The 227218-nt window shown below is 71.2% G+C and carries 206 protein-coding genes and 1 tRNA gene (1 of these 207 cut by a window edge); 86 read left to right on the forward strand and 121 right to left on the reverse strand.

Annotated features, from left to right (window positions below):
* Positions 1-145: 145 nt before the first annotated feature.
* Positions 146-511 (reverse strand): DUF3618 domain-containing protein, encoded by a 366-nt coding sequence (locus ACFT32_RS39180; RefSeq protein WP_382498707.1) that lies wholly within the window; start codon positions 509-511, stop codon positions 146-148.
* Complete coding sequence (locus ACFT32_RS39185) at positions 508-927, reverse strand: phage holin family protein (RefSeq protein WP_359897222.1); 420 nt, start codon at positions 925-927, stop codon at positions 508-510. Before ACFT32_RS39185 ends, ACFT32_RS39180 begins: the two co-directional genes overlap by 4 nt.
* Before the next feature lie 144 nt (positions 928-1071).
* Between ACFT32_RS39185 and dapA the strand changes: the two genes are divergently transcribed.
* Positions 1072-1974 carry a 4-hydroxy-tetrahydrodipicolinate synthase gene (gene dapA / locus ACFT32_RS39190; RefSeq protein ID WP_382499175.1) on the forward strand — a complete coding sequence of 301 codons (903 nt, stop codon included), beginning with the start codon at positions 1072-1074 and terminating at the stop codon, positions 1972-1974.
* Positions 1975-2052: 78 nt separating this feature from the next.
* Here dapA and ACFT32_RS39195 read toward each other — a convergent pair whose 3' ends face one another.
* The 5 genes from ACFT32_RS39195 to ACFT32_RS39215 form a co-directional block, all read right to left on the reverse strand.
* Entirely contained in the window at positions 2053-2331 is a 279-nt protein-coding gene (locus tag ACFT32_RS39195; RefSeq protein ID WP_382499177.1) for a hypothetical protein, read from the reverse strand.
* 130 nt (positions 2332-2461) lie between these two features.
* The gene (locus ACFT32_RS39200; protein WP_382498709.1) at positions 2462-3295 is read right to left on the reverse strand and encodes an SDR family oxidoreductase; all 834 of its coding nucleotides are present in this window, start codon (positions 3293-3295) and stop codon (positions 2462-2464) included.
* Between the two features lie 154 nt (positions 3296-3449).
* Positions 3450-4439: a 2,3,4,5-tetrahydropyridine-2,6-dicarboxylate N-succinyltransferase gene (gene dapD, locus ACFT32_RS39205; RefSeq protein WP_382498711.1), complete on the reverse strand. Its 990-nt coding sequence runs from the start codon at positions 4437-4439 to the stop codon at positions 3450-3452.
* A 53-nt stretch (positions 4440-4492) separates the two neighbouring features.
* Entirely contained in the window at positions 4493-5080 is a 588-nt protein-coding gene (locus ACFT32_RS39210; protein WP_382498713.1) for a TetR/AcrR family transcriptional regulator, read from the reverse strand.
* Positions 5080-5400: a DMT family transporter gene (locus ACFT32_RS39215; protein WP_382498715.1), complete on the reverse strand. Its 321-nt coding sequence runs from the start codon at positions 5398-5400 to the stop codon at positions 5080-5082. The genes ACFT32_RS39210 and ACFT32_RS39215 overlap by 1 nt, the downstream gene beginning before the upstream one ends.
* 168 nt (positions 5401-5568) lie before the next feature.
* On the opposite strand from ACFT32_RS39215, the gene ACFT32_RS39220 reads away from it, so the two are divergent.
* On the forward strand, positions 5569-6402 hold the full coding sequence (locus ACFT32_RS39220) for an AbfB domain-containing protein (RefSeq protein ID WP_382498717.1): 834 nt from the start codon (positions 5569-5571) through the stop codon (positions 6400-6402).
* An 89-nt stretch (positions 6403-6491) separates the two neighbouring features.
* On the opposite strand, the gene ACFT32_RS39225 is transcribed toward ACFT32_RS39220, so the two are convergent.
* The 8 genes from ACFT32_RS39225 to ACFT32_RS39260 are packed head-to-tail and all read right to left on the reverse strand — an operon-like array spanning position 6492 to position 13063.
* Positions 6492-6824 carry a metal-sulfur cluster assembly factor gene (locus tag ACFT32_RS39225; RefSeq protein WP_184596910.1) on the reverse strand — a complete coding sequence of 111 codons (333 nt, stop codon included), beginning with the start codon at positions 6822-6824 and terminating at the stop codon, positions 6492-6494.
* Entirely contained in the window at positions 6821-7291 is a 471-nt protein-coding gene (gene sufU / locus ACFT32_RS39230) for a Fe-S cluster assembly sulfur transfer protein SufU (protein ID WP_382498719.1), read from the reverse strand. The genes ACFT32_RS39225 and sufU overlap by 4 nt, the downstream gene beginning before the upstream one ends.
* A 16-nt stretch (positions 7292-7307) precedes the next feature.
* Complete coding sequence (locus ACFT32_RS39235) at positions 7308-8564, reverse strand: cysteine desulfurase (protein ID WP_382498721.1); 1257 nt, start codon at positions 8562-8564, stop codon at positions 7308-7310.
* The gene (gene sufC / locus ACFT32_RS39240; protein WP_382498723.1) at positions 8561-9325 is read right to left on the reverse strand and encodes a Fe-S cluster assembly ATPase SufC; all 765 of its coding nucleotides are present in this window, start codon (positions 9323-9325) and stop codon (positions 8561-8563) included. Before sufC ends, ACFT32_RS39235 begins: the two co-directional genes overlap by 4 nt.
* 7 nt (positions 9326-9332) lie before the next feature.
* Positions 9333-9656, reverse strand: coding sequence for a non-heme iron oxygenase ferredoxin subunit (locus ACFT32_RS39245; RefSeq protein ID WP_189731059.1), 324 nt, complete (start codon positions 9654-9656; stop codon positions 9333-9335).
* Positions 9653-10837, reverse strand: a complete 1185-nt coding sequence (gene sufD / locus ACFT32_RS39250; protein WP_382498725.1) for a Fe-S cluster assembly protein SufD — start codon at positions 10835-10837, stop codon at positions 9653-9655. The genes ACFT32_RS39245 and sufD overlap by 4 nt, the downstream gene beginning before the upstream one ends.
* A gap of 55 nt (positions 10838-10892) precedes the next feature.
* Positions 10893-12314 (reverse strand): Fe-S cluster assembly protein SufB, encoded by a 1422-nt coding sequence (gene sufB, locus ACFT32_RS39255; RefSeq protein ID WP_382498728.1) that lies wholly within the window; start codon positions 12312-12314, stop codon positions 10893-10895.
* Entirely contained in the window at positions 12311-13063 is a 753-nt protein-coding gene (locus ACFT32_RS39260) for a helix-turn-helix transcriptional regulator (protein ID WP_382498730.1), read from the reverse strand. Before ACFT32_RS39260 ends, sufB begins: the two co-directional genes overlap by 4 nt.
* A 161-nt stretch (positions 13064-13224) precedes the next feature.
* On the opposite strand from ACFT32_RS39260, the gene ACFT32_RS39265 reads away from it, so the two are divergent.
* The 4 genes from ACFT32_RS39265 to ACFT32_RS39280 are packed head-to-tail and all read left to right on the forward strand — an operon-like array spanning position 13225 to position 16812.
* Positions 13225-14037: an aminoglycoside N(3)-acetyltransferase gene (locus tag ACFT32_RS39265; RefSeq protein WP_382498732.1), complete on the forward strand. Its 813-nt coding sequence runs from the start codon at positions 13225-13227 to the stop codon at positions 14035-14037.
* A gap of 31 nt (positions 14038-14068) precedes the next feature.
* On the forward strand, positions 14069-14992 hold the full coding sequence (locus ACFT32_RS39270; RefSeq protein ID WP_382498734.1) for an ABC transporter ATP-binding protein: 924 nt from the start codon (positions 14069-14071) through the stop codon (positions 14990-14992).
* 50 nt (positions 14993-15042) lie between these two features.
* Positions 15043-15759, forward strand: coding sequence for an ABC transporter permease (locus ACFT32_RS39275; RefSeq protein ID WP_382499179.1), 717 nt, complete (start codon positions 15043-15045; stop codon positions 15757-15759).
* Positions 15760-15804: 45 nt separating this feature from the next.
* Positions 15805-16812 (forward strand): heme A synthase, encoded by a 1008-nt coding sequence (locus ACFT32_RS39280; protein WP_382498735.1) that lies wholly within the window; start codon positions 15805-15807, stop codon positions 16810-16812.
* Here ACFT32_RS39280 and ACFT32_RS39285 read toward each other — a convergent pair.
* From ACFT32_RS39285 to ACFT32_RS39295, 3 genes are all read right to left on the reverse strand, one after another.
* Positions 16809-17915 (reverse strand): amidohydrolase family protein, encoded by a 1107-nt coding sequence (locus tag ACFT32_RS39285; protein ID WP_382498737.1) that lies wholly within the window; start codon positions 17913-17915, stop codon positions 16809-16811. The genes ACFT32_RS39280 and ACFT32_RS39285 overlap by 4 nt on opposite strands.
* A gap of 161 nt (positions 17916-18076) precedes the next feature.
* Positions 18077-18409: a hypothetical protein gene (locus ACFT32_RS39290; RefSeq protein ID WP_382498740.1), complete on the reverse strand. Its 333-nt coding sequence runs from the start codon at positions 18407-18409 to the stop codon at positions 18077-18079.
* Between the two features lie 58 nt (positions 18410-18467).
* Positions 18468-19385: a heme o synthase gene (locus ACFT32_RS39295; protein ID WP_382498742.1), complete on the reverse strand. Its 918-nt coding sequence runs from the start codon at positions 19383-19385 to the stop codon at positions 18468-18470.
* 384 nt (positions 19386-19769) lie between these two features.
* Between ACFT32_RS39295 and tkt the strand changes: the two genes are divergently transcribed.
* The 5 genes from tkt to pgl are packed head-to-tail and all read left to right on the forward strand — an operon-like array spanning position 19770 to position 26467.
* Positions 19770-21857, forward strand: coding sequence for a transketolase (gene tkt / locus ACFT32_RS39300; RefSeq protein WP_382498745.1), 2088 nt, complete (start codon positions 19770-19772; stop codon positions 21855-21857).
* A gap of 34 nt (positions 21858-21891) precedes the next feature.
* Positions 21892-23010, forward strand: coding sequence for a transaldolase (gene tal, locus ACFT32_RS39305; protein WP_382498747.1), 1119 nt, complete (start codon positions 21892-21894; stop codon positions 23008-23010).
* A gap of 4 nt (positions 23011-23014) precedes the next feature.
* Positions 23015-24538 (forward strand): glucose-6-phosphate dehydrogenase, encoded by a 1524-nt coding sequence (gene zwf / locus ACFT32_RS39310; RefSeq protein ID WP_382498749.1) that lies wholly within the window; start codon positions 23015-23017, stop codon positions 24536-24538.
* On the forward strand, positions 24535-25668 hold the full coding sequence (opcA, locus tag ACFT32_RS39315) for a glucose-6-phosphate dehydrogenase assembly protein OpcA (RefSeq protein WP_382498752.1): 1134 nt from the start codon (positions 24535-24537) through the stop codon (positions 25666-25668). Before zwf ends, opcA begins: the two co-directional genes overlap by 4 nt.
* Positions 25669-25681: 13 nt before the next feature.
* Positions 25682-26467, forward strand: a complete 786-nt coding sequence (pgl, locus tag ACFT32_RS39320) for a 6-phosphogluconolactonase (protein WP_329049706.1) — start codon at positions 25682-25684, stop codon at positions 26465-26467.
* A gap of 33 nt (positions 26468-26500) precedes the next feature.
* On the opposite strand, the gene ACFT32_RS39325 is transcribed toward pgl, so the two are convergent.
* The 5 genes from ACFT32_RS39325 to ACFT32_RS39345 all read right to left on the reverse strand — a co-directional run bounded on the left by ACFT32_RS39325 (position 26501) and on the right by ACFT32_RS39345 (position 33158).
* On the reverse strand, positions 26501-27340 hold the full coding sequence (locus tag ACFT32_RS39325) for a carbohydrate ABC transporter permease (protein WP_382498754.1): 840 nt from the start codon (positions 27338-27340) through the stop codon (positions 26501-26503).
* Positions 27337-28698, reverse strand: coding sequence for an ABC transporter permease subunit (locus ACFT32_RS39330; protein WP_382498756.1), 1362 nt, complete (start codon positions 28696-28698; stop codon positions 27337-27339). Before ACFT32_RS39330 ends, ACFT32_RS39325 begins: the two co-directional genes overlap by 4 nt.
* Before the next feature lie 6 nt (positions 28699-28704).
* On the reverse strand, positions 28705-30036 hold the full coding sequence (locus tag ACFT32_RS39335; protein ID WP_382498758.1) for an ABC transporter substrate-binding protein: 1332 nt from the start codon (positions 30034-30036) through the stop codon (positions 28705-28707).
* Between the two features lie 37 nt (positions 30037-30073).
* Positions 30074-31732, reverse strand: coding sequence for a glycoside hydrolase family 13 protein (locus ACFT32_RS39340; RefSeq protein ID WP_382498761.1), 1659 nt, complete (start codon positions 31730-31732; stop codon positions 30074-30076).
* A 154-nt stretch (positions 31733-31886) separates the two neighbouring features.
* On the reverse strand, positions 31887-33158 hold the full coding sequence (locus tag ACFT32_RS39345; RefSeq protein ID WP_382498763.1) for an ABC transporter substrate-binding protein: 1272 nt from the start codon (positions 33156-33158) through the stop codon (positions 31887-31889).
* Between the two features lie 121 nt (positions 33159-33279).
* Here ACFT32_RS39345 and ACFT32_RS39350 point away from each other — a divergent pair, with 121 nt between their 5' ends.
* From ACFT32_RS39350 to ACFT32_RS39360, 3 genes are all read left to right on the forward strand, one after another.
* Complete coding sequence (locus ACFT32_RS39350) at positions 33280-33795, forward strand: PadR family transcriptional regulator (RefSeq protein WP_382498765.1); 516 nt, start codon at positions 33280-33282, stop codon at positions 33793-33795.
* On the forward strand, positions 33792-34547 hold the full coding sequence (locus ACFT32_RS39355) for an ABC transporter ATP-binding protein (RefSeq protein ID WP_382498767.1): 756 nt from the start codon (positions 33792-33794) through the stop codon (positions 34545-34547). The genes ACFT32_RS39350 and ACFT32_RS39355 overlap by 4 nt, the downstream gene beginning before the upstream one ends.
* 87 nt (positions 34548-34634) lie before the next feature.
* Complete coding sequence (locus tag ACFT32_RS39360; RefSeq protein WP_382498769.1) at positions 34635-37061, forward strand: FtsX-like permease family protein; 2427 nt, start codon at positions 34635-34637, stop codon at positions 37059-37061.
* 711 nt (positions 37062-37772) lie between these two features.
* Here ACFT32_RS39360 and pgi read toward each other — a convergent pair.
* The 12 genes from pgi to uvrC all read right to left on the reverse strand — a co-directional run bounded on the left by pgi (position 37773) and on the right by uvrC (position 53391).
* Positions 37773-39425 (reverse strand): glucose-6-phosphate isomerase, encoded by a 1653-nt coding sequence (gene pgi, locus ACFT32_RS39365; protein WP_382498772.1) that lies wholly within the window; start codon positions 39423-39425, stop codon positions 37773-37775.
* Between the two features lie 69 nt (positions 39426-39494).
* Positions 39495-40766 carry an MFS transporter gene (locus ACFT32_RS39370; RefSeq protein WP_382498773.1) on the reverse strand — a complete coding sequence of 424 codons (1272 nt, stop codon included), beginning with the start codon at positions 40764-40766 and terminating at the stop codon, positions 39495-39497.
* Positions 40767-40900: 134 nt separating this feature from the next.
* Positions 40901-41236, reverse strand: coding sequence for an RNA polymerase-binding protein RbpA (locus ACFT32_RS39375; protein ID WP_003976875.1), 336 nt, complete (start codon positions 41234-41236; stop codon positions 40901-40903).
* A 208-nt stretch (positions 41237-41444) separates the two neighbouring features.
* Positions 41445-41675, reverse strand: a complete 231-nt coding sequence (secG, locus tag ACFT32_RS39380; protein ID WP_184596855.1) for a preprotein translocase subunit SecG — start codon at positions 41673-41675, stop codon at positions 41445-41447.
* Positions 41676-41775: 100 nt separating this feature from the next.
* Entirely contained in the window at positions 41776-42552 is a 777-nt protein-coding gene (tpiA, locus tag ACFT32_RS39385; RefSeq protein WP_382498775.1) for a triose-phosphate isomerase, read from the reverse strand.
* A gap of 5 nt (positions 42553-42557) precedes the next feature.
* Positions 42558-43769, reverse strand: coding sequence for a phosphoglycerate kinase (locus tag ACFT32_RS39390; RefSeq protein ID WP_382498777.1), 1212 nt, complete (start codon positions 43767-43769; stop codon positions 42558-42560).
* A gap of 142 nt (positions 43770-43911) precedes the next feature.
* On the reverse strand, positions 43912-44922 hold the full coding sequence (gene gap, locus ACFT32_RS39395; RefSeq protein ID WP_382498779.1) for a type I glyceraldehyde-3-phosphate dehydrogenase: 1011 nt from the start codon (positions 44920-44922) through the stop codon (positions 43912-43914).
* Positions 44923-45172: 250 nt separating this feature from the next.
* Entirely contained in the window at positions 45173-48127 is a 2955-nt protein-coding gene (locus tag ACFT32_RS39400; RefSeq protein WP_382498781.1) for a M14 family zinc carboxypeptidase, read from the reverse strand.
* A 152-nt stretch (positions 48128-48279) separates the two neighbouring features.
* Positions 48280-49269 carry a DNA-binding protein WhiA gene (whiA, locus tag ACFT32_RS39405; RefSeq protein WP_382498783.1) on the reverse strand — a complete coding sequence of 330 codons (990 nt, stop codon included), beginning with the start codon at positions 49267-49269 and terminating at the stop codon, positions 48280-48282.
* Positions 49260-50339 carry a uridine diphosphate-N-acetylglucosamine-binding protein YvcK gene (gene yvcK / locus ACFT32_RS39410; RefSeq protein WP_382498786.1) on the reverse strand — a complete coding sequence of 360 codons (1080 nt, stop codon included), beginning with the start codon at positions 50337-50339 and terminating at the stop codon, positions 49260-49262. The genes whiA and yvcK overlap by 10 nt, the downstream gene beginning before the upstream one ends.
* Entirely contained in the window at positions 50336-51295 is a 960-nt protein-coding gene (gene rapZ, locus ACFT32_RS39415) for an RNase adapter RapZ (protein WP_382498789.1), read from the reverse strand. The genes yvcK and rapZ overlap by 4 nt, the downstream gene beginning before the upstream one ends.
* The gene (uvrC, locus tag ACFT32_RS39420) at positions 51292-53391 is read right to left on the reverse strand and encodes an excinuclease ABC subunit UvrC (protein ID WP_382498791.1); all 2100 of its coding nucleotides are present in this window, start codon (positions 53389-53391) and stop codon (positions 51292-51294) included. The genes rapZ and uvrC overlap by 4 nt, the downstream gene beginning before the upstream one ends.
* A gap of 255 nt (positions 53392-53646) precedes the next feature.
* Here uvrC and ACFT32_RS39425 point away from each other — a divergent pair, with 255 nt between their 5' ends.
* The 4 genes from ACFT32_RS39425 (at position 53647) to ACFT32_RS39440 (ending at position 57202) form a co-directional block, all read left to right on the forward strand.
* Positions 53647-53808 carry a hypothetical protein gene (locus ACFT32_RS39425; protein WP_382498793.1) on the forward strand — a complete coding sequence of 54 codons (162 nt, stop codon included), beginning with the start codon at positions 53647-53649 and terminating at the stop codon, positions 53806-53808.
* Between the two features lie 247 nt (positions 53809-54055).
* A complete protein-coding gene (locus ACFT32_RS39430) occupies positions 54056-55003 on the forward strand; it encodes a hypothetical protein (protein ID WP_382498795.1) in 948 nt (315 codons plus the stop codon).
* Positions 55004-55147: 144 nt separating this feature from the next.
* Positions 55148-56230: a LacI family DNA-binding transcriptional regulator gene (locus tag ACFT32_RS39435; protein WP_382498797.1), complete on the forward strand. Its 1083-nt coding sequence runs from the start codon at positions 55148-55150 to the stop codon at positions 56228-56230.
* 63 nt (positions 56231-56293) lie between these two features.
* Complete coding sequence (locus tag ACFT32_RS39440; protein ID WP_382498798.1) at positions 56294-57202, forward strand: carbohydrate kinase; 909 nt, start codon at positions 56294-56296, stop codon at positions 57200-57202.
* Positions 57203-57208: 6 nt separating this feature from the next.
* Here the strand turns inward: ACFT32_RS39440 and ACFT32_RS39445 are convergent, their stop codons facing one another.
* A complete protein-coding gene (locus ACFT32_RS39445) occupies positions 57209-58072 on the reverse strand; it encodes a helix-turn-helix domain-containing protein (protein ID WP_382498800.1) in 864 nt (287 codons plus the stop codon).
* A gap of 101 nt (positions 58073-58173) precedes the next feature.
* On the opposite strand from ACFT32_RS39445, the gene ACFT32_RS39450 reads away from it, so the two are divergent.
* Positions 58174-58737: a YceI family protein gene (locus ACFT32_RS39450; RefSeq protein WP_382498802.1), complete on the forward strand. Its 564-nt coding sequence runs from the start codon at positions 58174-58176 to the stop codon at positions 58735-58737.
* 86 nt (positions 58738-58823) lie between these two features.
* Here the strand turns inward: ACFT32_RS39450 and uvrA are convergent, their stop codons facing one another.
* On the reverse strand, positions 58824-61865 hold the full coding sequence (gene uvrA, locus ACFT32_RS39455) for an excinuclease ABC subunit UvrA (RefSeq protein WP_382498803.1): 3042 nt from the start codon (positions 61863-61865) through the stop codon (positions 58824-58826).
* Between the two features lie 222 nt (positions 61866-62087).
* Here uvrA and ACFT32_RS39460 point away from each other — a divergent pair, with 222 nt between their 5' ends.
* The 5 genes from ACFT32_RS39460 to ACFT32_RS39480 all read left to right on the forward strand — a co-directional run bounded on the left by ACFT32_RS39460 (position 62088) and on the right by ACFT32_RS39480 (position 66295).
* A complete protein-coding gene (locus ACFT32_RS39460) occupies positions 62088-62777 on the forward strand; it encodes a maleylpyruvate isomerase family mycothiol-dependent enzyme (RefSeq protein WP_382498805.1) in 690 nt (229 codons plus the stop codon).
* 49 nt (positions 62778-62826) lie between these two features.
* Positions 62827-63483 (forward strand): MBL fold metallo-hydrolase, encoded by a 657-nt coding sequence (locus tag ACFT32_RS39465; RefSeq protein WP_382498807.1) that lies wholly within the window; start codon positions 62827-62829, stop codon positions 63481-63483.
* A 291-nt stretch (positions 63484-63774) separates the two neighbouring features.
* Positions 63775-64647, forward strand: coding sequence for an ABC transporter substrate-binding protein (locus ACFT32_RS39470; RefSeq protein ID WP_382498809.1), 873 nt, complete (start codon positions 63775-63777; stop codon positions 64645-64647).
* Between the two features lie 2 nt (positions 64648-64649).
* Positions 64650-65546: an amino acid ABC transporter permease gene (locus ACFT32_RS39475; protein WP_382499182.1), complete on the forward strand. Its 897-nt coding sequence runs from the start codon at positions 64650-64652 to the stop codon at positions 65544-65546.
* Positions 65543-66295: an amino acid ABC transporter ATP-binding protein gene (locus ACFT32_RS39480; protein WP_382498811.1), complete on the forward strand. Its 753-nt coding sequence runs from the start codon at positions 65543-65545 to the stop codon at positions 66293-66295. Before ACFT32_RS39475 ends, ACFT32_RS39480 begins: the two co-directional genes overlap by 4 nt.
* 78 nt (positions 66296-66373) lie before the next feature.
* Here the strand turns inward: ACFT32_RS39480 and aroQ are convergent, their stop codons facing one another.
* Positions 66374-66847 carry a type II 3-dehydroquinate dehydratase gene (gene aroQ, locus ACFT32_RS39485; RefSeq protein WP_382498813.1) on the reverse strand — a complete coding sequence of 158 codons (474 nt, stop codon included), beginning with the start codon at positions 66845-66847 and terminating at the stop codon, positions 66374-66376.
* A gap of 103 nt (positions 66848-66950) precedes the next feature.
* Between aroQ and ACFT32_RS39490 the strand changes: the two genes are divergently transcribed.
* Complete coding sequence (locus tag ACFT32_RS39490) at positions 66951-67997, forward strand: S66 peptidase family protein (RefSeq protein WP_382498815.1); 1047 nt, start codon at positions 66951-66953, stop codon at positions 67995-67997.
* Positions 67998-68090: 93 nt separating this feature from the next.
* The gene (locus ACFT32_RS39495; RefSeq protein ID WP_382498817.1) at positions 68091-69383 is read left to right on the forward strand and encodes an MFS transporter; all 1293 of its coding nucleotides are present in this window, start codon (positions 68091-68093) and stop codon (positions 69381-69383) included.
* On the opposite strand, the gene ACFT32_RS39500 is transcribed toward ACFT32_RS39495, so the two are convergent.
* From ACFT32_RS39500 to ACFT32_RS39530, 7 genes are all read right to left on the reverse strand, one after another.
* Entirely contained in the window at positions 69373-70473 is a 1101-nt protein-coding gene (locus ACFT32_RS39500; protein WP_382498819.1) for a calcium:proton antiporter, read from the reverse strand. The two genes, ACFT32_RS39495 and ACFT32_RS39500, sit on opposite strands and share 11 nt — an antisense overlap.
* Positions 70474-70536: 63 nt before the next feature.
* A complete protein-coding gene (locus ACFT32_RS39505) occupies positions 70537-70839 on the reverse strand; it encodes a hypothetical protein (RefSeq protein ID WP_382498821.1) in 303 nt (100 codons plus the stop codon).
* Positions 70840-70969: 130 nt separating this feature from the next.
* Positions 70970-71971 (reverse strand): TerC/Alx family metal homeostasis membrane protein, encoded by a 1002-nt coding sequence (locus tag ACFT32_RS39510; protein ID WP_382498824.1) that lies wholly within the window; start codon positions 71969-71971, stop codon positions 70970-70972.
* Between the two features lie 224 nt (positions 71972-72195).
* Positions 72196-74217, reverse strand: a complete 2022-nt coding sequence (locus tag ACFT32_RS39515; protein ID WP_382498827.1) for a TerD family protein — start codon at positions 74215-74217, stop codon at positions 72196-72198.
* Positions 74218-74295: 78 nt separating this feature from the next.
* Complete coding sequence (locus tag ACFT32_RS39520) at positions 74296-74874, reverse strand: TerD family protein (protein ID WP_382498829.1); 579 nt, start codon at positions 74872-74874, stop codon at positions 74296-74298.
* A 139-nt stretch (positions 74875-75013) separates the two neighbouring features.
* Positions 75014-77161: an excinuclease ABC subunit UvrB gene (gene uvrB, locus ACFT32_RS39525; protein WP_382498831.1), complete on the reverse strand. Its 2148-nt coding sequence runs from the start codon at positions 77159-77161 to the stop codon at positions 75014-75016.
* Positions 77162-77201: 40 nt separating this feature from the next.
* Entirely contained in the window at positions 77202-78074 is an 873-nt protein-coding gene (locus ACFT32_RS39530) for an MHYT domain-containing protein (protein ID WP_382498833.1), read from the reverse strand.
* A 286-nt stretch (positions 78075-78360) separates the two neighbouring features.
* On the opposite strand from ACFT32_RS39530, the gene ACFT32_RS39535 reads away from it, so the two are divergent.
* Both ACFT32_RS39535 and ACFT32_RS39540 read left to right on the forward strand, forming a co-directional pair.
* A complete protein-coding gene (locus ACFT32_RS39535) occupies positions 78361-79233 on the forward strand; it encodes a glycerophosphodiester phosphodiesterase (protein WP_382498834.1) in 873 nt (290 codons plus the stop codon).
* 75 nt (positions 79234-79308) lie between these two features.
* Positions 79309-79863 (forward strand): methylated-DNA--[protein]-cysteine S-methyltransferase, encoded by a 555-nt coding sequence (locus tag ACFT32_RS39540; RefSeq protein ID WP_382498836.1) that lies wholly within the window; start codon positions 79309-79311, stop codon positions 79861-79863.
* Positions 79864-79895: 32 nt separating this feature from the next.
* Here the strand turns inward: ACFT32_RS39540 and ACFT32_RS39545 are convergent, their stop codons facing one another.
* A complete protein-coding gene (locus ACFT32_RS39545; RefSeq protein WP_382498838.1) occupies positions 79896-80324 on the reverse strand; it encodes a VOC family protein in 429 nt (142 codons plus the stop codon).
* A 99-nt stretch (positions 80325-80423) separates the two neighbouring features.
* Between ACFT32_RS39545 and ACFT32_RS39550 the strand changes: the two genes are divergently transcribed.
* Together ACFT32_RS39550 and ACFT32_RS39555 are read left to right on the forward strand one after the other, a co-directional pair.
* A complete protein-coding gene (locus tag ACFT32_RS39550; RefSeq protein ID WP_382498840.1) occupies positions 80424-81332 on the forward strand; it encodes a pseudouridine-5'-phosphate glycosidase in 909 nt (302 codons plus the stop codon).
* A 5-nt stretch (positions 81333-81337) separates the two neighbouring features.
* Positions 81338-82294 carry a carbohydrate kinase family protein gene (locus ACFT32_RS39555; protein WP_382499184.1) on the forward strand — a complete coding sequence of 319 codons (957 nt, stop codon included), beginning with the start codon at positions 81338-81340 and terminating at the stop codon, positions 82292-82294.
* Between the two features lie 185 nt (positions 82295-82479).
* Here the strand turns inward: ACFT32_RS39555 and ACFT32_RS39560 are convergent, their stop codons facing one another.
* The gene (locus tag ACFT32_RS39560; protein WP_382498842.1) at positions 82480-83274 is read right to left on the reverse strand and encodes a methyltransferase; all 795 of its coding nucleotides are present in this window, start codon (positions 83272-83274) and stop codon (positions 82480-82482) included.
* Between the two features lie 241 nt (positions 83275-83515).
* On the opposite strand from ACFT32_RS39560, the gene ACFT32_RS39565 reads away from it, so the two are divergent.
* On the forward strand, positions 83516-84643 hold the full coding sequence (locus tag ACFT32_RS39565) for a magnesium and cobalt transport protein CorA (protein WP_382498844.1): 1128 nt from the start codon (positions 83516-83518) through the stop codon (positions 84641-84643).
* Between the two features lie 36 nt (positions 84644-84679).
* Here the strand turns inward: ACFT32_RS39565 and ACFT32_RS39570 are convergent, their stop codons facing one another.
* Together ACFT32_RS39570 and ACFT32_RS39575 are read right to left on the reverse strand one after the other, a co-directional pair.
* On the reverse strand, positions 84680-85105 hold the full coding sequence (locus ACFT32_RS39570; protein WP_382498846.1) for a CBS domain-containing protein: 426 nt from the start codon (positions 85103-85105) through the stop codon (positions 84680-84682).
* Positions 85106-85350: 245 nt separating this feature from the next.
* On the reverse strand, positions 85351-85992 hold the full coding sequence (locus ACFT32_RS39575; RefSeq protein WP_382498847.1) for a uridine kinase: 642 nt from the start codon (positions 85990-85992) through the stop codon (positions 85351-85353).
* 159 nt (positions 85993-86151) lie between these two features.
* Between ACFT32_RS39575 and ACFT32_RS39580 the strand changes: the two genes are divergently transcribed.
* The 3 genes from ACFT32_RS39580 to ACFT32_RS39590 all read left to right on the forward strand — a co-directional run bounded on the left by ACFT32_RS39580 (position 86152) and on the right by ACFT32_RS39590 (position 89178).
* Positions 86152-86850, forward strand: a complete 699-nt coding sequence (locus ACFT32_RS39580; RefSeq protein WP_382498849.1) for a DUF2293 domain-containing protein — start codon at positions 86152-86154, stop codon at positions 86848-86850.
* 238 nt (positions 86851-87088) lie between these two features.
* Positions 87089-87568, forward strand: coding sequence for a DUF1772 domain-containing protein (locus ACFT32_RS39585; protein ID WP_382498852.1), 480 nt, complete (start codon positions 87089-87091; stop codon positions 87566-87568).
* Between the two features lie 119 nt (positions 87569-87687).
* Positions 87688-89178, forward strand: coding sequence for a glutamate synthase subunit beta (locus tag ACFT32_RS39590; RefSeq protein ID WP_382498854.1), 1491 nt, complete (start codon positions 87688-87690; stop codon positions 89176-89178).
* A gap of 35 nt (positions 89179-89213) precedes the next feature.
* Here the strand turns inward: ACFT32_RS39590 and ACFT32_RS39595 are convergent, their stop codons facing one another.
* On the reverse strand, positions 89214-89717 hold the full coding sequence (locus tag ACFT32_RS39595; protein WP_382498856.1) for a carboxymuconolactone decarboxylase family protein: 504 nt from the start codon (positions 89715-89717) through the stop codon (positions 89214-89216).
* 47 nt (positions 89718-89764) lie between these two features.
* On the opposite strand from ACFT32_RS39595, the gene ACFT32_RS39600 reads away from it, so the two are divergent.
* The gene (locus tag ACFT32_RS39600) at positions 89765-91177 is read left to right on the forward strand and encodes a PLP-dependent aminotransferase family protein (RefSeq protein ID WP_382498858.1); all 1413 of its coding nucleotides are present in this window, start codon (positions 89765-89767) and stop codon (positions 91175-91177) included.
* A gap of 19 nt (positions 91178-91196) precedes the next feature.
* Here ACFT32_RS39600 and ACFT32_RS39605 read toward each other — a convergent pair whose 3' ends face one another.
* From ACFT32_RS39605 to ACFT32_RS39615, 3 genes are all read right to left on the reverse strand, one after another.
* Entirely contained in the window at positions 91197-92009 is an 813-nt protein-coding gene (locus ACFT32_RS39605; protein WP_382498860.1) for an SAM-dependent methyltransferase, read from the reverse strand.
* Positions 92010-92117: 108 nt separating this feature from the next.
* Complete coding sequence (locus ACFT32_RS39610; protein WP_382498862.1) at positions 92118-92372, reverse strand: DUF397 domain-containing protein; 255 nt, start codon at positions 92370-92372, stop codon at positions 92118-92120.
* Positions 92373-93233, reverse strand: a complete 861-nt coding sequence (locus tag ACFT32_RS39615; protein WP_382498864.1) for a helix-turn-helix transcriptional regulator — start codon at positions 93231-93233, stop codon at positions 92373-92375.
* A 243-nt stretch (positions 93234-93476) separates the two neighbouring features.
* Between ACFT32_RS39615 and ACFT32_RS39620 the strand changes: the two genes are divergently transcribed.
* The 3 genes from ACFT32_RS39620 to ACFT32_RS39630 all read left to right on the forward strand — a co-directional run bounded on the left by ACFT32_RS39620 (position 93477) and on the right by ACFT32_RS39630 (position 96811).
* Positions 93477-94136, forward strand: coding sequence for an ATP-binding protein (locus ACFT32_RS39620; protein WP_382498866.1), 660 nt, complete (start codon positions 93477-93479; stop codon positions 94134-94136).
* Complete coding sequence (locus ACFT32_RS39625) at positions 94133-94567, forward strand: hypothetical protein (protein WP_382498868.1); 435 nt, start codon at positions 94133-94135, stop codon at positions 94565-94567. Before ACFT32_RS39620 ends, ACFT32_RS39625 begins: the two co-directional genes overlap by 4 nt.
* 252 nt (positions 94568-94819) lie before the next feature.
* Positions 94820-96811, forward strand: coding sequence for an ABC transporter ATP-binding protein (locus tag ACFT32_RS39630; protein ID WP_382498870.1), 1992 nt, complete (start codon positions 94820-94822; stop codon positions 96809-96811).
* 24 nt (positions 96812-96835) lie between these two features.
* On the opposite strand, the gene ACFT32_RS39635 is transcribed toward ACFT32_RS39630, so the two are convergent.
* The 6 genes from ACFT32_RS39635 to ACFT32_RS39660 form a co-directional block, all read right to left on the reverse strand.
* Positions 96836-97018: a hypothetical protein gene (locus tag ACFT32_RS39635; RefSeq protein WP_189728827.1), complete on the reverse strand. Its 183-nt coding sequence runs from the start codon at positions 97016-97018 to the stop codon at positions 96836-96838.
* A gap of 158 nt (positions 97019-97176) precedes the next feature.
* Positions 97177-97866 (reverse strand): DUF899 domain-containing protein, encoded by a 690-nt coding sequence (locus ACFT32_RS39640; protein ID WP_382498872.1) that lies wholly within the window; start codon positions 97864-97866, stop codon positions 97177-97179.
* Positions 97867-97945: 79 nt separating this feature from the next.
* The gene (locus tag ACFT32_RS39645; protein ID WP_382498874.1) at positions 97946-99127 is read right to left on the reverse strand and encodes a cytochrome P450; all 1182 of its coding nucleotides are present in this window, start codon (positions 99125-99127) and stop codon (positions 97946-97948) included.
* Positions 99128-99145: 18 nt separating this feature from the next.
* Positions 99146-100510 (reverse strand): amidohydrolase, encoded by a 1365-nt coding sequence (locus ACFT32_RS39650; protein WP_382498876.1) that lies wholly within the window; start codon positions 100508-100510, stop codon positions 99146-99148.
* A 23-nt stretch (positions 100511-100533) separates the two neighbouring features.
* A complete protein-coding gene (locus tag ACFT32_RS39655) occupies positions 100534-102432 on the reverse strand; it encodes an FUSC family protein (RefSeq protein WP_382498879.1) in 1899 nt (632 codons plus the stop codon).
* 164 nt (positions 102433-102596) lie between these two features.
* Positions 102597-103373 carry a nucleotidyltransferase domain-containing protein gene (locus tag ACFT32_RS39660; protein WP_382498880.1) on the reverse strand — a complete coding sequence of 259 codons (777 nt, stop codon included), beginning with the start codon at positions 103371-103373 and terminating at the stop codon, positions 102597-102599.
* Between the two features lie 151 nt (positions 103374-103524).
* On the opposite strand from ACFT32_RS39660, the gene ACFT32_RS39665 reads away from it, so the two are divergent.
* Entirely contained in the window at positions 103525-103938 is a 414-nt protein-coding gene (locus ACFT32_RS39665) for a RidA family protein (protein WP_382498882.1), read from the forward strand.
* A 10-nt stretch (positions 103939-103948) separates the two neighbouring features.
* Positions 103949-104554 (forward strand): gamma carbonic anhydrase family protein, encoded by a 606-nt coding sequence (locus ACFT32_RS39670; RefSeq protein ID WP_382498884.1) that lies wholly within the window; start codon positions 103949-103951, stop codon positions 104552-104554.
* 1 nt (position 104555) lies between these two features.
* Here ACFT32_RS39670 and ACFT32_RS39675 read toward each other — a convergent pair whose 3' ends face one another.
* Both ACFT32_RS39675 and ACFT32_RS39680 read right to left on the reverse strand, forming a co-directional pair.
* Positions 104556-105278, reverse strand: coding sequence for an aspartate/glutamate racemase family protein (locus ACFT32_RS39675; RefSeq protein ID WP_382498886.1), 723 nt, complete (start codon positions 105276-105278; stop codon positions 104556-104558).
* A 5-nt stretch (positions 105279-105283) separates the two neighbouring features.
* Entirely contained in the window at positions 105284-106759 is a 1476-nt protein-coding gene (locus ACFT32_RS39680; protein ID WP_382498888.1) for an NCS1 family nucleobase:cation symporter-1, read from the reverse strand.
* Positions 106760-106924: 165 nt separating this feature from the next.
* On the opposite strand from ACFT32_RS39680, the gene ACFT32_RS39685 reads away from it, so the two are divergent.
* Positions 106925-107587, forward strand: a complete 663-nt coding sequence (locus ACFT32_RS39685; protein WP_382498890.1) for a GntR family transcriptional regulator — start codon at positions 106925-106927, stop codon at positions 107585-107587.
* Between the two features lie 25 nt (positions 107588-107612).
* Here ACFT32_RS39685 and ACFT32_RS39690 read toward each other — a convergent pair whose 3' ends face one another.
* From ACFT32_RS39690 to ACFT32_RS39700, 3 genes are read right to left on the reverse strand one after another with little or no spacing between them, the layout of a single operon-like run.
* Positions 107613-108314, reverse strand: coding sequence for a uracil-DNA glycosylase (locus ACFT32_RS39690; RefSeq protein ID WP_382498892.1), 702 nt, complete (start codon positions 108312-108314; stop codon positions 107613-107615).
* Positions 108314-109660, reverse strand: coding sequence for an MFS transporter (locus ACFT32_RS39695; RefSeq protein ID WP_382498893.1), 1347 nt, complete (start codon positions 109658-109660; stop codon positions 108314-108316). The genes ACFT32_RS39690 and ACFT32_RS39695 overlap by 1 nt, the downstream gene beginning before the upstream one ends.
* Positions 109661-109674: 14 nt before the next feature.
* Entirely contained in the window at positions 109675-110307 is a 633-nt protein-coding gene (locus ACFT32_RS39700) for an ArsR/SmtB family transcription factor (protein WP_382498895.1), read from the reverse strand.
* Between the two features lie 123 nt (positions 110308-110430).
* On the opposite strand from ACFT32_RS39700, the gene ACFT32_RS39705 reads away from it, so the two are divergent.
* Positions 110431-110955: an RNA-binding S4 domain-containing protein gene (locus ACFT32_RS39705; RefSeq protein WP_382498897.1), complete on the forward strand. Its 525-nt coding sequence runs from the start codon at positions 110431-110433 to the stop codon at positions 110953-110955.
* A gap of 202 nt (positions 110956-111157) precedes the next feature.
* Here ACFT32_RS39705 and ACFT32_RS39710 read toward each other — a convergent pair whose 3' ends face one another.
* The 3 genes from ACFT32_RS39710 to ACFT32_RS39720 all read right to left on the reverse strand — a co-directional run bounded on the left by ACFT32_RS39710 (position 111158) and on the right by ACFT32_RS39720 (position 113533).
* A complete protein-coding gene (locus tag ACFT32_RS39710) occupies positions 111158-111634 on the reverse strand; it encodes a DoxX family protein (protein WP_382498899.1) in 477 nt (158 codons plus the stop codon).
* 135 nt (positions 111635-111769) lie between these two features.
* Positions 111770-112831, reverse strand: a complete 1062-nt coding sequence (locus ACFT32_RS39715; RefSeq protein ID WP_382498902.1) for a protein kinase family protein — start codon at positions 112829-112831, stop codon at positions 111770-111772.
* Positions 112832-112840: 9 nt separating this feature from the next.
* Positions 112841-113533, reverse strand: a complete 693-nt coding sequence (locus tag ACFT32_RS39720) for a class I SAM-dependent methyltransferase (RefSeq protein ID WP_382499186.1) — start codon at positions 113531-113533, stop codon at positions 112841-112843.
* 170 nt (positions 113534-113703) lie between these two features.
* Here ACFT32_RS39720 and ACFT32_RS39725 point away from each other — a divergent pair, with 170 nt between their 5' ends.
* On the forward strand, positions 113704-113967 hold the full coding sequence (locus tag ACFT32_RS39725) for a DUF6343 family protein (RefSeq protein WP_382498904.1): 264 nt from the start codon (positions 113704-113706) through the stop codon (positions 113965-113967).
* 55 nt (positions 113968-114022) lie between these two features.
* On the opposite strand, the gene ACFT32_RS39730 is transcribed toward ACFT32_RS39725, so the two are convergent.
* The 4 genes from ACFT32_RS39730 to rpsA all read right to left on the reverse strand — a co-directional run bounded on the left by ACFT32_RS39730 (position 114023) and on the right by rpsA (position 117834).
* Positions 114023-114403, reverse strand: a complete 381-nt coding sequence (locus tag ACFT32_RS39730; RefSeq protein ID WP_189728861.1) for a M48 family metallopeptidase — start codon at positions 114401-114403, stop codon at positions 114023-114025.
* Between the two features lie 50 nt (positions 114404-114453).
* Entirely contained in the window at positions 114454-115092 is a 639-nt protein-coding gene (coaE, locus tag ACFT32_RS39735; RefSeq protein WP_382498907.1) for a dephospho-CoA kinase, read from the reverse strand.
* A gap of 69 nt (positions 115093-115161) precedes the next feature.
* Complete coding sequence (locus ACFT32_RS39740; RefSeq protein ID WP_382498908.1) at positions 115162-116100, reverse strand: PAC2 family protein; 939 nt, start codon at positions 116098-116100, stop codon at positions 115162-115164.
* Between the two features lie 228 nt (positions 116101-116328).
* Positions 116329-117834 (reverse strand): 30S ribosomal protein S1, encoded by a 1506-nt coding sequence (gene rpsA, locus ACFT32_RS39745; protein ID WP_189728867.1) that lies wholly within the window; start codon positions 117832-117834, stop codon positions 116329-116331.
* A 314-nt stretch (positions 117835-118148) separates the two neighbouring features.
* Between rpsA and ACFT32_RS39750 the strand changes: the two genes are divergently transcribed.
* Together ACFT32_RS39750 and hrpB are read left to right on the forward strand one after the other, a co-directional pair.
* On the forward strand, positions 118149-119009 hold the full coding sequence (locus ACFT32_RS39750) for a class I SAM-dependent methyltransferase (RefSeq protein WP_382498910.1): 861 nt from the start codon (positions 118149-118151) through the stop codon (positions 119007-119009).
* 4 nt (positions 119010-119013) lie between these two features.
* The gene (gene hrpB, locus ACFT32_RS39755; RefSeq protein ID WP_382498912.1) at positions 119014-121530 is read left to right on the forward strand and encodes an ATP-dependent helicase HrpB; all 2517 of its coding nucleotides are present in this window, start codon (positions 119014-119016) and stop codon (positions 121528-121530) included.
* Here the strand turns inward: hrpB and ACFT32_RS39760 are convergent.
* From ACFT32_RS39760 to ACFT32_RS39770, 3 genes are all read right to left on the reverse strand, one after another.
* On the reverse strand, positions 121520-122512 hold the full coding sequence (locus tag ACFT32_RS39760) for a DUF3068 domain-containing protein (RefSeq protein WP_382498914.1): 993 nt from the start codon (positions 122510-122512) through the stop codon (positions 121520-121522). The genes hrpB and ACFT32_RS39760 overlap by 11 nt on opposite strands.
* A gap of 25 nt (positions 122513-122537) precedes the next feature.
* A complete protein-coding gene (locus ACFT32_RS39765) occupies positions 122538-122672 on the reverse strand; it encodes an SPW_0924 family protein (protein WP_184596728.1) in 135 nt (44 codons plus the stop codon).
* Positions 122673-122810: 138 nt separating this feature from the next.
* On the reverse strand, positions 122811-124568 hold the full coding sequence (locus tag ACFT32_RS39770) for a lytic transglycosylase domain-containing protein (protein WP_382498917.1): 1758 nt from the start codon (positions 124566-124568) through the stop codon (positions 122811-122813).
* Positions 124569-124881: 313 nt separating this feature from the next.
* On the opposite strand from ACFT32_RS39770, the gene ACFT32_RS39775 reads away from it, so the two are divergent.
* Entirely contained in the window at positions 124882-125739 is an 858-nt protein-coding gene (locus ACFT32_RS39775; protein WP_382498918.1) for a DUF4184 family protein, read from the forward strand.
* Here ACFT32_RS39775 and ACFT32_RS39780 read toward each other — a convergent pair.
* Both ACFT32_RS39780 and polA read right to left on the reverse strand, forming a co-directional pair.
* On the reverse strand, positions 125657-126271 hold the full coding sequence (locus ACFT32_RS39780; RefSeq protein ID WP_382498920.1) for a hypothetical protein: 615 nt from the start codon (positions 126269-126271) through the stop codon (positions 125657-125659). The two genes, ACFT32_RS39775 and ACFT32_RS39780, sit on opposite strands and share 83 nt — an antisense overlap.
* A gap of 175 nt (positions 126272-126446) precedes the next feature.
* Positions 126447-129173 (reverse strand): DNA polymerase I, encoded by a 2727-nt coding sequence (gene polA, locus ACFT32_RS39785; RefSeq protein ID WP_382498922.1) that lies wholly within the window; start codon positions 129171-129173, stop codon positions 126447-126449.
* Between the two features lie 185 nt (positions 129174-129358).
* Here polA and ACFT32_RS39790 point away from each other — a divergent pair, with 185 nt between their 5' ends.
* The 7 genes from ACFT32_RS39790 to ACFT32_RS39820 all read left to right on the forward strand — a co-directional run bounded on the left by ACFT32_RS39790 (position 129359) and on the right by ACFT32_RS39820 (position 138470).
* The gene (locus tag ACFT32_RS39790) at positions 129359-131641 is read left to right on the forward strand and encodes an FdhF/YdeP family oxidoreductase (RefSeq protein WP_382498924.1); all 2283 of its coding nucleotides are present in this window, start codon (positions 129359-129361) and stop codon (positions 131639-131641) included.
* Between the two features lie 57 nt (positions 131642-131698).
* Positions 131699-132187, forward strand: a complete 489-nt coding sequence (locus ACFT32_RS39795; protein WP_382498926.1) for a PaaI family thioesterase — start codon at positions 131699-131701, stop codon at positions 132185-132187.
* Between the two features lie 588 nt (positions 132188-132775).
* Entirely contained in the window at positions 132776-134002 is a 1227-nt protein-coding gene (locus ACFT32_RS39800) for a branched-chain amino acid ABC transporter substrate-binding protein (RefSeq protein WP_382499188.1), read from the forward strand.
* Positions 134003-134139: 137 nt separating this feature from the next.
* Positions 134140-135069: a branched-chain amino acid ABC transporter permease gene (locus ACFT32_RS39805; RefSeq protein WP_382498929.1), complete on the forward strand. Its 930-nt coding sequence runs from the start codon at positions 134140-134142 to the stop codon at positions 135067-135069.
* Between the two features lie 4 nt (positions 135070-135073).
* Positions 135074-136885, forward strand: a complete 1812-nt coding sequence (locus ACFT32_RS39810; protein ID WP_382498931.1) for a branched-chain amino acid ABC transporter permease — start codon at positions 135074-135076, stop codon at positions 136883-136885.
* A 5-nt stretch (positions 136886-136890) separates the two neighbouring features.
* Complete coding sequence (locus ACFT32_RS39815; RefSeq protein WP_382498932.1) at positions 136891-137757, forward strand: ABC transporter ATP-binding protein; 867 nt, start codon at positions 136891-136893, stop codon at positions 137755-137757.
* Positions 137754-138470, forward strand: coding sequence for an ABC transporter ATP-binding protein (locus tag ACFT32_RS39820; RefSeq protein WP_382498935.1), 717 nt, complete (start codon positions 137754-137756; stop codon positions 138468-138470). Before ACFT32_RS39815 ends, ACFT32_RS39820 begins: the two co-directional genes overlap by 4 nt.
* 66 nt (positions 138471-138536) lie before the next feature.
* Here the strand turns inward: ACFT32_RS39820 and ACFT32_RS39825 are convergent, their stop codons facing one another.
* Entirely contained in the window at positions 138537-139193 is a 657-nt protein-coding gene (locus tag ACFT32_RS39825) for an ANTAR domain-containing response regulator (protein WP_382498937.1), read from the reverse strand.
* 103 nt (positions 139194-139296) lie between these two features.
* Here ACFT32_RS39825 and ACFT32_RS39830 point away from each other — a divergent pair.
* Both ACFT32_RS39830 and ACFT32_RS39835 read left to right on the forward strand, forming a co-directional pair.
* Positions 139297-139371: transfer RNA gene (locus ACFT32_RS39830), tRNA-Leu, on the forward strand.
* A gap of 106 nt (positions 139372-139477) precedes the next feature.
* A complete protein-coding gene (locus tag ACFT32_RS39835; RefSeq protein ID WP_382498940.1) occupies positions 139478-140224 on the forward strand; it encodes a transcriptional regulator in 747 nt (248 codons plus the stop codon).
* Between the two features lie 3 nt (positions 140225-140227).
* Here ACFT32_RS39835 and pyk read toward each other — a convergent pair whose 3' ends face one another.
* Both pyk and ACFT32_RS39845 read right to left on the reverse strand, forming a co-directional pair.
* Positions 140228-141649 carry a pyruvate kinase gene (gene pyk, locus ACFT32_RS39840; RefSeq protein ID WP_382498941.1) on the reverse strand — a complete coding sequence of 474 codons (1422 nt, stop codon included), beginning with the start codon at positions 141647-141649 and terminating at the stop codon, positions 140228-140230.
* Positions 141650-141817: 168 nt separating this feature from the next.
* Positions 141818-142534, reverse strand: coding sequence for an SIMPL domain-containing protein (locus tag ACFT32_RS39845; protein ID WP_382498942.1), 717 nt, complete (start codon positions 142532-142534; stop codon positions 141818-141820).
* A 163-nt stretch (positions 142535-142697) separates the two neighbouring features.
* Here ACFT32_RS39845 and ACFT32_RS39850 point away from each other — a divergent pair, with 163 nt between their 5' ends.
* Positions 142698-144506, forward strand: coding sequence for a bifunctional metallophosphatase/5'-nucleotidase (locus tag ACFT32_RS39850; protein ID WP_382498944.1), 1809 nt, complete (start codon positions 142698-142700; stop codon positions 144504-144506).
* A gap of 15 nt (positions 144507-144521) precedes the next feature.
* On the opposite strand, the gene ACFT32_RS39855 is transcribed toward ACFT32_RS39850, so the two are convergent.
* From ACFT32_RS39855 to ACFT32_RS39880, 6 genes are all read right to left on the reverse strand, one after another.
* Positions 144522-145961, reverse strand: coding sequence for a lysine N(6)-hydroxylase/L-ornithine N(5)-oxygenase family protein (locus ACFT32_RS39855; RefSeq protein WP_382498947.1), 1440 nt, complete (start codon positions 145959-145961; stop codon positions 144522-144524).
* Positions 145958-147418 (reverse strand): pyridoxal phosphate-dependent decarboxylase family protein, encoded by a 1461-nt coding sequence (locus ACFT32_RS39860; protein WP_382498949.1) that lies wholly within the window; start codon positions 147416-147418, stop codon positions 145958-145960. The genes ACFT32_RS39855 and ACFT32_RS39860 overlap by 4 nt, the downstream gene beginning before the upstream one ends.
* A gap of 151 nt (positions 147419-147569) precedes the next feature.
* On the reverse strand, positions 147570-150062 hold the full coding sequence (pepN, locus tag ACFT32_RS39865; protein ID WP_382498950.1) for an aminopeptidase N: 2493 nt from the start codon (positions 150060-150062) through the stop codon (positions 147570-147572).
* Positions 150063-150129: 67 nt separating this feature from the next.
* A complete protein-coding gene (locus ACFT32_RS39870; protein WP_382498952.1) occupies positions 150130-150681 on the reverse strand; it encodes a two-component system response regulator in 552 nt (183 codons plus the stop codon).
* A gap of 141 nt (positions 150682-150822) precedes the next feature.
* Positions 150823-151173 carry a chorismate mutase gene (locus tag ACFT32_RS39875; RefSeq protein WP_382498955.1) on the reverse strand — a complete coding sequence of 117 codons (351 nt, stop codon included), beginning with the start codon at positions 151171-151173 and terminating at the stop codon, positions 150823-150825.
* Positions 151174-151218: 45 nt separating this feature from the next.
* Positions 151219-151671: a GNAT family N-acetyltransferase gene (locus ACFT32_RS39880; RefSeq protein WP_382498957.1), complete on the reverse strand. Its 453-nt coding sequence runs from the start codon at positions 151669-151671 to the stop codon at positions 151219-151221.
* 122 nt (positions 151672-151793) lie between these two features.
* Here ACFT32_RS39880 and ACFT32_RS39885 point away from each other — a divergent pair, with 122 nt between their 5' ends.
* A complete protein-coding gene (locus ACFT32_RS39885; protein ID WP_382498959.1) occupies positions 151794-152684 on the forward strand; it encodes a hypothetical protein in 891 nt (296 codons plus the stop codon).
* 161 nt (positions 152685-152845) lie between these two features.
* On the opposite strand, the gene ACFT32_RS39890 is transcribed toward ACFT32_RS39885, so the two are convergent.
* Together ACFT32_RS39890 and ACFT32_RS39895 are read right to left on the reverse strand one after the other, a co-directional pair.
* Complete coding sequence (locus ACFT32_RS39890; protein ID WP_382498961.1) at positions 152846-153769, reverse strand: SDR family oxidoreductase; 924 nt, start codon at positions 153767-153769, stop codon at positions 152846-152848.
* 1 nt (position 153770) lies between these two features.
* Entirely contained in the window at positions 153771-154511 is a 741-nt protein-coding gene (locus tag ACFT32_RS39895) for an SDR family oxidoreductase (RefSeq protein WP_382498963.1), read from the reverse strand.
* 55 nt (positions 154512-154566) lie between these two features.
* On the opposite strand from ACFT32_RS39895, the gene ACFT32_RS39900 reads away from it, so the two are divergent.
* Genes ACFT32_RS39900 through ACFT32_RS39915 form a run of 4 tightly spaced genes read left to right on the forward strand, consistent with a single transcriptional unit; the run spans position 154567 to position 158001 of the window.
* On the forward strand, positions 154567-155340 hold the full coding sequence (locus tag ACFT32_RS39900; RefSeq protein ID WP_382498964.1) for an enoyl-CoA hydratase family protein: 774 nt from the start codon (positions 154567-154569) through the stop codon (positions 155338-155340).
* The gene (locus ACFT32_RS39905; RefSeq protein ID WP_382498966.1) at positions 155337-156173 is read left to right on the forward strand and encodes a CoA transferase subunit A; all 837 of its coding nucleotides are present in this window, start codon (positions 155337-155339) and stop codon (positions 156171-156173) included. The genes ACFT32_RS39900 and ACFT32_RS39905 overlap by 4 nt, the downstream gene beginning before the upstream one ends.
* A 59-nt stretch (positions 156174-156232) precedes the next feature.
* Positions 156233-156952, forward strand: coding sequence for a CoA-transferase subunit beta (locus ACFT32_RS39910; protein WP_382499190.1), 720 nt, complete (start codon positions 156233-156235; stop codon positions 156950-156952).
* Positions 156952-158001 carry an NAD(P)H-dependent flavin oxidoreductase gene (locus ACFT32_RS39915; protein WP_382498967.1) on the forward strand — a complete coding sequence of 350 codons (1050 nt, stop codon included), beginning with the start codon at positions 156952-156954 and terminating at the stop codon, positions 157999-158001. Before ACFT32_RS39910 ends, ACFT32_RS39915 begins: the two co-directional genes overlap by 1 nt.
* A 4-nt stretch (positions 158002-158005) precedes the next feature.
* Here the strand turns inward: ACFT32_RS39915 and ACFT32_RS39920 are convergent, their stop codons facing one another.
* From ACFT32_RS39920 to ACFT32_RS39930, 3 genes are read right to left on the reverse strand one after another with little or no spacing between them, the layout of a single operon-like run.
* On the reverse strand, positions 158006-159163 hold the full coding sequence (locus ACFT32_RS39920) for an acetyl-CoA C-acetyltransferase (protein ID WP_382498969.1): 1158 nt from the start codon (positions 159161-159163) through the stop codon (positions 158006-158008).
* Between the two features lie 34 nt (positions 159164-159197).
* Positions 159198-159812, reverse strand: coding sequence for a TetR/AcrR family transcriptional regulator (locus tag ACFT32_RS39925; protein WP_382498972.1), 615 nt, complete (start codon positions 159810-159812; stop codon positions 159198-159200).
* 15 nt (positions 159813-159827) lie between these two features.
* Entirely contained in the window at positions 159828-160616 is a 789-nt protein-coding gene (locus ACFT32_RS39930) for an SDR family oxidoreductase (RefSeq protein ID WP_382498973.1), read from the reverse strand.
* Between the two features lie 47 nt (positions 160617-160663).
* On the opposite strand from ACFT32_RS39930, the gene ACFT32_RS39935 reads away from it, so the two are divergent.
* Both ACFT32_RS39935 and ACFT32_RS39940 read left to right on the forward strand, forming a co-directional pair.
* Positions 160664-161803, forward strand: coding sequence for an acyl-CoA dehydrogenase family protein (locus ACFT32_RS39935; RefSeq protein WP_382498974.1), 1140 nt, complete (start codon positions 160664-160666; stop codon positions 161801-161803).
* A 132-nt stretch (positions 161804-161935) separates the two neighbouring features.
* Positions 161936-162898 carry an acyl-CoA dehydrogenase family protein gene (locus ACFT32_RS39940; protein ID WP_382498975.1) on the forward strand — a complete coding sequence of 321 codons (963 nt, stop codon included), beginning with the start codon at positions 161936-161938 and terminating at the stop codon, positions 162896-162898.
* On the opposite strand, the gene ACFT32_RS39945 is transcribed toward ACFT32_RS39940, so the two are convergent.
* From ACFT32_RS39945 to ACFT32_RS39955, 3 genes are all read right to left on the reverse strand, one after another.
* Positions 162870-164528: a cytochrome bc complex cytochrome b subunit gene (locus tag ACFT32_RS39945; protein WP_382498977.1), complete on the reverse strand. Its 1659-nt coding sequence runs from the start codon at positions 164526-164528 to the stop codon at positions 162870-162872. The two genes, ACFT32_RS39940 and ACFT32_RS39945, sit on opposite strands and share 29 nt — an antisense overlap.
* Before the next feature lie 111 nt (positions 164529-164639).
* Positions 164640-165365 (reverse strand): vWA domain-containing protein, encoded by a 726-nt coding sequence (locus tag ACFT32_RS39950; RefSeq protein WP_382498978.1) that lies wholly within the window; start codon positions 165363-165365, stop codon positions 164640-164642.
* A 30-nt stretch (positions 165366-165395) separates the two neighbouring features.
* A complete protein-coding gene (locus ACFT32_RS39955; protein ID WP_382498980.1) occupies positions 165396-166127 on the reverse strand; it encodes an ABC transporter ATP-binding protein in 732 nt (243 codons plus the stop codon).
* Between the two features lie 138 nt (positions 166128-166265).
* On the opposite strand from ACFT32_RS39955, the gene ACFT32_RS39960 reads away from it, so the two are divergent.
* From ACFT32_RS39960 to ACFT32_RS39985, 6 genes are all read left to right on the forward strand, one after another.
* Complete coding sequence (locus ACFT32_RS39960) at positions 166266-169601, forward strand: FtsX-like permease family protein (RefSeq protein WP_382498982.1); 3336 nt, start codon at positions 166266-166268, stop codon at positions 169599-169601.
* 1 nt (position 169602) lies between these two features.
* Complete coding sequence (locus ACFT32_RS39965) at positions 169603-172338, forward strand: ABC transporter permease (RefSeq protein ID WP_382498983.1); 2736 nt, start codon at positions 169603-169605, stop codon at positions 172336-172338.
* Complete coding sequence (locus ACFT32_RS39970) at positions 172335-173303, forward strand: ABC transporter ATP-binding protein (protein WP_382498985.1); 969 nt, start codon at positions 172335-172337, stop codon at positions 173301-173303. Before ACFT32_RS39965 ends, ACFT32_RS39970 begins: the two co-directional genes overlap by 4 nt.
* A gap of 98 nt (positions 173304-173401) precedes the next feature.
* On the forward strand, positions 173402-178573 hold the full coding sequence (locus ACFT32_RS39975; protein WP_382498987.1) for a caspase family protein: 5172 nt from the start codon (positions 173402-173404) through the stop codon (positions 178571-178573).
* Positions 178570-178914, forward strand: coding sequence for a hypothetical protein (locus tag ACFT32_RS39980; RefSeq protein ID WP_382498988.1), 345 nt, complete (start codon positions 178570-178572; stop codon positions 178912-178914). The genes ACFT32_RS39975 and ACFT32_RS39980 overlap by 4 nt, the downstream gene beginning before the upstream one ends.
* Positions 178911-179363 (forward strand): hypothetical protein, encoded by a 453-nt coding sequence (locus ACFT32_RS39985; RefSeq protein WP_382498991.1) that lies wholly within the window; start codon positions 178911-178913, stop codon positions 179361-179363. Before ACFT32_RS39980 ends, ACFT32_RS39985 begins: the two co-directional genes overlap by 4 nt.
* A 102-nt stretch (positions 179364-179465) precedes the next feature.
* On the opposite strand, the gene ACFT32_RS39990 is transcribed toward ACFT32_RS39985, so the two are convergent.
* The 3 genes from ACFT32_RS39990 to ACFT32_RS40000 all read right to left on the reverse strand — a co-directional run bounded on the left by ACFT32_RS39990 (position 179466) and on the right by ACFT32_RS40000 (position 186639).
* A complete protein-coding gene (locus ACFT32_RS39990; RefSeq protein ID WP_382498994.1) occupies positions 179466-180929 on the reverse strand; it encodes a glutamate synthase subunit beta in 1464 nt (487 codons plus the stop codon).
* A complete protein-coding gene (gene gltB, locus ACFT32_RS39995) occupies positions 180922-185523 on the reverse strand; it encodes a glutamate synthase large subunit (RefSeq protein ID WP_382499192.1) in 4602 nt (1533 codons plus the stop codon). The genes ACFT32_RS39990 and gltB overlap by 8 nt, the downstream gene beginning before the upstream one ends.
* Positions 185524-185907: 384 nt before the next feature.
* Positions 185908-186639 carry a VIT1/CCC1 transporter family protein gene (locus ACFT32_RS40000; RefSeq protein ID WP_382498996.1) on the reverse strand — a complete coding sequence of 244 codons (732 nt, stop codon included), beginning with the start codon at positions 186637-186639 and terminating at the stop codon, positions 185908-185910.
* A 226-nt stretch (positions 186640-186865) separates the two neighbouring features.
* On the opposite strand from ACFT32_RS40000, the gene ACFT32_RS40005 reads away from it, so the two are divergent.
* The 6 genes from ACFT32_RS40005 to ACFT32_RS40030 are packed head-to-tail and all read left to right on the forward strand — an operon-like array spanning position 186866 to position 193651.
* On the forward strand, positions 186866-187882 hold the full coding sequence (locus tag ACFT32_RS40005; RefSeq protein ID WP_382498997.1) for an ADP-ribosylglycohydrolase family protein: 1017 nt from the start codon (positions 186866-186868) through the stop codon (positions 187880-187882).
* Positions 187879-189093, forward strand: a complete 1215-nt coding sequence (locus tag ACFT32_RS40010) for an ADP-ribosylglycohydrolase family protein (RefSeq protein ID WP_382498998.1) — start codon at positions 187879-187881, stop codon at positions 189091-189093. The genes ACFT32_RS40005 and ACFT32_RS40010 overlap by 4 nt, the downstream gene beginning before the upstream one ends.
* 7 nt (positions 189094-189100) lie before the next feature.
* A complete protein-coding gene (locus tag ACFT32_RS40015; RefSeq protein WP_382499000.1) occupies positions 189101-190270 on the forward strand; it encodes an ADP-ribosylglycohydrolase family protein in 1170 nt (389 codons plus the stop codon).
* Positions 190258-191622 (forward strand): ADP-ribosylglycohydrolase family protein, encoded by a 1365-nt coding sequence (locus ACFT32_RS40020; protein ID WP_382499002.1) that lies wholly within the window; start codon positions 190258-190260, stop codon positions 191620-191622. The genes ACFT32_RS40015 and ACFT32_RS40020 overlap by 13 nt, the downstream gene beginning before the upstream one ends.
* Positions 191619-192830: a CaiB/BaiF CoA transferase family protein gene (locus tag ACFT32_RS40025; RefSeq protein ID WP_382499003.1), complete on the forward strand. Its 1212-nt coding sequence runs from the start codon at positions 191619-191621 to the stop codon at positions 192828-192830. The genes ACFT32_RS40020 and ACFT32_RS40025 overlap by 4 nt, the downstream gene beginning before the upstream one ends.
* Positions 192827-193651: an HpcH/HpaI aldolase/citrate lyase family protein gene (locus tag ACFT32_RS40030; RefSeq protein WP_382499005.1), complete on the forward strand. Its 825-nt coding sequence runs from the start codon at positions 192827-192829 to the stop codon at positions 193649-193651. Before ACFT32_RS40025 ends, ACFT32_RS40030 begins: the two co-directional genes overlap by 4 nt.
* A 66-nt stretch (positions 193652-193717) precedes the next feature.
* On the opposite strand, the gene lgt is transcribed toward ACFT32_RS40030, so the two are convergent.
* The 11 genes from lgt to hisI form a co-directional block, all read right to left on the reverse strand.
* Complete coding sequence (lgt, locus tag ACFT32_RS40035; protein ID WP_382499006.1) at positions 193718-194662, reverse strand: prolipoprotein diacylglyceryl transferase; 945 nt, start codon at positions 194660-194662, stop codon at positions 193718-193720.
* 84 nt (positions 194663-194746) lie between these two features.
* Positions 194747-195523: a DsbA family protein gene (locus ACFT32_RS40040; protein ID WP_382499008.1), complete on the reverse strand. Its 777-nt coding sequence runs from the start codon at positions 195521-195523 to the stop codon at positions 194747-194749.
* An 86-nt stretch (positions 195524-195609) separates the two neighbouring features.
* On the reverse strand, positions 195610-196428 hold the full coding sequence (gene trpA / locus ACFT32_RS40045) for a tryptophan synthase subunit alpha (RefSeq protein ID WP_382499009.1): 819 nt from the start codon (positions 196426-196428) through the stop codon (positions 195610-195612).
* A complete protein-coding gene (gene trpB, locus ACFT32_RS40050; protein WP_382499011.1) occupies positions 196425-197711 on the reverse strand; it encodes a tryptophan synthase subunit beta in 1287 nt (428 codons plus the stop codon). The genes trpA and trpB overlap by 4 nt, the downstream gene beginning before the upstream one ends.
* Before the next feature lie 58 nt (positions 197712-197769).
* The gene (gene trpM / locus ACFT32_RS40055; protein WP_382499014.1) at positions 197770-197991 is read right to left on the reverse strand and encodes a tryptophan biosynthesis modulator TrpM; all 222 of its coding nucleotides are present in this window, start codon (positions 197989-197991) and stop codon (positions 197770-197772) included.
* Positions 197992-198012: 21 nt separating this feature from the next.
* Positions 198013-198822: an indole-3-glycerol phosphate synthase TrpC gene (gene trpC, locus ACFT32_RS40060; RefSeq protein ID WP_382499016.1), complete on the reverse strand. Its 810-nt coding sequence runs from the start codon at positions 198820-198822 to the stop codon at positions 198013-198015.
* A gap of 139 nt (positions 198823-198961) precedes the next feature.
* Positions 198962-199396: a DUF2752 domain-containing protein gene (locus ACFT32_RS40065; RefSeq protein WP_382499018.1), complete on the reverse strand. Its 435-nt coding sequence runs from the start codon at positions 199394-199396 to the stop codon at positions 198962-198964.
* Between the two features lie 81 nt (positions 199397-199477).
* Positions 199478-199729 (reverse strand): HGxxPAAW family protein, encoded by a 252-nt coding sequence (locus ACFT32_RS40070; protein WP_382499020.1) that lies wholly within the window; start codon positions 199727-199729, stop codon positions 199478-199480.
* A gap of 124 nt (positions 199730-199853) precedes the next feature.
* Positions 199854-200495 carry a TIGR02234 family membrane protein gene (locus tag ACFT32_RS40075; protein ID WP_382499021.1) on the reverse strand — a complete coding sequence of 214 codons (642 nt, stop codon included), beginning with the start codon at positions 200493-200495 and terminating at the stop codon, positions 199854-199856.
* Between the two features lie 41 nt (positions 200496-200536).
* A complete protein-coding gene (locus ACFT32_RS40080) occupies positions 200537-202018 on the reverse strand; it encodes an anthranilate synthase component I (protein WP_382499023.1) in 1482 nt (493 codons plus the stop codon).
* An 11-nt stretch (positions 202019-202029) separates the two neighbouring features.
* The gene (gene hisI / locus ACFT32_RS40085) at positions 202030-202416 is read right to left on the reverse strand and encodes a phosphoribosyl-AMP cyclohydrolase (RefSeq protein WP_382499025.1); all 387 of its coding nucleotides are present in this window, start codon (positions 202414-202416) and stop codon (positions 202030-202032) included.
* Between the two features lie 139 nt (positions 202417-202555).
* Between hisI and ACFT32_RS40090 the strand changes: the two genes are divergently transcribed.
* The gene (locus ACFT32_RS40090) at positions 202556-203191 is read left to right on the forward strand and encodes a TIGR03085 family metal-binding protein (protein WP_382499027.1); all 636 of its coding nucleotides are present in this window, start codon (positions 202556-202558) and stop codon (positions 203189-203191) included.
* Between the two features lie 59 nt (positions 203192-203250).
* On the opposite strand, the gene hisF is transcribed toward ACFT32_RS40090, so the two are convergent.
* The 8 genes from hisF to hisD are packed head-to-tail and all read right to left on the reverse strand — an operon-like array spanning position 203251 to position 208955.
* Entirely contained in the window at positions 203251-204006 is a 756-nt protein-coding gene (hisF, locus tag ACFT32_RS40095; RefSeq protein ID WP_382499029.1) for an imidazole glycerol phosphate synthase subunit HisF, read from the reverse strand.
* On the reverse strand, positions 204003-204398 hold the full coding sequence (locus tag ACFT32_RS40100; protein ID WP_382499031.1) for a RidA family protein: 396 nt from the start codon (positions 204396-204398) through the stop codon (positions 204003-204005). The genes hisF and ACFT32_RS40100 overlap by 4 nt, the downstream gene beginning before the upstream one ends.
* Positions 204395-205135, reverse strand: coding sequence for a bifunctional 1-(5-phosphoribosyl)-5-((5-phosphoribosylamino)methylideneamino)imidazole-4-carboxamide isomerase/phosphoribosylanthranilate isomerase PriA (gene priA / locus ACFT32_RS40105; RefSeq protein WP_382499034.1), 741 nt, complete (start codon positions 205133-205135; stop codon positions 204395-204397). Before priA ends, ACFT32_RS40100 begins: the two co-directional genes overlap by 4 nt.
* A complete protein-coding gene (hisH, locus tag ACFT32_RS40110; protein WP_382499037.1) occupies positions 205135-205779 on the reverse strand; it encodes an imidazole glycerol phosphate synthase subunit HisH in 645 nt (214 codons plus the stop codon). Before hisH ends, priA begins: the two co-directional genes overlap by 1 nt.
* Positions 205776-205940, reverse strand: coding sequence for a hypothetical protein (locus ACFT32_RS40115; protein ID WP_189729006.1), 165 nt, complete (start codon positions 205938-205940; stop codon positions 205776-205778). Before ACFT32_RS40115 ends, hisH begins: the two co-directional genes overlap by 4 nt.
* Positions 205937-206530 (reverse strand): imidazoleglycerol-phosphate dehydratase HisB, encoded by a 594-nt coding sequence (gene hisB, locus ACFT32_RS40120; RefSeq protein WP_030248649.1) that lies wholly within the window; start codon positions 206528-206530, stop codon positions 205937-205939. The genes ACFT32_RS40115 and hisB overlap by 4 nt, the downstream gene beginning before the upstream one ends.
* Positions 206527-207633 carry a histidinol-phosphate transaminase gene (locus ACFT32_RS40125; protein WP_382499041.1) on the reverse strand — a complete coding sequence of 369 codons (1107 nt, stop codon included), beginning with the start codon at positions 207631-207633 and terminating at the stop codon, positions 206527-206529. Before ACFT32_RS40125 ends, hisB begins: the two co-directional genes overlap by 4 nt.
* Complete coding sequence (gene hisD / locus ACFT32_RS40130; protein ID WP_382499043.1) at positions 207630-208955, reverse strand: histidinol dehydrogenase; 1326 nt, start codon at positions 208953-208955, stop codon at positions 207630-207632. Before hisD ends, ACFT32_RS40125 begins: the two co-directional genes overlap by 4 nt.
* 178 nt (positions 208956-209133) lie before the next feature.
* Here hisD and ACFT32_RS40135 point away from each other — a divergent pair, with 178 nt between their 5' ends.
* The 4 genes from ACFT32_RS40135 to ybaK all read left to right on the forward strand — a co-directional run bounded on the left by ACFT32_RS40135 (position 209134) and on the right by ybaK (position 213131).
* Positions 209134-210711, forward strand: a complete 1578-nt coding sequence (locus ACFT32_RS40135) for an oxidoreductase (RefSeq protein WP_382499046.1) — start codon at positions 209134-209136, stop codon at positions 210709-210711.
* Positions 210712-210832: 121 nt separating this feature from the next.
* Positions 210833-211864, forward strand: coding sequence for a hypothetical protein (locus ACFT32_RS40140; protein WP_382499049.1), 1032 nt, complete (start codon positions 210833-210835; stop codon positions 211862-211864).
* 11 nt (positions 211865-211875) lie between these two features.
* A complete protein-coding gene (locus ACFT32_RS40145) occupies positions 211876-212616 on the forward strand; it encodes an LON peptidase substrate-binding domain-containing protein (RefSeq protein ID WP_382499051.1) in 741 nt (246 codons plus the stop codon).
* Positions 212617-212627: 11 nt separating this feature from the next.
* A complete protein-coding gene (ybaK, locus tag ACFT32_RS40150) occupies positions 212628-213131 on the forward strand; it encodes a Cys-tRNA(Pro) deacylase (protein WP_382499054.1) in 504 nt (167 codons plus the stop codon).
* A gap of 47 nt (positions 213132-213178) precedes the next feature.
* Here ybaK and ACFT32_RS40155 read toward each other — a convergent pair whose 3' ends face one another.
* The 4 genes from ACFT32_RS40155 to ACFT32_RS40170 all read right to left on the reverse strand — a co-directional run bounded on the left by ACFT32_RS40155 (position 213179) and on the right by ACFT32_RS40170 (position 217186).
* On the reverse strand, positions 213179-213892 hold the full coding sequence (locus ACFT32_RS40155) for an AAA family ATPase (protein WP_382499055.1): 714 nt from the start codon (positions 213890-213892) through the stop codon (positions 213179-213181).
* 56 nt (positions 213893-213948) lie between these two features.
* Positions 213949-214770: an ABC transporter permease gene (locus tag ACFT32_RS40160; protein WP_382499057.1), complete on the reverse strand. Its 822-nt coding sequence runs from the start codon at positions 214768-214770 to the stop codon at positions 213949-213951.
* A 107-nt stretch (positions 214771-214877) separates the two neighbouring features.
* Positions 214878-215852, reverse strand: a complete 975-nt coding sequence (locus tag ACFT32_RS40165) for an ABC transporter ATP-binding protein (RefSeq protein WP_382499059.1) — start codon at positions 215850-215852, stop codon at positions 214878-214880.
* A 122-nt stretch (positions 215853-215974) separates the two neighbouring features.
* Positions 215975-217186, reverse strand: a complete 1212-nt coding sequence (locus tag ACFT32_RS40170) for an NYN domain-containing protein (protein ID WP_382499061.1) — start codon at positions 217184-217186, stop codon at positions 215975-215977.
* A gap of 222 nt (positions 217187-217408) precedes the next feature.
* Here ACFT32_RS40170 and ACFT32_RS40175 point away from each other — a divergent pair, with 222 nt between their 5' ends.
* Positions 217409-217570: a hypothetical protein gene (locus ACFT32_RS40175; RefSeq protein ID WP_382499063.1), complete on the forward strand. Its 162-nt coding sequence runs from the start codon at positions 217409-217411 to the stop codon at positions 217568-217570.
* A gap of 96 nt (positions 217571-217666) precedes the next feature.
* On the opposite strand, the gene dnaE is transcribed toward ACFT32_RS40175, so the two are convergent.
* The gene (gene dnaE / locus ACFT32_RS40180) at positions 217667-221206 is read right to left on the reverse strand and encodes a DNA polymerase III subunit alpha (RefSeq protein ID WP_382499066.1); all 3540 of its coding nucleotides are present in this window, start codon (positions 221204-221206) and stop codon (positions 217667-217669) included.
* Between the two features lie 216 nt (positions 221207-221422).
* Between dnaE and ACFT32_RS40185 the strand changes: the two genes are divergently transcribed.
* The 5 genes from ACFT32_RS40185 (at position 221423) to ACFT32_RS40205 (ending at position 226673) form a co-directional block, all read left to right on the forward strand.
* The gene (locus ACFT32_RS40185; protein ID WP_382499067.1) at positions 221423-222748 is read left to right on the forward strand and encodes a DUF2252 domain-containing protein; all 1326 of its coding nucleotides are present in this window, start codon (positions 221423-221425) and stop codon (positions 222746-222748) included.
* An 82-nt stretch (positions 222749-222830) separates the two neighbouring features.
* Positions 222831-223526 carry a hypothetical protein gene (locus tag ACFT32_RS40190; protein WP_382499069.1) on the forward strand — a complete coding sequence of 232 codons (696 nt, stop codon included), beginning with the start codon at positions 222831-222833 and terminating at the stop codon, positions 223524-223526.
* 95 nt (positions 223527-223621) lie between these two features.
* Positions 223622-224440 carry a thioredoxin domain-containing protein gene (locus tag ACFT32_RS40195; RefSeq protein WP_382499072.1) on the forward strand — a complete coding sequence of 273 codons (819 nt, stop codon included), beginning with the start codon at positions 223622-223624 and terminating at the stop codon, positions 224438-224440.
* Between the two features lie 92 nt (positions 224441-224532).
* Entirely contained in the window at positions 224533-226203 is a 1671-nt protein-coding gene (locus ACFT32_RS40200; RefSeq protein ID WP_382499074.1) for an alkaline phosphatase D family protein, read from the forward strand.
* A 113-nt stretch (positions 226204-226316) separates the two neighbouring features.
* Positions 226317-226673: a hypothetical protein gene (locus ACFT32_RS40205; protein WP_382499076.1), complete on the forward strand. Its 357-nt coding sequence runs from the start codon at positions 226317-226319 to the stop codon at positions 226671-226673.
* Positions 226674-226688: 15 nt separating this feature from the next.
* Here ACFT32_RS40205 and ACFT32_RS40210 read toward each other — a convergent pair whose 3' ends face one another.
* A protein-coding gene (locus ACFT32_RS40210) for a dienelactone hydrolase family protein (protein ID WP_382499193.1) crosses the window boundary here: on the reverse strand, positions 226689-227218 show its 3' portion. The gene runs 85 nt beyond the window's last position; only the last 530 of its 615 coding nucleotides appear in the window; its start codon lies off the right edge, out of view; it ends in the stop codon at positions 226689-226691.

Here is a 227218-nt window from a genome sequence, read left to right on the forward strand (position 1 = left end):
CGACACCCCAGCGCCTGGCGGCCCCACACCCCAGCGCGCGGTGCCGCGGCCGCCCCCCCCCGGGCGCGCCCCCGACCCACCCCCGGCGAGATGGCGCTACGCGCACCCCCACCCCACCCGCACAGGCGCCGCAGGCACCCGCCGCTCACCGATGCCCGTGATGCCTCCGCCGCATCACCCCGACAGCCACCACGGCCCCCGCAGCCGCCCCCACCACCAGCACCGGCCGCGGATGCCGCAACCCGGCCTGAACAGCGTTCCGCACCGGCCGAGGCCCCGCATGCGTCGCCCTGTCCTGCACCGTATGCCCAGCCTCCACCGCACTGCTGCGCAACTGCACCGTCATCGCCCCGGCTTTGTCCCGGAGATCAGCCGCCCGCGCCCGCGCACGCCCCTTCACATCCGCCTTCCCCGCCAACTCCTCCACCGTATTGCCGAGTTCACTCCGAGTCCGCTCGATCTGCCGCCGCAGCTCATCGGGCCCCTTGGCCCCACCCGTCGCGTCCGTCATCGATGCGCCCTTTCCTTGATCTCCTCCACGTCCGCCTTCACGCTGCCGAGGGCCTCCTCAGGCGTCGGAGGCGTGGCCCGGCGCAGCTGCCCCCGCCCGACCACACCCAGCACGGCCGCGATGACGAACAGCACCCCCGTGACGATGAGCGCCGCGGCCCACACGGACAGCACCAGCGAGAGGGCGGCGACCCCCGTCCCCGCCAGCGCGAGGAACCCGGCATAGGCGACCGCACCCGCCGCACCGAGCAGCCCACCGCCACGCCCCGCACGCCGCCCCTTCTCCGCCAGCTCCTCCTTGGCGAGAGCCACTTCCTGCCGCACGAGCAGAGAGAGCTGCTCTGCGGCCTGTCCGACGAGCTCGCCCACGGAGTGGTGCTCGTCGTGCACGACCCGATGTTCCATGGTCCCGGTCACAGTGTTCCGCCTCCTCTCGAAGTAGGAACCCCCGAGTACCCGAACCACCCTCACACAACCTCGAAGTAAATCTAATCAACACCTGGTAGCAAATTTAAGTGGAGCTACACAATCAAGCCGCCGACACTACTGCCTATGACGACGATGACGACGGCGACGGCGACGGCGACACCATTCGGCCGCACCCTCTGCGCCATGATCACCCCGTTCACCGAGACGGGAACCCTGGACCTGGACGGCGCCCAGCACCTGGCCGCCCACCTCATCGCAAACGGCTGCGACGGCCTCGTACTCTCCGGCACGACAGGCGAATCCCCCACCACCACGGACGCCGAGAAGTCGACCCTGATCGCCGCCGTCCGCGAGGCCGTGACCGACCGGGCATCGATCGTCGCGGGCATCGGCACCGCCGACACAAGGCACACCGCCGACCTGGCCCGGGAGGCCGAAAAGGCGGGCGCGGACGGCCTGTTGGTGATCCCGCCGTACTACAGCAGACCCCCGCAGGACGCGATCGAGGCCCACTTCCGCGAGATCGCGGACGCCACCGAACTCCCGCTCATGCTCTACGACATCCCGATCCGCACCGGAACCCGCGTCGAACCCGAGACGATCCTCCGCCTCGCCGAACACCCCCGGATCGTCGCGGTCAAGGACTGCTCGTACGACTTCCTGGGCGCCCAGAAGGCCCTGGCCCGCACGGACCTGGCGTACTACGCGGGCTGCGACGAGCACAATCTCGCGCTGTACGCCGTAGGCGGCACGGGCTACGTCAGCACGGTCGCGAACGTGATCCCGGGTCACCTACGAGCGGTCCTCGACGCGTTCGACGCGGGCGACACCACACAGGCGGCCCACCTCCAGCAGCGGGCCACCCCCCTCATCGAGGCGATCATGTCGGCAGGCCTCCCGGGCACCGTCACCACAAAGGCACTCCTCACCGCCCTGAACCTCCCCGCAGGCCCGGTCCGCCCTCCCCTACTCCCGGCCGACCACACCACGACCGACGCGCTGCTGTCGCTCCACAGGACCCTGGCCACCACCTGACCAGCCCCCCGAAACGGACCGGGCCCGCACCGCACCACCTGCGATACGGACCCCGACCACCCGCAGCCGTCCCCCGGCTCAGTTCCAGCCGTACCCGTCACCGAACAGCAGCGTGTGCTCCAGCACGTCCTCCGCCGGATCGTCGACCTGGCCGGTGCTGACGTTGACCAGACCGAACCGGTGGCCGTTGTGCGAGTTCGTGTTGGTCTCGTCGGCGTGCGCGGCCCCCGCCGAAAGCCAGCACACCGCCAGTGCCGCGACCGCCCCGGCCAGACAACGCGCCACAACCCGCTCCGGACAACGCGCCACACCCCGCTCCGGACAACGCGCCACAACCCGCTCCCGCTCGTCGCTCATGCCCCGGTCGTTCCTCATGCCCGGTCCTCGTTTCATCGGTTCGGCGTCAGATCGGACCCTGCGTCCACCGGTTCATCTGCCTGGCCCGTCACGAGGTCACGCCCGATAATCCGTACGCACGCGACCCACGTCAGCGGAAGGCGGCAGCGTTCTCCGCCGCCCACTGCCGGAACGATCTGGCCGCGGAACCGGTGACCTGCGCAACCGTGTCGCGCACCATCAGCAACTCGTCGTTGACGTCCCCGCCCATGAGATCGAGCACCGCGTTCGCGGTCTCGTCCCCCATGAAGGAAGCCAGCTGCCGATGTGCCTCCTCCGGGCTGATCTCAACGAGGGTCACCACCCGACCCAGAGCCGCCGCGACGGCCGCGACCTGCTGCCGGACGGTGACGCGTTCCGGCCCCGTCAGTGCGTACGTCCGCCCTCGATGCCCCGGCTCGGTCAGCACCGCACGAGCGACCGCCGCGATGTCCGCGGGGTGCACGGCGGGAAGCCCGATGTCCGCATACGGCGCGCGGACCACGCCTTCCTCGCGGATCGACTGCGCCCACCACAGGGTGTTCGAGGCGAACTGCGTCGGCCGCAGAACCGTCCAGGCCATGCCGCTGCCTTTGAGCAACCGCTCGACGGCCAGGTTCGCGCCGGCCGCGGCCAGGTGCGGATGCGTCTGCACGGTGATCGACGACACGAGCACCACATGCTCCACGCCCGCCTGCCGGGCAGCCGCGAGAACCTCCTCCTCAGCCCCCGTCCCCGACAGCAGGAAGAGCGAACGCACCCCCTCCAGCGCGCCCTTCAGGGAATCCGCCCGAGCGAGATCGCCCTCGACGACTTCGGCCCCCTCAGGAAACGCTGCCCGTCCCGCATCCCGCGTCAGACCCCGCACGGCCGCGGCGCCCCCCAGGCTCAGCTCCCCCAGCAGAGCCCTTCCAATGTTCCCGGTCGCACCGGTCACGAGAATCATGCCGCCCGCTCCTGCCCCAGATATCGATCACTTGCCCAGGAGGCTAGGACCTCGACTTTGCTTGAGGTCAAGGCGGCGAAATGACAGCGAACACACGAGCGCCCTCCCGGCAGTCCTCGGACCCGGGAGGGCGCTCGGCGATGACCGACGCCGATCAGTTGTGGCTGTGCAGGATCTCGTTCAGCCCGCCCCACACCGCGTTGTTCGGCCGGGCCTCGACCGTGCCGGTGACCGAGTTGCGGCGGAACAGGATGTTGGAGGCGCCGGACAGCTCGCGGGCCTTGACGATCTGGCCGTCGGGCATGGTGACGCGGGTGCCGGCGGTGACGTAGAGGCCGGCCTCGACGACGCACTCGTCGCCGAGGGCGATGCCCACGCCCGCCTCGGCGCCGATCAGGCAACGCTCACCGATGGAGATGATGACGTTGCCGCCGCCGGACAGCGTGCCCATGGTGGAGGCGCCGCCGCCGATGTCCGAGCCGTCGCCGATCAGGACGCCCGCGGAGATACGGCCCTCGACCATCGACGTGCCGAGCGTGCCGGCGTTGAAGTTGACGAAGCCCTCATGCATGACGGTGGTGCCCTCGGAGAGGTGCGCACCGAGGCGGACCCGGTCGGCGTCGGCGATACGGACGCCCTTGGGGGCCACATAGTCCGTCATACGCGGGAACTTGTCGACGCTCGTCACCTGGAGGTGCAGGCCCTCGGCGCGCGCGTTGAGGCGGACCTTCTCCAGGTCGTCGACGGCGACCGGGCCCAGCGAGGTCCAGGCGACGTTCGCGAGGTGGCCGAAGATGCCGTCGAGGCTCTGGCCGTGCGGCTTCACCAGACGGTGCGAGAGCAGGTGCAGGCGCAGGTAGACGTCGTGCGCGTCGACCGGCTTCTCGTCGAGCGAGGCGATGACCGTGCGGACCGCGACCACCTCGACGCCCCGGCGGGCGTCCGGGCCGACCGCGGCGGTCGCGCCGCCGCCGAGCAGCTCCGCGGCACGCTCGGCGGACAGCCGCTCGGTGCCGGACGGGCCGGGCTCGTCGGACAGCTCGGGCGCGGGGAACCAGGTGTCGAGGACAGTGCCGTCGGCGGCGATCGTGGCGAGGCCGGCGGCCACGGCGCCGGTGGTGCGAGGAGCAGTCGTGTCGGTCATGAGGGCAACCTAACCGGCGGACGGCGGTCGATGCGAACCGGTACGGGGGCGTCTCACGTGCCGGGCGGTACGTCTCCCCGCTGGTCGGCGCCACGCGGCGCCCTACCCGCCACGACCCTCCCCAGCACCCCCCGCGCATACTCCTCGTCATACGCGGCCCCCGTCAGCAGCACCTGAAGACAGATCCCGTCGACCACCGCCACCAGCGCCCGCGCCGTGACGGGATCCGTGCGCCGGGACAGCAACTCGGCGACCCCCTCGGCCCACTCGGCGGCGACGGGCCGCAGGGCGGGCCGGCGCAGGGCGGCCAGATACAGCTCGTACTCCAGCTCGACGCCGGTACGGTCGCCCGCGAGCCACTCCCCCACCCATGCCGCCAGCTCCGCCGCCAGATCGGTCCGGGGGTCCGTCAGTCCGCCGCGCCCGGCGATCACCTTGGCGAAGCCCTCGTTGGCCTGCCGCAGCGCGGCGACCAGCAGCTCGTCGAGGGTTCTGAAGTGGTACGTCGTGGAGCCGAGCGGCACATCGGCCTCCGCGGCGGCACTGCGGTGGCTCAGCCCCGCGATTCCCTTCGCCCCGACGACCCGGATCGCCGCGTCGATGATCCGCTGCCGCCGCTCGGGGTCGTAGCGCCGGGGCATCAGTGACCGCCTCCCAGGTTCAGCACCACGACCCCGACGATGATCAGCGCGATACCGGCGGCCTTGGCGGCGGTCACGCCCTCTCCGAGAAACAGGACACCGATGGTGGCGATGGCCGCGGTGCCGACTCCGGCCCAGATGGCGTAGGCCGTGCCGACGGAGACGGTCTTCAGCGTCTGCGCGAGCAGCGCGAAGGAGACGAGGTAGCCGACGAGCGTGAGCAGCGAGGGCCCGAGCCTGCTGAAGCCGTCGCTGTACTTCATGGCAGTCGTCGCACCCACTTCGGCGGCTATGGCCGTAGCCAGCAGCAGATAACCCATATGTACAAGCGTACACACCATCTGTACGACCGTACACATCACAGGACGGAAACCGCTCTCACCAAACGCCCCCGGTGATCCCACACGTCCACTACGGTGTCACCGATCACACACCGGGCCACCACAACTGCGCCGCCGTCAAGGGTGCCCCGATGGAGGAACCAGCGCATGACAGAAGACAAGTCCCGGCCGCCACAGGACCGTCCGTGGGAAAGCGGTTGGGCCCCGGACACCACCCGGGCACCGGGTACGCGACGACTCTGGCTGGCGGGCGTCCTCGCCCTGGCCACGGTCACCGCGTGCGTGACGGCGATCGCCGTGATGGACAGTCAGGCCGGCGAGCCCGCACCCGAGTCGGCGGAGCCGACGACACTCAGCAGTTCGGCCCCGGGCGGCCTGATCTCCTTCGCGACGCCCTCCGGGAACGCCACGCAGACGCCCGGCAAGGACCGCGGACGCCCGTCGCCCACCCCGACGACGAGCGCATCCACCAGCCCGAGCGCCTCGCCGAAGCCGCGCCCGAAGGCACCGAAGCCCTCGGAGTCCGACCGGACTTCACCGGCCCCGAAGCCCCCGAAGTCCGACGGGATATCCATACGCTCGGTCAACTACCCCGACCGTTACTGGCGTGTGCGCGACGGCTATGTGCGCTTGGACTCGATCGGCTCCGGCCCCGAGCAGCGTGAGGACGCCACCTTCCGGCGCGTCGCCGGCCTCGCCGACTCCTCCTGCTACTCCTTCACCACCGCGGACGGCCGCTACCTCCGCCACCGCAGCTTCGTCCTCGTCAAGGACGCCGACGACGGCTCGGCCCTCTTCCGCAAGGACGCCACCTTCTGCCCCCGCCCCGTGTACCCCTCGGGCACGGTCATGCTGGAGTCGGTGAACTACCCGGGCCGCTTCCTGCGCCACCGCAACTTCCAGCTCCGCCTCGACCCGTACCAGCACCACGGGCAGTACCGCGCGGACGCGTCGTTCAGGCTGGTGGCCGGGCTGGACTGAGCCGCGCCGGACCGAGCATGACGAAGGGGCGGCACCCGGGAGGGTGCCGCCCCTTCGTCATGCGTGGATCTCAGTGGATCTCAGCGATCTCAGACATTGAACCCGAGAGCCCGAAGCTGCTCCCGGCCGTCGTCCGTGATCTTGTCGGGGCCCCACGGGGGCATCCAGACCCAGTTGATGCGCAGTTCGTTCACGATGCCGTCCGTGGCAGACTTCGCCTGGTCCTCGATGACGTCGGTGAGCGGACAGGCCGCCGACGTCAGGGTCATGTCGATCGTCGCGATGTTCGCGTCGTCGATGTGAATGCCGTAGATCAGCCCGAGGTTGACGACGTCGATGCCCAGCTCGGGGTCGACGACGTCGTACAGGGCCTCGCGGACCTCGTCCTCCGAGGCCGGCTTCATCTCGATGGTCTCGCTCATGCCGTCGTCTTCCTTTCGGCGTCGGCCTCGCCCAGGGCCTGGGCCGTCGCGTCCTTCCAGGCCATCCAGCTCAACAGGGCGCACTTGACCCGGGCCGGGTATTTGGACACCCCGGCGAACGCGACCGCGTCCTCCAGGATGTCCTCCATCGCGTCGTCGGGCTCGAGCTTCCCCTTGGACTGCATCAGCTCCAGGAAGGTCTCCTGGATCTTCCGCCCGTCGGCGAGGTCCTTGCCGACGAGAAGTTCGTTCAGTACGGACGCGCTCGCCTGGCTGATGGAACAGCCCTGGCCCTCGTACGAGACGTCCTCGATCGTCGTGCCGTCGTACTTCACGCGCAGTGTGATCTCGTCGCCGCACGTCGGGTTGACGTGGTGCACCTCGGCATCGCCGTCCCGCAAGCCCCGCCCGTGCGGGTTCTTGTAGTGGTCCAGGATGACTTCCTGGTACATCGAATCCAGCTTCACGGTTTCCGCACGCCTCTCAGCCGAAGAAGTTCCGTACGTGCTCCAGGCCGTCGACCAGTGCGTCGATCTCGGCCGGCGTGGAGTACAGATAGAACGACGCTCGCGTGGTCGCGGGAATTCCGTAGCGCAGGCAGACCGGCCGCGCGCAGTGGTGGCCGACCCGGACCGCGATGCCCTGCTCGTCGAGAACCTGGCCCACGTCGTGCGGGTGGATGTCCCCGAGGGTGAAGGAGATCGCCGCGCCCCGCTCCTCGGCCGTGGTGGGGCCGATGATCCGGAGGTCGGGGACCTCCAGGAGCCGCTTCACCGCGTACTCGGTGAGCGCGTGCTCGTGGGCGAAGATCTTGTCCATGCCGATCGAGTTGAGATAGTCGATCGCCGCGCCGAGTCCGACCGCCTGGGCGATCGGGGGCGTGCCCGCCTCGAACTTGTGGGGCGCCGGGGCGTAGGTCGAGGAGTGCATCGACACCGTCTCGATCATCTCGCCGCCGCCGAGGAACGGAGGCAGGTCCTCCAGGAGTTCCTGCCGCCCCCACAGGACGCCGATGCCGGTCGGACCGCACATCTTGTGACCGGTGAAGGCCACGAAGTCGGCCTGGAGGGCCTGTACGTCCAGCGGCATGTGCGGCGCGGCCTGGGAGGCGTCGACGCACACCAGCGCACCGACCTCCTGGGCGCGGCGCACTATCGCCTCGACCGGGTTCTGGGTGCCCAGGATGTTGGAGACCAGCACGAAGGAGACGATCTTCGTCTTCTCCGTGATGACCTGGTCGATGTTGGACAGATCCAGGCGGCCGTCGTCGGTGAGGCCGAACCACTTCAGCTTCGCGCCCGTGCGCTGCGCGAGCAGCTGCCACGGCACGATGTTGGAGTGGTGCTCCATCTCCGTGATGACGATCTCGGTCTCGGAGTCCACGCGGTAGGGCTCGTCGGCCCAGCCCAGCATGTTCGCCACGAGGTTGAGCGACTCCGAGGCGTTCTTTGTGAAGATCACCTCGTTGCGCGAGGGCGCGTTGATGAACTCCGCGACCTTGTCGCGCGCGCCCTCGTACAGCGCCGTGGCCTCCTCGGCGAGGACATGCACGCCACGGTGGACGTTGGCGTTGTGCTGCTCGTAGTACTCGTCGAGGACGTCGATGACCTGGCGCGGGGTCTGCGAGGTCGCGGCGTTGTCGAGGTAGACGAGCTTCTTACCGTCATGGACCTGGCGGTCCAGGATCGGGAAGTCCTTGCGGAGCGCCTCAGTGTCGAGGAGGCCCGGCAGCTGTGTCACGCGGATGCGCCACCCTTCGTGTATGCCTCGTAGCCCTCGTCCTCCAGCTTGTCGGCGAGCTCGGCACCGCCGGACTCGACGATCCGGCCGCCGGAGAAGACGTGCACGTGGTCGGGCTTGATGTAGCGGAGGATGCGGGTGTAGTGGGTGATCAGCAGGGTGCCGACCTCGCCCGTCTCACGGACCCGGTTCACGCCCTCGGAGACGACGCGGAGGGCGTCGACGTCCAGGCCGGAGTCGGTCTCGTCGAGGACCGCGACCTTCGGCCTGAGCAGCTCCAGCTGGAGGATCTCGTGGCGCTTCTTCTCACCGCCGGAGAAGCCCTCGTTGACGTTGCGCTCGGCGAAGGACGGGTCGATGTTGAGGCGCTGCATGGCCTCCTTGACCTCCTTCACCCAGGTGCGCAGCTTGGGGGCCTCGCCGCGGATGGCGGTGGCGGAGGTGCGCAGGAAGTTCGACACGGAGACACCCGGGACCTCGACCGGGTACTGCATGGCGAGGAACAGGCCGGCGCGGGCCCGCTCGTCGACGGACATCTCCAGGACGTCCTCGCCGTCGAGGGTGACGGTGCCGCCGGTGATCGTGTACTTCGGGTGACCCGCGAGGGAGTAGGCGAGGGTCGACTTGCCGGAGCCGTTCGGGCCCATGATGGCGTGCGTCTCGCCCTGCTTCACGGTGAGGTCGACGCCCTTGAGGATCTCCTTCGTGGCGTTGTCGGCCTCGACGGTGACGTGCAGGTCTCGGATTTCAAGCGTTGCCATGGGTGCCTCAGGACTCCTGGGTGAGGGAGACGAGCACGTCGTCCCCTTCGATCTTTACGGGGTATACGGGGACGGGGCGCGTCGCCGGAAGGGCGTCGGGCTTGCCGGAACGGAGGTCGAAGCGCGAGCCGTGCAGCCAGCACTCGATGTGGCAGTCGTCGACCTCGCCCTCCGAGAGGGAGACGTTCGCGTGCGAGCAGATGTCGTACACCGCGAACACCTCGCCCTCGGTCTGCACGATGGACATGGGCGTGCCGTCGAGTTCCACCCGCTTCGGGGTGTCGTCCTCCAGCTCGCTCAGGCCACAGACGCGTACGAATGCGAGGCTCATGCCACCGACGCCTCCAGCTCTTCCTCGATCTTGGCGATCAGGCGCTCCTCGATGTCCGGGAGGCCGATCTGCTGGACCAGCTCGGCGAAGAAGCCGCGGACCACGAGACGACGGGCCTCGTGCTCCGGGATGCCGCGGGCCATGAGGTAGAAGAGCTGCTCGTCGTCGAAGCGGCCGGTCGCCGAGGCGTGGCCGGCGCCGACGATCTCGCCGGTCTCGATCTCGAGGTTGGGTACGGAGTCCACGCGCGCCCCGTCCGTGAGGACCAGGTTGCGGTTCATCTCGTACGTGTCGGTGCCCTCGGCCTTGGCCTCGATGAGCACGTCACCGATCCACACCGCGTGCGCTTCCTCGCCCTGGAGCGCGCCCTTGTAGACGACGTTCGACTTGCAGTGCGGGACGTTGTGGTCGACCAGGAGGCGGTGCTCCTGGTGCTGACCCTGGTCGGTGAAGTACAGGCCGAAGAGCTCGGCCTCGCCGCCGGGGCCGGCGTAACTCACGCGCGGGTGCAGCCGGACGACATCGCCGCCGAAGGTGACGACGACCGACTTGAAGGAGGCGTCGCGGCCGACGAGCGCGTTGTGCTGGGCGACGTGGACGGCCTTCTCGTCCCAGTCCTGGACGGAGACGACGGTCAGCTTGGCGCCGTCGCCCAGGAGGTAGTCGACGTTGGCGGCGAGCACCGCGTCACCGGTGTGGTCGATGACCACGACGGCCTCGGCGAAGGCGCCCAGCTCGATCACCTGGTGGCCGAAGGCGGTCCCGCCCTCGCCGTGCACCGCGATGCGGATCGGCTCGGTGAGGACGGTCTCCTTCGGAACGCTCACGACCGAGGCCTTCTCGAAGGCGGAGTAGGCCTGGGCGGCGACGCGGTCCACCGGGGTGCCCGCCTTGCGGAGCCGCGCGTCGTCGCGGCCGACGGCCTCGACGGTGACGCCCTCGGGGGCCTGGACATCGACCTTCACGCCGTTGCCGTTGGCCACGGCGGTGCCGTCGTGCAGACCGCGCAGGCGCTCCAGCGGGGTGAACCGCCACTCCTCCTCCCGGCCGTGCGGGACGGGGAAGTCCGTCACGTCGAAGGAGGGGGGCGCGCTCATGCGGGTGGCGACGGTCGACTCGGCCGCCACCGCGATCGAGCCGGTGGTGGTGGCGCCCACCGGGATGTTCTGGGCCTCAGCCATGGCTGTCGTAGTGCTCGCTTTCCGTTACGTAAGGGCTTGATGGACTGCGGTGGGATTAACCGACCGCGCCTTCCATCTGCAGCTCGATCAGCCGGTTGAGCTCCAGCGCGTACTCCATGGGGAGCTCCTTGGCGATGGGCTCGACGAAGCCGCGCACGATCATGGCCATGGCCTCGTCCTCCGACAGACCGCGGCTCATCAGGTAGAAGAGCTGGTCCTCGGAGACCTTGGAGACGGTCGCCTCGTGCCCCATGGACACGTCGTCCTCGCGGACGTCCACGTAGGGGTAGGTGTCCGAGCGGGAGATCGTGTCGACCAGCAGCGCGTCACAGAGCACGTTCGACTTCGAGCCCGGGGCGCCCTCGCCGATCTCGATGAGACCGCGGTAGGAGGTGCGGCCACCGCCGCGCGCGACGGACTTCGAGACGATGTTGGACGACGTGTTCGGTGCCATGTGGACCATCTTGGCGCCCGCGTCCTGGTGCTGCCCCTCGCCGGCGAAGGCGATGGACAGGGTCTCGCCCTTGGCGTGCTCGCCCATCAGGTAGACGGCCGGGTACTTCATCGTCACCTTCGAGCCGATGTTGCCGTCGACCCACTCCATGGTCGCGCCCTCGTAGGCCACGGCACGCTTGGTGACCAGGTTGTAGACGTTGTTCGACCAGTTCTGGATGGTCGTGTAGCGGCAGCGGGCGTTCTTCTTGACGATGATCTCGACGACCGCGGAGTGCAGCGAGTCCGACTTGTAGATCGGGGCGGTGCAGCCCTCGACGTAGTGCACGTAGGCACCCTCGTCGACGATGATCAGGGTCCGCTCGAACTGGCCCATGTTCTCCGTGTTGATGCGGAAGTAGGCCTGGAGCGGGATCTCCACGTGGACGCCCGGCGGCACGTAGATGAAGGAGCCGCCCGACCACACGGCGGAGTTCAGCGACGCGAACTTGTTGTCGCCGACGGGGATGACGGTCCCGAAGTACTCCTTGAAGAGCTCCGGGTGCTCCTTCAGGGCCGTGTCGGTGTCCAGGAAGATGACGCCCTGCTCCTCCAGGTCCTCGCGGATCTGGTGGTAGACGACCTCGGACTCGTACTGGGCGGCGACACCGGCGACGAGGCGCTGCTTCTCCGCCTCGGGGATGCCGAGCTTGTCGTACGTGTTCTTGATGTCCTCGGGCAGGTCCTCCCAGGACTCCGCCTGCTTCTCCGTGGAGCGCACGAAGTACTTGATGTTGTCGAAGTCGATGCCCGACAGGTCCGAGCCCCAGTTCGGCATGGGCTTCTTCTCGAACAGGCGCAGGCCCTTGAGACGGAGCTTGGTCATCCACTCCGGCTCGCTCTTCTTGTCGGAGATGTCGCGGACGACGTCCTCGTTGATGCCGCGCTTGGCAGAGGCGCCGGCCGTGTCGGAGTCGGCCCAGCCGTATTCGTACTTGCCCAGGCCCTCGAGCTCAGGGTGGGCAGTCTCCGTGGGGAGAGTCATGCGGGGTTCCTCCCGGCCGTGCTTGCAGATGCGTTATCAGTGGTGTGGGAAATCTTGGGGATGAACGTCGTGCAGACGCCGTCGCCGTGCGCGATGGTGGCGAGCCGCTGTACATGCGTACCGAGCAGCTCGGCGAAAAATTCCGTCTCCGCCTCGCACAACTGGGGGAACTGCTCGGCGACGTGGGCGACCGGGCAGTGGTGCTGGCAGAGCTGTTCACCCTTCTGCGGGTGGGGCGCGCTGCGCGCCGTAGCAGCGTACCCGTCCGCGCTCAGGGCCTTGGCCAGCGCTTCGGTCCGCTTCTCGGACGGCGCGGCCTCCACCGCTTCGCGGTAGGCGCCCGCCTGTGCGGCGATCCTGGCGCGGGCGAAGGCGGCGATCGCCTCGTTGCCGCCCTCGCGGTCGGCGATCCAGCGCAGCGCGTCCGCCGCGAGCTTGTCGTACGACTGGTCGAAGGCGTCCCGGCCGCAGTCCGTCAGGGCGAACGCCTTGGCGGGGCGGCCGCGGGTGCGCGCGCCGTAGACCCGCTGCTCGCGTGCTTCCACGACACCGTCGCCCGCGAGGGCGTCGAGGTGCCGGCGTACGGCCGCCTGGGTGAGGCGCAGCCGCTCGGCGAGCTCGGCGACGGTCGACGGGCCGTGGTCCAGGATGGACCGCGCGACGCGGTTGCGGGTGGACCGCTCACCGGTCGCGAGCTCCTCCTGTGGGGCACCCATGGGAGCCTCCCGAGCCTCGCCGACGTTTTTCACAACGCCATTGTTGCGTAATTCTTCAGGACCGGGCAAGCCGCGTCCGGCTCGACCGACGGTGCCTTGCGTCACTTAGGTAAAGCTAACCTGACCTGCGGAAACGATCTTTGATCGATCAAACCGGTGGCATGCCGAGGCCCCTTCGGGGACACTCCCGAACCATGTCCACACCCCCTCCCACCGGCCCTCTTGTCACCCGGGACACACTGCGGACGCAGTTGGGCGAACTGGGCGTGCGGCCCGGCGAGACCCTCCTCGTGCACTCCTCGCTCAGCTCCCTCGGCTGGGTCAACGGCGGCGCCGTCGCGGTGGTGCGGGGACTGCTCGACGCGCTCGGCCCTGAGGGCACCCTGGTGGTCCCGACGCAGACCGGGGACTTGTCCGACCCGGTCCTGTGGCGCAAGCCGCCCGTTCCCCCGGAATGGTGGGCGGCCATTCGCGCGACGATGCCCGCGTACGACCCCCGGATCACGCCCGCACGCGGGGTCGGCGTCGTCCCCGAGACGGTGCGGACCTGGCCCGGCGCACTTCGCAGCGCCCATCCGCAGACCTCGTTCGCGGCGGTCGGGCCGCGCGCGGCGGAGATGACCGAGGGGCACGCGACCGACTGCAGGCTCGGCGAACTCAGCCCGCTCGCGAAGCTGGAGGCGACGGGCGCCCGGGTCCTGCTGCTCGGTGCCGGCTACGCCTCCTGCACCAGCTTCCACCTCGCCGAGTACCGGATACCGACCCCGCGTGTCGCCGTGGGCAGACCGGGTCCGGAAGGCTGGGAGACGGTGACCGAGGTGTCGATCAGCTCGGACCGCTTCGACGAGCTGGGCTACGACTTCGAACGGGACCGCCCCGTCGTACGCGGGAAGGTGGGGGCGGCCGAGGCCCGGCTGTTCCCGGTGGCGGACGCGGTGGCCTACGCCGAACGGTGGCTGGCGGTGCACCGGCCCCGTGAGGAGGAGTTCCCGTACCCCCCGGTCTGAGCCCCCGCGCGCCTACCTAGACTCTGGACCCATGCGAAGTGAGCCCGTGGTCCAGGTCCAGGCCCTGGTGAAGCGGTACGGCCCGAAGACCGCGGTGGACGGGCTCGACCTGGTGGCCCGGGAGGGCGTGACCGCCGTGCTCGGCCCCAACGGGGCGGGCAAGACGACGACGGTCGAGACCTGCGAGGGGTACCGGAAGCCGGATGCCGGCACGGTGCGCGTCCTGGGCCTCGACCCGGTGAGACAGTCCGGGCGGCTCCGGCCCCGCATCGGCGTGATGCTCCAGTCCGGCGGCGTGTACTCGGGCTCCAGGGCCGACGAGATGCTCCGCCACGTCGCCAAGCTGCACGCTCATCCGCTGGACGTGGACGCGCTCATCGAGCGCCTCGGACTCGGCTCCTGCGGGCGAACGACGTACCGGCGTCTTTCGGGCGGGCAGCAGCAGCGGCTCGCGCTGGCGATGGCCGTGGTGGGGCGCCCCGAGCTGGTGTTCCTGGACGAGCCGACCGCCGGTCTCGACCCGCAGGCCCGCCGCGCGACCTGGGACCTTGTCCGGGACCTTCGCGCCGACGGCGTCTCGGTGATCCTCACCACCCACTACATGGACGAGGCCGAGCAGCTCGCCGACGACGTGGCGATCATCGACGCGGGCCGGGTCATCGCACAGGGCTCCCCGGAGGAGCTGTGCAAGGGCGGCGCGGAGAACACGCTCCGCTTCACCGGCCGTCCCGGCCTGGACGTGGGCTCGCTGCTCAAGGCCCTGCCCGCCGACTCCTCGGCCGCCGAGCTGACGCCGGGTTCCTACCGGGTCGTCGGCAAGATCGACCCGCAGCTGCTCGCGACCGTCACCTCCTGGTGCGCCCAGCACGGCGTGATGCCGGAGAAGATCTCGGTGGAGCGGCACTCCCTGGAGGACGTCTTTCTTGAGCTGACCGGTAAGGAGCTGCGTTCGTGACCGCCACCGGCACCTATGCGCCGAAGCCGGGGGCCGCGCCCCTGCCCCGCATGATCGCGGCCCAGGCCGCGCTCGAGACGAAGATGCTGCTGCGCAACGGCGAGCAGCTGCTGCTGACGGTCGTGATCCCGACCCTGCTGCTCGTCCTCTTCAGCACCGTGGACATCGTCGATACGGGCGCCGGTGAGGCGGTCGACTTCCTCGCCCCCGGCATCCTCGCGCTCGCGGTGATGTCGACGGCGTTCACCGGCCAGGCGATCGCGACCGGCTTCGAGCGCCGCTACGGCGTGCTGAAGCGGCTCGCCTCCTCGCCCCTGCCGCGCTGGGGGCTGATGACGGCGAAGACGGTGTCCGTGCTGGTCACCGAGGTGCTCCAGGTGATTCTGCTGACGGTGATCGCCTTCGCGCTCGGCTGGTCGCCGCAGGGCAGCCCGTTCGCAGTCCTGCTGCTCCTGGTCCTCGGTACGGCGGCCTTCTCGGGCCTCGGCCTGCTGATGGCCGGGACGCTGAAGGCCGAGGCGACCCTGGCCGCCGCCAACCTGGTGTTCCTGCTGCTGCTCGTCGGCGGCGGGGTCGTCGTCCCGCTGGACAAGTTCCCCTCCGGCGCGCAGGACGTCCTCGGCCTGCTGCCCATCTCGGCGCTGTCCGACGGTCTGCGGGACGTGCTCCAGCACGGGGCCGGGATGCCCTGGTCCGACCTGGGGATCCTGGCGGTCTGGGCGGTGGCCGGGCTGGCCGCGGCCGGACGGTTCTTCCGCTGGGAGTAGGCCATGAGGGACCCTCGTGAAAGCGTGCACAAGCGGCGCCCTACGATGGGTCGCGTGCCAAAAGTGACCCGCGCCGACGCCTGGGCGGCCCTGCGCAACCCGCTCGCCTTCATCGCCGACCGCTGGACCCCGGAACCCCGGACGGTCCAGCGCGCGGCCCTCTCCGCCATCGTGATGTCGGTACTCATCGTCGTCACCGGCGGTGCCGTGCGGCTGACCGGCTCGGGCCTGGGCTGCCCGACCTGGCCCAAGTGCACCGACAACTCGCTCACCGCCACCAGCGAGATGGGCGTCCACGGCGTCATCGAGTTCGGCAACCGCATGCTGACGTACGTGCTGTGCGCGGCCGTCGGCTGGGCGATCATCGCCGCGCGCTCGCAGAAGCCGTACCGGCGGGGCCTGGTCCGGCTGGGCTGGGCGCAGTTCTGGATCGTGATGAGCAACGCGGTGCTCGGCGGCATCGTGGTGCTGGTCGGTCTCAACCCGTACACGGTCGCGGCCCACTTCGTGGCGACGTCCGCGCTCATCGCGGTGGCCACGGTGATGTGGCAGCGCACCCGTGAGGGCGACACCGCACCGCGTCCGCTGGTCGGCAAGGCCGTGCGGCAGCTGGTCTGGTTCCTGACGGCGGCGGCCGTCCTGCTCATCCTGGTCGGCACGGTGGTCACCGGCGCGGGCCCGCACGCGGGCGACTCCAGCGAGGTCGAGCGGATGCCGGTCGACTGGGAGACGGTGAGCAAGCTGCACGCCGTGCTGGCGTGGATCGTGGTGACGCTGACGTTCGCCCTGTGGTTCGTCCTCAAGGCGGTCGACGCGCCGAAGGGCCCTCTGAGCCGCACCCGCGAACTGTTCCTGATCCTGCTCGCGCAGGGCGTCATCGGATACGTCCAGTACTTCACGGACCTGCCCGAGGTCCTGGTCGGCCTGCACATGTTCGGCTCGGCCGTGATGTGGATCTGGGTACTGCTGGTGGTGATGTCGCTGCGGGAGCGCTCCGAGGCGGCCGTGGACCTGCCCGGCCCCGCCGCCGAGGCCTCCCTGACGAAGGCCTAGTCCAGCCCGTACACCCTGCGCGCGTTCCCCGACGCCAGCATCCCCGCCACCCGCTGCGCGTCGGTCAGTGACCACGCGCCCTCGGCGACCCAGGTGCCGAGCACCCGGCCGAGCGCCTCGCGGAACAGCCGGGCCGCCACCACGTGCAGTTCGGGCAGCCCCTGGGCGCCGCTGGAGAAGAGGATCTTGCCGAACGGGGCCAGCTCCAGGATCTCCGCGAGCACGGTCGCGGCCCGGGCGCCGGTGCGGACCAGGGCGGCTCCGCAGTCGGCGTAGACGTGCGGGAAGACGCCGGCCAGATGGGCGGCGTGCCGGTGGTACGGGTAGCCGTGCAGCAGGACGAGGTCCGTGCCGAGCCCGGCCGTGGCCCGCACGAAGTCCGTCAGCAGCACCGGGTCCGTACGGTCGATGCGCAGGCCCGGTGCCCCGAGCCCCGCGTGCAGCTGGAGCGGCAGGCCCGAGGCGACGGCGCTCCACAGCAGATGCCGCAACAGCACGGGGTCGCTCAGCTCCCCGCCGACCCCGCGCCCCGCGAGCCAGCGGTCGACGGCTCCCCGCACCTCTCCCGGTCCGGGCGGCTCGGGCGCCAGCGCGAGGCCGTGCCGGACGCCCGCGACCGAGGTGAAGGCGACGGCGTTCGCGGCGGCGGCGTGCACGGACTCGGCGAGGTTGGCGAGGAAGGACTCGACGGTTCCGGAGGTGTCGGCGACCTGCTCGGCGAGCAGTTCCAGGCGCACGATCTCATGGGCCTCGGCGGCGCCCGCGGAGGCGAGCTCGCGGGGCTCGGTGAGGTCGCCGGGGAGGCCGGTGTCGACGAGGTACGTCGTGATGCCGCTGCCGCGCAGGAGCCGGCGGCCGGACTCCAGGACGCCCAGTTCACGGCGGCGGGCCAGATAGCGGGCGGGCGCGCAGTGGGGTTCCAGGCCGAGCAGGGGCGGGCACCAGCGCCGTACGGCGAAGCCGGTCTGGGTGTCGAAGAGGGTGGTGCCGGGGGCGGGTGGGCCCTCGGTGCGGGAGAGGTGGGCCTCGAAGGTGCCGAGGCCCAGCTCTGTGCGGAGTACTCCGTGGCAGTACTGGTCCACTAGGGACGGCGTTTCGATCATCCGGGCTCCCCGGTGTGGACCCTGTTGTTCTATGGGTCCTAACGGGTGAAGCCGGGTTCAGGTCGCGGGCCGTCGTGGGGGTAGCGGTGTGTTCGGCGGGTGCGGGCGGTGCGTGGTTGCTCGCGCAGTTCCCCGCGCCCCCAGACAAAAAGGCCGGCTACTCAGCTGTTCTTTGGACCGCCCACCTGGATTCCGGCCATGCGGGACCACTCGTAGCGGCCCGTCTTTACCTTTGCCGCGAATTCGCCGTCGAAGGACTCGTGGCGGGTGATGCCCGACTTCTCCACCGCCTGTTCGGCGATCTCGAAGGAGGGGGCCACCAGGTCGCCCCAGTCGCCGTCCTCGCCGACGAGGACGATGCGGGCGCCGCGTTCGCCGAGGTAGGCGATCTGGCCCTCGGCGCCGCCGTGGGTCTTGGAGAAGGTGCTGATCTGCTTGGCGAGCCGGGCGACCTTGCGCTCGGCCTTCGGGTCAACCTGCTTCGTGTCTGCCATGGTCAGGATGCTACTCACGAGTAGATCCACTGGCGAGGGGAGGGCCCTGTGACGTACGTCAGCGCAGGAACGGGTCGACCGCGACCGCCACGAACAGGATCGACACATAGGTGATCGACCAGTGGAAGAGGCGCATCTCCTTGAGCTTGGCGCCCGTCACCTCGGCCTTGGCGCGGTTCTGCAGGCCGTGGGCCTCCCAGAGCCAGAAGCCGCCGGCCAGCAGGGCGACCGCCGTGTAGAACCAGCCCGTGTAGCCGAGCGGGGTCAGCAGGAGCGAGACGGCGACCATGACCCAGCTGTAGATCACGATCTGCTTGGCGACCACCTTGTTTGAGGCGACCACCGGCAGCATCGGCACGCCCACGCGCGCGTAGTCCTCTTTCACCTTCATCGACAGCGGCCAGTAGTGCGGCGGCGTCCAGAAGAACATGACGAGGAAGAGGATGATCGGCGCCCACGACATGGAGTTCGTGACCGACGACCAGCCGATCAGCACGGGCAGACAGCCGGCGATGCCGCCCCAGACGATGTTCTGCGAGGTACGGCGCTTGAGGATCATCGTGTAGACGACGACGTAGAAGAGGAGCGCGCCGAGGGAGAGCCAGGCCGAGAGCCAGTTGACCGCGAGGCCGAACAGCAGCGTCGAGACGACGGCCAGGGTGATGCCGAAGGCCAGGCACTCGCGCGGGCTGACCATGCCGGTGACCAGCGGGCGCTGCGAGGTGCGGTCCATCAGCGCGTCGATGTCGCGGTCGATGTACATGTTGAGCGCGTTGGCGCCGCCCGCCGACAGGTAACCGCCGACACAGGTCAGCAGCACCAGCGTCAGGTCGGGCACCCCCTGCTGCGCCAGGAACATCACCGGAACCGTGGTGATCAGCAGCAGCTCGATGATCCGCGGCTTGGTGAGAGCCACGAACGCCATGACACGGGCCCCGAGCGGCCGGTGGGCCGGGCTCTGGTCCGTCCCGGTCATCCCCGCTGGACGGGATTCAACGGCCGTCACGCACACCCCTACAGAGACATCCCAGCAAGCCTCAGCCGTGTGAAGTCCCGGTAAAGGCTCGCGCGTACCACGCCACTTTAGACGTTGCCCAGAGTCGGACATTCGCGGGGGTCGGGTCGTGTTGAGGGGAGGGTTCCGACGGGCGCGTCCAAGCTCGATTGAGCACCCGGATGAGCGGCTCCGTATTCACTTGCCGAATGCGGTACGGCCCAGTCAGGAGGCGGATCGGGATGAGCCCCGGCACTCTGGAGTGACTCGAAAAAACGCACGTCCCACGGGGGTAGGCTCGACTGCGGCCGGTGGGCGCCCCGATACACCGGCATCCGATCATGTGGAGAGGAGCCCTGACCCAGGGTGAGCACCAAGCCGACCACAACAGACCTCGAGTGGACCGAGTTGGACCAGCGGTCCGTCGACACCGCGCGTGTCCTGGCCGCCGATGCCGTACAGAAGGTCGGTAACGGCCATCCGGGTACGGCGATGAGCCTGGCGCCTGCCGCCTACACCCTCTTCCAGAAGGTGATGCGGCACGACCCGGCGGACGCCGACTGGGTCGGGCGGGACCGCTTCGTGCTGTCCGCCGGGCACTCGTCCCTGACCCTCTACACCCAGCTGTACCTGGCCGGTTTCGGCCTGGAGCTGGACGACCTGAAGTCCTTCCGCACATGGGGTTCGAAGACCCCGGGTCACCCCGAGTACGGGCACACGACCGGTGTGGAGACCACGACCGGCCCGCTGGGGCAGGGTGTCGCGAACGCGGTGGGTATGGCGATGGCCGCCCGCTACGAGCGCGGTCTGTTCGACCCGGAGGCCGCCGAGGGCGAGTCCCCCTTCGACCACTTCGTCTACTGCGTCGCCGGTGACGGCTGTCTGCAGGAGGGCATCTCCGCCGAGGCCTCCTCCCTCGCGGGCCACCAGAAGCTGGGCAACCTGGTCCTGCTGTGGGACGACAACCACATCTCGATCGAGGGCGACACCGAGACGGCCGTGTCCGAGGACACGGTGAAGCGGTACGAGGCGTACGGCTGGCACGTGCAGCGGGTGGCGCCGAAGCCGGACGGCGACCTGGACCCGCACGCGCTCTACGACGCGATCGAGGCGGCCAAGGCGGTCACCGACCGGCCGTCGTTCATCGCGATGCGCTCGATCATCGCCTGGCCCGCCCCGAACGCGCAGAACACCGAGGCCGCGCACGGCTCGGCGCTGGGTGACGACGAGGTGGCCGCGACCAAGCGCGTGCTGGGCTTCGACCCGGAGCAGAGCTTCGAGGTCTCCGACGAGGTCATCACACACACCCGCAAGGCGCTGGAGCGGGGCCAGGCGGCCCGGGCCGTGTGGGAGAAGGCGTACCAGCAGTGGCGGGACAACAGCCCCGAGCGCGCCGCCGAGTACGACCGGATCGCCAAGGGCGAGCTGCCCACCGGCTGGGAGGAGAAGATCCCGGTCTTCGAGGTCGGCAAGGGCGTGGCCACGCGTGCCGCCTCCGGCAAGGTCCTCCAGGCCCTGGGCGCGGTCGTCCCCGAGCTGTGGGGCGGCTCGGCCGACCTGGCGGGCTCGAACAACACCACGATCGACAAGACCAGCTCCTTCCTCCCGGCGGACAACCCGCTGCAGGAGGCGGACCCGTACGGCCGCACGATCCACTTCGGTATCCGTGAGCACGCGATGGCCGCCGAGATGAACGGCATCGCGCTGCACGGCAACACCCGGATCTACGGCGGCACCTTCCTGGTCTTCTCCGACTACATGCGCAACGCGGTGCGGCTGTCGGCGCTGATGCACCTGCCGGTGACGTACGTGTGGACGCACGACTCCATCGGCCTGGGCGAGGACGGCCCGACGCACCAGCCGATCGAGCACCTGGCGTCGCTGCGGGCGATCCCGGGTCTGAACCTCGTGCGCCCGGCTGACGCCAACGAGACCGCGATCGCCTGGCGCGAGATCCTGGGGCGCTGGACGAAGGAGTTCGGCAAGGGGCAGCCGCACGGTCTGGCGCTGACGCGTCAGGGTGTGCCGACGTACGAGCCCAACGAGGATGCCGCCAAGGGCGGTTACGTCCTGTTCGAGGCCGAGGGCGGCGAGCCCGAGGTCGTTCTCATCGCCACCGGCTCGGAGGTGCACGTCGCTGTCGAGGCGCGCGAGCAGCTCCAGGGCGCCGGCGTGCCCACGCGCGTGGTGTCCATGCCGTCGGTGGAGTGGTTCGAGCAGCAGGACCAGGGGTACCGGGACAGCGTCCTTCCGCCGGCCGTGAAGGCTCGCGTGGCGGTCGAGGCCGGTATCGGACTGACCTGGCACAAGTACGTCGGGGACGCCGGCCGCATCGTTTCCCTGGAGCACTTCGGCGCTTCGGCCGACGGCAAGGTCCTTTTCCGCGAGTTCGGCTTCACTGCCGAGAACGTGGCCGCCGCCGCCCGGGAATCGATCGCCGCAGCTCAGCGCTGACGCTCATATACGACACGTAGGAGATGGAATTTCCATGACAGACGCACTCAAGCGCCTCTCCGAGGAAGGCGTCGCGATCTGGCTGGACGACCTGTCGCGCAAGCGGATCACGTCCGGCAACCTCGCCGAGCTGATCGACCAGCAGCACGTCGTGGGCGTCACCACCAATCCGACGATCTTCCAGAAGGCGATCTCCGAGGGCGACGGCTACGACCAGCAGCTGTCTGACCTCGCCGCCCGCAAGGTCACCGTCGAAGAGGCCATCCGCATGATCACCACGGCGGACGTCCGCGACGCCGCCGACATCCTGCGCCCGGTCTTCGACGCCACCGACGGCAAGGACGGCCGGGTGTCGATCGAGGTCGACCCGCGCCTCGCCCACAACACCAAGGCGACGGTCGCCGAGGCCCGGCAGCTGGCCTGGCTGGTGGACCGCCCCAACACGCTGATCAAGATCCCGGCCACCAAGGCGGGTCTGCCGGGCATCACCGAGACGATCGGCAACGGCATCAGCGTCAACGTCACGCTGATCTTCTCGCTGGAGCGCTACCGCGAGGTGATGGACGCCTACCTGACCGGTCTGGAGAAGGCCAAGGCCAAGGGCCTGGACCTGTCCAAGATCCACTCGGTGGCGTCCTTCTTCGTCTCGCGCGTCGACACCGAGATCGACAAGCGCATCGACGCCCTGGGCACCCCCGAGGCCAAGGCGCTGCGCGGCAAGGCCGCCATCGCCAACGCCCGGCTCGCCTACCAGGCGTACGAGGAGGTCTTCTCGGGCGACCGCTGGAGCGCGCTGGAGCGTGAGGGCGCCAACAAGCAGCGTCCGCTGTGGGCCTCCACCGGTGTGAAGGACAAGGCGTACAAGTCCACCCTGTACGTCGACGAGCTGGTCGCGCCGAACACGGTGAACACCATGCCGGAGGCGACCCTGTACGCCACCGAGGAGCATGGCGAGATCACCGGCAACACCCTCGCCGGCACGTACGAGCAGGCCCGCGCCGACCTCGACGCGGTCGAGCAGCTCGGGATCAAGTACGACGACGTGGTCCAGCTGCTGGAGGACGAGGGCGTCGACAAGTTCGAGACGTCCTGGACCGACCTGCTGAAGTCGACCGAGGCCGAGCTCAAGCGCCTCGCCCCCTCGGAGGGCTGAACAGGTGTCGAGCAGCAATCCGCTGCGTGACCCCGCGGACCGACGGCTCCCGCGTATCGCGGGGCCGTCGGGCCTGGTCATCTTCGGCGTCACGGGCGACCTCTCACGCAAGAAGCTCATGCCCGCCGTGTACGACCTCGCCAACCGGGGTCTGCTGCCGCCGGGCTTCTCGCTGGTGGGCTTCGCGCGCCGTGAGTGGGCGCACGAGGACTTCGCTCAGGAGGTCCACGACGCGGTCAAGGAGCATGCCCGCACGCCCTTCCGCGAGGAGGTCTGGCAGCAGCTCATCCAGGGCATGCGCTTCGTGCAGGGCACGTTCGACGACGACGACGCCTTCGAGCGGCTGCGCTCCACGATCGAGGAGCTGGACAAGGCCCAGGGCACGGGTGGCAACTTCGCCTTCTACCTCTCGGTGCCGCCGAAGTCCTTCCCGGTGGTCATCCAGCAGCTGAAGAAGCACCAGCTCGCCGACCAGCAGGGCGGCTCCTGGCGGCGCGCGGTCATCGAGAAGCCGTTCGGTCACGACCTGAAGTCGGCCGAGGAGCTCAACAAGGTCGTCCACGAGGTGTTCGCCCCGGAGCAGGTCTTCCGGATCGACCACTACCTCGGCAAGGAGACCGTCCAGAACATCCTGGCGCTGCGCTTCGCCAACACGATGTTCGAGCCGATCTGGAACCGGTCCCTCGTGGACCATGTGCAGATCACCATGGCCGAGGACATCGGCATCGGCGGCCGGGCCGGGTACTACGACGGCATCGGCGCCGCCCGTGACGTCATCCAGAACCACCTGCTCCAGCTGCTGGCGCTCACCGCCATGGAGGAGCCGGCCTCGTTCGACGCGGACGCGCTGGCCGCCGAGAAGACCAAGGTGCTCGGCGCCGTGAGGCTGCCGAAGGACATGGGCCGGGACACCGTGCGCGGCCAGTACTCGGCCGGCTGGCAGGGCGGCGAGAAGGTGACCGGCTATCTGGACGAGGACGGCATCAACGCCTCGTCGAAGACCGACACCTACGCCGCGATCAAGCTGGAGATCGACAACCGCCGCTGGGCGGGTGTCCCCTTCTATCTGCGCACCGGAAAGCGGCTCGGCCGCCGGGTGACGGAGATCGCGGTCGTCTTCCAGCGGGCCCCGCACTCCCCCTTCGACACGACGGCCACCGAGGAGCTGGGCTCCAACGCGATCGTCATCCGCGTCCAGCCGGACGAGGGCGTGACGGTCCGCTTCGGCTCGAAGGTCCCCGGCACCTCGATGGAGATCCGGGACGTGTCCATGGACTTCGCGTACGGCGAGTCCTTCACGGAGTCCAGTCCGGAGGCGTACGAGCGTCTCATCCTGGACGTTCTCCTCGGTGACTCGAACCTCTTCCCGCGTACCGAGGAGGTCGAGCTGTCCTGGAAGATCCTCGACCCGATCGAGGAGTACTGGGACAAGAACGGCAAGCCCGCCCAGTACCAGGCCGGTACCTGGGGGCCCGTCGAGGCGGACGAAATGCTCGAGCGACACGGACGGAGCTGGCGCCGGCCATGAAGACAGACCTGACGGACACCACCGCCAGCAAGATCAACAAGGCGCTGGTGCAGGGCCGCCGGGCGATCGGCACCCCGGCGGTCGGCATGGTGCTCACGCTGGTCATCGTGACGGACGAGGAGAACGCCTACGACGCGCTGAAGGCGGCCAACGACGCCTCGCACGAGCATCCCTCGCGCACGCTCGTGGTCATCAAGCGCGTCTCCCGCTCGCCCCGCGACCGTACGCAGTCCCGCCTGGACGCGGAGGTCCGCCTCGGCGCGGACGCCGGCTCGGGCGAGACGGTGGTGCTCCGCCTGTACGGCGAGGTGGCCGAGCACGCCCAGTCGGTGGTGCTGCCGCTGCTGCTGCCGGACGCCCCGGTGGTGGTGTGGTGGCCGGTGAACGCGCCGCTCGACCCGGCGAAGGACCCCCTCGGTGCCCTCGGCCAGCGCCGTGTCACCGACACCTACGCCTCCGAGCAGCCGGTGCGGGACCTGGCGACCCGGTCCGGGACGTACACCCCCGGCGACACGGACCTGTCCTGGACCCGCATCACGCCTTGGCGCTCCATGCTGGCGGCGGCCCTCGACCAGGTCACCTGCGAGGTCAGGGCCGTCGAGGTGGAGGGCGAGGAGTTCAACCCGAGCTGCGAGCTGCTGGCGATGTGGCTCGCGGACCGGCTGGACGTCCCGGTGAAGCGCTCGCTGTCCGGCGGACCCGGTCTGACGGCGGTCCGCCTGGACACCAACTGCGGCCCGATCAAGCTGGACCGAGCGGACGGCTCCCTGGCCACGCTCTCCATCGACGGCCAGCCGGACCGTGGTGTGGCGCTCAAGCGCCGGGACACGGCCGAGCTGATAGCGGAGGAGCTGCGGCGGCTGGACCCGGACGACACGTACGCGTCGGCCCTGCGGTACGGGGTGGACCGGCTGAAGTCCTCCTGGTCGGCTCCGGCGCCGCGGGACTCCGGGGAGTCGGTGGCCAAAGGAGAGAGCGGAGAGCCCAAAAGTGACGGGCGAGGCCGCCTCGCCCTCCCCGCTCCCGTCGAAAGGGCACCGAAAGCACCCGCTGCGGAAGCGACGGCGCAGGCACCGGTGAAGCAGGAGCCGCCCGCGCTGGAACCGGTACGGAAGGCGACGACGAAGTGAGGGCTACGACGAAGTGAGTACGGCACCGCAGCTGGTCGTGCACCGCGACAAGGAGCTGATGGCGCAGGCCGCGGCGGCGCGGCTGATCACGAAGATCGTGGACGCGCAGGCCTCCCGGGGTTCGGCGTCCGTGGTCCTCACGGGCGGCCGCAACGGCAACGGCCTGCTGGCCGCACTGGCCGCGGCGCCCGCCCGGGACGCCGTCGACTGGAGCCGGCTCGACCTCTGGTGGGGCGACGAGCGGTTCCTGCCCGAGGGCGACCCGGAGCGCAACATCACGCAGGCGAGGGAGGCACTGCTGGACGCGGTGCCGCTCGATCCGAAGCGGGTGCACGCGATGCCCGCGTCGGACGGGCCACACGGCGCCGACGTGGACGCGGCGGCGGCCTCCTACGCGGAGGAACTGGCGCGGGCGGCGGGCCCGGAGAACCACGGCCCCGTGCCGACGTTCGACGTGCTGATGCTCGGCGTCGGCCCGGACACGCATGTCGCCTCGCTGTTCCCGGAGTTGCCTGCGGTGCGCGAGACGGACCGTACGGTCGTGGGTGTCCACGGCGCGCCCAAGCCGCCGCCGACCCGGGTGACGCTGACGCTGCCGGCGATCCGGGCGGCGCGGGAGGTGTGGCTCCTGGCCGCGGGCGAGGACAAGGCGCAGGCGGCGGCGATCGCGCTGTCGGGCGCGGGCGAGATCCAGGCCCCGGCGGCGGGGGCGTACGGCCGCAGCCGGACACTGTGGCTGCTGGACGGGGCGGCGGCCTCCCAGCTTCCGCGCTCGCTGTATCCGCCGGCCTCGGCCTGACGTACCAGGGGGCTCCGCCCCCTGGTACAGCGGCTACTTGACCGACCCCGCCATCACGCCCTGCACGAAGTGCTTCTGGAACGCGAAGAACACGATCACCGGAACCACCAGCGACACGAACGCCCCCGGCGCCAGCACATCGATGTTGCTGCCGAACTGCCGTATCTGCGACTGGAGTTCCACCGTCAGCGGCTGCGAGGAGCTGTCCGCGAACAGCAGTGCCACCAGCATGTCGTTCCACACCCACAGGAACTGGAAGATGGCCAGGGAGGCGATCGCCGGCCGTCCCACGGGCAGTACGAGCCGCGTGAAGATGCGCCACTCACTGCCCCCGTCCATGCGCGCGGCCTCCAGCATCTCCTTCGGTATCTCGGAGAAATAGTTCCGCAGCAGGAACACGGCGAACGGCAGGCCGTAGGCGACGTGGAAGAGCACGACACCCGGGATCGTCCCGAACAGCCCCAGCTGCCCGAAGAGTTTCGCGACCGGCAGCAGGCCGATCTGCACGGGCACCACCAGCAACGCGACCACGACCAGGAAGATCGTCTCCCGCCCGGGGAAGTCCAGCCATGCGAAGGCATAGCCCGCCAGCGCAGCGATGACGACGACCAGCAGCGTCGTCGGCACCGAGATCAGCACCGTGTTCCAGAACGCCGTCGTGATCCCGGCGTTCCCCAGCAGCTCCGAGTAGTTGTCGAAGGACAGCTGCCCGGGGCTGGTGAACACCGTCCACCAGCCGCCTGTCGCGGTCTCCTCGGCGGACCGCATCGAGGACAGGAACAGCCCGGCCAGGGGCGTCATCCACACCAGGCCCACGACCACGAGGAAGGCCTGGACGACCCCGTTGCCCAACCCGCGCCGAACCGCGTTCATCGCTGACTCCTTCGGAAGCGGCGGACGTTGAACACCATGGCCGGGACCACCAGCAGCAGGAGCAGCACCCCGAGCGCGCTGCCGAGGCCCTGGTTGTTGCCGCCGCCGAACGACACCAGCCACATCTGCGTCGCGAGCACGGTCGCGTCCTCCTGCACCGGCCCGGGCGCGATGATGTAGACGAGGTCGAACACCTTCATCACGTTGATCACCAGGGTGATGAAGACGACCGTCAGCACGGGCGCCAGCAACGGCACCGTGATCCGCCGGAAGATCTGCCACTCGTTCGCGCCGTCCATCCGGGCGGCCTCCAGCGTGTCCCGCGGCAGTGTCGCCAGGCCCGCGCCGATCAGCACCATGGAGAAGCCGGTCCAGATCCACAGGTACGCGCCGATGATCGCCGGTGTGACCAGCGCCGGTCCGAGCCAGGAGACGCCCTCGTAGGGCGGGGCGAAGTTGGACGACGGCAACTGCACCGCGTAGGAGCCGGGTTCGAGTCCCTCGAAGCGGAAGGAGCCGTCGGACGCGGTGGTCGCCGTGGCGACCGGCTTGCCGTCGCGCACCGCCTCGACCTTCATCTCCGGCAGCCCGCTCTCCTTCCGGTCGACCTTGCCCTGCTCCCCTCCCCCGCCGGGCGTGAAGTCCAGGTAGACCACGCCGCGCACCTCGTCGGGGGCGGCCTTCTGTCCCGCCGCCGCGTACGCGGGCTTGGTGCCCCCCGGCAGGTCGTCGGGCAGCACCCCGACCAGTGGGAGCGACACCGCGTTCCCCGGCGACACGCTCTGGCTCGTGCGGTACGACCCGTCCTTCTCCTTCGTCAGCCCCTGCCCGTCACGCCCCCGGGCCGTCGGGTAGGACGAGGAGCCCTCGAACGCGTCGTGGACGGAGACGACCGCGGCGTTCAGGACGCCCTTGTCGGGGTCCTCGTCGTAGGCGAGCCGGAAGATGATGCCGGCGGCGAGGAAGGAGACCGCCATCGGCATGAAGAGCAGCAGCTTGAAGGCCGTGGCCCAGCGGACCTTCTCCACCAGGACGGCCAGGATCAGCCCCAGGCCGGTCAGCAGGGCCGGCGCCACGACGACCCAGATGGCCGTGTTGCGCACGGCGTTGAGGGTCGCCGGGTCGCTGAACATCTCGGCGTAGTTGTCGCCGCCGACGAAGGTCGTCCCGGAGGCGTCGAAGAAGCTGCGGCCGATGCTGAACAGCACGGGGTAGACGACGAGCGCGCCGAGCAGCAGCAGCGCGGGCAGCACGAACAGCAGGGCGATGACCTTGCCGCGCCGGCGCAGTCGCCGCGTACGGTCGGCGATCGTGCCGGGCGGCGGGGGACTCGTCTCTTTCACGAGGGTCGCTGTCATGACGTATCAGTCCTGGTACGCCTTGGCCGCCGCGGCCTCCAGCTTCGCCGCGGTGCCCTTCGGGTCGGACGGGTCGCGCAGGAAGTCCTGGAGGAGCTTCCACTCGCCGGTGCCCTTCGTGCCGCCGAAGGCCGCCGGGGCCTGGTCGGACATGTCGAAGCGGACCGAGTCCGAGTCCCCTGCCTGGACGAGGGACTTGGCGGTGGCGCGGGTGACGTCGTCGCCGTACTTGGCGAGGTCGAGCTCCTTGTTCGGGGAGAGGAAGCCGCCCGCCTCGGCCCACACCGCCGAGGCCTCCGGCGTGGCCAGGTACTCCGTGAGAGCCTGCGCGGCCTTCTGGTTCTTGCCGTCCTTCAGGACGGCGGCCGCGTCACCGCCGCTGACGACCGGCGCCTCGCCGCCGCCGACCGCGGGGAACGGGAAGAAGTTCGCGTCCTTCCCGACGGTCTTCCCGAACTGGTCCTTGGCGACGCCGGCGACGAAGTCGCCCTCGTAGACCATGCCGGCCTCGGGCTCCGGCCCGAAGACCTTCTCCACGGAGCCGGGGAAGTCGGTGTTCAGGGCGCCCTTCTGGCCGCCCGCGATGAGCTGCTTGTCCTTGAAGAGCTTGCCGAGCGTGGTGAGGGCGTCGACGACCGAGGCGTCCGTCCACTTCAGCTTGTGCGCGGCGAGGGCGTCGTACTTCTCGGGTCCGGCCTGGGAGAGGTAGACATTCTCGAACCAGTCGGTGAGGGTCCAGCCGTCCTGTCCGGCGACGGAGAACGCGGCGAGCCCGGAGTCGGACACGGTCTGCCCGGCCTTCAGCATCTCGTCGTACGACTTCGGCGGCTTCACGCCGGCCTGGGCGAGGGCGTCGGGGCTGTACCAGACGGTCGACTTGTGGGCGGCCTTGAAGTACAGGCCGTAGAGGGTGCCGTCGACGCTGCCGTAGTCCTTCCACACGGGGGCGTACCCCGCGTCCACGGACTGCTCGGTCTTCTTCGACAGCGGCTTCAGCCAGCCCTTGGCGGCGAACTGCTTGAGCACGCCGACCTGCGGGACCATCACGACGTCGGGGGCGTTGCCGCCCTCGATCTTGCTGCCGACGACGGTGGAGACGTTGTCGCCGGTGGACGTGAACTGCGTCTTGGCGCCGGTCTTCTCGGTGAAGGCGTCCAGCACCTTCTGGAAGTTCTTCTGCTCGGTGCCGGACCAGACGCCGGCCACGGTGACCGTCTGGCCGCTGAGCGCCTTGTCGCCGCCGCCGGCCGCGACGGGGCCGCCGCCGCAGGCGGTCGTGCCGAGCGCCAGGACGAGGGCGGTGCAGCCGGTGAGCAGGGTGGTACGTCGTCGCATCATCGTTGATGTCCCTTCGGGGAGTTGACTTGCGGGGAGTTCAGGAACTGATCCACCAGGCGGCCGTGGAGCCGGGCAGTACCCCGGCGGGGCACGGGCCGCTGGCCAGCAGTGGGGTGCCGGAGACCGGCGCGGGTGTGGGGGCCGTGCCGAAGTTGACGGCGCACACCAGGTCGTCGCCGCGGGAGAAGGCCAGGACGCCGGGCGGGGCGTCCAGCCAGCGCAGCGTGCCCTCGCCCAGCTGGGGCAGGGTGCCGCGGAGCTGGAGGCCGTCGCGGTACAGGTGCCAGAAGGAGCGGGTGTCGGCGAGGGCGCGGTCGGTGGCGTACTCGGCGAAGTACTCCGGCTGCGGCAGCCACGGCTTGGCGCTCTCCACACCGGGGGTGAAGCCGAAGGGCGACGCCTGCCCCGACCAGGGCAGCGGCACCCGGCAGCCGTCACGGATCCGGGCCCGGCTGCCGGTGCGGTGGAAGATCGGGTCGGTGAGCACGTCGTCGGGCAGGTCCACGACCTCGGGCAGGCCCAGCTCCTCGCCCTGGTAGATGTAGGCGGCGCCGGGCAGTGCCAGCATCAGCAGCGCGGCGGCGCGGGCCCGGGCGGCACCGAGGCCGCTGCCTTCCGTGGCGGGTTCGCCGTAGCGGGTGACGGTGCGGACCTGGTCGTGGTTGTTGAGGACCCAGGTGACCGTCGAGCCGGTGCCGGCGATGTCCTGCATGGCCTCGGAGATGACCTTCTGGAAGGCCTCCGGGTCCCAGGGGGCGCTGAGCAGGTCGAAGAAGAAGGCCTGGTGGAGCTCGTCCGGGCGGACGTACCGGGCGTGCTCGCGGGCGGTCGGGACGGAGACCTCGCCGACGAGGAGGCGTTCGCAGCCGTCCCGCTCGGTGTACTCCTCGCATATGGAGCGCCAGCGCCGCCACACGTCGTGGACCTCGGGCTGGTTCCAGGCGAGCGGGTTGACCGAGTCGCGGGTGCGGGCGTCGGCCTCCGGGTCGTCGGAGTCGGGCAGCTCGGGGTGCTTGTAGAGGCCGGCGGCGACATCGATGCGGAATCCGTCGACGCCCCGGTCCAGCCAGAAGCGCAGTACCCGGTCGAACTCGGCGGCGACCTCCGGGTCGCGCCAGTTCCAGTCGGGCTGCTCGGGCGTGAACATGTGCAGGTACCACTGGCCGGGCCGCCCGTCCGCCTCGGTCACCCGGCTCCACGCCGGGCCGCCGAACATCGCGTGCCAGTTGTTGGGCGGCTCGTCGCCGTCCGGGCCGCGGCCGTCGGCGAAGTGGAAACGGGCGCGGGCCTCGCTGCCGGGAGCCGCGGCGAGGGCCTCGCGGAACCAGGGGTGCTCGCTGGAGCAGTGGTTCGGGACGATGTCGAGCAGCACCTTCACGCCGAGCCGCCGCGCGGCGCCCACCAGCAGGTCGAACTCGGCGAGGTCGCCGAAGAGCGGGTCGACGTCGCAGTAGTCGGCCACGTCGTAGCCGTGGTCGTGCTGCGGCGAGGGATAGAAGGGGCTTAGCCAGATCCCGTCGACGCCGAGCTTCTTCAGGTACGGCAGCCCGGCCCGGACGCCGGCGAGGTCGCCGACGCCGTCGCCGGTGCTGTCGAGGAAGCTGCGGACGTAGACCTGATAGATCACTGCGTCACGCCACCAGTGGTGCCTGTTCAACCCATCGACCTGTCTCTGAGGAGGGCAGCGGTTATGCATGCATGTTAAGTAGGCGTGACGAGAGGGTGTCAATGAAAAGGCACAAGCTACTGAGGAGTTGATGTGGTGCGAATCTGTATCAATCGGGCATTTCGCAGCCAGATGAGACGTCCGCGTTACCTAACAAGTAACTAGAAGCGGGTCGCTGGAAGCGCTAGCCGCGCGAGATGACGGCGAGCTCCCGTGCGAGACGGCGCACCGCCGCCGTCGGCGTCTCGTTCCCGGCCATCGCGTCGTGCACGACCGCCTGGACGACCAGACTGACCTGGTCGTAGCGCGGGCTCTTGGGGCGCGGCGCGGCCGCGAGCACGCTCTCGCGCAGGGTCGGCAGATACGGGAACCTGCGGATGAGCTGCGGATCCTTGTAGAGATCGGCCCGTACGGGCGGCAGCGCGCCACGGGTGAGGACCTGGCGCTGGACACCCTCACTGGTGAGGTACGCGAGCAGACGGGCGGCCGAGTCGGGATGCCGGGCGTGGGAGCTGACGGCCAGGTTGGAACCGCCGAGGACACTCGTCCCCGGACCGTCCCGGCCGGGCAGCGGCACGGCGCCGATCTTCCCGGCGACCCGGGAGCCCGGGGCGGAGGCGCCTACGTACGCATACGGCCAGTTCCGCAGGAAGAGCAGCCGGCCGTCCTGGAAGGCCTGCTTGGACTCCTCTTCCTTGTAGGTCAGCGCCTTTCTCGGGATCCAGCCCTCCTGCACTCCGCGCGCCAGGAACCCGATGCCCTCGCGGGCCGCCGCCGAGTCGACGGTGACGCGCTCGCCCTCGTCGCCGAGGATCGAGCCGCCCGCCGAGTAGACGGCCTCGGCCGCGTTGACGGTGAGGCCCTCGTACGGCAGGAACTGCCCGGCGTAGCCGTCTAGACCGTGCTTCGGGGCGATGGTCTTCGCGTACCGCTCCAGCTCCGCCCAGGTGCGCGGCGGCTCGACTCCCTCCTCGGCGAGGACGTCCTTGCGGTAGAGGAGCAGGCCGGCGTTGGTCACGTACGGGACGGCGTACAGCTGTCCGTCGTAGGTCGCCGTGTCCACGACCGGCGGGAGGAAGGTCTTGAGCGGGAAGCGGTCGCGGGGCAGGGGCCTGATCCAGCCCGCGGCGGCGAACTCCGAGGTCCAGTTGACGTCGATGTTGAGCACGTCGAACCGGCTGCGGTCGCCGTCGCGCAGATCGGTGGCCATCTGCGCCTGGGTCTCGTCGGCCGAGTCGGGCAGCTCGACGAGGGTCACCTTCTCGCCGGGGTGGGTGCGGTTCCAGCCCTCCAGCAGAGGGCCGAGATACCCGGTGAGGTCTCCGGCGGTGGCCAGGGTCAGCGGTCCGCGGCCGCCCTCCGGCGGCTCTCCCGCCTGCGCTCCGGCGGCGACATAGCCTGTCAGGACCACGGCGAGAACGAGAAGGCCCCTACCCGCGGCATGGATCCACCGCATAGGTTCCTCCCTGTACACCGGCGACGGGCTCCTTTGCCCGGAATCAGAGGCCATGTATACCTGTTAGGTATGGGCGATACTAGGGTCTGGAGCACATTGACCGGACAGGAGGACTGCACGCGTGCGCCTGCACCTCCTGGCACTCCTCGCCCGCGGCCCCGCCCATGGCTACGAGCTCAAGCAGGACCTTGAGCAACTGCTGGGCTCCGCGTACCCTCAGCCGAATGTCGGCCAGGTCTATGTGACCCTCGGCCGCCTCGAGAAGTCGGGACTGATCGAGGGCGAGGACGTGGCGCAGTCCAGCCGGCCCAATAAAAAGGTCTACCACCTCACCGACGCCGGGCGGGAGGCGCTGCGCGCCTGGTTCGAGGAGCCCGAGGACGAGCCGCGGGTGCGGGACGACTTCTTCATGAAGCTGGCGCTCGCTCCGCAGACCGGGCTGGCCGACCAGATCTCCCTGATCAACCACCAGCGGCGCCAGTATCTGAACACCATGCGGCAGCTGTCGAAGCTGGCCGCCGCCGAAGACCGCGACAACCGCATCGCGCATCTGCTGATAGAGGGTGCGATGCTGCACTTGCAGGCCGATCTCGACTGGCTGGAGCGGTGCCAGGAAGAGCTGGAGGAGCTGGAGTGAGCGACGACCGTCCCGCTCCTGTGCTGCGCGCCGAGGGGCTGGTGAAGACCCACCACGGCGAGGGCGCGCCCGCCCATGCCGTGCGCGGGGTGGACCTGTGCGTACGGCAGGGCGAGTTCGTGGCGATCACCGGCCCGTCCGGCGCCGGCAAGTCGACGCTGCTGCATCTGCTCGGTGGGCTCCAGCGGCCGGACGCGGGCCACCTCTGGCTCGACGGCGAGTCCACCGACACCTACAGCGAGGCCCGCTGGGCGGTGGAGCGCAGGAAACGGATCGGGATCGTCTTCCAGTTCTTCAACCTCGTGTCGAACCTGTCCGTCGCCGACAACGTGGAGCTGCCCGCCCTGCTCGCCGGAAGCTCGCCCAAGCAGGCGCGCACCGAGCGCGAGCAGCTGCTGGCCGAGCTGGGCCTGACGGGCAAGGAGCGCAGCATGCCGGGCGAGCTGTCCGGCGGTGAGCAGCAGCGGGTCGCCCTGGCCCGGGCCCTGGTCAACCATCCCCCGCTGCTGCTGGCCGACGAACCGGCCGGCAGCCTCGACAGCAAGGGCACCCGCGAGGTGATGCGGCTGCTGTCCCGCTTCCACCAGCGCGGCCAGACGATCCTCCTGGTCACCCATGACGCCCGGCTGGCGAGCGCCGCGGACCGGGTGATCAGCTTCTTCGACGGCCGGATCGCCGACGACGCGGAACTCGACGGCGGCACACCCCCGCGCCGGTCCGGCATCTCCGGTGTGCTGGAACTCAAGGACTGACATGCGGGTGTACGACGGCTGCGCCACGAGTGGGCCGAGGGGCCGGGTGCCCGGCCGCCCGGCGTCCAGGCCGAGAGGCTGAGGCCCGTGCGAGCCACCCTGCGCTGGGCGCACTCCGATCTGCGCACGCACCGCGGCGAGGCGCTGTTCCTCGTCCTCGCCACCGCGGGCATCGTCGCCTCGCTGCTGCTGGCCACGGCCCTGTTCGGGTACGCGACCAATCCCTGGCAGCGCGTGTTCACGCAGTCGCACGGCGCGCATGTGTGGCTGCACACCGACGCCGCCGCCGACACCGGGAAACTGGCCGGCCTGGACGGCGTCGACTCCGTCGCCGGGCCCTATCCCACCGCCGACACCACCGTCTCCTCACGGGGCAGCCGCGCAGCCGTGGAACTGCGCGGCACCCCGGAACGACCCTCCGTCGGCCGCCCGCCGGTCGTCTCCGGCCACTGGCTCGACCCCGCGACGCCGAACGGCGTGGTCCTGGAGAGCCGCCTGGCCCGCGCTCTGCTGGCCGAGCCCGGCGACACCATCGGCGTGCCCGGCACCGCCCGCGAGCTGACCGTCGTGGGGGTCGCCGACAGCGCCGAGCCGCGCTACCGGCCCGGTGAGCAGCCGGGCCTGGTGTGGGCCCTGCCCTCGGCCGTGCCGGATCCCGGCGGCCAGGCGATCGGGCTGCGGCTGACGGACCCCGGCGACACCTCCTACATCGTGCAGCGTGCCGTGACCGTGCTGGGAGCCGGGGCGATCGGCGAGGTGTCCACCTGGCAGCAGGCACGCGCCGAGGCACAGGGCGACAACCGGCTCCTCGGCCAGGTGCTGGGCCTGTTCGGGCTGGGCGCGCTGATCGCCGCCGGGCTCGCCGTGCACGGGGCGATCAGCACCCGTATCCGCGGCCACCTGCGGGACCTCTCCGTGCTGAAGGCGATCGGCTTCACCCCGGGGCAGGTGGTCCGCGTCTTCCTGCTCCAGCACCTCGCCTACGCCCTGCTGGGCGCCGTCGCCGCCGCGGCGCTCGCCGAGGCCCTGGGCAGCCGGATCCCCGGGCGGCTCGGGGACGCGGTCGGTGTGTGGCAGGGCCTGCCCGGGCACACCGTGGCGCTCGTCGTGGTCCCGGTGGGCGCGGTGCTGTTCATCGGCGCGACCACCGGCCTGGCCGCGTGGCGGGCGGGACAGGTGCCCCCGGTGCCGGTGCCGCGGCCCACGGCCCCGCTGGGCGGGCGTCTGTCCGGGGTGACGGGCCGGAGCCGCGGAGAACGGTCCGGCGGCCGCGGAAGGCGGCCCGCTGCCGCTTCGCCGAGCGGGCGGATGGCGAGCGGTGTGCGCCGCGTCCTCAGGCTCCCGCCCGCGGCTCCACGGACCGGACAGCTCTCCGCCACGGCCCGCCGGGCGCTCGGCCTGCGGATTCCGCCCGCGCTGGTGCTGGGCTGGCACAAGGCGTTCGCCCGCCGCCCCCGCTCCCTCGCCACGGTCGCCCGCCTCACCCTGCCGCTGCTGCTGATCGTCGTGGCCATGAGCGCGTGGACCACCATCGACCGCTTCCACAGCGAGCCGGAGCAGATCGGCCTGCCCACCACGCTCAGCGTCCGCGCCGACAGCGGTCTGGGCGAACGGCAGACCCGCGCCCTCCTGGAACGCGACCCACAGGTCGCCGCCGCCTACCCCGGCGTCGAGACGGCCGCCCTGGTCCCGGGCCAGACGGCCACCATCGCCCTGCGCGGCCTCGGCACGCAGCAGGACCCCTACCCTTACACCCTCGCCGAGGGCCGGGCCGCCCGCGGCGCCGACGAGGCGGTGGCCGGGCAGGGGCTGCTCGACCTGCTGGACGTGCGCGTCGGCGACTGGGTCCGCATGACCGTCGGCGACCAGCCGCAGATCCTGCACATCGTGGGCCGCAGCATCGAGCCGGAGAACGCCGGCCGGGTCATCTCCACGTCCCTCGACACCCTCCGCGCGAACGACCCCGGGCTCCGCCCGACCCTCTACGAGCTGCGCCTCGACCCCGGCGCCGACCCGGGGAAGGTCGCCGACCGGCTCGCCACGGCCGGGCGCGGCCATCTGGACGTGCACACCGTGGCCAACCCCGCCGACGGGCTCTCCCCGCTGCGGGCGGTCGTCGCCGGGCTGATCGCCGTGCTCGCCCTCATCGGGCTCATCGAGCTGCTGACCGCGATCGGCGGCGCCGTCCGCGAGGGCGAACGGGACCTGCTGGCGCTGAAGGCCATCGGCCTGTCCCCCCGCCAGATCACGGCGATCACGGTCACGGCCATCGGCTGTACGGCCCTGGCGGCCGTGCTCGCCGCCACCGCCCTGGGCCTGCCGCTCGCCCACTGGCTGATCGACGCCCAGGGCAGATCGAGCGGGATCGGCGCGGGGATCGCGCAGGGCCCGTCGGCCCTCCTCATGCTGCTGCTGGGGGCGGCGGCGGTGCTCTGCGCGGCCGCCCTGGCCGCCCTGCCCGCGGCCCGCGCGGCACGCCGCCGGCTCGCGGACACGCTGAGCGCGGTCGCCTGACCCCGGCCCGTCGGCCGCCCCGGGTCAGCCCCCGTAGGGGCGCTGCGGGTACGGCGGCTGCGGGTGGGGCGCGTAGGCGTTGCCGCCTCCGGTGGGCTGCTGCGGAACACCATAGGGATTGCCGTACGGGTTTCCCTGCTGCGACAGGTACGGCGATCCCGCCGGGGGCGTGCCCGGGTGCACGGGCGGAGCCATCAGCGGAACGGGCCCTGGCACCGGCGCGCCCAGGATGAAGACGATCCCCAGGGTGAGGCTGAGCCCGTGCAGATCCAGAGACCCGCACCGCCCCGTAGGCCGTGAAGACGAGCATCCACGTCATCGTCACGCCGCCCCCGATGATCACGGCGAGGTGCGCCGACCCGTTTCACCGTCTGCACCAGCACCAGCAGGGCGGCCACACATCCGACGAACAGCACCAGCAGCTCAAGGGAGTTGAGCAGCAGTACCCGCAACTGCCGTGTAGACGCCGAGGGACGCGACCGCTCCCGCGATGACCCGGAACCGCTTGAGCCGCTCCACGGACGGGTCGAGCGGTTGCGGTACCCACGCCGGATGGAACAACGGCCCGAGCCACGTCCTGGGGGCTTCAGGAGGGACCGGGCCGTCAGCGTGCCGCCTGTCCGACTTCCGCGTGTGCGTGCCATGTCGCGCTCCCCCGAGCACTCGCCCTGATGATCGCCGGGGAGGCTACGGGAAGCGGACGGCTCGACGTCACTGCCGGCCGCGCAGCTCCCGGTACGTGGCGACCAGGGCCTCGGTGGACGCGTCCAGGCCCTCGACCTCGGCGCCCTCGGTCAGCGCGGGCTCGACGCGCTTGGCGAGGACCTTGCCCAGCTCGACGCCCCACTGGTCGAAGGAGTCGATGTTCCACACCGCGCCCTGCACGAACACCTTGTGCTCGTAGAGGGCGACCAACTGGCCGAGGACCGACGGCGTCAGCTCGGGCGCCAGGATCGTGGTCGTCGGGTGGTTGCCCCGGAACGTCTTGTGCGGCACCAGCTCCTCCGGCACACCCTCCGCCCGGACCTCCTGCGGCGTCTTGCCGAAGGCGAGCGCCTGCGTCTGGGCGAAGAAGTTGGCCATCAGCAGATCGTGCTGCGCCCTGAGCTCCTCGCTCAGCTCGGCGACCGGCCGTGCGAAGCCGATGAAGTCCGCCGGGATGAGCTTGGTGCCCTGGTGGATGAGCTGGTAGTAGGCGTGCTGCCCGTTGGTGCCGGGCGTGCCCCACACCACCGGCCCCGTCTGCCACTGGACGGGACGGCCCTCGCGGTCCACCGACTTGCCGTTGGACTCCATGTCGAGCTGCTGGAGGTAGGCGGTGAACTTGGACAGGTAGTGGCTGTAGGGCAGCACCGCGTGCGACTGGGCGTCGAGGAAGTTGCCGTACCAGATGCCGAGCAGGCCCAGCAGCAGCGGGGCGTTGGCCTCGGCGGGGGCGTTGCGGAAGTGCTCGTCGACGATGCGGAAGCCGTCGAGCATCTCCCGGAAGCCGTCCGGGCCGATGGCGATCATCAGGGACAGGCCGATCGCGGAGTCGTACGAGTAGCGGCCGCCGACCCAGTCCCAGAACTCGAACATGTTGTCGACGTCGATACCGAACCCGGCGACCTTCTCCGCGTTCGTCGACAGGGCGACGAAGTGCTTGGCGACGGCGGCCTCGTCACCGAGCGCGGCCAGCAGCCAGCTTCGGGCGGACGTGGCGTTGGTGACCGTCTCGATCGTGGTGAAGGTCTTGGAGGCGACGACGAACAGCGTCTCCGCCGGGTCCAGGTCCCTGACCGCCTCGTGCAGGTCGGCGCCGTCCACGTTCGACACGAAGCGGAACGTCAGATCCCGCGCGGTGTACGGCCGCAGCACCTCGTACGCCATCGCGGGGCCCAGGTCGGAGCCGCCGATGCCGATGTTGACGACATTGCGGATGCGCTTGCCGGTGTGCCCGGTCCACTCCCCGGAGCGCACGCGGTCGGCGAAGCCGGCCATCCTGTCGAGCACGGCGTGCACACCCGGCACCACGTTCTCGCCGTCGGCCTCGACCACCGTGTCCCGCGGCGCCCGCAGCGCGGTGTGCAACACGGCCCGGTCCTCGGTGGTGTTGATCTTCTCCCCACGGAACATGGCGTCCCGGAGCCCGAAGACGTCGGTGGCGGCGGCCAGTTCCCGCAGCAGTCGCAGGGTCTCGTCGGTGACGAGGTGCTTGGAGTAGTCGACGTACAGGTCACCGACCCGGAGGGCGTACGCGGTACCGCGGCCGGGCTCGGCCGCGAACAGCTCGCGCAGCCGGACCTCGCCCTGCTCTTCGCGATGCTTGGCAAGCGCCGTCCACTCGGGCGTCTGGTTGAGCCTGGTACGGCCGTCTGCGTTCATCTCGGACTTCAGCCTTCTTTCCTGTCCTGCCTGCGTACCTTGCCCCGCTGCCGGTCCCAACCTAATTGATCAGCGCGTGGCATCGGTGGTCGTGGCACCGTCGTCCGGTTCAACAACAGATACGTTCGCGTTGAGCGTGGGTATCAGCGCGATGACGGCCAGGAGGAAGAAGGCGGCGGTGAGCAGGGGCGGGGTGTTCGGCCCCCAGGCGGTGGCGACGGCTCCGCCCAGCAGGCCACCGAGGGGCACTCCGGCGAAGGCGAGGGTGCGGAAAGCCGAGCTGACCCGGCCCAGCAGCTCGGCGGGACTGCGCTCCTGCATCAGGGTCGTCGTGTTGACGTTCCACACCATGCCCATGAATCCGAAGACGACCAGCATCCCCACCAGCACGGTCAGGCTGCGCACGGTGCCCATGACGACGAGGGCCGCGGTCTGCACCGATCCGGCGAGCAGCACCGACGGCAGCCGGCCGAGCCGCGCCACCAGCCGGCCGTTCACCACTCCCCCGGCCAGGCTGCCCAGGGTGAAGGCGGTGCCTGCCGCCGCGTAGCCCGCGGGGCCGGCCTCCAGCCAGTCGGTGACGAGGACCACCAGCAGGGCAAGGAGGGAGCCCATGCCGACGTTGCACAGGGCCGAGGCGGCGCACAGGCTGCGCAGGGCGCGGTCGCGCCACAGGGTGCGCAACCCCTCCGCGATCTCGCCGCGCAGGGTGCTGCCCGCCGGTCTCGGCTCGCGGTCGGTCTCGGCCGCGGCCGGCAGTGCGGCGATCAGCGCGGCGGCCACCAGGAAGGTCACCGCGTCGGCCGCGAAGGGCACGGCGGTCCCCGCCGCCAGCAGCAGCGGCACGACGGGTCCGCCCAGCAGGCCGCCCGCGATGCGCTGGCCGGTCATCAGCCGGGCGTTGGCACTGCCCAGCGCGTCCCGGTCGACCAGGGCGGGAAGCAGCGCGGTCGCGGCGTTGTCGAAGAGGGTCTGGAGGGTGGTGAGCGCCACGGCCAACACGATGAGGAGGCCGATCGAGGCGTGGCCGAGCGCGACGGCCACGGCGAAGGCGGCGACCAGCAGGCCTCGTAACGCGTCCGCCATCCACATGGCGCGCCGCTGGTCCACGCGGTCGGCGACCGCCCCGCCCAGCAGTCCGAAGACGATCCAGGGCAGATAGCCGCAGGCCGTGACGGAGGCGATGAGCAGCGGCTCGTCGGTCAGCGTGACGGCCAGCAGGGGCAGCGCGGCCGTACGCAGCGCGTCACCGAAGCTGGACAGCACGGCAGCGCTCCACAGCCGTCCGAAGCCCCCGCGCCACGCGGGCGCGCGCACGCTCCCCACCTCGACCGTCGCCACTGTTCCCCCCTACGGTTCGCCCGATGCACAAACCGTAGAGGGCACCACTGACAATGGGTCCGCGAGCGAGCCTCGGCGGGCCTCGGAAACCAGCTCCGGCCGGGCACCTGCTGGTGCCCGGCCGGTCTCAATTCCTAGATCTCGCCCCGCAGTTTGGCGAGCGCCTCGGCGAGGATCGCCTCGCCGTCCGCGTCGCTGCGGCGCTCCCGTACATACGCCAGGTGCGTCTTGTAGGGCTCGGTGCGCGGCGGGTCCGGGGGGTTGTCCCGGTCCTGGCCGGCCGGGAATCCGCAGCGGGGACAGTCCCAGGTTTCGGGCACCTGCGCGTCGCTGGCGAAGCTCGGCTGGGTCTCGTGTCCGTTGGAGCACCAGAAGGAGATGCGCAGCCGCGGCGCGGACTCGCCGCGCTCGGCCTCGCCCATCGGCCCCGCCCCGACCCGGCTTCCCCGGATCGCGTTGCCACTTGCCACGGTCGTAACTCCCTGCGTGATGGTGCCGCGAAGCGAGTCGGCGTTCCGCTTCGCTGCGAGCGCCTCAGTCTACGTAAGGCCCAACGCGCGTCCAGTGATTGGAGTTACAACCCTCACACGAAGACGCAAGCCCCATGATAGGCCGCGCTCAGCTGCGCGTACCGTACATGGGGCCTTGCGTACAAGTTCCGTGCGGATTGCGTCTCGGTCAGTTGTTCACCTTCATCAGGATGCCGAGCACGACAATGCACGCGAACCATCCCAGACCGACCACGACGGTGATCCGGTCGAGGTTGCGCTCGGCGACCGAGGAGCCGCCGACTGAGGACTGCATGCCGCCACCGAACATGTCGGAGAGGCCGCCGCCCTTCCCCTTGTGCATCAGCACCAGCAGCATCAGCAGCAGGCTGAAGACGATCAGGGCGATCGAGAACCCCATAACCACGGCTGGACCAACTTCCTCGGATTCTGACGGACGACGCGGGGCCCAGCACATGCTGGACCCCGCAAGGGTACGACGTTACGCCGCTACCGCATACTCACTGGTCGCGGAAGCGCACGATCTTGACGAACTCGTCGGCGTCCAGTGAGGCGCCGCCGACCAGGGCGCCGTCGATGTCGGCCTGGGCCATGATCTCGGCGACGTTGCCCGCCTTGACCGAGCCTCCGTACTGGATCCGGATCTTGTCGGCCAGGTCCTGCGAGTACAGCTCGGCGATCTTGCCGCGGATCGCCGAGCAGACCTCCTGGGCGTCCCCGGCTCCGCAGACCTTGCCGGTTCCGATGGCCCAGACGGGCTCGTAGGCGATCACGATGGTCTCGGCCTGCTCGGCGGGGAGGTCCTTCAGACCGCCCTCGACCTGGGCGAGGGTGTGGGAGACGTGGTTGCCCGCCTCGCGGATCTCCAGCTCCTCACCGACGCACAGGATGGGGGTCAGGCCGTGCTTGTAGGCGGCCTTGACCTTGGCGTTCACCAGCTCGTCGGTCTCGGCGTGGTACTGGCGCCGCTCGCTGTGGCCGATCGCGACGTACGAGCACTTCAGCTTGGCCAGCATGGGGCCGGAGATCTCGCCGGTGAAGGCACCGCCGTCGTGCGCCGAGATGTCCTGGGCGCCGTACTTGATCTTGAGCTTGTCGCCGTCGACCAGGGTCTGCACGGAGCGCAGGTCGGTGAAGGGCGGCAGGACGGCGACCTCGACGGCCTCGTAGTCCTTGTCGGCCAGGGCGAAGGCGAGCTTCTGGACGTGGGCGATGGCCTCGAGGTGGTTGAGGTTCATCTTCCAGTTGCCCGCCATCAGCGGCGTGCGCGCGGTCATGTGGGTCAGTCCTCCAGTGCGGCGAGGCCGGGGAGCGTCTTGCCCTCGAGGTATTCGAGGGAGGCGCCGCCACCGGTCGAGATGTGGCCGAATGCCGTCTCGTCGAAGCCCAGGGTGCGAACGGCGGCGGCGGAGTCGCCACCGCCGACCACGGTGAAGCCCTTGGATTCGACGAGTGCCTGGGCGACCGCCTTGGTGCCCTCGGCGTAGTCGGGGTGCTCGAAGACGCCCATGGGGCCGTTCCAGAAGACGGTGGCGGCGTCGGCGAGCTTGGATGCGTACAGCTTGCAGGTCTCGGGCCCGTTGTCGAGGCCCAGTCGGTCGGCCGGGATGGCGTCCGCGGCGACCGTCGTGGGGTGGGCCGGGGCCTTGGTCTTCAGGTCCGGGAACTCGGTCGCGACGAGGACGTCCACCGGCAGGACCAGCTCGACGCCGGTCTTCTCGGCACGCTCGATGTACTCGTTGACGGCCGGGATCTGGTCCTCCTGAAGGAGGGAGGTGCCGACCTCGTAGCCCTTGGCCTTGAGGAAGGTGTAGGCCATGCCGCCGCCGATGAGGATCCGGTCGGCCTTGCCGAGCAGCTGGTCGATCACGGCGAGCTTGTCGGAGACCTTGGCCCCGCCGAGGACGACGACGTACGGCCGCTTGACCTCGTCGGTGAGCTTCTTCAGGACGCCGACCTCGTTCGCGATGAGGTAGCCGGCGTAGTGCGGCAGGCGCGCCGGGAGGTCGTACACGGACGCGTGCTTGCGGTGCACCGCGCCGAAGCCGTCGCCGACGTAGACGTCCGCGAGGGCGGCGAGCCGGTCGGCGAAGGCGCCGCGCTCGGCGTCGTCCTTGCTGGTCTCGCCGGCGTTGAAGCGCAGGTTCTCGATGACCGCGACCTGGCCGTCGGTCAGGGCGGCGACTGTGGCCTGGGCGGACTCGCCGACCGTGTCGGTCGCGAAGGCCACGTCGGCGCCGAGGAGCTCACCGAGGCGCGCGGCGGCGGGGGCGAGGGAGAAGGCCGGGTCCGGGGCGCCCTTGGGGCGGCCCAGGTGGGACGCGACGACCACGCGGGCGCCCGCCTCGGCGAGGGCCTTGACCGTGGGCAGCACGGCGCGGATACGGCCGTCGTCGGTGATCGTCGTGCCGTCCAGCGGCACGTTCAGGTCCGCGCGGACGAAAGCCCGCTTGCCCGCGACCCCTTCGGCGAGGAGTTCGTCGATCGTCTTCATGAGGGGACTCCTGAAAGAGCTCGTGATCGCTCGTAAGCGCTCGTGATCGAACAGCTCTGATCTGTACGTGCGTCAGGGCTCGGGCAGCGCGTCCTCGCGCTGCCCGAGCCCTGCACTCACATGGTCGTGCCTGCTCAGTTGATCAGAGCTGGTTGCCGACGAAGACCGTAAGGTCGACGAGGCGGTTGGAGTAGCCCCACTCGTTGTCGTACCAGCCGAGGATCTTCACCGAGTTGCCCTCCTGGACCATGGTCAGGGAGGAGTCGAAGGTGCAGGAGGCCGGGTCGCTGACGATGTCCGAGGAGACGATCGGGTCCTCGGTGTACGCCAGGTAGCCCTTGAGATCGCCGTCCTCGGACGCCTTCTTGAACGCGGCGTTGACCTCGTCCTTGGTGACCTCGCGCTGGAGCGTCACGACCAGGTCGGTGGCCGAGCCGGTCGGGACCGGGACACGCATCGCGATGCCGTCGAGCTTGCCCTTGAGCTGCGGCAGGACCAGCGCGGTGGCCTTCGCGGCCCCCGTGGTGGTCGGGATGATGTTCTCGGCGGCGGCGCGGGCGCGACGCAGGTCCGAGTGCGGGAAGTCCAGGATGCGCTGGTCGTTGGTGTACGCGTGCACCGTCGTCATCAGGCCCTTGACGATGCCGAAGTTCTCGTCGAGGACCTTGGCCATCGGCGCCACACAGTTGGTGGTGCAGGAGGCGTTGGAGATGACGTGGTGGTTCGCCGGCTCGTACTTGTCCTGGTTGACACCCATCACGATGGTGATGTCCTCCTCCTTGGCCGGAGCCGAGATGAGGACCTTCTTGGCGCCGCCGGCGAGGTGCTTGGCGGCGTCCGCCTTCTTCGTGAAGATGCCGGTGGACTCGATGACGATGTCGACGCCCAGCTCGCCCCACGGGATGTCGGCGGGGTTGCGCTCGGAGAGCACCTTGATGGTGTGGTCGTCGACCGTGATCGTGTCTGCGGTGTGCGACACCTCTGCCTTGAGACGGCCCAGGATGGTGTCGTACTTGAGCAGATGAGCGGTGGTCGCGGTGTCACCCAGGTCGTTGACAGCCACGATTTCGATGTCCGCACCCTGCTCCAGCAGAGCGCGGAAGTAGTTGCGGCCGATGCGGCCGAAGCCGTTGATGCCTACGCGGATCGTCACGAACCGATCTCCTCGTTGGTACGCCGGCCATGAAGAGCCGGCGAGCTCTGTTTGGGATGTCCCCGACCGCCTACGACCCTACCTCCCTGAGCCCCAGGTGGTGACATCCAGATGCCCCATACACGGCAGGGCGGTCCGTACCCGCCAGTAGGGGTACGGACCGCCCACAGCTGAGATCAAGATCACTCGATTTCGCTACACGGAGCGTGTCCCTGTTGACCAGGGACGTCACCCTTTCGGGGAAGGGGGGTCACCCGTCCAGGGAGGCGAGCGCCTTCCTCATCAGTGCCGTCCGGTCGGCCGCCGCGGCGACGTGTTCCAGGCCGAAGCCCAGCAGCACGGTGTCGTCCGTGGTGACCGCGCCAAATGTCTGGAACAGCGCCCCGGTGCGCGTCCAGTCCTTGAGGACGGCCGGGCTGCCCGCGGGCGGGCCGGCCGTCTTCCAGGCGCCGAGGGAGGTCTCGAAACCCTCGGTCTCCTTCGCCGTGCCGCCGACGACGAGCGAGGCGTCGTCGGCGAGGACGCCGCGCCCGCCGGTGCCCGGGTCGGTGACGTAGCTGATCGACAGCTCGACCGTCTTGCCGGCGTAGGCGCTCAGGTCGAAGTTCACCTGCTGCCAGCCGCTGGAGGCGCCGGTGAGGCTGTGCCACCGGCCGGAGCTGCCGGTCGCGGTGCAGCCGGCGTCGGTCAGGGTGAGGTAGCGCTTCAGCCAGGGGTGCTCATTGACGTAGTAGCCGGCCGCGCACTCCTCCGGCACGGTGGCCTTGGTGGCGCCGCCCGCCTCGGGCAGGGTCGTCCAGTCGTCGGCGCCGGTGGTGTGGGCCTCGACCAGGACGTGGTCGTAGCCGGGCTCGGTGTCCCACAGCAGCTGGGTGCGCAGCGTGGGCTGGTCGGCGGCTGTGGTGCCGGTGAGGTCCACGGTGCGGGTGAGGCGCTTGTAGCCGTCGTTGGTGTGGACGGCCGCCGCCATGGAGGAGCCGGCGTACGGGCCGTACGGGTTCACCGTGCCGGCGAACTGTCCCGCGCCCTCGCTCGCGAACTGCGGGTACGTGTCGGCGGGCAGTTCGCCGGAGGTGACCGCGTAGGTACCCGCCTTGTCCAGCGGATTGCCGGGGGCGGCGCCGAGCGTGCCCGTGAAGCCGCCGAGCCTGCCGGAGCCGGTGAAGCCGGTCGCCCCGGGGGTGGAGGTGCGGCTGTAGGCACCCAGGTAGTACTGGCTGAAGTCGTTCGACAGGGTGCCGCCGCCCAGGTCGACGCTGCCGCCGGCCTGCTCGCCCGCCTCGATCAGACGGCCGCCCTCGTTGAGGAAGGCCCGCAGCTGGAGCTGGGTGGCGACGCCCGGGGTGCCCGCGCCCGTGTAGTGGACGACGGTGTCGTAGTGGCTCAGCACGCCGAGCGCGTCGGGCGCGCCCTGCTGGGCGACGTCCCAGACGACCGCCTTGCGGCCGTTGGCCTTGAGCGCGTCGACGTAGCTCCGCGCCTGCGTGGCGGTGGCGCCTTCCTCGGCGACCACGAGGGTGTTCGCCCTGGGAATCTCGGCCACGGTGTAGGTGTAGCGCTTGCTGGAGACCGGCTTCCCGTTCTTCGTCTCCCCCGTGAACCACACCTCGACCTTGTCGCCCGGGTCGCCGTCCTTGACCTTCGCCCGGTACTCGTCGAAGTAGAGGTTGTCCTCACCGCCGTACGTCTCGCCGCCCTTCCAGGGCTTGAGCGCCATGTCCTCGGTGCGGCCGCCGTTGACGCGGTATCTGAGTTCCTTGTCGCGCACGGACTTGCGTGCGACGACGGAGATCTCCTGGTCGGCGCCGCGCGAGTGCGACGTCGAGAATGCGGCCGGGGTGAAGTCGGCGGCGCTCATGCCGACCGAGGAGGACGGCCGGTCGGGGTGGGCGGCCGACTCGGCGACGGAGAGCGCGAACGGGACGTTCTTCGCGAACTCCTGCTGGATCAGCTTCTCGTCGTCCGGGAAGGTGAAGACCGACCGGCAGTCGGACGCCTTCCACTCGTCGTTCGGGTCGACGTTCGAGGCCGTCGCGCAGGTCGACATCTCGGGGGTGAACATCGCCAGGCCGTTGACGTTCGCCGCGTGGCCGTCGGCCTCGCCGTTCGTCGTGTACAGCTCGGAGGAGACCTGCGGGTGGTAGCCGGGAACCGCCGGGTTCTCGGGCGTGCCGGCGAGCGCCTTGTACAGGACGTCGTCCGGGGTCTCCGTGGCCACCTGCCAGCCGACTCCGTAGAGGATGAGTTCGGCGGCGGAGTGGTAGTTGATGCCGTACGTGAAGCCGATCCGCTTCTGGAAGGCGTCCAGGGCCTTGGTCTCCGGCTCGGAGCCCGGGCCCGCGCCGCGGTAGGTCTCGCTGGTGGGGTTGGGGGACGAGCCCTCGTCGTCGTAGCCCCACTTGTAGGTGAAGTTGCGGTTGAGGTCGACGCCGTCGCCGGTGCTGATGACGCCGTCGCCGTTGACGTCCCGCAGGTTCTTGCGCCACATGCGGTTGTCGTCACTCTTGAAGGTGTGGTCGTAGCCGTCGGGGTTGGCCGACAGGAGGAACCACAGCTCGGTGGAGTCGACGATCTTCTTGACGCGCTTGTCCGTCTTGTACTTGTCCAGGTAATGGTGCATCAGGCGCCGGGTCATCTCCGGCGTGATCCACTCGCGCGCGTGCTGGTTGGACATGTAGAGGACGGAGGGCTTGGAGCCGTCCTTCGTCTTCTTCGCGTTCTTGGTGAGCTTCAGGGCGAGGATGTCCTGGCCGCCCACCGTCTTGCCGATGGAGACGACCTTGGTGATGCCGGGGTGCTGCTGCGCGGCGCGGAGGATCTCCTCCTTCAGGCCGCCCCCTCCGCTGTACGGGCGGAACACGCCCTCGGCGGCGTTCCTGACGCGGTTCTCGGCCCCCGCGGAGACTTTGTGCTCGGTGAGGTCGACGCCCTGCTTGCGAAGCTTCTTCGCCTGCTGGTCGGTGAGGTAGACCTCGACGGTGCCCGTGCCCTTCTCGGGCACCTGCTCGCCGAGTTCGTGGCCGTCCTGGCCGGCCGCCAGCAGCAGGGGTACCTGCTGCTGGGTGACCTCGGCCCGGAAGACCTTGACTTCGTCCGAGTCGGACGGGGCCGAACTTCCCGGTTGTGCCTGGGCGATGGGTGCGATGCTCGCTCCGCCGATCAGGAGCGCGCCGACAGCGAGGATCGATCTCGCTCTTCGTCTCATGAACCCCCCTTGCGTGGGTTCGCCACAGCAGCGAACAGATGCCAGGCTCATGACAGTCCATGATCGAGTCAAGAGTGCCTGAACGACACGCAAAAGCCGGTGCCGACCACCCAAGTGGGCGCCGGACACCGGCTGATTGACGGCCTGTGAGGTCAGCCGACGAGGTTGTCGGCGAGGTCGTCCGCGAGGTTGGACTCCGTGCCCGGGATGCCGAGGTCGGAGGCGCGCTTGTCGGCCATGGCCAGCAGACGCCGGATCCGGCCGGCGACGGCGTCCTTGGTCAGCGGCGGGTCGGCGAGCGCGCCCAGTTCCTCCAGGGAGGCCTGCTTGTGCTCCATGCGCAGCCGGCCGGCGGCGGCGAGATGCTCGGGGACGTCGTCGGCGAGGATCTCCAGGGCTCGCTGCACGCGGGCACCGGCGGCGACGGCCGCGCGGGCCGAGCGACGGAGGTTGGCGTCGTCGAAGTTGGCGAGCCGGTTCGCCGTGGCCCGCACCTCGCGGCGCATCCGGCGCTCCTCCCAGGCCAGCACCGACTCGTGGGCACCGAGCCGGGTCAGCAGGGCACCGATCGCGTCACCGTCGCGGACGACGACCCGGTCCACACCGCGCACCTCACGCGCCTTGGCCCCGATCGACAGACGGCGAGCGGCGCCGACCAGCGCGAGCGCGGCCTCCGGGCCCGGGCAGGTCACCTCCAGGGAGGAGGAGCGGCCGGGCTCGGTGAGCGAGCCGTGCGCCAGGAACGCGCCACGCCAGGCAGCCTCGGCGTCGCAGGTGGCCCCCGAGACCACCTGCGGGGGCAGGCCGCGGATCGGGCGGCCGCGCCCGTCGACCAGGCCGGTCTGGCGGGCCAGCTGGTCCCCGCCCGCGATGACGCGCACCACGTAGCGGGAACCGCGGCGCAGCCCGCCGGGTGCCATCACGATCAGTTCGGAGCTGTGGCCGAAGATCTCCAGGATGTCCCGCTTCAGCCGGCGGGCCGCCATCGCGGTGTCCAGCTCCGCCTCGATCACGATCCGACCGCTCACCAGGTGGAGGCCGCCGGCGAACCGCAGCATGGCGGAGACCTCCGCCTTTCTGCAGCAGGTCCGGGTGACGGGAAGCCGGGAGATCTCGTCCTTCACCGCTGCCGTCATCGCCATGGGCCGATCCTTCCATGCATCCGAAAAATACGGTCGTACGCGGCGGCCAACAGCTCCGGGTCGTGCCTCGGGGTCCCGTCGGGTCTGGCCACCGGCGCCAGCTCGACCGCGGCCCCGAATCGCTTGGCGGCGTCGGTCAGGGAATCGCGGTCGGGCACGGCGGCCTCGTCGGCCAGCACCACGTCCAGGGCGAGTTTAGGGGCGTGTCGTCCCAAAACCTCCAAATGACGCTGCGGGGAGAAGCCCTCGGTTTCTCCGGGCTGCGGAGCGAGGTTCAGGGAGAGTACCCGGCGTGCCTTGGTCTGGGTGAGCGCGTCCAGCAGCTCCGGCACGAGCAGATGGGGGATGACCGAGGAGAACCAGGAGCCGGGGCCGAGCACCACCCAGTCCGCGTCCAGGACGGCCTCGACCGCCTCGGGCACGGCGGGCGGGTCGTGCGGCACGACGTGCACGGACTGCACCTCGCCCGGGGTGAGGGCGACGGTGGCCTGGCCACGGACCGTGTCGACCTCCTCGGGGCGCTCCGGGTCGTGGCCCTTGACCAGGGCCTGGAGCTCCAGCGGGACGGCGGACATGGGCAGCACACGCCCCTGGGCGCCCAGCAGGCGTCCGACCAGGTCGAGCGCCTGCACATGATCGCCGAGCTGCTCCCAGAGGGCGACGATCAGCAGGTTGCCGACCGCGTGCTCGTGCAGGTCGCCCTGGGACTGGAAGCGGTGCTGGATGACCCGGGCCCAGGTCTGGCCCCAGTCGTCGTCACCGCACAGCGCGGCCAGCGCCTTGCGCAGGTCGCCGGGCGGCAGGACGCCCAGCTCGTCGCGGAGCCGGCCGCTGGAGCCGCCGTCGTCGGCCACGGTGACGACGGCGGTGAGGTCGCCGGTGATGCGGCGCAGTGCGGCCAGCGAGGCGGACAGGCCCATGCCGCCGCCGAGGGCGACGACCTTGGGCTGGGTGCCCCGGCGGCGCGGTCTGCCGCCCCGGGCCTCGACGGGCCGGCCGGCCCGTGCGTCGGTGGAGCCGTCGGGCACCACCCGGCGCAGCCGGCTCAGCCGCGGAGTACGTCGTGTCATTCGCGTCCCATGTCCCGGTGTACGACCACTGTCTCCACGCCCTCGGACGCGAGCCGGGCGGCGAGCTTCTCCGACATGGCGACCGAGCGGTGCTTGCCGCCCGTACAGCCGACGGCGATGGTCACATAGCGCTTGCCCTCCCGGCGGTAGCCGGTGGCGACCAGCTGGAGGAGCTCCGTGTACCGGTCGAGGAACTCCTTGGCTCCGGGCTGGTTGAAGACGTAACCGGAGACCTCGTCGTTGAGGCCGGTGTACGGGCGCAGCTCCGGGACCCAGTGCGGGTTCGGCAGGAAGCGGCAGTCGACGACGAGGTCGGCGTCGACCGGCAGGCCGTACTTGTAGCCGAAGGACATCACCGTGGCCCGCAGCTCCGGCTCCTCCTCGCCGGCGAACTGGGCGTCCATCTTGGCGCGCAGCTCGTGCACGTTCAGGCTGGAGGTGTCGATCACCAGGTCGGCGTCACCGCGCAGCTCGCGCAGCAGTTCGCGCTCGGCGTCGATGCCGTCGACGATCCGGCCGTCGCCCTGGAGGGGGTGCGGGCGGCGCACCGACTCGAAGCGGCGCACCAGGGCCTCGTCGGAGGACTCCAGGAAGACGATCCTCCGGGTGACGTTCTTCGCCTCCAGGTCGGCGAGGGACTCGCGGAGGTTGTCGAAGAAGCGGCGGCCGCGGACGTCGACGACGACGGCGATCCGGGCCACATTGCCCTGGGAGCGGGCGCCGAGCTCCACCATGGTGGGGATCAGCGCGGGCGGCAGGTTGTCGACGACGAACCAGCCGAGGTCCTCCAGGCACTTCGCGGCCGTCGAGCGGCCCGCCCCGGACATGCCGGAGATGATCACCAGCTCGGGGATGGCCGCTTCCGGGACCGGGGCCTTGTCGTTGGGCGTGCCCGTGCTCACCTGTGCTCCGTCTCCGGCTTGCTGTTCTTGCCCGTCGTGCTCGTTCACATTCATGTCTCCTGCCCCCGTCGTTCGTCCGGGGCGCCCATCGTCACGGGCTCCCCACCGGAACCCATGGTGCCGGGTTCCGAGCCGGCTTCCGTGCCGGGTTCCTCTTCCATGATCTCTCCAGTCGCCGTGTTGACGGCGGGTGCGGCCGGGGCCGCCTGGGCGAGGGCCGCCGCGATGGTCTCCGCGGTCTTTCGGCCTATGCCGGGAACCTCGCAGATCTGGTCGATGGTGGCAGATCGCAATTTCTTCAACGAACCGAAGTGTTTCAGGAGTGCCTGCTTCCGCGTGTCCCCGAGCCCCGGCACGTCGTCCAGGGGGCTGGAGCGGAAGCGCTTGGCCCGCTTGGCGCGCTGGTAGGTGATCGCGAAGCGGTGCGCCTCGTCACGGACCCGCTGGAGCAGGTACAGGCCCTCGCTGGTGCGGGGCAGGACCACCGGGTCGTCGTCGCCGGGCACCCAGACCTCCTCCAGGCGCTTGGCGAGGCCGCACACGGCGATGTCGTCGATACCGAGCTCGTCCAGGGCCCGCCGGGCTGCCGCGACCTGGGGGGCGCCGCCGTCGACGACCACGAGCTGGGGCGGGTAGGCGAACTTCTTGGGACGGCCGTCGTCCTCGGTGAGGCCGGTCCCGACGATCTCGCCGTTGCTGTCGATCTCAGGGGTCTCGGCGTTCTCGCCGTCGGTCCACTCGCCCGTCTTCTCCTTCTCGGCGAGGTAGCGCCGGAAGCGGCGGGTGATCACCTCGTGCATGGAGCGGACGTCGTCCTGCCCGGCGAAGCCCTTGATCTGGAAGCGCCGGTACTCGCTCTTGCGGGCCAGGCCGTCCTCGAAGACGACCATGGACGCCACGACGTCGTCGCCCTGGAGGTGGGAGATGTCGTAGCACTCGATCCGCAGGGGGGCGCTGTCCAGGTCGAGGGCGTCGGCGATCTCCTCCAGGGCACGCGAGCGCGTGGTCAGGTCGGAGGCGCGCTTGGTCTTGTGCAGGACGAGGGCCTGCTGCGCGTTGCGCTGCACCGTCTCCATGAGCGCCTTCTTGTCGCCGCGCTGCGGGACACGCAGCGAGACGATCGAGCCGCGCCGCCCGGTGAGCCACTCCTGGACGGGCTCCACGGGGTCGGGGAGAGCCGGGACCAGGACCTCCTTGGGGACGGCGTCGCCGGTCTCCTCGCCGTACAGCTGCTGCAGGGCGTGCTCCACGAGGGCGCCGGTGGTGATCTCCTCCACCTTGTCGGTGACCCAGCCGCGCTGGCCGCGCACTCGTCCGCCGCGCACATGGAAGATCTGGACGGCCGCCTCCAGCTCGTCCTCGGCGACCGCGATCAGGTCGGCGTCGGTCGCGTCGGCGAGCACCACCGCGCTCTTCTCCATGGCCTTCTTCAGGGCCCCGATGTCGTCGCGCAGCCGGGCCGCCCGCTCGTACTCCATCTCGTCGGCCGCTTCCACCATCTGCTTCTCCAGCCGGCGGATGTACGTGTTCGTCCGGCCGGTCATGAAATCGCAGAACTCATCGGCCAGTTCGCGGTGCTCCTCGGCCGAGACCCGGTCCACGCAAGGGGCCGAGCACTTGCCGATGTAGCCGAGGAGACAGGGGCGGCCGGTGCGGGCGGCGTTCTTGAAGACACCGGCCGAGCAGGTGCGCACGGGGAAGACGCGCAGCAGCAGGTCGACCGTGTCACGGATCGCCCACGCGTGCCCGTACGGCCCGAAGTAGCGGACGCCCTTCTTCTTGTGACCGCGCATCACCTGCACGCGCGGATACTCCTCGTTCATCGTCACCGCGAGGTACGGGTAGCTCTTGTCGTCGCGGTACTTGACGTTGAACCGGGGGTCGTACTCCTTGATCCAGGAGTACTCCAGCTGGAGCGCCTCGACCTCCGTGGACACCACCGTCCACTCCACGGAAGCGGCCGTGGTGACCATGGTCCGGGTGCGCGGGTGCGTTCCCGCCAGGTCCTGGAAGTAGTTCGCCAGGCGCTGGCGCAGGCTTTTCGCCTTTCCGACGTAGATCACCCGGCGGTGCTCGTCGCGGAACCTGTAGACCCCCGGCGTATCGGGGATCTCACCCGGTTTGGGGCGGTAGCTGGAGGGGTCGGCCATGTCTCACACCCTACTGGCGAGCACCGACAGTCCGACGGGAGCGCGGGACACGATCACGGGCTTGGCGGGTGGCAGTTTCCAACGGCATGTCCCGCCGCGGGGATTACGGCAGGCCGGTAGCGGGAATGCAGGCTTCCCACGGGGACACGGCGGCGTCCGGCGGACGAGGGCCGTGTCGGTGCAGGCACAGGTTGTCAGTGCGGACCGGCCGCTTCCACGCGGAGCGGGCGGGCCACGGGTCGGAGGGCTGCGCAGATGAAGCAGATGCGGATCGAGAAGACCCGGCGGACGGTCCGTTCCCGCCGGTACGCGGACGAGGCGTTCGCTCTGCGCGACGCCCTGGACCCGCGCGACCCCGACATAGTGCGGGCCAAGCGTCTCGCCCTCGAGGAACAGGGCGGAAGCGACCGCTCCTAGAAACTCATCGTCTGCCGCGAGCGCCCGGGGCGTACGCCCCGGGCGCTCGCATGTCCGGCCTGGCGAACATCACTGTCCGGCATCAGGTGTTGTCGGGACCAGGTCAACACGCTTCAATGCGGTGGAACTCGGGACCCTGAACGACGACGTACGGATGTGAAGACCTGCCGTGCGCCGGCAGGACGGCCCCGGGCGGCCAGTGCGAACGGTCTGACCAGCCGTTGCCGACTCACAGAGAGGCCCCTGCATGCCGCACGCCACACAGCACGCGGACGTCGCCACCGCGGATCTGGACTCGGCCCTGCGAGGCGGCCCCTTCCACGTCGCCCTGCGTGCGGCGATCGCGGCCCGCGGGCTGCCGCTGCAACGCGTGCAGCACCATCTGTCCCGCCACGGCGTGAAGGTCGGTGTCACAAGCCTGAGTTACTGGCAGCAGGGTGCCAGGCGTCCGCAGCGCCCCGAGTCGCTGCGAGCCGTCCGTGCGCTGGAAGAGATCCTGGAGCTTCCCGAGGAGTCGCTGATCCGGCTGCTCGCCGAGTCCGACGCCGGCCCGGCCGGGCAGCGGTCCGCGGCCCGGTCCTATCGCTCCCTCGTCGAGGCCTCCGGAGTCCTGGACCAGTTGCTGGCCGAGCTGGACTGCCCGCCGGACGGGGGCCTGCATACCCTCGGGCACCATGAGCGGCTGCGCATCGGGGCGCGGCGCGAGCTGGCCGAGCGCGAGTCGCACCACATCGTGCGCGCCCACCGGGACGGCGTCGACCGCTTCGTCGCCGTCCACCACGGCGACCGGGGGGCCGTGCCCGAGCGCATGAGGGTGCACGCCCTGGAGAACTGCCGTACGGGACGTGTCCGTTGGCACCGCGACACCGGTGTGTTCGCCGCCGAGCTGCTCTTCGACACCCGGCTGCGGGCCGGGGACACGTTCCTGTTCCGCTACGGCGTCGAGGACGGGACGGCGGACGAGTCGCGCGAGTACGTCCGCGGCTTCGACGCTCCCGGCGGTCAGTACGCACTCCAGGTGTGCTTCGACGCGGCGGCCCTCCCGGTGCGCTGCCACCGGTTCGCTCAGCACTCGGCGGCGGCGCCGCGCAGCGGCTGCCAGGAGCTGCCGCTGAGCGGACGGCACCGGTCGGTGCACGTGGTCGAGCCGCGCGTGCGGGCCGGGTTTCTGGGGATCGGCTGGGACTGGGAGTAGACGTCACGACGTCGGGCCGTGCCCGGCGGCTTGTGGTCACGGTCCCGGGTGCGGTCGGGACGTAAACGTTTGCGCAAGCGTTTACGTCCGGCGCCGGATGCGATACGTTCCCCGCCGGGCCACCGGAGCGGAGGAGGGAACGGCATGGCGACCATGGCCGACGTCGCGCGGAGCGCCGGTGTCTCCGTGGCAACCGTCTCGCACGTGCTGAACGGCACCCGGCCGGTGCTGCCGCACACTCGCCAGGCGGTCCTGGACGCCGTAGAACAGCTCGGCTACACCACGAACACCCTGGCCCGCTCCCTGGTGACGTCCCGCACCCGTTCCATCGGGCTGGCGGTGTCGGCGATCAGCAACCCGTACTTCACGGAGATCCTCCAGGGAGTCGAGGCCAGTGCCCTGGAACACGGCTACAGCCTGCTGATCGCCGATCCGCACGACGACCCGGAGCACGAGCGCAAGGTCGTCCAGCTGCTGCACGAGCGCCGGGTGGACGGCATGATCGTCGCGCCCTCGGCGGATCCGCGCGGGCTGCTCGCCTACCTGGAGCGGCACGACGTACCGGCGGTGTTCCTCGACCGGCTGGTGAGCGCCCCGGCGGGCGACGGTGGTCCGCGTTTCGACCAGGTGTGCGCCGACAACGCCGAACCGACGTCCCGGCTGGTCACCCATCTCGCCGGCCTCGGCCACCGGCGGATCGGCCTCGTGGCGGGGCGGCCGGGGCTCAGCACCACGAGCGAGCGGATCACCGGCTACCGCAGCGGTCTCGCCTTCGCGGGATTGTCGTACGACGAACGGCTCCTGGTGCACGGCGACTCGGAGTCGGAGGGTGGCGAACAGGCCACCGCGGCCCTGCTGTCCCTCGCCGTGCCGCCCACCGCGCTCGTCACCGGCAACAACGCCATGACCATCGGGGCGCTGCGTGCCCTGCGCGCCCGCGGCCTGTCGGTACCGGGCGACGTCGCGCTGTGCTGCTTCGACGACTTCGCCTGGGCTGATCTGTTCTCGCCCCGGCTCACCGCGATCGCGCAGCCCAGCAAGGACATCGGCGCCCGGGCCGTACACGTGCTCCTGGAGCGTCTCGCCGAGCCGGACCGGCCGGTGCGGACGGTGCGGCTCCCCTCCGCCTTCGTCCACCGCACCTCGTGCGGCTGCCCGGAGGAGCCGGCCCGACCCGAACATCCCGAGCAGCCGGAACGGCCTCAGCAAGCCCGACAGCCCCAGTAGTCCGCGCGATCCGCGCAGCCCCCGCACTCCGCGCGGCCCGCAGTCCGAGAGAGGAACCGTCGCATGATCGTCGTCGCCGGTGAGGCACTGATCGACCTGGTACCGCGGGGCACGGGTGCCCTGGCGGCGCTGCAGCCGGCGCTCGGCGGCGGCCCGTACAACACGGCCGTGGCGCTGGGTCGCCTCGGCTCCCCCGCCGCCTTCTGCTCCCGGGTGTCGGACGACGCCTTCGGGGAGGCGCTGCTGGACCGGCTGCGCGAGACCGGGGTCGACGTGTCGTCGGTGCAGCGCGGGGCCGAGCCGACGACCCTCGCAGTCGCCACCGTCGGTGTGGACGGCTCGGCGGCCTACTCCTTCTATGTGGACGGGACGGCGGACCGGCTGTTCGCGGCGCCCTCCGCGTTGCCGTCGGGCACCCGTGCGGTCTCCTTCGGCACCTGCTCGCTGGTGCTGGAGCCCGGGGCCAGCGCGTACGAGGAACTGATGCGATCGGCGGCGGTGCGGGGCGTGTTCACCACGCTGGACCCGAACATCAGGGCCGGGCTGATCCCGGACGCGGACGCCTACCGGGCGCGGTTCAAGAGCTGGCTGCCGTCGGTGTCGCTGCTGAAGCTGTCCGCCGAGGACGCCCAGTGGCTCGGTGGCACGCCCCAGGAGTGGCTGGCGGCCGGCCCGTCAGCGGTCGTGATCACCCGGGGCGGTGACGGGCTGACCGTCTTCACCACTGACGGCGGCGAGTACTCCGTACCGGGCCAGCGGGTGGAGGTCGTGGACACGATCGGCGCGGGCGACACGGTCAACGCGGCGCTGCTGCACGGGCTCGCGGTCCGCGATGCGCTGAGCGAGCGGGCCCTGGCAGCGCTGGAGTCCGACGGCTGGACGGAACTCCTGCGATTCGCGGCTCGCGCGGCGGCCGTCACCTGCTCACGGGCGGGGGCGGAACCGCCTTACGCGCACGAGCTGGACGGCTGAAGCCGCTCACCCGGCCTCTCCCACGGCCCGCAGCGCGCCGGGGCGGCGGCCGTCGAGGCGGTCCAGGGCCGCGGCCGTGGCGTCGTCGGCGGGCAGATGGACGATCACGCGCTGGCCCTCGTCGGGCAGCACGAGCGTCTCGTGCAGCAACCGCAGCGATCCGGCCTCCGGGTGCTCGATCTGCTGGGAGCCCGTCCGGCGCGGCACCACGGCCAGGTCGGCGAACCGGTCGGCGAAGTCCGCCCCCGCCGTCACCGTCAGCTCGTCCGCCAGCTCGGCGACGTAGGGGTCCCGGAGAGGGGCCCCGTGCCGGAGCCGGGCGACGAGGTCGTCAGCCACCCGGTCCCAGTCGCGGTAGGCGTCGCGGGCCCGGGAGTCGGTGAACAGGTACCGGAGCAGGTTGGGCCGCTCGTCGTCGAGCAGGCCGAGGGGGCCGGCCAGCCGCTCGTAGCCCGCGGTGTGGGCGAGGATGTCGCCGATCCAGTTGACCACCAGCGCGGGGGCCGGCTCCAGGCGATCGAGCACCGACCGGACGGTGGGGCGCACCGAGTGGCCCAGCGAAGGGGCCGCCGCGCAGACCAGCGGGTCGCCGCCGTCCGCCTCCTTGGTCAGGCGGCGCAGCAGCATCCGGTCGTTGAGCGACAGATGCAGGGCGTCGGCGAGGGCACCGAGCACCTGGGCGGAGGGGTTGCGGTCGCGTCCCTGTTCCAGCCGGGTGAGGTACTCGACGCTGATGTCCGCGAGCGTGGCCAGTTCGGCGCGTCGCAGGCCCGGGGTGCGGCGCCGGAGCCCCGTGGGCAGACCCGCCTCGGCGGGGCTGACGGCTTCACGCCAGGTGCGCAGATACGTGCCCAACTCGTTGTCGCTCACCCGCCGAACGTACAGCGCGCACGGGCGCGGATCGTGGCCCTGCCACTACCAGGCTCCGGACGGTCTCCCTCCCGGGCCCCGTGGCCCTCAGGGTGGAGCACATGACGAACGACATCGCCGCCGCCGCTTCCGCCACCGCCCTGCCGCTGGCTCCGGGGAACTGGGCCCTGGACCCGTTCCACTCCTCCGTGAACTTCACCATCCGTCACCTGGGCATCGCCAAGGTGCGGGGACGCTTCGAGCGGTTGGAGGCCGAACTGTCCGTCGGGGAACGGATCGAGGACGTACGGGTTTCCGCGACCGTCGACCTGGCCTCGATCGACACCGGCAACGCCGACCGGGACGCGCATGTGCGAGCCTCCGACCTGCTCGACGTCGAGAAGCGCCCGACGATGACGTACCGCTCGACGCGGGTGTCGGGTGAGGGCGAGGACTGGACGATGGAGGGTGAGCTGACGATCGGCGGGGTGACCCGGCCGGTGACGCTCGCCGTCGAGTTCGGCGGGCTGGTCGAGGTGCCCATGGACGGCAGCCGGCATGCCGGGTTCGAGGCCACGGGTGAGATCCGGCGCAGCGAGTTCGGGCTGGACTTCGCTCCCGGTCTGCTCGGTGAAGTGGTGAAGATCCAGCTCGACATGCAGTTCGTGGAGCCGAAGAACGACTGATCGGCACATCGGCACACGGACGCGCGAGACGCCGACGCGCCGTGCACCACGGGAGTCTCCGTGGTGCACGGCGCGTCGGCGCAGCCTCAGCCCTTGGTCGTCCGCGTCGTCTTCTTCGCGGCGGCCTTCGTGGTCTTGGTGGCCTTGGTGGTCTTGGTCGCCGCCTTCTTGGCGGCAGTGCTGTTGACCCGCTTGGTGGCGGTCTTCTTCGCCGGGGTCTGTGCCGCGACCGTCTTCTTCGCCGCCGCCCTGCGCGGTGCCGGCACCGCGGACGCGTCGCTGATGCGATCGGCGCCGAGGACCTCCCGGAGGAACTTGCCGGTGTGGCTGGTCGGGACCGCGGCGACCTGCTCGGGGGTGCCCTCCGCGACGACCAGGCCGCCGCCGGCACCGCCCTCGGGACCCATGTCGACGATCCAGTCTGCGGTCTTGATCACGTCGAGGTTGTGCTCGATGACGATGACCGTGTTGCCCTTGTCGACCAGTCCGGACAGGACCGTCAGCAGCTTGCTGATGTCCTCGAAGTGCAGACCGGTGGTCGGCTCGTCCAGGACGTAGACCGTGCGGCCGGTGGAGCGGCGCTGGAGCTCGCTGGCGAGCTTGACGCGCTGGGCCTCACCGCCGGACAGGGTGGTCGCGGACTGGCCGAGCCGGACGTAGCCGAGGCCGACGTCCTTGAGGGTCTTCATGTGCCGGGAGATCGAGGGGACCGCCTCGAAGAACTCCGTGGCCTCCTCGATCGGCATGTTCAGGACGTCGGCGATGGACTTGCCCTTGTAGTGGACCTCCAGGGTCTCCCGGTTGTACCGGGCGCCGTGGCAGACCTCGCACGGGACGTACACGTCCGGGAGGAAGTTCATCTCGATCTTGATGGTGCCGTCGCCCGAGCAGTTCTCGCAGCGGCCGCCCTTGACGTTGAAGGAGAAGCGGCCGGGCAGGTAGCCGCGGACCTTCGCCTCTGTGGTCTCGGCGAACAGCTTGCGGATGTGGTCGAAGACGCCGGTGTAGGTGGCCGGGTTGGAGCGCGGGGTGCGGCCGATGGGTGACTGGTCGACGTGCACGACCTTGTCGACGAGGTCGTCGCCGTCCACGCGCGTGTGCCGCCCGGGCACGCTCCTGGCGCCGTTCAGCTCACGGGCCAGGTGGGTGTACAGGATGTCGTTGACCAGGGTCGACTTGCCGGAGCCGGACACGCCGGTGACGGCGGTGAGCACGCCCAGCGGGAAGGACACGTCGATGTCCTGGAGGTTGTTCTCCCGGGCGCCGTGCACCGTGAGCTGCCGGGACGGGTCCAGCGGACGCCGGATGTCGGGCAGCGGGATGGCCTTCTTGCCGGACAGGTACAGGCCGGTCTGGGACTCGGCGTTGGCGAGCAGCTCCTTGAGGGAGCCGCTGTGCACGACCTTGCCGCCGTGCTCACCGGCGCCGGGGCCGATGTCGACGATCCAGTCGGCGGTCTTGATGGTGTCCTCGTCGTGCTCGACGACGATGAGTGTGTTGCCCATGTCGCGCAGCCGGACCAGGGTCTCGATCAGGCGGTGGTTGTCGCGCTGGTGCAGACCGATGGACGGCTCGTCGAGGACGTACAGGACGCCGACCAGGCCGGAGCCGATCTGGGTGGCCAGGCGGATGCGCTGGGCCTCGCCGCCGGAGAGGGTGCCGGCCGCGCGGTTCAGCGAGAGGTAGTCCAGGCCGACGTCGACCAGGAACCGCAGCCGTTCGTTGACCTCCTTCAGCACGCGCTCGGCGATCTTCTTGTCGCGGGCCGTGAGCTTCAGCTCGCCCAGGAAGTCCGCGCAGTCGCTGATGGACATCGCGGAGACCTCGGCGATGGACTTGTCCATGATCGTGACCGCGAGGACGATCGGCTTCAGGCGCGTGCCCTCACAGGTGGGGCAGGGCACCTCGCGCATGTAGCCCTCGAAGCGCTCACGGCTGGAGTCGCTCTCGGCCTCGCTGTGCCGGCGCTTGACGAAGGGGATGGCGCCCTCGAAGGCCGTGGTGTACCGGCGCTCGCGCCCGTAGCGGTTGCGGTAGCGGACCTCGACCTGGGTCTTGTGGCCGTGGAGCAGGGCCTTCTTCGCGCGCTGCGGCAGGCCCGCGAAGGGGATGTCCGTACGGAAGCCCAGCGCGTCGGCGAGCGCGCCGATGAGGCGGCCGAAGTAGTCCTTGGTGTGGCCGTGCGACCAGGGGTGGATGGCGCCCTCGTCGAGGCTCTTGTCCTCGTCCGGGACGATCAGCTCCGCGTCGACCTCCATGCGTGTGCCGATGCCGGAGCAGTCCGGGCAGGCGCCGAAGGGCGAGTTGAAGGAGAAGGAGCGGGGCTCGAGCTCCTCGAAGGAGAGGTCGTCGTACGGGCAGTACAGGTGCTCCGAGTACATGCGCTCGCGCTCGGGGTCGTCCTCGGGGAGGTCGACGAAGTCGAGCACGACCATGCCGCCGGACAGGCCGAGGGCGGTCTCCACGGAGTCGGTCAGGCGGCGCTTGGCGCCCTCCTTGACCGTGAGGCGGTCGACGACCACCTCGATGGTGTGCTTCTCCTGCTTCTTCAGCGTGGGCGGGTTCGAGAGCTGGATGGTCTCGCCGTCCACCCGCGCGCGGGAGTAGCCCTTGGTCTGGAGCTCGGCGAAGAGATCGACGAACTCGCCCTTGCGCTCGCGCACCAGCGGCGACAGCACCTGGAAGCGGCTGCCCTCCGGCAGCTCCAGGACCCTGTCGACGATGGCCTGCGGCGACTGGCGGGAGATCGGGCGGCGGCACTCGGGGCAGTGCGGCTTGCCGATGCGCGCGAAGAGCAGACGCAGGTAGTCGTAGACCTCGGTGATGGTGCCGACCGTGGAGCGCGGGTTGCGCGAGGTCGACTTCTGGTCGATCGAGACCGCCGGGGAGAGGCCCTCGATGAAGTCGACGTCCGGCTTGTCCATCTGGCCGAGGAACTGCCGGGCGTAGGAGGAGAGCGACTCCACGTAGCGCCGCTGTCCCTCGGCGAAGATGGTGTCGAAGGCCAGCGAGGACTTGCCCGACCCCGACAGGCCCGTGAAGACGATGAGCGAGTCGCGCGGGAGGTCGAGCGAGACGTTCTTGAGGTTGTGCTCGCGCGCTCCACGAACGATGAGACGGTCGGCCACGCCGGTCCGCACCTTTCTTGAGAGAAGTGACAGGGGCGGGGCCCCCGTCATTCTCAGACTAGGGGGAGCCACTGACAACGCCGGTCGGATTCACGGGTTGCCAACAAACCCCGGCTCTCCAGCATGCCCGACGCCACGTCCGACCATATAGCACGTGCATTCGATTTACGGCACTCGTTCACCACCTTCACCCAAAGGTGTGGCGGGGCTAGGGTCAGCATCATGATTGATCACGGTCATGACCTGGCGTCTGTACATGACGCTACGGAGCGGCTGCTCATCGCAGTCGGCAAACTGGACAACGCGTCTGTGACGCAGCCGTCACGGCTTCCCGGCTGGACCCGCGGCCACGTCCTCGCCCACCTCGCCCGCAACGCGGACGCCCTCGTGAACGTCCTCGAGGGGCGTCCCATGTACGTCTCCGGCGAGGCCCGGGACGCCGACATCGAGCGGGACGCCCCGCGCGCCCTCGACGTCCAGCTCGCCGACCTGCGAGAGAGCGCGGCCCGCTTCCAGGAGACCGGGGCGGCTCCGGCGGACTGGTCGCGCACGGTGGAGCTGCGCAACGGGGTCACGGACTCCGCGTCCCGGGTGCCGTTCCGGCGGTGGGTGGAGGTGGAGCTGCATCACGTGGACCTGGGGATCGGCTACGAGCTGGAGGATCTGCCGGCGGAGTTCGCCGAGCGGGAGATCGTCTTTCTGGCCGACCGGTTCGCCGGGTATCCCGACGTACCGCCCACAAGCCTCACGGACGGCACGCGCGCGTGGAGCACCGGGCGGGAGCAGGGTGACGGGCCCGAGGTGACCGTCGCCGGCTCCCCGGCCGATCTGCTGGGCTGGCTCGCCGGCCGCCGTGCCGGATCCGGCCTGACGGTGGCCGGCGGCCCGCTTCCGACACTGCCCCCGCTCTAGACCCGGAGCTCTAGGACCGGGGCCACTCCCCCGCTATAGGCTGGCGGACATGACGTACAGCGGAGAGGTGACGGTCGGCGGGCCCGCCGACGTGCATGAGCTCAAGGACCTGATGATCACCAAGATCGCGGTCGGTCCCATGAACAACAACGCCTATCTGCTGCGCTGCCGGGCCACGGACGAGCAGTTGCTGATCGACGCCGCGAACGAGGCGGACACACTGCTCGGCATGATCGGTGGCGACGGCATCGCGTCCGTCGTCACCACCCACCAGCACGGCGACCACTGGCAGGCGCTCGCCGAGGTCGTGGCGGCCACCGGCGCCCGCACGTACGCGGGCCGGGACGACGCCGACGGTATCCCCGTACGGACCGACGTGCTGGTCGACGACGGCGACACCATCCGGGTGGGGCGCGTGGAACTCACCGCGCGCCACCTGGTCGGGCACACACCCGGCTCGATCGCCCTCGTCTACGACGACCCGCACGGGCATCCCCATGTGTTCACCGGGGACTGCCTGTTCCCCGGGGGTGTGGGCAACACCCACAAGGATCCCAAGGCGTTCGCCAGCCTGCTCCACGATGTCGAGACCAGGATCTTCGACGTCCTCCCGGACGAGACATGGGTCTACCCGGGGCACGGCAACGACACGACGCTGGGCACGGAGCGCCCGCAGCTTCCGGAGTGGCACGCGCGCGGGTGGTGACGGTCGCGCGGAGCGCGTGCGTGTCGGGTGATGAGCCGCGCACGCGCCCCGTGTGAACGCTTCGCACACGCCGGTGTGGTGCGCGCGCTCCCGGTGCACGTAGTTGCGCGGTCAACTGGTGGGAGCCCCGCGCAGGATGACGGCTCCTGGGCGGATGGGCCGCCGGCCTGTCGATCCCCGCCCTCGGCCGGCGGCCCCGGCCGTTCACGAGATTGCAACACCCGTTCCCACCATGCGGAACATGTCGTCGTGACCTCGACAAACGGGTCCGTCGGCTGCCAATCTCCCGCCATGCATCCTGCCCCGCGCGCCCTGCGCCGCGCTGCCGCCGCCGTCGTCCTTCTCGCCGCCGCCGTGAGCTGTGCTCCGCAGCCGGAGGCCTCGGACGGGCCGTCGGCATCGGCCGGAAGCACCTGCGCGAAGGGCAAGTTGGCCACCCACACCTCGGGCAAGCTGACGATCGCCACCGACGAACCCGCCTACGAGCCGTGGTTCGAGGACGACGACCCCGCCGGCGGCAAGGGCTTCGAGTCGGCGGTCGCGTACGCCGTCGCCGAGCGGCTCGGGTACGGCAAGGACAAGGTCGCCTGGCAGACCGTCCCGTTCAACAAGGCCTTCGCGCCCGGCGAGAAGACCTTCGACTTCGACATCAACCAGGTCTCCGTCAGCGCCGAACGCAAGAGGGCCGTGGACTTCTCGTCCGGCTACTACGACGTGCGCCAGGCCGTCGTCGCGCTGAAGGACTCCCAGGCCGCGAAGGCGAGGAGCATCGCCGACCTGAAGGACGTGAAACTGGGCGCCCAGGTCGGCACCACCAGCCTCGACTACATCGACGACGTGGTGAAGCCGAAGCAGGCGGCTGCCGTCTTCGGCAAGAACGACCAGGCCAAGTCCGCGCTGAAGAACGGCCAGGTCGGCGCCATCGTCGTGGACCTGCCGACCGCCTTCTACATCACCGGCGCCGAGATCACGGACGCGACGATCGTGGGCCAGTTCGAGAACCAGGGCGGTACGCCGGAGCAGTTCGGCCTTGTGCTCGACAAGGGCAGCGCGCTCACCCCCTGCGTCTCGCGGGCCGTGGACGCGCTGCGCGAGGACGGCACACTCGCGAAGCTCGAGCAGCAGTGGCTGTCGGACGCCGTCGACGCCCCGGTGCTCAAGTGACGATGAACAAGGCGGAGCCGGCGGAGGGCTCCGGCGAGCACGACGCGCCGGACGGGTACGTCCCCTCCCAGCGGCGCCTGGACCGTGAGCGCTACAAGCGCGCCCGCGCCCGGCGTGCCACCGCGATCGGCGCGCTCTCGACCCTCGTCACCGGAGCGGTCCTCTACCTGGTCGTCGTCAACGCCCCGGGCTGGCCGCGCACCAAGGAGACCTTCTTCGACTGGGGATACGCGCGTGAGGCGTTCCCGAAGGTCCTCGAAGGGCTGTGGCTGAACGTCCGGCTGCTGCTGATCTGCGGCGCCGCCGTGCTCGTCCTCGGCATGCTGATCGCCGTCGCGCGCACGCTGCGCGGCCCGGTGTTCTTCCCGCTGCGCTTCCTGGCCGCCGCCTACACGGATTTCTTCCGGGGGCTGCCGCTCATCATCAACCTGATGATCGTGGTCCTCGGCGTCCCGGCGCTGCGGCTCCAGGGGGTGACCGTCGACCCGGTGCTCCTCGGCGGCACCGCACTCACCCTGACGTACTCGGCGTACGTCGCCGAGGTGTTCCGCGCCGGCATCGAGTCCGTGCATCCCTCGCAGCGCGCCGCGGCCCGCTCGCTCGGGCTCAGCAACCGGCAGGCGCTGCGCCACGTGGTACTGCCCCAGGCGGTACGCCGCCAGGTGCCGCCGCTGCTGAACGACCTGGTGTCGCTCCAGAAGGACACCGGGCTGGTCTCGATCGGCGGTGCGGTGGACGCCGTACGGGCCGCCGACATCATCGTGGGCCGCAGCCTCAACTACACGCCGTACATCGTCGCGGGACTGGTCTTCGTCGCGCTGACCATCCCGATGACCCGCTTCACGGACTGGGTGACGGCACGGATGGACCGCCGACGGGCCCAGGGAGGAACCACATGAGCGAGACGCCCGTGCTGCGCATGGAGTCCGTCCGCAAGACCTTCGGCGGCTCGGTCGTCCTGCGGGACGTCGATCTGGAGGTGGCCCCTCATACAGTCACCGCGCTGATCGGTGCCTCCGGCTCCGGCAAGTCCACGCTGCTGCGGTGCGCGAACCTGCTGGAGGAGATCGACGACGGGGCGATCTGGCTGGACGGCGAGGAGATCACCGACCCGCGCGTCGACCAGGACGCCGTGCGCCGCCGGATCGGCGTGGTCTTCCAGTCGTACAACCTCTTCCCGCACATGACGGTCCTGGAGAACATCACGCTCGCTCCGCGCCGGGTGCACGGCCTGGGGCGCGCCGAGGCCGAGGCAGGCGCGCGTGAGCTGCTGGAGCGGCTGGGGCTGGGCGGGAAGGCGGGTGAGTACCCGGACCGGCTGAGCGGCGGCCAGCAGCAGCGGGTGGCGATCGTGCGTGCCCTGGCCGTACGTCCCCGGCTGCTGCTGCTCGACGAGATCACCGCCGCGCTCGATCCCGAACTGGTGGGCGAGGTCCTCACCGTCGTCCGCGGCCTGAAGGACGAGGGCATGACCATGGTGCTGGCCACGCACGAGATGGGCTTCGCGCGGGAGGTCGCCGACCAGGTGTGCTTCCTGGAGGGCGGCGTGGTGCTGGAGCGCGGCACCGCCGAGCAGGTCTTCGGGGAACCGCGGCAGGAGCGCACACAGCGCTTCCTGCGGCGGATCGTGGAGGCGGGGCGGTTGTAGTCGGGGCGAGGTGGGCGTGGCGAGGCTGGTGTAAGGGGCGCTCGCCAGGGCCGTCGGGGCTTACACGCCGGGCAGGGTCTAGGCGTCCGCCTGCCCCGCTCCGGCCAGCGCAGCGACGCGCTCCACCCCGAACACATAGCCCTGCACCCCGCAGCCCGCGATGACTCCGTCGGCGCGCAGCGAGACGTAGGAGTGGTGCCGGAACGACTCGCGCTTGTGGATGTTGGAGATGTGGACCTCCAACACCGGCAGGCCGTCGCAGGTGTTGAGGGCGTCCAGGATGGCGACGGACGTGTGCGAGTAGGCGCCCGGGTTGATCACGATGCCGCAGTGGCTCAGCCGCGCCTCGTGGATCCAGTCCACCAGCTCGCCCTCATGGTTGGACTGGCGGAAGTCGACCGTACCGCCGTGCGCGGCCGCCGCCTTGGCGCACAGGGCCTCCACGTCGGCGAGGGTGTCGGAGCCGTAGATCTCCGGCTGACGCTGGCCGAGCAGGTTCAGGTTGGGGCCGTTGAGGATCATGATCGGGGCGTTGGCCAGGTTGCGGGGCACGGTTCCTCCGGTCCGTTCAGGGTCGGGCGGCCCGTGACGGACCGCTGCTCGGACCCGGTTTATCACGGTGCGCCGACAGCGCGCCGGGCCGTAGCCTCCCGGCATGACGAGCCTCTCCTACCCGCCCAAGCCGTCGCCCGGCGACCGTATCGCCGTGATCTCCCCCTCCTCCGGCCTGCCAGGGCTCTTCCCGCTCCCCTACGAGCTGGGCCTGGAGCGGCTGCGCAAGGAGTACGGGCTGGAGCCGGTCGAATATCCGGCGACGCGCAAAATGGGCTCCTCCCCACGGGAACGGGCCGCCGACATCCACTCCGCCTTCGCCGACCCGGACATCAAGGCGGTCATCGCGTCGATCGGCGGGGACGACCAGATCACCGTGCTGCCGCTGCTGGACCGGGAGTTGATCCGGGCGAACCCGAAGCCCTTCTTCGGGATGAGCGACAACACCAACCTGCTCGCCTTCCTGCGCAACAGCGGCATCGTCGGCTACCACGGCGGGAGCGTCATGTGCGAGCTCGGCCGTCCCGGTGCCATGCACCCGCAGACCGCCGACTCTCTGCGGGCGGCCCTGTTCACCTCCGGCCCGTACGAGCTGAAGCCCGCCGAGCGGTGGCGTGACATCGACCGGGACTGGGCGGATCCGGCGACCTTCGACGCCGAGCCGGAGACCCAGCCCGGGGCCGGCTGGACCTGGGTCAACGCCGACCGGGTGGTGGAGGGCCGCAGTTGGGGCGGCTGCCTGGAGATCCTCGGCTGGCTGCTGATGGCCGACCGTGAGATCTCGCACGACCTGTCCCAGTACGACGGCGGTGTGCTGCTGCTGGAGACCTCTGAGGACATGCCGAGCGCGACGGAGGTCTTCAGCACACTGCGCAACATGGGCGAGCGCGGGCTGCTCCAGCGCTTCCCGGCGCTGCTGATGGGCCGCCCGAAGACATGGTTCTTCGAGCGGCCCAACACCCCGGAGGAGGCCGCTCGTTATGCGTCCGACCAGCGTGAGGCGGTCCTGCGTGCCCTGCGGGTCTACGCTCCCGACACCATGATCGTCTTCGATGTGGACTTCGGGCACACCGATCCGCAACTGGTGATCCCGTACGGGGGAACTGTGCGCGTGGACGGACGGGACCGGCGCATCACGGTCACCTACTGAAGGACCCCGAGCCCCCGCGCGCCCCCGTAACCGGCCGTCACCGTGGGTAGTTGACGCGGCATGCACGACGTACGCACCGTAAGGGCACCCTCCATGCCGCGCCTCGCGGCCGCCTCGCTCGCCGGCACGGCCATCGAGTTCTACGACTTCTTCGTCTACGGGACCGCGGCGGCCCTCATCCTGGGGCCGCTGTTCTTCCCGACCTTCTCACCGGTGGCCGGGACGCTGGCCGCCTTCGCCACCTTCGGCGTGGGCTTCGTGGCGCGTCCGCTGGGTTCGGTGCTGTTCGGGCACATCGGGGACCGGCGCGGACGGCGCCCGGTCCTCGTCGCCTCCCTGCTGCTCACCGGCGCCTCCACGGTCGCGGTCGGCTGTGTGCCGACCTACGACACGATCGGCGTGGCCGCTCCCCTGCTGCTCCTGGTGCTGCGCTTCCTGCAGGGGCTGGGGCTCGGCGGGGAGTGGGGCGGGGCGGTGCTGCTGACGGTGGAGCACGCGCCCGCCGACCGGCGCGGGCTGTGGTCGAGCTTCCCGCAGGTCGGGCCCGCGGTGGGGTTCCTGCTCGCCAACGGTGTGGTGCTGGGGCTGTCGACGACGCTGTCCGAGGCGCAGTTCGCCGCGTGGGGATGGCGGGTGCCGTTCTGGGCGGCGGGGGTGCTGGCGATCGTGGGGCTGTGGCTGCGCTCGTCGCTCGCCGAGAGCCCCAGCTTCCTCGAACTCGACGACCACGCGCGCGTGCCGCTCGCCGAGGTCCTGCGCGACCACTGGCGCCTCCTCCTGCTGACCGGCGGAGCGCTCGCGATCGGCTACGCGATCTTCTACGCCGTGACGACCTGGTCCCTCGCCTACGGCACGGAACGGCTCGGGGTGAGCCGCGGCGTCATGCTGACCTGCATCATGGGCGCGGTGCTCGTGAAGGGCGCGCTCACACCGCTGGTGGCGATGCTCGGGGACCGCATCGGCCGACGGCCCATGTGCCTGGCCGGGTGCGCGGCAGCCGCCCTGTGGATGTTCCCGATGGTCGCCCTCCTCGCCACCGGCACACCGCTGCCGATGTTCCTCGGCTTCCTCGGGGCGATGCTCTCGTTCATCACGATGTTCGCCGTGATCGCCGCGTATCTGCCGGAGCTGTACGAGCCGCGGGTGCGCTGCACCGGCGCCGCCGTCGGCTACAACCTCGGCGGCGTCCTCGGGGGCGCGCTCACGCCGATCGTGGCGACGGCGCTCGCCGAGCACGGCGGGCGGGTGCCCTGGGGCGTGGCCGCGTATCTGACGGCGATCGCGCTGTTCAGCCTGGGGTGCTTCGCGCTGCTGCCGGAGACGCGTCCGGTGCCGGTGGAGCCGGGGGCGAAGGCCGGGGCTGAGGCTGAGGCGTCTACGGGTTGATCGCCAGCTCCAGGTACGCCGCGAACAGCACCAGATGGACCCCGCCCTGGAGCGGTGTGGCCCGGCCCGGGACCACCGTCAGGGAGGCCACCACCACGGTCAGGGCCAGCAGCACCATGTGCGTGGCGCCGAGACCGAGCACCAGCGGGCCGGACAGCCACACGGACGCGAGCGCGACGGCGGGGATGGTCAGGCCGATGCTGGCCATGGCCGAGCCGAGGGCGAGGTTCAGACTGGTCTGCACACGGTCGCGGCGGGCGGAGCGCAGTGCGGCGATGGTCTCGGGGAGCAGTACCAGCAGCGCGATGATCACGCCGACCACGGCTTGGTGCAGCCCCGCGGCCTCCACCCCCGACTCGATGGTGGGCGACACACCCTTGGCCAGGCCGACCACGCCGATCAGCGCCAGGCCCAGCAGCCCCAGGCTGATCAGGGCGGTACGGGCGGTCGGCGCTGCGGCGTGCTCCTCGGCGGTGATCACGTCGCCCTGCCGGGTGATCGGCAGGAAGTAGTCCCGGTGCCTCACGGTCTGCGTCGCGACGAACAGGCCGTACAGGATCAGCGAGGAGAGCGCCGCGAAGGTCAGCTGAACGGTGGAGAACTCCGGGCCCGGCTTGCTCGTGGTGAACGTCGGCAGGACCAGGCTGAGCGTGGCCAGGGTCGCGACGGTCGCGAGTGCGGCCCCGGTGCCCTCGGGGTTGAAGACGGCCGTGCCGTGCCGCAGCGAGGCGACCAGGAGGCACAGGCCGACGATGCCGTTGCAAGTGATCATCACGGCTGCGAAGACCGTGTCGCGGGCCAGTGTCGCGCTCTTGTCCCCGCCGTCCACCATCAGGGTGACGATGAGGGCGACCTCGATGATCGTGACGGCGACGGCGAGAACGAGGGAGCCGAACGGTTCACCGACCCGGTGCGCCACCACCTCGGCGTGGTGGACGGCGGACAGAACAGCTCCCGCCAGGACCAGGGTCACCAGCGCGACGACGGCCGCGGGCAGATCGCGCCCCCACGTGAGGACCAGCAGTACCGCCGCGAGCACGGGCACCAAGGTCGTCCACTGTGCCGTGAGCGGCCTGCGCCGAGCGATCATGCAGTGATCGTCGCAGAGGTGCAGGGGCCCCGCACTCCGATCCCGCGGGGCCCGAGCTGGGGGCTACTTGAGCTCGCTCGCGTCCAAGAGGTCGCAGTTGGTGTAGACCCGCTCGCCGACACAGAGCGCGCCCAACTGCTCCGCCATCCTGCTGGTCTCGGGGTCGTCGCTGTTGCGCATGGCCTCCTCGTGCGAATCGAACTCGATCAGCGCCAGATAGCGGCGGGGGTTGTCGCGGTCCTTCAGAAGGATGCGGTGCGTGGGGCCACCCGTCCGGCCGGCGAGCCGCTGCCCCGCCTCCTCGAACACCTGCTCCATCTCGTCCAAGCGCTCGGTCTCGAAGTCGATGATCTGCACGAACTTCATGGCACCTCCAGCCGGCCACGGCGCCCCCGGACCGAGGAACGCGCTCAGCAAACAAGCAAGCACCGGAACCGGCGGTCGGCAATTCGCCGGCCACCGGTCCCGGTGATGGTTGTTCCTACGTCCGACGCGGTCAGACGTCGATGCTGTCCTTCGGAGCGCTTCCGCTCTGCCCCTGCGCCGCCTCGGCCGCCGCCTGCTTCTTGGAAGCGCGCAGGCTGGTGATCGTGGTGACGATCAGGACGGCGCAGATCACGCCGAGCGATACCGGAATGCTGATCTCGGGGACGTGCACCCCGGACTCGTGCAGTGCGTGGAGCACCAGCTTCACGCCGATGAAGCCCAGGATGATCGACAGGCCGTAGCTGAGGTGAACCAGCTTCCTCAGCAGGCCGCCGATGAGGAAGTACAGCTGACGCAGACCCATCAGGGCGAACGCGTTGGCCGTGAAGACGATGTACGGGTCCTGCGTCAGGCCGAAGATCGCGGGGATGGAGTCGAGGGCGAACAGGACGTCGGTGGTGCCGATCGCGAGCATCACGACCAGCATCGGGGTCATGACCCGCTTGCCGTTCTCCTGGATCCACAGCTTGGTGCCGTGGTACCGGTCGGCCACACCGAAGCGGCGCTCGGCGGCCTTGAGCAGCTTGTTCTCCTCCCAGTCCTCGTCGTCCTCGTCCGCGCGGGCCTCCTGGATGAGCTTCCACGCGGTGTAGATGAGGAAGGCGCCGAAGATGTAGAACACCCAGGCGAAGCTGGCGAGGATCGCCGCGCCGGCGGCGATGAAGATGGCCCGAAGGACCAGGGCGATGAGAACACCGATCAGGAGAACGCGCTGCTGGTACTGCGAGGGCACCGCGAACTTCGCCATGATCAGGACGAAGACGAAGAGGTTGTCGACGCTCAGCGACTTCTCGGTGATGAAGCCCGCGAAGAACTCACCGGCGGGCTGGCCGCCGCCGAACACCAGCAGACCGAGCCCGAAGAGCGCGGCAAGCACGATCCAGACGACCGTCCAGATCCCGGCTTCCTTGATCGACACGTCGTGCGGTTTGCGGCCGATGAAGAAGTCGACCGCGATCAGGGCGGCGAGGCCCACGATCGTCAGGACCCATAGGGTCACGGAAACATCCACTGCGCCTCCGGCAGTCGTTAACGGCAAATGTCAGCGTCGTCGCTGCCGGAGGTCTCTTCCACCCAAGGATGGGCCGACGCCCCGGGATCTGGCCGGATCCGTATTGACGGGTACGTCGCAGCAGACAGGGAGTACTCCCCTCCGTGCCGACAACAGTACCGCAATCACCAAGAACAGGTAAAGCGCTTGGCAAAAGAAAGGCCAAAATCCCTGGTCAGGGAGCTTTACAAGTACTTGGTGCGGGCCGCCGCGACCTGGCTGAGCACCTGCTGGAGGACCTGACTGCCGGACGGCACCAGCGACGGCTCGTACGTCCAGGCATGACCGACCCACGGGTCGGCGAGGTGGTCGTCGGGCACGGGCGTCAGTCGCAACAGCGAACGCCACAGCGGGTCGAGCAAAGGCCCGTATCCGGAGGACTCCTCACGGTCGGCCACCATCATCAGGTGAACGCCGAAGGCGGGACCCTCTTCGGCGAGGTAGCGCAGCTGGTTCACGGCACGGTCGTCGAAGCCGTGCGGGAAGTCGTTGACGATCAGCAGTTGCTGCGAGGTGTCGAAGCCGGGCGGCAGGGAGTCGGCGACGCCTCCCCGTACCGCCATCTGCACCAGGTCGACCCGCTGGGTGAGCCGCGCCAGCACGTCCGCCACCCCTGCGGCGCCGAGCGCGGGCGGGGCGGAGAGCACACCGGTCCGCACGAGAGGTGTCAGGGGCTGCGCCCCCGAGCCGGCCGGGTCGATGACATGGACGGTGAACTCACCCGCCGGATAGACGGCGAGCAGCCGGGCCGCGTGCGCGACCGCCGTCTCCATGGCGAGACGTCCCATGGCGTGCGAGTCGGTGAACGAACCGTCGGACGATCCGGTGTGGCCGCTGTCGATCCACAGGCCGCGCTCCAGCGGCAGCCGGACCAGCATCGGGATACGGATCCGGTCGGCCTCGGGGAGACGGAGGTCGCCCAGGCGCAGCGCCATGGGGATCTCCATCGGCGGCCGGTAGGCATGCCACACCGGGTTGTCCCAGCGGGCGTACGCCGGCGGCAGGGCCGGTTCGACGACGTCGGCCTCGGCCGTGAGCTGGGAGAGGTCCCGTTCGAGGGCCTCCCTGGCCTGGGCGACGAGCTGTGCGTGCCGGGCGCGGGCCGCCTCACGGGCGGCGTCACCCTGCCCGCCGATCCGGCTGCGAGGGTCGGACAGGACCTGCTCCAGCTCCTTGTCCATACGGGACTCTGCGAAGTCGACGGCGCTGCGGTAGGCGGCGGCGGTGCGGGCCAGGTCCTCGAACATGCCCCACACCTGGTTGTAGAGCCGCTCCTCCATGGACCAGCCGGTCGCGTCGCCCGCCACGGGCTGCGCGGGCTGCCCGGGGGCGGCAGGGGGTGCGGTGGGCGGCGGCGGGGGCGGAGCGGCGTTCTGGCGGCGCGGATGGCTGTAGTCGATCGGGCCGCCCGCGGTGGGCCCGGACGGCTGGGTGACGGCGGAAGGATCCGGTGCCGTGCCGGGGTACGGCGACTGCGGTGCGGGCTGTCCCGGGACGCTGGGCGGCTGCACGCCGTACGGGGACGTGGGCGGTACGGGGCCGGGGGCGCCCTGTGGCGCCGTGCCGCCCTGGTCCGGGCCGAGGGCCGGGGTCGCGGTCTGGCGGGAACGGTCGCCCTCCGCGGTGCGCGGCGGGGGCGCCTGGACCGAACGGGCCAGCCCTCGGGCCACCGCCTCGTCGATGCCGCCCGCGAGCTGCCGGGCCTGGGGCAGGCCCTGGTCGGTGAGAAGTTCGGCGAGGCCGCCCGCATAGCCCTGGCCGACGGCGCGCACCTTCCAGGCGCCCTGCCGGCGGTAGAGCTCCAGGGCGACCACGGCCGACTCGGTGTCCAGGCCGGTGAGGGTGTAACTGGCGATCTCGCCACCGTCGAGGCCGGTGACGGCGACGAACGGGGCGGCGACGGCGCCGAAACGGACCGGGCCCGCCCCGCCGGCGGGCAGGGCGAGCAGCACACCGACACGGTGGACGGCCTCCGGCAGGGCGTCCAGGTCCACCGCGAGGCGGTGGTCGGCGGCGGCCTGCCGGGAGACCTCGAGACCGGGCTGGGTGGGTGCGCCCGGATGGGCCACCCATTCCACGCCGTGGATCCTGCCGGTCTCGTCGCTGAGCGCGGCCGCGGTCACGATCGGCGCGCCGGCCGAGACCCGGATCTCGAGACGGGCCTGGGAGAGCGGGTGGTTCTGCCCCCGCACCAGCTCGGCCGTCATCGCCTTCGTCCCCCTGTGTCGTTGTGTGGTGTCGTGTGCCGCTCGCCGGCCCGCCCCGAGCGGTTGCCTCCTGAGGCCTTAGAGGACGGGCAGGATCGTCGGCATGAGGTCCTGGAAGGTGCGGCCGTTGGCCGGGTTGCCCAGGGCCGTCATCGACCAGCCCGGGCCCGAGCGGTGCACCTTCGCCATGATCTGAGCCGTGTACTGGCCGCCGCCGGCCAGTGTGTAGCGGGCGAGCTCCTGGCCGTTGGTCTCGTCGACCAGGCGGCAGAACGCGTTCTGCACCTCCTGGAACGTCTGGCCCGTGAAGGAGTTCACGGTGAAGACGATCTGGTCGATGTGGACCGGGACACGGGAGAGGTCGACGAGGATGGCCTCGTCGTCGCCGCCCTGGCCGACACCGCCGACGAGGTTGTCGCCGGTGTGGCGCACCGAGCCGTCGTCGCTCACCAGGTGGCGGAAGAAGACGACGTCGACCGGCTGCTTGTCCGCGAACAGGACGGCGGATGCGTCGAGGTCGATCTCGCGCGTCCGAGAGCCGAACAGGCCGCGCCGGGGAGCCGCCTGCCAGCCGAGACCCATCCGCACCGCGGTCAGGCTGCCGCCGTCGCTCTTCTGCAGACTGATGGCCTGACCCTTGGTCATGTTGACGGTCACGCGCTGATTCCCCTCTCGAACGTCCCCTGTTGCCGCGCATTCGCGGTTGACCAGAACCCTACGCAGGGGCACTGACAGTGACGTAGCCCGGTCCGCGCTTTGTGTCGGTGTTGCAACACTGCGCGTACGCGGTCCGCTGTCAGGCCAGGCCCGCCTCCTTCATCTGGCGCAGTTCCTTCTTCATCTCGGAGACCTCGTCGCGCAGCCGGGCCGCGATCTCGAACTGGAGGTCCGCGGCGGCGGCCCGCATGCGCGTGGTCAGCTCCTCGATCTGCTCGGTGAGTTCGGCCGCGGGGCGGTCGGTCGGGACCGTCTCCTTGGCCTTGCCCTTGCCCTTGGCGGGCTTGGCCCCGTCGACGGCCTTGCCACCCAGGGAGGGCACGGGCGCCTTGGCGCCCCCGCCGTCCTTGCGCCCCTGTCGGTAGCCCGAGCCGAGCAGCTGCTCGGTGTCGACGTCCTCGCGGGCGATCTGGGCGACGATGTCGTTGATCTTCTTGCGGAGGGGCTGGGGGTCGATGCCCTGTTCCGTGTTGTACGCGATCTGCTTCTCCCGGCGCCGGTTGGTCTCGTCGATGGCCTTCTCCATCGCCGGGGTGATCTTGTCGGCGTACATATGGACCTGGCCCGAGACGTTGCGCGCGGCGCGGCCGATGGTCTGGATCAGGGAGGTGCCGGAGCGCAGGAAGCCCTCCTTGTCGGCGTCCAGGATCGCCACCAGGGACACCTCGGGCAGGTCGAGGCCCTCCCGCAGGAGGTTGATGCCGACGAGCACGTCGTACTCGCCCGCGCGCAGCTCACGCAGCAGCTCGACACGGCGCAGGGTGTCGACGTCGCTGTGCAGATAGCGCACCTGGATGCCCAGCTCCAGGAAGTAGTCCGTGAGGTCCTCGGCCATCTTCTTGGTGAGCGTGGTGACCAGGACGCGCTCGTCCTTGTCGGTGCGCGTCCGGATCTCGTGCACCAGGTCGTCGATCTGGCCCTCGGTGGGCTTGACGACGACCTCCGGGTCGACCAGGCCGGTGGGGCGGATGATCTGCTCGACGAAGCCGTCCCCGCGGGAGAGCTCGTACTTTCCGGGGGTCGCCGACAGGTAGACCGTCTGGTCGATGCGCTCCTGGAACTCCTCCCACTTCAGGGGGCGGTTGTCCAGTGCGGAGGGCAGCCGGAAGCCGTGGTCGACGAGGGTGCGCTTGCGGGAGGCGTCACCCTCGTACATGGCGCCGATCTGGGGCACCGTGACGTGCGACTCGTCGATGACGAGGAGGAAGTCGTCCGGGAAGTAGTCCAGCAGGGTGTTGGGCGGGGAGCCGGGCAGGCGGCCGTCGAAGTGCATCGAGTAGTTCTCGACGCCGGAGCAGGAGCCGATCTGGCGGAGCATCTCGATGTCGTAGGTGGTGCGCATCCTGAGGCGCTGGGCCTCCAGGAGCTTGCCCTGCTTCTCCAGCTCCGAGAGGCGCTCGCCCAGCTCCTTCTCGATGTCGTTGACCGCCCGCTCCAGGCGCTCGGGTCCTGCGACGTAGTGGGAGGCCGGGAAGACGTACAGCTGCTGGTCGTCGCTGATGATCTCGCCGGTGAGCGGATGGAGGGTGGAGAGCGCCTCGATCTCGTCGCCGAACATCTCGATGCGGACGGCCAGCTCCTCGTAGACCGGGAAGATCTCGATGGTGTCGCCGCGGACGCGGAAGGTGCCGCGGGTGAAGGCCATGTCGTTGCGCGTGTACTGGATGTCCACGAAGCGGCGCAGCAGCTCGTCCCGGTCGAACTCGTCGCCGACCCTGAGGGGGACCATGCGGTCCACGTACTCCTGAGGCGTACCGAGGCCGTAGATGCAGGAGACCGAGGCGACCACCACGACGTCGCGGCGGGTGAGCAGCGAGTTGGTCGCGGAGTGGCGCAGGCGCTCGACCTCCTCGTTGATCGAGGAGTCCTTCTCGATGTAGGTGTCCGACTGCGGGACGTACGCCTCGGGCTGGTAGTAGTCGTAGTACGAGACGAAGTACTCGACGGCGTTGTTCGGGAGCAGCTCGCGGAACTCGTTCGCCAGCTGGGCGGCCAGTGTCTTGTTCGGCGCCATCACGAGTGTGGGGCGCTGAAGCTTCTCGATCATCCACGCGGTGGTGGCGGACTTGCCGGTGCCGGTCGCGCCGAGCAGGACGACGTCCTTCTCGCCTGCCTGGACGCGCCGGGCGAGATCGGCGATGGCCGTCGGCTGGTCGCCGTTCGGCTGGTAGGGGCTGACGACCTCGAAGGGCGCCACCGTGCGTTCGATCTGGGAAACGGGCCGCATGGAATCCACCGTACGACCCCGCACTGACAACGGGCTCCGATCAGCGCTTCTGCGGGGTTCGGGAGCGGCTGTGCTCCACGGTGCGGCGGGGGCGGAACCGCATGCGGTGCGCGGAGTGGTGGACGGCGCTGTGGGTGTGGGCGGGGATGCCGGGCTTCTGCTCGACGGGGGCGACGGTGGGCTTCCCCATGACCATCAGCGGGTCGAACATCACCACGACACCCGCGAGCAGGAGGAAGGCGAGCGGGCCGATCAGCATGGGCGCGAGCAGGGCCGCCGGCGACTCTCCCGATGTGGGTTCGCCCGTGCCGTGGAGGTGGACGTCCAGGGCGGCCATGCCGGTGTAGTGCATGCCGCTGACGGCGAGCCCCATGACGAGGCTGGCGCCCACGCTCCACAGGAATCCCCGGACCTGGCCGGCCGCCCAGAGCGCGGCGGTGGCGGCACACATGGCGATCGCGACGGAGATGCCGACGGTGAAGGTGTTGTACTCGAGCTTCCCGTCAAGGCGCATGCTGGCCATGCCGAGGTAGTGCATCGACGCGATGCCCAGGCCGGTGATGGTGCCTCCGGTGAACAGGGCCGTTCCCCGGGCGCCCTTGTAGCCCACGATGAAGACCCCGATGCCCACCATGACGATCGCCACGGCGAGACTCCCGAAGGTCATCGTCTTGTCGTAGTGGATCGGGGTCTCCTGGACCGTGAATCCCATCATCGCGACGAAGTGCATGGTCCATATGCCGGAGCCGATGGCGGCCGAGCCGAGGGCGAGCCAGCCGGGGCGCCACGACTGGGCGACGAGCATGGATCTGGTGGTGCACCGCAGCCCCAGGGCGCCGCCGAGGCAGGCCATGAGGTAGGCCACCAGGGGTGTGACCAGGCCGTAGCTGAATCCGTCGACCGTGCCCTGCATGCGCGGCTGTCCTTCCCGCCCTTTGCGTCCCGGAACTCCTGATGTGCCCCCCTCCCAGGACCGCACGAGCGGTCAGGGTTGACGCAGAGAGTATGACTCCCACCGGAATGGTCGAACGACTTTCCGGCAAAGAAACACGGCCTTGCCCCAGTTGTGCGGCACCAGTGAGCGGACTTGGGTCATCTGCGTTCAACCTGTGGCCATCCTGCACCCCTCTCGCGTTGACCCTCTGCTGTCACAGTTGATCTGTCTGTGATGCCGCCGAACGCTCACGCGAGGAGTACGCATGCACGCGCGCGCTGTTGCCGCCTCCACCACCGCACTCCTGGGGACCGCCGCTCTCCTCGTCCCCGTCTCCCCCGCGGGGGCAGCGGACGCCGAGGGAGTGCCGCTGGTCATCGCCCACCGGGGCGCTTCCGCGTACGCGCCCGAGAACACGCTGGCCGCCGTGGACAAGGCGGCGGAGCTGGGCATCCCCTGGGTGGAGAACGACGTCCAGCAGACCAGGGACGGCGAGCTGGTGGTCGTACACGACGACAACCTGCGGCGCACCACCGATGTCGAGGAGGTCTTCCCCGGGCGGGCCCCCTGGAAGGTGAAGGACTTCACCGCCGCCGAGATCGCCCGTCTCGACGCGGGCAGTTGGTTCGGCCCCGCCTACGCGGGCGCGCGCGTGCCGACGCTGGAGCAGTTCGTGGACCGTCTCGAGCGGCACCACCAGAAGCTTCTCCTGGAGATCAAGAACCCGGAGCTGTATCCGGGCATAGAGCGCCAGACGCTCAAGGTGCTCAGCAACGAAGGCTGGCTCGACAAGTCACATCTGGCGGGCCGGCTGATCGTGCAGAGCTTCAGCGCGGACAGCGTGCGGACGGTCCACGAGCTGAAGCCCGGGGTGAAGACCGGCTTCCTGGGGACGCCCCCGGTGTCGGAGCTGTCCTCCTACGCCGGTTTCGCCGACCAGATCAACCCGTCGTACGGCTCGCTCTCCACGGCGTACGTCTCCGCCGTCCAGGGGTTCGACGGACCGCACGGCGCGCCCATGGAGGTCTTCACCTGGACGGTCGACGACGCGGCCACGGCCAAGCGGGTCGCCCGGTACGGCGTCGACGGGATCATCACGAACAAGCCGGACGTGGTGCGGGAGGCCGTGGGCGGGTGATCCGCCGCCCCGGGAGCCGCCTGCCGGCCCTGCCGCCGCGGCGGCGTTGTCAGTGGCGGGCCGTACGGTGGGCGCATGGACAGCCATGGGCAGGTTGAGCAGCGGGTCGTGTGGAGCGTCGTCGACACCGGCATCGGTCCGCTGCTGCTGGCCGCGACCCGCGAGGGCCTGGTCAGCGTCGTGTTCCATGCCACGGACGCGGTGCGGGACCGGGCGGTCGAGCGGCTGGCGTCGCGCCTGGGCACCGAGCCCGTCGAGGCGCCCGGCTCCCCGCTGCTGGCCGAGGCGATACGTCAGGTCGGGGCGTACTTCGCGGGTGAGCGACGCGACTTCGACCTGCCGCTGGACTGGTCGCTGATCTCCGGCTTCAACCGGGAGGTCCTGCGGGAACTGGCCTCGGGTGTGCCGTACGGCACGGTCGTCGGGTACGGCGATCTGGCCGGGCGGGTCGGTCAGCCGGGCGCCGCACAGGCCGTGGGCATGGCGATGGGCGCCAATCCGCTGCCGGTGGTGGTGCCCTGCCACCGGGTCGTCGAGAGCGGCGGCGGCATCGGCGGATTCGGGGGCGGCCTGGAGACCAAGCGGAAGCTGCTCGCCCTGGAAGGGGTGCTGCCCGAGCCTCTCTTCTGAGGTCTCGGGCCTGCCTGAGGTCCCGGGCCCGGTCAGTCGTAGTGCCGCGCCTCGAAGACGTTGCCGTCCGGGTCCCGGAAGTAGAAGCTGCGGGTGGCCTTGCCCCGGGCTCCGAAGGAGTCGTAGGAGAGCTCCGACACCGGTACGGCGCGTTCCTCGAGGCGGCCGAGAAGGGCGTCGAAGTCGCCGCGGGGCAGGGACAGGCAGACGTGGTTGACGGGGTGGCCGGCGCTGTCGGCGGCACCGGGCAGCATCTTCATGCGTTCCGCGAAGGTCAGCGGCATGAGATCGAGGATGGTCTCGTCGTTGACGCGCACGGAGGGGAACGGCACCTTGCCCGCGGCGAACTCGGTGAGCCTGACCGTCTCCATGCCGACGGCCTTCTCGTAGAAGTCGGCGGCGGCGACCGGGTCGCGCACCCAGAGGACGACGTGGTCGAGACGTGCGATGTGGTCCGTCATGCACTCCAGGCTCGTGACGTCCGCGACGGCCCGCAAGTGTTTGACCCGGCGCGCCGCCCGCCAGAGATGAGGGAGGACCGACTGACAGGAGGCAGGCGCGTGGTGCTGGTGATGTCGGAAGAGGTACGGGCGGCGCTCGAGGCGCGGCAGCCCGTGGTTGCCCTGGAGTCCACGATCATCGCCCACGGGCTGCCTCGTCCGCGCAACCTCCAGGTGGCCCTGGAGCTGGAGGCGGCCGTCCGGCATGAGGGGGCAGTGCCCGCGACGATCGCCGTGCTGGACGGGCGGCCCCTTGTCGGACTGGACAAGGAGCAGCTGGAGCGGGTCGCGAACGAGGACGGGATCCGCAAGCTGGGCCACCGCGACCTGCCGCTCGCGCTGGCATCCGGGGCGAGCGGGGCGACCACGGTGTCGGCGACCGCGCTGCTGGCGGCGCGGGCGGGCGTACGGGTGTTCGCGACGGGCGGGCTCGGCGGAGTGCACCGGGAGTGGACGGTGACGCAGGACGAGTCGGCGGACCTCGGTCTGCTGGCGCGGACCAGGATCACCGTGGTGTGCGCGGGGGTGAAATCGATCCTGGACGTGCCGGCGACCTTGCAGCGGCTGGAGACGCTGGGTGTCGCGGTGGCCGGTTACGGCACCGAGAGGTTCCCGGGCTTCTATCTGTCCGACTCGGGGCATCCGGTGGACTGGACGCTGCGGACGCCGGAGCAGGTGGCGGGCGTCATGCGGGCCCAGGACGCGCTGGCCGAGCCGGAGTCGGCGCTGATCGTCGCCAACCCCGTCCCTGAGGAGGAGCAGCTCGATCCGGAGCTGCACGCACGCGTGCTCGCGGACGCGCTGCACGCGTGCGAGGAGGCGGGAGTCACCGGCCAGGCGGTCACGCCGTTCCTGCTCGACCATCTGGTGCGGCACACCGACGGGGCCTCCCTGAGCGCCAATCTGGCGGCGGTCCGCGGCAATGTACGCCTGGCGGCGCGGATCGCGGCGGCCTGGGCCCGGAGGTGACCGGCATCGAGGCCGGGACCGGGACCGGTCACTCCACGCAACGCGACGAGCGCTCCGAGGAGGGCGCGGCGCTGCTGGTCGTCGGGGACGTGATCACCGATGTCGTCGCGCGGTACGGGGGGCCGCTCGCGGCGGGCACGGACACGGTGGCCTCGATCCGGACGGTGCCGGGCGGGGCGGGCGCCAACGTGGCGTGCTGGGCGGCACACCGGGGTGAGGCGGAGGTACGGCTGTTCGGGCGCGTGGGCGCGGATGCGGCCGCCTGGCACGAGCGTGAACTGGCGGCCCACGGCGTGCGCCCGCACCTCGTCGTCGACCAGCGGGCGCCGACCGGCATGGTGATCTGCCTGGTGGACCGGGAGGCTTCGGCGGAGCGGACGTTCCTCACCGACAGCGGCGCGGCGTTCCGGCTCGACCCCGCCGACTGGTCGGACGCACTGCTCGACGGGGTGGCCCGGCTGCATCTGTCGGGGTACCTCCTGTTCTCAGAACCGGGTCGCGCGCTGGTGACGGTGGCTCTGAAGGCCGCACGCGCGCGTGCGGTGCCGGTGAGTCTGGACCCGGCGTCGGCCGGGTTCCTCACCGAGCTGGGCGTCGAGCGTTTCCTGGAGCTCGTCGAGGGCGTGGACGTGCTGCTGCCCAGCCGGGACGAGGCGTGCCTGCTGACGGGGCTGGCCGACGCGGCCGACGCGGCGGCCGAGCTGAGCCTGCGCATCCCGCTGGTCGTCGCCAAGCAGGGGCGTGAGGGAGCACTCGTGGCCCGTGCGGGGAAGGTGTGCGCCCGGGTTCCCGCAGTGCCGGCGACGCCGCGGGACACCACGGGCGCCGGTGATGCCTTCACCGGCACGTTCCTCGGCGCCCTGCTCGCGGGCGCCGCGCCGGAGAAGGCGGCGGAGGAGGGCTGCCGGGCGGGTGCACGGGCAGTGGAGCGGGTGGGCGGCAGGCCGCCTCTGCCCGGCTGATGCGGGGCAGGTCTCCTCTGCCCGGGCTAATGCGGGGCAGGTCGCCTCTGCCCGGGCTAATGCGGGGCAGGTCGCCTCTGGCCGGGCTAATGCGGGGCAGGTCGCTCTGCCCGGCTGATGAGGAGCAGACCCCCCTCTACAGTCCGCCCTGCCCAGCTGACGTCCCACGCCCGCGCCACCCCTGGCTACTGCTTGCGCCCCCACGCCGAGATCATCGGTGGCGTCGTGAGGTCGAGCGTGCCGGACGTGACGTTCATGAGGTGCCGCTGGATGTCCTGTTCCGTGGCGAGGCCCGCGGTGACCAGCTGGTCGCGGATCTGGCGGACCGTGGCGGACTCCAGGGCCGCACAGGCCGGTGAGGCGATGGGGAAGTAGGCGTCGGCCTGGACGCGGGTCAGGCCGACCTCCCGGAGCAGGCGCGGGAGGGTGCGGCCGCAGGGGAGGTCGGTCCCGCGGTCGGCGAGCAGCTTGCGGAAGCTCTGCCGCAGCCGGTTCGCGAGCTGCTGCTCTGGGCCGTACTCATCGGGACAGAGCAGGGGCTGAAGGGCGGGGTCGACATCTTCTACGAGGAGGCGCCCGCCGGGGCGCAGAGAGTCGGCCATGGACCGCAACGCCCGCCGCCGGTCGGTGACGTGGACGAGGGCGAGGCGGGCGTGCACCAGGTCGAAGCCCTCCCCCGGCGGGTCCTGCGTGCCGAGGTCGTGGACTCGGACCTCGACAGGCGGCCGGGCGCCCCGGGCGAATCGTGAGGTGTCGGCGTCGGTCGCGACGACGCGTCCGGTCGGGCCGACCTTCTTCGCCAGCCAGGACACCACGGACGGGCCGCCGGCGCCGACCTCCCAGCACCGCCAGCCGGATCCGACGCCGAGTGCTTCGAGATGCCGGAACGTCGTGGGGTCGAAGAGGGCGGCGAAGGCGCTGAAGTGCTCTGCCGCCTCGGTCTGCCGGTTGTCGAGGACGTGCCCATCGGTTCGCGTCATGCCGCGATCATCCCATTTGTCTGACTTGTTCCTAATCGTCGACGCTCCGGTAAGGAGAACCGCGCCGCACCGGCACGCGTCGATGTCTCAGAACAACGGCACCGGCGAGTCGTTCGTCCACAGCCGGGAACAAAGCGGAATGAGTCGTTTCCACAGGCTTACCCGCAGCTCACGTGGGCCTGGCAGACTGGCGCGGCAAGGCGCAGGAACGGCGCGAGGAGTTCCACGCAAGGAGATCCGGATGTCCATGGCAGGGAATCTGCGGAAGGTCACGAGCCTCGGCGGGGTCGGCGGCCTTCGCAAGGTGGCTCGGCTGGCCCGGCGGCGCCCGCGCGTCGACCTGAGTCACCCGGCCCGCTCCCCGCTGGGCTCCTCGGTGGTGAACTGCGTGACGTACCGGGACGGCGTCCGCACCCCCGCCCGCGGCGATCTGGTGGATGTCGTGGAGCGGGTGCGCAAGAGCCGGGAGGGCTTCGTCTGGCTCGGCCTGCACGAGCCGACCGACCAGGAGTTCGCGGGCATCGCCGAGCTCTTCGACCTGCACCCGCTGGCCGTCGAGGACGCCGTCGAGGCCCACCAGCGCCCCAAGCTGGAGCGGTACGGAGAGACGCTCTTCGCGGTGTTCAAGACGGTCTGCTACGTCGAGCACGAGGAACTCACGGCCACGAGCGAGGTGGTGAACACCGGCGAGATCATGGTGTTCGTGGGCGAGGACTTCGTGATCACCGTGCGGCACGGCCGGCACGGCTCGCTGGGTCCGCTGCGCGAGGAGCTGGAGTCCGATCCCGGCCAGCTGGCCAAGGGTCCCTCCGCGGTGCTGCACGCGATCGCGGACCACGTGGTCGACGACTACCTGACCGTCACGGACTCGATGCAGGCGGACATCGACCAGGTCGAGACGGATGTCTTCGCGGAGACCGGTGCGCGCGCCGACCCGGGGCGCATCTATCAGCTCAAGCGTGAACTCCTCGAGCTGAAGCGGGCCGTGGTGCCGCTCAGCCGCCCGCTGGAGGATCTCGCCACCCGGCCGATCCGAGCGGTCGACCCGGAGATACAGGCGTACTTCCGCGACGTCTCGGACCATCTGCTGCGGGCGAAGGAGCAGATCGCCGCCTTCGACGAACTGCTCAACTCCATCCTGCAGGCGCACCTCGCGCAGGTCACGGTCGCGCAGAACGAGGACATGCGGAAGATCACGGCGTGGGCCGCGATCATCGCCGTGCCGACGATGGTCTGCGGTGTGTACGGCATGAACTTCGAGCACATGCCGGAGCTGCACTGGCGGTACGGCTACGGCATGGTCATCGGCGTCATATCCGTCGCGTGCGTGACGCTGTACCGGGCCTTCCGGCGCAGCGGCTGGCTCTGACGCGGGCCGTGACGCGCGAGGTGTGAACCCGCCGGGTCAGCGTGTGGTGGTGGAGTAGACGCTCTCGGCCCAGGAGGCGATCTGGTCGTCCGCCAGGTGCCGGGCCAGGTCGGCTTCGCTGATCATGCCGACCAGGCGCTTGTCCTGGATCACGGGCAGCCTGCGGATCTGGTGTTCCCGCATCTCACGGAGCACTTCGCCGACATCGGCGTTCGCGTCGATCCAGCGCGGGGTGCCCTTGGCCATCTCACCTGCGGTGATCCTGGCCGGGTCGTGCCCTATGGCGACGCAGCCGACGACGATGTCGCGGTCGGTGAGGATGCCGCAGAGCCGCTCGTTCTCGTCGCTGATGGGCAGGGCGCCGACGTTCAGTTCGCGCATGAGCTGGGCGGCGCGGTCGAGGGTTTCGTGGGCGGGGATCCACTGGGCGCCGCGATGCATGATGTCTCCGGCGGTGGTCATGGAGTACCTCCCGATGCCGGACGGCCGGCGCGGCGCGGGACGCACCGCGAGTCCCGACGCCCTTCATTCTCGCCGCGCCACCGGAAGCCCGCACACGGAACCGATCCGCCGGAAGCCCGCACACGGAACCGATCCGCCGGAAGCCCGCACACGGAACCGATCCGCCGGAGGCCCGCACACGGAACCCGCTCGCCGGATGCCCGCACCCACAACCCGTCCGCGCCCACCCAACAGCGGGCAGCCGCTCAACCGCTCCACGCCGGATGGCGCGGATCGTCGGCCCGCACCAGGACGTCGGCCGTGCCGGCCGGGTCGGTCTCGTGCTCGTAGCGCTCGAAGGCCGGCAGGGTCCAGTGCTCGGCCTCGGGCGTGCGGCGGCGCAGGGCGCCCGGGGAGAGCAGGACATGAACGCTCAGATCGAAGGGGAACCAGTGCCGAAGGAGGAAGGGTCCGTGCAGCAACAGGACGCCGCCGGGCAGGAGTTGGGTGTATGGGCTGCGTGTGGCCCGGTCGGCGGCCGGGTCCCACAGGTCGGGCAGGACGCGGCCGTCGCCGCCGGCTTCGAGAGGGCCGAATACCTCACGCCACAGGGCGCCGGTGTCGTACCAGCCGTTGTAATAGGCCTCCACGTCCCGGTGGCCGTACTCCAGCCGCACCGAGGCGGGGCGCAGGAAGCCCTCCGTGCCCACGACGAGCGACGAGCGGCCGTGTATGCGCAGCGCCTCGGAGACACGCTGGGCGAGAGCCCCCGGGCAGGCGGCCGGGGCGCCGTCGAAGGCGATGCGTGGCCAGGGAGAGCCGTCGGCGGGCTTCAGGTCGAGGAGGCGCTCGGCGAGCAGGTCGCCGAGCCGGTCCCAGGTGATCGCTTCGAGTCGCACACGGCCCATGATGCGTCAGGCCGGGGCAGGAGCTGCCACCACCGCGGGGTCCTGCGACGCCGGGGAGGGACAGGCCGCCGGGAGGCGTCGAGATGGCCGGGGGCAGTCGTGGCGAACGTAGTTCGTCCCGTCGTCGTTCGTCCCGTCGTCAGGGGGAATGAACCACCTATGGTCCCCCGCGCGCTGCTTCCGCCCCTCACCGGGCTCCTCGTCTTCCAGCCTCTCAAGCGCCGGTTCTGCGCCGAGTGCCGGCGAGGGCCGCTGCCGCTGCTCGTCCTGGAGGACGGCGCCCCGCGCTGCCTCGACTGTGCCGACCTCGGGCATCTGGTGTTCCTGCCGAGCGGCGACACCGCGCTGACGCGCAGATCACGGGAGGAGAGCACGCTGTCGGCGGTGGTCGTGCGGTTCAACCGGCGCAAGAGCCGCTATGAACGGCAGGGCGTTCTGGTCGAGGAGGCGGCGCTGGCAAGGGCCGAGCGGCGGTGCCTCGCGGACGCCGAGGCACGGCGGCGGCGCCGGGTGCGGGACGCGCGGCGGCGGGCGGCTCAGGACGAACTGTTCGCTCTGGCGTTCGCGGCGGAGATACGGCGGCTGTATCCCGGATGCCCCGCCGACCGGGCGCACGCCATCGCCGCACATGCCTCGGAGCGGGGCAGCGGGCGGGTGGGCCGCAGTGCGGCTGGGCGGGCGCTGACCGAGGGGGCGGTGACCTCGGCGGTCGTGGCGTCTGTGCGGCATCTGGACACGCCGTACGACCGGCTGCTGATGAGCGGGGTGCCGAGACACGAGGCGCGGCGGCGGATCGCGGCAGCCGTGGAGACGGTGCTGAGGGGGTGGACCGAGGCGGGGCTCGGATCCGCCGGGTGACCCGGCGGGCGCCGAGCACGACCGGGGTTCACCTGCTCGGCGCGACGGCGTGGCGCCGTGACGGCGAGGCGGCCAGCTGCCCCGTCGCATCCGGTGGACACAGCCGTTCGGGGGATCGTGGACGTTCGCTTATGGCCCCGCGCCGTTCGGCCATGGTCACTGTGCTCGTACGGGAATTCACTTGTGGTGAGGAAGGGTGCCGGGCAGGATCCCGGCTCGACGGGCGGGAGAGGCTGACATGATCGACGGACCGTACTTCGTACTGACGGTACTGGGTGTGCTCGGGACCGGCCTGGTGGCCGGGGTGTTCTGCGGGTTCTCGACCTTCGTCATGCGGGGCCTCGCCACGCTGCCGCCCGCGCAGGGGGTCGCCGCGATGAACGCGATCAACGTGGCCGCGGTGACGCCGCCCTTCATGGTCGTGTTCCTCGGGTCGGCGGTGCTGTGCGCGGTGATCGCCGTGGTGACGTTCGTGCTGTGGCCGGAGGAGGGGACGGTGGAGCTGCTGGTGGGCAGCGCGCTGTATCTGTTCGGCTCGTTCGGGCTCACCATGGTCGCGAACGTGCCGCGCAACGACGCGCTGCTCAAGCTGGAGCCGGGGACGTCGGAGGCGGCCGCGTACTGGCCGGCGTATGTGCGCGAGTGGACGATGTGGAACCACGTCCGCACGGCCGCCTCGGCCGGGGCGGCAGTGGCGTACGTGCTGGCGCTCACCTGACGGCTCCCACCTGCCGGCCGCGGCGACGGGCACCGCCCCGGAGGCGGACGTATCGTGGCCGGAGGAGTACCGCCCGACGACACACGGCCTGTCACACGCGCACGCAAGGGAAGACGGCCATGGCCGATCCCAAGGGTTTCATGACCACGCCCCGCCAGGACTGGCCACGGCGGCCGGTGGAGGAGCGGGTGCGGGACTGGGACGAGGTCTACGTCCCCGGGGCGCTGCTGCCGATCATCAGCAAGCAGGCCGATCGCTGCATGGACTGCGGCATCCCCTTCTGCCACGACGCCTGCCCGCTGGGCAACCTGATCCCCGAGTGGAACGACCTGGTGTCGAGGGAGGACTGGCGGGCGGCCGCAGACCGGCTGCACGCCACGAACAATTTCCCGGAGTTCACCGGCCGGCTGTGCCCGGCGCCGTGTGAGGCGGGGTGTGTGCTGGCGATCAACCAGCCGGCCGTCACCATCAAGAACGTCGAGTGCGCGATCGCCGACCGGGCGTGGGAGGAGGGCTTCGCGCCGCCGAGGCCGCCGGAGCGGCTGTCCGGCAAGACGGTCGCGGTGATCGGTTCGGGGCCCACCGGACTGGCCGCGGCCCAGCAGCTGACCCGGGCCGGGCACACGGTCGCCGTGTACGAGAGGGCCGACCGGCCCGGCGGGCTGATGCGGTACGGCATCCCCGAGTTCAAGATGGAGAAGCACCATCTGGAGCGGCGGCTGGAGCAGATGCGGGCCGAGGGGACCAAGTTCCGCACGTCGACGTCGGTCGGGCGGGACATCGGGGCCGATGAGCTGCGGACCCGGTACGACGTCGTGGTGCTCGCCACGGGGGCGACCGCATGGCGTGAACTGACCGTGCCGGGGCGGGAGCTGACGGGGGTTCACCAGGCGATGGAGTACCTGCCGCTCTCCAACCGGGTGTGCGCGGGCGATCTGGAGGCCTCCCCGCTGTCGGCCGCCGGGAAGCACGTCATCATCGTCGGCGGCGGCGACACCGGGGCGGACTGCCTGGGCACGGCCGTCCGGGAGGGTGCCGCGTCGGTGACCCAGCTGGACATCTACGCGCTTCCGGAGGCGGAGCGCGACGAGGACGCCGAGCCCTGGCCGACGTATCCGATACGGATCTACCGGCTGTCCGCCGCGCACGAGGAGGCCCGTGATCTGCGGACCGCTCCGGTCGCCGACGCGGACGCGCGGCTGTTCGCGGCGTCCACGCTGCGCTTCGACGGCGACGCGGAGGGACATGTGCGGTCGCTGCACCTGGTCGAGGTGGACGCGCGGCGCCGCCCGGTGGAAGGCACCGGGCGGACGCTCCCCGCCGACCTCGTGCTGCTCGCCCTCGGCTTCTCCGGGCCCGACCGGCAGGACGGTCTCGTCGACCAGCTGGGGCTGGCGATGGAGCCCCGCGGCACCGTCGCGCGTGACGCCGGTTTCGCCACGAACGTGCCCGGCGTGTTCGCCGCGGGTGACGCCGCCAGGGGGCAGTCGCTCATCGTCTGGGCCATCGCCGAGGGGCGGGCCGTGGCAGCCGCCGTCGACCGTCATCTGACGGGCAGTTCGCGGCTGCCGTCACCGATCGGGCCGTACGACCGGCCCATGGCGGTCTAGAAAGCGCTCCAGAAAGACAGCCGTCCGGAAGGCGGTCACCGCTCGTCCGTACCCGCCACCTTCGCCGTGGACAGCGCCACCCGGTTCCAGGTGTTGATCGTGCAGATCACGGCGAGGATCTGGGCCAGTTCCCGTTCCTCGAAGAGGGACGCGGCCTGCGCGTAGACGTCGTCCGGGACACCGGCGTCGGCGACGAGGGTCATCGCCTCCGTGAGGGCGAGGGCCGCCTGCTCCCGCTCGGTGAAGAAGTGGCGGGCCTCGCGCCAGACGGCGACCATGTGCAGCCGGTCCTCGCTCTCGCCGGCCTTGCGGGCGTCGTTGGTGTGCATGTGGAGGCAGTACGCGCAGTGGTTGAGGTGCGAGGCGCGGATCTGGATCAGTTCGACGAGGGCCGGGTCCAGACCCTCACGGGCGGCGGCGTCGAGGGCGATGAGGGCCCGGAAGGCCTTCGGGGCGGACTGGGCGAACTCCAGCCGGGCCGTGTCCGTCGAGTGCGCCCGCGTCGTGTGCGTGCTCGCCGTGTGCGTGTTCGTCGTCATGTCCCTCAACCTACGATCCGCATAGACCCGCTGTAGGGTGCATTCCCATGGCGAATTCGTGGGTCAATTCCGCGGAACGGATCGGGTCCGACCTGCATCTGGAACTGTCCGGTCCGGGCGGCCGGCGCACGGCGCTGATCCGCGCGCTGCGCGAGGCCGTACGGGACGGACGGCTCGCTCCGGGCACGCGGCTGCCGCCGTACCGCTCGCTCGCGGCCGACCTCGGTGTCGCCCGCAACACGGTGGCCGACGCGTACGCGGAACTCGTCGCGGAGGGCTGGCTCACCGCCCGTCAGGGCTCGGGCACCCGGGTGGCGGAGCGTGCCGAGCCGCTGCGTCCGGCCGCTCGCGTACCGAAGAAGGCACCTGAACGCGCGCGTGGCCCCCGGCACAACCTGCTGCAGGGCACGCCGGACATCTCGGCGTTCCCGCGCGCGGCCTGGCTGGCCTCCTACCGGAGGGCGCTGCAGCAGGCGCCCAACGAGGTGTTCGGCCCGGGCGACCCCGCGGGCCGGGCCGAACTGCGGGAGGCGCTCACGGAGTACCTGGCCCGCGCGCGTGGCGTGCGGACCGAGCCCGGCCGGATCGTGATCTGCTCCGGCTTCGCGCACGCGCTGCGGCTGCTGTTCGGAGGCGGTGTCCTGCGCGGGCCCCTGGCGGTGGAGGCGTACGGGCTCGGATTCCACCGGGAGGTCCTCGCGGGCGCCGGGGTGCGTACCGTGCCGCTGCCCCTCGACGAACACGGCGCGCAGGTCGACCGGTTGGGGCGCGAGCGTGCCGTGCTGCTCACGCCGGCGCACCAGTTCCCGACCGGCGGACCGCTGCACCCCGCGCGCCGGGCGGCCGTGATCGACTGGGCACGCGCGCGTGGCGGGCTGGTTCTGGAGGACGACTACGACGGGGAGTTCCGCTACGACCGCCGGCCGGTCGGCGCCGTGCAGGGCCTCGACCCCGAGCGCGTGATCCACATCGGCTCGGTCAGCAAGAGCCTGTCACCGGCGGTGCGGCTGGGCTGGATGGTGCTCCCGGAGCGGTATGTCGGGGATGTACTCGCCGTGAAGGGCGAGCGCGAGGCATGGGTGAGCGTCCTCGACCAGCTGAGCCTCGCGGACTTCATCGTCTCCGGGTCGTACGACCGTCATGTACGGCGGATGCGGCAGCGGTACCGGAGCCGCCGGGACCGGCTCGTCGCGGCGCTCGCCGAGCACGCGCCGCAGGTCGGGGTCACGGGCGTCGCGGCCGGGCTGCACGCGGTGCTGCGGCTGCCGCCCGGCACCGAGGCCTCCGCGGTCAAGGCCGCCGCCTGGCGGGGCATCGCCCTCGACGGCCTCGCCGCGTTCCGGCACCCGGACACGGACATGGCGGTGAGCGACGGCCTCGTCGTGGGATACGCGACTCCGTCCGAGCATGCCTACGGGCCGGCCCTGGAGGCACTGTGCGGTGCGCTGCCGCCGCCGTGACCGGCCCGTCGAAAGCCCCTCAGGGCTTGCGCGCCACCGCCCCGTAGCCCGGGATCACCCCGTCGTCCTGCCCGGGCACGGGCTCGCCCAGCTCGGGGTGCCAGTGGTGGGGCACCTCGACGCCGGGTTCGACGAGGTCGAGGCCGTCGAAGAAGCGGGTGAACTCCTCGCGGGAGCGCAGGGCCAGGGTGACGCCGGCGGCGCGGAGCTTCTCGGTTGCCGCCCTGGACTCCTCCGGTGTGAAGTCGGCCGTGGCGTGGGTGATCACCAGGTAGCTGCCGGAGGGCAGTTCGGCGAGCAGGCGGCGGACCAGCTCGTGCCCGCCGTCCTCGTCGGAGACGAAGTGCAGCAGCGCGATGAGCGACAGCGCGACGGGCCGGGTGAGGTCCAGGACCTTACGCGCGCCCTCCAGGATGGCGTCCGGGTCGCGCACGTCGGCCTGGAGGTACTCGGTGGCACCCTCGTCCGCGCCGCGCAGCAGGGCCGCCGCGTGGGCCAGGACGATGGGGTCGTTGTCGCAGTAGACGACCCGGGCGTCGGGGGCGATCTCCTGGGCGACCTGGTGGAGGTTGGGCTCGGTCGGTATGCCGGTGCCGATGTCCAGGAACTGCCGTACGCCGTTCCGGGCCAGCCAGCGCGTGGCCCGGTGCATGAAGGCGCGATTGACGCGCGCCATCACCGGCACCCTCGGGTCGAGGGTGAGCATCTGACGGCCCATCGCCTCGTCGACCGGGTAGTTGTCCTTCCCGCCGAGGTACCAGTCGTACATCCGCGCGGGATGGGGTCTGGTCGTGTCGATCTGGACAGCCGTCGTGGGGTCCTGCCCGGTCATGAGGCACTCCGTAAGGCACAGAGCGTGGTCAATTCAGCACCAGCGTCAAAAGGTTGAGTATCAAAAAGTCGAGCGTCAGAGAGTCGGGTGTCGGCAAAGGCGATCACATCAGGACAGCAGGAAGTCCGCCTTCCCCTCCTTCGCCCCCTCGATGAAGGCCGTCATCTCGTCGCTGGTGTAGATCAGCGCCGGACCGTCGGGGTCGGTGGACTGACGGACCGCGATCCGGCCGTCGGCGAGCTTCATCGCCTCGAGGCAGTTCCCGCCGTTCCCGCCGCTCCACGGTTTGTGCCAGCCTTCGCTGCCCAAGTCACGCGCGGGCATGCCGTTGTAGACCTGTTTGCGCGGCTTGATGCGATCCATTCACAGCTCCTTGCGGAGATCCTGGAGGATCTCCTTCGTGCGATGTGCCGTAGCGGCCTGCGCCGCCATGCGGTCCATGACCTCGAGGTGGGTCGCCACCTCCGCGCGCGCGTCGAGATAGACCGCGCCGGTCAGGTACTCGCTGTAGACCATGTCCGGCAGTTCGGGCATGGCGAATCGGAACAGCACGAACGGCCCGTACGTGCCCGGGTGCGGCCCATTGGCGAACGGGGCTACCTGGAGCGTCACATTGGGCAGCTTCGTGGCCTCGAGCAGTCTGTCGATCTGGGCACGCATCACCTCCGGGCCACCGACCGGGCGCCGCAGCGCGGTCTCGTCCATCACGACCCACAGCCGGGGCGCGTCCTCGCGGGTGAGCAGGTCCTGGCGCTGCATGCGCAGGGCGACATGGCGCTCGATGTCGTCGGGCCGGGTCTGGCCGATGGCGCCCGAGCGGAGCACTCCGCGCGCGTAGTCCTCGGTCTGCAACAGGCCGGGGACGAAATGGGGTTCGTAACTGCGGATGACGCCCGCCGCGCCCTCCAGGCTCACATACATCGAGAACCAGCCGGGCAGGATGTCGTGAAAACGCTGCCACCAGCCGGGCTTGTTCGCGTCCTCGGCCAGCCGGACGAAGGCGTCGGCCTCTTCGTCGGAGATTCCGTAGGCCTTCAGGAGCAGTTGCAGATACGGGATTTTGAGCGCGACCTCGGCCATCTCCATACGACGGACCGTGGCGGGGGCGACGCGGAGGATGCGGGCTGCCTCCTCGCGCTTCATACCGGCGCGTTCCCGCAGGTCCAACAGGCGTCGACCGAGGACGACCTGACCGACCGTCGGCGCGGACCGCGGTTCGCTCACGCTCCACCTCCACGAAAAGTTCTGACGAGCCGGCCACAAAGAACGCTGACAGCCCGGCGGCGCCATTCGAAGACCCTTTCGAAGAGCTGATCCGAACTGACGTTTCGAACGAATCTTCGATGATCTCAACTGGCGCCGCGCGGGGTGCTGTTGCGATGCAGTGTGCCACGGCCTTCCAGACCGTCACAGCGCACTCTGCAATTTCCATAGTGACACTTGCCAAGTGTTCGCGGCGGGGCGATAGTGGCAAGCGTGATTCCGTCCGCGCCCTTAGGAACAGACGCCGCCGCAGGCCCTCTCGGCCTCGGTACCGCCGGAGTCGGCCCCGAGGGGGCCGCTGCCGAGCGCCGGTTCCGTTTCGAGCTGGCCGCACATCCGGGTTCTCCCGCTCAGGCCAGACGCCTGACGCGGGCCCGGCTGACCGGCTGGTCGGTGTGCGAGGACACGTGCGACAGCGCGGCCCTGGTGGTTTCCGAGCTGGTCACCAACGCCATCGTGCACACGGCGAGCACGCACATAGTGTGCGAGCTGCACGACGGCGACGACCTGGTGCGGATAGCGGTGCGTGACGAGGGCTGCGCCCCTGGCCAGCCCCACGCGGCCGGCCGGACGCGGCCCGAGGAGGAGCACGGGAGGGGACTGCTTCTCGTCGACGCGCTCTGCGAAGCCTGGGGTGCCCATGAGCACGGCCCCGGGATACTGGTCTGGGCCGAGCTGCCGCGCACGGCGGACACTCCGGGTGACCCGTCCGAGCCCCGGAACGACCTGGGCTGGGGCGCCCGCCCGAAGCCGGGTCCGTCCGACGACTCGGGCGACGGGGACGGAGGCCGCCAGGCCCGTCGCACGAGAAGCGCGCCGGAGGTCCCCGCGCAGGGGCGACGCCGAGAGCAGGGAGCGGCATGACGTCCGCGCACGGTGGCCGCGTACTGAACCTGGACACACTCGCCCGCCTCAGGCGCGGGCTGCGTACGCCGGGTCCGGCCCTGCGCCTGCCCGTGCCCGACGGCATGACCGCGCCGCTCGGCTGCGACGCGGTCGCGGTTCCCGCCCCTCTCGCCCGGCTGGTCATGCCCCGGCTGCCCCGCGCGGGCTGCGTCTACGCCGACGGCACGCACTGGTGGTGGCTGGTGCCGGCCGACTCCGACCACGCCCTGGAGTGGCCGGCTCCCGCGCGGTACGCCACCGGCGCGGTCGTCCCGGACGCCCCGGAGCTCCCCCGGCTGATCCACCGTCCGGACGGCGAGCTTCCGTACACCCCGCCGATACCGCTGTACCTCGCCCTGTGCCGCGTGACGGGGACGGCTCCGGCGTGGTCACGGCCGGTCAGCGCGTAGGACAAGTCGACCAGGACACGTCGCACAAAGCCATCCGTACATGACTCGTCCGGCGCGTAACCCGCCGAGCACCTCCCGGTCGAGGGATACGCACCACCCCGACGACCCCGCGCCGCCCCACACCTCCCCCGGTCCGGTCGTGCGCCCGCGCGCATCCGGCGCCCCGGGCTGCGCCCTGCCCGGGCGGGCTCCGCCCCCGCGATAGTGGCCGTTCGTCCACGAGCGGGGCCTGAGCGGGGAGGTCGGTCGACGGTGGGGAAGAAGCGGACCGCGCCGGAGGTGTCCGAGTCGGAGCGGCTGCTCTTCGGAGGCCCACTGCGCTACGACATGGGCTGGAACCAGCACGCCGACGCGTTCCTGGAGCTGAACTTCCGCGCCATGATCACCCGGTTGCCGTCCCTGCTGAAGTCCAGCCTCCGACTCGCCCGGCAGGCCGACCGCGGCGCCGCCCGGATCGTGCTGGCCTCCGAGGCGGGCCGGGGCGTGGCGCAGGCGGTGAGCCTGCTCGCGGTCAACAGCGTGCTGGCCCGGCTGATGGGCGGCGGGCCGATCGACGACCGGCTGCGCGGAGCCGTCCCCGCGCTGGTCACGGTGGCCCTCGTGATGCTGCTCGCGGCACTGCTGCGGGCTGCGAGCACCTACGCCACCGGCCGCCTGGAGCCCAAGGTGGAGCGGGTGGCGACCGAGCGGTACCTGGAGCGCGCCGCGGCCGTGGAACTGGCCGCGATCGAGGACCACGCCTTCCACAAACTGCTGGACACCGCGCAGTACGGCGCCGCCTCGGCCCGCCGGATGATCATGTACGGGACACGCGTGATCAACGCGATGATCTCGCTGGTCGCGGCGGCCGGTGTGCTGACCGTGCTGCATCCGGCTCTGCTGCCGCTGCTGGTGACGATGACGCTGCCGAGTGCCTGGAGCGCACTGACCGTGGCCCGGCGACGCTACGAGTCCTTCCACGCCTGGGTGCAGCACGCCCGCGCGGGCCGGCTGCTGGGCAACCTGCTGATCGAACCCGAGGCGGCCCCCGAGATCCGGGTGCACGGGGTGGGCGCGTTCCTGCTGCGGCACTTCCGCGCGATGTCGGAGACGGCCGAGGCCGAGCAGGCCCGCCTGGCCGGGCTCGCCGCCCGCACCGGCCTGATCGCGGCGGCGTGGACGGGCCTGGCGACGGTGGCGACCTACGCGACGCTCGGCGGACTGCTGCTGGCGGGTTCGATGGCGCTGTCGGTGGCGGGTACGGCCGTGATCGCGATCCGGACCGGCTCGCAGAGCCTCGACACGCTCGTGGTGGAGGTCAACGCGCTGCACGAGGAGGCCCTTTTCGTCGGCGACCTGCAACGGCTGTACACGGAGGCGGCACAGCGCGCGATCCCGGCGGGCGGGCAGCCACTGCCGGAGGACCCGCGCGAGATCCGCTTCGAGAACGTCACGTTCCGCTACCCGGGCGACTCGGCCCGCCCCGCTCTCGACGATGTGACGCTCACCCTCCCGCTGGGCCGGATCGTGGCGCTGGTCGGCGAGAACGGCTCAGGCAAGACGACCCTGGTCAAGCTGCTCGCCGGGCTGTACACCCCGGAGCGGGGGCGGATCCTGTGGGACGGCGTGGACGCGGCGACCGCCGACCGGAACCTGCTGGCCGAGCGGATCGCGATGGTGGCGCAGGACTTCAAGCGGTGGCCGTTCACGGCCCGGGTGAACGTCGCCCTGGGGCGTACGTCGGCGCCCGTGTGCGAGGAGCGGCTGGCCGCGTCGATCGCCGAGGCCGGAGCGGAGCCGGTGGTCGCGGACCTGCCGCGCGGGCTGGACACGCTGCTCGCCCGCAACTTCAGCGGCGGGCACGAGCTGTCGGGCGGCCAGTGGCAGCGCCTCGGCATCGCCCGGGCGGCCTATCGCAGGGGCCGCATCCTGATCGTGGACGAGCCGACGGCGGCCCTGGACGCACGGGCCGAGCTGGAGGTGTTCGAGCGGATTCGCGCCCTGGCCGACAGCGGCCAGACGGTCGTACTGATCACGCACCGGCTGGCGTCCGTACGCCATGCCGACCTGGTGCACGTCCTGGACCAGGGCCGGCTCGTGGAGTCCGGGACGCCGGACGAGCTGCTGGCCACCGGTGGGCTCTACGCCGAGCTGTACGCGCTCCAGGCGGAGCAGTTCACCAAGCCGCCCACGGCGGTCACGCCACCCGCGACGGCTCCGCAGGTCGTGCCGGTCACGAAGGTGCCGGCGCCGAAGGCGGGCTGAGCCGCGCCTTTCCCGGGCCGTGGGTCAGGCCGTGGCGTCGGCGCTGTCGCCGCTGCGCACGATCACCAGGAACATGTCCGTCGCGAGGTCCATGACAACCTCGGCAGGCAGGCCTTCCAGACGCCGCGCCTGCGCGAACTCCTCCGCCGGCCAGGAGCCACGCGGCCCACCGGCGGGAAAGCGCTCGAGCACCGTTCGCCCGTTCACCACCCTGCACCTCCATGTAGCGCTGTACTCGTAGAGTTAAACGCCAACGATGGGGTGAACGGCTCGCGAAGTGACGGTTCTGAGACGTAGTTGACACTCGTTCACCGCCAAGTGTGACCAACCTCTCAGCCTCTTGGCGGATGTGCTCACTTTGCGTGTCAATCGTCGTACTCGTCGTGATAGCGGACGCGCTCGCTTCCCGCAGGCGCCCCGAGAGCCGACGCGCGCCCCTTGGGCTCCTCCCACACCTCCTGCCTGCCCAGCGCGGTGAGGTCCAGCAGGCTGGTGGTCGAGCCGAGACCGTCGAGTCCGCGCTCGTACGTCGAGTAGGTGTGGAAGACCCGGTCGTGGTCCCGCAGGAAGCAGCTGAGGCCGGTCCGCTCAAAGAGCTCTCCCTCACGCTCGAGCGTGACCTCGAAGTCGCGGTTGAAGTCGCTCCCGTGCGACGAGTACCAGGGCACCGTCCAGCCCATCCGGGCCTTGAAGGGCAGGATCTTCGGGAAGGGCGCCCGGGAGACGGCCGCGAACGACGTGCCACGGGCCTTGAGATGGGCGAGATGCCCTATTTGGTCCAGGAAACCCGAGCAGCTGCGGCAGCCGGCGTCCCACTCGGGCGCGAACATGAAGTGGTAGACGACGAGCTGGCGCCGCCCCTCGAACAGGTCGAGCAGGGTGGCCTTGCCGTCCCCGCCCTCGAAAACGTACTCCTCGTCGACCTCCACCATGGGCAGTCCGCGCCGCTCGGCATTGAGCGCGTCCCGCGCACGGGTGGCGGCCTTCTCCTTGTCCAGCAGTTCCGCGCGCGCCGCGCGCCACTGGTCGCGCGAGACGATCTCCGGCAACGACATGAACCCCTCCTGTACCCCTCCTGTGGCAACGGTCCGTCCGGGGTGGTGACCGGCGGGAGGGGCGGAACTCATCGCCGGCTCAGGAAGTCTTTTCCGCGTACGTCACCGGCAGCGCGACCAGACCCCGGGCGCGCAGGGAGGGGCGCCACCGCAGGGCGCCGGAGGCGAGGGCGAGGTCCGGGAACCGCTCCAGCAGCGCGGCCAGGGCGATCTCGGTCTCGGCACGGGCCAGCGGCGCGCCCAGGCAGTGGTGGATGCCGTGGCCGAGGGCGAGATGACCTGAGGTGTCCCGGCCGAGGTCGAGCCGGTCGGGGTCGGGGAAACGGGCCGGGTCGCGGTTGGCGGCGGCCAGGGACAGCAGGACGGTCTCACCGGCGGGCACGGTGACGTCCCCGATCGTCACGTCCTCGGTCGGGAAGCGCCGGATGGCGAGCAGGGCGGGCCCCTCGTGGCGGGCGAACTCCTCTACGGCCGCCGGGATGCGTGCCGGATCGCCGCGCAGGGCGGCGAGCTGCTCGGGGTGCTCCAGAAGGCCCAGCACGGCGTTGCCGATGAGCTGGACGGTGTTCTCGTACCCGGCGAAGAGAATGAGGAAGGCCAGGGACATCAGCTCGTCCTCGGTGAGCCGGTCGCGCTCGTCGCGGACCGCGATCAGGTCGGAGAGCAGATCGTCGGCGGGCGCCGCGCGCTTGGCGGCGATGAGTCCGGTGAAGAAGCCGAGCATCGCCACGACCGCCTCCTTGGCGGCCGCCGGGCGGGCCGGATCGGGGGCGACGAGCGCGTCGGTCCAGGCGCGGAAGTCCTGGCGGTGTTCGTCGGGGACGCCGAGGAGGTCGCAGATGACGGTGATGGGCAGAGGCGCGGCGTAGGAGGCGATCAGGTCGGTGGTGCCGTGCGGGCCGAGCGCGTCGAGGAGGCGGTCGGCGGTCCGGCGTATGGGGGCGCGGAGGTGTTCGACCCGGCGCGTGGTGAAGGCCCGTGCGACCAGGCGGCGGATGCGGGCGTGGTCGGGCGGGTCCATGTTGAGCAGGTTGGCGTCGAGGGCCGGCGGCAGGGACAGACCCCGGTAACTCCCCTCCTTCGCGTGCGCCTTGTCCAGGGAGAGCCGGGGGTCGGCGAGGGCCGCGCGGACGTCCTCGTACCTGGTCACGAGCCAGGCGGGGCTGCCGTCGGGTCCGGCTGTGCGGTGCACCGGCGCGCTCTCGCGCAGGCGCCGGTACCCGTCGTGGGGGTTTTCGAGGAGGCCGTGGGCTGGATCCATGCGGGCCAGCCTAGGGAATCAGGTGTCGTACTCCTGGATGCGGCGGCCGTGGCCGCGGTCCACGAGCGCGGGCAGGCGCTCCTCCAACTCCCCCGCCACCGCGGGCACATCGATCGTCAGCAGTGTCCGGTCGCGCATCAGGATCCGTCCGTCGACGATCGTGGTGCGGACGTCGGAGGAACGGGCGCTGTGCACGAGGGTGGCGGCGAGGTCGTGGACGGGCCGGGTGTGCGGGCCGGTGAGGTCGACCAGGACGATGTCCGCCCTCCGGCCGGGCGCGATGCTGCCGACGCTGCCCCCCAGCCCCACGGCACGGGCGCTCTGCAGGGTGGCGTGGTGCAGGGCCTGGCGGGAGGTCAGCCAGCGGGGGTCGCCCTCGGCCGACTTCTGGACCAGCGAGGTGAGGGCCATGGACTCCCACACGTCGAGGGAGTTGTTGGAGGCGGCGCCGTCGGTGGCGAGTCCGACGTCGACGCCGATGTCGCGCAGGGCACGGACCGGTGTGGTGTCGGGCCAGGCGAACTTGAGGTAGCCGCGGGGCGAGGTGGCGACGGCCGTACGACCGTCCGCCCGTTCCAGGACCGGCAGGTCGCGGTCGGTGATGCCGGTGCCGTGGGCGAGGAGCACGTCCGTGTCGAGGATGCCGGTGCGGGCCAGGATCTCGACCGGGGTGACGCCGTGACGGGCGAGGCTGGTGTCCGTCTGGTCGCGGTTCTCCGCGGCGTGGATGTGCACGGGCAGGCCGTGCGCGCGGGCGAGCCCGGCGGTGGCGGCGAGGTCGGTGTCGTCGACGGTGTAGGGGGCGTGGGGCGCGAGCGCGGTGGTGATACGGCCGTCCGCCGAGCCGCGGTGCCGCAGCGCGAACTCCAGTGACCGCTCCCGGCCCTCGGGGCCCTGCGAGGAGAAGTAGGCCTCGCCCAGCAGCGCCCGCATGCCGCACTCGGCGACCACAGCGGCGACCTCGTCCATGGCGAAATAGTGGTCGGCGAAGCAGGTGACACCGGCCCGGATCATCTCGGCGCAGGCGAGCCGCGCGCCCAGCTCGACATCCTTCGCCGTGAGGTTGGACTCGACGGGCCAGACGACGTCGTTGAACCACTCCTCGGTGGGCAGGTCCTCGGCGAGGCCGCGCAGCGCGACCATCGGCGCGTGCGTGTGGCAGTTGATCAGGCCGGGCAGGGCGACCTGGCCGCGGGCGTCGAGCCGCTCGGCGGCGGCCAGGTCCGCGACCGCGGCGGTGCTCGTGACGGCCTCGACGATCCCGTTCCGTACGACGATCGCGGCGTCGTCCTCGAAGCCGATCCGCTCTCGGTCGTCGTGCACGAGGACGGTACAGGCGCTGATGATCAGGTCGGCGGGACTGTCCGCGGCAGAAGGCGTCATCACGCCAACGTACGACGAGGGCGCTATCCGGCGAGGGGTGTCCGGGGCAGTCGGAGCCCCACCCGTTCGCCGGGTCCGGTGAGTTCGTCGAGGACCGCGGCGAGGCGTTCCGTGTGGCGGGGGCCGATCCGGCCGGTGTCGTCGAGGTGCACGGCGCAGGCGGTCGTGGTGTCGACGAGGCGTTCGAGGAGGTCGGCCACCTCGTCCGCGCCCTCGGTGTGCCGGGCAAGGGCGGGCAGTTCGTGCGCGGAGAGGGAGATGGCCGTGCGGGCCTCGGCGAGGGTGCGGTAGGCCTCACGGCGCAGGGTCCAGCGGGTGGCGCGGTGGTCGGAGGGGGTGCCGGAGCCGCCGATGCGCGGGGCGTCGGCCTCGTCGAGGACATGGGTGAGGTAGGCGTTCGCGGCCCGGCCGGCCGACGCGAGCCGGGCGTGCACTCCCCCGCCGCGCTGTCCGGGCATCGGCAGGTGCCCGACGATCAGCACGATCGCGCAGGCCAGCAGTGTCTCGCCGATCCGGCCCGCGGAGGCCTGTGCCTCGCCGCCGACCATGACGAGGGCGAGGACGAGGACGGTGACGACGGCGGTCTGGGCGGCGAAATGCCGGGTGGCGACGGGTATCAGCGCCCCGCTGAGGGCGACCAGCGCGATGAGCCCTTCAGGCCGGGGCAGGACGGCGGCGAACCCGGCGAAGAGGAGAGCGCCGAGGACGGTCCCGGCGGCCCGGTTCAGCACCCGTGAGGCCAGCGGCCCCAGGTCGGGCTTCACGAGGAAGACGGCGGTGGCGGGCAGCCAGTACCAGTGCTCGTGCTCCCCGTACCACTGGGTCCGGTGCAGGGCCTGGGCGACCGCGGAGCTGGCCCCGAAGCACAGGGCGACACGCAGTCCGTACTCGCGTCCGGCGGTACCGAAGGCGGCGCGCAGCCGGTCCCTGGCGGTACGGGGCCGGGTGTGCAGATCGCCGCCCCCGCCCTGGTCGAACACCTCGGCGGCCTGCAGGAGGGCGTCGTCGAGGGCGCGCAGGGCGGGCACCGAGCGGGAAGGGGCGGGCAGCGGCCCGGTGTGGGCGTTGTCGCGTACGGCGGCGGCGAGCCGCCGGGGACCTTCGGAAGCCCGTTCGGAAATGGCCTCTTCGGCCCAGGCCAGCGCGGTGGCGGCCTCGGCGAGGGGCAGCGCTGCGGCGTACTGCGCGTGCAGCCGCCGCTCCGTGGAGGAGGAGGCGTACCGCCGCAGCCGGGGCCCGGCGAGCGCGTCCTGGGCGTGGTCGAGGGCGGCGGTGAGCGCGGCACGGCGGCGGATGGCGTCCGGCCCGCCGACGGCGTCGAGGAGCTCGGCGACGGCGTCGTACACGCCGGCGACGGCCGCCCGCTCCCCATCGAAGCGGAAGTCACCGGCGAGGGAGCCGGGCGTGGGCAGCACGAGCCGGAGCACGAGCAGCCAGCCCGCCCCGGCGAGGAAGGCGAGCGCGCGCTCCCACCCCGCCTCGGGCAGGGGCATTCCCGCGCCGATCGCCGCGCCGACGAGCAGCTGTGTCCCGGAGGCGGAGGCGACGGGCCCCACGGCGCTCATCCCCCCGGCGACGAGCCCGACGACCGTGAGGACCGCGGTCAGTACGACCGCGCCGGTCTCGTCCCCGGCATACGTCCCGATCACCAGCCCCAGGGCACCGCCCAGCGCGGGCACCCCGAGCCGCTTGACCGAGACCCGGCGGCTCCCGGGCCGGTCGTTGATCCCGGCGAGCATGGCGGCGATGGCGGCGACGACTCCGAGCGACGTACGCCCCGACTCCACCGCCACCAGCAGCAGCGGCCCTGCGGACAGGGCCCCCCGCGTCACCGCGCTCCAGGGCACCGGACCCCGCTGGGCGCGCAGGGCGTGCGCGAGCCAGGGCGGCAGCACAAGGGAAAAACGGCGGGACCGGGACACGGGGCTCCTGTCGTCACATCGAGGGCAGGGGTGGGCCTTCGGGCGACGGTGGCCGGGCGGGGTGTGGCTGTCCACGGTAGGCGGGGTTCCTGGAAGAAAGGTTTCCGGAACGTGACGGAGTGCGGGAGAGCCGGGATCTTTATGAACGCAATCGGGAGGGGCGGTCAGCTCCGCGCCGTCTCCACGGCCCGGGCCAGGAGGGTCTCCGCGCAGGCGATCGTCCGGGCGAGCGCGCCCGGGTCGTCCGTCAGGGTCCTCACCAGGTCGTCCACCTCACGCAACCCCGCCCGCGCGAGAAGCCCCTTCTCGTTCGTGACCCACTCCCCGCGCGCCGCAAGCACCGCGTGCGCGGTCTGTGTCGTGGCGAGGGCGATCGCTCCCGCGACCTGGGTGAGGGCGCCCTTCGGGGCGTGGCCGGCCTTGGCGTAGCCGAGGGTGGCGGTGGCCATGCCGTGCCAGTGCCCGGGGGCACGCTCGCGCAGGGCCCTCGGGTAGGAGGCGGGACGCGGCAGGGTGCCCCGCAGCACCTTGTTGATCGCGAGTTCGGCGACGAGCAGATACGTCGGGATGCCCGCCAGATGGAACATCAGCGGCTCGACGCGGAAGCGGCCCGCCTCAGCCTCTGCCCGCTCGTGTTCGACGGCGTCCAGATCGCGGTAGTGGACGTCCACACGCCTGCCGTCGATCGTCAGCCAGGCACCTCCGTTGAAGACACCGCCACCCCACGCGCCGATCGCGGACACCTCGCCCTCCCAGCCGACCGTGCGGAGATCGGCCGGGTCGAAGGCGCCGCGGTAGTAGACGGCCAGGTCCCAGTCGCTGTCGGGACGTTCGGTGCCCTGGGCCCGGGAGCCGCCGAGGGTGACGGCCTCGACGGCGGGGAGGGCGGCGAGACGGTCGGCGGTGGCGTCGAGGAAGGCCTGGTCCGGGAGGGTGGGCACGGGGTGGCTCCTGGGGCGGGCGGTGAGGGGCCCGAGCAGCGTAGGGCGATCGGTCGGATCGCGTGAACCGAAATACGAGTGCGTCCGCGGACCGGGCCGCGCATGATCGGTCGGACAACTGCCCAGTCACCGCCCCAGATCGGAGCCCCGCGTGATCCGTCGCGTCACCGTCCCGAGCCTCTTCCCGCCGCCCACCTACTCGCACGCCTCCGTCGTCGAAGCCGGGACGCGGCTGGCGTTCCTCGCCGGGTCCGTGCCGCTCGACGCCGGCGGCGACCTCGTCGGTCCCGGGGACCCCGTACGGCAGGCCGAGCAGGTGATCGCCAATCTGCGGGAGCAACTGCGCGCCGTCGGCAGCGACCTGCCGCACGTCGTGGCGACCGAGGTGTACGTCGTGAGCGGTGAGACGGCCGTGCTGTCCGCCGTCTGGGAGATCGTCGAGGCGTCCGGGCTCAGTGCCGGTCCGCACTCGTCGACGCTGATCGGCGTGGCGTGCCTCGGGTACACGGGGCAGCTGGTGGAGATTACGGCGACAGCCGTCGTGCCCGACGGGGCGCCGACCTGAGGAGAACTCCATGCTGATCGAGCACCGCGGGCGGCGCCCCGTCGTCCCCGAGTCCGCGTACGTCGCTCCGACGGCCGTCCTGTGCGGGGCGGTCGTCCTCGGGGAGCGGAGCCGTGTGCTGCACGGGGCCGTGCTCACCGCCGAGGACGGGGAGGTGCGGGTGGGCTCGGACGTGGTCGTGATGGAGAACGCGCTGGTGCGGGGGCGGGCCGGGCACCCCGCCGTGATCGGTGACGCCGTGCTCGTCGGCCCGCACGCCCATGTCAACGGGGCGACCCTCGAGGACGAGGTCTTCGTGGCCACCGGCGCCTGCGTCTTCCCGGGGGCGGTCGCGAGCACCGGCTCCGAGCTGCGGATCCACAGCGTGCTGCACGTCAATTCCGTACTGCCGCCCGGCACGGTCCTGCCCATCGGCTGGATCGCGGCGGGAGCACCCCGGGCCCGGCTCTTCGCCCCCGGCGAGCACGACGAACTGTGGCAGATCCAGGAGGCGCTGGACTTCCCCGGCACGGTGTACGGCATCCCGCGCGGCACGTCGATGCGGGAGGTCATGGCCCGCCAGGTGGCGTTCTACGGGGCCCATGGCGACGACGTCACCCTCGACGGCACTTCATGAGCTACCGCCGTTCGGGCCTCCCCCACACCCTCCGCTTCGGCAGCGCCTCGGCGTAGCTCCCCACCCGACTGGTCGTCAGTCCCAGTGCCACCAGCGACTCCGCGAGTTTGACCGCCGCGGCGACCCCGTCGACGACGGGCAGGCCCAGCTTCTCCCCGACCGCCCGCTGCAAGCCGGTCATCCCGGCGCAGCCCAGCACCAGCACCTCGGCCCCGGCGGCGCAGGCCCGTTCGGCGGCGGCGAGGAACGCCGTCTCCGTGCGCTCGTCGTCGCCGAGGTCGAGCACATTCAGGCCCGTGCCGACGACCGCGGCGCAGTTCCGCGCCACGCCGGCCGTCTCCAGGCTGTCCTCGATCTGGCCGCGCGAGCGCTCCAGTGTGGTGACGATCCCGTAGCGGCGGCCCAGCAGACAGGCGAGATGCGCGGCGGCCTCGGTGATGTCGACGACCGGTACGTCCACCAGCTCCCGCACACCCTCCCGCCCGTGCTCCCCGAAGCCGGCCATGACCACGGCGTCGTACGGCGGCCCGTCGTAGGTCCGCAGCGTGTCCAGGACGGCCGCGGCGGACAGATAGCTGTCGAGCCAGCCCTCCGCGGACTCGGGCCCCCAGTCGGGGGTCAGTCCGGTCACGGTGGTGCCCGGGCCTGCGGCGGCCCGGGCACCTCGTACGATCTCCTCGGTCATCTCCTGCGTGGTGTTGCAGTTGGTGACGACGATCCGCACGTCTCTCAGACCTCCATGGCAGAGCGCTCGGCGGTGGGTTCGGCAGTGCGTTCGCTACGGCACAGGACCACGTACAGCCCGGCCGCGAGTGCCGTGCCGATGAACCAGGAGTACGGCGCCACATCGCTGAAGGTCTTCACCAGCGCGAGGACGGCGGCGACACCGGCCGCGGGCAGGAACGCCCACAGCGCCTTCGGGTTGAAGCCCTTGCGGTAGTGGTACGGGGAGCCGGGGGTGGCGTCGAACAGTTCGTCCACGTTCACCCGGCCGCGCTTGACCCAGTAGTAGTCGACCATGATCACGCCGAACAGCGGACCGAGGAAGGCGCCGAGGCCGCCGAGGAAGTAGTTCACGACGGTCGGGTTGGAGAAGAGGTTCCAGGGGGTGACGAGCAGGGCCGCGACCGTGCTGATCATGCCCCCGATCTTGAAGGTGATCTTCTGCGGCCAGACGTTGGCGAGGTCGTACGCCGGTGAGACGAAGTTGGCGACGATGTTGACGCCCATGGTGGCGATGGCGAACGTCAGCGCGCCCAGCACCAGCACCCAGGTGTTGCCGATCTCGGCGACCAGGTAGGCCGGGTCGGTGATCTCCTTGCCGAGGACCTCGAAGGCGCCCGCGGTGACGATGACCGAGACGATCACGAAGGCCGTGGAGTTGATCGGCAGGCCCCAGAAGTTGCCGCGCTTGACGGACTTGTAGTCGGGGGCGAAGCGGGAGAAGTCGCAGAAGTTGAGCATCAGCGTGCCGTACGTGGCGAGGACCAGGCCGATCGCGCCGAACCACTGCCGCCACTGCTCGCCCACGGACACCGGGTGCGGGGTGGAGGTCAGCGAGATCGTCCAGCCGGCCTTGTAGAGGATCCACCCCGCCAGCGCGATCATCACGAGCCAGATCGCCGGGCCGCAGAAGTCCTGGAACTTGCGGACCGATTCCATGCCCCGGCTGATGATCGCCGCCTGCACCAGCCACAGGGCGATGAAGGAGACCCAGCCGAGTGCGTCGAGCCCCAGGAAGGAGTTGTGCGTCCACGACTCCAGGCTCGGCCAGGCCGCCAGCAGCATCACGTTGACGGCGACTGAGGCCAGGTAGGTCTGGATGCCGTACCACATGATGGCGATCACGGCCCTGATCAGCGCCGGGATGTTGGCGCCCCAGATGCCGAAGGCGATCCGGCTGACGACCGGGAAGGGGACGCCGTGGCGCTGCCCGATCTTCCCCATCCAGTTCATGCCGATGTAGATGATCACGAAGCCGACGAGCAGCGATGTGAAGATCTGCCAGACGTTCATGCCGAGGAAGAGCAGTCCGGCGGCGAAGGTGTAGTTGCCGAGGTTGTGGACGTCGGACATCCACATGGCGAAGAGGTCGAAGACCTTCCAGTTGCGCTTCTTCGCGGGCGCGAGGTCTTCGTTGGTGAGCCGGGGATCGGGGACGAACGCTGGGGTGCCGGTCTCTGCGGCACGGTCGGCGAGGGACACGGGGGCCTCCACGAGCAAGGGGACGACGGAGGACTGCTCCGCAGGACGGGGGGCCACCCTGCGAGGTGTTTGGTATACCAAACTGCGCCATGGTCTCCCCGTCAACCGTTCTGACCGATGTCGCTCTTGTTAACGCTGCGTAAAAGACACCTCGCGTCGACGAAGATGGGCTCCATGACGAAGATCGAACCCCTCGGAGCGGTCCGCGAGCGCGTCACGGCCGATCTGCGCCAGGAGATCATCGCGGGCAGCCTCCGTCCCGGCGACCGCCTGGTGGAACGCGAACTGGCGGAGCGGTTCGGTGTCTCGCGCGTTCCGGTCCGGGAGGCGATCCGGGCCCTGGTCGCAGAGGGCTTCGTCCACTTCGAGACACCCCGACGCACGGTAGTACGCCGCCTCACCCCCACCGACGTCAAGGAACTGTTCGAACTGCGAGAAGCCCTGGAGGTCTACGCCGCCGGACTCGCCGCGTCCCGCGCGACCCCGGAGGACCTGGCCGAGGTCCAGGAACTCCTCGACCGCGCCGCCGCCGCGACCCGGGCCGAGGACGCCGAGGTGATCACGGACGTCAACAGCCGCCTGCACGACCGCATCATGGCGATGGCGGGCAACAGCCTGCTGACGGAGGCCCTGGAACCCGTCGCCGGCCGGCTGCGCTGGATGACCCGGCGCAACGAGGAGTGGCCCCAGCTCCTCGTCGAGCACCGCGAGCTGTACGAGGCGATCGCCTCGGGCGACCCGGACCGGGCCCGCGCGCACGCGCTCAGGCACGTACGGACCAATTACCGGTCGACGGTGCGGCACCTGTTCGGGGAGGAGGCCCCCTAGGGTCGGTCTGGTCGGCAGGGTCCGCCTAGTCGGCCGTCGGCAGCTCGGCCGCCCGCGCCGCAGTGCGCAGTACGTCGCGCAGCATCCCGGGGGTGAGGCGGCCGGTGAAGGTGTTGCGCTGGCTGACGTGGAAGCAGCCGAAGACCTCCAGGCCGTCGAGGACGTAACGGGCCCCGTGGCCGAAGGCGGGGCGGGGCCGGGGCACGGACCAGCCCGCCTCGGCGAACGCCGGCAGCGCGGCCTGCCAGCCGAAGGCGCCGAGCACGACGACGGCCCGCAGCGTCGGACGCAGCAGCCCCAGTTCCCGCACGAGCCAGGGACGGCAGGTGTCCCGCTCCTCGGGGGTGGGCTTGTTGGCAGGCGGGGCGCAGTGCACGGGCGAGGTGACACGTACGCCGTACAGCTCCAGGCCGTCGTGAGCGTGCTCGGCGGTGGGCTGGGAGGCGAGGCCGACGTCGTACAGCGCCTCGTACAGGACGTCCCCCGAGCGGTCGCCTGTGAACATCCGCCCGGTGCGGTTGCCGCCGTGGGCGGCGGGGGCGAGCCCCACGATCAGCAGCCGGGCGTCCGCGGGACCGAACCCGGGCACCGGCCGGCCCCAGTACGTCCAGTCCGCGTAGGCGGCCCGCTTGGCACGGGCCACCTCCTCACGCCAGGAGACCAGCCGCGGGCAGGCCCGGCAGTCCGCGATGCGCAGGTCGAGGAGGGGAAGACCGCTGGTGTCCATCACTCCACGGTAGGGGCGGGGCGGGTGGCGGTGACCTGCGCGGCCCGCCCCTCGCCGCGGCGGAGCCACAGCAGCGCCCCGGACAGCAGCACGGCACTCGTCAGCAGCCAGGGCAGCGGGCCCGGCCGCATCACCCCGACAACCAGGCCGGTGAACGCGCCGGCCAGTTGCTGGGCGAGGGACTGGACGGACAGAGCGGTGGCGCGGCGCTCGCCGGGGACGCGGCGGTGCAGCAGGTCGTTCTGGTTCGGGGTCACGGCGCCGATGCCGACGTAGAAGACGCAGAAGCCTGTGACGGCGACGGTTGTGGCGAGCAGATGGGTGGAGGACGCGGTGACCGCGAGCAGCAGCACGCCGACCACCCCGGTGCCGAGACAGATCAGCACGGCCCGCTCGCCGCCGCCCGCGACCCGGGCGGCGAACGGGGCGAGGTGGCTGCCGACGCCGCAGCAGACGAAGCCCGCGCAGGCGAGGGCCGCATAGGCCAGTGGCCCGGAGTCGCTCGCCCCGGTCAGCTCGACTGTACGGCCGGGTACGAGCAACTCGACGACGCCCAGGGCGCCTCCGACGGCGGCCGCGCTGAGCATGACCCGGCGGACCAGCGCATCCCGTCCGCCCAGCCGCAGCCCGTCCAGGACGGTGACCGGGACGCCGCGCAGCACAGAACGCAGGGTGGCCCGGGGTCGCGGCGGCTCCCGCAGGACGGCCAGCACATAGCAGACGAGCACGACCCTGACGGCGGCTCCCAGCAGCAGGGGAACGGACAGGGGCAGCACCACCCCGGACGTCGCTTCGCTCAGCTCGGCACCGGGGCCGGTGCCCGTGCCCGTGCCCGTGCCGAGCAGCCAAGGCAGGGCACCGCCGAGCAGCAGGCCGACCGCGAGCGCGGCGGAGGTCGCGGTGCCGCCCCGGGCCAGTCCCGTCCGCAGCTCGGCGCCGGGTCCCGCACTCGCCTGGACGGTGTCGACGTACCAGGCCTCGGCGGTACCGCTGGCCAGCGCGCGGGACACCCCCATGAGGACCATGCCGGCGGCGAGCACCCAGACGGTGGTGCCGAGGCCGACCAGACAGCAGGCGATCATGTTGAGCACACCGGCCGTGACCAGGACCGGCCGCCGCCCGAGGACGTCGGAGAGACCGCCCGTCGGCAGCTCCAGCGCGGCCACGGTCAGGGAGTGGGCGGCGAAGAGCCCCGCGATCGCGGCCAGGGACATACCGCGCTCGCTGAGCAGCAGGACCATCGAGGCGAGGGCTAGGCCCGGCGGCAGCCATAGGAGGACGCAGACGGTGACATAACTGCGGCGAACGGCCCGTATACCGGGCGCCTCGTCCGCACGGTGCCTCATGTCCGTGCGGTACGTCATGAGATGCCCTGGTGGCCGGTGCCGTCGTGGTCGCCGTCCTCGCGGTCGCGCGAGGCGAGCGGCAGGCCTGCGGTGAGGAGCACTACGCGTTCGGCGCGCGGGTCGTCCGCGTCCCGGGCCGTCAGCTCCTCCAGCTTCCCGGCGATCGTGTCCCAGAGCTCGGCGAGCGACCCGGCCGTCAGCCGGAGCATGAGGTCGCTGATCCCGGACGGCTCCACCCACTCCTGGCCGAGCCGCCCGGCCGCCATGTCTGCGTCGTGCCGGGCGAGGGACGACTCCAGGTGCTCCAACTGCCGTCGCCGCGCCAAGCTGACGAAGGCCCGGCCCTCCTCGGAGGACTCCATCGCCTCGTTGCTCCAGGACGTGACGGTGTGCAGCGCCCGCCAGCGCCGCTCCCGACCGTCACGATGCTCGGCCTCGGCGATGAAGGCGTACTTCGCCAGCACCCGCAGGTGATAGCTGGCCGACGCCGACGACTCCCCCGTCCGGGCGGCGAGTTCACTGGCCGTGGCGGGCCCGTCCTGCCGCAGCAGCCCGAGCAGCCGAATACGCAGGGGGTGGGTGAGGGCCTTCAGGGCGGCGGTGTCGTGCTCAGGGTCGAGTACGCGCTTGTGCTCGTCGCTGTCCATGCCGGGGAGGGTAGGCCGCCGCGGCCATTCAGCAAAAGACATTTTGCAAAACTTGTTTTGTAGATGCGGTCGGGGGCCGATTCCCCGCTCGATCGGACCACTCGGAGGACTAAGGTCGGGGACATGGCTTCACAAGGTGCGGCGAACAGCTCCGGCGACGGCGAGGCGAAGGCCCTCGACCCGAAGGTCGCCGAGGCGATCGCCGCCGCCGACGCGGCCGGACCGCAGAGCGGCGAGACCGTCCGCGTCGACAGCTGGATCTGGTCCGTACGTCTCGTCAAGACCCGTTCCATGGGAGCCACCGCCTGCCGCGGCGGTCACGTCCGCGTCAACGGCGACCGTGTGAAACCCGCACACGCCGTGCGCGTCGGCGACGAGGTACGCCTGCGGCACGAAGGCCGGGAGCGAGTGGTCGTCGTCACGCGGCTGATCCGCAAGCGGGTCGGCGCCCCCGTGGCCGCCCAGTGCTTCATCGACAACTCCCCGCCGCCCCCGCCCCGCGAGGCCGTCGCCCCGGCCGGCATCCGTGACCGCGGCGCGGGCCGCCCGACTAAGCGGGACCGCCGCGAAATGGAACGCCTGCGCGGCCTGCCGGGCCCCGGCGACGGCGACGGGCTCGGCAGCGACATCGGCCGACCCACGCCGTGAGGAGCCCGCCGCGACGGACAGGGGCTCCAGGAACACGGCCCCGGTGGACCCGGCTCCGACGGCCCAACTCCCCCTGAACCAAGCCCCGATGGTCCGCTCCCGAGCGGACACGACAAGCCACAGCACACGACAGCGACGCCCGGGACGAGCCCCTCGGCCCTCCCGGACGCCGCCGCGTCGCACTCGACCCGGTGTCACCCGGTCACGCCCGTCGCCGCAGCAGTCGCATCAGATCCGCGTTGTGCCCCCGCCGCGCCCAGGCGATGAGGGCGAGCGGCACGATCAGGATGAGCGGCGTCGCCGCGTACTGCCCGTCGAAGACGGCTATCTGCACGACGAACGCGCCCACCATCAACGCGCTCAGCGCCACTCCCGCCACCGACTGGAGCACGGGGATCAACAGGGCGACCGCTCCGGCCAGTTCGAGCGCCCCGATGGTGTACATCCCCGCGCTGCCCCAGCCGAGCTTCTCGAAGGACTCGGCGGCGGACGGGTGCGCGATCAGCTTGGGCAGGGCGCTCGGGATCGCGTAGAAGAGGGCGAGCAGCACCTGAAGGCCGCGCAGGGCGATCCGGGCACGCCGCCCCCGTGCGGTCGCGGACTCGGCTACGACGACGCTGGCAGGGGCGGAGGCGGCGGTGACGGGAGCGGCGGTGACGGGAGCGGTGGTCTCGGACATGAAGGTCTCCTGTGGAAGCGGTCCGTGGTGGTGTCGAAGAGGTAGACCGCCGCTCGCCCTCGAACTCATCGCCACCCAGCGGAATTTCCGCGCCCCCAGCTCGACTTCACCCCGAAGCCCGCTCGACGCCGCCCGTCACGGGCAGAGCCGCCGGAGCCTCTCCGCCGGGTAGGGCGTCGTCCTGCTCACCCCCTCGACTCGACGGTAGAAGTCCGTCATCACGGCGGCGACCGGGGCGTTGCGCCTGAGGATCTCCGCGGTCCCTGGTGGTACGCGGGTGGGCTGTCGCCCTTCGGCCCATGCCTGTATCAGTGCTCCACGTTCCTCCCAGTCGCCCGCGCACAGGGCGGTGATCAGCCAGTTCACCAGGAAGCCGGCCGTGTAGCAGCGGTCGTAGGTGCTGTGCCGGTCGTGGAAGCCGGCCTCGGTGCGCGAGAGGTCGAAGCGGGTGGACAGGGCGAGGCCGTAGTCGGCGAAGTACAGGCGCCGGCCGTCGGTCAGGATGTTCTCGAAGTGGGCGTCGAAGTGGAGCAGCCCGCGGCTGTTCATGAAGGACGTGCCGGCCCGCAGCTCCTTCTCCACCAGGGAACACGCCCGGTCGAGCGCCTCGTCGCCGGCTCGCACCTGATCCGTCAGCCATGTGTGGAGCGTCTGGGGGACGTACTCGAGGAACAGTGCGACACTCGCCGAGGACTCTCGCAGGGCCTCGATACGCCGCCGTACTTCCGCGCTGCCTCCCCAGTAGTCCACGGCCTTGTCCACATCGGCGAGTTCCTCCGGCAGGCCGGGTGCCTCGTCCGGCAGGACGCGCCAGTTGTACATCAGGGGAAAGCCCTGGAACTGCCCGGAGAGCACCCAGTTCGTGGTCATGGTGTGGACGGCGACCTCCCGCCACGCCCCGAACCCGGGCCCGCCGACGCCGTACTGGCAGACCATCGGCAGCCCGAACACATTGGCCGTGGACCGGACATGCTCCGGCTGCCGCTCCAGGTCCGTCAGGGGCACCCGCTTCACGAAGACCGGCGTACCGGACACGTCCAGCCGGGCCGACTTCCCTCCGATGCCGGTGCCCAGCGGCACGGCCGCGTCCACCAGCTCGCGCAACTCGGCGTCTCCGCGCAGTGCCAGGGACGTGGAGACGGTGTCGTAGCCGATCAGACGTCCGGGCGCCTCCGCCCCGTTCGCCCTCTCAAGCACCCCCGGCTCCTAAGCCGCTCGCACCGCCCTCACCCATATCCCATCGTCCGTCAGATACCGGTCCACCTTCAGGCCCGCCTCCTCCAGCGCCTCCTCGAACTGCTCCTCGGTCAGCGGTCGTGCGCGGAACGTCTGTGTCCAGACCGCGTCCGGGAACTCGTACTCCGCGCGCACCGAGTTGACCCCGTCGCCGACCGGCTCCGCCGACACGATCCGCACGGTGAAGCCGCTGGGGTCCACGCGCTCGCGCGGCAGATTCGTGTGGTAGTCCGCGCCCTCTCGCTGGATCAGCACGCTGCCGCCCTCAGCGACATGGCGCACACAGGTCCGCAGTAGGCCACGCCGCACCTCGACGTCCCCCGCGTGCACGAGGAACGACGCGAGCAGCACCACGTCGAACGTCTCGCCCAGATCCAGGTCCTCGATGGGGCTGCATATCGTCCGCGCCCCGCGCACGCGCTCCAGCATCTCGGCGGACTCGTCGACCGCCGTCACCGTGAACCCGCGCTCCAGCAGTCCATGAGTCATGCGCCCGACCCCGCTGCCCAGCTCCAGGATGCGCGCCTTCTCGGGCACCGCCGCGGCGATGATGTCCGGTTCGTCCCCCAGGGGCAGTCGCGAGTAGAGCTCCACCGCGCAGCCGTCCGGGGTGATGGCCCCGGGTCCAGTCCCCTCGTACCCCTCACGCAATTTCATCTCCATGCCGGTCCAACGGGCCACACCCGCACGCCAGTTCCTCTCCCGGCCGCCTTCACCCGACCGGGTGAACGTTGTCCCGCACGGGGCCCGGCTTCGGCCCGCGCGGGCAGCGGCTTTCCTGGTGGTCCGCATCCGCGGCGGAGAGTACGTTGCAAGCAGGAGTGGAGATCGCGATGCGTACAGGCAGTGAACCGTCGACCGCGCGCAGTGCCCTGCGGGCGCGCTTCTGGCTGAGTGTGTGGGGGCTGGTCTGGGCACTCTTCGGGACGGTCGCCTTCACGCTCGCCGGGCGGCCCGGCTGGGCCATCGCCTGCGGTGTGCTGCTGCTGATCGTCACGATCGACCTGGCCGTCGTCCTCAGGCACATCCGCCAGGGCCCGCACTGGCAGCCGGGCCCCGACATCCCGCCCTACCGGCCGCCCGAGGACCACCCCTGAGACGGACGAGACAGACGAGGCGGACGAGGCGGACGAGACAGACCGGAACGGCCGCTCACGAGTCGAAGCGCGCGGCCTTCTGGAACTGCGGGTTCGGGTCCAGCGCGGCCGCCAGGCGGAAATGGCGTTTCGCCTGGTCGGGGCGGTTCTGCCGCTCATAGGTGCGGGCGAGCGCGAAGTGCGCGAACGCGTTGTCCGGCTCACGCTCCAGGACGATCGAGAACTCGAGCTCGGCCGGCCGCAGCTGCGCCGCCGCGAAGAAGGCACGGGCGCGCAGCAGTCGCGCGGCGGTGTTCTCCGGGTGCGCGGCGATGACTCCGTCGAGCAGCTTCACCGCGCCCCGCGGATCCCGCGCGGCGAGCAGTTGCTCGGCGGCGCGGAAGTCGATGACGTGCGTCTCCGGGGTACGTCCGGTGGAACCGCTGGTCTCGGGCACGGCAGAGTCCTTCCCTCACTGGAAAGATTCAACGCCCCCTCGGGGTGCCCCTATTCCTGAGGGGCGGGCCGGCCCTGAGGGTCCGGCCGGGACGCGTGGGACCTGCGCGCCAGCTCGGCCCACACATCCTTCACGCGGCGCTCCAGCTCCTCCAGCGGGACGTCGTTGTCGACGACGACGTCCGCGATCTCCCGGCGCTGCTCGCGCGTCGCCTGGGCGGCCATCCGCGCCCGTGCGTCCTCCTCGGTCATGCCGCGCAGCCGTACGAGCCGGTCGAGTTGGGTCTCGGGGGCCGCGTCGACGACGATGACGAGGTCGTACAGCGGTGCGAGGCCGTTCTCGGTGAGGAGCGGGACGTCGTGGACGACGACCGCGTCCTCGGCGGCGGCCTCCTCCAGCTCGCGGGAGCGGGCGCCCACCAGTGGGTGCACGATCGAGTTGAGGGTGGCGAGCCTCGCCGGGTCGGCGAAGACGATGGAGCCCAGCTTGGGGCGGTCAAGACTGCCGTCGGGGGCGAGCACCTGCTCGCCGAAGGCCTCCACGACCGCGGCGAGACCCGGGGTCCCCGGCGCGACGACCTCCCGCGCGATGCGGTCCGCGTCGATCAGCACGGCCCCGCATGCGACGAGCAGCCGTGACACCTCACTCTTGCCGGCACCGATGCCGCCGGTCAGGCCCACCTTCAGCATGACCGACAGCTTAGGTCCTGCCACTGACAGCACATCGGGCAGGACCGGCTCCCGCCGCCGGCCGTCCGGTCAGGTGTCGCCCTCTCGCTCCGCCAGGAAGCGTTCGAATTCCTTGCCGATCTCGTCGGCCGACGGGATGTCCACCGGCTCGGCGAGCATGTTGCCGCGGGTCTCGGCGCCCGCGACGGCGTCGTACTGGTGCTCAAGGCCCTCGACGAGGGCGGTGAGGTCGTCGTCGCCCTCGCGGATCTGCCGGTCGATCTCCGTCTGGGTGCGGTGGGCGTCGGAGCGCAGGGCGTGGGCGATACCGGGCAGCACCAGTCCGGTCGCCGCCGTGATGGCCTCCAGAACCGTCAGGGCCGCGTCCGGGTACGGCGAGCGGGCGATGTAGTGCGGGACATGGGCGGCGACACCGAGGACGTCGTGCCCCGCCTGGAGCAGGCGGTACTCGATGAGGGACTCGGCACTGCCGGGCACCTGCGCCTCCTCGAACGGGCTGCGATGGCCCGGAACCAGGTCGGTGCGGTTGCCGTGCGGGGTGAGGCCCACGGGCCGGGTGTGCGGGACGCCCATGGGGATGCCGTGGAAGTTCACGGACAGGCGGACGCCGAGCCGCTCCACGATCTGCTTCACGGCCGCGGCGAAGCGCTCCCACTCCACGTCCGGCTCGGGGCCGGACAACAGCAGGAACGGCGCTCCGGTGGCGTCCTGAACGAGCCGCACCTCGAGGGCGGGGTCCTCGTAGTCGCTCCAGCGGTCGCGCTTGAACGTCAGCAGCGGGCGGCGGGCTCGGTAGTCCACGAGCCGGTCGTGGTCGAAGCGGGCGACGACCTGGTGGGGCAGCGAGTCGAGCAGCCGGTCGACGATCTGGTCGCCCGCCTCCCCCGCGTCGATGTATCCGTCGAAGTGGTAGAGCATGACAAGACCGGCCGACTCCTGGGCGAGCGCCATGTCGACGACAGCCAGCCCCTTCGGCTCCCATGCGTACAAACCCTGCGGATCAAGCACAGTGACCGCTCCTCCTCGTGTTCATACGGCACAACGCCCTTACAGGGGCGGGCATTCCCGAGGAGGGGACTTCTGATCTTGCCAGAGGGGACAACGCCCTGAAGGGCCGCGGGGAAACTGCGCGACAAGCCCCCACCGGCCCGCAGCCGAACGACGGCCCCGACACGCTGAGGGCCCGCACCTCGAAAGGTGCGGGCCCTCAGTCAGGAGCTACAGCTCAGTGGGCGTTCAGCTCTGCCCACCGGCCAGCTTCTCGCGCAGCGCGGCAAGCGCCTCGTCCGAAGCCAGCGCACCGGAGTTGTCCGCACCCTCGGAGGAGTACGAACCGCCACCGCCACCGCTCGCGGCCGGAGCCGCACCCGCGGCGTCGCCGCCCTCGGCCGCAGCAGCGGCGTCGGCCTCGCGGGACTTGATGACCTGGGCCTGGTGCTGCTCGAAGCGCGTCTGCGCCTCGGCGTACTGGCCCTCCCACGCCTCGCGCTGGGTCTCGTAGCCCTCGAGCCAGTCGTTGGTCTCGGGGTCGAAGCCCTCGGGGTAGATGTAGTTGCCCTGGTCGTCGTAGGACGCGGCCATGCCGTACAGGGTCGGGTCGAACTCGACCGTGGCCGGGTCGGCACCGAAGGCCTCGTTGGCCTGCTTCAGCGAGAGGCTGATGCGGCGACGCTCGAGGTCGATGTCGATGACCTTGACGAAGATCTCGTCGTTGACCTGGACGACCTGCTCCGGGATCTCCACGTGGCGCTCGGCCAGCTCGGAGATGTGGACCAGACCCTCGATGCCCTCGTCCACGCGGACGAACGCACCGAACGGAACCAGCTTCGTGACCTTGCCGGGCACGACCTGGCCGATCTGGTGGGTGCGGGCGAACTGCTGCCACGGGTCTTCCTGGGTCGCCTTCAGCGACAGGGAGACACGCTCGCGGTCCATGTCGACGTCGAGAACCTCGACGGTGACCTCCTGGCCGACCTCGACAACCTCGGAGGGGTGGTCGATGTGCTTCCAGGAGAGCTCGGAGACGTGGACCAGACCGTCGACGCCACCCAGGTCCACGAAGGCACCGAAGTTGACGATCGAGGAGACGACGCCGGAACGGACCTGACCCTTCTGGAGGGTCGTGAGGAACGTCTGGCGGACCTCGGACTGGGTCTGCTCCAGCCAGGCACGGCGGGACAGGACCACGTTGTTACGGTTCTTGTCCAGCTCGATGATCTTGGCCTCGAGCTCCTTGCCCACGTAGGGCTGGAGGTCGCGAACGCGGCGCATCTCGACCAGGGAGGCCGGGAGGAAGCCACGGAGGCCGATGTCGAGGATGAGACCACCCTTGACGACCTCGATGACGGTACCGGTGACGATCCCGTCCTCTTCCTTGATCTTCTCGATGGTGCCCCAGGCACGCTCGTACTGGGCGCGCTTCTTCGAGAGGATCAGGCGGCCTTCCTTGTCCTCCTTCTGGAGAACAAGGGCCTCGATCTCGTCACCGACGGCGACGACCTCGTTGGGGTCGACGTCGTGCTTGATCGAGAGCTCGCGGCTCGGGATAACGCCTTCGGTCTTGTAACCGATGTCGAGCAGGACCTCGTCCCGGTCGACCTTCACGATGACGCCGTCGACGATGTCGCCGTCGTTGAAGTACTTGATCGTCTCGTCGATCGCGGCGAGGAAGGCTTCCTCGTTACCGATGTCGTTGACCGCAACCTGCGGGGTCGTTGCGGTGGTCTCGGTGCTGCTCGTCATGTGGGAAAGGGCTCCGGTACGGACATTGAAGTCGTAGGTACTGCTACGCCGGAGCCCGTTTCGCTCTGCAGAAGCCGGACAGCCTAGGAAGCGCCACACGTACAAAGGGTGGCGCCTCGACAACCGAGGGGACATACATACAGATGCGAGCGCAACCTGCTACGTCTGAGGTGCGCAGGCTCGCAGCGCAACTTGTAGCATACGGGGGCAGCCGGGCAGGGTCAATGCGCGAAGCCGCCCACCCGGGGCGGATCGCCGCATAACCGGCACAAGTTCAGTCTTCCGAGGCCACGTGGGCCATACGGGACCCCTTCGTGAAGCCACCGGAGCAGGCTGGACGGAAGAGTACGACGAGGGAGCCGATCATCCAAGAGTCCGAAGCGTCCGAACCCGAGGCGACCCGGCGTGCCGCCGGGGCCACGGAGAGCTCCCGCGCCAATCGCGGCTGGTGGGACCGTAACGCGGACGAGTACCAGGTCGAGCACGGCACATTCCTCGGCGACGACCGGTTCGTGTGGGGGCCCGAGGGCCTCGACGAGGTCGAGGCCGAGCTGCTCGGCCCGCCGGAGGATCTGAAGGGCAAGGACGTCCTGGAGATCGGCGCGGGCGCGGCACAGTGCGCGCGCTGGCTGGCCGGCCAGGGTGCCCGGCCGGTCGCCCTGGACATCTCGCACCGGCAGTTGCAGCACGCGCTGCGCATCGGCGGACCGTTCCCCCTGGTGTGCGCCGACGCCGGTGCGCTGCCCTTCGCGGACGGTTCGTTCGACCTGGTCTGCTCGGCGTACGGGGCGCTGCCCTTCGTCGCCGACCCGCGTCTGGTCCTGCGTGAGGTGCGCCGGGTGCTGCGGCCCGGGGGACGGCTCGTCTTCTCGGTGACGCATCCGATCCGCTGGGCCTTCCCGGACGAGCCGGGGCCGGAGGGGCTGTCGGTGTCGGGTTCCTACTTCGACCGCACGCCCTATGTCGAGCAGGACGAGGAGGGCCGCGCGGTCTACGTCGAGCACCACCGGACGCTCGGCGACCGGGTCCGGGACGTCGCGGCGTCGGGCTTCCGCCTGGTGGACCTTGTGGAGCCGGAGTGGCCGGCCTGGAACACGTCCGAGTGGGGCGGGTGGTCGCCGCTGCGCGGGAACCTGATCCCGGGGACGGCGATCTTCGTGTGCGTACGAGACTGAGTGCGTGATCCGCTACGACGCTCTGGACGCCCTGCCGGTACGTGGTGCCCTGCCCGGTCTGAACGACGCCTTGCGGGGCCACGGCACCGCCGTCCTCGTGGCGCCGCCCGGCACAGGCAAGACGACCCTGGTGCCGCTGGCACTGGCGGGGCTGCTCGGCCAGGGCCCCGAGCGGCGGGTGATCGTGGCCGAGCCGCGGCGGATCGCGGCCCGGGCGGCGGCGCGGCGGATGGCATGGCTGCTGGGCGAGAAGCCCGGCGGGAGCGTCGGCTACACCGTGCGCGGGGAACGCGTCGTCGGGCGGCACACGCGCGTGGAGGTCGTCACGACCGGTGTGCTGGTGCAGCGGTTGCAGCGGGACCAGGAGCTGACCGGTGTCGACGTGGTGGTGCTCGACGAGTGCCACGAGCGTCATCTGGACGCGGACACGGCGGCGGCGTTCCTGTGGGACGTGCGGCAGACGCTGCGGCCCGAGCTGCGGCTGGTGGCCGCCTCGGCGACGACCGACGCGCGGGGGTGGGCCGCGCTGCTGGGCGACGCGCCGGTGGTGGAGGCCCAGGGGGCGGCGTATCCGGTGGAGGTGGTGTGGACGCCGCCGGTGCGGCCCGTACGGCCGCCGCACGGGATGCGTGTCGATCCGGCGCTGCTGACGCATGTGGCGTCGGTGGTGCGGCGGGCCCTGGCCGAGCGGGACGGGGACGTGCTGTGTTTTCTGCCGGGCGTGGGCGAGATCGCCCGGGTGGCCGGGCAGCTCGGGGGCCTTGGGGACATCGATGTGCTCCAGGTGCACGGGCGGGCGCCGGCCGCCGTGCAGGACGCGGTGCTCGCCCCGGGTGAACGGCGGCGGATCGTGCTGGCCACGTCCGTGGCGGAGTCGTCGTTGACGGTGCCGGGTGTGCGGGTCGTCGTGGACTCGGGGCTGGCGCGTGAGCCGCGCGTCGACCACGCGCGCGGGTTGAGCGCGCTGACGACGGTACGGGCGTCGCAGGCGGCCGGGCGGCAGCGGGCCGGGCGGGCCGGGCGTGAGGCACCCGGGGCGGTGTACCGCTGCTGGGCGGAGGCCGAGGACGCGCGGCTGCCGCGTTTCCCGTCTCCGGAGATAAAGGTGGCCGACCTGACGGCGTTCGCGCTTCAGGTGGCGTGCTGGGGGGATCCTGACGCTTCGGGGCTGGCATTGCTCGATGCGCCGCCCTCCGGGGGTATGGCGGCGGCGCGGGAGGTGCTGGGCGTTGTCGGGGCCGTCGACTCCGCCGGGCGGGCGACTGAGCGGGGAGTCGCCCTGTCTCGGCTGGGGCTGCATCCGCGGCTGGGGCGGGCATTGCTCGACTCCGTGCCGTTCGTGGGGGTCGACCGGGCCTCGGAGGTGGTCGCCTTGCTGAGTGAGGAGGCGCCCCGGGAGTACGGCGAGGATCTAGCGGGTGCGTTGCGTCGTGCTCGGCGTGAGGGTGACGCCTATGCCACGCGGTGGCGTCGCGAGGTTCGGCGACTGCGGGCCGTCGGTTCTGAGATTTCCCGACGACCCACCCGTAACTGGCCGCAAGACGCCTCGGAGGACCGGCAGGTCGGGCTCGTTGCCGCTCTCGCCTATCCCGAGCGCGTTGCCAGGGCCGACGGTGGGTCGTGCCTCATGGTGTCCGGGACCCGGGCCGAGGTCGGGGAGGGCAGCGGGCTGCGAGGGGCCGGCTGGGTGGCCGTCGCCGTGGCTGACCGGCCCGTCGGCAAGGGGCACGCGCGTGTGCAGTCGGGCGCCGTGGTCGATGAGGACATCGCCCGGCTCGCCGCGGGGGCGCTGCTGGACGAGCGGGACGAGGTGTGCTGGGACGGCGGGGACGTCGTGGCGCGGCGGGTGGAGCGGCTGGGGGCCGTGGAGTTGGCGGTGCGGTCGCTGAAGGACGCCGATCCCGGGCTCGTACGCGGTGCGCTGCTGGACGGGCTGCGGCGGGATGGGCTCGGGCTGCTGCGGTGGTCGGCGGATGCCGGTGTCCTGCGGCAGCGGCTCGCGTTTCTGCGGCTGCACCTCGGTGAGCCCTGGCCCGATGTCTCCGATGAAGCGCTCCACGCGCGCGTGGAGGAGTGGCTGGAGCCGGAGCTGAGCCGGGCGCGGCGGCGGGCCGATCTGGCGCGGATCGATGCCGGTCATGCGCTCGTCCGGCTGCTGCCCTGGGCCTCCGGGGAGGCCGGGCGGCTCGACGAGCTGGCCCCGGAGCGGATGGCCGTGCCGAGCGGGTCGAAGATCCGCATCGACTGGTCCCGGCCCGAGCAGCCCGTGCTCGCGGTGAAGTTGCAGGAGATGTTCGGGCTGCAGGAGTCGCCCCGGGCCGCCGGGGTGCCGCTGCTCGTGCATCTGCTGTCCCCGGCCGGGCGGCCGGCCGCCGTCACCGCCGACCTCGCCTCGTTCTGGCGGGACGGCTACAAGGGCGTACGGGCGGAGCTGCGCGGGCGGTATCCGAAGCATCCGTGGCCCGAGGACCCGGCGGGTGCCGAGCCGACCCGGTACACCAACGCCCGGCTCAGGCGCTGACCTGTGACGGCTCCTCCGCCGCTGCCGGGGCCGGGCCGGAGGGGCGGCGGCCGCGGGCCTCCAGGTACAGCGCGAGGGCCAGCAGGAGGACGCCGAGGGTGAGCGAGCCCCACGGCAGGTAGGACGTCATCAGGAGGATGAGCAGGCGCTGGGACTTCACCAGGTCGACGGTGTGCGTGATGTAGTCCTCGCGCATCTTCACATGGCCGGCGAACGCGGTGACCTTGTCACGGTCGCCGAGGAGGGCGCCGCCGCGCAGTTCCTCCTTGTGGATCTCCTCGCCGTAGACGGGAGCGCCGGTGAGGGGCTCGACCCAGAACTTGCGGACCGTGGTGTACCAGCGGGTCGTGCCGGTCTGGGCGACCGACTCGGGGGTGAGGCCCTCCACGGGCAGCGTCTTCGGGATCTTCACCTTGGTCCAGGGGATGGTCTGCTCGAAGTAGTAGACCTCCAGGCCACGGAAAGTGCGGGTGTCCTGGTAGTGGATGGGGGCGGTGACGCGGGCCTGGGCGTCGAAGTACTGGTAGGCCCGTTTCTCCGTGAGGAACGGCCATTTGAACTCGATGCCCTCGCGGCGCACCGGGTCGCCGTCGACGGACTCGCCGGTGGCGTGGACGGGTTCCTGGGTGTGGGCGTCGAAGATGTAGCGCTCGGGGATCTTCGACACCATCTCGCCGTCGGGGCCGACGACGTACGACAGACCGTCCCAGACGACCACGTCCCGGCCCGCTGACTCCTCGATCCTCTCGGAGGCCTCGACGTTGCCCTTGAGGGTCTGCACGATGGTGACCTTGGGGACCTTCTTCGCCCGCATGGTGCCGTAGTCGAGGAGGGTGGCGTCGCGAGCCTCCAGGACCATGTCCTGGTACTGGTTCGCGGGGACCTTGGCGAGGCGCGGGAAGGCGTACCAGCGCAGCAGCGGGGACAGTGCCGCGAAGAACACGGCGAGGGCGAGCAGGATCAGAGCGGCCTTGCGGCGCATCTGGGCCTCCGTCCCGGGCGGGCGGTCAGGGGTGTGCGGGCACCGTCGTCAGCAGCGGCTTCGGGGACGTCCCGCCCGAGGGGGAGCCGAGGGCGGTCAGCGTCAGGACGACGGCGAACGCGACGGCGAGACCGGTGGCGGCGGCGACGAGAGTGCGCATACGGGGGCCTCCCCACCGTCGAGCTGATGCACCGTCAGGTTTCTCGGCACCGTAGCAACGCGCGGCGGAGATGAGAACACGTTGCACACACAACGACGCCCCTCCTTAAGAAGGGGCGTCGTCCGTACTACTCGAGAGCTACGCGCCGGGGCTCGCCGAGGGGCTCGTGGACGGGCTCGGCGAGGACGTCTCGGCCGCCGCCACGGTCAGTTCGACGGTGAGTGTCGCTCCGCCCGCGGTGTTGATGCGGAGCAGGAACGTGCCGGTGGTGTCGTCCGCGTACAGCTTGGGCAGCTTCAGCAAACCCTTCGCGTCCGTCTTCAGGGCCTTCAGGGTGCGGACGGCCTTGCCGTCGGCGTCCTTGAAGTAGGGGCCCTTGTCGGCGGCGGTCGGGTCGTCCGCCGACTTGATCAGCGTGGCCGTGGCCGCGACGCCGTCGGCGACGGCCCCCTTGTACGTGGCCTTCACCTCGACCTGGTCGGCGAACTCGCCGCCGGGGAGGCAGGTCAGCGCGGCGTCACCGGTGCGGGCCAGGGCGTCGGCGGCGCGTTCGGTGACGGTGGCGGTGTAGTCGAGGCCGGCGACCGTGCGGCCCACGACGGTGGCGCGGACGGTGACCTTGCCCGTCTTCTCCCCCGCCTGCAGGGCGGGTGCGACGGCCACGCCGGAGCTGTTGGTGGCGACCGTGGCCACGTTCTCGCCGCCGGTGAAGGTGGTGTCCGTACTGCCGATGATCGTGAAGCGGACCCTGACCTTGCCGACGGCCTTGCCGGCCTTCGTCTCGGCGCGGGTGCTGATCCGCTTGGTGAACGCGTCGCCGGCCATGGCGGTGAGCTTCGCGGTGCCGGCGTCCTCCAGGTGGTCCACCGTGTCGGTGTTCGTGGGAGGCGTCGAGGGGGGCGTGGTCGGGGTGCCGCCGGGGTCGGTGGGCGGCTTCGGGGTCGTCGAGCCGCCGCCGGGGCTCTCGGGCTTGGGGCTGGGCTTGGGCTTCGAGCCCCCCGGAGCCGGCGTGTCCGGTGTGTTCGGCGTGTTCGGCGTGGAGGGCGAAGTGCTCGCCCCGGCACCGTCGTCGCTGCGGTTGTCGGGCAGCGTGCCGGTGCCGTCGGGGATCTCGTGCGTGCCCTTGCGGTAGTACTCCACCCAGCGCATGACCAGGTTCAGGTACTCCCGCGAGTTGTTGTAGCTGAGGATCGCCCGGTCGAGGTCGTTCTGGTCGGACAGGTCCCAGTTGTTGCGGCACAGGTAGTGGCCCGCGGCGAGTGCCGCGTCGTAGATGTTGTTGGGGTCCTTCTTGCCGTCGTCGTTGCCGTCGCGGCCCGCCCACGCCCAGGTGGACGGGATGAACTGCATGGGGCCGACGGCCTGGTCGTAGGAGCTGTTGCCGTCGTAGGCGCCGTCGTCGGTGTCCCTGATGAGGGCGAAGCCGTTGCCGTCGAGCTGCGGGCCGAGGATGGGCGAGGTCGTCGTGCCGTCGGCGTTGACACGGCCGCCGCGGGCCTGGCCCGACTCCACCTTGCCGATGGCGGCCAGGAGTTGCCAGGGCAGGTTGCAGCCCGGCTTGGCCTCGTTCAGCGCGGTCTCGGCCTTCTTGTAGGCGTCGAGGACGGTCGCGGGAATGCCCGCCTCGCTGGCGCCGGGGGCCGCGGGGCCGGTTCCGGTGCTCGGGGACGGGTTCGGGCTCTTGAGCGGCGGCAGGTCCGTGTAGTACGGCGAGTTGCCGGTGGCGCTGCCGTCGGAAGCGCTCGCGTCGGGTGAGGGCGTGGCGTCCGCCGCGGTCTGTCTGCCGTGGTCGTTCACGCCCGGAGCCTGGGAGGCGGACAGTGCCGCGACCGCTACCGCGGCCACGGCGGTGGTTGCCGCCCCCTTGCGCAGCCTCCTGCCGAATTGCGCCGCCATAGAGTGAACCCCTCCCGTGGACGCCCGAGCGTCCGTCTCTGCCTGTCGCGCACTTCTGTTGCGTTCGCGCACTTCTGTTGCGTTCGCTCTGTTGTGACGATCGACCGGCCCGAGTGGTTGCCCTCCGACTGGCATATCTCTCGCCCCGGCACGGTGACCCTGGCGACCCTACGGCAACTTGCTTTGCTCGGGCACCCGTTCGTGCCCGGTATTCACCGGTTGGTCATGCGGCGAGCGTGGCGGGCGGCCGAGGTTCGGCATCCCGCATACTGGGCGGTCCGATCGCTGGCAACGACCGTCACCAGGAGCAGAGTTGCCGTTCACGCTGAGCCACGCGGCAGCCGTACTGCCCGCCGTACGCACCGACGGGACCGGCCGGGGCCCGCTGGTGCCCGCCGTCCTCGTGGCGGGTTCCTTCGCGCCCGACATGACCTACTACGCGGCGAGTGTGCTGTCCGGGGCGATGGAGTTCGGTGACGTCACGCACGCGTTCCCGGGGGTGTTCACGGTCGATGTGCTCATCGCCTGGGCGCTGGTGGGGCTCTGGCTGCTGATGCGCGAGCCACTGGTGGCGCTGCTGCCGCGGGCTCGGCAGGGGCGGGTGGCGGCCCTGGTGCGATGCGGGACGCCCCGCGCGCGTGTGACGCCCTCTCTGGTGGTGCGGTGGTACGTGTCGGCGGTGCTCGGCGCGCTGACGCACGTCGTGTGGGACGCCTTCACGCACCTCGACCGGTGGGGGATGCGGCTGTTTCCGGTGCTGGGCCGTGAGGTGGCGGGCTCGCCGCTGTACTGGTACCTGCAGTACGGCGGTTCGGCGGTGGCCGCTGTGGTGATCGCGGTGTTCGTGCTGTGCGCGCTGCGACGGGCGCCGGCGCGCGAGCCTGTGGGGATCCCGGTGCTGGCGGCACGGGACCGCTGGGCGGCCGGTGCCGTGATCGGCGGCTTCGCGCTGCTGGGGGCGGTGCAGCGGGCGGCGCGGTGGTGGGCCTACTGGGGGTCGGACGCGAAGCCGTGGGAGATCATTCCGACGGTGTGCTTCGGCGCGGGGGCGGGGCTCGTCCCGGCGCTGCTGCTGTACGCCGTGGTGGTCAGGGCGCGGCGCCCGGTTCCGGACCCCGGCGGTCCTGACCGTGCCGGCGATACGGAGCAGAGCCGTCCGGCCGCTCGCTGAGGGGCTCAGTGGTCGCGATGTACACCGTGATGGTGGTGTGCGCGGGGCGCGGCCGTGGGAGCAGGGTGAGGACGAGGCTCAGATAGCCGCGGGCCCGGTCGGCCCAGGGGCGTGAGGTCCTGGCGGGGGCCTTGGGAGTGCCGGGGGAATCGGGGTTGCCAGGACGGTCGGCGCTGCCGGGGTGGCCGGCGCTGCCCGGGTGCGGGCCGGTGGTGGGTGTGCGGCCGGTGAGGCAGGGCACGGCGGGCAGGTCGCCGACGCAGTCGATGCCGGTGACGGTCTGCGGGTCGGTGACCGCCGAAAGGTCACCGGTGCCGATGGAACCAGTGACGCCGGACCCGGAACCGGCGCCGGCGGGATCGGCCGGCCGCCGTCCGCGGGCCAGGCGCTGCCGGAGGTCCGCCGTCGCGTGGCGCAGGGCCGCGGTGAGAGGGACGGGGACGCGGAGCGTGCTGGCGTCGGCCGCGAAGGCCGAGGCCGGCGGGAGTGCCACGCCTGGTGCCGTGCGGCTGAGGAGCGTGCGTATACCCATGCCCGCATCCTTGCGACCGTCCAGGGCGGGGGCCCTTTCTCGGGGGCCACGCGAGTGACGGTTTCCGCGAGGGCGGGGTGGCGGGTGCCCTCGCCTCAGGCCCTCGCCTCCGCCCCTCGCCTCAGGCCCTCGGCTCCGCACTCGGCCGAGAGCGCCCCGCCTCGCCGCCTGCCTGCTAGTGCGCCGCCGACTCCCAGTCCGCGCCCGCGCCCACCGAGACGCCCAGCGGGACGCGGAGGTGGACGGCGTTCGCCATCTCGCGGCGGACGAGTTCCTCGGCTGCCGCGCGCTCGCCCGGGGCGATCTCCAGCACGACTTCGTCGTGCACCTGGAGCAGCATCCGGGACTCCAGTCCGGCCTCCTTCAGCGCGCTGCCCACCTTGAGCATGGCGATCTTCACGATGTCGGCCGCCGTGCCCTGGATGGGTGCGTTGAGGGCCATCCGCTCCGCCGCCTCACGACGCTGGCGGTTGTCGCTGTTGAGGTCGGGGAGGTAGCGGCGGCGCCCGAAGAGCGTCGCCGTGTAGCCCGTCGCCCGGGCCTCGTCGACCGCGCGGCGCAGATAGTCCCGTACGCCGCCGAACCGCTCGAAGTACGCGTCCATCAGGGCGCGGGCCTCCGCCGCCTCGATGTTCAGCTGCTGGGAGAGGCCGAAGGCGGACAGTCCGTAGGCCAGGCCGTACGACATGGCCTTGATCTTGCGGCGCATCTCGGCGTCCACCGCGGTCGGCTCGACCGCGAAGACCTGGGAGGCCGCCGTGGTGTGCAGGTCCTCGCCCGAGGTGAAGGCCTCGATCAGGCCCTCGTCCTCGGAGAGGTGGGCCATCACGCGCAGCTCGATCTGGCTGTAGTCGGCCGTCATCAGGGACTCGAAGCCCTCGCCGACGACGAAACCGCGGCGGATGGCGCGGCCCTCGTCGGTGCGGACCGGGATGTTCTGCAGGTTCGGGTCCGTCGAGGACAGCCGGCCGGTGGCGGCGACCGTCTGGTTGAAGGTGGTGTGGATCCGGCCGTCCGCGGCGATCGTCTTGATCAGGCCCTCGACGGTGACGCGGAGCTTGGCCTGCTCGCGGTGGCGGAGCATGATCACCGGCAGCTCGTTGTCCGTCTGGCCGGCGAGCCAGGCGAGGGCGTCGGCGTCCGTGGTGTAGCCGGTCTTCGTCCGCTTCGTCTTGGGCAGGGCCAGCTCGCCGAAGAGGACTTCCTGGAGCTGCTTGGGCGAGCCCAGGTTGAACTCGTGCCCGGCCGCCGCGTGGGCCTCCTTCACCGCCTGCTGGACGGCGCCGGCGAACATCTGCTCCATGGCCTCCAGGTGGGCCCGGTCGGCCGCGATGCCGTGCCGCTCCATACGGGCGAGCAGCGCGGAGGTGGGCAGCTCCATGTCGCGCAGGAGATCGGCGGCGCCGACCTCCTCCAGGCGGCCCTCGAAGGCCTGGCCCAGGTCGAGGACGGCACGGGCCTGGATCATCAGGGCCTCGGCCTCGGCGCCCTCGTCCGCGCCGAAGGCGAGCTGGCCGTCGGCAGCGGCGGCAGGGGTCAGCTCGCGGTGCAGGTACTCCAGGGACAGCGCGTCCAGGTCGAAGGAGCGGCGGCCCGGCTTGACCAGGTAGGCGGCGAGCGCGGTGTCCATGGTGACGCCCTCGACGATCCAGCCGTGCTCGGCGAAGACCCGCATGGCGCCCTTGGCGTTGTGGAAGGTCTTGGGCCGGTCGGCGTCGGCGAGCCAGGCCGCGAAGGCCGTCTCGTCGGCCTCGTCCAGCTGGGAGGGGTCGAACCAGGCGGCCGGGCCGCCGGGCGCGGCGAGCGCGACCTCGGCGACCGAGCCGGTGCCGAGCGCCCAGGTGTCGACCGTGGCGATACCGAGGGGCTGGGTGCCGTGCTCGGTGAGCCAGCCGGTCAGCTCGCCGGTGCCGAGCACCGTGCCGTCCAGCTGCACGCCCTCCGTGCTGACCGGGGTGGTCTCGGCCTCCTCGGCGCCGGGGTCGACGGCGAAGAGCCGCTCGCGCAGCGAGGGGTTGCGGATCTCCAGGGTGTCCAGGACCACCGCGACGGCCGTGCGGTCGTAGGCGGCCCGCTCCAGGTCGGTGACGCCCTTGGGGAGCTCCACCCGGCGCTCCAGCTCCGTGAGCCGGCGGTTGAGCTTGACCGCCTCGAGGTGGTCGCGGAGGTTCTGGCCGGCCTTGCCCTTGACCTCCTCGACGCGCTCGACGAGGTCCGCGAAGGAGCCGAACTGGTTGATCCACTTCGCGGCGGTCTTCTCGCCGACGCCGGGGATGCCGGGGAGGTTGTCGGAGGGGTCGCCGCGCAGGGCCGCGAAGTCGGGGTACTGCGCGGGCGTCAACCCGTACTTCTCGAATACCTTCTCCGGGGTGAAGCGGGTCAGCTCGGAGACGCCCTTGGTCGGGTACAGCACCGTGGTGTGCTCGCTGACCAGCTGGAAGGAGTCACGGTCGCCCGTGACGATCAGCACCTCGAAGCCCTCGGCCTCGGCCTGGGTGGCGAGGGTGGCGATCACGTCGTCCGCCTCGAAGCCGTCCACCGCGAAGCGGGCGGCGCCCATGGCGTCGAGGAGCTCGCCGATCAGCTCGACCTGGCCCTTGAACTCGTCCGGGGTCTTGGAGCGGTTCGCCTTGTACTCCGTGAACTCCTGGGACCGCCAGGTCTTGCGGGAGACGTCGAAGGCGACCGCGAAGTGCGTGGGCTCCTCGTCGCGCAGCGTGTTGGCCAGCATCGACGCGAAACCGTAGATCGCGTTCGTCGGCTGGCCCGTCGCGGTGGTGAAGTTCTCCGCGGGCAGCGCGAAGAACGCGCGGTAGGCCAGCGAGTGCCCGTCCATGAGCATCAGTCGCGGGCGGCTGCCGCCGGAGGTCTTGTCGGTCGTCTTCGATGCTGTCTCTGCCACGCCCCCGATCCTGCCACGCCCCACTGACACTCGGCCCCGCCCCCGGCCCCGAGCTCCGCCCCCCGGCCCCGAGCCCGGCCGCCGGCACCGGGCCGGGGCCTCGCTCCAACCCCACCCCCACTCGGTGTCAGCACCCCGTGCGACGATCGGAGACCTGTCTCACAGCGCAGTAAGGGGAGCGTGCGATGGCCACGAAGCCGCCCAAGAGTGATCCGGTTCAGGACGCGCCGCAGGTCGCCGGGCCGAAGCACGCGGCAGCGGGCCTCCCCGCGATCGGGCACACGCTGCGCATGGCCCAGCAGCAGATGGGTGTGAAGCGCACCGCGCTGACGCTGCTGAGCGTGAACCAGAAGGACGGCTTCGACTGCCCGGGCTGCGCCTGGCCCGAGCCGGAGCACCGGCACAAGGCGGAATTCTGCGAGAACGGCGCGAAGGCGGTCGCCGAGGAGGCCACGCTGCGCCGGGTCACGCCCGAGTTCTTCGCCGCGCACCCGGTCGCCGATCTCGCCGACCGCAGCGGCTACTGGCTGGGACAGCAGGGCCGCCTCACGCACCCCATGTACCTCCCCGAAGGGGGCACGCACTACGAGCCGGTCAGCTGGGAGCGCGCCTTCGGCATCATCGCCGAGGAGGTCGCCGCCCTCGCCTCCCCGGACGAGGCCGTCTTCTACACCTCCGGGCGCACCAGCAACGAGGCCGCGTTCCTCTATCAGCTGTTCGCCCGCGAGCTCGGCACGAACAACCTCCCCGACTGCTCCAACATGTGCCACGAGTCGTCCGGCTCGGCCCTGTCGGAGACGATCGGCATCGGCAAGGGCAGCGTCCTGCTGGAGGACCTGTACAAGGCCGACCTGATCATCGTCGCGGGGCAGAACCCCGGCACCAACCACCCGCGCATGCTGTCCGCGCTGGAGAAGGCCAAGACCAACGGCGCGAAGATCATCAGCGTCAATCCGCTGCCCGAGGCGGGCCTGGAGCGCTTCAAGAACCCGCAGACCCCGCAGGGCATGCTCAAGGGCGCCTCCCTCACCGACCTGTTCCTCCAGATCCGCATCGGCGGCGACCAGGCCCTCTTCCGCCTCCTCAACAAGCTGATCCTCGGCACGGAGGGCGCGGTCGACGAGGCGTTCGTCCGGGAGCACACGCATGGCTACGAGGAGTTCGCCGAGGCCGCCCGCGCCGCGGACTGGGACGAGACGCTCGCGGCCACCGGGCTGACCCGGAAGGAGATCGAGGACGCCCTGCGCATGATCCTCGCCTCCGAGCGCACCATCGTGTGCTGGGCGATGGGCCTCACCCAGCACAAGCACTCGGTCCCCACCATCAGGGAAGTGGTCAACTTCCTCCTCCTGCGCGGCAACATCGGCCGCCCGGGCGCGGGCGTCTGCCCGGTGCGCGGCCATTCGAACGTGCAGGGCGACCGCACCATGGGCATCTTCGAGCGCCCCGCCCCGGCGTTCCTGGACGCCCTGGAGAAGGAGTTCGGCTTCGCGCCGCCGCGCGAGCACGGCTACGACGTCGTACGGGCCATCCGCGCACTGCGCGACGGCGAGGCGAAGGTCTTCTTCGCCATGGGCGGCAACTTCGTCTCGGCGTCCCCCGACACGGAGGTCACCGAGGCGGCGATGCGGCGGGCCCGGCTGACCGTGCACGTGTCGACGAAGCTGAACCGCTCGCACGTGATCACGGGCGCGCGTGCCCTGATCCTCCCGACGCTCGGCCGTACCGAACGCGACCTCCAGGGCAGCGGCGAGCAGTTCGTGACGGTCGAGGACTCGATGGGCATGGTGCACGCCTCCCGGGGCCGGCTGGAGCCCGCGAGCGCGCACCTGCTGTCCGAGCCGGCCATCGTCTGCCGCCTGGCCCGTGGTGTGCTGGGCGAGAACAGCTCCACGCCCTGGGAGGAGTTCGAGAAGGACTACGCGACGATCCGGGACCGGATCGCGCGCGTCATCCCCGGCTTCCAGGACTTCAACGCGCGCGTGACGGGTTCCGCCGGCGGCTTCGCCCTGCCCCACGCCCCGCGTGACGAGCGCCGCTTCCCCACCGCCACCGGCAAGGCCAACTTCACCGCCGCGCCCGTGGAGTTCCCGGAGCTGCCCGAGGGCCGCCTGCTGCTCCAGACGCTGCGCTCGCACGACCAGTACAACACCACGATCTACGGCCTCGACGACCGCTACCGGGGCATCAGGAACGGCCGCCGGGTGGTGCTGGTCAACCCCGAGGACGCGCGGAAGCTGAGGCTGGCGGACGGCTCCTACGTCGACCTGGTCAGCGAGTGGAAGGACGGGGTGGAGCGCCGGGCGCCGGGCTTCCGCGTCGTGCACTATCCGACGGCCCGGGGCTGCGCCGCCGCGTACTACCCGGAGACCAATGTGCTGGTGCCGCTGGACGCCACCGCGGATAGCAGCAACACCCCGGCCAGCAAGTCCGTCGTGGTGCGTCTGGAACAATCGGCCACCGACTGAGCGTTTGCTCAGTCATAGAGGCAGCCGCAGTGACCAGGACGAACGGAGCCCGGCCCCATGGGTGAGCAGCAGCATGTGAAGTTCCCGCAAGAGGTCATCGACGAGTACGCCGCGCTCGGCGTGGACCTCCTGGCCCTGTTCTCCGCGGGCCACCTCGGGACCCGGATGGGCGTCCAGATCCTCGAGGCGTCGGCGGACCGGGTCGTCGGGACGATGCCGGTGGAGGGCAACACCCAGCCCTACGGACTGCTGCACGGCGGGGCCTCCGCGGTACTGGCCGAGACCCTCGGCTCGGTCGGGTCCATGCTGCACGGCGGCAGCTCCAAGATCGCCGTGGGCGTCGACCTGAACTGCACCCACCACCGCGGGGCACGCTCCGGCCTCGTCACCGGCGTGGCCACACCCGTGCACCGGGGACGCTCGACCGCCACCTATGAAATCGTCATCACGGACGAAAACGACAAAAGGGTGTGTACCGCCCGGCTCACCTGCATGCTGCGCGACGTGAATCCGGGCGACGAGGCACTGATCCGCGCCGCACGCTGATCCACCCGCAGACACATTCCGGCCCGACGCCGCCGCGAGGGAACCCCCACGCGGCGGCGTCCGCGCGTAGACACACAGCCGAACTCCTCAACTTCCCCGGAAAGCAGGCAGGTTCCGGTTCACCCGCGGCGACACCGTGGAAATAACTGTTTCCAATTGTTCGGAACTCCCCCTGGACACGAGCCGCGCCTTTCTTTGCGTAACGCTCCGTAACGCGCGCGCAATACAACACCGCGGCCTCCTCTTCGACCCCGCCCGCCCCCGGAACCCTGCCGATCCCGCCCACGCCACCTGCGCCACGCCGACCGCACGATCTCGGCCATGGCCAACCGGAAGTGCGGGTTCTCAGAATGCGGACTTCGGCGAAAAGCGGCCAAACCCGCCGAGAGGGTCCGCCGGAGAAGCCGGGCATCCATCACGTCATAACAAGAAAGTCACAAGCCGTCCCACGCCGCTGACCCTGCCTCCACACCGGGCTTAGAGTCACGGCCAGTCACCGCTCCATCGGGAGTTCGGTACCAGCGCGGCACTACCCCCCGACCAAGGGCGGGCCTGCCTGTGAAAGGACTGATCGTGCGACAGCGTTCCTTGGTGATTCTTACCTCCGTTCTGACGACCGGAGCTCTGACTCTCACCGCCTGCGGGTCCCGAGACGACAGCGGCGACAAGGGCGGAGACAGCGGCGGCACCACGCTGACCATCGGCGTCGATGCCCCCCTGTCCGGTGAGAACTCCACCACCGGCCTCGGCATCCAGTACGGCGCCCAGATTGCCGTCGACGACGCCAACAAGAACAACTGGGTCCCGGGCGTGAAGTTCAAGCTCAAGGCCCTGGACGACAAGGCGCAGCCCGCCACCGGCCAGTCCAACGCCACCAGCATCGTCGGCGACAAGACCGCCGTCGGCGCCGTCGGCCCGCTGAACTCCGGCGTCGCCCAGACGATGCAGCAGGTGTTCGCCTCGGCCAACATGGTCCAGATCTCCCCGGCCAACACCAACCCCGAGCTGACCCAGGGCAAGAACTGGCAGACGGACAAGAAGCGCCCGTACAAGACGTACTTCCGCACCGCCACCACCGACGAACTGCAGGGCAGCTTCGCCGCCGGCTACGCGTACAACGGCCTCAAGAAGAAGAAGGCCTTCGTCGTCGACGACAAGCAGACCTACGGCGCCGGCCTCGCGAAGATCTTCGCCGAGCAGTACAAGAAGATGGGCGGCAAGGTCGTCGCCACCGACCACGTCAACACGGGTGACAAGGACTTCGGTTCGCTCGCCACGAAGATCAAGAACTCCGGCGCCGACCTGGTCTACTACGGCGGCCAGTACGACGAGTCCGCGCTGATCACCAAGCAGCTCAAGGACACCGGCGCCAAGATCCCGCTGTTCGGCGGCGACGGCATGTTCGCCTCCACCTACATCGAGGCCGCCGGCAAGTCCTCCGAGGGCGACCTCGCCACGGCCATCGGTGTCCCCGCCGACACCCTGCCCGCCGCCAAGCAGTTCATCCAGACGTACAAGGACAAGGGGTACAAGGGCGACTACGGCGCCTACGGCGCCTACGCCTACGACGCCACCACCGCCATCATCAAGGCCGTCAAGGCCGCGGCCGACGCCAACGGCGGCAAGGTTCCCACCGACATCAACGACCTGCGCTCCAAGGTCGTCGACGGTGTCCAGAAGTCCGACTTCGAAGGCCTCACCGGCAAGATCTCCTTCGACGAGTACGGCGACACCACCAACAAGCAGCTGACGGTCTACCAGGTCGAGAAGGGTGCCTGGAAGGACGTGGAGACCGGCACCGCCGACCTGAAGTAATCGGCCCGCCACAACGCCGCACCACGGGCCGCGCGGAAGGAAGACCCCGACCGCGCGGCCCGTTTCCACACCCCCCACAGCACACGACCACGCACACATCCAGTGCACACGACCACCAGCGACATGGAGGCCATGCGGTGAACACCCTGCCGCAGCAGCTGGCCAACGGGCTGCTTCTCGGCTCGATGTACGGGCTTATCGCCATCGGCTACACGATGGTGTACGGCATCGTCCAGCTCATCAACTTCGCGCACGGCGAGATCTTCATGACCGGGGCGTTCGGCGCCCTCACGGTCTACTTCTACATCCTGCCCGACGGCACCTCGATGGCCCTCGCCGTACCGCTCATGCTCCTCGGCGGCGCCCTCGTGGCCATCCTCATAGCCGTCGGAGCGGAACGGTTCGCCTACCGGCCACTGCGCGGAGCACCACGCCTGGCACCGCTCATCACCGCCATCGGCCTCTCCCTGGCCCTCCAGGAAGTCGTCCGCAACTTCTACCCCGGCGCCGACCGCGCCCGTGCCTTCCCCGGGCTCGACGCCACCCACGACATCGGCTCCATCACCATCAAGGACGCCGACATCTTCCTCATCCTGGCCGCCGTCGTCTGCATGGCCGCCCTCGCGATCTTCGTGCGCCGCAGCCGTACCGGCCGCGCCATGCAGGCCACCGCGCAGGACCCCGACACCGCGCAGCTCATGGGCATCGACACCAACCGCATCATCGTCATCGCCTTCGCCATCGGCGGTTTCTTCGCCGCCGTCGCGGCCGTCGCCTACGGACTCAAGTACGGCAACGTCGACTACCGCATGGGCTTCCTGATGGGCCTGAAGGCCTTCACCGCGGCCGTCCTCGGCGGTATCGGCAACATCTACGGCGCCATGCTCGGCGGCGTCGTCCTCGGCATCGCCGAGACCCTCGCCTCGGCCTACATCGACGAGATCCCCGGCATGCAGCAGCTCGGCGGTCAGAGCTGGGCCAACGTCTGGGCCTTCTGCCTCCTCATCCTCGTGCTCCTCTTCAGGCCACAAGGCCTGCTCGGCGAGCGCGTCGCGGACAGGGCGTGACGACATGACCGAGACGACCAAGACCCCCGCCCCGGACGCCGTCCCCGCCCCGCCCGTGCTGCGCGGCCTCGTCCCGCTGCCCGCCGCGGCCGCCCGCGCCCTGCTCCTCGCCGGCGGCATCGCCACCGCGGCCTCCGCGTACCTCGCCTGGACCTGGACCGACGAGTTCCCCGGCGACCTCACCTTCAACGGCTACCCCGGCGGCCTGCAGTGGCTCACCTTCACCGCCGGCGTCCTCACCGCCCTGTTCGCCCTCGCCTCCTACGGCATCCGCGGACTCGGCTGGCTGCTGCCCGCCCGTAACAACGCACCGCTCGTCCTCACCGCCCTCGGCGGCTTCGCCGTCACCTGGTTCACCGTCATCGCCATCAGCGCCAAACTCGGCGGCGTCGTCAACCTCGAACCCGGCGGCTGGATCGCGGCCATCGCCTCCCTCCTGCCCGTCCTCGGCGCCTTCGCCCTCCCCCAGGAGAAGGCCGGCGCCGACGGCACCAAGGCGGCCCTCAAGGCCTACATCGCCAAGCCCGACCGCATCCCCGCCGCCCAGGCCACCGCGCCCTGGGTCCAGCGGGCCGTGATCACGGTCGTCACGATGATCGGCCTCGGTGTCTTCACCTACGGCATCGACACCGAGTACGGCGAACTGTTCATCGGCTACCTTTTCGTGGTCACGTTCGCCATGTGGGCCGTGCACACCGCCGGTCTCATGGACCGGTTCTCGTCGCTGGTGGCGGCCAACCGCAGCTTCACGCTCGCGATGGGCTTCGCAGCGGCGATCGCCTTTCCCTTCACCCAGACCGACGACCACTACGCCAACATCGGCGTCAACATCCTGATCTTCGGGACGGTCGCCCTCGGCCTGAACATCGTCGTCGGCCTCGCCGGCCTCCTCGACCTCGGATACGTCGCCTTCCTCGGCGTCGGCGCCTACACCGCCGCCCTCGTCTCCGGCTCCGAGTTCTCCACGATCTCCGGCGTCCACCTGCCGTTCTGGGCCTCCGCCCTGGCCGGCGCCGCGGCTTCGCTGATCTTCGGTGTTCTCATCGGTGCCCCGACCCTGCGCCTGCGCGGCGACTACCTCGCCATCGTGACGCTGGGCTTCGGTGAGATCTTCCGCATCGCCGTCAACAACATGGACGGCGACTCCGGACCCGACGTCACCAACGGCCCCAACGGCATCCCCTCCATCCCGGACCTGAACCTCTTCGGGTTCAACTTCGGCCAGGCCCACGACATCGGCGGATTCACCCTCGGCCGCTTCGCCAACTACTACCTGCTCATGGTGCTGATCATGGCCATCGTGGTCCTGGTCTACACGCGTGCGGCGGACTCCCGCATCGGCCGCTCCTGGATCGCCATCCGCGAGGACGAGACCGCCGCCACCGCCATGGGCATCAACGGCTTCCGCGTCAAGCTCGTCGCCTTCGCCCTCGGCGCCGCCCTGGCCGGCCTCGCCGGAACCGTCAGCGCCCACGTCACCTACAGCGTGGTTCCCACCCCGTACCAGTTCGCCGGCTCCACCCCGCCCAACTCCGCGTTCCTCCTGGCCGCGGTCGTCCTCGGCGGCATGGGCACCGTCGCCGGCCCCCTCCTCGGCGCGGCCCTGCTCTACCTGCTGCCCGAGAAGCTGGTGTTCCTCCAGGACAAGTCGCTCCTCGCCTTCGGTGTCGCGCTCATCCTGCTGATGCGCTTCCGCCCCGAAGGCATCATCGCCAACCGCCGGCGCCAGCTCGAATTCCACGAGACCGGCCAACTCGACGTACCGAAACAGACCACGCTGACCGACGAACCGGCCGTCACCAAGGCGGGGGCGTAAGAATCATGACCACACCTGTACTCGAAGCACGCGACGTCACGATGCGCTTCGGCGGCCTCACCGCCGTCCGCTCCGTCGACTTCACGGTCAACGCCGGCGAGATCGTCGGACTCATCGGCCCCAACGGCGCCGGCAAGACCACCTTCTTCAACTGCCTGACCGGCCTCTACGTCCCCACCGAAGGCACCGTCTCCTACAAGGGCACGGTCCTGCCGCCCAAGCCCCACCTGGTCACCCAGGCCGGCATCGCCCGCACCTTCCAGAACATCCGCCTGTTCTCCAACATGACGGTCCTGGAAAACGTCCTCGTCGGCCGCCACACGCGGACCAAGGAAGGACTCTGGTCCGCCCTGCTGCGCGGCCCCGGCTTCAAGAAGGCCGAACGCGCCAGCGAGGAACGAGCCATGGAACTCCTCGAGTTCATCGGCCTCGCCCACAAGCGCGACCACCTGGCGCGGAACCTCCCCTACGGCGAGCAGCGCAAGCTGGAGATCGCCCGCGCTCTCGCCTCGGAACCCGGCCTGCTGCTGCTCGACGAGCCGACCGCCGGAATGAACCCCCAGGAGACCCGGGCGACCGAGGAACTGGTCTTCGCCATCCGCGACAAGGGCATCGCCGTCCTCCTCATCGAGCACGACATGCGCTTCGTCTTCAACCTCAGCGACCGCGTCGCCGTCCTCGTCCAGGGCGAAAAGCTCGTCGAGGGCACCTCCGAGGTCGTCCAGGCCGACGAACGCGTCATCGCCGCCTACTTGGGCGAACCCTTCGAAGGCGACCCCGGTGAGGCCGAAGTCGCGGAGGTCGAGGCCGCCGAAGCCGCCGCGGAGGCGGCGCCCAGCACCACCAGCAGCACCAAGGGAGAAGCCAAGTGACCGCACTCCTCGAGGTCGAGGACCTCCGGGTCTCCTACGGCAAGATCGAAGCCGTCAAAGGCATCTCCTTCAGCGTCGAAGCCGGCCAGGTCGTCACCCTCATCGGCACCAACGGCGCCGGCAAGACGACCACCCTGCGCACGCTGTCGGGCCTGCTGCGGCCGACGTCCGGGAAGGTCCTCTTCGACGGCAAGCCGTTGAGCGGCGTCCCCGCCCACAAGATCGTCGCCCTCGGCCTCGCCCACTCCCCCGAAGGCCGGCACATCTTCCCCCGCCTCACCATCGCGGAGAACCTCCAGCTCGGAGCGTTCCTCCGCAAGGACAAGGAAGGGATCGAGAAGGACATCCAGCGCGCCTACGATCTCTTCCCCATCCTGGGCGAACGCCGCAAGCAGGCGGCGGGAACCCTGTCGGGCGGTGAGCAGCAGATGCTCGCCATGGGCCGCGCCCTGATGTCCCAGCCGAAGCTGCTCATGCTCGACGAGCCCTCCATGGGCCTCTCCCCGATCATGATGCAGAAGATCATGGCGACGATCATGGAGCTCAAGTCCCAGGGCACGACGATCCTTCTCGTGGAGCAGAACGCCCAGGCGGCGCTCTCCCTGGCCGACCACGGCCATGTCATGGAGGTCGGCAACATCGTCCTCTCCGGCACGGGGCAGGATCTGCTGCACGACGAGTCCGTCCGCAAGGCGTACCTCGGCGAGGACTGACGAGCTGGTCACGCGACGAGGCCCGCCCCCGGATGGGGTGCGGGCCTCGTGTGGTGTGCGGGGTGATCAGCCCTTGTTGGCCTTCTTCTCGTCGGCGTCCTGGATGACCGCCTCCGCGACCTGCTGCATCGACAGCCGCCGGTCCATCGAGGTCTTCTGGATCCACCGGAACGCGGCCGGCTCCGACAGCCCGTACTCCGTCTGCAGGATCGACTTCGCCCGGTCCACCAGCTTGCGCGTCTCCAGCCGCAGCGTGAGGTCCGCGACCTCCTTCTCCAGCTCCTTCAGCTCCGTGAAGCGCGACACGGCCATCTCGATCGCCGGCACGACGTCGGTCTTGCTGAACGGCTTCACCAGGTAGGCCATCGCACCGGCGTCCCGGGCCCGCTCCACGAGGTCGCGCTGCGAGAACGCGGTCAGCATCAGCACCGGCGCGATGCTCTCCTCGGCGATCTTCTCGGCGGCGGAGATACCGTCCATCTTCGGCATCTTCACGTCCAGGATCACCAGGTCCGGCCGGTGCTCACGAGCCAGCTCCACGGCCTGCTCACCGTCCCCGGCCTCGCCGACGACGGTGTACCCCTCCTCCTCCAGCATCTCCTTGAGATCGAGCCGGATCAGGGCCTCGTCCTCGGCGATGACGACACGGGTCGTCAGCGGAGGCACGTGCGACTTGTCGTCATCGGGCACGTCAACAGGCTGGGGCGACTCGGGGGCGCTCACGTGGGCTCCTTGGTACGGGGCAGGCCGGTACTGCTCCCAAGAGCGTACCTAGCTGCGGTATGGTGGTCAGGCAGTGGGTCGAGGTCATCCTTCGATTCCCCGGGCCCCGGTAGCCCAATTGGCAGCAGGCAATGGATTCAAAACCCATACAGTGTCGGTTCGAGTCCGACCCGGGGCACTTTTCCTTCTTTTCCAAGGTCACCATTTGCAAGCGGATGTCCACGTTCTCGTGAACATCCGCTTTTTGCTGCGTGTCGCTGTGACCGCACTCCCACAGTGGCCTTATGTACGACCTCAGTACACGCAAGCGAGCACTCGCGCTGGTGGCCCAGGGACGCAGTCTGAACTCGGTGAGCCGCGAAACGGGCATCTCACGGGCCGCGATCCGTTCCTGGCAGGACCGCGTCGAGCCACTCCCCCGACTGGCGCCTCCCGACGCCGGGCCCCCTGCTGACGAGTGCGCGTACGCCTACTTACTGGGCCTCTATCTCGGCGATGGCTGCATCAGCGGCCACCCTCGCGGCACCGGCTACTACCTGAGAGTCGCCTGCGCGAACTCATGGCCCGGCCTGATCGACGCCTGCGAGATGGCCATGCGTTCCATCAATCCAACCGGGTGTGCCTCCCGCGTTCAGGCTCAGGGGTACGTCTCGGTGGTCAGCTACAGCAGACACTGGCCGCACCTCTTCCCGCAGCACGGCCCCGGCAAGAAACACGAACGCCGCATCGCTCTCGAACCGTGGCAACAAACAATCGTCGACGCCCACCCCTGGGAGTTCATCCGCGGTCTCATCCACTCCGACGGCTGCCGGATCACCAACTGGACAACCCGGAGCGTGGCCGGTGATCGGAAGCGCTACGAGTATCCGCGGTACTTCTTCACCAACCGCTCGGCCGACATCATCCGTCTTCTCACCGAGGCCCTGGACCAGGTGGGCGTCGATTGGAAGCAGGCCAACGCACGCAACATCTCCGTCGCCCGCAAAGCCTCCGTAGCCCTCATGGACGCCCACGTCGGGGCCAAGTACTGAGGGTTACTCGGCGATGTGGTGGACGCGGACCAGGTTTGTCGAGCCGGAGACGCCGGGAGGGGAGCCTGCTGTGATGACGACCGTGTCGCCTTTTCGGCAGCGGCCGTATTTCAGGAGCAGTTCGTCGACCTGGTCGACCATCGCGTCCGTGGAGTCCACGCAGGGGCCGAGGAACGTCTCCACTCCCCACGTGAGGCTGAGCTGGGAGCGGGTGGCCTGGTCGGGGGTGAAGGCGAGGAGGGGGATCGGGGAGCGGTAGCGGGAGAGGCGGCGGGCCGTGTCGCCGGACTGGGTGAAGGCAACCAGGAACTTCGCGCCGAGGAAGTCGCCCATCTCCGCCGCCGCTCGGGCCACCGCTCCGCCCTGCGTGCGGGGCTTGTTGCGTTCGGTGAGGGGCGGGAGGCCCTTCGCCAGGATGTCCTCCTCCGCCGCTTCGACGATGCGGGCCATCGTGCGGACCGTTTCGACGGGGTGTTTGCCGACGCTCGTCTCGCCGGACAGCATCACCGCGTCGGTGCCGTCGATGACGGCGTTGGCGACGTCCGAGGCCTCCGCACGCGTCGGTCGGGCGTTGTCGATCATTGAGTCGAGCATCTGGGTGGCGACGATGACGGGTTTCGCATTGCGCTTCGCCAGTTTGATCGCGCGCTTCTGGACGATCGGGACTTGTTCCAGTGGCATTTCGACGCCGAGGTCGCCGCGCGCGACCATGATTCCGTCGAACGCCGCGACGATTTCTTCGATGTTCTCGACGGCCTGCGGTTTTTCGACCTTGGCGATGACGGGGAGGCGGCGGCCTTCCTCGTCCATGATGCGGTGGACGTCCTGGATGTCGCGGCCGCTGCGGACGAAGGAGAGGGCGATGACGTCGGCGCCGGTGCGCAGGGCCCAGCGGAGGTCGTCCTCGTCCTTTTTGGAGAGGGCCGGGACGGAGACGGCGACGCCGGGGAGGTTGAGGCCCTTGTGGTCGGAGATGACGCCGCCCTCGACGACCGTGGTGTGGACGCGGGGGCCGTCGACCTCGGTGACTTCCAGGCAGACCTTGCCGTCGTCGACGAGGACGCGTTCGCCGGGGGTGACGTCGGCGGCGAGGCCGGCGTAGGTGGTGCCGCAGGTGGTGCGGTCGCCTTCGACGCCTTCTTCGACGGTGATGGTGAAGGTGTCGCCGCGTTCAAGGAGTACGGGGCCTTCGGTGAAGCGGCCGAGCCGGATTTTCGGGCCTTGAAGGTCGGCGAGGACGCCGACGCTGCGGCCGGTCTCGTCGGCGGCCTTCCGTACCCGGTGGTAGCGCTCCTCGTGCTCGGCGTGGCCGCCGTGGCTGAGGTTGAATCGGGCGACGTCCATTCCGGCGTCGACCAGGCTTTTGATCTGGTCGTACGAGTCGGTGGCGGGCCCCAGTGTGCAGACGATCTTCGCTCGGCGCATAAGGGTGAGCCTATGAGTTACCGACCGGTAGAGAATTGGTCGTGGGTGACTGCTCAACACACTTTGCATGAAGCGTTATGGACAAGTGTTGAATTGTGCGGCGGGGTGCTCCGATGAGCGTCAGGAATCCCTCGCTCGCGCCTTCGAAATGGCCCCTCAGAAATCCGGTTACAGCCGCGGCGGCACCATCGTGAAGCGGGCGTTGATCTGGGCGTGCACCCGCTGGCGTTGGGGTTCGAGGTCGAGGGGTGCCGCCGCGGTGTCCTCGGCGCCGGCGTAGGCCGCGGAGCGCATGCGGCCGGGGGCCTGGGGGTAGGCCGGCGTGGCGTTCTCCGCGCCGATGTCGGCGAGTTCGACCAGGGCGGAGAGGGTGGTGTCGAGTGCCTCGGCGTACTCGCGGGCACGCTGGACGGCTTCTCGTACGGCCTTCTTCCTGGCCTCGCGGTGGGCGGGTGAGTCGGGGCGCAGGGCCCACCAGGGGCCGTCGACGCGGGTGAGTTCGAGGTCGGCGAGGCGGGTGGTGAGTTCGCCGAGGGCGGTGAAGTCGGTGAGTTCGGCGGTGACGTGGACGCGGCCGTGGTAGGTGCGGATGCGTTCGCCGCGCCCGTGCTTGGTGAGTTCGGGCGTGATGGAGAAGGCGCCGGTCTCCAGGCGTTCGACGGCGTCGCCGTAGGACTTGACCAGGTCGAGGACGCCGGTGTTGCGGCGGGTGAGGTCGTCGAGGGCGGAGCGGCGGTCGCGGCCCCGGGCGGCGACGGTGATGCCGATGCGGGCGATCTCCGGGTCGACTTCGAGGCGGGCCTCGCCGCGGACGGCGATGCGGGGAGCGTCGGGTGTTCCGTAGGGGACGGCGGGCTGGGAAGCGTCTCCGGTGGGCACGGTCATACGCCCCACTCTGTCATGTCTTGGCTGGCCGGAGGCGTGGAGTGGGTGTGCTGAGTCATCTAATCGCAACCTGCCGGGACTGTTGCGGCTGGTCATGACCGGGTCAGAATCTACGCGCGTTATCTACGCGCGTCGTTCACAGATTCCGCTAGGGGAGCCAGACATGCCGTTGAACCGCCGGAAGTTCCTGGGGAAGTCCGCCGTGACCGGGGCGGGGGTGGCGCTGGCCGGTGCGGTCTCGGCGCCGGGTGCTCAGGCGGCCGAGGGGCGGGGTGAGACGAAGCGGGGCGTGAAGCGTTACGCGTTCACCGTGATGGGGACGACGGACCTGCACGGCAACGTCTTCAACTGGGACTACTTCACGGACAAGGAGTTCGACGACAAGGACCACAACGACATCGGTCTGGCGAAGGTCTCCACCCTGGTGAACCGGATCCGCGAGGAGAAGGGCCGCCGCAACACGCTGCTCATCGACGCGGGCGACACGATCCAGGGCACGCAGCTGTCGTACTACTACGCCAAGGTCGACCCGATCACCGCCGAGGGCGGCCCGGTGCACCCGATGGCGCAGGCCATGAACGCCATGGACTACGACGCGGCGGCGCTCGGCAACCACGAGTTCAACTACGGCATTCCGGTGCTGCGGAAGTTCGAGCAGCAGTGCCGTTTCCCGCTGCTGGGCGCGAACGCGCTCGACGCCAAGACGCTGCGGCCGGCCTTCGCGCCGTACAGCATGCACCGGCTGCGCACGCCGTTCGGGCGGGATGTGAAGGTGGCGGTGCTGGGTCTGACCAACCCGGGGATCGCGATCTGGGACAAGGCGAACGTGCAGGGCAAGATGACGTTCCCGGGTCTGGAGGAGCAGGCGGCGAAGTGGGTGCCGAAGCTGCGCTCGATGGGCGCGGACGTCGTCATCGTGTCGGCGCACAGCGGTTCGTCGGGGACGTCGTCCTACGGTGACCAGTTGCCGTACATCGAGAACGCGGCGGGTCTGGTGGCCGAGCAGGTGCCGGGGATCGACGCGATCCTGGTCGGGCACGCGCACACGGAGATCGCCGAGTACTTCGTCACCAACAAGAAGACCGGCAAGCAGGTCGTGCTGTCCGAGCCGCTGAAGTGGGGGCAGCGGCTGACGCTGTTCGACTTCGAGCTGGTCTGGGCGAAGGGCTGCTGGAAGGTCGAGAAGGTGGGCGCGAAGGTCCTGAACTCCAACACGGTGGAGGAGGACCGGAAGATCGTGCGGCTGCTGTCGGACGAGCACGAGAAGGTCGTGGCGTACGTCAATCAGGTCATCGGCACGAACGCGGCGGAGATGACGTCGGCGGAGGCGCCGTACAAGGACGTGCCGATCATCGACCTGATCAACCACATCCAGGCGGACACGGTGAAGCAGGCGCTGGCGGGCACGGAGCACGCCTCGCTGCCGGTGCTGTCGCAGGCGGCGTGCTTCTCGCGCAGTGCACGCATCCCGGCGGGCGAGGTGACGATCCGGGATGTGGCGGGTCTGTACGTCTTCGAGAACACGCTGGAGGCGCGTCTGATGACGGGTGCGCAGATGAAGGCGTATCTGGAGTTCTCGGCGAACTACTTCGCACAGACGGCGCCGGACGCGGCGGTGGATCCGGCGAAGCTGACGAACGCGAACGGCACGCCGGACTACAACTACGACGTGGTGAGCGGGCTGGCCTATGAGATCGACATCGCCAAGCCGGCCGGTTCGCGGGTGACGAATGTGCGGTTCGAGGGGCAGCCGCTCGCGGACGACGCGAAGTTCGTGTTCGCGGTGAACAACTACCGGGCCAACGGCGGCGGGAACTTCCCGCATGTCGCCGCCTCGCAGCTGCTGTGGTCGAACTCGGACGAGATCCGCAACACCATGATCGCCTGGGTGAAGGCGAAGGGGGCCGTCGACCCGGCCGAGTTCGCGGCGGTGGACTGGAAGCTCACGCGGAACGGCACGCCGGTCTTCTGAGCGCCTTGAGCTTCATCACCTTCGGTCCACGAGCGGGGTCAGCTCCGGTGCCTCACGGGCCGGCGGGACCTGCTGTCGCTGGGTGAGGCCGAAGGTGGTGAAGGCGGTGCGGCGCGGCAGGGCGTACGCCTCCCTGCCTGTCAGGGAGTTGAGGATGATCGCGCTGCGCCAGGCGGCGAGGCCGAGGTCCGGGGCGCCGACGCCGTGGGTGTGGGTCTCGGCGTTCTGGACGTACGCCGTGCCGGTGACGGACGGGTCGAGGACGAGGCGGTACTCCTCGTCGATGCGCGGGCGCTCCCGGCTGTCCCGGCGCAGATAGGGGTCGAGGCCGGCGAGGACGCGGTCGAGGGGGCGTTCGCGGTAGCCGGTGGCGAGGACGACGGCGTCGGTGGTGATCCGGGAGCGGCTGTCCTGCCGGCCGTGCTCCAGGTGCAGTTCCACCTTGGTCGTCGCGACGCGGCCCGCGGTGCGGACGTGGACGCCGGGGGTGAGGACGGCGTCGGGCCAGCCGCCGTGCAGGGTGCGGCGGTAGAGCTCGTCGTGGATGGCGGCGACGGTGGCGGTGTCGATGCCCTTGTGCAGCTGCCACTGGCCGGTGACGAGGCGGTCGCGGGCGGATTCGGGCAGGGCGTGGAAGTAGCGGGTGTGGTCGGGGGTGAAGTGCTCCAGGCCGAGCTTGGAGTACTCCATGGGCGCGAAGGCTTCCGTGCGGCCCAGCCAGTGGAGTTTCTCCCGGCCGGCCGGCCTGTTCCGCAGCAGGTCGAGGAAGATCTCGGCGCCGGACTGTCCGATGCCCACGACCGTGACGTGCTCAGCGGTGAGGAGGGCGGTGCGGTGGTCGAGGTAGTCGGCGGCGTGCACGACCGGGACGCCGGGTGCCTGGGCGAGGGGCTTGAGGGGTTCGGGGACGTACGGTTCGGTGCCGATGCCGAGGACGACGTTGCGGGCGTAGGTACGGCCGAGGGCCTCGGCTTCTCCGTCGGCGTCGAGCTGGGTGAAGTCGACCTCGAAGACGTCGCGTTCGGGGTTCCAGCGGACGGCGTCGACCTGGTGGCCGAAGTGGAGGTCCGGGAGGCTCTCGGCGACCCAGCGGCAGTAGGCGTCGTACTCGGCGCGCTGGATGTGGAAGCGCTCGGCGAAGTAGAAGGGGAAGAGCCGCTCACGGGACCTGAGGTAGTTGAGGAAGGTCCAGGGGCTGGTGGGGTCGGCGAGGCTCACCAGGTCGGCGAGGAAGGGGACCTGGATGGTCGCGCCCTCGATGAGCAGGCCGGAGTGCCAGGCGAAGGCGGGGCGCTGGTCGTAGAAGACGGTGTCGAGTTCGCCGAGCGGGTGGGCGAGGGCGGCGAGGGAGAGGTTGGCGGGGCCGATGCCGATGCCGACGAGGTCGCGGGGTGCGTCGGGCTCGTGGGGCGGGTGGGGCGTCGGGGCGGGGTCGGGGGTGGGCGCGGGGTTCATCGGGGGGTGTGTCCTTCCACGAGGGTGGCTCGGCGCGCTGCCACGAGGTGCAGCAGTGCGGCCAGGTCGTCGGGCCCGGTGGCGGGGTTGAGGAGGGTGGCCTTGAGCCAGAGCCGGCCGTCGAGACGGGTCCGGCCGAGGACGGCACGGCCGTCGGTGAGGAGTGCGCGGCGTACGGCGGCCACATCGGCGTCGGTGGCGCCCGCGGGCCGGAACAGCACGGTGCTGATGACGGGCGGGGCGTGGAGTGTGAAGCCGGGGTGGTCGTGTACGAGGGCGGCGAACTCCCGGGCCCGGGCGCAGACCTGGTCGACGAGTGTGCCGAGGCCGCCGCGGCCGAGGGTCTTGAGGGTGACGGCGAGTTTGAGGACGTCGGGGCGGCGGGTGGTGCGCAGGGACCGGCCGAGCAGGTCGGGCAGGCCGGCCTCGGTGTCGTCGGCGGCGTTGAGGTAGTCGGCGCGTTGCCGCAGGGCGGTGAGGTCGCGGGGGTCCTTGACGGCGAGGAGGCCTGCGGCGATCGGCTGCCAGCCGAGTTTGTGCAGGTCGAGGGTGACGGTGTCGGCGGCGTCGAGGCCGGTGAGCGCGGCGCGGTGCCGGGTGCTGAACAGGAGGCCTCCGCCGTAGGCGGCGTCGATGTGCAGCCGGGCGCCGTGGGCCGCGCAGTGGGCGGCGATCTCGGGCAGGGGGTCGATGAGACCGGCGCCGGTGGTGCCGGCGGTGGCGGCGACGAGCAGCGGGCCGGGCAGGCGGGTGAGGGTCTCGTCGAGCGCGGCGGGGTCGAGTGCCCCGGCCGGGGCGGGCACCACGACGGGTTCGGGCAGCCCGAGCAGCCAGGCGGCCCGTGCGAGCGAGTGATGGGCGTTGGCCCCGCACACCAGCCGCACGGCCCCGCCGCTCGCCTCCCGGGCGAGGAGCAGGGCGACCTGGTTGGACTCCGTGCCGCCGGTGGTGACGAGGGAGTCGGGGGTTCGGGGCGCCTTCTGCCGGCCGTCGCCGTAGATCTCCCTGGCCAGTGCCCTCGCGACCAGTGTCTCCAGTTCCGATGCCGCCGGGGCCTGGTCCCAGGAGTCGAGGGAGGGGTTGAGGGCGGAGGCGGCCAGGTCGGCGGCCGCGGCGATGGCCAGGGGCGGGCAGTGGAGGTGGGCGGCGCACAGGGGGTGTGACGGGTCGGCGGCGCCTTCGGCGAAGACGTGGACCAGGGTGCGCAGGGCGTGTGGGTCACCCTGGTCGGGGAGGATCTCTCCCGCCGCCTGGCGCACGCGGGCCGCGACCGCCTCGGGTCCGCCGACGGGCAGCGGTCCGCCGCGTGCCAGGGCGCCGGTGTCCAGCGCTTCGAGCACGGTGTCGAGCAACGGCCGCAGGGCGCGTGGGCCTTCGGGACCTGAGGCCAGTGCCGCGGCAGGCAGCGTTTGCCCGGCGAGTGTTGCCTGTCGGGGCACTGGGGGCGGCGTGCTCATGGGCGTCCTCCGGGGAGCGGGGCGACGCGCCCGTGAAGCCCAACGACCGGACCCGGGTGGAGGTACCTCCGTACGGGGGAACGTGTTGGGGTCCTGCCGTCTCAGCTCCTGGAGGGGGCGGGCGCCGAGCCCTCGCCCGGCGCCCTCGGCCCTACGACCGCCGGCCCTGCCGCACCCGCAACGCCCGTGCCAGGTCGTCCAGTTGGTCGACGAGCTTGCGGCGCAGCGCCGGGATCGGCCCGGCGTCGCGCAGGCACTCCTCGCCGAGGCGGAGGTGCTCCGCGTCGACCGCGTGGGCGGGGAAGGCCGAGCGGCCGACGGCCGTGGCGATGGCGGGGCCGCGGCGGTCGGCGACGGCCACCGCGTCGGGGTAGTAGCGCGGCACGTACGCCCGGACCAGATCGGCCTGCTCGGGCTGCCAGAAGCCCGCGGCGGTGGCGGTGAAGAGGTAGTTGGACAGGTCGTCGGAGCCGAACATCGCCTGCCAGGCGCGGGCCTTGGCCTCCGGGTCGGGCAGCGCGGCCCCGCAGCGGGCGGCGCCCTCCTGTCCTGTGGCGCTCGGGTCGCGTTCCAGCTCGGCGGCGATGGCGGCCTCGTCGGTGGCGCCGAGGACGGCGAGCCGGGCGAGGACGCGCCAGCGCAGCTCGGGGTCGAGCTCCGGGCCGCCGGGGACGGTGCCGTCGGCGAGCCAGGCGGCGATGGTGTCGGGGTGGGCCGCGACGTCGATGCGGTGGCGTACGGCGATCAGGCGCAGGCCGGGGTTGTCGCCGTCCTCGGTGCGGCGGATGAGGTCGCGGCACAGGTCGGAGAGGGTGGCGAGCGCGGCGGGCCGCTCCTCGGGCGTGAGGTAGTGGTCGGTGATGTACGTGGACGCGAAGGCGAGTACGCCCTGGACGACGGCGAGGTCCGTCTCCAGCGGGAGGTGCGCCCTGGCGGTCTCCAGGTAGGCGGCGGGGGCGAGTTCGCCGTCGCGGACGGCGTCGCGCAGGGCGTTCCAGACGACCGCTCGGGTGAGCGGTTCGGGCAGGCCGGACAGTTCCTTGCGGATCGTCTCGAAGGACTCGGGGTCGAAGCGGACCTTGGCGTAGGTCAGGTCGCCGTCGTTGAGGAGGAGCAGGGCCGGGCGCTTGCCGATGGGGTGGGCGTCGTTGCGCGGCAGGTCCAGGTGGAGGCGTTCGCGCAGGACGAGGTGCCCGCCGTCGTCGCCGAGGTCCCGGTCGTACAGGCCGACGGCGATGTGGTGCGGGCGGCTGCCGGCCTGGTCGACGGTGAGGGCGCAGGTACCGTTCTCGCCGGGGGCGATCTGGGGGGCGAGGGTGTCGACGCCGGTGGTGCGCAGCCAGGCGTCGGCCCAGGCGTGGACGTCGCGTTCGGTGGCGGCGGCGAGGGAGTCGATGAAGTCGGCGAGGGTGGCGTTGCCGAACTTGTGCCGGGCGAAGTGGGTGTTGATGCCGGCGAGGAAGTCCTTGTCGCCGAGCCAGGCGACCAGCTGCCGCAGCGCGCTCGCGCCCTTGGCGTAGGAGATGCCGTCGAAGTTGAGCAGCGCCGAGGCGGTGTCCTCGACGGCCTCGGGGGCCACGGGGTGGGTGGAGGGGCGCTGGTCGGCGTCGTAGCCCCAGGACTTGCGGGTGACGCCGAAGTCGGTCCAGGTGTCGGTGAAGCGGGTGGCCTCGGTGAGGGTCTGGTAGCCCATGTACTCGGCGAAGGACTCGTTCAGCCAGATGTCGTCCCACCACTTGAGGGTGACGAGGTCGCCGAACCACATGTGGGCCATCTCGTGGGCGATGACCATGGCGCGGGTCTGCCGCTCGGTGTCGGTGACGGCGGAGCGGTAGACGAACTCGTCGCGGAAGGTGACCAGGCCGGGGTTCTCCATGGCGCCCGCGTTGAACTCGGGGACGAAGGCCTGGTCGTAGGAGTCGAAGGGGTAGGGCTCGTCGAACTTCTCGTGGTACCGGTCGTAGCACGCGCGCGTGACGTCGAAGAGTTCGTCGGCGTCGGCGTCCAGGTAGGGGGCGAGGGAGCGGCGGCAGTGCAGGCCGAAGGGCAGGCCGCGGTGCTCGGTGCGCACGGAGTGCCAGGGGCCGGCGGCGACGGCGACGAGGTAGGTGGAGATCAGCGGCGTGGGTGCGGCCTTCCAGACGCCGTCGGTCTGTTCGGTGATGCCGTTGGCAAGGACGGTCCAGCCCTCGGGGGCCTGGACGGACAGTTCGAAGACGGCCTTGAGGTCGGGCTGGTCGAAGGCGGCGAAGACGCGCTGGACGTCCTCCATGAACAGCTGGGTGTAGACGTATGTCTCGCCGTCGGTGGGGTCGGTGAAGCGGTGCATGCCCTCGCCGGTGCGGGAGTAGCGCATGAGCGCGTGCACGCGCAGTTCGTGCTCGCCGGCGGTGAGGTTCCGCAGCGGGAGCCGGTTGCCGTCGAGGGCTTCCGGGTCCAGGGGGTGTCCGTCGAGGGTGACGGAGCGCAGCTCGTCCGGCCTGACCTCGACGAAGCTGTCTCCGTCGGAGCGGGCGCTGAACCTGATCAGGGTGCGGGAGTCGAAGGTCTCGTCGCCGGTGGTCAGGTCGAGTTCGATCGTGTAGCGGTGCACGTCGAGGAGCTCTGCTCGGGTCTGCGCTTCGTCGCGCGTCAGTACGGACATGCGTGACATGCTGCCTGATGGCACTGGCAAGGCACAGAGGCGGATCGGTACGTGCCCAATGTCCGGTCTAGGTGCGGTCTTTTTCGAGCTCCCCGGCGTGCGCCCCGACGGGTCGCTGGGTCGGTACGCGCGCGTCGGGATGCGGCAGGGCGGGGCGCGCGGGGTGCGCGACGGCCTCGGTGTGCTCCCGTACGAGGGCGCGCAGCCGGCGCACTTCCCGCTCCAGGGCGAGGTGCCGCTGCTGGGCGTCGTAGAGGTAGCGGACCTTGGTGCGCAGGGCCCAGGGGTCCACGGGCTTCAGGACGAGGTCGGCGACGCCGAGGCGGAAGGCGGCGGTGGTCAGTTCGTGGTCGGCGCCGAAGCCGGTGAGCAGGATCACGGGGATGTGCTGGGTCTGTTCGACGCGTCGCATGTAGCGCACCACCTCGAGGCCGCTGACGCCGGGCATGCGCACGTCGAGCAGCAGCAGGCCGACCTGGCCGCGGAGCACCTGCTTGAGCGCCTCGTCGCCGCTGGTGGCCCGGCCGAGCAGATAGCCCAGCGGGGCCAGGGCGCTTTCCAGTGCGTAGAGCGTGTCCTCGTGGTCGTCGACGATGAGGATCCTGGTATCCGACGGCATGGCCCGACGCCCCTCCCTCGTGGAGGACCAGAGTAAGTCCGGGACACTGACGCGCAGTGCTCGTCAGCTGACATGCTGTGCACAGCGCAGCATGCCCCGCGCGGGGCGCCGTGTCACTCCCCTGGGAGCGGCGGTCGGGGGTCAGTTGCCGCCGGGCGCGGAGCCGTTGAGGGTCTCGTCGGCGATGCGCTCGTGGTGGCGGATGACCTCGGCGACGATGAAGTTCAGGAACTTCTCGGCGAAGGCAGGGTCCAGTTTGGCGTTCTCGGCGAGCGTGCGCAGCCGGTCGATCTGGCGGGACTCACGGGCCGGGTCGGCGGGCGGCAGCTGGTGCCTGGCCTTGAGGTGGCCGACCTGCTGGGTGCACTTGAAGCGCTCGGCGAGCATGTGGACGACGGCCGCGTCGATGTTGTCGATGCTGTCGCGCAGCCGGGAGAGCTCCTCGCGGACGGCGGCGTCGACGTCACCGGTACCGGTGTTGCTGGTGGTCATGGGGCGTCAGCCTACGGGGAGGAGGCCGGGCCGCCGCACGTCGTCTCACACCTCGGCCGCGCTGAGCCGCTTGTGGAAGTAGACGTCCTCGTGGCCGCCCGGCACGCCCTGGATCCGGGCCCGTTCCCGGTAGCCGAGCCGCGGGTAGAAGCCGGGCGCCTGGAAGCTGTACGTGGAGACGATCATGTCCGTGCAGCCGCGCCGGGCCGCCTCGGCCTCCGCCGCGCGCATCAGCCGGCCGCCCCAGCCGGCGTGCCGCTGGTCCTCCCGCACCCACAGCATGTCCACGGAGCACAGGCTGCCCCAGGTCCAGGCGGTGAGGCCGCCGATCAGCCCGCCGGTCTCGTCCGTGACGCGGACGGAGAGGGGCTCGGTGACGGCGCCGTCGGCGGCGGCGGTGTTGAAGGCGGTCAGCTCCTCGTCGAGCCGCTCTTCGAGGTCGTCGTCCTGGCCGCCCACCCGGAGCTCGGCGGCCACGGTGCGCTGTTCGCTGGTCACGGCCCGGATTCTGCCAGCGGGGTCCGGGCGGGACGACCGGTTTTCGCGGCGGCGGCGCGGCCCCGTGGCCGTCACACTTTCGTACAGTGGAACCGGGTTCAGGGGCGTCTTGGGGGTGAGGCGTGGCGAACGACGGGCCGGTCGAGCACGGCTACCCGCATCTGGAGACGGTGCGGGCCGCCATCACGGCGTTGTACAAGCGCCTGTCGTACGACACGATCCAGACGTTCGAGTCCAGCGTGGTCCCGGCCGATGTGGCGTTCTGCGACACGGACGACCTGTATCTGGGGGCGCAGCGGGTGGCGCACGAGCTGGTGCGGCACTACCGGCTTCCGGACGCCCGGCTGATCGTGAGCTTCCGGGAGATGCGGCACGCGGCGAACGTCGAGCTCGCGGCCGGGCCGGAGTACTTCGTGGAGCTGAACGACCGGTTCCGTACGCATCGGCGGGACATCGGGGCGGCGCTCGCCCATGAGGTGATGCATGTGTATCTGCACCGCCTCGACCTGTCCTTCCCGGGCGTCCGGGACAACGAGATCCTGACGGACACGGCGACGACGTATCTGGGCGCGGGCTGGCTGCTGCTGGACGCTTTCCGGGAGGACGGGGCGTCGTCGCAGAAGCTGGGCTATCTGACGCCGGAGGAGTTCGGGTATGTGCTGGCCAAGCGGGCGCTGGTCTTCGGGGAGGACCCGTCGGTGTGGTTCACCAGCGCTCAGGCGTACACGGCGTATGTGAAGGGGATGGAGCTGGCCCGGCGTGATGAGCAGCAGCCGCCGCTGACTGCGGCGGGGTGGGCGGGGCGGCGGCGGTACGCCCGGGACCGGCGGCATGCCCCGGCGGGGGCGCCGCCGCAGCCGGGTGTGCGGTACCAGTTCTCTCCCGATGGGGGTGGGCGGTTGCGGGTGTCGTTTCCGTGCCCTACCTGTCATCAGCGGATTCGGGTGCCGGTGCGGGGGCGGGTCCGGGCGCGGTGTGCGTTGTGCCGGAGTGTGCTGGAGTGCGACACGTAGGTCTTGCGCGGGTGGTGCGTGGGTGTGCGGGTGTGCGGGTGTGTGCTGGGGGCTCCGCCCCCAGACCCCCGGCCTGTGCCCACCCGCCGCCCGAATCGGTTGGACGAGAGGAACTCTCGCCAGGACCGAAGCAGTCGAGCAAGAGGCGCCCTCGCGTCCCCTTACGCCCCGTAGACAGCCCCCGGCTCCACCGCCTCCGCCAGCAGCTTGCGTGCCGTCTCCCCCGCCTCCGCCGGGCTCCACCGCTCCCCCTTGTCCGTGCTCGGCCCCGGCCGCCACCCCTCCATCACCGTGATCCGGCCGCCCTCCGCCTCGAAGACCCGGCCCGTCACCCCGGTGCTCGCGGCCGAGCCGAGCCAGACGACCAGGGGTGAGACGTTCTCCGGGGCCATCGTGTCGAAGCCCGAGCCGGGTGCCGCCATGGTGTCGGCGAAGGTGCGCTCCGTCATCCGGGTCCGGGCGGCGGGGGCGATCGCGTTGACCTGGACGCCGTAGCGGCGCAGTTCGGCCGCGGCCACCAGCGTCAGGGCGACGATCCCGGCCTTCGCGGCGCTGTAGTTGCCCTGTCCGACCGAGCCCAGCAGACCGGCGCCGCTGCTGGTGTTGACGATGCGGGCCTCGGGCCGGCGGCCCGCCTTGGTCTCGGCCCGCCAGTGCGCGGCGGCGTGCCGCAGGGGCAGGAAGTGGCCCTTGAGATGGACGCGTACGACGGCGTCGAAGTCGTCCTCGTCGAGGTTGACCAGCATCCGGTCGCGCAGGAAGCCCGCGTTGTTGACGAGCGTGTCGAGCCGGCCGTACGTCTCGATGGCGGTCCGGATCAGCGAGGCGGCGCCCTCGGTCGTGGCGATGTCACCGGCGTGCGGCACGGCCTCGCCGCCCGCCGCGCGGATCTCCTCGGCGACCCGGGCGGCCGGACTGCCGGGGCCGGGTGTGCCGTCGGCTCCGGGCGTGCCGTCGAGGCCGACGCCGAGGTCGTTGACGACGAGCCGGGCGCCCTCGGCGGCGAACGCGAGGGCGTGGGCGCGGCCGAGCCCCCGCCCGCCGCCGGTGACGACGACGACCCGTCCGTCGCGGTGTGCGCTCATCTCACAGCTCCTTGTTCGCGGTCGCGGCGTCCAGGAAGGCGGGGCGCTCCCCGCCCCCGTGGACGAGCAGGCTCGCCCCGCTGATGTAGGCGGCCGCGTCGGAGGCGAGGAACACCGCGGCCGCGCCGACGTCGGACGGCTCGGCGAGACGGCCGAGCGGGACGGTGTCGGAGACGGCGGCGATGCCGTCCCGGTCGCCGTAGTGGAGGTGGGACAGCTCGGTGCGGACCATGCCGACGACGAGGGTGTTGACCCGGATGTCGGGCGCCCACTCCACGGCCATCGAGCGGGCGAGGCTCTCCAGGCCCGCCTTGGCGGCACCGTAGGCGGCGGTGCCGGGCGAGGGGCGGCCCCCGCTGACACTGCCGATCATGACGATCGAGCCCTTGGTGCGCCGCAGGTGCTCGTACGCGGCGAGGGACACGGTCAGCGGAGCCACCAGGTTGAGCTCCACCACGCGCGCGTGCCGCTCGGCGTCGGCCGCGGTGAGCAACCGGTGCGGTGCGCCGCCCGCGTTGTTGACCAGGACGTCCATCCGGGGCAGGCCGGCGAGGACGCGGCGGACCGCCTCGGGGTCACGGACGTCCAGCGGCACGAACTCGGTCCCGGGCCGCGGTGCTTCAGGGGCCCGGCGGGCGCAGACCACGACCTTCGCACCCGCCCGTGCCAAGGCGCGCGCGATGCCCGCACCGACGCCCCGGGTGCCGCCCGTGACGACGGCGACCTTCCCGTCCAGCTCCATTCGCTGCTACCTTTCCACCTAACAAACGTTTGGTGGAAAGGTAGCTGATGCGGCCATGGGTGTCTCCACCTCGTTCCCGGAAAAAGGCCTCGAAGGGGAAAAAGCCATAGCCGTTGTCACGGTCGACTTCCCGCCGGTGAACGCCCTGCCGGTGGCCGGCTGGTTCGCGCTGGCCGACGCGGTGCGGGCGGCCGGACGCGACCCGGAGGTCCGGTGCGTGGTGCTGGCGGCCGAGGGGCGCGGGTTCAACGCGGGCGTGGACATCAAGGAGATACAGCGGGACGGGAACAGCGCGCTGATCGGCGTCAACCACGCCTGTGCGGAGGCCTTCGCGGCGGTGTACGACTGCGCGGTGCCCGTCGTGGCGGCGGTGCGGGGCTTCTGTCTGGGCGGCGGCATCGGCCTGGTGGGGAACGCGGACGCGATCGTGGCGAGCGAGGACGCGGTGTTCGGGCTCCCCGAGCTGGACCGGGGCGCCCTGGGCGCGGCCACACATCTGGCCCGGCTGGTCCCTCAGCACCTGATGCGCGCCCTGTACTACACCTCCCGCACGGCGAGCGCGGCCGAGCTGCACGCGCACGGATCGGTGTGGCGGGTCGTGCCGCGCGAGGAACTGACGGCCGCCGCGATGGAGTTGGCACGCGAGATCGCCGCGAAGGACGGGCAGCTGCTGCGCCTGGCCAAGGCCGCCATCAACGGCATCGACCCCGTCGACGTGCGCCGCAGCTACCGCTTCGAGCAGGGCTTCACCTTCGAGGCGGGCCTCAGTGGTGTGGGTGCGCAGGTGCGCGGCGCCTTCGGAAGCGCCGGGAAGGACGGGACACCGTGAGCGACAAGACGATGACCGCCGACGAGGCCGTCTCCCGGCTGCACAGCGGCATGACCCTCGGCATCGGCGGCTGGGGCTCGCGCCGCAAGCCGATGGCCCTGGTGAGAGCGGTGCTCCGGTCCGGGATCACCGATCTCACCGTCGTCTCGTACGGCGGCCCGGACGTGGGCATGCTGGCCGCAGCCGGGCGGATCCGGAAGCTGGTCGCGGCCTTCGTCACCCTCGACTCGATCCCCCTGGAGCCGCACTACCGCGCGGCCCGCGAGCGGGGCGCCTTCGAACTGACGGAGATCGACGAGGCGATGTTCATGTGGGGGCTGCGCGCGGCGGCGAACCGGATGCCGTTCCTGCCGGTGCGGGCCGGGCTCGGTTCGGACGTGATGCGGGTCAACCCGGGCCTGCGGACGGTCACTTCGCCGTACGAGGACGGAGAGACGTTCGTCGCGATGCCCGCCCTGCGGCTCGACGCGGCCCTGGTGCACATGAGCCGCGCCGACCGGCTGGGCAACGGCCAGTACCTGGGCCCCGACCCCTACTTCGACGACCTGTTCTGCGAGGCGGCCGACACGGCGTACATGAGCTGCGAACGGATCGTCGACACGGCCGAGCTGACGAAGGCGGCGGCACCGCAGACCCTGCTGGTCAAACGGCACACGGTGACCGGTGTCGTCGAGGCTCCGAACGGGGCGCACTTCACGTCCTGCGCGCCCGACTACGGCCGGGACGAGGCCTTCCAGAAGACCTACGCGACCACTCCCTGGCCGGAGTTCGCGGCCCGGTTCCTCGCCGGCGACGAGCGGGCGTACCGGTCGGCCGTGGAGGAGGGAACATGACGGAGCCCACCCGTGCCATGGCGGAGCCCACCCGGGCCGTGACGGAGCCCACCCGGGCCATGGCGGGGCCCACCCGGGCCGAGTACTGCGTGATCGCCTGCGCCGAGGCCTGGCGGGGCGACGGCGAGGTGCTCGCCAGTCCCATGGGGCTGATCCCCTCCGTCGGCGCCCGGCTCGCCCGGCTCACCTTCGCGCCCGACCTGCTGCTGACCGACGGCGAGGCGACGCTCGTCCGCCCGGACGGGACGGCGGAGGGCTGGCTGCCGTACCGGCAGCACCTGGCCTGGGTCACCGGCGGGCGGCGGCACGTGATGATGGGCGCGAGCCAGATCGACCGGTTCGGCAACCAGAACATCTCCTGCATCGGCGACTGGGAGCGGCCGAAGCGGCAGCTGCTCGGGGTGCGCGGCGCACCGGTCAACACGCTCAACAACCCGACGAGTTACTGGATCCCGAGGCACTCCCGGCGGATCTTCGTCGAGCGGGTCGACATGGTCTGCGGCGTCGGGTACGACCGTGCGGCCGGTGCGCGGCACCACCGCATCCCACGGGTCGTCTCCGACCTGGGCGTCTTCGACTTCGCCACCTCCGACCGCTCGATGCGGCTGGCCTCGCTGCACCCGGGTGTCACGGTGGAGCAGGTCAGGGAGGCGACGGGCTTCGAGCTGACCGTCCCGGACGAGGTGCCGCCGACGCGTGAACCGACCGCCGAGGAGCTGCGGCTGATCCGTGAGGTCGTCGACCCGGCCGGCGCCCGCGCCCGGGAGGTCGCCTCGTGATGGAGACGGCGCTGACCCGGCTGACCGGTGTCCGGCATCCGATCGTGCAGACCGGGATGGGCTGGGTGGCGGGCCCGCGCCTGGTCGGTGCCACGGCGAACGCGGGCGCCCTGGGCATCCTGGCCTCCGCGACGATGACGCTCGACCAGCTGCGCGGGGCGGTGCGGGAGGTCCGGGCCCGTACCGACGCGCCGTTCGGGGTGAACCTGCGCGCCGACGCGGCGGACGCCGGGGACCGGGTCCGGATCCTGATCGACGAGGGCGTCCCGGTCGCCTCCTTCGCCCTGGCCCCCTCCCGGGAGCTGATCGGCGAGCTCAAGGAGGCCGGTGTGGTCGTCATGCCGACGGTGGGGGCGCGGCGGCACGCCGAGAAGGTCGCGGCGTGGGGCGCGGACGCGGTGCTCGTGCAGGGCACGGAGGGCGGCGGGCACACGGGCGAGGTGGCGACGACGGTGCTGCTGCCGCAGGTGGTCGACGCCGTGGGCATACCGGTCGTCGCGGCGGGCGGGTTCTTCGACGGACGCGGACTGGTGGCGGCCCTCGCCTACGGTGCGGCCGGCGTGGCGATGGGCACGCGGTTCCTGCTCACCTCGGACTCGACCGTGCCGGACGCGGTGAAGGCGCGGTATCTGGCGGCGACCGTAAGGGATGTGACGCTCACCAGGGCCGTGGACGGACTGCCGCACCGCATGCTGAGGACGGAGCTGGTCGACGCGCTGGAGCGTTCGGGCCGGGTGCGGGGTGCCCTCCAGGCGGTCCGCAGGGCGGCGGGCTACCGGAAGCTGTCCGGCACGAGCTGGCGCCGGATGCTCCGGGACGGCCGGGCGCTCCGGCACGGCAAGGACCTGACCTGGGGCCAGGTCCTGCTGGCCGCGAACACCCCGATGCTGCTCAGGGCATCCATGGTGGACGGCCGTACGGATCTGGGGGTGATGGCGTCCGGGCAGGTCGCCGGGGTGATCGACGACCTGCCGTCCTGCGCGGAACTGGTGGAGCGGATCGTGAAGGAGGCCGAGGTCACCTGCCGACGGCTTACCGCTCCCAGGTGACGGCTCACAGCCTCTCGATGATCGTCACATTGGCCTGTCCGCCGCCCTCGCACATGGTCTGCAGGCCGAACCGGCCGCCGGTGCGCTCCAGTTCGTGCAGCAGGGTGGTCATCAGCTTCACGCCCGTGGCACCCAGCGGATGGCCCAGGGCGATGGCACCGCCGTTGACGTTGACCTTGTCCGGGTCCGCGCCGGTCTCCTTCAGCCAGGCCAGGACGACCGGGGCGAAGGCCTCGTTGATCTCGACGAGGTCGATGTCGTCGATGGCCATGCCGGTCTTCTTCAGGGCATACGCGGTGGCCGGGATCGGGGCGGTGAGCATCCGGATCGGGTCCTCGCCGCGCACCGAGAGATGATGCACGCGTGCGCGTGGGGTGAGCCCGTGGTCGCGCACCGCCTGCTCGGAGGCCAGCAGCATCGCCGCCGCCCCGTCGGAGACCTGCGAGGAGCAGGCGGCGGTGATCGTGCCGCCGTCGAGGACCGGTTTGAGCCCGGCCATCTTCTCCAGGGAGGTGTCCCGGCGGGGGCCCTCGTCGGCCGTGACGTCCCCGTACGGCACGGTCTCGCGGTCGAAGCGGCCCTCGTCGATCGCCCGGGCCGCCCGCTGATGGGACCGCAGCGCGAACTCCTCCTGGTCGCGCCGGCTGATCCCCCACTTCGCGGCGATCATCTCGGCGCCGACGAACTGGTTCACGGGCTTGTCCCCGTACCGTGCCCGCCAGCCCGCGCTGCCGGCGAACGGCCCCTGGGTCAGCCCCAGGGGTTCGGCGGCCTGCCGGGTGGCGAAGGCGATGGGGATCATCGACATGTTCTGCACACCGCCGGCGACCACCAGGTCCTGGGTGCCGGACAGCACGGCCTGTGCCGCGAAGTGCACGGCCTGCTGCGAGGAGCCGCACTGCCGGTCGACGGTGACGCCCGGCACCTCCTCGGGCAGTCCGGCCGCCAGCCAGCAGGTCCGCGCGATGTCCCCGGCCTGCGGGCCCACGGTGTCCAGACAGCCGAGGACGACGTCCTCCACGGCGGCCGGGTCGACGCCCGAGCGGCTCATCAGCTCCTTGAGGGCATGCGCGCCGAGGTCGGCCGGATGGACCGCGCTCAGTCCTCCCCCGCGCCGCCCGACAGGCGTCCGCACCGCTTCGACGATGTAGGCCTCGGCCATGACAACTCCCTCGCAGTGAAAGGACCCCTCAGGGCTATTCGCGTACGGCGATCCCGTCCAGCACCATCGACAGGTACTGCCGGGCGATCTCCTCCGGGCTGTGCTGTCCGCCCGGGCGGTACCAGGACGCGGCGACCCACACCGTGTCGCGCACGAACCGGTAGGTGAGCCGGACGTCGAGGTCGGCCCGGAAGGACCGCTCGGCGACACCGCGCTCCAGGGTGGACAGCCACGCCTTCTCGAATCGGCGCTGTGACTCGGCGAGGAACGCGAACCGCTCCTGCGCCACGAGCTGCTTGCTCTCCTTCTGGTAGATCGCGACGGCCGGGCGGTGCCGGTCGATCTCCCGGAACGACTCCGTGACCAGGGCCTCGAGCGTCTCGCGCGGACCGTGCCCGGCGTCCAGGACGGCGTCGTAGCCGTCCCAGAGCTCGTCGAGGAAGGTGCGCAGGATCTCCTCCAGCATCGACTCCTTGGAGTCGAAGTGGTAGTAGAGGCTGCCCGCGAGCATGCCCGCGTGGTCCGCGATCTTGCGGACGGTGGTGGCGTTGTAGCCCTGCTCGGCGAAGACCTCGGCGGCGGTGCCGAGGAGTTCGCTACGACGGGCGGGCGCTGCGGTCACCTGGGGCTTCTTCTTCGTAGGAGGCACGGGTCCATTGTCGTCCTAGGCATGCCGGCTGCTGACGGAGACCACTTCGCCCGTCATGTACGAGGAGTAGCCGGAGGCCAGGAACACGATCACGTTGGCCACCTCCCAGGGCTCGGCGTACCGCCCGTAGGCCTCGCGTGCGGTCAGCTCGGCGAGCAGTTCGGGCGTGGTGACCTTCACCAGGTGCGGATGCAGGGCGAGGCTGGGCGCCACGGCGTTGACCCGGACCCCGTAGCCGGCCGCCTCGACCGCCGCGCAGCGGGTCAGCGCCATCACGCCGGCCTTGGCGGCGGCGTAGTGGGCCTGCCCGGCCTGGGCGCGCCAGCCGACGACGGAGGCGTTGTTGACGATCACGCCGCCCTGGCTCTCCTTCATATGGCGGAGGGCGGCCCGCACGCACCGGAACGTGCCGTTCAGCGTCACGTCCAGAACGCGGGACCACTGGTCGTCGGTCATGTCGACGAGCTGAACCGTGCCGCCGAGACCGGCGTTGTTGACCACGACGTCGAGGCGCCCGTGCTCCCGCACGGCCGTCTCGAAGAGCGCGCACACCTGTGTCTCGTCGGTGACGTCGCACGGCACGGCGGCGACCGACGCCTGGCCGAACTCGGCGGCCAGCTCCGCCTCGTGCTCCTTGAGCCGCCTTACGTGCGCGTCGCTGATCAGCACGCGTGCGCCCTCCTCCAGGAGGCGCCGCGCCGTCGCCCCGCCGATCCCCGCGCCGGCCGCCGCGGTGACGACGGCAGTCCGGCCCGTCAGCAGGCCGTGACCGGGCACGTACGTCGGGCTCTCGACGTCTGTCATGGGCTCACGCTAACCTACCAAACACTTGTTAGGGAAGGAGGGTGGTCGTGGACCTCGCGTTTTCCCCGGCGGACGAGGAGTTCCGCACCGAGGCGCGGGAGTGGCTGCGCGCGCGTGTGCCGCGCGAGCCGCTGCCCTCGCTGGAGACGGCGGAGGGTTTCGCCGCGCACCGCGCCTGGGAGGCAGAGCTGGCCGCGGACCGCTGGTCGGTGGTCAACTGGCCGTCGGCGTACGGCGGACGGGACTCCGGTCTGCTGCGGTGGCTGCTCTTCGAGGAGGAGTACTACGCGGCGGGCGCCCCGGGGCGGGTCAGCCAGAACGGCATCCAGCTGCTCGCCCCGACCCTCCTCGGCCACGGCACCGAGGAGCAGCGGGCCCGGGTGCTGCCCTCGATGGCCTCCGGCGAGGTGATCTGGGCGCAGGCCTGGTCGGAGCCCGAGGCCGGATCCGACCTGGCGTCGCTGCGGGCGAAGGCCGTGCGCACGGACGGGGGCTGGTTGCTGAGCGGCCAGAAGACCTGGTCCTCGCGTGCCGCGTTCGCCGACCGCGCGTTCGGCCTGTTCCGCAGCGACCCCGAGGCCCCGAAACCCCACCAGGGCCTGACGTATCTCATGTTCGGCCTGCGCGCCCCCGGTGTCACGGTCCGCCCGATCGCCCGTCTCGACGGCAAGCCGGCCTTCGCGGAGCTTTTCCTGGACGAGGTCTTCGTGCCCGACGAGGACGTGATCGGCGCACCCGGCCAGGGATGGCGGATCGCGATGTCGACGGCGGGCAACGAACGCGGGCTGATGCTCCGCTCCCCCGGCCGTTTCCTCGCCGCCGCGCGGCACCTGGACGGGCTGTGGCAGGAGCGGGGTGCTCCGGTAACCGCGCGGGACCGGGTGGCCGACGCCCTGATCGGCGCGCGGGCCTACCAGCTCTTCACGTACGAGGCGGCCTCCCGTTTCCTGGACGGCGAGGCGGTCGGCCCGGAGTCGAGCCTCAACAAGGTCTTCTGGTCCGAGCTGGACCTCGCGCTGCACGAGACGGCCCTCGACCTCCTCGGCCCGGAGGGTGAGATGGCGGACACCGACTGGGCGGAGCGGTACGTCTTCGCACTCGCCGGTCCCCTCTACGCGGGCACGAACGAGATCCAGCGCGACATCATCGCCGAGCGTCTGCTCGGCCTGCCGAGGGGGCGCCGCTGATGCCGGGGGCTCCGCCGGGGCCGAGGACCGCGCCCTCGCTGAGGGCATCGAAGAAGCCGCGAGCCTTACCGGAGCGGCCGACCCGGATGACCCGGGCCCCCGGATGACCCGGCCCATACCGAAAGGGCACCCATGCGCTTCCTCCTCGATCCCGAGCAACGCGCCTTCGCCGCCTCCCTGGACGCCCTGCTGACGGCGGCAGGCACACCGGCGGTGGTGCGGGAATGGAGCCGGGGCGACCATACGAGCGGGCGGGCGCTGTGGTCCCGTGTCGCGGAGGCGGGCGTGTTCGCGCTGGCGGTCCCCGAGGCGTACGAGGGACTGGGGCCGCGCCCCGTCGAACTGGCCGTCGCGTTCGTCGAGTTGGGCCGCCATGCGGTACCGGGCCCGCTGGTCGAGACGATCACGGCGGCGGTGCTCCTCAAGGGGGCCGGCCCGGGGATCGCCAAGCGGCTGCTGCCGGGCCTGGCCTCAGGGGAGACGATAGCGACGGTGGCGCCGGAGGGTGCTCACGCCCTGGACGGCGACGCCGCCGCCCTCCGCCTCAGCTGGATGCCCGACGGCATCCGCCTCTCCCCCGGCCACGGCCCCGTCCGCCCCTCCCTGGACCCCGCCCGTCGTCTCACCCCCCTCACCCCCGGCGGCGAGGTCCTCGACACCGCCACGGACCAGGCCCTCGCCTGGGCCCGGCTCGCCACCGCCGCCCAGACCCTCGGCATCGGCCTCGCGCTGCTCGACAGAACGGTCGCGTACGTCAAGCAGCGCAACCAGTTCGGGGTGCCCGTCGGCTCGTTCCAGGCGGTCCGGCACCGGCTGGCCGACGCGAAGATCGCCCTGGAGTTCGCGCGCCCGCTGGTGTTCGGCGCCGCGCTGACCATGCGGCCGGCCGATGTCGCCGCCGCCAAGGTCGCCGCGTGCGAGGCGGCGTACGCCACCGCCCGTACGGCGCTGCAGCTGCACGGCGCGATCGGTTACACGGCGGAGTACGACCTGTCGCTGTGGCTGACCAAAGCCCGGGCTCTGCGCACCGCCTGGGGCGACCCCGTGGAGTGCCGGGCCCTGGTCGTCAGTGCGGCTGGTGATCGCCGCTGGTGATCTCCCGGTACTCCTCCACCGTCGGCTTCTCGATCCGCGCGTCGGGGCCGAACATGGCCTTCGCGAGGCGGGCCCTCAGCCGCTCGGAGCGTTTGACCTTGCGGCGGACCCCACCCGCGTCGGCCTCGGGCCCGATCTCGTACGGCGGGTTCTGCTCGTGCTGGGTGAGGGTGAACAGCTCGCTCTGCGCGAGGGGCTCGTGCAGCTCGATGTACTCGCCGTTCGCCAGCCGCTTGATCATGCCCGTCTCCCTGCCGTGCAGCACCTTGGCACGGTCGCGGCGCTGGAGTCCCATACAGATCTTCTTCGTGACGATGAAGGCGACGACCGGCAGCACGAACACACCGATCCGCACGAACCAGGTGATCACGTTGATGGACAGATGCAGATGGGTGGCCACGATGTCGTTGCCGCCGCCGATCAGCAGCACCGCGTACAGGGTCAGCCAGGCCACGCCCAGGCCGGTGCGCACGGGCGCGTTGCGCGGCCGGTCCAGGATGTGGTGCTCGCGTTTGTCGCCGGTGATCCATGCCTCGATGAAGGGATAGAGGCCGAGGGCTAGCAGGATCAGCGGGAAGAGCGAGAACGGGATGAACACGCCCAGGACGAGCGTGTGGCCCCAGAGGTTGATCTCCCATCCCGGCATCACCCGGATCAGGCCCTCGGAGAATCCGAGGTACCAGTCGGGCTGGGCGCCCGTGGTGACCAGGTCGGGTCGGTAGGGGCCGAAGGCCCACACGGGGTTGATCTGGGCGACCGCGCCCATCACCGTCAGGACGCCGAAGACGAGGAAGAAGAAGCCGCCCGCCTTGGCCATGTAGACCGGCAGGAAGGGCATCCCGACGACCGACCGCTCCTTGCGGCCGGGGCCCGGGAACTGCGTGTGTTTGTGGTAGAAGACCAGGATCAGATGGGCGGCGACCAGGCCCAGCATGATCCCGGGCAGCAGCAGGATGTGGACCGGGTACAGCCGGGAGATGATGTCCTCGCCCGGGAACTCCCCGCCGAAGAGGAAGAACGACAGATACGTCCCGACGATCGGGATCGACAGGATCGCGCCCTGCGCGAAGCGGATGCCGGTGCCGGAGAGCAGGTCGTCGGGGAGCGAGTAGCCGGTGAGGCCGGTGATGATGCCGAGCATCAGCAGGGTCCAGCCGAAGACCCAGTTGAGCTCGCGCGGCTTGCGGAAGGCGCCCGTGAAGAACACCCGCATCATGTGCACCAGCATGCCGGTGATGAAGACCAGCGCCGCCCAGTGGTGGATCTGCCGGATCAGCAGGCCGCCGCGCACGTCGAAGCTGATGTCCAGCGTGGACTCGAAGGCCTTGCTCATCAGCACGCCGTTGAGCTCCGTGTAGGAGCCGTTGTAGACGACCTCCTGCATGCTGGGCTCGAAGAACAGGGTGAGGTAGACGCCCGTGATGATCAGCACGATGAAGCTGTAGAGGGTGACCTCGCCCAGCATGAAGGACCAGTGGTCGGGAAAGACCTTGCGCATGTTGGCCTTGGCCAGCCCGTAGAGCCCGAGCCGCCCGTCCGCCCAGTCGGCGAGCTTCTCGCCCTTGCCGGCGGGAGGTCTCCTGCGAGCGGAGGCCGTCCCGTACACCCGTCGTGCGCCGTCGTCGCCCATACGTCGTCGCCTCCCCGTGGGATCCTTCCCAGAGTGGCACGGCATCGCGACGGTGCAAACGGGACGTAAGGACGGATAGGCCAAGGGGACGAGCGGGTGACCGGGCCGGGCTCAGACCGGTGGCAGGATCCCCGCCGCCCGGGCGGCCACCAGCCACTTCGGGAACTCGCCCACCAGCCGGTCGTACAGCTCGGCGTCCGGCACCCTCCGTGGATCCTCACCGGCGTGGAAGAACCCGGCATTGTCGACGATCCGCCTGCCCGGCACGGCCAGCTCGTCCAGCTTGCGCAGGAAGTCGAACTGCTTGCTGCCCGGGTCGCCGAAGCCGATGAACTGCCAGAACAGCGGAAGCCTCGCCGCCTTGCACAGATAGCGCTCGGCGGCGAGCTTGTTGATGGGGCCGCCGTCGGTCTGGAAGATCACGAGGGCGGGCTCCGTCGCCCCGCTGTCGAGGTAGTGATCGATGACGGCGTCCATGGCCAGGTGGTAGCTGGTCTTGCCCATGTGCCCGAGCCCGGCCACGATCCGGTCGATCCGCCCCTGGTGGTCGGCCAGGGCGATCCCGGTCTCGGCGTCGACATCGGTGGAGAAGAAGACGACCGGCACGGTGCCGTCGTCGTCCAGGTGCGCCGACAGTCCGAGCACCCGGTCGGCGAGCGCCTGCACGCTGCCGTCCTTGTAGTACGGCCGCATCGAGCCGGAGTAGTCGACCACGAGGTAGACCGCGGCCCGCAGCCCGTCGAGGCCGTGCTTGGTGAGGGAGACGCCGGCGCTCTTGTAGAGACTCACCAGCGCGGGAGCGGTCTCCTGGACCTTGCTCAGACTGATCGCGACCATGGCCCCACCCTCCCACTTCCGGCGGAGCCCTCAGCCCTCGACGACCACTCCGTCGCTCAGTTCCAGAACCCGGTCGGCCAGCCCGAGGAGTTGGGGGTCGTGGGTGGCGACCAGGGCCGTGACGCCCTCGCTGCGGACCACCGCACGCAGCAGCTCCATCACCGCCAGGCCGGTCGCGGCGTCGAGCTGGCCGGTCGGCTCGTCGGCGAGCAGCAGGGCCGGGCGGTTGGCGAGGGCCCGGGCGATGGCGACCCGCTGCTGCTGCCCGCCGGAGAGCTCGGCGGGCCGCTGTGTCTCGTGGCCCGCGAGGCCCACCAGGGCCAGGAGCAGCGCGACCCGCTCGTCGCGTTCGCGCGGCTCGGCCCGGCGCAGTCGCAGCGGCACGCCCACGTTCTCGGCGGCGGTGAGGATGGGGATCAGCCCGAAGGACTGGAAGACGAAGCCGATCCGGTCGCGGCGCAGTTCCAGCAGCTGGCTCCCGCTCAGCGCCGACAGGTCGGTGCCGTCGACGACGACACGGCCGCTTTGCGGGGAGTCGAGTCCGCCGATCATATGGAGCAGCGTCGTCTTGCCGGAGCCCGAACGGCCCTTGAGGGCGACCAGTTCACCTCGCCGGACGGCGAAGGAGGCCCCGCGCAGCGCGTGCACGGTCGCGGCACCCGTGCCGTAGGAGTGGTGCAGGTCCGCGACCCGCAGCATCGGCTTGCCGGACGGGTCGCCGGCGAGGGCGGCACCGGGTCCAGGGCTGGTGTTCTCGGTCATCACCGCATCTCATACGGAACCGGTCCGGATGGTCAAGAGTGGAACAACCCGCGCTCGAACGCATGTGCCGGGCCGGTAACTCCGTGATATGCATGCCGAGTTGGGGGAACGCGGTTGGGCCACGGGGGTGGGGGAAGCGTGACGGGCTTACTGCTGCTGCGCCTGCGGGCGCATCGGCTGCTCCTCACCGCCGCCCTGCTCGCCGTCCTGCTGACCACCTCGGTGCTCGCCGCCCTCGCGGCCTTCTCCGGCTCCGTCGGGGACGCGGCGCTGCGCGGCACCCTGAGCGGACGAGCCGCGGCCTCCGCCTCCCTCGTCATCGAGGCGGACGTGCCCCGGGAGCGACGGGACGCGGCGCGACGGACGGTGGTGCGAGGGGCGCGGGAGGCGTTCGGCGGGCTGCCGGTGACCGTGCGGACGCTGGAGCGGTCCGGGCCGTACGCGCTGCCACGTTCCCTCCAGGACGCCGACGCCCGCGCCGGGGAGCCCGACCTCACGCACCTCGCCGCCCTGGACCGGTCGCGGATCAGGCTGGTCTCGGGCAGCCTGCCGGGCGCCGCACCGGCGGCACGCGGTGACGCCGTGCCCGTCGCCCTGCCCGAGGCGGCGGCCGACCGGCTGAAGCTGCGGACCGGAGCGCGCGTCACGCTCACCGACCGGCTGGGCGGCGAGCCGCTCCGGGTACGGGTGACCGGTGTGTACCGGGCCGCCGACGGCTCCGATCCCTACTGGCAGGCGGACGCCCTCGGCGGCCAGGGCGTGCGGACCGTCGCCTTCACCACGTACGGGCCGCTGCTGGCCGACGCGTCGGTGCTCGCCTCCGGCCCCGTCTCCGAGGACGGCACCGGCTGGGTGGCGACGGCCGACTACCGGACCGTCACCACCGACGGCATCGGCGCGCTCCGCGCGGCCGCCGTGCGCGCGGCCGGGACACTGCGCGAGGACCCGGCGCTCGGGAGCGACGCGGATGTGCGCACCGAGCTGCCCGAGGTGCTCGACCGGACCGGGCGGGCCCTGCTGGTGGCCCGGTCCACGCTGATGATCGTCTCGGTGCAGCTGGTGCTGCTCGCCGGGTACGCGCTGCTGCTGGTGGCCCGGCTGCTGGACGGCGAGCGGGCGGGTGAGACCGAGCTGCTGCGGGCCAGGGGCGGATCACGCGGCCGGATCGCGGGACTCGCCGCGCTGGAGGCGCTGCTGCTCGCGGTGCCGGCCGCCGTCTGTGCCGCGCTGCTGTCCGGCCCGCTGGCCCGGCTGCTCGCCCGGTGGTCCTCGCTCGACCGGATCGGGCTGCGGCTCGACGCCGTCCCGGCGGGCCGGGTGTGGCTGGTCGCGGGCGGGGTGGCAGCGGCGTGCGCGGTGGCGGTCGTGGCACCCGCGCTGGCGGCGACGGCGGGCACGCCCGTACGGCTGCGGCGCGTCCGGGCCGCGACGTCGGCCGCCCCCGTGCGGGCCGGAGCCGATGTCGCGCTGCTGCTGATCGCGGGCGTGGCGTACTGGCAGCTCGGCCGGCAGACCGACGCGAGCGGCGGCGGGGTGCTGAGCCGGGACCGGGCCGGGGAGCTGGGCATCGACCCGCTGCTGGTCGCGGCGCCCGCGCTGGCGCTGCTGGCGGGCACGGTCCTGACGCTGCGTCTGCTGCCGCTCGCGGCCCGGCTCGCGGAGCGGCGGTCCGCGAGCGGGCGCGGACTGCCGGCGGCGCTGGCGGGGTGGCAGTTCAGCCGGCGCCCGCTGCGCGGGGCGGGCCCGGTGCTGCTGCTGGTCATCGCCGTGGCGACCGGGATGCTGGCGATCGGGCACGGCGCGTCCTGGGACCGGTCGCAGGACGACCAGGCCGACTTCAGGACGGGCGCCTCCCTCCGGGTCCTCGACTACCGGCCGGGCAGCCCCGGGCAGACCGGTCTCTACGCCACGCTGCCCGGCGCCCGGGACGCCGCTCCCGCACATCGCGCCACCCTGGCCCTCTCCGGCGGCCGTGAGGCGACGGTCCTCGCCCTGGACACCGGCCACGCCGGGGACGGGATGCTGATGCGCGGCGATCTCGCCGACGAGCCCCCGGCGAAACTGCTGCGGGCCCTGGCACCGCCCGCACCGGACACCCACCGGGCGGTACGGCTCCCCGACGGCACCCGGCGGCTCGCCCTCGATGTGCGGATCACCGACGCGGGGACCCGGACGGGACGCTCCCCCTCAGGCCGCGCGCCCCAGCTCACGGTGGTCGTCGAGGACCGGTACGGCATCGGCTACCGGCTGGGCGCCGGGAACCTCCCGGTGGACGGCCGGGTCCACCGGATCACGCTCGACCTGGACGTGACGGCGACGGGCCGCCGCGCCGCCCCGGCCGGACCGCTGCGGCTGACCGGACTTCAGCTCGACGACACCTCTCCCCTCGGCCGCTCCGAGAAACACCGGTTCACCGTGGAACGGCTGCTCGCCACCGGCCGCGACGACTCGGCGCGGACCGTCCCGGTGCCCGCCGGGACGCGCTGGCGTGGCGAGGGGGTCGTGACGGAGAACGGCAAGGTCGTCGACCGCAGGGCCGCGAAGCCCGCCGTGTCGGGGACAGCGCCGCTGGCCGTGTCGTACGGCACCGGCGCCGGCGGCGACGAGAGTTTCATCGCCCCGTCGATCTACACCGTCCGCGTCGGCACCGCCGGGGCCGAGGCACCGCGGCACCTTGCCGCCGTCGCCACGCGAGGCTTCCTGCGGGCGGCGGGCGCCGAGCCCGGCGACACCATCGACGTACCGCTGTCCGGGGAACAGCTGCGGGTGCGGATCGTACGGTCGGTCGAGGAACTGCCGACCGCCGCCACCGGCCTGGCGGGAGAAACCGTGACCGGCGGGGCGCTGCTGCTCGATCTGCGGGCCGTCGACGCCGTGCTGGCCCAGCGAGCCAGTGCGCCGCTCTCTCCCACCGAGTGGTGGGTGAGCGCCGACCCGGGCAAGGCCGCCGAGGTCGCCGCCGCGCTGCGGGCGCGCCCCGACCTCCGACCCAGCCAGGTGCTGGTGCGGGACGAGACCGCGGCCGAGCTGCTGCGGGATCCGCTCGGCGCCGGGCCGCGCTCGGCGCTGACGGCGGTGGCGGTGGCCGCCGCCCTCCTCGCCGCCGGGGGTTTCGCGGTGAGCGCCGCCGGTGCGCGGCGGGAGCGGTCGGCCGAGTTCGCGGTGCTGCGCGCGCTGGGCGCGCCCCGCCGGGATCTCGCCCGGCTGGTCGCCACGGAGCAGAGCCTGCTCATCGGCGTCGGTCTGCTCGCCGGGCTCGGTCTCGGTGCCGTCCTGACCCGGGCCGTCGTCCCGCTGATCGTGCTGACCTCCGATGCGGCGCGGCCGGTCCCGCCCGTCCTCGTCGAACTGCCGCTGTTCCGGGTGGCGCTGCTCCTCGCGGGGGTGGCCGCCCCGCTGCTGCTGATCACCGCCGCGTCGGCGCTGCGCCGTGCCGAGCCGGCGGTCGCGCTCCGCCATCAGGGGGAGGACTGAGATGCCGAAGGACGCACAGGGCGCGCCCTGGGTGCGGACCCGGCTGCGGACCGCGCCGGTGTCCGCTGTCGCCTTCGGTCTGCTGGTGCTGGTCACGGCGTTCCTCGCCGCCGTCCTGCCCCGGGCCGTCGAGGCGTACGAGACGGACGGGCTGCGCGAGGCCCTCACCAGCGGCGCCCCCGAGTCCACCGTGCTGGAGCTGAAGGCACCGGCACCCGGTCTCGAACGGCCTGACGAGGCCCGTGCGGACGCGGTCCGGCCGGAGGCACTCGCGGCGGTCGACGGCACGGCGCGGTCGCTGCTGCCCGAACCGCTGCGGGCGGACCCGGCCGAGTCGGCGTACGGGGTGCGCACGGCGAAGAGCCTGGAGGCACTGGACGCGTCATTGCCCCGGCCCGACGGGCTGCCGCCCCGGTTCACCCTGCTCGCGCAGTCGGGAGCGGCCGGCCACGCCACCGTGCGGGAGGGCCGGCTGCCCACCGCCGGCACACCGGTGACCGTGGACACCAGGGCGGTGGAAGGAGCCGTGACCGCCGAGACCGCCAGCGCACTGCGGCTGCGGGCCGGTTCCACGCTCACCCTGGCCGGCTTCCCGGACGGCCCGCTGACCGTGCGGATCACGGGCGTCCTCGAACCCCGGCATCCGCAGCGGAGTTACTGGTCCGCGGAACCGGTCCTGCGCACACCGGGCCTGGCCTCCGTCGGCAGCCGTCCGCCGCTGCACTACTGGGAGGCGGGCGTCCTGCTGGCGCCCGGGGCCGCACCGGCGCTGCTCGGCGGCCAGGGCGAGCCGGAGAAGTACTGGCGGTTCGCGCCCGCGGCCGGGAAGCTCACCGCGGGGGACGCCCAGGCACTCGTCGACGGGGTCGCGTCCCTGGAGAACGGGCCCGGGCTGGTGCGGATGCGCGGGGCCGCCGGTCCGACGGCGCAGCTGTCCACCGGCCTGGAGCAGGTCGTCGGCTCCTACACGGCGACCCGTGACGCGATCACGCCCGTGGTGGCCGTCGCGGCCTTCGGGATCGCCGCGGTCGCCGTCGTCGTCCTGGTGATGAGCGCCGGGGTCGCCGCCGCCCGCCGCGACGTCGAACTCGCCCTGCTGCGGGCCCGGGGCGGCTCCCTGAGCGGCATCGCCGGGCGGCTGCTGGCCGAGACCGCGGTACCGGCGGTGCCCGCCGCGGCCTGCGGTCTGCTGTTCGCCGTGCTCGCCGTGGACGGGGCCCGGCCGCTGCCCGCCGTGCTCGGGGCGGGCGCCGTGACCCTGCTCGCCTGTGCCGGGCTGCCGGTGCGCGCGGCCGTGGCGCATCGCAGGCCGCGGGCGCACCGGGAGCGTGACGACCTCGCCCACGCCAGGCCCGGCGGGCGCCGGACCGTCGCCGAACTGACCTTGCTGGTGCTGGCCGTCGGCTCGGTGGCGGCGTTGCGCCGCCGCGGCACGGCCGGGTCGGGCGATCTGCTGGTGAGCGCCGCCCCGGTGCTCGTCGGTCTGGTCGCCGCGCTGGTCCTCGTACGGCTGTGTCCGCTGCCCCTGCGGTGGGCCTCCGGCCCGGCCGGGCGGCTGCGCGGCGTGGTCGGGTTCCTTTCGCTGGCCCGCGCGGGCCGCTCACCGGCGGCGGTCGCCACGCTGCCGCTGCTCGCCCTGCTGACGGCCCTGACGACGGCCGCGTTCGGAGGGTCCGTGCTGGCGGGCGTGGCGGACGCCCGGGACCGGGCGGCGCTGCTGGAGACGGGCGCGGACGTACGGATCTCCACGACCGACGGCACCCCGCTGCCTGCGGGTCTGGCACGGGCGGTACGGGATGTGCCGGGCGTACGACAGGTCACGGCCGTGGGCATCGAGTACGCCGCGGAGCGCGAGTCCGACGAGTCGCAGTCGCTTCCCGTGGTCGGGGTCGAACCGCAGACATACGCGGAGTTGGCCGGGCGGATGGAACTCGGGGGTTTCACGGCCGACCGGCTGGAGGCCGACGGCGGGGTGCTGGACGCCGTCGCCTCCCCCGGGGTCGCCGAGCGGCTGGGGCGGGCGCCGCACCGGATCGTGATGGCGGGCACCGCCGTCACGGTGCGGATCACCGCGGTGCGTCCCCGCACCCCGGCCCTCCCCGAGGGCGAGTTCCTGCTGGTCGACGCGGCCGGGCTGAAGGGTTCCGGCGGTGCTTCGGTCCTGCTGGCGGCCGGAGCCGGGCTCGACACGAAGGCGCTGCGGGCGGCCGTGCGCGGCGCCGGGGCGGACCTCTCCGTGACACTGCGCGGAGAGGAACGCGCGGCGCTGTCAGACTCGCCCTTGCAGGCGGGCGCCGAGCGGATCTACGTCTGGGCCGTCGTGGCGGGCGCGGGGTACGCCCTGCTCGCCCTGGTGCTCGGCCTGCTGCGGTCCGCTCCGGAACGGGCCGCGCTGCTGGCCCGGCTGCGCACCCTGGGCCTGACGGCCCGCCAGGGGCGGCAGCTGCTCGGCCTGGAGGCGCTGCCCCTGGCGCTGCTCGCGGCCGGTGGAGGCATGGCCGTCGGATGGGCCACGGTGGGGCTGCTCGCCCCCGGCATCGATCTGGACCGGCTTGCTCTGCCCGAGGCGTCCGGCGTGACGGCGCCGGGAGGTGCCGCGCTGCGGGCCGATGTGTGGTCGCTGGCCCTGCCCGCCGCGGGCGCGGTGCTGCTGGCGGGGGCGGTGGCCGTCGCGCAGGCCTGGTGGGCGGGCCGCCGTACACCGGTCACTCACCTCAGGGCAGGAGACATGCGATGAGCGGTACGACGGAGTCGCTCGCGGAGCTGGAGCGGCGGGCGGCGCACCACCGCGACCGGCCGGCGTACGGGCACGACGCCCTGATCGCCTGCGACCGGCTGGTGCGGATCTTCGCCAAGCGCGGGGGCGGGGACGCCATGGAGGTGCAGGCGCTCCAGGGCCTCGATCTGCTGGTGCGGGAGGGCGAGTTGATGGCCCTGGTGGGGGCGTCCGGCAGCGGCAAGTCGACGTTGATGAACATCCTCGCGGGCCTGGACGTCCCGACCGCCGGCGCCGCGAAGGTCGCGGGCCGCGATCTGCTGGCCATGGACGCCAAGGCTCGGCTGCGTTACCGGCGCGAGGTGGTCGGCTTCGTCTGGCAGCAGACGGCACGCAATCTGCTGCCCTATCTGACGGCGGCGCAGAACGTCGCCCTGCCCATGCAACTGGCGGGGGCCTCGCGCCGGAAACGGGCCGGACGGGCGGACGACCTGCTGGCCATGCTCGGTGTCGCCGACTGCCGGGACCGGCGTCCGGGGCAGCTGTCCGGCGGTCAGCAGCAGCGCGTCGCGATCGCCGTCGGCCTGGCCAACGCACCCGCCGTACTGCTCGCCGACGAGCCGACCGGCGAACTGGACTCGGCGACCGGGCAGCAGGTCTTCGCGGCGTTCCGCCGGGCCAACGAGGAACTGGGCACGACGATCGTCATCGTCACGCACGACCAGGGGGTCGCCGGCGAGGTCCGCCGCACGGTCGCGATCCGCGACGGCCGCACCTCGACGGAGGTACTGCGCCGCACGGAGGTCGACGAGGCGGGCCAAGAGTCCCTGGTGGCGCGCGAGTACGCGATGCTCGACCGCGCGGGCCGACTGCAGCTGCCGGACGAGTACACGACGGCGCTGGGCATGGCGGACCGGGTGCTGCTGGAGCTGGAGGAGGACCACATCCAGGTGTGGCCGGACCGGAACGGGAGCGGGAACGGCTGAGGACCCGCTACAGCGCACCGGACCGCCGACGGAAGGACAGCACCAGGGCTCCCACGCTCTGCGATGATGTCCTACTCGTGAAATGCGTGGGGGGACGAGTGAAACCTGGAGAGGCCGAGGCCGCTGGGGCAGGCACACGGCGGGCGTTGGTCGTCGGGGTGGGGCGGACCCCCGCGCTGGAGCGGGACGAACATCTGGCCCGGCGTTTCCCCGCCCTGGAGAGCGCCGTCGAGGACGTCGAACTCGTGAGCCGTGCGCTGCGCCAGTCGCATTACGAGGTGAGGCCGCTGCACGACCCGGGCGGCTTCGAACTGCTCGGCGCCCTCCAGGAGTTCTTCGACGAGTGCTCCCCGGGCGACACCGCGTTCCTCTACATCTCCTGTCACGGTACGACCGTGGGCAAGCGGGACCATCTCCTGCCCGCCGACGTACAGCCGGGCCGCGCGGACCCGGCGGGCGGCCGGTCTCTGCTCGACCGCACTCTCATAGCCGCCGACCCCGAGGGACTGCTCGACGGTCTGCCGCCGGGTGTGACCACGGTCGTGTGCCTGGACACCTGCCGCACCGAGGAGCCCACGCCCCTGGCCCAGCAGAGCATCGCGACGGTGCTCTCGGCCGCCGAGGACGTGTACTGGCTGTACAGCTGCAGCCGGGGCGAGCGTTCCTACGCCGACCCCCAGGAAGGCAGCTGGTTCGGCCGCGCCCTCGCCAAGGCGCTGGCGCCGACGACCCAGCCGACCACCTTCGCCGACCTCGTCCGGTACACGCGGTCCGCCGTGCGCAGGAACGCCTCCGACGCGGGGGTCAGGCCGCCCACCGTCGACCGGTACTTCCCGCACGGGCTGAACGCGGACGGCCCCGGGCCCGTGCTGTGCGAGGGCGCGCAGGAGGCGTACCGGTGGACGACCATGATCGAGCAGTCGAGCCTGTGGCAGTACACCTCGGGCACCGACGCCGTGCACGACCGGGTCAAGAAGCGGCTCGGCGCGCTCGTGGAGCACATCGTGGACTCCCTCTCCACCGAGGGCGCGCACCGCGACGACCCGTGGGCCGACCCCACGTATCCGGTCCGGGTGGTCGAGCGGACGGAGCTCCTGGTGAAGGGGGCCCGTCTGGAGGGCCGTGACCTGCTCTCGCCCGCCGAGACGGCGGCGCTGCTCGCCGCGCCCGTCGTGCAGGAGGGCATCGTCGCCATCGCGTTGGAGGAGCTGCGCCGGACCATGCCCGAGGGCATGGACGTCAAGAGCACGGCGGACGACGCGCTCGAAGGCCACGACCGCTTGGTGCGGGACGCCGCCCACGACGTGGCCCGCGCGCACTCCCAGGTCAGGCGCACCGTCGCGACCCTGCGCCGGCGGGGCCTCAAGGAGCAGACCACGGCAGCGGACCACTGGCTGCGGCACCGCTTCATCACGGACTGGGACCTGCTCTGGGAACGCACCGGCGACTACGCGGCCGTGGACACGATCCTCGACCTGCTGGTCAGCGCGGTCCTCGACGCGGCCGCCGACCCGACGGCAGCACCGGTCAGGGAGGCGAGGAGGCTGGGCATCGACGGCCAGTTGCGACAGGTCCTCGGCCATCTGACGGTCCATCCGAGTTCCAGCCCCCGCATCAACGACGCGCGCGGCGGCGACGAATGGGTCACGTATCCGCCGGTGGCAGGGAACTCGTGGCGCGCCCCGGATCTCGCCCGGCTGCTGTGGACGGCCGGTCTCCAGGCGGCCGATCCGCGCCGGATGTCGAGCGTCCTCGTCGACCACCTCGGCGCCCATGAGCCCCTGGACCCGGCCGAGGTGGTGGCCACTCTGTCGGCCGACTTCGGCTACGACGTGACGCCCCTGGGCGACCAGGACGACTCCGCCTACGAGCTCACCGTCCGCTTCCCCTGTCCCCACCCGGCGCTGCACGTGGCCGTCGAGGAACTCGCCGCGCGCACGAGCGCGACCGTGGGCTCCCTGCACCAGGAGTGGCAGAAACAGCGCACGACCCCGCCGCCGCTGCTGCGCGGATTCCCCGAGCGCGTCACCACCGACCAGCTCGTCCCCGTCGCCGAACGGTACAAGCAGCCGCTGGAGCGCTTCCGGCTCGCCGAGGACGAGATCCGGCCCCTGCTGATGGGCACCCAGCTCTACGGCGACCCGATGCTGGCGGTGCGGGAGCTGTACCAGAACGCGCTGGACGCCTGCCGCTACCGCCACATGCGACGCCAGTACGGCGCGGCACAGGGACGGCCCGGGCCCGACTGGCAGCCGAAGATCACATTCACGCAGGGCCGGGACGCCGACGGCAGGCCCTACATCGAGTGCACGGACAACGGTTCCGGCATGAACCGCGCCAAGCTCACCTCGATGTTCGCCCGCGCCGGCAAGCGGTACGAGCAGGACCCCGAGTTCGTCCAGGAACGGCGCAACTGGCGCCGCGCCGAGCTCGGCGAGATGCCCCTCAACTCCCGTTTCGGCATCGGAGTGTTCAGCTACTTCATGCTGGCCGAGGAGGTGGTCGTCTGGACGAGCCCGGTCGACCACTACGGCCGCGCGCCCCAGGTGGAACCGTTGCGCGCCGACATCCAGTCGGGCTCGGGGCTGCTGCGGATCGGCGAGGATCCGCATGTGGCGCTGGACGGGGGGACCCGGGTCCGGCTGTATCTGGGGCAGGACCGGGCACAGCAGCCTTCGTTGATCGAGACCCTCGAGTCCTTCCTGTGGGTGGCGGACTTCGAGGTGGAGGCCTGGGAGTTCGCCGACAACGCCCCCGGTTCCGTCCCGGGGCACTCCCGCTGGGAGCCGGGCAAGCTCACCGCTCCGACGCCGAAGCCCTGGCGCTACGACGCCGTACAGGGAGCCCGCGACATCTGGCTGGTGCAGGGCAAGGGCCAGTGGCTGCTGGACGGGGTCGTGATCAAGGACGCGCCCGAGGTCTACGGGGGGATCGTCAACCTGCGTGAGCGGCATCGCCCGGAGCCCAGCGTGGACCGCAACAACCTCATCTCCTGGGACGCCGTCACGGTGACCACCGAGCTCCTTCAGGCCACGGAGCGGGCCACGCAACAGTGGACCGAGGTCTCGCTCTCCTGGTTGTGGGATCTCGCCACCTTCTCTCCCCAGCTCGCCGTCAAGGTGCTCGACTCGTTGCCGCGTGATGTCACCGCCGTCATCGATCCGCCGAGGACGGCCCGTCGCAAGCACCTGCCGCGCGCGGTGAGCCTGGCGGCAGCGGGGTGCCTGCCCCTCGACGCGGACATCGGCAGCACGGGCCCTGCCTGGCGTTCGGTCCTCGGGGAGCACGAGGCCGCCCTCGTGCGGAAGTGGCAGGACACCCGGCTGTGCGTGCCCGACGCGGGGCCGCCGTTCCGGCCCGCCGGGTATCCGGAACCGCGCAGCCTGGACGCCGTTCTGTTCCCGAAGGGCTCCGAGCCGCGTGGGTGGGAGACGGTCATGGCCGCCGCCCGCGCGGCAGAGGTACCGGTGGGCAGCACCCTGAAGGCCCTGCGCCGCTACGCGATCATTGGGCTCTGGGTTCCCGCCGCGCCGGACATCCGTGCGCTGCGCACCGTGCGGCCGCACTGGGCACTGATCGACCTCTGCGCCGCCTACGGTTCGGTGCGCCGGGCGGAGGAGGTCAGCCCCCGCCCCAAGCCGGCCCGGCACGCGCCGCTGCTCCTGATCGCCGCGCGGTACCGGATTCCCTTGAGGGGGGCCGTGGCCCTGCTCGAGCAACTCCGGGCCTGGAATCCCGACCTGCCTGCCCCGCCCGCACTCGACGAGGACCTGCTCGCCTCGACACCCACCCCTGTCGACGCGACGCTGCTGGTGAACGAGCAGTTGGATCCGGAGGGGCCCACGAGGCCCGGCGAGCTGCGCGTCATCGACCTCCTCACCCGGGCCGACGCGAGTGTCTCCGTCGGTGACCTGGTGGCGCGTGTCCGGCGCTTCGAGCCGCTGGGCTTCCGCCTGCGGACGGAACCGACGCGGGAGACACTCGCTCATGGTCCTCTCCAGCCGTCGGAACGCCCGCTGTTCAACCGCTCCCTCCTTGGCCCCGGGGGCAGACCGGCCTACCGCGACGACGATCTGTCGCTCGTCGAGCTGCTGCTGCTCGCCGCCGAGTTGGGGCTTCCGCCCCGTGAGCTGGCCGCACGCGTGAACGCCCTCACGCCGGTGACGGGCATCGAGGCCGCGCTGCCGCCGGAGGAGGTGGCCGACTGGCTTCCGCCCCGCCTGGCACTCTCGGCGCTGCGCGCCGTCCGGCGCAGCTGCGAGAAGCGCCTCTCTCCCTGGGAGTTCATCAAGGCCCTCACGGGCGACGGAGCCCCTCCCCCGCCGATCGAGCGCTCCGCCTCCAGGGTCGATCTCCAGGAGGCCGAGGGCGTTCTGCGTCGCCTGGACGCGGCCGGGCTGCTCTCCGCGGACTTCGAGGGCCGGATCGACCAGACGATCCGCCAGCTTGCTTCCCGGAGCCACCCGCTGATCCGCAGCTTCCCCTCCCGCGGGACGCTACGGCTGCGCGAGTACAGCATCCCGGCCGCTGCCCTGGTCCAGCTCAGCGTGATCGAACGGCGGCCCATCGGCGATGTCGTGGAGAGGCTCACCGGCGAGGACCTTCATCTGCCCCTGTCCGTCGACCGGCCCCCCGCCGAGGTCCTGGAGCTGCAGGCGACCTCCGAGGACACGAGAGCGCTCGCGGTGTGGAAGGGTTTCGCTCCCGGGCTCACGATCCGGCAGCTGCTGGCGCATGCCCGCAGTACGCGCCGCACCGTCTCCGAGTCCATCGCACGCCTGAGCCGGTTCACCCCGCTGGGCGCCCCCTCGCCCCCGTGCGACCCGGCCGCTCCCGAGGCCGCCGCCTTGCGGGACTTCACACCGCACCTCTTCGACCTGGCCGCGTTCGACGACGGCCTGCTCGGCCAGGGCGTCCTCGGCCCTCTGGAACTCATCCGCACCGCCGGCCGCTTCGACTGGTCCCTCGGCAAGACCTACACCCGATACGCCCCCTTCGCCTGCCTCGGTCTGGACGTCACCGTCCGCGAGCCGGAGGGCGATGCGGCCGACCGCGTCCCCGACTGGCAGGACCTGATCATCCTCACCGAGCAGCTCACCGGCCGGGCCCCGGCCCTGTCCGGCACCGTTTCCGAGGAGCACATCACCCTCTGCGCGGAGGAGACGGACCTGCCCGAGGACCAGGTCCGCGAACGGCTGGCCCGGTACGCGGGCCTCTTCTCCCTCGAACTCCCCGCCGCCGCCCCGCACCTGGAAGGCACCCCCGAGTGACGCCCCCGATCGAGTACGACCCCGACGCCGTCCACCCCGCTGTCCTCGCCTTCCGCTGGGCCGTCCGGAGGAACGGCGACGACGCCTCGTACGAAGCCTCCGGGACCTGCCCGGTCTGCACCTGCCCGATGACACGGACGTGGACCTTCGGACAGCCCCTGGTCGCCAAGGGCGGCTTCCTCGGCCGGCGCAAGGAACCGGGGCCCGAGCCGTACTACACGGTGTGCCAGTGCCGCACCCTGCACATGAACCGTCCCGCGAGCGAGCCCCTGGGCTGTGGGGCCCTGCTCACCATCGCGCCGCCGCCCTCGGCCGGGCAGTCCGCCGGAGCGACGCCATGACCTTCACGCCCACGCCCCGGCAGCTCCGCGACGCGGACCGCCGGGGCCGCGAGGCGGCCTCTCCGGACCGGCAGTTGCAGACGGCGATGCGTCAGGCCGAGGGCTACCGGAACTTCCTGGCCTCGCTCACCGGCCTGCTCACGGCCGTCTTCGTCCTCAAGGGCCAGGAGGACCTCAGCAAGCTCGCGGACCCTACGCGCTGGTGGGTGACCGGGCTGCTGATCGCCGGGTTCGTCGCCCTCGTCGCCGCCTCCTGGCTGGGCGTCGTCGCCGTGCACGGGCGGCCGGGTGAGGAGATCCTGCTGGAGGCGGGCAGGCTGCTGCGGTACGAGAAGAAGCGGACGAAGACCATCTGGCGGCTGGTGGAGTGCGCGCGCTGGCTCGCCCTGGCCGGCGTGCTGTGCGTCGCCGCCGCCGTCATCGTCACCTGGATCGCCCCTGGCAAGTAGGCGGACATGCGACAGCGCCTGCCCGGTCGTCCGGTCGGGGACTGTAGGGCAGGCGCCGTCTGTGTTCCGTACGCCTTTGTACGGGACGTTCTGGGGTGCGCGTCAGACCATCAGCGCACGGTCCGTCGGACGGATCGGGGCCGGCAGCTCGCTGACGCCCGTGAGGCGGCGGTCCACCCCGCGGGCGGCCGAGCGGCCCTCCGCGATCGCCCACACGATGAGCGACTGGCCGCGGCCCGCGTCACCGGCGACGAACACGCCCGGCACGTTGGTCTGGAAGTCGGCGTCGCGGGCGATGTTGCCCCGCTCGTCGAGGTCCAGGCCGAACTGGTCGACCAGGCCGTTGTCGCGGTCGGTGCCGGTGAAGCCCATGGCGAGGGTGACCAGCTGGGCGGGAATCTTGCGCTCGGAGCCCGGCTTCGGGGTCAGCTTGCCGTCGATGAACTCCACCTCGGTGAGGTGCAGCCACTGGACGTTGCCGTCCTCGTCGCCCTCGAAGTGGGTCGTCGACACCGAGTAGACGCGGTCGCCGCCCTCCTCGTGGGCCGAGGTGACCTTGTACAGCATGGGGAAGGTCGGCCACGGCTGAGAGGCCGTGTTCCGCTCCTCGCCCGGGCGGGGCATGATCTCCAGCTGTGTGACGGAGGCAGCGCCCTGGCGGTGGGCGGTGCCCACGCAGTCCGCGCCGGTGTCGCCGCCGCCGATGACCACGACGTGCTTGCCCTCGGCCGTGATGGGGGGCGCCACGAAGTCGCCCTCCTGGACCTTGTTGGACAGGGGCAGATACTCCATGGCCTGGTAGATGCCCTTGAGCTCGCGGCCGGGCACCGGCAGATCGCGGGCCGTGGTCGCGCCGACGGCCAGGACCACCGCGTCGTACCGCTTCTTCAGGTCCGTCGCCTTCAGGTCGCGGCCGATCTCGATGCCCGTACGGAAGCGGGTGCCCTCCGCGCGCATCTGCTCGATACGGCGGTTGATGTGCCGCTTCTCCATCTTGAACTCGGGGATGCCGTAGCGGAGGAGGCCTCCGATACGGTCCGCGCGCTCGTAGACGGCGACCGTGTGACCGGCCCGGGTCAGCTGCTGGGCGGCGGCCAGACCGGCCGGGCCGGAGCCGACGACCGCGACCGTCTTGCCGGACAGGCGCTCCGGGATCTGCGGGGCGACGTCCCCGGTCTCCCACGCCTTGTCGATGATCGAGACCTCGACGTTCTTGATGGTGACGGCCGGCTGGTTGATGCCGAGCACACACGCCGACTCACAGGGAGCGGGGCACAGACGGCCCGTGAACTCCGGGAAGTTGTTCGTCGCGTGCAGCCGCTCCGAGGCGGCGGCCCAGTCCTCGCGGTAGGCGTAGTCGTTCCACTCGGGGATGAGGTTCCCCAGCGGACAGCCGTTGTGGCAGAACGGGATGCCGCAGTCCATGCAGCGGCTGGCCTGCTTGCTGATGATGGGCAGCAGGGAGCCGGGGACGTAGACCTCGTTCCAGTCCTTGAGGCGCTCCTCGACCGGACGGGACTTGGCGACCTCGCGGCCGTGGTTCAGAAAGCCCTTCGGGTCAGCCATTGATCGCCGCCTCCATCATCTTCTCGTGGGTCTCGGTCTCGGAGAGACCGGCTCGCTCGGCGGCGTCCTTGGCGGCGAGCACTGCCTTGTACGTGCTGGGGATGATCCTGCTGAAGCGCTCGACGGCGGTGTCCCACTCTGCCAGGAGCTTCTCGGCGACGGTCGAGCCCGTCTCCTCCTGGTGGCGGCGGACCACGTCGTGCAGCCACTGCTTGTCGGTGTCGTCCAGCGGCTCCACGGCGTCCACGTTGCCGACGTTGACGTTGTCGCGGTCCAGGTCGATGACGTACGCGATACCGCCGGACATACCGGCCGCGAAGTTGCGGCCCGTCTCGCCGAGCACCACCGCGTGACCGCCGGTCATGTACTCGCAGCCGTGGTCGCCCACGCCCTCGGAGACGACCGTCGCGCCGGAGTTGCGGACACAGAACCGCTCGCCGGTGCGACCGCGCAGGAACAGCTCGCCGCCGGTCGCGCCGTAGGCGATGGTGTTGCCCGCGATCGTCGAGTACTCGGCGAGGTGGTCGGCGCCGCGGTCCGGGCGGACGATCACACGGCCGCCGGAGAGGCCCTTGCCGACGTAGTCGTTGGCGTCGCCCTCCAGGCGCAGCGTGACACCGCGCGGCACGAACGCGCCGAAGGACTGGCCGGCGGAACCGGTGAAGGTGATGTCGACGGTGTCGTCGGGCAGGCCCGCACCGCCGAACTTCTTCGTCACCTCGTGGCCGAGCATGGTGCCGACCGTGCGGTTGATGTTGCGGATCTGCACCTGGGCGCGCACCGGCTGGGCCTCGGTGGCGTCCGAGGCGGACAGGGCGTCGGCGGCCAGCTTGATCAGCTGGTTGTCGAGCGCCTTCTCCAGACCGTGGTCCTGGGCGATCAGCTGGTGGCGGACCGCGCCCTCGGGCAGCTCGGGCACGTGGAACAGGGGCTCCAGGTCCAGGCCCTGCGCCTTCCAGTGGTCTACCGCGCGGGTGACGTCGAGGGCCTCGGCGTGGCCGACGGCCTCCTCGATGGAGCGGAAGCCCAGCTCGGCGAGGATCTCGCGGACCTCTTCGGCGATGTACTTGAAGAAGTTCACGACGTACTCGGCCTGGCCGGAGTAGCGCTCGCGCAGCGTCGGGTTCTGCGTGGCGATGCCGACCGGGCAGGTGTCCAGGTGGCAGACGCGCATCATGACGCAGCCGGAGACGACCAGCGGCGCGGTCGCGAAACCGAACTCCTCGGCGCCGAGCAGCGCGGCGATGACGACGTCACGGCCGGTCTTCAGCTGGCCGTCGGTCTGCACGACGATGCGGTCGCGCAGGCCGTTGAGCAGCAGCGTCTGCTGGGTCTCGGCGAGGCCGAGCTCCCAGGGACCGCCCGCGTGCTTGAGCGACGTCAGCGGCGAGGCACCCGTACCACCGTCGTGGCCGGAGATCAGGACGACGTCCGCGTGCGCCTTGGAGACACCCGCGGCGACCGTACCGACGCCGACCTCCGAGACCAGCTTGACGTGAATCCGCGCCTGCGGGTTCGCGTTCTTCAGGTCGTGGATCAGCTGGGCCAGGTCCTCGATGGAGTAGATGTCGTGGTGCGGCGGCGGCGAGATGAGGCCGACGCCCGGCGTCGAGTGACGCGTCTTGGCGACCCACGGGTAGACCTTGTGGCCGGGCAGCTGGCCGCCCTCGCCGGGCTTGGCGCCCTGGGCCATCTTGATCTGGATGTCGTCCGCGTTGACCAGGTACTCGGAGGTCACACCGAAGCGGCCGGAGGCGACCTGCTTGATGGACGACCGGCGGGCCGGGTCGTACAGACGCTCCGGGTCCTCGCCGCCCTCACCGGTGTTGGACTTGCCGCCCAGCTGGTTCATGGCGATGGCGAGGGTCTCGTGCGCCTCCTGGGAGATGGAGCCGTACGACATGGCGCCCGTCGAGAACCGCTTGACGATCTCGGAGACCGGCTCGACCTCGTCGATGGAGATCGGCTGCCGGCCCTCGGCCTTGAAGCCGAACAGGCCGCGCAGCGTCATCAGCCGCTCGGACTGCTCGTTCACGCGCTCGGTGTACTTCTTGAAGATGTCGTAGCGGCCGGCGCGCGTGGAGTGCTGGAGGCGGAAGACCGTGTCCGGGTCGAACAGGTGCGGCTCGCCCTCGCGGCGCCACTGGTACTCGCCGCCTATCTCCAGCGCGCGGTGCGCCGGGGCGATGCCGGAGGCCGGGTAGGCCTTGGCGTGGCGGGCGGCGACCTCCTTGGCGATGACGTCGATGCCGACGCCGCCGATCTTGGTGGCCGTGCCGTTGAAGTACGCCTCGACGAAGGTCTCGTCCAGGCCGACGGCCTCGAAGACCTGGGCGCCGCGGTAGGAGGCGACGGTCGAGATGCCCATCTTGGACATGACCTTCAGCACGCCCTTGCCGAGGGCGTAGATGAGGTTGCGGATGGCCTTCTCGGCCTCGATGCCGGGCAGGAAGGTGCCGGCGCGGACCAGGTCCTCGACGGACTCCATCGCCAGGTACGGGTTGACGGCGGCGGCGCCGTAGCCGATGAGCAGGGCGACGTGGTGCACCTCGCGGACGTCACCGGCCTCGACCAGCAGGCCCACCTGGGTGCGCTGCTTGGTGCGGATGAGGTGGTGGTGGACGGCCGCGGTGAGCAGCAGCGACGGGATCGGCGCGTGCTCGGCGTCCGAGTGGCGGTCCGACAGGACGATCAGCCGGGCGCCGTTCTCTATCGCGGCGTCGGCCTCGGCGCAGATCTCCTCGATCCGCGCGGCCAGGCTGTCACCTCCGCCGTGCACCCGGTACAGGCCGGACAGCGTCGCGGCCTTGAAGCCGGGCATGTCGCCGTCGGCGTTGATGTGGATGAGCTTGGCCAGCTCGTCGTTGTCGATCACCGGGAAGGGCAGCAGGACGCTGCGGCAGGAGGCCGCGGTCGGGTCGAGCAGGTTGCCCTGCGGACCCAGCGCGGAGCGCAGCGAGGTGACGAGCTCCTCGCGGATCGCGTCCAGCGGCGGGTTGGTGACCTGCGCGAACAGCTGGGTGAAGTAGTCGAAGAGCAGCCGCGGGCGGTCCGACAGCGCCGCGATCGGCGAGTCGGTGCCCATCGAGCCGATCGGCTCGGCACCGGCCTTGGCCATCGGCGCGACGAGGACGCGCAGCTCCTCCTCGGTGTAGCCGAAGGTCTGCTGGCGGCGGGTGACCGAGGCGTGGGTGTGGACGATGTGCTCGCGCTCGGGCAGGTCGCCCAGCTCGATCTCGCCGGCCTCCAGCCACTCCGCGTACGGGTTCTCGGCGGCGAGCTCGGCCTTGATCTCGTCGTCCTCGATGATGCGGTGCTCGGCGGTGTCGACGAGGAACATGCGGCCGGGCTGGAGGCGGCCCTTGCGGACGACCTTGGCCGGGTCGATGTCCAGGACGCCGACCTCGGAGCCGAGGACGACGAGGCCGTCGTCGGTGACCCAGTAGCGGCCGGGGCGCAGACCGTTGCGGTCGAGCACGGCGCCGACCTGGACGCCGTCGGTGAAGGTGACACAGGCCGGGCCGTCCCAGGGCTCCATCATCGTGGAGTGGTACTGGTAGAAGGCGCGCCGGGCCGGGTCCATGGAGTCGTGGTTCTCCCACGCCTCCGGGATCATCATCAGCACGGAGTGCGGCAGGGAACGGCCGCCCAGGTGCAGGAGCTCGAGGACCTCGTCGAAGGAGGCGGAGTCGGAGGCGTCCGGCGTACAGACCGGGAAGATCCGCTCTATGGCCTTGTCGTCCGCACCGAACAGGTCCGAGACGAGCTGCGACTCACGGGCGACCATCCAGTTGCGGTTGCCCTTGACGGTGTTGATCTCACCGTTGTGCGCGACGAAGCGGTAGGGGTGGGCCAGCGGCCACGACGGGAACGTGTTCGTCGAGAACCGGGAGTGCACGAGCGCGACCGCGGAGGCGAACCGGCGGTCGGACAGGTCCGGGAAGAAGGGCTCGAGCTGGCCGGTGGTCAGCATGCCCTTGTAGACGATGGTCCGCGCGGACAGCGACGGGAAGTACACGCCGGCCTCGCGCTCGGCGCGCTTGCGCAGCACGAACGCCTTGCGGTCCAGGGCGATGCCCGTCGAGGAGCCGTCCGCGACGAAGATCTGGCGGAAGACCGGCATGGTCGACCGGGCGGTGGCGCCCAGCAGCTGGGGAGCGACCGGCACCTCGCGCCAGCCGAGCACGGTAAGGCCCTCCTCGGACGCGATCGTCTCGATCTTCGAGACGGCGTCGGCGGTGGAGTCCTCCGGCAGGAAGGCGATACCGACGGCGTATCCGCCGGCCTCGGGCAGCTCGAATCCGGCCACGTCACGGAAGAAGGCGTCCGGGACCTGCGACAGGATGCCGGCGCCGTCGCCGGAGTCGGGCTCGGAGCCGGTGGCACCGCGGTGTTCGAGGTTGCGCAGGACGGTCAGAGCCTGCTCTACCAGGGTGTGGGACGCCTCGCCTGTGAGGGTGGCGACGAAGCCGACGCCGCAGGCGTCGTGCTCGTTGCGGGGGTCGTACATACCCTGCGCAGCAGGGCGAGCATCCATGAACGACCAGTTCTGGCCATTCGCGGAGTGCTGGGACGGCTGGCGCGGCGTACGCATCGGCTCTCCCGTCGTCGTCATGTGGCATATGCAAGGTGCCGAGGGACGACGTTGGCCCTCTGCGTGATCGCAAAATTTCGTGCAGGTTACATGATGGAGTGGTTCTCGGGAAGCGGGATAATCCGTTCCAACATGCGGACACCGCAGGTACGCGGCAGGGGTTCCGCGCTGACGGTGGAAGCTATGGGGGCCACTACGGAACGACCGGGTGAGATCGATGCCCGTCGGGCCCGATGGCGGAACGGGCGTCTTCGCCCCTCCCGCTGGGGGGTGCGCGGCGAGCGTCATTGCCCGCAGCGCTTACGGCTCATGCCCGGTGGTCGCACATCCGAAACCAGCGAGTAACGGCTACTTATACGGCCCCACGCATAAGTCCGAGCCGAGCTATCCTACGGCCGTTCCGAACAGGGTGCCCAGGGCGTACGTCACACCGGCCGCCGCGCCTCCCAGCAACAGCTGCCGCAGCCCGCTGTACCACCAGGTGCGGGCCGTCACCTTGGCCACCACCGCGCCGCACAGGAAAAGCCCCAGCAGCGCCAGGAGCACGGCGGGCCACAGGGTGCTCGCGCCCAGCAGATACGGCAGCACCGGGATCAGCGCGCCCAGCGCGAAGGAGCCGAAGCTCGACACCGCGGCCACGGTGGGCGAGGGCAGATCGCCCGGGTCGATACCCAGCTCCTCCCGGGCATGGATCTCCAGCGCCTGCTCCGGATCCCTGGACAGCTGCCGGGCGACCTCCCGGGCCAGCTCCGGCTCCACGCCTCTCGCCTCGTAGAGCGAGGCGAGCTCGGCCTCCTCGTCCTTCGGGTGCTTGCGCAGCTCGCGCCGCTCCACGTTCAGCTCGGCCTCGACGAGCTCGCGCTGCGAGGCCACCGAGGTGTACTCGCCGGCGGCCATGGAGAAGGCACCGGCGGCCAGACCCGCGAGTCCGGTCAGGACCACGGTCTGCTGACTCACGGCCCCGCCCGCGACACCGGTCATCAGGGCCAGGTTGGAGACGAGGCCGTCCATCGCACCGAACACCGCGGGACGCAGCCAGCCGCCGTTCACGTCCCGGTGCGTGTGGTTGTCCCGGTGCGCCTCGTGCAGCGTCGCCTCGGTCTCGATGATGGCCATGAAAGATCCCCGATTTCCTTGCTCAACGGCTTCTTTGGACGAGTTCCAGATTTTTACAACACCCAAAGTACGCCGTGAATTCCGGCGCCGCCAGCAAGGAAAGGCTGGGCTAACCTGCGGTTTTACCCTTTTCCGCTCACTTGATCATCACCCTGCGCAGATGTCGACCGGGTGATGCTGTGGCTCCCGAGGCTCGGGGCGATCGCCGGAGTGGGACACATGCCGTATGGCATCGATCGCCTGCATCCCCTCCGTCCCGGCGCCCGGGGACGCCGCCGGACTCCGCGAACGGGCACGGGGCGCACTGCTGGGCCTGGCCGTCGGTGACGCCCTCGGGGCCCCGGCCGAGAACATGAAGCCCTCCGAGATCCGCGCCCGGTGGGGCCGTATCACCGGCTACGTCACCGACAACCCGTCCGGCACGGACGACACCGAGTACGCGATCTTCTCCGGCCTCCTCCTGGCCCGGCACGGCTCCGCGCTCACGCCGGCGCATGTGGAGGCGGCCTGGCACGAGTGGATCGCCGACCGCGACGAGGGCCCCTTCCGGGGCGCCGGCTTCAGCGAACGCGGCACGCTGGAGAACCTCCGCAGAGGCCTGGCCGCTCCCATCTCCGCCCAGCACCGGCATGCCTGGAGCGACGGGCTGGCCATGCGCGCGGCTCCCTTCGGGGTGTTCGCGGCGGGCCGCCCGGCGGAGGCGGCCCGTCTGGTCGCGATCGACGGCTCGGTGAGCCACGACGGCGAGGGCATCTACGGCGGCCAGGCGGTGGCGGCGGGCGTGGCGGCGGCGATGGCGGGCGCTCCGGCCATCGCGGTGGTGGCCGCCGCCCTCGCGGTCGTCCCCGACGACTCGTGGACGGCCCGCTGTCTGCGCCGCGCGGTGGCGGTGGCCCACCGCGGCGAACGGGCGGTCCGCTCCGCGGTCGTCATCGGCGGCTACCCCTGGACCGACCTGGCCCCCGAGGCGGTCGCCCTCGCCTTCGGCGCCTACGCGGCGGCCGACGGCGACTTCGAGCAGTCCGTCCTGACTGCGGTGAACATGGGCCGCGACGCGGACACGACGGCGGCGGTGGCGGGTGCCCTGGCGGGCGCGACGCGGGGCGTCTCGGCGATCCCGGAGGCCTGGACCACCCCCATCGGCCCGGTCCGCGGCCGATGCCTCCCGGCGATGGCGGGCTACCACGTACGGGACGTGGCGGACCTGCTGACAGCGGACCGTGAGACGGAGGTACGAGTATGAGCCCTCTGCAGGGGCCACCCGCAGCCGCCGACGGCGAAAGCGCCCCATGGGAGACCAGGACCCATGGGTTGACAGTTACGGGCGGTGCGCGGGCGGGAGACAGAAAGGCCGAAGGCCTCCTGCTCGGACTGGCCGCCGGAGACGCCGCCGGCTGGCCCGCCGCCCGCCACAGAGCTGCCCGCATGCCCGACTGGACCCGCCGCCTCACCCGCGAACTGGACACCTTCGCCGAACACAACGCCACCACCACCCTCCCCGTCCCCATCGCCCTGAACCAACCCCCCGAGCCCCTCCGCCTCGGCCCCTCCGACGACGCCGAATGGGCGGCCTTCGCCGCCGAGGCCCTCCTGCGCGCCGGCGACGACACCGTCCTGAACGACCTCAGCCGGGAACGCCGCACCCGCGCCGCGATCGACCTCACCTGGAACGCCATCGCAAGCGAGGTCGCCGCCGCGGCGGACCGCGCCCCCGAGATCGAGTCCGCCGTCCTCCCCCTGCGCGCCCGCATCTCCGTCCGCGCCGGCCTCGGCAACCTCGCCACCGGACTGCGACCGCCCGCCACCGGCCACGACAACCCGCACTACTTCGACGACGCGGCCTGCGTACGCGCCTGCGTCCTGGCCATGGCCCACCCGGGCGACCCGGGCCGCGCCGCGGCACTCGCCGAGTTCGACGCCCGCTACACCCAGGACGGCGACGGCGTCCACGGCGCCCGCGCGATGGCCGCGGCCCTCGCCCTCGCCCTGGCCGGGGCGAACGTCGACGCCTGCGTCACGGCGGCCCTCGCCGAACTCCCCGAGGAGACGGAGATCGGCCGCAACGCCCGGCACGCACTGCGTCTCGCCGCCGCCGCGGACAGCGCCTTCGCCCTGGTCCCGCCCCTGGAACACCAGATCGTCGACCACGTCTACAGCTACGGCATCGCCGCCGCCGAAACGGTCCCGGTCGCCCTCGCACTGGCCACCGCCGCCCGCGGCCGCATCGCGGAGGCGGTCCCGGCGGCGGCCTGTCTGTCCCGGGTCGCGGACTCCGCCCCGGCCCTGGCGGGCGCCCTCACCGGCGCGCTGGGCGGCGGTGCCTCGATCCCGGCCTCCTGGCGGGAGACCTGCCGCACGCTCTCCGGCTGCGTCCTGCCCCGCCTCACCGGCACCGACCTCGTAGAACTCGCCGAACTCCTGGAAGCCGCACAACCGTCCCTCCCAGGTGGATGATGCGGCCATGAAGCCCAAATCCCACCAAAACGCCCCGTTGGACGAGCGGATCACCGGTGCCCTGGTAGGAGCCGCCGTCGGCGACGCCCTCGGCGGCCCCGTCGAGGGCTACTCCCCCGAGCAGATCCTGGAACGCCACGGCGGCCGCGTCCACGGCATCGTCGGCCCCTGGCACGGCGACGCATGGCGCACGGCCCGCCCCCTCGCCCCGTACCACAAGGGCGACGGCCACGTCACCGACGACACCTTGATGACCCACGCCCTGATCCGCGTCTACGCCCGGGTCCGCGACCACCTGGACGCCTACGCGGTCGCCGACCACCTCGTCCCCGACCTGATGACCGAGCCACGCTGGATCCCGGAACTGGAGAGCGAGGCGCTCCCCCTCCAACGGATCTTCCTGGCCGAGAAATGGCTGGTGACGAGGATCCACTACGGCCATGCCGACCCGCGCGAGGCCGGCACCGGCAACGTCGTCAACTGCGGCGCGGCGATGTACATGGCCCCGGTCGGCCTGGTCAACGCGGCCGACCCCCGTGCCGCCTACGCCGAGGCCCTCGACATCGCGGGCGCGCACCAGTCGTCGTACGGCCGTGAGGCGGCCGGCGTCCTGGCCGCGGCGGTCGCGGCGGCGTGCACGCCCGGGGCGACCCCGGACTCGGTCGTCTCGACATGCCTCTCCCTCGCCAAGGACGGCACCCGCACCGCCATCGAACGGGTCTGTGAGGAGGCCTCCCGGCACACGGACTTCGAGTCGGCGCTGCGCCCCCTGCGCGAGGCGGTGGCCCCCTACGACACGGTGGGCCCCGACTACCGCTCCCCCTCCCTCGGCGCCCGCCGCCCTTCCCGCCTGCACGCGATCGAGGAACTCCCCGTAGCCCTGGGCATGTTGCTCGTGGCCCGGGGCGACTACCGCCACGCGGTCCTCGGCGCGGTGAACTACGGCCGTGACTGCGACTCCATCGCCACGATGGCAGGGGCCATGGCCGGCGCCCTCGGCTCGCCGATCCCCCAGGACTGGTCCAAGACGGTCGCGGAGGCCAGCCGTCTGGACCTCTGGGAACCGGCTACGACCCTCACCGCCGTCACCCGCGAGATCTTCGCCCGGGACGTGTCCCGCCGCCGCGCCCACGAAGAGGCCTTCGCGTCCCTCGGAGGCCCGGAATGCTCCGACTGACCTGGGTCCAGCCGGAGGACCTGATCGGCCACGAACTCCGCCAGGCATCCCAGGACGGCCGTGAGCCGAAGGCGATCGCGGCCCACTGGCGAGCGGCAGGCGGCCCGGAGGCCCCCCTCACAGCAGGAGCGTCCCCGACCCCCGCCTCCCGCTACCTCCGCCGGCTGGCAGAAGACCTCCTGGACGAACTGGCGGACCTGCCGAGCGCCTTGACGGACGACGAGCCAACGGACCTGGAGGGAATCAAGTCGGCCTGCGCGAACTGGCCGCTGCCTGCGGGCAGTCGAGCCGCCGCCACGCCGCAGCACCTCGAAGCCGCCTGGCTGGGCCGAGCCGTCGGCTGCCTCCTGGGCAAGCCAGTGGAAAAGCTTCCCCTCGAAGCGATCCGCCAACTGGCCGGAGCCACCGGCAACTGGCCCCTCACCACCTACTTCACAGCCCGAGGCGTCCCCGAAGACCTCCTCACCGCACACCCCTGGAACCGCCGCTCGGCGACCACCTCCCTCGCCGAGAACATCGACGGCATGCCCGAGGACGACGACCTCAACTACCCCCTCCTCAACCTCCTCGTCCTCCAACGCCACGGCAGCACCTTCACCACCACGGACGTGGCCCGCACCTGGCTCGACGAACTCCCCGCCGGCCGCACCTTCACCGCCGAGCGCATCGCCTACCGCAACCTCCTCACCGGCCTGGAACCCCCGCACACCGCCCGCCACCGCAACCCGTTCCGCGAGTGGATCGGCGCCCTGATCCGCGCCGACGTCCACGGCTGGACCAACCCCGGCGACCCGGCCGCCGCCGCGGAACGGGCGCACCGCGACGCCACCCTCACCCACACCGCCAACGGCGTCTACGCGGCGATGTTCGCGGCAGCCACCCTCGCGGCCGCCGCGACCGGCGAACACGACATCCACGCCTGCCTGCGCACCGGCCTCACCGTCGTCCCCCCACGCTCCCGCCTCGCCCGAGCCGTCCGCGACGCCGTCCGACTGGCGGGGGAACACGACGACTTCGACAAGGTCGTGGACGAACTCCACGCCGCCCACTCCCCCACGTACCACTGGGTGCACGCCGTCCCCAACACCGCCCTGATCGCCGCCGCCCTCACCCATGCGAACGGCGACTTCCCCGGCTCCATCTGCCGTGCCGTGAGCGGCGGTTGGGACACCGACTCCAACGGCGCGACGGCCGGCAGCGTCGCCGGCCTGCTGGCAGGACACCCGGCGGCCCTCCCCGACCGCTGGACGGCCCCGTTGAAGAACCGTCTCGCCACATCCATCGGCGACTTCGACGGCATCGGCTTCGACGCACTCGCCCACCTCACGCACCGGGAGACCCACCGCCCATGACCGCCGCCACGACCGCGCCCGGGACCACTCCCCTCACCGGCCTCCGCGTCCTCGACCTCGCCACCCTCTTCGCCGGCCCGCTCGCCGCGACCCTGCTCGGCGATTTCGGCGCCGAGGTCGTGAAGGTCGAGCACCCGTCGAAACCGGACCCCTCCCGCGGCCACGGACCGTCGAAGGACGGAGTGGGCCTGTGGTGGAAGATGCTCGGCCGCAACAAGCGCACCATCACCCTGGACCTGTCGAAACCGGGCGGCCGCACCACCCTCCTGCGCCTCGCCGCCACGGCCGACGTGGTCATCGAGAACTTCCGCCCCGGCACCCTGGAGAAGTGGGACCTGGGCTGGCCGGAGCTGTCGGCCGCCAACCCCCGCCTGGTCCTGGCCCGTGTCACCGCCTTCGGCCAGTTCGGCCCCTACGCTCATCGCCCCGGCTTCGGCACCCTCGCCGAGGCGATGAGCGGCTTCGCCGCGATCACCGGCGAACCGGACGCGCCCCCGACCCTCCCGCCGTTCGGCCTGGCCGACTCCATCGCGGGTCTGACGACGGCGTACGCGGTGATGACCGCGCTGGCGGCACGCGAGCGCACCGGCGAGGGCCAGGTCGTCGACATGGCCCTGATCGAACCGATCCTGGCCGCCCTCGGCCCCCAGCCCCTCTGGTACGACCAGCTCGGCCACGTCCAGCCCCGCACCGGCAACCGCTCCCCCAACAACGCCCCGCGCGGCGTCTACCGCACGGCGGACGGCACCTGGGTCGCGGTCTCGACGTCGGCCCAGTCGGTCGCGGAGCGCGTGATGCACCTGGTGGGCCGCCCCGAACTGATCGACGAACCGTGGTTCGCCACGGGCGCCGACCGGGCCCGCCACGCCGACCTCCTGGACGAGGCGGTCGGCTCCTGGATCGCCGCGCGCACCCGCACGGACGTCCTGGCGGCCTTCGAGAAGGCGGAGGCGGCGGTGGCCCCGGTCCAGGACGTCCGGGACGTGATGGCGGACCCCCAGTACCAGGCCCTGAACACCATCACCACGGTCGACGACCCGGAACTGGGCCCCCTGCGCATGCAGAACGTCCTCTTCCGTCTCTCCGCGACGCCCGGCGCGATCCGCTGGGCCGGCCGCCCGCACGGCGCCGACACGGTCGAGGTCCTGACCGAGCTGGGCCTGTCCCCGTCCGACGTCACGGCGCTGCGCGCGGAGGGCGCCCTGTGACGGCGGCCTACCCGCTCACCTGGCTGTACGCCCCGGGCGACCGCCCGCAGGTGGTGGCGAAGGCGCTCGCCTCCGGCGCCGACATCGTCGTCGTCGACCTGGAGGACGCGGTCGCCCCGGACCGCAAGGCCTACGCCCGCGCCGCCACGGCCGACCTGCTCGGCGACCTGCCGCCGATCCCGGTCCACGTCCGCGTCAACGCCCTGGACACCCCGTGGGGCGCGCCGGACATCGCGGCCGTGTCCCGCGCTCCCGGCCTCTGCGCCCTGCGACTCCCCAAGATCACCTCACCCACCGAGGTCGTCCGGATCGCCGAGCGCGCCGTCTCCCCGGGGCTGCCCTTGTACGCCCTCCTGGAGACGGCCCTCGGTGTGGAACAGGCGTATGCCGTCGCCACGGCCCATCCGACCCTGCGGGGCATCGCGCTCGGGGAGGCGGACCTGCGGGCCGACCTGGGCGTACGGGACGACGCGGGTCTCGACTGGTCCCGCTCCCGGGTGATCGTGGCCGCCCGGGCCGCAGGCCTGCCCCCGCCGGCGCAGTCGGTCCACCCGGACGTCCGCGACCTGGCGGGCCTGGCCGCCTCCTGCGCCCACGGCCGTGCCCTGGGTTTCCTGGGCCGCGCGGCGATCCACCCACGTCAGCTGCCGGTCATCGAACGTGCCTTTCTGCCGACCGAGGGGGAGATCGAACAGGCGGAGACGGTCCTCAAGGCGGCGGCGACGCAGCAGGGCGCCCAGGCTCTCCCGGACGGGAGCTTCGTCGACGCGGCGGTGGTGACGGCGGCCCAGCGCACACTGTCCCTGGCCCGCCGCCGCTGAGACACACCGAGGGCGCCCGGAACATCTCCGGGCGCCCTCGGTCACGCGTACACGTACGGCGGACGGTCAGGTCTTCTTCGCCGACCCGGCCCCGTCCTTGGCCTCGTCGTCCTTCGCCTCGCCCTCGGCTTCGCCGTCCTCGTCGGCGGCGTCAGCGGCCTTCTCGCCCTTGTCGGCTTCACCGACGGAGGCCTCCGCACCGGGCTCCACGACCTCTTCCCGGCCGGGGCTCTTCTTCGACGAGATCACCAGGTAGGCGACCGCGAGCAGGAACACGAAGATCGCGGTCCACACGTTCAGCCGGAGGCCCAGGATGTGGTGGGCGTCGTCGACGCGCATGTACTCGATCCACCCACGCCCCGCGCAGTACGCGGCGACGTACAGCGCGAACGCCCGCCCGTGTCCGAGCCGGAAGCGGCGGTCGGCCCAGATGACCAGGACCGCGACACCGATGCACCACAGCGACTCGTACAGGAACGTCGGGTGGTAGGTGCCCGGCACCCGCCCGTCCGCCGAGGACGTGATCTCCAGGGCCCACGGCAGGTCGGTCGGCTTGCCGTACAGCTCCTGGTTGAACCAGTTGCCCCAGCGGCCGATGGCCTGCGCGAGGGCGATACCGGGGGCGACGGCGTCGGCGTAGGCCGGCATCGGGATGCCCCGGCGGCGGCAGCCGATCCACGCGCCCAGCGCGCCCAGCGCGATCGCGCCCCAGATACCGAGACCGCCCTCCCAGATCTTGAAGGCGTCCACCCAGTCACGGCCCTCGCTGAAGTACAGCTCGTAGTCCGTGATCACGTGGTAGAGCCGGCCGCCGACCAGACCGAAGGGCACGGCCCAGACCGCGATGTCGGCCACCGTGCCGGCCCGCCCGCCCCGGGCGATCCAGCGCTTGTTGCCGAGCCAGACGGCAACGAAGACGCCGATGATGATGCAGAACGCGTAGCCGCGCAGCGGAATGGGGCCGAGGTACAGCACCCCGCGCGACGGGCTGGGAATGAAGGCAAGTTCCATGGCAAGGTCGACGCTACCCTGCCGCGCCGGGCCCACGGCAGGCAGCCCGGCTACGGGTCCATAACGGGGGCGTGAGAAAAGCCTTTACCCCTTGTTCGCCTCCAGCACCATCTTCTTCAGCTTCGCGGGGGTCATCGCCCGGTCCTGGTAGATGTTCTCGCCCTTGAACAGCACGGTCGGCGTGCCCGAGAAGCCGCCCTTGTCGAACGCCTGGTGGGACTTGGCGACCCAGCCGTTGTGCGTGCCGTTCTGCACGCACTTGCGGAAGGCGGGGGTGTCCAGGCCGTCGACCTTGCCGGCCAGCTCGATCAGCTTGTCGTTGTCGGCGTAGGCGTCGTCGACCTCGGGGGGCTGGTTGTCGAAGAGCACGTCGTGGTACGCGGGGTACTTCCCGGCGTCCTGGGCGCAGGCCGCGGCGTTGGCAGCGTTCCGGGAGCCGGTGCCGCCCATGTTGCCGTCGATGAGGGTGACCAGGTGGTACTCCGTCTTCAGCGCGCCGGCCTCGGTCAGCTCGTGGATCACCGGCCGGTACGTCGTCTCGAAGGACTTGCAGGCCGGGCAGCGGAAGTCCTCCCACACCGTGAGCGTGGACTTGGCGCTGTCCTTGCCGACCGGGATGGCGAGGCCGTCCTTGCCCTGCGCTCCCGAGGGAGCCACGACCGGGCCCGACGCCTCGCTTTCGTCGTCCTTGCCGGCGTTGGCGGCGACGACGCCGATCACCGCCGCGAGACCCAGGACGGCGACAACGGCCCCGCCCACGATCAGCGCGCGCCGGCGCTTGTCCGCGGACTTCTGCTTCTCGCGCTCGACCGCCAGCTTCTCCCGGGCGGTGCGCTTTCCCTCACGGTTCTTCTCGCTCACACCCCGGAAACGAACCGGGGAGGCGCAGCGCGCCTCCCCAGCCCCAGGTCCACCCGTACGAGGGACCGGTATGACTTCCCGGTTTCTTACGCCTGTCCGCGCACGCCCTTCGCGAGGTCGCCGGCGAGCGCCCGTACCGCCTCGACACCGGCCGCGTCGTCCGGCGCGTCCAGCATGGCCTTGACGAACGCCGAGCCGACGATCACGCCGTCGGCGAAGCGGGCGACCTCGGCGGCCTGGGTGGCGTTGGAGACGCCGAGCCCCACGCAGACCGGCAGGCCGGTGCCCGTGGCGCGGGTGCGTTCCACCAGGTTCTCGGCCTGCGAGCTGACGGTCGCGCGGGTGCCGGTGACGCCCATGAGGGAAGCGGCGTAGACGAAGCCGCTGCCCGCGGCGGTGATGTCCGCGAGCCGCTCGTCCTTGCTGCTGGGGGCGACGACGAAGACCGTGGCGAGCCCGTGCTTCTCCGCGTGCTCCCTCCACAGCGCCGACTCCTGCACGGGCAGGTCGGGCAGGATGCACCCGGCGCCGCCCGCCTCGGCGAGCTCGGCCGTGAACCGCTCGACGCCGTAGCGGTCGATGGGGTTCCAGTACGTCATGACCAGGATGGGCTTGCCGGTGGCCCGGTGGGCCTCGCGGACGGTGCGCATCACGTCGGCGATCTTGACGCCGCCGCGCAGGGCGATGTCGTCGGCGGTCTGGATGACGGGACCGTCGAGGACGGGGTCGCTGTGCGGCAGGCCCACCTCGACGACGTCGGCGCCGCCGTCGATGACGGCCTTGATCGCCTCGATGCCGCCGTCCACGGTCGGGAACCCGGCCGGCAGGTAGGCGATGAGGGCGGACCTGCCCTCGGACTTCGCCGCTGCGAGGGTGTCGCCCAGCAGCTTGATGTTCCCGCTCACTTGGCGTCCCCCTCGATCTCGGCGGTGTCGGTGTCAGCGTCGGCGGCGACCTCGGCGTCGGTGTCGTAGAGGCCGAAGTAGCGCGCTGCGGTGTCCATGTCCTTGTCGCCGCGGCCGGACAGGTTGACCACGATCAGCCCGTCCTTGCCCAGCTCCTTGCCGACCTCGAGGGCACCGGCCAGCGCGTGGGCGCTCTCGATGGCCGGGATGATGCCCTCGGTGCGGGACAGCAGGCGCAGGGCCTGCATGGCCGCGTCGTCCGTGACCGCGCGGTACTCGCCGCGGCCGGAGTCCTTGAGGTAGGAGTGCTCGGGGCCGATGCCCGGGTAGTCCAGACCGGCCGAGATCGAGTACGGCTCGGTGATCTGGCCCTCCTCGTCCTGGAGGACGTAGGAGCGCGAGCCGTGCAGGATGCCGGGCTCGCCCGCGGTCAGGGTGGCCGCGTGCTCACCGGTCTCGACGCCGTGGCCCGCCGGCTCGCAGCCGATGAGGCGTACGTCCGGATCCGGGATGAAGGCGTGGAAGAGGCCGATGGCGTTGGAGCCGCCGCCGACGCAGGCGACGGCCGCGTCGGGGAGGCGCCCGGCGCGCTCCAGGAGCTGGCGGCGGGTCTCGACGCCGATGACCCGGTGGAAGTCGCGGACCATGGCCGGGAAGGGGTGCGGGCCGGCGACCGTACCGAAGAGGTAGTGCGTGTGGTCGACGTTGGCGACCCAGTCGCGGAAGGCCTCGTTGATGGCGTCCTTCAGCGTGCGGCTGCCGGACTTCACGGCGATGACCTCGGCGCCGAGCATCCGCATGCGGGCGACGTTGAGGGCCTGGCGCTGGGTGTCGATCTCGCCCATGTAGATCGTGCACTCGAGGCCGAAGAGCGCGCACGCGGTGGCCGTGGCGACGCCGTGCTGGCCGGCGCCCGTCTCGGCGATGACGCGGGTCTTGCCCATGCGCTTGGTGAGCAGGGCCTGGCCGAGCACGTTGTTGATCTTGTGGGAGCCGGTGTGGTTGAGGTCTTCCCGCTTCAGGAAGATCCGGGCGCCGCCCGCCTGCGCGGCGAAGCGGGGGACCTCGGTGAGCGCCGAGGGGCGGCCGGTGTAGTTGACCAGGAGGTCGTCGAGTTCCCTGGCGAACTCGGGGTCGTGCTTGGCCTTGTCGTATTCGACGGCTACCTCGTCGACTGCGGCGACGAGGGCCTCCGGGATGAACTTGCCGCCGAACGCCCCGAAGTAGCCTTCGGGGCTGGGGGTTTGACCCTCCGGGTCAGGGATGAAGAACTGGCTGGGCATGCGGATACCTCACGGTGAGTGTGTGTGGAATGCACTGATCGCCGTGGGGGCAAGGGTCTCAGTCGGCTGCGGGACCGCCGTGGCTGGTCGCGCAGTTCCCCGCGCCCCCAAAAGAAGGGCGCTGCTGCCATCGCATGCCATTCACCTGGCCCGGCTCGTCACCGATGACGTAGCGCACGCGGCGGCCGTGTACCCGGCGGGCCGGGGCTCGGCAGCCGCGGGGGCGGCAGCCGCGCGCGAGGCGGGCGTACCGGTCCACGGTCGTCATGGTGAGAGTCATCGGGGCAAGCCTAGCGGGTGATCAGCTCCGGCCGTGCCGGAGCGCGGGGTGCTCGCCCGCCGCCACCAGGTCGGAGACCGCCGTCTTGGGGTCCTTGCCGGTGACGAGGGACTCGCCGACCAGGACCGCGTCGGCGCCGGCGTTGGCGTAGGCGATGAGGTCGTGCGGGCCGCGGACGCCGGACTCGGCGATCTTGATGATGCGGTCGGGGATCTCGGGGGCCACGCGCTCGAAGGTGCCGCGGTCGACCTCGAGGGTCTTGAGGTTGCGCGCGTTGACGCCGATCACGCGGGCGCCGGCGTCGACCGCGCGCTCGACCTCGTCCTCGTCGTGCACCTCGACCAGCGGCGTGAGCCCGATGGACTCGGCGCGCTCGATGAGGGACTCAAGGGCGGGCTGTTCGAGGGCCGCGACGATCAGCAGGATGACGTCGGCGCCGTAGGCCCGGGCCTCCCAGAGCTGGTACGACGTGACGATGAAGTCCTTGCGCAGGACCGGGATGTCGACGCGGGCGCGGACCGCCTCGAGGTCGGCGAGCGAGCCGCCGAAGCGCCGCTGCTCCGTCAGCACCGAGATGACGGCCGCGCCGCCCGCCTCGTAGTCCGCGGCGAGCCCGGCCGGGTCGGCGATCGCGGCCAGCGCGCCCTTGGACGGGCTGGAGCGCTTGACCTCGCAGATGACCTTGACGCCGTCGCCGCGCAGCGCGGCCGCGCCGTCCTTGGCCGCGGGAGCCTTCGCCGCGCGCTCCTTGAGCTCGTCGAGGCTGACGCGCGCCTGCCGCTCCGCGAGGTCGGCACGGACTCCGTCGATGATCTCGTCGAGCACACTCACGCGAGCGGCCCCCTTCCAGACGCTTGACAGTTCCAGCGACCAGTCGAAAACCGATGGTCACTGCGATGGTATCCGCAGCGGGGCGTAGGCCTCACATCCGGTTGACGCCGGTCCCACTACCTGGACGTCTGCCAGTTGATCAAGGGTGGAGCCAGCCGCCGAAGGGCAGGTTCCGGACAACGGTGAAGACCAGCAGCAACGCGCCGAGGCTCCACACCAGCACCGGCCGGGGATCGATCCGCAGCGGGCGCCCGCGTACGGCGTGGACCACCCATACGGTCCACAGTACGGCGAAGCCCAGATAGCCGAGGACGGCGAGCGCGTTGTCCTGGAGCGCCGCCGGGAGGTCGCCGTGGACGAAGGCGTGCGCGCTGCGCAGTCCGCCGCAGCCGGGGCAGTACAGGCCGGTGTAGCGCAGCAGCGGGCAGACGGGGTAGTGGCCGGGTTCGTTGGGGTCCACCGTGCCCACGTAGGCGAAGGCGGCGGCGACGGCCGCGAGCACCCCGGCGGGGGCGGCCAGGCGGCCGGGGACGCCGCGCGTCACCCTTCGGCTGTCGGTGTTCACGGTACGCATTGTGCCCCGCACGCGCGTGAGGGGCGGTCCCGGCACCCGAGTGCCGGCCGCCCCTCACGCGACAACGCGGTGTTCCGGGGTTCAGCCCTCGGCGCGGGCCGGCTCGCGGTCGCCCGTCATCGCGTGCGGCTGGTGCAGGTCCTTGGGCTGGCCCATGCCCATCGCCCGCATGGCCGCGCCGACGACACCGCCGAGCAGCACGACCACCATGCCCGCCCAGAAGCCCACCGGCTGGTCCAACACCATGAACGCGCCCGCGACGCAGAAACCGATGAAGGCGATCGTGACACCGGTCCAGGCGGCCGGGGTGTGACCGTGGCTGCTGCCCGCCATTGCTTGCTCCTCGTTGCTGTGTGCGTGTCTGAGCAGGACGCTCGCGCCCATTGTCCCGCACGGGCGCGCGTCCGGTGAGCGGGGGTGCTCCCTCCGCTTCTCCGTGCCCCGCCCGTGTGCGGCGTTATGCCCCGGTCGGGTCCTCGCCCCGGTCGAGTGCCTTCCACAGGTCCTCGGGCCGGTCGGGGTCGACGGCGGGGGCCTTGCGGCGCGGCCGGGGCGTGCCGTCCCGCTCGTAGCGGCCGGACATCGCGGGCCACAGCCGGCCGTAGCGCAGGGCGAGCAGTCCGGCCAGGAGGAGCAGGACGCCCCCGACGGCCGCGACGTAGGGCCAGGCGGTGTGGCTGAGGGCCGCGACGGAGGCGGAGGTGTCGCCGGAGGCCTCGGCGGCCTTCTCGTCGAGTGCGGAGCTGTCGGAGGCGCCGAGCAGGGCGGCGGCGACGGTGCCCGCGCCGGAGAGCGCCAGCAGGGCGGCCACCACGACGCGGCCGCCCCGGCGGACGGCGAAGACGGCGACGAGGGCGGCGAGGCCCACGATGGCGAGCGCCGCGGGCACGCCCGTGACGTCGCTGCCCGTGGCGGTCAGGGGGAAGGCGCCACCGGCCACCGTCGCGGTGCCCTCCGACCAGCTCTGCCGGGTGGCGAGCAGCGCCACGGCCGCGCCGAGCGCGCCGCACAGCAGTGCGACGGCGAGGCTCAGGCGGCCGGCCCGGGCGGATCCGGAGGCTTGGGAACGTGGGTGCGGTACAGCAGTCACGTACCCCACTATCGCCTGAACCCCGGGCGAACCGTCACCCGGGGTTCATCTCAGGCCTTTCCCAGCCGGTTCGCCGTGTGGACGGCCCGCAGGACCGCCGCCGCCTTGTTGCGGCACTCGGTGTCCTCGGCGACCGGGTCGGAGTCGGCGACGATGCCGGCGCCCGCCTGGACGTAGGCGGTGCCGTCGCGCAGCAGGGCCGTGCGGATGGCGATGGCGGTGTCGGAGTCGCCCGCGAAGTCGAGATAGCCGACGCAGCCGCCGTACAGCCCGCGCCGGGACGGTTCGAGTTCGTCGATGATCTGCATGGCGCGGGGCTTCGGGGCGCCGGAGAGGGTGCCGGCCGGGAAGCAGGCGGTGAGGACGTCGAAGGCGGTGCGGCCCGGGGCGACGCGGCCCGTCACCGTCGAGACGATGTGCATGACGTGCGAGTACTTCTCGATGGACATGAAGTCGACGACCTCGACCGAGCCGGGCTCGCAGACCCGCCCCAGGTCGTTGCGGCCCAGGTCGACGAGCATGAGGTGCTCGGCGCGCTCCTTGGGGTCGGCGAGGAGTTCGTCGGCGAGGGCCTGGTCCTCCTGCGGGGTGGCGCCGCGCCAGCGGGTGCCGGCGATGGGGTGGACCATGGCCCGTCCGTCCTCGACCTTGACCAGGGCCTCGGGGGACGAGCCGGCGACGTCGAACCCTTCGAAGCGGAACAGGTACATGTACGGCGACGGGTTGGTCGCGCGGAGGACCCGGTAGACGTCCAGCGCGCTCGCCGTGCACGGCGTCTCGAAGCGCTGGGAGGGCACCACCTGGAAGGCCTCGCCGGCCCGGATGCGCTCCTTGATGTCCTCGACGGCCTCCTGGAAGTCGGGGCCGCCCCAGAGCGCGGAGTACTCGGGGAGCTCGGACGGCGGCAGGACGGCGGGGGGCTGGGCCACCGCGCGCGAGAGGTCCGCCTCCATGGCGTCCAGACGGGCGATCGCGTCCGCGTACGCCTCGTCGACGCCGGTGTCGAGGTCGTTGTGGTTGATCGCGTTGGCGATCAGCAGGACCGAGCCCTCCCAGTGGTCCATGACGGCGAGGTCGCTGGTGAGGAGCATGGTCAGCTCGGGCAGCTTCAGATCGTCCCGCTCGCCGGGGCCGATCTTCTCCAGGCGGCGGACGATGTCGTAGCCGAGGTAGCCGACCATGCCGCCGGTGAAGGGCGGCATGCCCTCCTGGTGCGGGGTGTGCAGGGCCTCGATGGTGGCGCGCAGGGCGGCGAGCGGGTCGCCGTCGGTGGGGACGCCGACGGGCGGGGTGCCGAGCCAGTGCGCCTGTCCGTCGCGTGTGGTCAGTGTGGCGGCGCTGCGGACTCCGACGAACGAGTACCGGGACCAGGAGCGGCCGTTCTCGGCGGACTCCAGCAGGAAGGTGCCGGGGCGCTCGGCGGCGAGCTTGCGGTAGAGCGCGACCGGGGTGTCGCCGTCGGCGAGGAGCTTGCGGGTGACCGGGATGACCCGCCGGTCGGTGGCGAGCTTGCGGAACGTCTCGAGGTCCATGGCGGCTGACCTTACTGATCCACGGCGGCAGGGTCCGAACCGCCGTCCTTGAGCAGCACGTCCTCGTCGAAGCAGGTGCGGGCCCCGGTGTGGCAGGCGGCGCCGACCTGGTCGACCTTGATCAGCACGGTGTCGGCGTCGCAGTCCAGGGCGACGGACCTGACCCACTGGAAGTGGCCGGAGGTGTCGCCCTTGACCCAGTACTCCTGGCGGCTGCGGGACCAGTAGGTGCAGCGGCCGGTGGTCAGGGTGCGATGCAGTGCCTCGTCGTCCATCCAGCCGAGCATCAGCACCTCTCCGGTGTCGTACTGCTGGGCGATGGCGGGCAGGAGGCCGTCGGCGCTGCGCTTGAGGCGCGCGGCGATCTCCGGGTCGAGGCGGCTGGGCGTGCTGGTCATGTGGTCCATTGTGCCGGGCGCCACTGACAGGCCAGATGGAGTGTCCACTGATTGGAAAAGGCGGCGCGATGCGCCTCAATGGGGGGTGGTGGTCGGGTGACGGGTGGGCGGACCCGGTACTCGGTCGTAGGCTTGCCGCATGTCGACCCATGCCAAGCGTGAACGACTTCTCCTCGCCGATCTGTTGGAGACCGCGGGCCCGGACGCGCCCACCCTGTGCGAGGGCTGGACGACCCGGGACCTCGCCGCGCACGTGGTGGTGCGCGAGCGCCGCCCGGACGCCGCCGGCGGGATACTGATCAAGCAGCTCGCGTCGCGCCTGGACCGGGTGATGGCGGAGTACACCGACAAGCCGTACGAGGAGCTGATCCAGCTGATCCGTACGGGCCCGCCCCGTTTCTCGCCCTTCTCCCTCAAGCCGGTCGACGAGATGTCGAACATCATCGAGTACTACGTCCACGCGGAGGACGTCCGCCGCGCCCAGCCCGACTGGACCGCGCGCGAGCTCGACACGGTCTTCCAGGACGCCCTGTGGTCCCGTCTGGAGCGCACCGCCCGGCTGATGGGCCGCGGCGTCCCGACGGGCCTGGTCCTGCGCCGCCCCGACGGCCAGACGACGGTCGCCCAGCGCGGCACACCGGTCGTCACGGTGACCGGCGAGCCCTCCGAGCTGGTCCTGTTCTCCTACGGCCGGCAGAGCGCGGCCAAGGTCGACCTGGACGGCGACGAGAACGCGATCGCCAAGCTGCACGAGACGAAGCAGCTGGGCATCTGAGGCGGGGAGTCCCAGCAAAAGGGGCAGGGACTCCCAGCGAAGGGGTCAGGGCGAAGGCGTCACCGCACCGGGTGACCCGCCTCCCGCAGCGTGTCCTTGACCTGGCCGATGCGCAGGTCCCCGAAGTGGAAGACCGACGCGGCCAGCACCGCGTCCGCGCCCGCCGCGACGGCCGGCGGGAAGTCGGACAGCTTTCCGGCGCCGCCCGAGGCGATGACGGGGACGGTCACGTGCTTGCGTACGGCCTGGATCATCTCCAGGTCGTAGCCGTCCTTTGTCCCGTCCGCGTCCATCGAGTTGAGCAGGATCTCGCCCGCGCCCAGCTCGGCGGCCCGGTGCGCCCACTCGACGGCGTCGATGCCCGTGCCCTTCCGGCCGCCGTGGGTGGTCACCTCGAAGGAGCCCGGCTCGGTGCGGCGGGCGTCCACCGAGAGGACCAGCACCTGACGGCCGAAGCGCTCGGCGATCTCGCGGATCAGCTCGGGGCGGGCGATCGCCGCCGTGTTGACGCCGACCTTGTCCGCGCCCGCCCGCAGCAGCTTGTCCACGTCCTCGGCCGTGCGGACGCCGCCGCCGACCGTCAGCGGGATGAAGACCTGCTCGGCGGTGCGGCGCACCACGTCGTACGTCGTCTCGCGGTTGCCCGACGAGGCGGTGATGTCCAGGAACGTCAGCTCGTCGGCGCCCTCGGCGTCGTACACCTTGGCCATCTCGACGGGGTCGCCCGCGTCGCGCAGGTTCTGGAAGTTGACGCCCTTGACGACCCGGCCGTTGTCCACGTCCAGGCAGGGGATGACTCGGACCGCCAGGGTCATGAATCCACGGCTCCTCTATACGCTTCCACTTCGACCGACACCAGCACCCGCGAGTCGATGAAACCCTCCACGACCAGCAAGGTCGTGACCGGCCGTACGGTGTCGAACATTTCCTTGTGGGCCCGCCCCACCGCGTCGACGTCCCGCGCGTGGGCCAGATACACCCGTGTGCGGATCACGGAATCGGCCGTGAGTCCGAACTCGGCGATCGCCTCCAGGGCGGTGGTGAAGGCCACCTTGGCCTGCTCGTACGGGTCGCCCTCGCCGTAGAGCACATCGCCCTTGAAGGCGGTCGTGCCCGCGACCAGCACCCGGTCGCCCGCCTCGACGGCGCGTGCGAAACCGAAGGACTCTTCCCAGGGACTTCCGCTCTGCACGCGCCGGATGGTCATGACGACACAGCCTCCAAGGCCTCTTCCAGGGTGAACGCCTTCGCGTACAGCGCCTTCCCTACGATCGCGCCCTCGACACCGAGGGGGACCAGCTCGGCGATGGCCCGCAGGTCGTCCAGCGAGGACACACCGCCCGAGGCCACGACAGGGCGGTCGGTGGCGGCGCACACATTGCGCAGCAGCTCCAGGTTCGGGCCCTGGAGCGTGCCGTCCTTGGCGATGTCCGTGACGACGTACCGGGCGCAGCCCTCCTTGTCGAGGCGCTCCAGCGTCTCGTAGAGGTCGCCGCCGTCGCGGGTCCAGCCCCGGCCGCGCAGGGTCGTGCCGCGTACGTCGAGACCGACGGCGATCTGGTCGCCGTGCTCGGCGATGACCTTGGCGACCCACTCGGGGGTCTCCAGGGCGGCCGTGCCGAGGTTCACTCGCTTGCAGCCGGTGGCCAGGGCGGCGGCGAGGGTGTCGTCGTCGCGGATGCCGCCGGACAGCTCCACCTTGATGTCCATCGCCTGCGCGACCTCGGCGATCAGCTCACGGTTGTTCCCCGTGCCGAACGCGGCGTCCAGGTCGACCAGGTGCAGCCACTCGGCGCCGGACCGCTGCCAGGCGAGGGCGGCCTCCAGGGGGGAGCCGTAGGAGGTCTCCGAACCGGACTCGCCGTGCACCAGGCGGACCGCCTGGCCGTCACGGACGTCGACGGCGGGGAGGAGTTCGAGCTTCACGGAGGACTTCGGGGGCATCAGAGGGTTCCGATCCAGTTGTTCAGCAGCTGCGCTCCGGCGTCGCCGGACTTCTCGGGGTGGAACTGCGTGGCCCACAGGGCGCCGTTCTCGACGGCCGCGACGAACGGCTTGCCGTGGGTCGACCAGGTCACCTTGGGGGGCGCGAGGGTCGGGTTGTGCGTCTCCAGCGACCAGTCCTGGACGGCGTAGGAGTGCACGAAGTAGAAGCGGGCGTCCGCGTCCAGGCCGGCGAACAGCTGCGAGCCGGCCGCGGCCTCCACGGTGTTCCAGCCCATGTGGGGCACGACGTCGGCCTGGAGCGGCTCGACCGAGCCGGGCCACTCGTCGAGGCCGTCGGTCTCCACGCCGTGCTCGATGCCGCGCGCGAAGAGGATCTGCATGCCGACGCAGATGCCCATGACCGGGCGGCCGCCGGACAGCCTGCGGTCGACGATCCAGTCGCCGCGCGCCTCGCGCAGGCCCTTCATGCAGGAGGCGAAGGCGCCGACGCCCGGGACGAGCAGCCCGTCGGCGTTCATGGCCTTGTCGTAGTCACGCGTGATCTCGACATCGGCTCCCGCACGCGCGAGGGCCCGCTCGGCGGAGCGGACGTTGCCGAAGCCGTAGTCGAAGACGACCACCTTCTTCTGAGGGGTGCTCAATTCCACACCTCCAGCCTCACCACGCCGGCCACGAGGCACATCGCGGCGCCGATCGACAGCAGCACGATCAGGCCCTTGGGCATCTTCTGCTTGACGAAGGAGTAGATCCCGCCGACGAGGAACAGGCCGACGACGATCAGCAGGGTCGAGATGCCGTTCACAGGGCGCCCTTCGTGGAGGGGAGGATGCCGGCCGCGCGCGGGTCACGCTCGGACGCGTAGCGCAGGGCCCGGGCCAGCGCCTTGAACTGGCACTCCACGATGTGGTGCGCGTTGCGCCCGTAGGGCACGTGCACGTGCAGCGCGATCTGGGCCTGGGCCACGAAGGACTCCAGGATGTGCCGCGTCATCGTGGTGTCGTACTCGCCGATCATCGGCGCCATCTTCTCGGGCTCGGTGTGCACGAGGTAGGGGCGGCCGGACAGGTCGACGGTGACCTGCGCGAGGGACTCGTCCAGCGGGACCGTGCAGTTGCCGAAGCGGTAGATGCCCACCTTGTCGCCGAGGGCCTGCTTGAAGGCGGCGCCGAGCGCGAGGGCGGTGTCCTCGATGGTGTGGTGCGAGTCGATGTGCAGATCGCCCTCGGTCTTCACGGTCAGGTCGAACAGACCGTGCCGGCCGAGCTGGTCGAGCATGTGGTCGTAGAAGCCGACGCCGGTGGAGATCTCCGTCTTGCCCGTGCCGTCGAGGTCTATCTCGACGAGGACCGTGGTCTCCTTGGTCGTCCGCTCCACTCGTCCGGTGCGGCTCATTGACTCTGCTCCTTCTTCAGTGCACGGACCGCGTCGAGGAACGCGTCGTTCTCTTCGGGGGTTCCGGCTGACACCCGCAGCCACCCGGGGATGCCGTTGTCCCGGACCAGAACGCCCTGGTCGAGGATCTTCTGCCAGGCCGTGTGCGCGTCCTCGAACCTGCCGAACTGCACGAAGTTGGCATCGGACTCGACGACGTCGAAGCCGGTCGCGCGCAGTTCGCGCACCAGCCGGTCCCGCTCGGCCTTGAGCTGCTCGACGTAGCCCAGCAGCGTTCCGGTGTGCTCCAGGGCGGCCAGGGCGGTCGCCTGGGTCACGGCCGACAGGTGGTAGGGCAGCCGGACGAGCTGGACGGCGTCCACCACGGCCGGGTGCGCCGCGAGGTAGCCGAGGCGCAGGCCCGCCGCGCCGAACGCCTTCGACATCGTGCGCGAGACGACGAGGTTCGGGCGTCCCTCGATCAGCGGCAGCAGCGAGTCGCCGTGGCTGAACTCGATGTACGCCTCGTCGACCACGACCATCGACGGCTTGGCCGCCTGCGCGGCCTCGTACAGCGCGAGGACCGTCTCGGGCGGGACCGCGTTGCCGGTCGGGTTGTTGGGGGTGGTGATGAAGACGACGTCGGGCCGGTTCTCGGCGATGGCCTGCTCGGCCGCCGCCAGGTCGATCGTGAAGTCCTCGTTGCGGGGGCCGGAGATCCAGCCCGTGCCCGTGCCGCGCGAGATGAGCCCGTGCATCGAGTACGACGGCTCGAAGCCGATCGCCGTACGGCCCGGCCCGCCGAAGGTCTGGAGCAGCTGCTGGATGACCTCGTTGGAGCCGTTGGCGGCCCAGACGTCGGCCAGGCCGACCTCGTGGCCGGAGGTGTCCGTCAGGTACTCGGCGAGCTTGGTGCGCAGCTCGACCGCGTCCCGGTCCGGGTAGCGGTTGAGGTTGCGGGCCGCCTCACGGACCCGCTCGGCGATGCGCTCGACCAGCGGCTCGGGCAGCGGGTAGGGGTTCTCGTTGGTGTTCAGCCGGACGGGGACGTCCAGCTGGGGCGCGCCGTAGGGGGACTTGCCGCGCAGCTCGTCCCGTACGGGGAGATCGTCAATGCCTGTCACTTGCCTTCTGGAACCTTCCACCCGAACCTCGCCTTGATCGCCGCACCGTGTGCCGGCAGGTCCTCCGCCTCCGCCAGCGTCACCACATGGTGCGCGACCTCGGCCAGCGCGTCCTTGGTGTAGTCGACGATGTGGATGCCGCGCAGGAAGGACTGGACGGACAGGCCCGAGGAGTGGCAGGCGCAGCCGCCGGTGGGCAGGACGTGGTTGGAGCCGGCCGCGTAGTCGCCGAGGGAGACGGGGGCCCAGGGGCCGATGAAGATCGCGCCGGCGTTGCGGACCCGGTCGGCCACCGCCTCGGCGTCGGCCGTCTGGATCTCCAGGTGCTCGGCGCCGTACGCGTCGACGACCCTGAGGCCCTCGTCGACGCCGTCGACCAGCACGATCGCGGACTGCTTGCCGGACAGGGCCGGGACGATCCGGTCGTCGACGTGCCTGGTGGCCGCGATCTGCGGCTCCAGTTCCTTCTCCACGGCGTCCGCGAGTTCGACGGAGTCGGTGACGAGCACGGCGGCGGCCAGCGGGTCGTGCTCGGCCTGGCTGATCAGGTCGGAGGCGACGTGCACGGGGTCGGCCGTGTCGTCGGCGAGGACCGCGATCTCGGTCGGGCCGGCCTCGGCGTCGATGCCGATCCTGCCGGTGAAGTAGCGCTTGGCGGCGGCGACCCAGATGTTGCCGGGGCCGGTGACCATGTTCGCGGGCGCGCAGGACTCGGTGCCGTAGGCGAACATCGCGACGGCCGTGGCACCGCCGGCCGCGTACACCTCGTCGACGCCGAGCAGCGCGCAGGCGGCGAGGATGGTGGGGTGCGGCAGACCGTCGAACTCGGCCTGGGCGGGAGAGGCGAGGGCGATCGACTCGACGCCGGCCTCCTGCGCGGGCACCACGTTCATGATCACGGAGGAGGGGTACACGGAGCGGCCGCCGGGCGCGTACAGCCCGACCCGCTGGACCGGGACCCACTTCTCGGTCACGGCGCCGCCGGGCACCACCTGGGTGGTGTGCGTGTCGCGGCGCTGCGCGCGGTGGACGATCCGGGCGCGGCGGATGGACTCCTCCAGGGCCGCGCGCACGGCCGGGTCGAGTTCCTCCAGCGCGCGGGTGAGCGCGGCGGCCGGCACCCGTACCTGGTCGAGCCGGACGCCGTCGAAACGCTCGGCGAAGTCGATCAGCGCCGCGTCGCCCCGATGATGCACGTCCTCGCAGATCGGACGCACCTTCTCCAGGGCGGCCGCTACGTCGAAGTCGGCTCGGGGCAGCAGGTCACGCAGAGCGGTGCCCTCGGGGAGGACGTCGCCGCGCAGATCGATTCGGGAGATCACGTGGTCAATTCTCTCAGACCTGGCCGAGGCGTCGTCCGCGCGTATCAATGGCTGATACAGAAGCGCGCGGGAAGCCGGACGATCCCCTTCACCTTTCGCGTTCGGGGCGTCACCCAGCGGGCATGAACAGTTGTACGAAGAAACCAACCCGCGAGTACCCGGGGAGGAAGGGAAAGACGTGACCGAGGGGGCCGGCGTGCGTGCCGGGGATGTGCCCGAAGACCTGACCGCGGTCGAGGCCGGCATGTGGCAGGCCTTCCGCGACGGCAGCGTGTACGACCTGAGCAGCGGTGACCCGCTGGTGGACGATCCGCACGGCAGCCGGCCGTGGGGCGAGGAGCGGACCGTGCGGGCCCGGGTCGTCTGCTGGCTGCTTCTCGACGGCCCGCCCGCCCTGGCCGGCCGGGTGTCGGCGCTGAAGCTGGCCGGCATCCGGATCAGCGGCTCGCTGGATCTCGCGGGGGGCACGGTGGTCCCGTACGTCGAGATGCGCCAGTGCCGGTTCGAGCAGGACGTGCTGCTGCCGGAGGCCCGCTTCACGACCCTGCGGATGGTGGACTGCTCGGTGCCGCGCCTCGAGGCGGCCCGGGTGCACACCGAGGGCGATCTGCATCTGCCGCGCTGCCGCTTCCACCGCGGCATCCGGATCACGGACGCGCAGATCGGCACGGACCTGATGCTCAACCAGTCGATCGTGCACCGGGACCGCAGCGGCCGGTCGATCGCCGCGGACGGCCTGACCGTCGGCCAGGACTTACAGGCCGAGCTGCTGGAGTCGCACGGCGAGCTGAGCCTGCGCGCCGCCACCATCGGCGTCTCGCTGAGCCTGCGCGGCGCGCGGCTGGCCAACCCCTACGAGCGGCTCGCGCTGAACGCCCCGCAGCTGACCGTCGAGCGCAGCCTGTATCTGACCCCGGCGGGCGTCGGCGCGCAGGCGATGAGCGGGATGACCCCGGCGCGCGGCACACGGATCCAGCGGTTCGAGTGCGAGGGCGGGATACGGCTCGACGACGGGCGGTTCGGCGACGCCGTCGACTTCGAGCGGGCCCGGTTCGCCCTCACCGAGGACCAGGAGCTGTCGCTGCGCCGGGTGCAGACGCCCGAGCTGCGGTTCCTCGGGGAGCATCCGGCCCGCGGGCGGGTGGTGCTGTCGGGGGCGAAGATCATCAACCTGATGGACCGGGCGGACGCCTGGCCCGGCCCGGGGCGGCTGCACATGGGCGGCTTCGCCTACGAGAACCTCGTGCCGCGCGGCCCGTTCCCGCTGGCCGAGCGGCTGGACTGGGTGGCGGCGGCGACCGCCGAGTACAACCCGGAGCCGTACGAGCGTCTCGCGTCCGTGCTGCGGGCCGGCGGGGAGGACGAGGACGCCCGCGAGGTGCTGCTCGCCAAGCAGCGCCGGCACCGCGAGAGCCTGCCGCCGGCCGCCAAGCTGTGGGGCTATGTGCAGGACTGGACGGTCGCCTACGGGTACCGGCCGGGCCGGGCCGCGGTGTGGATGGCGGTGCTGTGGGCGGCGGGTTCGTTCGCCTTCGCGCAGGCCGGCCATCCGCCGCTGAAGCGGGGCGAGCATCCGGAGTGGAGCCCCACGCTCTTCACTCTCGATCTGCTGCTGCCGGTCATCGACCTGGGCCAGGTGGGCTTCTGGCAGCTGCGCGGGGGCTGGCAGTGGCTGGCGACCGCGATGATCCTGCTGGGCTGGATCCTGGCGACGACGGTGGCGGCGGGGGCCACACGCCTGCTGCGGCGCAATTGATGTTGCTGGTGTGACCACAGTTGTTGAACTGTCACACCTTTACCTTCTCTTGACCATCGGGCGTACAACTTTCAGCGAGTTCCCCGAACCATCTGGCGTCGCTGTGACCAGCGGTCTTTCAATGGTCGACACCATGGCTCTGCAGCTCCCGTTCATCCGCGCGAGCCGGATGACAAGGACCGCCTCTCACCTCGTCGGCGGGCCGTGCGCCGACGACGAGGTGCTGCTCGACGCGCCCGACGCGCGGCTGAGTCCGGTACTGGTCGCCGCCGCCCGCGGCGATCACGGACCGGCCGCCGGGCTGCTCCACGCCACCCGCGCGGCGGCCGAGTGGGAGCGACGCGACCGGTACGTGACCCGGCTGGCCGCCTTCGCCCACTCGCGCCCCGAATGGCTGGACGCCTGGCTCGCCACCGCCCCGCACGACCCCGACGCGCTGCTGGTCGGGGCCCAGCTGGCGGTGGACCGCGCCTGGCTCTCGCCGGCCCGCACCGAGCTGCTGCGCGAGGTGAGCCCGCTGCTCACGGCCGCGGCCCGGGGCGACCAGCGGGACCCGGTGCCGTGGCGGCTCGCGCTCGACCACGCGCGGGGCGCGCAGGCCGGGCACAAGTACTTCGAGGAGCTGTGGGCGGCGGCCGTACGCCGCTCTCCGCACCACTACGGCTCCCATGTGGCGGCCCTGCGCTATCTGGCCGCCTACTGGCACGGTTCGCACCAGGAGTGCTTCGACTTCGCCGACCGGGCCGCACAGGACGCGCCCGCCGACGCGCTCGCCCAGGCGCTCCCGCTGCGGGCGGCCTTCGGCTACCTGACCGACGGCTGCGGACCCGAGGTGCCGCGCGAGCGGCTGGACGCTGCCGCCGACCGGGCGATCGCGCTGTCCCCGCTGCTGCCGGCGGCCGACCCCTGGCCCGCCCGGATGCGGAACCTGCTGATCTTCGTCCTGGTGTGCCTGGAGCGCTGGCAGGACGCCGCCGGGCAGCTGCGGCTGAACGGCCCGTACGCCACCTCGTTCCCCTGGGATCAGGTGTCGGAGGACCCGCTCGGACACTTCCTGCGGGTACGCGACGAGGTCCTGGCCGCGACGGCAGGTCAGCCGCCCTGGCATCCACGGAGTGAACGGGGCGGACGAGTCCGCCCCGGCGACCATTAGGCTTTTGCGTCGTGACCACCGTCCGGCTCCCCCTCTTCCCCCTGAACTCGGTGCTGTTCCCGGGGCTCGTGCTCCCGCTCAACGTCTTCGAGGAGCGGTATCGCGCCATGATGCGCGAGCTGCTGAAGACCCCGGAGGACGAGCCGCGCCGGTTCGCCGTCGTGGCGATCCGCGACGGCCACGAGGTGGCCCCGAGCGCGCCCGGCATGCCCGACCCGACAGCCCTGCCCGACCGGGGCCCCCTGGCCGGTTTCGGCGCGGACCCGGTCAAGGCGTTCCACAAGGTGGGCTGTGTGGCGGACGCGGCGACGATCCGGGAGCGGACCGACGGCTCCTTCGAGGTGCTGGCGACCGGCACCTCCCGGGTGCGGCTGCTGTCCGTCGACGCGTCCGGCCCCTTTCTGACGGCCGAGCTGGAGATGCTGCCCGAGGAGCCCGGCGATGAGGCCGCGCCGCTGGCCGAGGGGGTGCTGCGGTCCTTCCGCCAGTACCAGAAGCGGCTGGCCGGCGCGCGGGAACGCTCCCTGGCGACCGGTGCCGAGCTGCCCGACGAACCGGGCGTGGTGTCGTATCTGGTGGCGGCGGCGATGATGCTGGACACCCCGTCCAAGCAACGCCTGCTCCAGGCCCCCGACACGGCGTCCCGCCTGCGCGACGAGCTGCAACTCCTTCGCTCGGAAACGGCCATCATCCGTAATCTGCCGTCGTTGCCGGCGTCGGAACTGACGCGCGGCCCGATGAGCCTCAACTGAAGCGGACCGGCATGGCGAAGAAGTCGAAGAAGCAACAGCAGCCGGGGGGCACGCCCGCCACGGTCGCGCTCACGACGGCGGGCGTGGACTTCACCGTCCACTCCTACGACCACGACCCCGCCCACCCCTCCTACGGCGAGGAGGCGGCCGAGGCGACGGGCGTCTCACCCGACCGGGTGTTCAAGACGCTGGTGGCGGACGTCGACGGCACGCTGACGGTCGCGGTGGTCCCGGTGGCGGGCCAACTGGACCTCAAGGCCCTGGCGGCAGCGGTCGGCGGCAAACGCGCCACGATGGCCGACCCGACCCTGGCGGAACGCACGACGGGCTATGTCAGGGGCGGCATCTCACCCCTGGGCCAGCGCAAGAAACTCCCGACGGTCCTCGACGAGTCGGCGTCGTCCCACCCCACGATCTGCGTCTCGGCAGGCCGGAGGGGCTTGGAGGTGGAACTGTCCCCGGAGGCCCTCCAGAAGCTGACAGAAGCGGTCTTGGCTTCCATCGGTCGGCCGTAGCCCGCTTGGCTGCGCACCCACCCGCCCCCAGCCCCAACACCGAGCACCTACGCGGCAGGCGGCGCCTCATAAGGCCCGTGCTCGAACTCCGGCTCGGGATCCCGAGGCCCGAACAACGCCGTAAGCCCCAGATGCAACACCAGCGCGGCAAGCGGCCAGGCCAGCAACGCTCCCTTCGCCCCCAGCTTCAGCGGCGCGGAGAACGTCACCCCCCGCCCCACATCCCGCGCCCGCGCGATGACATCCTCCGCGGGCCCGAGCCACACCCCGAGCCGCCACGCCAGCAACGACCCGAGCAGCCCGCCGACGGCCAGTCCCACCACCAGCGGCACACCCCCGCGCCGCCGCAGCAGGAACACGACCAGCGCGCTGACGACCCCGAAGCCCAGCGCGAGCAGCGTGAACGTGCCGTCGACCCCGACGGCCTGCTCGCCCTCGGTGTCCTTGAGGTAGACGACCCAGTTGCCCTCGGCCACGTCACCGACCAGCGGCACGTGCGGCGCGAGCCACCACCAGAGCACGCCGAGCAGCACCCCGCCCAGCGCCACGGCGAGCGAGATCACGGCGGCTTCCCGCACTTCGGTCTTCATTCCGGGGCCGTCCTGTCCGTACCAGCCGTGCCCGGCGCCTTCGGCGTACTCGGCGTGCTGAGACCCGGGAGCCTGGGGCCCGTTCGCCCCGGGTCCGGCGGCCGGCGGCTGCCACGCGTCCTGCGCGGAACGTTCATGCGGTGGAGGTGGCGGAGTCAGTGGTGCGGTCACCCTGCCATCGTGCCAGTCCCGCCTGTGCGCCGCGTCACCGGACGACCGCTCCGCGCTCACCGGACGGCTGCCCGGCGGTACGCCCAGGTCGCCACGGCCAGCGAGACGACGCCCACCACCCCGCACACGGCGAGGTCACCGAGCACGAAGGCCCAGTCGGGATGCGGCCCGAACGTCCGCGCGAAGGCCTCGACCCCGTAGGTCGACGGCAGCAGGTCCCGTGCGAAGCGCACGACCTCCGGCATCCGGTCCGCCGGCAGCACGCCCAGCAGCAGCGCCGCCGACATGCCCAGCTGACCGAGCAGCGTGGCCAGTTCCGGCCGGGGCGCGAGCAGCCCCAGCGCCGCCCCCAGCCCGGCGAGCGCGGCGCCCGCGAGCGGGATCACTGCCATGAGGACCCACAGATGGGCCAGCGGCAGCCCGAACAGGGCACAGCCGAACACCGCCGTCACGATGGTTCCCGGCACGGTGAACGAGGCGTACGCGCCCGCCGCGCCCAGCACCACCGCCGCCGGCGGCACCGGCAGGGTCGCGTAGTGGTCGAGTCCGCCACTGGCGCGCAGCTGCCCGAAGTACTGCGCGAGCAGGTTCAGCGCGACGAAGGCGACGACCAGGACCGACGACCCGGCGACGACCGCCTGCGCCTCGGCCCCGTCGTCCACGACGCCACGCATCAGGATCATGATCCCGATCGACTGGAAGGTCGCCACGAACAGCAGGGGGATCCGCGCGACCCGCGCCCGGGAGAGCTGTGCCCGGTACACGGCCGCCAGCGAGGGCCACAGCCGCGCCCTGGGCCCGAGCTCGGCCGCGCACGCGGCGGGCTCCTCCGCGGCCAGGGCACTGCCCGGCAGGACATCGGCGGGTACGACACTCACGTCGCGCTGCTCCCCTTCGCTCGGGTCCACTGCGGCAGTCGCCCTGTTCGGTACGTATGCGGCGGCCTGTGTGCTCAAGCCCTCCGCGCTCAGGGCCCCGGTGCTCCTCACGCCTTCACCAGCCCCTGCTGCACGGCACCGCCCAGGGCGAGGTACACGTCCTCCAGGCTCGGCGTGGCCAGCGTGAAGTCGTCCAGGGCGGCGAAGGCGGCCCCGCCGGTGACGGTGGCGACGACCGCCCGGGCCTCCTCGGGCCCGAGCCGGAGCGTCCAGCGGCGGCCCGACTCCACGACGCGGTCCCGCAGGGCGGCCACCTCGGGGACGTGCAGCGGCGCCGCGTCCCGCCACACCAGCTCCACCCGCACCTCACCGGCGACCTGTTCCTTGAGCCCGGCCGGGGTGTCGCAGGCGATCACCTTCCCCCGGTCGAGGACGGCCACCCGGTCCAGTACGGTCTCGGCCTCGATGACGTTGTGGGTGACGAGCAGCACGGTCGTCCCGCGCTCGGCACGTCGCCGGTCGACGGCGGACCACACGGCCCGCCGCGCCACCGGGTCCATGCCGGAGGTCGGCTCGTCGAGCACGAGCAGCGACCGCTCCCCCACCAGTGCCGCGGCGAAGCACGCCAGGCGCCGCTGGCCCCCGGAGAGCTTCTTCAGCGGCCGCCCGGCGAGCGGCGCGAGCCCAAGCTCGTCGAGTACGTCGTCCCGCTCGGCCCGCGCGGCCCGTACGTCCAGGCCGCGCAGCCGCCCGGTGGTCTCGGCGGCGAGCGACACGGTGAGCTCGTCGAGGGCGGTCGACTCCTGCCCGAGGTAGGCGAGGATGCGCGCGGCCCGCTCCGGGTGGCGGACGATGTCGTGGCCGAGGATCTCCACGCTGCCGCGGTCGGGCCGCATCAGCCCGGTGAGCTGCCGTACGAGGGTGGACTTGCCGGCGCCGTTCGGTCCGAGCAGGCCGAAGATCTCGCCGCGCCGGATGTCCAGCCGTACATCGTCCGTGGCCCGGACCTCGGGTGTTCCGGGCGCGCCGCGCCGGCCCCGGACGGCCGGATAGGTCTTGGTCAGCCCGCGGACCGCGCACACGACGTCACCATCGTGCCGAAATGCCTGTGCCGCGCGCTTACTCACAAGGGACGAGACTACGGGGTCCAGAACCCCGGCCGGTTCTCGGGTCGGTCCATTCCGGGAAATCCGCTCGCAAGGACTCAGTCACCGACGGGCGTGTGCTCCACGCCCGTGCGCACGCCGATCTCCCGCCAGAAACCGGCCCGGATGGCGTACCGGTCCCGCTCGTCGATCTGGTCGTCCTTGTGGGCGAGCAGGCCGAAGCGGGCGGCGTAGCGCAGCAGCTCCCCGTCGACCCGGTGCGGGATGCGCGGGTACATCCCGGACAGCTTCGGCAGATGGCCCTGGTCGCCGAGGCGCTCCACCCAGCGCCGCGCGAAGACCTGCCCCACCTCGTACGGGTCGCCGCCGACCGTGGTGATGTCCTCCTCGCGGTCGGCCCACCGCTGCTCGGCCGTGGTCAGCTGGGCGAGCGTCGGCATCGAGGCGGCTTCTGGGGGCTCGGCCGTGGGCCGGTCGACCCAGCCCTTGTCGGAGGACCAGCGGAGGGTGGCGGAGGCGGGGGGCTGGGCGGGCTGGGTTCCGGGGGCGCGCAGGGCCGCCAGGTCTTTGGGCGTGGGGACGCCTTTGGGGGCGGGGACCCGCTCCTCGGTGCCGTTCTGCCCGGGGCCGGCCACGGGATGCGGGGGCGGCGGGGCGGGCCGCTCGGCCGAGGCGGCGAGGGAGGACTCGGGCAGCGGCGCGGAGAGGATCGCGGCGATTTCGGGCCGGGGCACGGGCTGCGGGGCGCACACGCCGGTGTACTCCTTGGCGCGGACCGCCTTGGTGATCCACGTCCGGTCCAGGACGCGCCGCTCGTCGGCCTCGGCGACCAGGTCCTCGGACTGGTTGTAGTCGCCGTCGGCGGCCTGGACGGCCCACAGATGGACGGCGACGCCGTGCTCCTTGGCGGCCATCATGCCGGGCAGCAGGTCGCCGTCGCCGGTGACGAGGACGACGTCGGAGCAGGCGCGGTTACGGGCCAGCTCGGTGAGCTCGGCGTGCATCGCGGCGTCCACGCCCTTCTGCGCCCAGCGGCCGTCGCTGCGGGTCAGGGCGCCGAGCCGGACGGTGACCCGGGGCATCACGCGCAGCCTGCGGTGCTCGGGCTGCGGGACGCGGTCGGGGGCGCCGTCGAACCAGTAGATGCGCAGCAGGGGCTGCTGCGTATCGGACTCGGCGCGTTCGCGCAGCCCCTGGATGAGGGCCGTGTGGTCGACGGTGATGCGGGATCGTGAGGGCTCCCCGGCGAGGAGACTCGCCGCCGCTCCCAGCAGATACCCGGCGTCCACCAGGACGATGCAGCGGTCCACACGACTCACCCTCTTCCCAGGAGGTTTGCTTCGGGCTTGCTTCGAGTCTGCCCGACGGCGCGGAGGTTAACGGCCGGAACTCGATCTTCGGCGTGGCGTTTCCGGGGTTCCCCCTCCGACCAGCCCTGTCACGCACGGTAATTGTCCGACATGCGATCGTTGTCGGCCTGTGTGAATCTGGTCCCGGCCCTGGCCCCTAGATCCCCCACAGGAGGCATCACCATGGCCAAGAACAAGAACCGTGAACGCAAGCAGCGTCCCGCCGAGCGTGGTCCGCGGACGGACCGCGGTCCCGTGGCGCAGACGGAGCACCAGCCCGAGGCCGAGGCGGCCCCCGGCGATGTGGCGACCCACAAGCGCAAGCGCAGCTTCGGCCACAACTGACATCTGCGTGACGGGTCGTTGAGACCCACTCACTTGCGCATATGCGTGAGGGGCGTACCCGGTACCGGGTACGCCCCTCACGCGCATCGAGAGCCCTCAGCCGGCCAGGCAGGACGGTCCGAGCAGCACCTTCAGGTCACCGAAGAGCGCCGGGTCCGGCTTCACCCGGTGCCGGTCCAGACGGAGCACGGTGGTCTTGGTCGGTCCCTGGAGCTTGATCCGGACCTCGCTGTCGCCCTTGTGGTGGCTCAGCACCTCGCCGAGACGGCTGACCAGCGGCGGGGTGACCCGGGTGGCCGGGATGGTGAGGATCACGGGCGCGTTGGTACCCGCGTTCGACAGGTCCGGCACCATCAGCTCCATCGCGACCAGCCGTGGGATGTCCTCACGCTTGTCGAGGCGCCCCTTGACGAACACCACGGCGTCCTCGACGAGTTGCGTCGACACGAGCTGGTAGGTCGCGGGGAAGAACATGCACTCGATCGAACCGGCGAGGTCCTCGACGGTGGCGATGGCCCAGGCGTTGCCCTGCTTGGTCATCTTGCGCTGGAGGCCGGAGATGATGCCGCCGATGGTCACCACGGAGCCGTCGGAATAGTCACCTCCGGTCAGCTGGGAGATGCCCGCGTCCGCCTTGTCGGACAGGATGTGCTCCAGACCGAACAGCGGGTGGTCGGAGACGTACAGGCCGAGCATCTCCCGCTCCTGGGCGAGCAGATAGGTCTTGTCCCACTCGTCGGGGGAGAACTCCACGTCGAGACCGAAGCCCGGCTCGCTGGTCTCGGCCTCGCCCATGCCGCCGAAGAGGTCGAACTGGCCCTCGGCCTCCTTGCGCTTGACCGCGACCACATTGTCGATCATCGGCTCGTAGTGCGCGGTCAGACCCTTACGGGTGTGGCCCATGGCGTCGAAGGCGCCGGCCTTGATCAGCGATTCGGTGGTGCGCTTGTTGCAGACCACCGCCTCCACCTTGTCGAGGTAGTCCGGGAAGGAGACGTACTTGCCCTTCGCCTTGCGGCACCTGATGACCGACTCGACGACGTTCGTGCCGACGTTGCGGACGGCGGAGAGGCCGAAGAGGATCACGTCGTCGCCCTGGGCCGCGAAGTTGGACATCGACTCGTTGACGTCCGGCGGGAGCACCTTGATGCCCATGCGGCGGCACTCGTTGAGGTAGACGGCCGACTTGTCCTTGTCGTCCTTCACCGAGGTGAGCAGGGCGGCCATGTACTCGGCGGGGTGGTTCGCCTTCAGATACGCGGTCCAGTACGAGACCAGGCCGTACGCGGCGGAGTGCGCCTTGTTGAACGCGTAGCCGGCGAAGGGGACCAGCACGTCCCACAGGGCCTGGATGGCCTCGTCGCTGAAGCCCTTCTTGCGGGCGCCCTCCTGGAAGAGGACGAAGTTCTTCGCCAGCTCCTCGGGCTTCTTCTTGCCCATGACGCGGCGGAGGATGTCGGCCTCGCCGAGCGAGTAGCCGGCGATGATCTGGGCGGCCTTCTGCACCTGCTCCTGGTAGACGATCAGGCCGTGGGTGACGTCCAGGACCTCCCTGAGGGGCTCTTCGAGCTCCTTGTGGATGGGCGTGATCTCCTGCTGGCCGTTCTTTCGAAGGGCGTAGTTCGTGTGGGAGTTCATGCCCATCGGGCCCGGGCGGTACAGGGCCGACACGGCGGAGATGTCTTCGAAGTTGTCCGGCTTCATCAGCCGGAGCAGGGAGCGCATCGGGCCGCCGTCGAACTGGAAGACGCCGAGGGTGTCGCCACGCTGGAGCAGGTCGAAGGTCGTGGGGTCGTCGAGCGGGAGGCTCAGGAGATCGATGTCGACCCCCTTGTTGGACTTCACCATCTTGACGGCGTCGTCCATGATCGTCAGGTTGCGCAGGCCGAGGAAGTCCATCTTCAGCAGGCCGAGCGACTCACAGCTCGGGTAGTCCCACTGGGTGATGGTGACCTTGTCCGTGTGCCTGACCCAGACGGGGACGTGGTCGGTGATCGTCTCGCTGGACATGATCACGCCGGCGGCGTGCACACCCATCTGGCGGACCAGGCCCTCGACGCCCTTGGCGGTGTCGATGACCTTCTTCACGTCCGGCTCGTTCTCGTACATCCCCCGGATCTCGCCCGCCTCCGAGTAGCGGGGGTGCTCGGGGTTGGTGATGCCGTCGAGGTTGATGCCCTTGCCGAGGACGTCGGCGGGCATGGCCTTGGTGAGGCGGTCGCCCATCGCGTACGGGTAGCCCAGCACGCGCGCGGAGTCCTTGATCGCGTTCTTGGCCTTGATGGTGCCGTAGGTGCCGATCATGGCGACCTTGTCGGCGCCGTACTTCTCCGTCACGTACCGGATCACCTCGACGCGCCGGCGCTCGTCGAAGTCGATGTCGACATCGGGCATGGAGATGCGCTCGGGGTTGAGGAACCGCTCGAAGATCAGGCCGTGCGGGATGGGGTCGAGGTCGGTGATGCCGAGGGCGTAGGCGACGATCGAGCCGGCCGCGGAGCCTCGGCCGGGGCCGACCGCGATGCCCTGCTTCTTGGCCCACATGATGAAGTCGGCGACCACGAGGAAGTAACCCGGGAAGCCCATCGAGATGATGGTGTCCATCTCGTACTCGACCTGCTTGGTGCGGTCGTCCGGGATGCCCTCCGGGAAGCGGCGCTCCATGCCGCGCAGGGTCTCCTCGCGGAACCAGCTGACCTCCGTGTACCCCTCCGGGATGTCGAACTTGGGCATCAGGTCGCGCTTCTCGAACATGCCCGTGGTGTCGACCATCTCGGCGATGAGACGGGTGTTGGCGCAGCCCTCCTGCCAGGCGTCCGAGGAGTCGATGGCGTACATCTCGTCGGTGGACTTCAGGTAGTAGCCGGTGCCGTCGAACCTGAAGCGGTCGGGGTCGGAGAGGTTCTTGCCGGTCTGGATGCACAGCAGGGCGTCATGGGCGGACGCCTCGTGCGAGTAGGTGTAGTGCGAGTCGTTGGTGACCAGCGGGGGGATGCCGAGCTTCTTGCCGATCTCCAGCAGGCCGTCGCGGACCCGGCGCTCGATCTCGATGCCGTGGTCCATCAGCTCCAGGAAGTAGCGCTCCTTGCCGAAGATGTCCTGGTAGTCGGCGGCGGCCTTGAGGGCCTCGTCGAAATGGCCGAGGCGCAGCCGGGTCTGGACCTCGCCGGAGGGGCAGCCGGTGGAGGCGACGATGCCCTCGGACCACTGGGAGATGGTCTCCTTGTCCATCCGGGGCCACTTCTGGAGCCAGCCCTCCGCGTACGCGTCGGAGGACAGACGGAAGAGGTTGTGCAGGCCGGTGCTGTTCACCGCCCACATCGTCTTGTGGGTGTAACCGCCGGAACCGGAGACGTCGTCCCGCTTCTGGTGCGGCTGGCCCCACTGGATCTTGCGCTTGTTGCGGCGGGACTCGGGCGCGACATACGCCTCGATGCCGATGATCGGCGTGACCCCGGCCTTCTGCGCCGTGTGGAAGAAGTCGTACGCCCCGTGGAGGTTGCCGTGGTCGGACATGGCGATGTGCGACATGCCCATCTCGTTGCACGCGTTGAACATGTCCTTCAGCCGCGCGGCACCGTCCAGCAGCGAGTACTGGGTGTGGACGTGCAGGTGCGTGAACGGCGGCTTTGACACGGCAGCGGCCTCCAGAGAAAACGTACGTCGAATGGGGTCCGACAGGCTGCGCACAGTCTGGGGGACAGCGTCGAAGTCTATGCCTCGGCACTGACACTCCGAGGGCTGACCCGCGTACCTTCATGCGAGGGTCCGGGGCACTCCCGCGACCCGCCGCACGTTAGTCAAAGGGCGGACCTGCCGCCCTGAAACATCTGCACCAGGAGGCACCCAGCGATGTCGTTCCCGCCGCTCGACGAGGAGCACCGCGGTGAGGAGATCCTCGCCGTCTTCGACACCGCCTTCGGCCAGCTGCTGGCCGCCGACCCGGCCGCGTTCCGTGTGAAGTTCCGGAAGATGGCGGCCTCGGCGTTCGCCTTCTACCGGGGCACGGCGTGCCTCTTCTACAACGACCTGGAGGCGGAGAAGCGGGGCGGCCCGTACCTGGACGAGCGCACCTCGCGCGTGTGGATCCACGGCGACCTGCACGCGGAGAACTTCGGCACGTACATGGATGCGAACGGCCGGCTGATCTTCAACGTCAACGACTTCGACGAGGCCTACGTCGGCCCCTTCACCTGGGACCTGAAGCGCTTCGCCGCGTCCATCGCGCTGATCGGGTACGCGAAGGCGCTCAGCGACGAGCAGATCTCCGAGCTGGTGACGATCTACGCGGTGTCCTACCGCGAGCGGGTCCACGCCCTGGCCACGGGTGCGAAGAGCGACGAGGTGCCGCCGTTCACGCTGGACACCGCGCAGGGCCCGCTGCTGGACGCGCTGCGTGACGCCCGCTCGCTGACCCGGTTCGGCCTGCTGGAGTCGATGACGGAGATCCGCGACTTCGAGCGCCGCTTCGCGCCGGGCGGCGGCTCCGTCGAGCTGGACGCGGCCACGCGCTACAAGGTCCTCGCGGCCTTCGACGGCTATCTGGAGACGCTGCCGGACAGCTCCCTGGCCCGCCCGGACTCCTACCGGGTGAAGGACGTCGTCGGCCGGCGCGGCATCGGCATCGGCTCGGCGGGGCTGCCCTCGTACAACATCCTCCTGGAGGGCCACAGCGACGCCCTGGAGAACGATGTCGTGATCTACATCAAGCAGGCCCAGACCCCGGCCGTCTCCCGGCACATCACGGACCAGGCGATCCGCGGCTACTTCCAGCACGAGGGGCACCGTACGGTCATCTCCCAGCGCGCCCTCCAGGCCCACGCCGACCCGTGGCTGGGCTGGACGGAGCTGGACGGCTCGGGCCAGCTGGTCGCCGAGGTCTCGCCGTACGCGGTGGATCTCGACTGGGGCGACATCGACGACCCGGAGGAGATCGCCCAGGTGGTGGCCGACCTCGGCCGGGCGACGGCCACGATGCACTCGGCGGCGGACGACCAGTCCGGGGAGTCCCTGGTGCCGTTCTCCACGGAGCGGGCCATCGACGCGGCGATCGCGGCCGACGAGGACGGCTTCCCGCCGCTGCTGGTCGACTTCGCGCACAGCTACGGCGCACGCGCGCGTGCCGACCACCAGACCTTCGTGGACCTGTTCCGCAACGGCCGGATCCCGGGGCTGTAGGCCGGGGCTTTCGCCGTCCGCTCTCCCACAGGCATCCTTTAGGGGTCCCTTACCGGCCCCCATGACAGACTCTCCTTTCGCTATGGACATATCCGGGATCCAGCTCAGAGCCGTACGCGCGGCGCTGTTCACGGCAGTGGTCGTGACGCTCAGCACCGCGTCGCACGTGCTGCTGTCCCAGGTCCCGCTCCCGATGGGCACGGTGGCCGCGGTCGCCGCCGCCGTGTTCGTGATCGCGTACGCCCTGGCGGGCCGTGAACGCTCCTTCGGGAGGATCGCGGCCCTGCTGATCCCGCTGGAACTGGCCGCCGACACGGTGTTCACCACAGGTCAGCACGCCTGCTACGGCAGGGCGGGCGGCCCGGTCGCCGGTCCGTTGCGTTCGGTCGGCCTGGACGTGCTGTGCGGGGGCGGCGAGGTCGGCACCCCGCTGGCCCGGATGGCCGGGGCCACCGGCACCGACCGGCTCGCGGCCGCGGTCGCGCATGCCGACCCGGCCACCGCCTGGCTGCTGCTCGGCGCGCACATCGGCGTGGGCCTGGTCGCCGCCGTCTGGCTGCGCCGCGGCGAGCGGGCCCTGGCCCAGCTGCTGCGGGCCGTAGGAGCCACGACTTTCCGGCCGCTGCTGCTGGCGGTCGCCGCGGTCGCGGTGGAGCGGGCTCCGGCCGGGCGGTGTCTGCCGTCGCGTGCCGCCGACCGCACGCCCACCGCCCGCGACCGGATCCTCACGTACTCCCTGGGGCGGCGTGGACCGCCGTGCTCGCCCGCCTTCGTCTGAGGCGCTCCCGCACTTTTCGAGCTTTCGAGCACAGGCAGTCCCCCTACGCATTCCGCACACCCACGTGTGCGCGTCCCCTTACGGAGAACATCACCATGAGCAAGCGGAACACCCAGGCGGCGAAGACGGCGGCCCGCGAGCGGCTGCGCGTCGAGCGTGAGCGCGAGGCCAAGCGCGCGAAGGCCAAGCGGCAGATCGTCGTCGCCTGCTCCATCGTCGGCGTCCTGGCGATAGCCGGCGGCATCAGCTACGCGGTCGTCCAGGCCAACAAGCCCAGCTACTGGGAGGGCCAGAAGGACGCCAAGGTCGTCACGCCGGCCAACACCACGGGCACCAAGGGCACCACGGTCGTCATCGGCAAGGACTCGGCCAAGAAGACCCTGAAGGTCTACGAGGACCCGCGCTGCCCCGTGTGCGCCCAGTTCGAGCAGACCGTCGGTCCGACCGTGAAGAAGGACATCGACGACGGCAAGTACAAGATGCAGTTCATCGGCGCCACGTTCATCGACAACAAGGACAACGGCGAGGGCTCCAAGAACGCGCTGAGCGCCATGGGTGCCGCGCTGAACGTGAGCGACGCCGCCTTCCTCGACTACAAGGCGGCGCTGTACTCGGCGAAGAACCACCCGGAGGAGACGACCGACAAGTTCAAGGACGACAGCTACCTCATCAAGGTCGCGAACACCGTCCCCGAGCTGAAGGACAACAAGAAGTTCCAGGACGCGGTCGAGAAGGGCACCTACGACGCCTGGGCGATGGCCATGTCGAAGACCTTCGACGACAACAAGGACGGTGTGACGGGCACCCCGGGCTTCGTCATGGACGGCAAGCAGCTCACCGCCGACAGCCAGGGCACGCCGCTGATGACCGTGGCCGACTTCAACAGGGTGGTCGGCGAGGCCCTCAAGAAGTGACGGCCGGTCCGGTACGGGCCACCGTGTGAAGAGCGGGCGAACTTCCGGAGTTCGCCCGCTCTGGTGCGTACCGATCAGTAACCTGATCGTCCGTGACCAGTCGATACAGATCATCGAAAACGTCCGAGGGCATCAACTCCCTCAACCCCCGCCGCCGTACGGTCGTCAAGGCCGCGGCGGCGACCGCTGTCCTGGCCGGGCCGCTCGCCGCCTCCCTGCCCGCGCGCGCCGCCGGCCAGGCTCCCGCCTTCCTGCACGGCGTCGCCTCCGGTGACCCCCTGCCCGACGGCGTCCTGCTGTGGACCCGTGTGACCCCCGTCCCGGAGGCGATACCCGGCTCCGGGCTGGGCCCGGACACCGAGGTGAGCTGGGTCGTCGCCGAGGACCGGGCGTTCACCGCGATCGTCGCCAAGGGCTCCACCACCGCGAGGGCCGCCTCCGACCACACGGTGAAGGCCGACATCCGCGGCCTGAGGCCGGCCACCGACTACTGGTTCCGCTTCTCCTCCGGGGGCACCGACTCCCCCGCCGCGCGCACCCGCACCGCCCCGGCGGCCGACGCGGCCGTCACGAACCTCCGCTTCGGCGTGGTCTCCTGCGCCAACTGGGAAGCCGGCTACTTCTCCTCGTACCGCCACCTCGCGGCCCGCGGCGACCTGGACGCCTGGCTGCACCTCGGCGACTACATCTACGAGTACGGCACCGGCGAGTACGGCACGCGCGGCACGGTCGTACGCCCGCACGCCCCGGCGCACGAGATCGTCACGCTCGCCGACTACCGGATCCGGCACGCGCGGTACAAGACCGACCCGGACCTCCAGGCCCTGCACGCCACGGCTCCGGTCGTGGCGATCTGGGACGACCACGAGTTCGCCAACGACGCCTGGTCGGGCGGTGCCGAGAACCACACGGAGGGCGCGGAGGGCGCCTGGTCCGCCCGCCAGGCCGCCGCCAAGCAGGCCTACTTCGAGTGGATGCCGGTGCGTCCGGCGATCGCGGGCACCACCTACCGCCGGCTGCGCTTCGGCAAGCTGGTCGACCTCTCGCTGCTGGACCTGCGCTCCTTCCGCTCGCAGCAGGTCAAGGTGGGCAACGGCGAGGTCGACGACCCGGACCGCACGCTCACCGGCCGCGCCCAGCTCGACTGGCTCAAGGCGGGGCTGAAGGCGTCCGACACCACCTGGCGGCTGGTCGGCAACTCGGTGATGATCTCGCCGTTCGCCATCGGCTCGCTCTCCGCCGATCTGCTGAAGCCCCTCGCCAAGCTGCTCGGTCTGCCGCAGGAGGGCCTGGCACTCAACACCGACCAGTGGGACGGCTACACCGACGACCGCCGCGAGATCCTCGCCCATCTGCGCGCCAACGCGATCCGCAACACGGTCTTCCTCACCGGCGACATCCACATGGCCTGGGCGAACGACGTGCCGGTGGACGCCGGCACGTACCCACTGTCCCCGTCCGCCGCCACGGAGTTCGTCGTCACCTCGGTCACCTCGGACAACCTCGACGACATCGTCAAGGTCCCGGAGGGCACGGTCTCCGCGGTCGCCTCACCCGTCATCCGCGCCGCCAACCGGCACGTCCACTGGGTCGACACCGACCGCCACGGCTACGGCGTCCTGGACATCACGGCCGAGCGCGCGCAGATGGACTACTACGTCCTCTCCGACCGCGCGAAACGCGACGCGACCGCCAAATGGACCCGCTCCTACCGCACCCGCAACGGCACGCAGAAGCTCGAGCGGGTCTACGACCCGGTGTAAGGCCGTCTATGAAAAAGACACCTCAAGGCATCAACTGCATGAGCGGCTCCTACGTCTTTCTCTGTAGGTTGACGATTCGTCAGCGCTACCGACGCGTACTTGTAAGGAGTCACATGGTCACCTTCCAAGGTGTCTTGACGAAGTCCGCGGTGGTCGTGGCCGCTCTGGCCCTCGCCGGAGGTACCGCCACCGCCGCCCAGGCACAGGAATCCGCCCCCGCGGCACCGGCCTACGTCACTCTGTCCGTGCTGAACCCGGACGGCGCCCCCGTCTACGCCAAGCCCGATTCCTCGTCGGAGCGGTACCGCGTGGACAAGGCGGGCACCAAGGAGCGCATCCAGTGCTCGACCACGACGACCCCCTCGGGGGCAAGGTGGTTCCGGATCTACGACTCGCATCCGGTGGGCTGGATCTGGTCCGGGCACTTCGCCTCCCTCGAGAACCCGCCCAAGGAGTGCTTCCCCCGCTAAGCGGATGACCGCCGGCTACAAGCTGTCGAGGAAGCCGAGCGCCACCCGCCAGGTGGCCTCGGCGGCCTCCTCGTCGTAGTCCGGCAGGTCGGGGTCGGTGTAGAGGTGGCCGGCCCCGGCATACCGGTACACCTCGACGTCCGCGCCGGTCCGGCCCATCTGCAGATACCAGGCGCTGAGCCAGTCGTCCGTCTCGAAGGGATCCGGCTCCGCCACATGCAGCTGGACCGGCAGGTCGTCGGCCGTGACATCCGGCGCGATGTCCGACGTGCCGTGCAGGAGCAGCAGCCCACGCGCCTTGTCGTCGCCGAGGGCGAGGGTCTGGGCGATCGAGGCGCCGAGCGAGAATCCCGCGTACACCAGCCCGCGCTCGGAGTACGGCGCAGCCGCCAGCACGGCCCGCTTCAGCAGCTCGTCCTTGCCGATCTTCTCCTGTTGCTCCATGCCCTCCTCGACCGTCTCGAAGGTGCGCCCCTCGAAGAGGTCGGGCGTCCACACTTCGTGTCCGGCCGTGCGCAGCCGGTCAGCGGCCTGGAGCACGGCGG

Source organism: Streptomyces sp. NPDC057002 (assembly GCF_042673825.1).
Taxonomy (GTDB): domain Bacteria; phylum Actinomycetota; class Actinomycetes; order Streptomycetales; family Streptomycetaceae; genus Streptomyces.

What these genes read in the sequence shown, in the direction of transcription:
- hisI (WP_382499025.1), bottom strand. Translation starts at nt 202,416, where the DNA reads ATGACCAGCACGCCCAGCCGCCTCGACCCGGAGATCGCCGCGCGCCTC.
- ACFT32_RS39515 (WP_382498827.1), bottom strand. Translation starts at nt 74,217, where the DNA reads ATGACGGCCGAGCTGGTGCGGGGGCAGAACCACCCGCTCTCCCAGGCC.
- ACFT32_RS39600 (WP_382498858.1), top strand. Translation starts at nt 89,765, where the DNA reads ATGGCGAATTCGTGGGTCAATTCCGCGGAACGGATCGGGTCCGACCTG.
- pepN (WP_382498950.1), bottom strand. Translation starts at nt 150,062, where the DNA reads ATGTCCGTACTGACGCGCGACGAAGCGCAGACCCGAGCAGAGCTCCTC.
- ACFT32_RS40205 (WP_382499076.1), top strand. Translation starts at nt 226,317, where the DNA reads ATGGTCACCTTCCAAGGTGTCTTGACGAAGTCCGCGGTGGTCGTGGCC.
- ACFT32_RS39435 (WP_382498797.1), top strand. Translation starts at nt 55,148, where the DNA reads ATGGCGACCATGGCCGACGTCGCGCGGAGCGCCGGTGTCTCCGTGGCA.
- coaE (WP_382498907.1), bottom strand. Translation starts at nt 115,092, where the DNA reads ATGCTGAAGGTGGGCCTGACCGGCGGCATCGGTGCCGGCAAGAGTGAG.
- ACFT32_RS39215 (WP_382498715.1), bottom strand. Translation starts at nt 5,400, where the DNA reads ATGGGTTATCTGCTGCTGGCTACGGCCATAGCCGCCGAAGTGGGTGCG.
- ACFT32_RS39440 (WP_382498798.1), top strand. Translation starts at nt 56,294, where the DNA reads ATGATCGTCGTCGCCGGTGAGGCACTGATCGACCTGGTACCGCGGGGC.
- ACFT32_RS40190 (WP_382499069.1), top strand. Translation starts at nt 222,831, where the DNA reads ATGGACATATCCGGGATCCAGCTCAGAGCCGTACGCGCGGCGCTGTTC.
- sufB (WP_382498728.1), bottom strand. Translation starts at nt 12,314, where the DNA reads ATGACTCTCCCCACGGAGACTGCCCACCCTGAGCTCGAGGGCCTGGGC.
- uvrC (WP_382498791.1), bottom strand. Translation starts at nt 53,391, where the DNA reads ATGGCCGACCCCTCCAGCTACCGCCCCAAACCGGGTGAGATCCCCGAT.
- ACFT32_RS39325 (WP_382498754.1), bottom strand. Translation starts at nt 27,340, where the DNA reads ATGAACGCGGTTCGGCGCGGGTTGGGCAACGGGGTCGTCCAGGCCTTC.
- uvrB (WP_382498831.1), bottom strand. Translation starts at nt 77,161, where the DNA reads ATGCGGCCCGTTTCCCAGATCGAACGCACGGTGGCGCCCTTCGAGGTC.
- ACFT32_RS40080 (WP_382499023.1), bottom strand. Translation starts at nt 202,018, where the DNA reads ATGGACCTCGAGACGTTCCGCAAGCTCGCCACCGACCGGCGGGTCATC.
- ACFT32_RS39835 (WP_382498940.1), top strand. Translation starts at nt 139,478, where the DNA reads ATGTACGACCTCAGTACACGCAAGCGAGCACTCGCGCTGGTGGCCCAG.
- ACFT32_RS39545 (WP_382498838.1), bottom strand. Translation starts at nt 80,324, where the DNA reads ATGACGGACCACATCGCACGTCTCGACCACGTCGTCCTCTGGGTGCGC.
- ACFT32_RS39500 (WP_382498819.1), bottom strand. Translation starts at nt 70,473, where the DNA reads ATGATCGCTCGGCGCAGGCCGCTCACGGCACAGTGGACGACCTTGGTG.
- ACFT32_RS40015 (WP_382499000.1), top strand. Translation starts at nt 189,101, where the DNA reads ATGAAGCCCAAATCCCACCAAAACGCCCCGTTGGACGAGCGGATCACC.
- gltB (WP_382499192.1), bottom strand. Translation starts at nt 185,523, where the DNA reads ATGCGTACGCCGCGCCAGCCGTCCCAGCACTCCGCGAATGGCCAGAAC.
- ACFT32_RS39535 (WP_382498834.1), top strand. Translation starts at nt 78,361, where the DNA reads ATGCACGCGCGCGCTGTTGCCGCCTCCACCACCGCACTCCTGGGGACC.
- ACFT32_RS39195 (WP_382499177.1), bottom strand. Translation starts at nt 2,331, where the DNA reads ATGAGCGACGAGCGGGAGCGGGTTGTGGCGCGTTGTCCGGAGCGGGGT.
- ACFT32_RS40140 (WP_382499049.1), top strand. Translation starts at nt 210,833, where the DNA reads ATGGTCGACACCATGGCTCTGCAGCTCCCGTTCATCCGCGCGAGCCGG.
- ACFT32_RS39450 (WP_382498802.1), top strand. Translation starts at nt 58,174, where the DNA reads ATGACGAACGACATCGCCGCCGCCGCTTCCGCCACCGCCCTGCCGCTG.
- rapZ (WP_382498789.1), bottom strand. Translation starts at nt 51,295, where the DNA reads ATGAATGTGAACGAGCACGACGGGCAAGAACAGCAAGCCGGAGACGGA.
- trpM (WP_382499014.1), bottom strand. Translation starts at nt 197,991, where the DNA reads ATGACTCTCACCATGACGACCGTGGACCGGTACGCCCGCCTCGCGCGC.
- ACFT32_RS39625 (WP_382498868.1), top strand. Translation starts at nt 94,133, where the DNA reads ATGACGTCCGCGCACGGTGGCCGCGTACTGAACCTGGACACACTCGCC.
- hisB (WP_030248649.1), bottom strand. Translation starts at nt 206,530, where the DNA reads ATGAGCCGCACCGGACGAGTGGAGCGGACGACCAAGGAGACCACGGTC.
- ACFT32_RS40090 (WP_382499027.1), top strand. Translation starts at nt 202,556, where the DNA reads ATGTCGACCCATGCCAAGCGTGAACGACTTCTCCTCGCCGATCTGTTG.
- ACFT32_RS39285 (WP_382498737.1), bottom strand. Translation starts at nt 17,915, where the DNA reads ATGATCGAAACGCCGTCCCTAGTGGACCAGTACTGCCACGGAGTACTC.
- ACFT32_RS39690 (WP_382498892.1), bottom strand. Translation starts at nt 108,314, where the DNA reads ATGGACACCAGCGGTCTTCCCCTCCTCGACCTGCGCATCGCGGACTGC.
- ACFT32_RS39465 (WP_382498807.1), top strand. Translation starts at nt 62,827, where the DNA reads ATGACGTACAGCGGAGAGGTGACGGTCGGCGGGCCCGCCGACGTGCAT.
- ACFT32_RS39220 (WP_382498717.1), top strand. Translation starts at nt 5,569, where the DNA reads ATGACAGAAGACAAGTCCCGGCCGCCACAGGACCGTCCGTGGGAAAGC.
- ACFT32_RS40185 (WP_382499067.1), top strand. Translation starts at nt 221,423, where the DNA reads ATGTCGTTCCCGCCGCTCGACGAGGAGCACCGCGGTGAGGAGATCCTC.
- ACFT32_RS39855 (WP_382498947.1), bottom strand. Translation starts at nt 145,961, where the DNA reads ATGAACCCCGCGCCCACCCCCGACCCCGCCCCGACGCCCCACCCGCCC.
- ACFT32_RS40010 (WP_382498998.1), top strand. Translation starts at nt 187,879, where the DNA reads ATGAGCCCTCTGCAGGGGCCACCCGCAGCCGCCGACGGCGAAAGCGCC.
- ACFT32_RS40000 (WP_382498996.1), bottom strand. Translation starts at nt 186,639, where the DNA reads ATGGCCATCATCGAGACCGAGGCGACGCTGCACGAGGCGCACCGGGAC.
- ACFT32_RS39645 (WP_382498874.1), bottom strand. Translation starts at nt 99,127, where the DNA reads ATGGATCCAGCCCACGGCCTCCTCGAAAACCCCCACGACGGGTACCGG.
- ACFT32_RS39990 (WP_382498994.1), bottom strand. Translation starts at nt 180,929, where the DNA reads ATGGCTGACCCGAAGGGCTTTCTGAACCACGGCCGCGAGGTCGCCAAG.
- ACFT32_RS39720 (WP_382499186.1), bottom strand. Translation starts at nt 113,533, where the DNA reads ATGGAGATGAAATTGCGTGAGGGGTACGAGGGGACTGGACCCGGGGCC.
- ACFT32_RS39505 (WP_382498821.1), bottom strand. Translation starts at nt 70,839, where the DNA reads ATGAAGTTCGTGCAGATCATCGACTTCGAGACCGAGCGCTTGGACGAG.
- ACFT32_RS39695 (WP_382498893.1), bottom strand. Translation starts at nt 109,660, where the DNA reads ATGAGGCACCGTGCGGACGAGGCGCCCGGTATACGGGCCGTTCGCCGC.
- ACFT32_RS39495 (WP_382498817.1), top strand. Translation starts at nt 68,091, where the DNA reads ATGCCGCGCCTCGCGGCCGCCTCGCTCGCCGGCACGGCCATCGAGTTC.
- ACFT32_RS39955 (WP_382498980.1), bottom strand. Translation starts at nt 166,127, where the DNA reads ATGACCGAGAACACCAGCCCTGGACCCGGTGCCGCCCTCGCCGGCGAC.
- ACFT32_RS39850 (WP_382498944.1), top strand. Translation starts at nt 142,698, where the DNA reads ATGCCGTTGAACCGCCGGAAGTTCCTGGGGAAGTCCGCCGTGACCGGG.
- ACFT32_RS39810 (WP_382498931.1), top strand. Translation starts at nt 135,074, where the DNA reads ATGACCGAGACGACCAAGACCCCCGCCCCGGACGCCGTCCCCGCCCCG.
- ACFT32_RS39710 (WP_382498899.1), bottom strand. Translation starts at nt 111,634, where the DNA reads ATGTCCGAGACCACCGCTCCCGTCACCGCCGCTCCCGTCACCGCCGCC.
- ACFT32_RS39400 (WP_382498781.1), bottom strand. Translation starts at nt 48,127, where the DNA reads ATGAGACGAAGAGCGAGATCGATCCTCGCTGTCGGCGCGCTCCTGATC.
- ACFT32_RS39670 (WP_382498884.1), top strand. Translation starts at nt 103,949, where the DNA reads ATGCTGATCGAGCACCGCGGGCGGCGCCCCGTCGTCCCCGAGTCCGCG.
- ACFT32_RS39245 (WP_189731059.1), bottom strand. Translation starts at nt 9,656, where the DNA reads ATGAGCCTCGCATTCGTACGCGTCTGTGGCCTGAGCGAGCTGGAGGAC.
- ACFT32_RS39795 (WP_382498926.1), top strand. Translation starts at nt 131,699, where the DNA reads ATGGGTGAGCAGCAGCATGTGAAGTTCCCGCAAGAGGTCATCGACGAG.
- ACFT32_RS40025 (WP_382499003.1), top strand. Translation starts at nt 191,619, where the DNA reads ATGACCGCCGCCACGACCGCGCCCGGGACCACTCCCCTCACCGGCCTC.
- ACFT32_RS40175 (WP_382499063.1), top strand. Translation starts at nt 217,409, where the DNA reads ATGGCCAAGAACAAGAACCGTGAACGCAAGCAGCGTCCCGCCGAGCGT.
- dapD (WP_382498711.1), bottom strand. Translation starts at nt 4,439, where the DNA reads ATGACCGACACGACTGCTCCTCGCACCACCGGCGCCGTGGCCGCCGGC.
- ACFT32_RS39270 (WP_382498734.1), top strand. Translation starts at nt 14,069, where the DNA reads ATGCGAAGTGAGCCCGTGGTCCAGGTCCAGGCCCTGGTGAAGCGGTAC.
- yvcK (WP_382498786.1), bottom strand. Translation starts at nt 50,339, where the DNA reads ATGACACGACGTACTCCGCGGCTGAGCCGGCTGCGCCGGGTGGTGCCC.
- ACFT32_RS39780 (WP_382498920.1), bottom strand. Translation starts at nt 126,271, where the DNA reads ATGGGTATACGCACGCTCCTCAGCCGCACGGCACCAGGCGTGGCACTC.
- ACFT32_RS39700 (WP_382498895.1), bottom strand. Translation starts at nt 110,307, where the DNA reads ATGGACAGCGACGAGCACAAGCGCGTACTCGACCCTGAGCACGACACC.
- ACFT32_RS40020 (WP_382499002.1), top strand. Translation starts at nt 190,258, where the DNA reads ATGCTCCGACTGACCTGGGTCCAGCCGGAGGACCTGATCGGCCACGAA.
- ACFT32_RS39200 (WP_382498709.1), bottom strand. Translation starts at nt 3,295, where the DNA reads ATGATTCTCGTGACCGGTGCGACCGGGAACATTGGAAGGGCTCTGCTG.
- ACFT32_RS40070 (WP_382499020.1), bottom strand. Translation starts at nt 199,729, where the DNA reads ATGGCGGGCAGCAGCCACGGTCACACCCCGGCCGCCTGGACCGGTGTC.
- ACFT32_RS39760 (WP_382498914.1), bottom strand. Translation starts at nt 122,512, where the DNA reads ATGCGCCGCAAGGCCGCTCTGATCCTGCTCGCCCTCGCCGTGTTCTTC.
- ACFT32_RS39920 (WP_382498969.1), bottom strand. Translation starts at nt 159,163, where the DNA reads ATGGCCGAGGCCTACATCGTCGAAGCGGTGCGGACGCCTGTCGGGCGG.
- ACFT32_RS39940 (WP_382498975.1), top strand. Translation starts at nt 161,936, where the DNA reads ATGCGCTTCCTCCTCGATCCCGAGCAACGCGCCTTCGCCGCCTCCCTG.
- ACFT32_RS40195 (WP_382499072.1), top strand. Translation starts at nt 223,622, where the DNA reads ATGAGCAAGCGGAACACCCAGGCGGCGAAGACGGCGGCCCGCGAGCGG.
- ACFT32_RS39765 (WP_184596728.1), bottom strand. Translation starts at nt 122,672, where the DNA reads ATGCGCACTCTCGTCGCCGCCGCCACCGGTCTCGCCGTCGCGTTCGCC.
- ACFT32_RS39280 (WP_382498735.1), top strand. Translation starts at nt 15,805, where the DNA reads ATGGGTCGCGTGCCAAAAGTGACCCGCGCCGACGCCTGGGCGGCCCTG.
- whiA (WP_382498783.1), bottom strand. Translation starts at nt 49,269, where the DNA reads ATGGCGATGACGGCAGCGGTGAAGGACGAGATCTCCCGGCTTCCCGTC.
- ACFT32_RS39575 (WP_382498847.1), bottom strand. Translation starts at nt 85,992, where the DNA reads ATGGGCCGTGTGCGACTCGAAGCGATCACCTGGGACCGGCTCGGCGAC.
- sufC (WP_382498723.1), bottom strand. Translation starts at nt 9,325, where the DNA reads ATGGCAACGCTTGAAATCCGAGACCTGCACGTCACCGTCGAGGCCGAC.
- ACFT32_RS39560 (WP_382498842.1), bottom strand. Translation starts at nt 83,274, where the DNA reads ATGACGCGAACCGATGGGCACGTCCTCGACAACCGGCAGACCGAGGCG.
- ACFT32_RS39685 (WP_382498890.1), top strand. Translation starts at nt 106,925, where the DNA reads ATGGGCTCCATGACGAAGATCGAACCCCTCGGAGCGGTCCGCGAGCGC.
- ACFT32_RS39595 (WP_382498856.1), bottom strand. Translation starts at nt 89,717, where the DNA reads ATGACGACGAACACGCACACGGCGAGCACGCACACGACGCGGGCGCAC.
- ACFT32_RS39875 (WP_382498955.1), bottom strand. Translation starts at nt 151,173, where the DNA reads ATGACCACCAGCAACACCGGTACCGGTGACGTCGACGCCGCCGTCCGC.
- ACFT32_RS39845 (WP_382498942.1), bottom strand. Translation starts at nt 142,534, where the DNA reads ATGACCGTGCCCACCGGAGACGCTTCCCAGCCCGCCGTCCCCTACGGA.
- ACFT32_RS39895 (WP_382498963.1), bottom strand. Translation starts at nt 154,511, where the DNA reads ATGGAGCTGGACGGGAAGGTCGCCGTCGTCACGGGCGGCACCCGGGGC.
- ACFT32_RS39590 (WP_382498854.1), top strand. Translation starts at nt 87,688, where the DNA reads ATGGCCGATCCCAAGGGTTTCATGACCACGCCCCGCCAGGACTGGCCA.
- ACFT32_RS39330 (WP_382498756.1), bottom strand. Translation starts at nt 28,698, where the DNA reads ATGACAGCGACCCTCGTGAAAGAGACGAGTCCCCCGCCGCCCGGCACG.
- ACFT32_RS39605 (WP_382498860.1), bottom strand. Translation starts at nt 92,009, where the DNA reads ATGACCGGGCAGGACCCCACGACGGCTGTCCAGATCGACACGACCAGA.
- ACFT32_RS39430 (WP_382498795.1), top strand. Translation starts at nt 54,056, where the DNA reads ATGCCGCACGCCACACAGCACGCGGACGTCGCCACCGCGGATCTGGAC.
- rpsA (WP_189728867.1), bottom strand. Translation starts at nt 117,834, where the DNA reads ATGACGAGCAGCACCGAGACCACCGCAACGACCCCGCAGGTTGCGGTC.
- ACFT32_RS39815 (WP_382498932.1), top strand. Translation starts at nt 136,891, where the DNA reads ATGACCACACCTGTACTCGAAGCACGCGACGTCACGATGCGCTTCGGC.
- ACFT32_RS39930 (WP_382498973.1), bottom strand. Translation starts at nt 160,616, where the DNA reads ATGACAGACGTCGAGAGCCCGACGTACGTGCCCGGTCACGGCCTGCTG.
- ACFT32_RS39585 (WP_382498852.1), top strand. Translation starts at nt 87,089, where the DNA reads ATGATCGACGGACCGTACTTCGTACTGACGGTACTGGGTGTGCTCGGG.
- ACFT32_RS39705 (WP_382498897.1), top strand. Translation starts at nt 110,431, where the DNA reads ATGGCTTCACAAGGTGCGGCGAACAGCTCCGGCGACGGCGAGGCGAAG.
- ACFT32_RS39210 (WP_382498713.1), bottom strand. Translation starts at nt 5,080, where the DNA reads ATGCCCCGGCGCTACGACCCCGAGCGGCGGCAGCGGATCATCGACGCG.
- ACFT32_RS39225 (WP_184596910.1), bottom strand. Translation starts at nt 6,824, where the DNA reads ATGAGCGAGACCATCGAGATGAAGCCGGCCTCGGAGGACGAGGTCCGC.
- ACFT32_RS39770 (WP_382498917.1), bottom strand. Translation starts at nt 124,568, where the DNA reads ATGGCGGCGCAATTCGGCAGGAGGCTGCGCAAGGGGGCGGCAACCACC.
- ACFT32_RS39790 (WP_382498924.1), top strand. Translation starts at nt 129,359, where the DNA reads ATGGCCACGAAGCCGCCCAAGAGTGATCCGGTTCAGGACGCGCCGCAG.
- ACFT32_RS39915 (WP_382498967.1), top strand. Translation starts at nt 156,952, where the DNA reads ATGGAGACGGCGCTGACCCGGCTGACCGGTGTCCGGCATCCGATCGTG.
- ACFT32_RS40065 (WP_382499018.1), bottom strand. Translation starts at nt 199,396, where the DNA reads ATGCGTACCGTGAACACCGACAGCCGAAGGGTGACGCGCGGCGTCCCC.
- ACFT32_RS39345 (WP_382498763.1), bottom strand. Translation starts at nt 33,158, where the DNA reads ATGCGGTGGATCCATGCCGCGGGTAGGGGCCTTCTCGTTCTCGCCGTG.
- lgt (WP_382499006.1), bottom strand. Translation starts at nt 194,662, where the DNA reads ATGGAACTTGCCTTCATTCCCAGCCCGTCGCGCGGGGTGCTGTACCTC.
- ACFT32_RS39900 (WP_382498964.1), top strand. Translation starts at nt 154,567, where the DNA reads ATGGGTGTCTCCACCTCGTTCCCGGAAAAAGGCCTCGAAGGGGAAAAA.
- ACFT32_RS39640 (WP_382498872.1), bottom strand. Translation starts at nt 97,866, where the DNA reads ATGTCGTTGCCGGAGATCGTCTCGCGCGACCAGTGGCGCGCGGCGCGC.
- ACFT32_RS39965 (WP_382498983.1), top strand. Translation starts at nt 169,603, where the DNA reads ATGCCGAAGGACGCACAGGGCGCGCCCTGGGTGCGGACCCGGCTGCGG.
- ACFT32_RS39425 (WP_382498793.1), top strand. Translation starts at nt 53,647, where the DNA reads ATGAAGCAGATGCGGATCGAGAAGACCCGGCGGACGGTCCGTTCCCGC.
- ACFT32_RS39295 (WP_382498742.1), bottom strand. Translation starts at nt 19,385, where the DNA reads ATGACCGGGACGGACCAGAGCCCGGCCCACCGGCCGCTCGGGGCCCGT.
- ACFT32_RS39490 (WP_382498815.1), top strand. Translation starts at nt 66,951, where the DNA reads ATGACGAGCCTCTCCTACCCGCCCAAGCCGTCGCCCGGCGACCGTATC.
- ACFT32_RS39470 (WP_382498809.1), top strand. Translation starts at nt 63,775, where the DNA reads ATGCATCCTGCCCCGCGCGCCCTGCGCCGCGCTGCCGCCGCCGTCGTC.
- trpB (WP_382499011.1), bottom strand. Translation starts at nt 197,711, where the DNA reads ATGCCCAGCCAGTTCTTCATCCCTGACCCGGAGGGTCAAACCCCCAGC.
- ACFT32_RS40005 (WP_382498997.1), top strand. Translation starts at nt 186,866, where the DNA reads ATGGCATCGATCGCCTGCATCCCCTCCGTCCCGGCGCCCGGGGACGCC.
- ACFT32_RS39340 (WP_382498761.1), bottom strand. Translation starts at nt 31,732, where the DNA reads ATGCATAACCGCTGCCCTCCTCAGAGACAGGTCGATGGGTTGAACAGG.
- tpiA (WP_382498775.1), bottom strand. Translation starts at nt 42,552, where the DNA reads ATGACCGCGCGCACGCCGCTGATGGCGGGCAACTGGAAGATGAACCTC.
- ACFT32_RS39540 (WP_382498836.1), top strand. Translation starts at nt 79,309, where the DNA reads ATGGACAGCCATGGGCAGGTTGAGCAGCGGGTCGTGTGGAGCGTCGTC.
- ACFT32_RS39970 (WP_382498985.1), top strand. Translation starts at nt 172,335, where the DNA reads ATGAGCGGTACGACGGAGTCGCTCGCGGAGCTGGAGCGGCGGGCGGCG.
- ybaK (WP_382499054.1), top strand. Translation starts at nt 212,628, where the DNA reads ATGGCGAAGAAGTCGAAGAAGCAACAGCAGCCGGGGGGCACGCCCGCC.
- ACFT32_RS39985 (WP_382498991.1), top strand. Translation starts at nt 178,911, where the DNA reads ATGACCTTCACGCCCACGCCCCGGCAGCTCCGCGACGCGGACCGCCGG.
- ACFT32_RS39860 (WP_382498949.1), bottom strand. Translation starts at nt 147,418, where the DNA reads ATGAGCACGCCGCCCCCAGTGCCCCGACAGGCAACACTCGCCGGGCAA.
- ACFT32_RS39275 (WP_382499179.1), top strand. Translation starts at nt 15,043, where the DNA reads ATGATCGCGGCCCAGGCCGCGCTCGAGACGAAGATGCTGCTGCGCAAC.
- sufD (WP_382498725.1), bottom strand. Translation starts at nt 10,837, where the DNA reads ATGGCTGAGGCCCAGAACATCCCGGTGGGCGCCACCACCACCGGCTCG.
- ACFT32_RS40100 (WP_382499031.1), bottom strand. Translation starts at nt 204,398, where the DNA reads ATGACCATCCGGCGCGTGCAGAGCGGAAGTCCCTGGGAAGAGTCCTTC.
- ACFT32_RS39390 (WP_382498777.1), bottom strand. Translation starts at nt 43,769, where the DNA reads ATGAAGACGATCGACGAACTCCTCGCCGAAGGGGTCGCGGGCAAGCGG.
- ACFT32_RS39725 (WP_382498904.1), top strand. Translation starts at nt 113,704, where the DNA reads ATGCGTACAGGCAGTGAACCGTCGACCGCGCGCAGTGCCCTGCGGGCG.
- tal (WP_382498747.1), top strand. Translation starts at nt 21,892, where the DNA reads ATGACAGACGCACTCAAGCGCCTCTCCGAGGAAGGCGTCGCGATCTGG.
- ACFT32_RS39650 (WP_382498876.1), bottom strand. Translation starts at nt 100,510, where the DNA reads ATGACGCCTTCTGCCGCGGACAGTCCCGCCGACCTGATCATCAGCGCC.
- ACFT32_RS39570 (WP_382498846.1), bottom strand. Translation starts at nt 85,105, where the DNA reads ATGACCACCGCCGGAGACATCATGCATCGCGGCGCCCAGTGGATCCCC.
- ACFT32_RS39180 (WP_382498707.1), bottom strand. Translation starts at nt 511, where the DNA reads ATGACGGACGCGACGGGTGGGGCCAAGGGGCCCGATGAGCTGCGGCGG.
- ACFT32_RS39335 (WP_382498758.1), bottom strand. Translation starts at nt 30,036, where the DNA reads ATGATGCGACGACGTACCACCCTGCTCACCGGCTGCACCGCCCTCGTC.
- ACFT32_RS39530 (WP_382498833.1), bottom strand. Translation starts at nt 78,074, where the DNA reads ATGCAGGGCACGGTCGACGGATTCAGCTACGGCCTGGTCACACCCCTG.
- ACFT32_RS39565 (WP_382498844.1), top strand. Translation starts at nt 83,516, where the DNA reads ATGTCCATGGCAGGGAATCTGCGGAAGGTCACGAGCCTCGGCGGGGTC.
- ACFT32_RS39290 (WP_382498740.1), bottom strand. Translation starts at nt 18,409, where the DNA reads ATGGCAGACACGAAGCAGGTTGACCCGAAGGCCGAGCGCAAGGTCGCC.
- ACFT32_RS39480 (WP_382498811.1), top strand. Translation starts at nt 65,543, where the DNA reads ATGAGCGAGACGCCCGTGCTGCGCATGGAGTCCGTCCGCAAGACCTTC.
- hisF (WP_382499029.1), bottom strand. Translation starts at nt 204,006, where the DNA reads ATGACCCTGGCGGTCCGAGTCATCCCCTGCCTGGACGTGGACAACGGC.
- ACFT32_RS39580 (WP_382498849.1), top strand. Translation starts at nt 86,152, where the DNA reads ATGGTCCCCCGCGCGCTGCTTCCGCCCCTCACCGGGCTCCTCGTCTTC.
- ACFT32_RS39265 (WP_382498732.1), top strand. Translation starts at nt 13,225, where the DNA reads ATGTCCACACCCCCTCCCACCGGCCCTCTTGTCACCCGGGACACACTG.
- secG (WP_184596855.1), bottom strand. Translation starts at nt 41,675, where the DNA reads ATGGGGTTCTCGATCGCCCTGATCGTCTTCAGCCTGCTGCTGATGCTG.
- ACFT32_RS39475 (WP_382499182.1), top strand. Translation starts at nt 64,650, where the DNA reads ATGAACAAGGCGGAGCCGGCGGAGGGCTCCGGCGAGCACGACGCGCCG.
- pyk (WP_382498941.1), bottom strand. Translation starts at nt 141,649, where the DNA reads ATGCGCCGAGCGAAGATCGTCTGCACACTGGGGCCCGCCACCGACTCG.
- dapA (WP_382499175.1), top strand. Translation starts at nt 1,072, where the DNA reads ATGACGACGGCGACGGCGACGGCGACACCATTCGGCCGCACCCTCTGC.
- priA (WP_382499034.1), bottom strand. Translation starts at nt 205,135, where the DNA reads ATGCCCCCGAAGTCCTCCGTGAAGCTCGAACTCCTCCCCGCCGTCGAC.
- ACFT32_RS39610 (WP_382498862.1), bottom strand. Translation starts at nt 92,372, where the DNA reads ATGGATCGCATCAAGCCGCGCAAACAGGTCTACAACGGCATGCCCGCG.
- ACFT32_RS39460 (WP_382498805.1), top strand. Translation starts at nt 62,088, where the DNA reads ATGATTGATCACGGTCATGACCTGGCGTCTGTACATGACGCTACGGAG.
- ACFT32_RS39910 (WP_382499190.1), top strand. Translation starts at nt 156,233, where the DNA reads ATGGCGGGGCCCACCCGGGCCGAGTACTGCGTGATCGCCTGCGCCGAG.
- ACFT32_RS39945 (WP_382498977.1), bottom strand. Translation starts at nt 164,528, where the DNA reads ATGGGCGACGACGGCGCACGACGGGTGTACGGGACGGCCTCCGCTCGC.
- ACFT32_RS39870 (WP_382498952.1), bottom strand. Translation starts at nt 150,681, where the DNA reads ATGCCGTCGGATACCAGGATCCTCATCGTCGACGACCACGAGGACACG.
- ACFT32_RS39890 (WP_382498961.1), bottom strand. Translation starts at nt 153,769, where the DNA reads ATGAGCGCACACCGCGACGGACGGGTCGTCGTCGTCACCGGCGGCGGG.
- pgi (WP_382498772.1), bottom strand. Translation starts at nt 39,425, where the DNA reads ATGAACGCAGACGGCCGTACCAGGCTCAACCAGACGCCCGAGTGGACG.
- opcA (WP_382498752.1), top strand. Translation starts at nt 24,535, where the DNA reads ATGAAGACAGACCTGACGGACACCACCGCCAGCAAGATCAACAAGGCG.
- ACFT32_RS39950 (WP_382498978.1), bottom strand. Translation starts at nt 165,365, where the DNA reads ATGGTCGCGATCAGTCTGAGCAAGGTCCAGGAGACCGCTCCCGCGCTG.